Consider the following 228,493-nt stretch of genomic DNA (forward strand, 5'->3'; position numbering starts at 1 on the left):
CGTTTCGAGATGGTAGAGGATGGACCATTTTTCTTAAGAGTGATTTCTTCGTATGTGCGTAACTTAGAGAAGCTGGGTATTCAGGTGGATATTCGGACGAGTGATTTTGCTTTGCATCAGAAGCGCATGGATGAATACGACTTCGATATGACCACCATTCGTTTCCCGGACTCACAAAGCCCGGGTAATGAATTGTGGGATCGCTTTGGTAGTCAGGCTGCAAAAGAAAAAGGTTCTGACAATGTGATCGGGGTTCAGTCTCCAGTGGTCGATGCCCTGGTGGATGCGGTTGTCAAAGCTCAGACCCGTGAAGAGTTACGTGCAGCCACTAGAGCTTTAGATCGTGTTCTATGGAATAGTTATTACGTGATCCCGCAGTGGTACAACCCGACACACCGAATCGCGTATCGTAAAGAGATGCGCTACCCAGAACCCCCTTTGTATTACACCGCTGAATCTTGGATTCTGCTTAATTGGTGGAAAGAAGGGGCGCGCTAATGCAAGGACAAATGTGGTCTTATATTTTCAAGCGTGTGCTCTTGATGATCCCTACCTTGTTAGGTGTTTTAACTCTCACCTTTGCTGTAGTGCAATTTGTGCCGGGTGGTCCAGTTGAGCAATTGATGTTGGAGCTCAAAGGTAAGGGTGATGCTGCAGTGAGTGGGGCAGAGTCTTCTGGTGGCGGCAGCAATTATCGTGGCCGCCAAGGTGTTGATGCCGAGCGCTTAGCTGAGGTCAAGGCTTTGTATGGTTTTGATAAACCGCCAGTAGAGCGTTATTTCATGATGCTCAAGCGTTTTGCCCAGTTTGATCTCGGTCAGAGTTACTACCAACATCAAAGTGTTTGGCAGTTGGTGGTTTCTAAATTGCCAGTATCTATCAGCATAGGTTTATGGACTTTCTTTCTGACTTACTTAGTGTCAATACCCTTGGGTATTGCTAAGGCGGTCAGGGATGGATCCCGCTTTGATGCGGTGACGAGCACGATGATTTTGGTGGGCTATGCCATCCCGGGATTTGTGTTGGGTGTTCTCTTGCTTGTCATCTTTGGTGGCGGCAGTTTCTTGCAAATCTTCCCACTGCGCGGACTGACTTCAGATAACTGGAGTGAGTTGAGCATGATTGGGAAGGTAATGGATTATTTGTGGCACTTAGTTTTACCGATTACTGCTTCAGTTTTAGGAAGTTTTGCAGTGATTACGATGTTGACGAAGAACTCTTTCCTGGAGGAGATTCGTAAACAGTACGTGTTGACTGCGAGAGCTAAGGGCCTCACTGAGAAGCAGGTACTTTGGAAGCACGTCTTCCGTAATGCGCTCTTGCCTCTGGTGACAGGTTTTCCAGCAGCCTTTATTGGCGCCTTCTTTACCGGATCCTTGCTGATTGAAACCCTATTTTCTTTGGATGGCCTGGGTTTACTGTCTTATGAGTCCGTTATGAGACGCGACTATCCAGTGGTTTTCGGAACACTTTATCTTTTTACCTTGATCGGTTTATTTACTAAATTGATCTCGGATCTTTGTTATGTCTATATTGATCCGCGTATTCAGTTTGGTGCTGGAGGTAGCTCATGAGTCGCTGGCATCGATTTAGAAACAGTCGCATGGGTTATGCCAGCCTCTGGATCTTTATGGTCTTGTTTGGGTTGTCTATGTGCGCTGAGCTGATTGCCAATGACAAGCCTTTGGTAGTCCGCTACGAAGGCAAGTTCTATTTCCCGATTGTGAAATCACAACCCGAGAGAGTGTTTGGAGGTGACTTCGCTACACCGACCGATTTTTTAGATCCGGATATTCGTCACAATATTACGAGCAATGGTAATTGGGCCATTTACCCCCCGATACCTTATAGCTATGAAACACTCAACTACTTTTCAAAAGTACCCAATCCTGCACCGCCATCTTTTGATAACTGGTTAGGCACTGACGATCGGGGACGCGATGTTCTCGCGCGCTTGATTTATGGATTCCGCCTCTCAATTCTGTTTGGCTTGGCACTCACTATTGTTGGCGTAAGTGTAGGCATCATCACTGGCTCTTTAATGGGATTCTTTGGTGGCAAGTTTGATCTGATTTCTCAGCGCTTGATTGAAATTTGGTCAGCGATGCCAGAGTTATATCTGCTGATCATCTTTGCTTCTATCTTTAACCCCAGCATCTGGCTCCTGATTATTTTGCTGGCAGCATTTGGTTGGATGGGTTTGTCTGACTACGTGCGTGCTGAGTTTTTCCGTAATCGTGCATTGGAATATGTGCGAGCTGCCAGAGCTTTGGGTTTAACGAATTTGCAAATCATGCGTCGTCATATCCTGCCTAATAGCTTGACCCCGGTGATTACCTTTCTACCTTTCAGAATGAGTGCAGCGATTTTGTCGCTCACGAGTTTGGATTTCTTGGGTCTTGGTGTGCCTCCGGGAACGCCGAGTTTGGGAGAGCTGCTATCACAAGGTAAAAGTAATTTAGATGCCTGGTGGATTTCACTATCGACCTTTGTGGTCTTGGTTGCCACTTTGCTCTTGCTTACTTTTATGGGCGAGGCTTTGCGTGATGCTTTCGATTCTCGCAAGTCAGGCACTATGAGTGGGGGGCGTTCATGAGCTTCGCACCAAAACTGAATACAGAAATTACGCCATTACTTCGCTACGAGGATTTTTCAATTTCGTTTGGTTCAGGTCGGCGTGAGAAATTCGCTGTCAACCATCTTGATCTTGAGATTGGGGTGGGGGAACGTGTCGCCTTAGTTGGTGAGTCTGGTTCAGGTAAGACGCTGACTGCTTTGGCGCCCTTGCGTCTTGAGCCTGAAGGTGCAAAAACATCTGGTCGTATTTTATGGAGCGGTAAAGACTCGAATGCCGGCAATCAGCCGGTCAATTTACTGGATTTGCCAATCCAAGAGATTCGTGAGATTCGGGGTCGTGAGATTGCTATGGTCTTTCAAGAGCCCATGACTGCACTCAACCCTTTGTTCACTATTGGCAATCAAATTGTTGAGGCTGTACAGGTATATCAACCTTTGATCTCTAAAGCAGACTCTATGTCTGCGGCAATAGAGTTACTCAAGAAAACTGGAATCCCAGAACCAGAGAAACGCTTCCATTCCTATCCTCATCAGTTATCTGGTGGCCAACGTCAACGCGCCATGATCGCGATGGCTTTAGCATGCAAACCCAGATTGTTAATTGCAGACGAGCCAACTACTGCTTTAGACGTTAGTCTGCGTTTGCAGATTTTGGATTTACTCAAAGAGTTGCAAGAAGAGTCTAAAGATCATGGTGGCATGGCCATTCTACTGATTACTCATGATCTCAATTTGGTAAAGCATTTTGCTCATCGTGTTGCTGTATTAAATCAAGGAAACTTGATGGAGCTTGGATCAACCAAGCAGGTGTTCGAGCGCCCAGAGGATCCTTATACAAAAGCCCTAGTAAATAGCGGGCCTGTACGCGATCTGGCGCCAGTGATGCCATTGGCGCCCGTCCTGCTAAAGGCAGAAAACTTATCCGTCTCTTACCCTGGTAGTGAAGCTGCTGCTTGGTTTAAAAAACCTCCGCGTCATCAGGTCTTGCGTAAAGTCAGTTTTGAACTCAAGCAAGGTCAGACCATTGGTGTGATTGGTGAGTCTGGTTCAGGTAAAACTACTTTAGGCATGGCGGTCTTAGGTTTGTTGGGTGACACTGCCGCAGAAATCATGGGTGATGTGGATGTACTTGGTGTTGATTGGCAAAAGTTAAAACCAGCAGAACGTCGCGCTATGCGCTCAAGTCTGCAAGTGATTTTTCAAGACCCCTTTGGTTCACTTTCTCCACGTATGAATGTGATGCAAATTGTTTCAGAGGGTTTGGATGTGCACTTTCCCGATTTGTCTGCGACGGAACGCGAGAAGCGTGTCTTAGATATTCTTCGAGAAGTCGGCATTGATCGTTCTGCCCTCACACGTTATCCCCATGAGTTTTCGGGTGGGCAAAGGCAGCGGATTGCGATTGCCCGTGCTTTGATCCTAAAACCACAGATCTTGGTCTTAGATGAGCCCACTTCTGCATTGGATGTGTCGATTCAAAAACAAGTGCTTGCCTTATTGACTGAGCTCCAGAAAAAATACAACTTGGCCTATCTGATGATCAGTCATGATTTGGCGGTTATTCGGGCAATGTCGCATGAGGTCATGGTGCTCAAAGCAGGAAGGGTGGTCGAGTTTGGTGATACTGAGGCTATGATTCAGCATCCTCGCCAAACCTATACCAAAGAGCTATTCACGGCCGCCGAGCTAACTTAAGCTTTGAGCAAGAGTCCTAGCAAGGCGCCAAATCGGTGCATTTATGCACCGCAATAGAAAATACTCCTTTTAAAACATCATATTAGGCTCCAAGCTGGTACTTGGTGAAATAGTCCTTCTTTGTTAGAATGGTTTGATGTCACTTAAAAAAGACCTCTTGCCAACCTTGCTTAAGCAAGCGTCGATGGCCGTGCTAATTTCATTCGCATTTGCTGCTCATCCTGTATTGGCAGCAGATCCCGTGATTGATGCATCAAAAGAATCTCCTGTAGAGGCTCCCAAAGAGACGCCTAAGCAAAGCATGTTTCAAGTAGGTAAGTCTTACTTTGTTCGCGCTTCAGATCGCTTAGCAGATTCGGTTACCGTTAAATCAGATGAACTAATTAATCGCGCCATGGAAGTGATTGGCGTGCGTTATCGCTGGGATGCGGAGTTACCGCAATCCGGTTTGGATGGAAGTAGTTTTGTCGGATATGTTTTCAAGGACAAACTAGGTTTTTTGTTGCCTCGTAAATCTACTCAAATGAGTCGCGTAGGTAAGCCAATTACTCGCGAAGAATTGCAGCCTGGTGATTTAGTGTTTTTTAACACCATGCGTTTAACTTTCTCTCATGTCGGCATTTATGTTGGCGACAATAAATTTATCCATTCACCATCGAAGGGCACTAGTGTGCGCGTAGATGACCTTGGTAGTCTCTATTGGGATAAGCGCTTTGATGGTGCGCGCCGTTTGGATGGTAGTGATAACTTAGGTGATGCCGAGCGTCAAGAGTTGTTGAATGAAGTGAATAAACTCAAACGCAAGTCTCGCAACCTCTAATCTTCTGTTTTAGAAGCTTGCCGCTAGGCCAATTGAAGTTCCTCGGACGTTCTGTCCAAATTGATACCGAAACACCAATCGCACCCTGCTAAACATGGGGTCTGAGGCGCTGCGATCAATTTCTACTCCAGTGCCCACAGAGGAGAGTGAATCAAAACCAAGAGCTCCACGGAGTTGACCAAGAAACTCAGTATGTGCCACCTCAAAGACAGCTCGTAGTGGCCTTTCTAAAACGGTAAGTGGTGTGGGGTATCTGGCTCGAGCCCACAATCCTAAACTTTGAGAGTCTGCGGAACCTTGAACGGCAGCGGAGCTATCAAAAGTATTGAGCGCAATATTGGTGTAGCGCAATTCTGCATCGTATTCACGTTCAGGCTTGTAATCCTCATAGTCCAACATGAGTGAGCCGCCAAGGCCATATGCATTCATACGACCTCCATTTAAGAACTGTAGGTCTACCCCTGTTTTATTTTCTATGATGCGACCTGCAATCGAGAGGTCGCTTTCTACATGGCCCAACATGATGTTGGCAATCGGACGAATGCGTAGCTGATCCGTTAGTGGAAAGTCCCAGCCAACGCCACCAGTTCCGGTAATACCATTCCAATTGACCGGTACCGTAATGCTGGTATTGCCTAAGCCATCGGTAAATGTTGGGTTGTATCGATTAAAGGCAATCGTACCCTCAAGGTAAAGTGGAAAGTTGGCGCTGATACGGTCTCCACCCCCAAGAGAAATCATTTGTAAATTTTGATTTTCTCCGCCTTTGTCGGTAATCGAGAGTGATCCGGTGGTGACATCTGGGGTCAGAGAGTAGCCCGTGATTGTCATGAAAGCATCGGTACGCTTTTTGAGATAGTTATTGGCTGCGACTGTAAATTGGCCTCCTGCCTGAGCATGGGCGTAATGCGCTTGAGTTGCAATGGATATTGCGATCAATAATTTAAGAAGAGTGGTGGTGGATTTCATAAACAATTGCACCGAATCCTAAATCAATCATCCCCACTTGGGAAGCTAGCCCTAGGGCTAGGATCGAAGTTTTTCTTTCAAGACGGCCATCTGCTCTTGGGCGGCTACCTCTCCAGCGAGGATTGCTGCATTTCTGGATTTGAAATCACCGCTATTCATTTGCTTGAGATGAGGCGTGATCACAATATCAGCGCTTTTGAGTTCGTATTGATTAATACTTCGCTGCATGATGGAGATCGTCTGTTGCATGACACCAAAGGTTCCGCTGGCATCTTGATGAACTGGCTCAGAGGAGATATTGACTGCAATTACCAGGGTTGCACCCATCTGTCTTGCATAGCTCGCTGGAACTGGTGCGACTAAACCGCCATCAACATATTCTTTGCCGCTAATGACGGCCGGCTGGAAGACGCCGGGGACACTGCATGAGGCGCGCACTGCTAGACCTGTATTGCCAGAGCGAAACAAAATACCTTTGCCTGACTGCAATTCAGTTGCCACAATTCCCAATGGAATGCGCATTTGCTCGATCGATTTATTTTGCACTTCACGGTTGACCATATTTTGGAGGGCATCCCCTTTGATGAGGCCGCCAAATCTTCCAACAAAAGGAAGTCCCCAGTCAGCAATGGTGGCTTCATCGAGCGTTAAGGCTAGTCTGTTCAAGTCATTACCAGTAGCACCAGATGCAAGAAGTGCTGCAATAACGCTGCCAGCACTGCTCCCGACTACGATATCGGGTCGAATCCCTTGAGCCTCCAGCGCCTTAATAACGCCTACATGGGCAAAGCCTCGGGCTGCACCTGCCCCCAATGCTAGGCCGATGACGGGCTTCCGGTTGCTCATGAGGCTACACCCAGCCAGGCCTGAGCCCCCAATCAGGGCGCTTAAACCAAGGCCTAGCCCCAGAAAACGGCGTCTCGGATCAAGCTCGGCGGATGAAAGTCGGGATGGAGCTGTATTTGCTTGCATGTGGCTATTGTATTGAGCCTACCTTATAATGGTCAGACGGTGAGCGAAAAAGACTTCGTTTCAGCGCGGGTAGCTATCCCATGAGCTTGTTGGAGATGAATTGCCCGTAGTAGCTAAATAGAGCCACCAGAACACCACCAACCCATTACTGAAATACATTTTTATAGTCTCATCAGGCCCTCCCTGATAGCCCGAATTTTATGGATGATCACAATAAACGCGTAATTGAAACAGCTCTCTTGTGCGCGCAAGAACCACTCACAGTTGCGGATCTGACGCGCTTATTTGCTGAGGATATTGCATCTAGTGAAATTGACGATGCTCTCTTAGAGCTTCAAAAAGCCTGGGAAGACAGAGGTATGGAGTTGGTACACATTGCTACTGGCTGGCGTTTTCAAAGCCGCTTAGCAATGCGTGAATATCTTGATCGATTAACTCCAGAAAAGCCGCCGAAGTATTCTCGTGCAGTAATGGAAACCTTAGCGATCATTGCTTATCGCCAACCAGTGACTCGCGGAGAGATTGAAGAGATCCGTGGTGTTGCAGTCAGTAGCAATGTGATGAAGCAGTTAGAGGACCGAGGTTGGGTTGAGGTTATTGGTCACAAAGAGACTGTTGGCCGCCCAGGTTTATACGCCACCACCAAACAATTCTTAGATGATTTAAGCCTTACCAATTTACAAAGCTTGCCAATGTTGGAAGATGCTGCGCCGATGGCTGCAGCGGAGCACTTAGGTCAGGCGGTTATGGAGTTTGATCCAAGCGCTACAGTTGAAACAGTTATTGAGTTGGATGAAAACGGTCAACCGGTTATTCAGTCAACTAGTGAAGAGACAAGTGCAGAGGTGGAAGAAGTTGAAGAAGTAGAAGAAGTTAATCCAGAGCCTGAAGACAAATCAGACGAACAAAAATAATTATTAATGACAAGTCATAACGAAAACGATTCATCTCCGATTAAACCTATATCGGATAATTCCTCTGGCTCTGAGGCTGCACCTAATCCTGCAGAAGGTACGAGGGGTGAGGGGCGCGAAGGCGGACAACGTCGCCCACGCCGTCAGGGCGCGGGAGCTAGCAAGCATCCCTTTAATAAGAAACGCCCATTTAATAAAGATCGGCCTCGTCGTGAGGGTGGTGAATCTGGTGGCCAGCGCGAGGGAGGTAATAATGCATCCGCTAAGCTCGCACCAAATCCAGCAGAGAGTGAAGCGTTGTTTGCCTCAGTGGTTTCTGGAGAATTCGATGCTGCATTAGATGCGCCTGAAGTGCTTGAGGTTAAAAATCCTGATGGCCTAAATGAGAATGAGATTTCTCATCAGACTGGTGCAGAGCGCCGCGCACAACGTGTGCGTCATGATGATGATGCGGATATGCCTAGCGATGATGAGATGAGTAGTTTGCAATTCGCAAATATCGATGATCTACCGCTGAGCTTGCGTGACGAAGTGTGGTCCGACCTAGACGGTTTGGACGACGATGCTGACGACGAAGATACTGTGAAGTTGCATAAGGTACTGGCTGATGTCGGTATGGGTTCACGTCGCGATATGGAAGACTTGATTATTCAAGGGCGCGTATCCGTAAATGGTTTACCGGCACATATCGGTCAACGTATTGGACCCACCGATCAAGTAAGAATTAATGGCAAGCCAGTACATCGCAAGATTCAGACTAAGCCACCACGTGTGATCATGTATCACAAGCCAGCCGGCGAGATCGTGAGTCAATCTGATCCTGAAGGTCGTCCAACCGTATTTGATCGTTTGCCAAAGCCGCGTCAAGGGCGCTGGATTGCAGTGGGGCGCCTGGACTTTAATACTGAAGGTCTTTTGTTATTCACCACTTCTGGTGAGCTGGCCAATCGCTTAATGCATCCTCGTTATGGCGTTGAGCGTGAATACGCTGTTCGTATTCTGGGTGACCTGAGTCAAGAAAATATGACTCAATTAAAGAGTGGTATCACCTTAGATGACGGCCAAGCTAAATTCTTACGTCTTTCCATGGGTGGTGGGGAAGGTGCAAACCGTTGGTATCACGTTGCATTAACTGAAGGTCGCAACCGCGAGGTTCGCCGTATGTTTGAGGCTGTTGGCCATACGGTTTCTCGTTTAATCCGAACTCGTTACGGCATTTTCTTATTGCCCCCACGCTTGAGACGGGGTAAGTGGGAAGAGATTGAAGCTGGTGGTATCTATAACCTGATGAAGTTTGCAGGTTTAAAAATGCCTCAGCCACAAGATAAAGGCCGCAATCCAAATCCTCAAGGTCGCGATCGCCGATCTCCTGCTGGCGAAGACTTTCAGCCCGATCCAATGCAAACCTCAGTTTCTTACTGGGGTTCACGGGATGCTCTCACCCAGGCCAGCGGTCATGGTGCCCTAACCCATCAAAGCAGAGGCGGCAAGCCTGGTGGCGGTGGACAGGGTGAAGGCCGCGGTCCTTTCCGGGGTCGTACCCAGGGTGGTCGTCCTGGAGCAGGTGGTCAGGGTGGTCAAGGTGGTGGGCAGGGTGGACAGGGCCAAAACCGCAATAAAGGTAAGAAAGTGCATCACGGGCAGTCTGCTTTTGTGACGGCAAGCCCTCAAAGTACTGGAAATGGCCCTAAGCGTGGGGCACCAAAAGGGCGCAAACCTTTCAATAAAGGCCCTAGAAAACCTCGAAATCCAAGCGAAAGCTTCTGATTTCTATCAGTTTTCCTCTAAATCGGCTATAATTTTGGACTTACAGCAGTTCGCTGCTGTTTTAAGTTGTTACCGACTGATGTTGCGATCAACGTAAGTCGGCCTGTTCTGAATTTCGAGAATATGGGCTTTGAAGCCCATTTTTTTTTGCCGTTTTGGATTGAAGGGTATTCGTGAAAGATCAGCGGATTATTTCTGCAGAGGTGGAAAACCTAGGGTACACGCTAGTAGATATCGAGCGTGAAGCCGGAGGTTTGCTACGTGTCACGATCGAAAACCCGGATTATGAGCGCTTGATTAATGTCCAGGATTGCGAAAAGGTGAGTCATCAACTGAGCTATACATTGCCAGTGGAAAACATCCCCTTTGAGCGTCTAGAGATTTCTTCTCCTGGTCTCGATCGCCCTGTGAAGTCAGCGGCTGATTACGAGCGTTTTTCCGGAATGGAAGTGGATTTGAAGTTGCGAGTTGCCGTTGGTGATCGCAAGAAGTTTCGTGGTGTGTTGCAAGGTTTGCTGAGTGGCGAGTTGGATTCGCCTGATGCGAAATTTGGTTTGTTGTTTGAAGGTGCTGATGGCACTGAATCTCAATTGGAGTTTTCTTTAGCCGAGGTCGATAAGACTCGGTTGGTCCCTGTTATTGATTTCAAAGGAAGAAAGTCATGAGCCGAGAAGTTCTCATGTTGGCAGACGCCTTAGCGCGTGAAAAGAACGTAGATCAAGCGATTGTGTTTGAGGCGCTAGAAATGGCGTTGGCATCAGCCACTAAGAAACGTTATCCGACCGAAGAGGTGGATATTCGCGTATCGATTGATCGTGAGTCTGGTGAATATGAAACCTTCCGTCGTTGGTTGGTTGTTCCTGATGAAGCTGGTCTCCAAGAGCCAGACAAAGAAATTCTTCATTTTGAAGCTCTCGAACAATTCCCCGATATGGAGGTTGGTGAATACATCGAAGAGCAAATCGAATCTCTAGCCTTTGGTCGTATCGGTGCACAAGCTGCTAAGCAAGTAATCTTGCAGCGCATTCGTGATGCTGAGCGTGAACAAATTTTGAACGACTACCTTGAGCGTGGCGAAAAAGTCATGACTGGTACCGTCAAGCGCGCTGATAAAAATGGTTTGATCATTGAATCTGGTCGCGTTGAGGCATTGTTGCGCCGTGATCAAATGATTCCAAAAGAGAACCTCCGCTCTGGTGATCGTGTTCGCGCTTATATCTTGAAAGTCGATCGTGAAGCCCGTGGCCCACAGATCGAACTCTCGCGTACTTGTCCTGATTTCTTGATCAAGTTATTTGAGAATGAAGTTCCAGAGATGGAGCAGGGCTTGTTGGAGATTAAGGGCGCAGCTCGTGATCCTGGCATCCGCGCAAAAATTGCTGTGATTACTTATGACAAACGTATCGATCCAATCGGTACTTGCGTTGGTGTTCGTGGCACACGCGTTACTGCAGTGCGTAACGAAGTGGCTGGCGAAGCAGTGGACATCGTATTGTGGTCTGAAGATCCGGCACAGTTTGTGATTGGTGCTTTAGCTCCAGCACAAGTATCTTCTATCGTGGTTGACGAAGAGCGTCACGCTATGGATGTGGTAGTTGATGAAGAGAATTTGGCAATTGCGATTGGCCGTAGCGGACAGAACGTTCGCCTTGCTAGCGAATTAACTGGTTGGCAGATCAACATCATGACTCCAGAAGAGTCTGCTGAGAAAACTGAAAAAGAAGCTGCTTCAGTACGCCAATTGTTTATGGACAAGTTGGACGTTGACCAAGAAGTTGCTGACATTTTGATTGAAGAAGGTTTCAATACTTTGGAAGAGGTTGCTTATGTACCCCTTTCTGAAATGTTAGAAATCGATTCTTTCGATGAAGACACCGTAAACGAGTTGCGTACTCGTGCACGTGACTCTCTCTTGACTATGGAATTAGCTAAAGAAGAGCGCGTTGGCGAAGTCTCACAAGATTTACGTTCTCTCGAGGGAATGACTACTGAATTGATTGCTAAGCTTGCTGACAATCAAGTTCACACACGTGACGACTTAGCTGAACTGGCTGTTGATGAGCTAGTTGAGGCGACACAAATTGACGAAGAAACCGCGAAAACGCTCATCATGAAAGCGCGCGAACATTGGTTTACTTCATGAGAGGAAGTAGTACATGGCAACAACAGTAAAAGTACTCGCTAAAGAATTAAAACGTACCGCGCCAGACCTTCTGGAGCAATTGAAGGCGGCCGGTATCGAAAAAGGTTCTGAGGACGACAGCATTACCGAAAAGGACAAGACTGTTCTGCTTGAGCATTTGCAAAAAGAGCATGGCAGTGCGGATACAGGTAGTCGTAAGAAGATTACTTTGATCAAGCGTGAAAACTCTGAGATTCGCCAGGCAGATTCTGCTGGGCGCACTCGCACCGTTCAGGTTGAGGTTCGTAAAAAGCGCGTACTAGTTAAGGCAGGGGATAAAGCTCCTGCAGAAGCTCCAGCTCCAGCGGCTAAAGAAGTTGCACCTGCAGCACCTGCTAAACCCATCCTCTCGGCTGAAGAGTTAGAAAAGCGCGCAGCTGAAGCTACTAGACAGGCTGAGTTATTAGCGCGTCAAGAAGCAGAAATGAAGGCGGCAGAAGATGCCCGTCAAAAAGAGGCTGACGCTGCAGCTGCTGCTAGCGCGGCCGAGCCGGTCGCTGAAAAAGCAGTCAAGTCAGATGACAGTGGTTCTGCTGCTGCCGTAAAAGCTGCAGACAAGAAAGCGCAAGCCGATAAAGCGGCCAAAGATATCGCTGACGCTAGTAAAGCGCAGTTAGCTGACATCACTAAACGTCGTGCTGCCGCTGAAGCTGAAGCTTTAGCGATTCGCGACATGATGAGCACACCTGCACGTGTACTCAAAGCGCCAAGTGAAATTGCTGCTGAAGAGGCTAAAAAAGGCACCCTTCATAAGCCTGCTAAGGCTGAAGGTGCAGACGATAAGAAAAAGGCCGTTGCTAAAGTTGGCGGCAAGACAATTAAGTCTGCAGAGACTTCATCCACCTGGCAAGAAGAGGGTGCCAAGAAGCCTGGCGGCCTCAAGACTCGTGGCGACAGTTCTGGTGGTGTAGGTGGTTGGCGTTCAGGCGGTGGCAGAAGAAAGCAACGTCAAATTGCAGAAGCTAACGTCGATACCAATTTCCAAGTTCCAACAGAACCAGTTGTACGTGATGTTCATGTTCCTGAAACCATTACTGTTGCTGAGTTAGCTCATGCAATGGCCGTGAAGAGTGCGGAAGTCATTAAGCTCTTGATGGGTATGGGTCAGATGGTAACGATCAATCAGATCTTGGATCAAGATACTGCCATGATCATCGTAGAAGAAATGGGTCATACAGCCCATGCTGCTAAATTAGATGATCCAGATTTAGATCTCGGCATTACTGGTCACGATGCTGAATTATTGCCGCGTCCACCAGTTGTTACGGTGATGGGTCACGTTGACCACGGTAAAACATCTTTGCTCGATAAGATTCGTGCAGCTAAAGTTGCTACTGGCGAAGCCGGTGGTATTACTCAGCACATTGGCGCTTATCACGTTGAAACGCCGCGCGGCATGATTACCTTCCTTGACACCCCGGGTCACGAAGCCTTTACGGCGATGCGCGCTCGTGGTGCAAAGGCTACGGATATCGTGATCTTAGTAGTTGCGGCGGATGACGGCGTGATGCCACAAACGAAAGAAGCGATTCACCATGCGGTTGCTGGTGGGGTGCCGATTGTTGTGGCGATCAATAAGATCGATAAACCAGAGGCAAACCTAGAGCGCGTTAAGACTGAGTTAGTTGCTGAGCAAGTGGTTCCAGAGGAGTACGGTGGTGATGTTCCATTTATTGGCGTCTCCGCAAAAACAGGTGATGGCATTGATGCCTTACTTGAGAACGTTCTTCTGCAAGCAGAAATTTTGGAACTTAAGGCAGCAAAAGATGCTCCTGCGCAAGGTCTCGTAATTGAAGCCCGTTTGGATAAAGGTCGCGGCCCAGTTGCCACTATTTTGGTTCAGTCAGGCACGCTCAAGCGTGGCGACATGTTGTTGGCGGGTTCAACCTACGGTCGCGTTCGTGCGATGTTGGATGAAAACGGCAAGCCATGTAATGAAGCTGGCCCATCTATCCCTGTTGAGATCCAAGGTTTATCCGAAGTTCCTGCAGCCGGTGAAGCGGTTCAAGTGGTTCCTGACGAGCGTAAAGCACGTGAGATCGCACTCTTCCGTCAAGGTAAGTTCCGTGATGTGAAGTTGGCTAAACAGCAAGCATTCAAACTCGAAACCATGATGGAAAACATGGAAGAGGGTGCGATTGAGGCGAAGTTGTTGCCGTTGATCATTAAGGCAGACGTACAAGGCTCTCAAGAAGCGCTGTCACAGTCATTGCAAAAGCTATCTACTGCAGAGGTGAAGGTACAAATCGTTCATGCAGCAGTGGGTGGCATTACTGAGACCGACGTGAACTTAGCAGTCGCTTCCAAAGCAGTCATCATCGGCTTTAACTCACGTGCGGATGGCGCAGCACGTAAGTTAGCGGAGAACAATGGTGTAGATATTCGTTATCACAACATTATTTATGACGCAGTTGATGAAGTGAAGGCAGCCTTGAGCGGCATGTTAACGCCAGATAAGAAAGAAGAAATCACCGGTATGGTGGAGATTCGTCAAGTCTTCTTGGTATCTAAAGTTGGTGCAATTGCTGGTTGCTTGGTTCTCGATGGCGTTGTTAAGCGCACCTCTAGTGTCCGACTCTTGCGTGAAAACGTAGTGATTTGGACTGGTGAACTGGATTCTCTTAAGCGCTTTAAAGATGATGCAAAAGAAGTTCGCGCCGGTGTTGAGTGTGGTCTGTCATTAAAAGGCTATAACGACATCAAAGAAGGCGACCAACTCGAAGCATTTGAAGTGACTGAAGTCGCTAGAACACTTTAAGAGCAATCGAGTTAATGCATAAAACTAGTCCTCATCGTAACCAGCGTCTCGCCGATCAAATTCAGCGGGACCTGGCCGAGCTAATCCCTCGTGAATTGCGTAGTCCAAGTTTAGGTTTGATTACTTTGCAAAGTATCGAACTCACTCCAGATTTGGCCCATGCAAAAGTCTTCTTTACTGTTTTGGGCGCAGAGCCTGAAGTAGCATTGAAGGCTTTGCAGGACAAGGCAGGCTATTTACATTCATTGTTGTTTAAGCGTTTGCACATTCATACTGTGCCTACCTTACATTTCCACTACGATAGTTCTGTTGAGCATGGCATTGAAATGTCTCGTTTAATTGATCAAGCAGTGGATAGTGATCGCAAAGACGAGAACGCATAAATAGCTATGTCTGTACGTATCGATGGCGTAGTCTTGCTTGATAAACCTGCTGGCATGAGCTCGCAAGGTGCAGTCACTGCAGTCAAGCGTGCATTTAATGCAGAGAAGGCTGGACATACTGGCACTCTAGATCCTATGGCTACTGGCTTACTCCCGATTTGCTTGGGTGAAGCAACGAAGTACTCTCAGGATTTATTAGAGGCTGATAAAACCTATATCGCTCAAGTGAAATTTGGTCAGCGCACTGATACTGGTGATGCCGAAGGTTTGGTTATTGAAGAGCTTCCTGTGCCTGTATTTGCTGATGAGGCTGCTATTCGAGTTGCATTAAATTCTTTGTTGCCAGCTTTCACGGGCCCGATTAGTCAAGTTCCCCCAATGTATTCCGCGCTCAAACGCGATGGCAAGCCTTTATATGAATACGCTCGTGCAGGTGTGGAGTTAGAGCGTCCTGCCCGAGATATTACGATTCATGCCATTCGTTGGACCAATATCAATTGGCCAGAAGCCACTTTAGAAGTGAGCTGTAGTAAAGGTACTTATATTCGCGTATTGGCGGAAGATATTGGTAAGGCTTTGGGTTGTGGTGCACATCTAGTTGGTCTGCGTCGCACCGAAGTAGGGCACCTCAATTTAGAGCAGTCTTTCACAATTGAGTCGATTCAGAAGGGCTTACAAGATAGCTCAAGCTATATCTTGCCAGTCGACGCGCTCTTGCAAACCTTGCCGCATTTAACTGTGGATGAACAACAAGCAAAGCGCTTGGAGATGGGTCAACGCGTCCCACTGAATTTACCTGCGATAGAAGCGCTAGTTCGTATCTATCGTGCAACAGCAGCCCCACATAACTTTATTGGTACTGGTGATTGGCGCTCTGGGGTTTTACATCCTAAGCGTTTGATTTCTTCGGCACATTAAGCAAACTTAACCCCTTATTTATTAACCTTATTCTTAACTTTAGAAGCTTCACATGACTAAACGCGCACTTCGTAATATCGCCATCATCGCCCACGTTGACCACGGTAAAACTACTTTGGTTGACCAACTCTTGCGCCAATCAGGCACATTCCGCTCCAATGAAAAAATGACCGAACGCGTCATGGACTCAAATGACTTGGAAAAGGAGCGTGGCATTACTATTTTGTCCAAGAACTGTGCGGTTGAATATGACGGCACGCACATCAATATCGTAGACACACCGGGACACGCTGACTTCGGTGGCGAGGTAGAGCGTGTGCTCTCCATGGTTGACGGTGTTTTGCTCCTGGTTGACGCGGTTGAAGGTCCAATGCCACAAACTCGCTTCGTAACCAAAAAAGCTTTGGCTCTCGGCCTGAAGCCGATTGTGGTGATTAATAAGGTTGACCGTCCAGGTGCTCGCACAGACTACGTCATTAATGCCACATTTGAGTTGTTTGATAAGTTAGGTGCAACTGAGGAGCAGTTGGATTTCCCAGTGGTATACGCGTCTGGTCTGAATGGCTATGCCGGTTTGACTGATGATGTGCGCGAAGGCGACATGCGCCCATTGTTTGATACTGTGCTTAAACATGTTCCAGTGCGTGATGACAATCCAGAAGGTCCATTGCAATTACAAATTACCTCTATTGAGTACAGCACTTACGTAGGTAAGATTGGTGTAGGTCGTGTAAACCGTGGAACTGTAAAGCCATTGATGGATGTGGTTTTCATGGACGGTCCTGATGGCGTTCAACGCAAAGGTCGTATTAACCAAGTATTGAAATTCCGCGGCTTAGAACGCGAGATTGTTGATGAGGCGCAAGCGGGCGACATCGTATTGGTAAACGGCATTGAAGATTTGGCCATTGGAACAACAATTTGTTCCCCTGATACCCCAGAAGCATTGCCAATGCTCAAAATTGACGAACCTACTTTGACCATGAACTTCATGGTGAACACTAGCCCATTGGCTGGTCGTGAAGGTAAGTTTGTTACAAGCCGTCAGATTCGTGAGCGTTTAGATCGTGAATTGAAGTCCAATATGGCTTTGCGAGTAAAAGAAACTGATGATGACACTGTGTTTGAAGTGTCAGGTCGTGGCGAATTGCATCTCACTATCTTGGTAGAAACAATGCGTCGTGAAGGTTACGAGTTGGCAGTTTCACGTCCACGCGTGGTATTCCACGAAGTCGATGGCGTCAAGATGGAGCCGTACGAGAACTTAACGGTTGACGTAGAAGATACAACTCAAGGTGCCGTCATGGAGGACTTGGGTAAGCGCAAAGGTGAATTACTCGATATGGTGAGTGATGGTAAAGGTCGCACACGTCTTGAGTACCGTATTCCTGCACGTGGTTTGATCGGCTTCCAAGGCGATTTCATGACCATGACTCGCGGTAACGGTTTAATGAGCCACACATTTGATTCGTACGCACCTGCAAAAGACGGCATCTTGGGTGAGCGTCATAACGGCGTATTGATCAGTCAAGATGATGGCGAAGCAGTGGCTTACGCTTTGTGGAAATTGCAAGACCGTGGTCGTATGTTTGTGAGTCCTGGCGATCCTTTGTATGAAGGTATGGTTATCGGTATTCATAGCCGTGACAATGATTTGGTTGTGAACCCAATTAAAGGTAAACAATTAACCAACGTTCGCGCCTCTGGTACTGACGAAGCAGTGCGCTTGGTTACACCAATCGCGATGAACCTTGAGTACGCTGTTGAATTTATCGATGATGATGAATTGGTTGAAGTAACGCCGAAGAGTATTCGTATTCGTAAGCGCTACCTCAAGGAGCATGAGCGTAAGAAAGCGGCACGCGACTAAGCTACTTCAAGCTACACAACAAAAGTCACCTCCGGGTGGCTTTTGTTCTTCATTGAAATCCATATTCCAAAAAATAATAGTAAAAATAGATCCTCATGCTGCCATCCATTGAACAACGTCTTGCCCTAGAGTTATCCGCCAAACCCGCTCAAGTAGCTGCTGCTATTGCTTTGATGGATGAGGGTGCTACCGTTCCTTTTATTGCCCGATATCGCAAGGAAGCTACTGGCGGATTAGATGATGCGCAGTTACGCCTACTAGAAGAGCGTCTGAGTTATTTACGTGAGTTAGAAGATCGTCGTAAGGCAATCGTGGCATCAATTGAGGAGCAGGGCAAGATGACCCCGGAGTTGCTCAAGGCCATCATGCTTGCTGAGGATAAGACGCGCCTGGAGGATCTCTACCTTCCATATAAACCTAAGCGCCGAACCAAAGCCCAAATCGCCCTAGAAGCAGGATTAGAGCCACTAGCGAATGATTTGCTCGCTAATTCTAATTTAGCTCCTGAAATAGAGGCCGCCAAATATATTAAAGAAGCATTTGACGTTGATGGCACGAATAACCCTGGAGTTCCTGACGTGAAAGCTGCTCTTGAAGGTGCCCGTCAGATTTTGATGGAGCGCTTTGCAGAAGACGCTGGCTTAGTGCAGTCACTCAGGGCCTACTTACAAGAACATGGTGTCGTGGAGTCCAAGGTAATTGCTGGTAAGGAGCAAGAGGGTGAGAAATTCGCGGATTACTTTGATTACTCTGAACCTATTGCTGCAATTCCGTCACATCGTGCCTTAGCTTTATTTAGAGGTCGTCGCGAACAAATGCTGATGGTCAATCTGCGCTTGGATACTGAGGAAGAAAAACCCAAATGGGATGCGCCTCATAATCCTTGCGAGTCCCGCATTGCTAATCATTTCAAGATTAAAAATGAAGGTCGTCTAGCTGATCAATGGCTGGCTGAGACCGTGCGCTGGACTTGGCGTATCAAGTGTTCGATGCATTTGGAGTCCGAGCTCATGAGTGCTTTGCGTGAACGCTCCGAAGCTGAGGCGATTAATGTGTTTGCGCGTAACCTTAAGGATTTACTGTTAGCTGCCCCCGCGGGTCCAAAGGTGACTATTGGCTTGGATCCTGGAATGAGAACAGGCGTTAAGGTAGCTGTTGTCGATGCTACTGGTAAGGTAGTGGATACGGATGTTATCTACCCACATCAGCCTAAGAACGATTGGGATGGCTCATTGCATACCCTTGCTAAATTAGCTGAGAAGCATAAGGCGACTTTAATTTCAATCGGTAACGGTACCGCATCCCGTGAAACAGATAAGTTGGCGCAAGATTTAATCAAGGCCAAGCCAGAACTTAAGCTAACTAAGATAGTGGTGTCTGAAGCGGGAGCATCGGTTTACTCCGCCTCTGAGTACGCCTCTAAAGAGTTGCCCGGTATGGATGTATCTTTGCGCGGAGCAGTATCCATCGCCAGAAGATTGCAAGATCCACTAGCGGAGTTAGTCAAGATTGATCCGAAGTCGATTGGGGTGGGTCAGTATCAGCACGATGTGATGCAGACACAGTTAGCCAAGTCTTTGGTTGCTGTTGTGGAGGATTGCGTAAACGCGGTAGGTGTTGATGTGAACACGGCATCAGCGCCTTTACTGGCAAGGGTTTCAGGTTTGAGTAGCACGGTTGCTGAAGGTATTGTTTCTTATCGGGATAGCAATGGCGCCTTTCAGACTCGGGCAGATTTGCGGAGCGTGCCACGCTTAGGTGACAAGACCTTTGAGCAGGCAGCAGGTTTCTTACGCATCATGAATGGTAAAGATCCATTAGATGCATCAGCAGTCCATCCTGAATCCTATCCCTTGGTAGAGAAGATCCTGAAAGACATCAAGAAGGGCGTTAAAGAAGTGATTGGTGATGCAACTATTCTGAAAGGCCTTAGTCCAGAAAAGTATGCTGATGAGAAGTTTGGAGTACCTACGGTCACTGACATCATCAAGGAATTGGAAAAGCCGGGCCGTGATCCGAGACCTGAGTTCACCACCGCCACATTTAAAGATGGCGTAGAAAAAATCAGCGATCTCAAGGCTGACATGATTCTGGAAGGAGTTGTGACGAACGTTGCAGCCTTTGGAGCATTTGTGGATATTGGTGTTCATCAAGATGGCCTGGTGCATATCTCTGCATTAGCCAATACCTTTGTTAAAGATCCGCATACCGTAGTTAAGGCAGGTCAGGTTGTGAAGGTTAAAGTACTGGAAGTTGATGAAAAGCGTAAGCGTATTGCTTTGACGATGCGACTATCTGATGAAGCTCCTAAAGTGTCGGTAGGCGCAAAGCCTGAGCAAAGGGCAAATCGACCTGGAACCCCAAGAACGCCAGAGGCTAGAAGACCGCAGGAAGATAGAAGATCTGCGCCCCCAATGAATAACGCAATGGCAGATGCTTTACGTAAACTCAAGGGTGGAAGTTAATAAGGGTTGGTAAGCGTTAGTAAGAAATCGTTACACTACAAGAATAGCGAGCATTGGAGAAATTGAATGACCATGGTTAAAAGTATTCTTTTGGGATTCTTAACTCTCTATATCTTGACCTCTATTGCTCAAACTGCGCCAACAGTGGCTGCTGCCTCAGATCTCAAGTTTGCCGTCGAAGAAATTGCCGCTAACTATAAGGCGGAAAAAGGGCAAGACGTCAAACTGGTGTTTGGTTCATCTGGTGTGCTGTGGCAGCAAACCAAAAATGGCGCACCATTTAGCTTGCTGATGTCTGCTGATGAAGCTTATGTAGACGACTTATCTAAACATGGTTTAACAGTGGATGATGGAACTCTGTATGCAATCGGCAGAATCGTGCTCTTACAGAAAAAAGGTGGGTTAATTCAGCTCGGCACTGACAAAGACGCCCTAATGAAAGCGATTCAAGCGGCTAAGAAGATTGCTGTAGCTAATCCAGATCACGCCCCTTATGGCAGAGCGGCAAAAGAATATCTCATTAGCATGGGGGCCTGGGATTTGGCTCAGCCCAAGCTCGTATTTGGGGAAAATATTTCTCAAGCAACGATGTTTGCTTTAACGGGGTCGGCTGATTTTGCGATCTCCGCTTTATCTCTAGCCTCTTCCCCACAAATTCAAGCTCAATCCTCATCTGTGCTGATACCGGATAGCTTTCATAAGCCGCTGAAACAAAAGATGGCTTTGATTAAAAACTCTGCACCAAGTGCTAAAGAGTTCTATCTCTATCTACAAGAGCCTAAGTCCAAGCAAGTGATGAGGCGCTATGGTTTTGTTGCGCCGTAGTCATTAATTTGTAATATATTTCTATTATTATCGAATTATGAAAAATATTGAAGCAATACAAGCATTCGTTGCCCTAGGGCAGGAGTCACGCTTAAACGTTTACCGCCTCATTGTGCAAAAGGGCGATACAGGTTTAATGCCATCACAAATTCATGAGATGTTGGGTATTCCGAATGCAACGCTCAGCTTCCATCTAAAAGAGCTTTATCAGGCCAATCTCATTACTGTCGAGCGTCAGAGTCGTAACCTCATATACAGACCAAACCCTGGAATGGTTGAAGCGCTCAGTGGGTTTTTGCTGGCTAACTGCTGCGGGGGTAAATCCTGCGAATCACCAAAATCTTTAAAAAAGGCAAATGCTCAATGAAACAGTACAACATTCTTTTTTTATGCACCCATAATTCTGCTCGATCCGTATTAGGTGAGGCTTTAGCATCAACGCACCCAAGTGGTAAGTTCGTAGGCTATTCTGCAGGCTCAACACCGGGTACAAGTGTTAATCCAATTGCTGCTGATATCGCAGAGGAGTTAGGCATGGACCGCACACTCCTAAAGTCAAAAAGCTGGGATGTATTTGGTGGGGCTAATGCTCCTCAAATGGATTTCATTATTACGGTATGTGATAACGCTGCTGGCGAGGTTTGTCCATTTTGGCCTGGTAAGCCTGCAACAGCGCATTGGGGCTTTCCTGACCCATCACAAGTGCAGGGTACTGATTTAGAAAAGAGAGCAGCATTTCATGAGGTCAAGAATGGTCTTAAGAAGCGCTTAGATATCTTGGCTGCAATGCCATTGGAAAAACTCGACTCGATGAGCCTTAAAGAAATTCATAGCAAAGCATGAGCTCGATTACTAAAAAACTTTCCTTTTTGGATCGCTATTTAACGGTCTGGATTTTTGTTGCAATGGCAGTTGGTATTGCCTTAGGCCACTTTATCCCGGGTATTGAAGGATTTATTAATTCCTTTCAGGTCGGCACAACTAATCTTCCAATTGCTATTGGCTTGATCTTGATGATGTACCCACCGTTTGCTAAGGTGCGCTACGAAGACTTGCCTGACGTATTTAAAGATAAGCGCATCTTCGGTATATCCATTTTGATGAACTGGATTATTGCGCCGACTTTAATGTTCTTTCTGGCAATCACTTTTGTTCCTGACCAACCAGAATATATGGCTGGTCTGATTTTGATTGGCATTGCACCTTGTGTTGCGATGGTCATTATTTGGAATGATTTAGCCAAGGGCTCCACTGAATACGCTGCTGGCTTAGTAGCATTTAATGCCATTTTTCAAGTACTGTTTTTTAGTGTCTATGCTTATTTCTTCTTGACTGTATTGCCGCCTTACTTTGGTCTCGCTGGATCAAATGTCAGCGTCGGTATGGGGCAGATTGCAGAGAGTGTATTTATCTACTTAGGTATTCCTTGTATTGCCGGAATATTGACAAGGGTAGTCATGCTCAAGTTCATGTCTAAGGAGCATTACCACGAGCATTTTGTGCCCCGCATTGGCAAGATTACTTTAATAGCTTTACTCTTCACTATCATCGTGATGTTTAGCCTCAAAGGCGGCGTCATCTTAACGCTTCCGATGGATGTCGTGACTATTGCCGTGCCATTGTTAGTTTTCTTTCTCATCATGTTCTTACTGACTTTCTTAGTGACTGGCAAGATGGGGATTGATTACAAGCGTTGCTGCACACTTTCTTTTACCGCTTCCAGCAATAACTTTGAGTTGGCTATTGCTGTTGCTATTGCGGTCTTTGGAATTAATTCTGGAGCAGCCTTTGCAGCAGTCATCGGCCCTTTGGTAGAGGTGCCCATCATGATTGGCTTAGTCACTGTAGCCTTATGGCTTAAGGAAAAGTATTTTCAAAAGGATGTATCTTAAGTGTTTGAGTTGCCACTGCAATTTCCTGCCTTAGTAGAGGATCTTTTCCAGATTCCTGAATTAGAAAAATTGAGTATTCAGGCTGGTGATCATGCGCCTCGGTTTTTGATGCTGTATGGTTCACTGCGTGAGAGATCCTATAGTAGGCTCCTTACTTTCGAGGCGGCGAGGCTGTTAACCGCTATGGGTGGCGAAGTCAAAATTTTTGACCCTACTGGCCTACCTCTAGTTGATGGCGCACCCGACACCCATCCAAAGGTTCAAGAGTTACGTCAATTAGCATTATGGGCAGAGGGAATGGTTTGGACTTCCCCGGAGCGCCATGGTGCTATGACCGGCTTGCTAAAAACACAGATTGATTGGATTCCTTTGTCTGAGGGTGCTGTTAGGCCTACTCAAGGAAAAACCTTGGCTGTAATGCAGGTTTGTGGGGGATCGCAATCCTTTAATGCGGTTAATCAAATGCGCATCTTGGGACGATGGATGAGGATGATTACGATTCCCAATCAATCATCGGTTGCCAAGGCTTTTACAGAGTTTGAAGAAGATGGGCGTATGAAGCCATCTTCCTTTTATGATCGCGTCGTTGATGTCATGGAAGAGCTCTATAAGTTCACATTACTGACTCGTGGAGTTAGCGAGTATTTGACGGATCGCTACAGCGAGCGAAAAGAATCTGCTCAGGAGCTATCTAAGAGGGTAAATCAAAGAGCAATATAGCCTCTGAAGATTAGCCATCTGTTCTAGCTGGATTACGGGATTTATTTGTGAGTCCAATATACCCTCACTCTTGGATGGCCCTTGCGCAACATGGTTGTTTGATGATAACATATTTGTTAGCATCATTGAATGACTTATACCATTCGCTATTACAGCCCCGATGTATTGGAGCAAATTTTTGAATTACCTATTTCTTTGCAGGCGCGCTACATTGCTTTGACGCAGCGCATGATTGAATATGGGCCGCATTTAGGTTTGCCGCATACCGATTCGTTTGGCGGTGGTTTATTTGAGCTCAGGCTAAAAGGTATAGAGGGGATTGCAAGAGTTTTCTTTTGTACTGTGGTGGAGCGAGAGATTGTGATGTTGCATAGCTTTATTAAGAAATCGCAGAAAACTCCCGATAAAGAACTAAGGCTAGCCAAGTTGAGAATGAGGGAAGTGAAATTATGAAGACAAAGACATTGACCCATAAGCAAGCAGTTAGCAAGATGTTGAAAAATCCAGCAGTCAAGGCTGAGGTTGAGCGCTTAAATAAAGAGGAGTTTGCGATTCTTGATGAAATACTGCAGGCTCGTAAAGCCGCAGGTTTATCTCAGGCTGAAGTGGCTCGCAGAATGGGTACACAAGCTCCTGCAATAGCCAGACTCGAAAGCTCTTTGGCAACTGGAAAGCACTCCCCAAGTTTAAGTACACTGCGAAAGTATGCTGCTGCCTTAGGTAAGAGGGTCGAATTACACCTAGTCTGATCCGACTAATTTTGGGCTATTGTTTGTTATGCCCTAAATGGCCTAACAAGATTCTCTAAGGCATAAGCATCATTAGTTTGCCGAAGTTCATCAATCGATATGCGGAGTTTCTTGAGCTCTTTGCATGACAACTTACGCAATTTTTTGCGATCCATGCCGTAGGTATCCACTAGATAACGGACTCTGGATAGGCAAATCTGCAGGCGGATGAGCCAGACTAGGGCAAATAAGCCCGGTGCAAACAATAGAAGCAAAATACTCATTTAGTAGCCCGTAAAAAAGGCCGTCATATAGACGGCCTATTGAAGTTAATCTGATGATTAACCTTTGTACTTATTTAACCAATAAAACAGGCTGCTTGGCTGCATTGCTTACCTTTTGTGCGACAGAGCCCATGATGGCATCCACGATACCACTACGACCTTTTGAGCCCATGACAATGAGGTCAAACTTTTCTTTATTGGCTAGAGTAATGATTTCGCTGGCAATGTGACCGCGCTTAATCACCATGCTGTGTTTGACGCCAGCAGTATCCAGAGTCTTTTGAGCTCCTTTGAGATCTTTCTCACTCACTTCGCGGAGGTAGTCATCAATTACGCTATTAGCAACAAATTGCTTCACGTGACCAAGGCCAATATCATCATGCACACTAATTAATGTAACGGTGCACTTGCTGCGCAAGTCTTTAGAAAGCTTTGCTACGTACTTGGCTGCATTGAGCGAAGATTTGGAGCCATCAACAGGTAATAAAATTTTCATAACACCCTCTTTGTATTTAATAAACTAAAACTCTATATGTTTAATTTACTCTTTAAATAGGTATAAATCCACGAATAACCAACTAATCTAGTTATCTATTGACTGAGTACTTATTTAAGAAACGCATCGTAAAAGGTCTTGATGATCAATATCGTCACTAGAATAAAGAAACCTTTGCGGATAAAGGTATTGCCATGTTTGATGGCAATCTTAGTGCCAATTTGGCCGCCTACGAGATTAGCGCTAGCCATCAATAAGCCAAGCTGCCAGTCAAAAAAACCGAGATAGAAAAAGACGCAGAGTGCCCCTAAATTGGAGGCAATATTGAGGCACTTCGCAGGTGCTGCAGATCGTAAAAAATCAAATCCTAATACGCGGGTATAGAAAAGTTTATAAAAGGCACCAGCTCCAGGCCCCAGAAAGCCATCATAAAAACCAATGATGCCTGCACCGGTAGAGGCGATTGCTTTTTGTTTGTGATGCTCATGCTTAGGTGCATGCACTAGACCGGCACTGGATTTGATATTAAAGATCAGTAGTGCAAGTAATAAAAAAGGTAGAGCGCCTCTGAGCCATTCTGTTGGCAATTGAGTGACAAGGTATGCTCCTGCAACTGAGGCGAAAAATGCAAACGAGGAAGAAATGATGACCAAGCCCCAGGGGCTTTTATTAGCCCGGCTGTACTGAATGGCTGAACCAATAGTTCCCACAATCGAGCCAAACTTATTCACAGAGAGCAGGGTTGCTGGTGGGAAGCCTGGCAAGGCGGCAAAAAGGGCTGGCACTTGAATCATTCCCCCTCCTCCAATAATGGAGTCGACCAAGCCTGCAAATAAAGCGCAGGCTAGTAAAAGGCCAAGGTCGAATGCAGAGAGTTCAAGCATGTTGTCTATTATTTTCTAGTTCTTATGGGTGTTGCTGGCACATTTTAGAGGGGTTTCTGGATAGTCGTATTGAGATTGTTTTATTCCCCTGGGTGGCGTGGATAATCTAGTCCAAATGAAAGTCAATTCTGAAGGAGTCTCCTCATCAAAAGTGTATTTGCCAGCCGGGCAGAATTACGCCTGTCTGTTGGATTTCTTTATTGCAAATTTTCCGCATATTGATAGAGGTGAGTGGGAAGCTCGTTTTGCAGAAGGCCTGATATTTAACGAAGAGGGTGAGGCACTTGCTGCAGGTGATGCCTATCTTCCCAATACGCATCTGCTCTATTTCAGGCGCTTAGCTCGCGAACCAGAAATTCCTTTTGAGGAAGCCATTCTTTTTCAGGACGAACATATCCTGGTGGCAGACAAACCTCATTTTTTGCCGGTAACGCCAAGCGGTCTTTATTTACATCAAACCCTACTGAACCGTCTGAAGAAAAAAACGGGTATTCAAGAGCTGAGCCCGATTCATCGGATTGATCGCGACACGGCAGGCCTAGTGATTTTTTCTGTGATTCGGCAAGAGCGAGCGCAATATCAAAATTTATTTAGAGATCGCGCAGTCAAGAAAGTCTATGAAGCGATCGCGCCCTATTCAGAGGGCCTGATCAAGCAATTACCAATGACCTATCAAAGTAGATTAGAGGAGTCTAAACACTTTCTACAAATGCAGGAGGTGGCGGGAGAGGTAAATGCCGATACCTTGGTTGAATTACTTGAGGTAAATGAACCCTGGGCCAAATATCGCTTAACCCCTGGTAGTGGCAAGAAGCATCAATTGCGTTGTCATCTCAATAGCCTCGGCATTCCCATTCAGTATGATCAGATCTACCCTGTGCTTACCCCTTACCAAGAGTATGATTTGGACTTTTCCAAACCGCTGCAACTCTTAGCAAAAGAGATTGAATTTAAAGACCCGGTAACGGGGCAAGAGAGATCTTTTGTGACCCAGAGAGTATTGGCTTGATATTGGTATGACTGTAAATAACCCCAAGCGCTTAGCTGTTGCCCCCATGATGGAATGGACAGATCGTCACTGTCGTTCTTTTCATCGATCTCTGACTAAAGAAGCAGTTCTCTATACTGAGATGGTCACTACTGGTGCCCTCATTCATGGAGATGTGCCGCGTCATTTAGATTATTCGCAAGAGCAGCATCCTGTTGTTCTTCAATTGGGTGGCTCCGAGCCTTCTGATCTAGCTAAAGCTGCGGAGTTAGCACAGCAGTGGGGCTACGATGAGATTGATCTTAATTGTGGTTGTCCATCAGAGCGCGTACAACGTGGTGCCCTTGGTGCTTGCCTCATGGCTGAGCCACAACTCGTTGCTGATTGTGTTAAAGCAATGAAGACGGCTGTGGATACTCCGATCACCGTAAAGCATCGACTTGGTTTGGATTCGATGGATGCTGCTAACTCTGAGGCGGACTATCAATTTGCATTGAACTTTATTCTTGCTGTAGCGGATGCAGGTGCTAGTCAGGTAACCATTCATGCACGCAATGCAGTGCTGAAGGGTTTATCTCCTAAAGAGAACCGCAGTAAACCACCATTACGTTATGAAGTGGCTGCCAAACTTCGTTTAGATGCGCAAAAGCAATTTCCTGATCTCAAGGTATTACTCAACGGTGGCTTGGAAACCAATGATCAAATTGCCGGTCATTGGGATGACTTTGATGGCTTTATGGTTGGAAGAGCGGCCTATCATTTTCCGGCATTGCTTTTGGGTTGGGATGACATGATTCATACCGATGGCGATGCTGCTGGCTACCTCTTTAGTGAAACAGAGTGGCATCGTATTCAGATTGCACTAGTGAAGCAAGTTCAAGCTTGGTTTGATGAGTGCCAAGCCAAAGGAAAGCCTTTTTATATTGGTGCATTCACCCGCCACATTCTGGGGCTGGCACATGGCAGGGCAGGTTCCCGCTACTGGCGTCAGCGCCTTTCTGATCACCATGCCTTAGCTAAAGTGCAAAGCAAGGCCGCCATTTTGGACTTCTTTATTGATGCTAGCTTGACCCTGGGCGATTGGGCAGCATTTGAGTTTGAAGGCGCCTAAACCCTGCGTCTAAGCCATTTTTGACAGGGTTTTGGCTCAAAAGCTATAATCTAAGTCTTCAGTGGCGGACGTAGCTCAGTTGGTAGAGTCCCAGATTGTGATTCTGGTTGTCGCGGGTTCGAGCCCCGTCGTTCGCCCCACCGAATATTGCATTATCCTAAGGCTCCCTTCGTGGAGCCTTTTATTTTTGAGATCATTCTGATGAAAAAATTCGATATTCTCCCAATTCTGTTTGGCTTAGTGCTGTCTGCTATCGCGATCTATTTCATGTTGCGATCTGCGCCCGCAAATAGCGCGCCTGTATCGACTATTCCTGTGGTTAAAGTCGGATCTGTATCTTGGGATCAAACCGAGATGACCATTGCTGATGTCAAAACTTTTGCTGATGCCACTGGTTTTGTAAGTCAAGCAGAGAAAAATGGCGGCGGACTTTCTTACGAGTCTGGCTTTGTTACAAAACCTGGCTGGACTTGGAAGACTCCTTATGGTGTTAAACCAAAAGCCACTGAGCCGGCAGTGCATCTCAATCAATCCGAAGCTGCTTCTGTTTGTCGCTTCTATGGCAAACGTTTACCGACTGATGCTGAATGGATCTCTGCGGCGTTTATGGAACAAAGAGAGACTCCTTCTGCTGGCTATACCAAAGGTCAACGTTATCCCTTTCCAGGTGGGGCCACCCCGGCTGTCTCCCATTGCTTGAATGGTTGTGGCGATTACAAGGGTGTAGCACCAGCAGGTGCGTTAAATCGCGGCACTGGTCATGTACCTGCTGGCACCACAAAACCTGGAGTGAATGGCATATTAGATATGGGCGGCAATGTTTGGGAGTGGACAGCAACTGAGCGTCATGGCGGTTTCATTACCCGGGGCGCTTCCTGGTGGTATGGACCAGAAAGACAAAAAGAGTCTGATGTGGAGTCCAAGTCGGCAGATATCGGTGTGGTCTATATCGGCTTTCGCTGCGTTAGTTGATCCCATGAAACAATAGGGGATGACCAATACTGTAGTAGACCCATCCGCTATTGAAATTACTCCTGAATATCAGGACGTAATTGACGCCATCGAACGTCATGACCCTTATATCTTTGTTAGCGGTAAGGCGGGTACCGGCAAGACCACCTTAATTGGCTATCTGCGTGAGAACATTCCAGGTAATGTCGTGGTGGTGGCGCCAACTGGTGTAGCTGCATTACAGGTGAAGGGTGTCACGATTCATTCTTTCTTTCGTTTGCCACCACGCTTGATCTTTCCAGAAGAAGATATCAAGCCCTTAAAAGATAAGCGCCTCTATAAAGATATCCGACTGCTCATCATTGATGAGATCTCCATGGTGAGAGCAGACGTGATTGATGCAATGGATTTGTTTCTGCGTGCCAATGGTCCTCATAAGAACCAACCTTTTGGTGGCATTCAGGTGATATTTGTGGGGGATTTGTTTCAATTGCCGCCGGTGGTATCCCAGGCGGATATGCAGGTGCTAGCTGAGCGTGGCTATGAAGGTCCTTATTTCTTCTGCGCGATGGCTTTGCATCGTAAAGATGTGACGATGGTGGAGTTGTCTAAGATCTTCCGTCAGAAGGATGCCCACTTTGCAGGACTTCTCAATCAGATCCGGATTAATCAAGATATTGGTGAGGCGCTCAATATTCTGAATGAGCAGTGCTTTGAAAATGCACCAGAAGTAGATGATCAAACAATTACGCTGACTACAACTAACGCACGCGCAGATCAAATTAACGGCGCAGGCTTGCGAGCATTAACAACCGATGCCAAGGTCTATACCGGCAATAGCACAGGTAAGTTCAATGTGGATGATCGTAATTTGCCATCGCCAAATCACCTCACGCTAAAAGTGGGTGCCAAGGTCATGTTTACCGCGACCGATAGTAACTTCCCTAAGCGTTGGGTCAACGGCACAATCGGAGTAGTGCGTGAATTGTTACCCAATAGTGTGAAAGTCATGGTGCAGAACGGTCCTTACTCCAATACGGTTGAAGTAAAAGGCCATCAGTGGGAATCTTATCGCTATGACCACGACATGTTGTCTGGAAAGATTTCACCAAACATCATCGGCACCTTTATACAGATTCCATTAATGCTAGCTTGGGCTGTCACTATCCATAAGAGCCAGGGCAAGACGCTCGATAAGATCAAAGTAGATCTTTCGTCGGGAGCATTTGCATCTGGACAGGTCTATGTAGCCCTCAGCCGCTGCACCTCAATTGAAGGGATCACCCTAGAGCGACCCATACAGCCCAAGGATGTGAGCTGTGACCAAGAGGTGAAGCGTTTCTATCTCAACTGTTTGCCTGGTTAATCCTTATCAAGCCTTGACTTTGCAATAAAATAGTTATAACATTGTTATTACTATGAAAAAACAGTTGCATCTTCAAATCCGTCAAATAGGTAACTCTCGTGGAGTGGTTATTCCTAAGGCTATCCTTGAACAGGTAGGATTTGATGATCAGGCTGACTTGGTGATTGAGGGTGACAGGCTCGTATTAAGTAAACCCAAAAAAAAGCCCCGTGAAGGTTGGGCTGAGGATTCAAGAGCCATTGCCGAGGCTGGTGAAGACGAATTAGTGTTGGGCGACTTTATGAATGAAGCTGATGAGGATTGGGTTTGGTAAAACGTATCGTTTCACGCGGAGATATTTGGTTAATTAATCTAGATCCAACTATGGGAAGTGAGATTAAAAAGACTCGACCATGCATTGTTGTATCTCCGCAAGAGATGCATGACTTTTTGCGAACTGTGATTATTGCGCCAATGACCACAAAAGGAAGATCAGCATCCTATCGCGTGCCGATTACACACGATGGTAAAAAAGGTTTAGTCCTCTTGGATCAGATTCGCACAATAGATAAGGCCCACCTAGTCAAAAGATTAGGCGCAGTCAGCAATAAAACATTGAGAGCTAGTCTCGATATATTGCAGGCAACTTTTTCGCCGTAGTTGGAAATCTAGAATCCCGCCGCCAATCCATCACGGCGATGATCGCTACCAGCAATGTAGGCATCTTTAGTTTCTTCACTCAATAGCGCAATAGCTTGGGCGCTACCAAAGTCCAGGCTGTTTGTCGGCATCACAGTCACTTCATGCCCCAGCGCTTTCAAGCCTTCAACTACTGCTGTGGGCATAGAAGCTTCTACCGTCAGTTTGCCAAGATCATCAATTCTCCAGCGGGGCGCATCAGAGCAAGATTGAGGATTGAGATACTCATCAACAAATCGCATGACAAACTGAATGTGTCCTTGTGGCTGCATATTGCCACCCATCACACCAAACGCCATGGTGGGTTGATTGCCTTTTGTTAAGAATGCAGGAATGATGGAATGGAAAGGGCGCTTACCTGGTGCTACCTGATTGGGGTGCCCATCAGTCAGGCTAAAGCTCATGCCGCGGTTATGGAATGCAATACCACCGGGAGCAACCACTCCGGAACCGAAGCCCTTAAAGTTCGACTGAATATAAGAAATCATCATGCCAGATTCATCTGCAGCACAGAGGTAAACAGTGCCGCCAGCATGAGGATCCCCCGCACCATAGCTACCTGCTTGATTGTGATTGATGAGTGCAGCACGGCTAGCTAAATAATCCCTATCTAATAGGGCGCTTGCTGGCACCTTCATCGAGCTCGCATCAGATACATAGGCATAGGCATCGGCAAAAGCAATGCGCATTGCTTCTACTTGAAGATGAATTCGTTGCGCAGAATTGGCAGGATATTGTTTGACATTAGCAGCCTGCAAAATACCCAGCGCCATTTGTGCAGCGATGCCCGAGCCATTGGGTGGAATTTCATGGAGGGTGTATTCACCATAATCAAAGGCCAAAGGTTCTACCCATTCAGTTTGATTATTTGCAAAGTCAGTCATAGTGAAGCAACCGCCAGTACTTTGTGCGAAGTCAACCATGCTTTGCGCTAACTTACCGGTATAAAAAGATTCACCTTCTGTCTCGGCAATCTCGCGAAGTGTTTTTGCTTGAGCCGGGTAGCGCCATATTTGGCCAGCAACCGGGGCTTTGCCATCGATCAAAAAAGATTCACTAAAGCCTGGTTGATTCTTTAAGATCGGAACTGCTTCGCGCCATTGCCGAGCAATCACCGGCGAAACTGGAAAACCGTTCTCTGCATAATCAATTGCGCGCTTAAAAAGTTGCGCAAACGGTAGCTTGCCAAATTTACGAGATAACTCAATCCATCCTGAAACCATACCTGGTACGGTTACGGTATTCCAGCCAATCAAATCCATGGCAGCTTTGCCTGAAAAATAGTCTGGCGTCCATGCTCCGGGTGCGCGACCAGAGGCATTCATGCCATGGAGTTTTTTGCCATCCCAAATTAAGGCGAAGCCATCTCCACCGAGACCATTCATGGTGGGCTCGACTACGGTGAGTGTGATTGCGGTTGCTAAAGCCGCATCAACCGCATTGCCACCATGCTGCAGAGCTTCAATACCAGCTTGGGTTGCTAAAGGCTGTGAGCTAGCAACAGCATTCTTAGCTAGCACTGGGGCACGTGCCCCACTATAAGGAGGAGAAATCAACATAATTTGAAATTTTCTTAATTAAAGATGTGATACAAAATCGGAATAGCAACCGCACTAATTACGCCGTTCATGCCCATGGCGAGGCTGGCATAAGTGCCTGCCTCAGGATGAATACTAAATGCTCTCGAGGTACCAATGCCGTGAGCGCCAATACCAATCGCAAAGCCACGCTGCCACCATGCTTTCATACCCAAAGCATTCAGAATAAAGGGCGCCAAAATAGCCCCCAGAATTCCGGTGGTGACGGCAAAGATAGCAGTCAAAGTTGGGGATACGCTAATACGTTCAGCGATACCCATGGCAATTGGTGCGGTTACCGACTTGGGATACATGGCGCCAGTAATGCTGGAGTCTGCCCCGAATAGTTTGGCGATATTGACGGCGCTAATAATGGATACCAGACCGCCTGCAACTAGAGATGCCAGCAAGGGAAATGATCTACCCTTAAGACTACTAAGTCCTCTATATATTGGTATGGCTAGTGACACCGTGGCTGAGCCCAATAAGAAGTGAATAAATTGCGCACCTTCAAAGTAGGTTGCATAGGGCATCTCAATCAATTGAATCATGCTAGCCACCAAGATGATGGCAATAGCTACTGGGTTTGCCAGAGGATTCTGTTTAGTCGCTTTATAGATTAAGAGACCAATTTGATAGGCTGCTAGGGTAATAAAGAGGGCAAATAAAGGGCTAGCGGAGAGGTAAACCCAAATCTCTACGATGGAGTGCTTTTCACTCATGATTCAGTGCTTTGGTGTTTTGCACTTAAAAAGCGGACAACGATTGCCGTTGTGGCGATTGTCAAGATAACGCTACCCACTAAGGCGCTCACAATAGCCAGTGCATTGGCTTTAAGTTGGGGTAAAAATAGCACCACCCCTACTGCTGCCGGCACGAATAAGAGACCAAGGTATTGGCTGAAGCCATCTGCCACCATGGCTAAATCTTGATTTATGCCTTTGCGAAGTACCAGCCAAACAATCAGAAGGACTAGGCCAATCACGGGGCCTGGAAGAGTTGGGAGGGCAAATTTGGAAACCAGCTCACCCAGGCTTTGAAATAGAAGAATTTGAACGAGGCCGGAGATCATATGTCGATCTTACTGCCCAGCAATATATGTTGCAAAGCAATAAGTTATTTCTTCGTTAAGATAATCACAACAAAAGCAGGGTCTTTATCTGTTGGTGAAGGCTTGAATATAAAAACACTGAGGAGAACGCACATGGCTGACTTAAACGTCAACGGTAAAAAGTACAAGGTAGATGTTGATCCTGATACCCCTTTGTTATGGGCGATCCGAGATCATGTTGGCTTAACTGGTACCAAATATGGTTGCGGTGTAGGTCAGTGCGGGGCTTGCACTGTGTTGTTTGATGGCCAAGCAATTCGTAGTTGCATGGTTCCAGTTAGTGCGGCTGAGGGTAAAAAAATCGAAACTATCGAAAGCCTGGAAAAAAATGGCCAGCTCTCGAAAGTACAAAAAGCTTGGGTCGACAATCAAGTGCCTCAATGTGGTTACTGTCAGTCTGGCATGGTGATGGCAACTACTGCTTTGTTACGGAAGACCCCGAAGCCGACTGATGCGCAGATAGATGCTGCAGTCACCAATATCTGCCGTTGCGGAACCTTTCAACAAGTGCGTGATGCTATTCATGCTGTGAGCAAGGCATAAGGAACGATCATGAGCAAAATTATTAACACAGCAATTACAAATACTTCACGCCGTCACTTTATTGTTGGCTCAAGCGCTATTGCAACTGGCCTAGCAATTGGCTTTGACTTCTCTTTCATCTCCAGTGCTAACGCTGCCATGGGAACGGGTACAACTTCTATGGCCCCGCTTGCAACACCAGAGATTGGTGTTTGGGTGGTAATTAAGCCAAATGATGACATTGTTGTTCGCATCGTGCGCTCTGAGATGGGGCAAGGCACTATTACTGGTTTGGCACAGATGGTTGCAGAAGAATTGCAATGTGACTGGAAAAAAGTTTCTTATGAATACCCATCACCTAGCGAAAACCTCAAGCGCAATAAAGTATGGGGCAGCTACTCAACTGGTGGTAGTCGCGGTATTCGTACTTCTGAGCAGTATGTTCGTAAAGGTGGTGCAGCTGCTCGCATCATGCTCGTTCAAGCTGCGGCAAACCAATGGAGTGTTCCTGCATCTGAGTGCGTTGCGAAAGATAGCGTGATTACACACACTCCATCTGGTCGCAAAACTACCTTTGGAAAAGTATCTGTTGCTGCATCCCAATTAGACGTGCCAAAAGAGATCGCGCTTAAAGATCCAAAAGATTGGACTGTAATTGGTAAGTCAGTCAACCGAATTGATGGAACGGCTGATAAAGTCACCGGTAAGCAGGTCTATGCCATTGACTTGAAGTTGCCTGGGATGTTGGTTGCTACTATCAAAGAGTCTCCTGTATTTGGCGGCAAGGTTAAAAGCTACGATGCCACTAAAGCCTCCAGCATGAAGGGGGTAAAGAAAGTGGTTCAAATAGGTGACACCGCTATTGCAGTGATTGCAGAAACTTTTTGGCAGGCAAAAACTGGTTTAGATGCTGTCAACATCACTTGGGACAACGGCGCTAATGGCGATGTTTCTAGTGCTTCCATTAAGAAGATGCTAGAAGAGGGCCTGACTGCGAACGACACCTTCATAGGCAACTCTAATGGTGATGCTAAAGAAGCCATTAGTAATGCTGCCAAAACAATTGAGGCAACTTACTTTTATCCATTCTTAAACCATGCAACTCTAGAGCCACAAACGGCCACTGCCAAGTGGACGCCAGATTCTTGTGAAGCCTGGGTTCCTACGCAAGATGGTGAAGCTACTCTTGCAGCTGTGATTGCGGCATCTGGCTTGCCGGCAGAAAAATGTAATGCTTATAAGGTAAATCTGGGTGGTGGATTTGGTCGCCGTGGCGCTTTTCAAGATTACACAACCCAAGCCGTCAATATTGCTAAGCAAATGCCAGGTACACCAATCAAGTTGATTTGGACTCGTGAGGAAGATATGACGCAGGGCCGTTATCACCCAGTCATGATGTGCAAAATGACTGCTGGACTAGATGACAAGAAAAATATCACTGGCCTAAATATCCGATTATCTGGTCAATCTATTTTGGCAGCCGTACGTCCTGCAGTGGTTGCTGCCAATAAAGGCAAAGATCCTGTTGTCTTTCAAGGCTTAGATGCTGCAGGTGAGCATGGCATTACGTATAGCTTCCAAAATTTAATGGTTGATCATGCAATGCGCAACAACCATGTGCCACCAGGTTTCTGGCGCGGGGTGAACGTCAATCAAAATGCCATATTCCTCGAAACCTTTATGGATGAGATGGCTGAAGCAGCAGGTATGGATGCAGTGGAGTTCCGTCGTAAGCATATGGAAAAATATCCGCGTGCTGTAGCCGTTCTCAATGCAGTTGCTGATGGTATTGGCTGGACTAAGCCTGCAAAACCAGGTGTTTTCCGTGGTCTCGCACAGATGCGTTCATTCGGTAGTTACGTTGCTGCTGCTTGCGAGCTTTCCGTGACCAATGGCAATGAGGTAAAAATTCATCGCATTGTCGCTGCAACAGATCCGGGTTATGTGGTTAATCCTGCGCAAGTTGAGCGTCAAGTCTCTGGTTCGTTTGTTTACGGCTTGTCTGCTCTATTCGAGGAAGAGATTACGATTGAGAAGGGCGCGGTTGTACAGAAAAACTTCGATACCTTTAACTCCATTCGTCTTTCGCAGATGCCCAAGGTTGAAACCATCATTATTCAAGGTGGTGGCAAAGACTGGGGTGGCGTTGGTGAACCGACGATTGCTGTTGCAGCCCCAGCAGTACTCAACGCGATCTACCGTGCGACAGGTAAGCGCCTACGCACTGTTCCATTGAAAAATAGCGGTATCAAGTTGGTTTAATCACATTAGCAATTAGGATGGGGTAATTAGCTATGAGCGAGCAGGAATGAGGCTTACGCTAGCAGCATTATTGCTAGGGATATCAACTCTTTTCTTGCCTTGCTCAGCGCTCTCCCAAACGTGGGCGGGGGATTCGATTATGAATCCCCTTAGCTCTTCTCCGGGTGATGTTTCTAGGGGGCGCGCCATTGTGGCTAGTCGTCAAGTTGGCCTATGTTTGTTATGCCATAGCGGGCCCTTTCCCGAAGAGCGATTTCAGGGGAATCTTGCACCCCACTTAAGTGATAGTGTGGGGCAATTTACCCCGGCTCAATTGCGTGCTCGCTTGGTCGACCCAAGCCGTTTAAACCCAGAAAGCATCATGCCTGCGTATTACCGAACCACTGGATTGAATCGAGTGGCTCCAAGGTTTGTCGATGAAACTATTCTTACTAGCCAGCAGATAGAAGATGTTGTTGCATTCTTAATCAGCATTCAAGATCATGCTACTAGGTAATTAACTCATGAATATCAAATTAATATGATGGATCTAAAACTAAGTACAAATACTATTAAGCTGAGTCGGCGCATGTATCTATCTGCGCTTGGTCTTTTGGGTTTATCAACTTGGATGATGCCAGGCTTGACTGTCGCCAAAAAGCCAGAGGCGATGGAAGCTATTGAAAAAATTATCGGCGCAAATTCTGTACGCGATGGCCGGGTGAATCTTGTAATTCCGCCTTTAGTTGAGAGCGGCAATTTGGTGGTTATCAAGCTATCCATAGAGAGTCCTATGACAGCAAATAATTACGTGAAGGCAGTTCATGTAATCTCAGAGGCAAATCCATTCCCGAATATTTTTACTGCCTATTTCACGCCTCGCTCTGGCCGCGCTGAGTTAACTACTCGAGTGAGGTTGGCTGATTCGCAAAGGGTATGGGCTATCGCGCAAATGAGTGATGGCAGCTTTTGGCGAGGATATGCCGACACCTTGGTGACACTTTCTGCTTGTACGGAGATGATATGAGCAAGACCTCTCGTACAGGCATTACGATGCCAGCTCAGGCAAAAAAAGGCTCTATTATCGAAATTCGAGCAATCGCACAGCATGATATGGAGACAGGCTACCGGTATTCTGAAGATGGTAAGCGAATTCCTCGCGACATCATTCGCCTCTTTACCTGCAGGTACAACGGTGAGGAAGTATTTAGGGCGGATTTTTACCCAGGCATTGGCGCAAACCCGCTCATTATTTTTACCACTATTGCAGTAGCGTCTGGAACCCTCGAGTTCAAATGGGTGGGAGATGATGGTTATGAGGCAGTCAACCAAGCACAAATTACTGTCTCGTGAATCTTTTCATTTTTTGTTGCCGAGTATTGCCAATCTTGGCCATCCTACTTGGGGTTGATTCCAGTCTTGCTGAGCCTGCGAAGGATGTTCGGCAATCAAGCTATCAACTGATGACTCCAGAGAACCAGGCTATGCAAGATGACCCAAATCTCAACCCTGCCTTATTTTGGGTAATGGATGGCCATAGTCTTTGGAAAGAAAATACGGGTAAAAAGAATGTATCTTGTGCATCTTGTCACGGCGATAGTAGTCGTAAGATGGTTGGTGTGGCAACGCAGTTTCCTAAGGTGCAAAAAGGAAAATTGCAAACTTTAGAAGGGCAAATCAATCAATGTCGTACATCACGGCAGGAGGCTCCAACATTTGCTTATGAAAGCAAAGAATTGTTAGCCTTAACGACATTTGTGGCGACCCAATCCAAGGGCTTGCCTATTGCCATTCAAGAAACACCACAGAATAAAAAAGATCTTCAAGAAGGTCGCCAAATCTTTCATGAAAGAATGGGTCAGCTCAATTTATCTTGTGCGCAATGCCATCAAGATCGGGCTGGATTGAAGTTGGGAGGAAGTCTCATTCCTCAGGGGCATCCAACCGCCTACCCAATTTACCGAATCGAATGGCAGACAATGGGCTCGTTGCAAAGACGTCTGCGTAATTGTATGAGCGGTGTGCGCGCTAAGCAGTTCGAGTATGGCTCGAAGGAGATGGCTCAGTTAGAACTCTTCCTGATATGGCGAGCTAGAGGGATGCCCCTGGAAACCCCAGGGGTCCGCCCATAAAGCGTTGCCTAGTCTGAGAAGACTACAGAAGTTGCACCGTTAATCAAAACGCGATCATGCAAGTAATAGCGAAGAGCACGTGAAAGTACGGTACGTTCTAAATCACGACCTTTACGAACTAAGTCTTCAGGCGTATCACCATGAGTAACGCGAGTGACGTCTTGCTCAATAATCGGACCCTCATCCAAATCACTGGTAACAAAGTGCGCTGTTGCGCCAATCAACTTAATGCCACGGGCATGAGCTTGATGGTAAGGCTTAGCACCTTTAAAGCTAGGTAAGAATGAGTGATGAACGTTAATACAGCGGCCAGATAATTTAGTGGACAAGTCATCTGACAGAATTTGCATGTAGCGCGCCAAAATCACCATATCTACTTTCGAATTGGCAACGATCTCTAAAAGCTTTGCTTCTTGTGCCGGCTTAGTATCCGGGGTTACTGGGAGGTGATAAAAAGGAATGTCGGCAAAATCAATACTAGAATAGACCTCACGCGGATGGTTAGAAACAATTCCGCAAATAATCATTGGTAATTCGCCGATACGCCAGCGGTAGAGCAGATCTACCAAGCAATGATCTAGCTTAGATGCCATGATCAATACGCGCTTTAAATCTTTAACAGCTCGTAAGTCCCAAGTAAGATCAAAACGTTTGGCGATCTCTACAAAGCCAGTTCTCAAAGTTTTGCTATCAGCGCTACAGCTAAAGCTCACACGCATAAAGAAGCGTTTAGATGCTTTGTCATCAAATTGCTGAGCCTCTTCAATATCACCACCTAATTCAAAGATGTAGGTTGAAACTGCGGCAACAATGCCTGGTCGATTCGGGCAGGTAAGCGTGAGGTAGTAATTTTCTGTGGTCATAGCTTTAGTAGATGGGATTGCTTGTAAGGACTAATTTTAGACTGCTTATTTAGAAGTGGGTAGGCTATCTGCAGGGCCTGGATAAGGTTCACTCATATCTTTAATTGTGGGAATGGGAATATCGCTGCAAATGGGTTTAGGTCCCAATGCATTGAGGAAATTGCAATCTTGTTTGGTGGCCGCGGAGGCAGCATGCTCCAAGGGAGATTTTCCGGTGGTTACAGTGGAGACGGCGCTGACAGCAGTTGACGGGTTAGCTGCTGCTAAGGAGACAGCAGCAGTTCCAGCAGAGCTGGCTACGCTGGTTGCCGAACTGCCAAGGGCTAAAAGAGGGGCTGCACAGCCCACCATGCTGAGACAAAGAACGGCACCCCCAAGAGTGATACTGAGATAAAAGCAAAAAGCAGACCAGCCCGATGGGTTTGGTCTGCTTAGGTTTGCATTCAATGGGATGTCATTATTTACGTTGGCAGACAACGTTAAATACTCCTGCCGCCCATGACTCGCTTACTACGGGTTCAAATTCACTATCTGGAGTCTTGTTATCTGAAATTACTTTGCCGCTACCTTTGTTGCCAGCGAACTCTTTGTATTCGATTGGGCGATAGCTAATAGCTGGGCAGTTATATTCATTGATGCCGATGATTGAGCTCACAGGCTGCTTTGTTTTGGGATTAATACCAGGCTTTTTAAAATCCAGCATTGACATAATTTGTGCTTTTTCGCCAGAAGCGCTAACGGTATCGAGGTCTACATAAACTACCATGACCTCATTCGATCCCAACTCCTTCCACTCGGCGAAGCTACTGGAGAATGGCAGCAGGGAGAGAGTAGTAAAAATAGTGAGTGCGTGTAATTTTTTCATATTAAATAGCAATGTCATTCAATCGGTTAAACCCAAACTAGGTCTGCAAACCTTATTCTAAACTCCCCAGCTTATTTTTCCTTAATATTCAGATCCAGTTGCCGGCTAATTTTTTTGGGCTTCATTTGTAGCGGGAGATAGTCATTTTGAGCCCAAAGTCCACTCATATTGCGATAGAGCTTGCTCTGCACCCAGCCAGATTGTCCGGTTTGATAGATAAAGAGAGATTGCTCTAAATCGGATAAATCAAAGAGTGTCCGAAGGCTGGGGGCCTGCTTAGTTTCAAAAGGATTCTCAGCCCTTAAAAGCTCGAGGCGCCCCACATTGATGCTAAAGCTATCCCCAGGAAATGCTTGCGTCAAATTAAACATACTTCCAAGGAGCGGAACTTTGCTGAAGGGGCGGTGCTCTGAGACGGCAATGTGTGCATTACCCCAAGCCCAATTTTTAGGGTTATTGCCAAATTGGGCGCTGAGTTGCTCGAGTGCATTATCAAATGCTGCATTGGAAGTGTCCGCACAAGTTTCAATTTGCTCGGTTCGGGGGTCGTTGCACCAAGGGCTATCAGGATTTTGTAATTGCAAAATCAAGGGTTGTCTAAAGTTACGCGCCCCATAATTTTCAGTAAACAAATAAGCCAAACGTGAAAAGAGTTTTCTTGATAGCTGATCTGCCCAGGCATTGAATATGAGTGCACCGGTGCTATCAATTTTCATATCACCATCAAAGTTTCTGCTGAGTTCAATGGCCTGTTGCGCTAAAGGATGTTTTGATTGGGCGGACTTAAATAATTCCAATAAGGGTGTGGCACCCAAAGAGAGGGTATCTGCTTGCATTGATTTCATAGAAGCGAGGTCATGCACTGACTTGCCTTTAATGAGCTCCACAATTCTGTCGTAGCGGGTTGGCAAATCCCAGTCCCCAGTCAGCGGGTTGGGATCATTGTTAGACAATATTTTTTGGTTGGCTGTTGCTATCCAGTTTGTGTCTGGATTATTGCTACTCGGCAGTTGATCAAAAGGGACGTATCCGGTCCAGTCATATTGTTTTTCCCAGCTCAGTGCAGGTGCTACCCCATATAGCCCGTGGTGCAAGGTGCGCTTAGGAGCAACACCAGCTGTCTGCAGTGAAATATTTCCATCTACATCTGCCATCACAACATTTTGCATGGGAGCATAGTTTTTGCGGAGAGCTTGCTTGAATGTATCTAAGTCTTTGGCATGATTCATATCTAACAAGCCGGCAACAGATTGATTTTCAATGTCCAGAGCAGTCCAGCGTAAGCTCAGTGCAAAGCGATCCGTATCAATTGCTCGCTTGGCCCGCGCGTAGGATTCTGAAATCACAGGGCCATGCCGAGTCTCTTTGACTAAAAAGCGAAGTGGGGGCTGGCCTTTGATATCGATGATTTCTTGGCGGACCTTGAAAGGAAGTGGTCCCTCGGGGCCTCGATAGACCCCAGGATTTTTGGGATCCAACTGCTCGATATATAAATCCTGAACATCTGGACCGGTATTCGTAAAACTCCAAGCGAACTTATCAGTTCTACCTAGTACCACTGCCGGAATGCCGGGCAGGGTGGCGCCAATCACATTCAGACCCGGAGCCTCCATGTGAGCCATATACCAAATCGCTGGTGCTGATAAGCCTAGATGTGGATCATTCGCAAGCAAAGGCTTGCCAGATGTCGTGAGTTTTCCGCTGAGTGCCCAGTTATTGGATCCAACTCCATCCTTACCACCTGGTACTTCAGTGATGGCTAATTCAGTTGCAGGTAGCTTCTTCGACTTTTGATCTCGTGCGAGTGGGTTTGGATTAAAAACATTGATGTCCCGATACATTTTGGCGAAGTCAACGTTGCTCACCGGATCGCCTGGTGTGTATGCCGGCATTACTTCCCATACTTGTTGGGTTGTTAAAAATTGCGAAAGTTCAAGGCGCTGCAATTCTTTATGCCAATTACCACCGAGATCAAGTGCCATCATCAACATCCATGCCACGCTGTCCGTAGGGGACCAGTGACCTGGTTTAGATCCAGTTAAATAGTATTCAACCGGTAGAGCCCAACCCAAGTGGGTATTGCCAGCGTTGACTCCATCCGCGTAGGATTGCAGTAATCGTTTGGTGGCAATAGGGTAGCGATCAAATTGTTTTTCGGCTGCATGCTTAATTCCTAGGGTGCGAATAAAGCGATCAATTGCTACAGTTTCATTTCCAAGAATTTCAGAGAGTCTCCCGCTGGATAGTCGGCGGTTAATTTCCATTTGCCAAGAACGTTCGCTAGCATGTAAATAGCCCAAAGCAAAGAGCGCATCACTTGAACTCTTTGCCTGGATATGTGGAATATCACTCTCATCAAAACTAATCGCAACGGAATTTCCAAGGGTTTTTATGATCCGTTTACCAGAGGGGTTGGTTTGAGCTGAAACGAGATAGACAATTCCGGCTGCGATGATCAATACTAGGGCAGTAGAACCCAGCCAAAAGATGGCTTTAAATAGAGCTTTAAGGCCTGGGTTTGGATTGGAGATTTTCATGGGAATAGTTTAGTGGGTTTACCGTAGTTACAAGCTCTGGCAAGATGAATAGAGACTTCCAGCCCCTAATGAGCCTCGCATGCTAAAATTTTGACTGTCTTGATTTATTTAGTGCGGCTTCATTGCTCGTGCGAGCCCGAGTGGTGAAATCGGTAGACACAGCAGATTTAAAATCTGCCGACTCAAAAAAGTCGTGCCGGTTCGATTCCGGCCTCGGGCACCAATCGATTGTTTCAGGCATCCTTGAAATACCTCCACATTCTTTTCCTGCTTCTCTATGCCGCCCCCAGTTTGGCTGCTGACTCACTATTTTTTACTTGTGAGCGTACGGAAAAGAATTACACCGAAACCTATGAGTTAAAAGTTACTCCAGCCTCAAAAAAAGAGAAAGCAAAAGTATTTGTTGATGATCGAGATCTCGATCAATCGGATGAGTTTGGCAGGCAAACGATTAAGAATGTCCTCATTACCGAATCCACGGTGCTCATTTCAATGGAGGCACACTTTCCACCAGAAAGCTTTGACGGTGTCCAGTATGGGCCTGGTTCAGTCATCACAGCGATCACTATTAATCGCGCCACTGGTCAGTTGAGAAAAGCGGAGACTATAAAAGGTGGAATTCTCTCCGCAACCCTCGGGGAGGGTGCTAGGACCTATCAAGAGCAGTGCAGACCAGCTAAAAAACCTTAGTTCGGTTCAGTTACAAATCCAAGCTTAGTTAAACCAGCTCTGCGCGATGCTGCTAAAACTTGTGCAACATACTCATACTTCACAGACTTATCTGCGCGTAAATTGATTTCTGGTTGCGGTTCTTTCTGGGCAGCCTTCTCTGCATAGCCATCAAATGTTTTTAAATTAATAGGTGTGCTATTCCAAAATATTTGACCTTGAGCATCAATCGAGAGTTGAACTGATTCTGGCTTTACTTCATTGCGTACGCTATTAGCCTTTGGCAACTCTACTTTGACAGCTTGCTGAATGACTGGCAAGGTGATGATGAAGATAATTAAAAGCACCAACATGACGTCCACCATCGGCGTCATATTAATTTCGGCCATGATGCCGCTTTCCTCGGAATCGTTCTGAAGATTAAAAGACATATTTATTCTCCGGACTTCACGCGGGCGCCAGTTACAAAGTAAGCGAGCAGATCATTCCCAAACCGATTGAGATCGGCGACCAATAATTTATTGGCACGATTGATGGCATTGAATCCTAGCACCGCTGGAATCGCTACCGCTAGGCCTAGGGCAGTCATGATGAGTGCCTCACCAATAGGACCAGCAACTTGATCAATTTGTGCGCTGCCTGAGCTACTGATCGCGATTAAGGCGTGGTAGATACCCCATACAGTTCCGAATAAACCGATAAATGGTGAAGTTGCTCCTGTTGACCCAAGGAAGGTGAGGCCCTTTTGAAGGTTGGCTGAAATTCCATCGATGCTGTTCTTCAGGCTTCTGGCCATCCACTCAGAATAGTTTAGTGTTTGTAAAAGCTCACGATGATTTGTGGATTGACTTTGGTGATGGGAAGAGGCAAGACTGGCGGCTTTAGCAATCTGGTAATAAGGGTTGCTAACATGACTAGTGAAGGCATTTAAACCCTGGTCATATGAAGTAGCGCGCCAAAATTGATCAAGCTCAGGCTTCAGTTTTCGCAGGTTACGCAAGTCCCAATAGCGAGATAGCAAAATTACCCAGGTTACGATTGAGCAGACTAATAAAGCAATTGCCACAAAGCGGGTAATGGCATCGCCTTCGAGCCAGAGATTTGCTAAGCCAAATGGTGTATTCATAATATTAATTCTTTAAATTAAATTTAATTAAAAGGTTGGTAGAAATTCTTTGCGGTGAGCCGTTGACTAAAAATGGTTTGAAGCGATAACGTCGACCAATTTCTGTTGCTGCTCGATCTAATCGAGGAAATGAGCTCGAACGTAATAAGGCAACATCCTCAACACTGCCAGATTCATCAATGATCAATCGAACTACTACTTCACCTTGCTCACCAGATCTTTTGGAGAAGGAGGGGTAGTACGCATCTGCATCAGGCTGATAGACGACAACCAGTTTACCAATGTCAGTCTGAATTGGTGTGCCGCTAGAACCAGAGGTGGTGGCAGGGGCAACCGTGGCATTCGGGGTCTGTGATTCACTCTTGGTTTGCGGAGGTGTTGGTGGGGTTGCGGTCTGTTGTTGAGTTTGTGGCGGCGTTGGTGCCTGCGTGGATTTCTCATCCACGGTTTTCTTCTTCTGCTCCTGCTTTGGTTTTGGAGGCGGGGCTGCTGGAGTCGCTTGAGGCTGCTTCGCAGCCTCAGGGCTCACTAGGTTTGCCATCACTCGCGCATCATCTAAGTTATTTTCATGATCGGGTTTCATTCCGCTCTGAAAGCCAATTAAAAATAGTAGATGTAATGCAACTACGATACCGATAATGATGCGCTCGGTTTTGTCAAAAGGCAGGCGGCTGTTGAGTTTGTCTAAAAATGCACTCATTTAAAAGCGCCCACCAGTTGAGATTCAATACGATGTTGATCTAGGTCGGATTGCATCAGCTCTTGGGCCATCCGATGTAAAAGCTCTGCATCCTTGCTACTGATAAATTTAATGGAACCATTTTCATCATGATTCAAATGCTTTCCTTGTGCTTCTAATTTTCTTTTAAGCTGACGCACTACCGCATCACTGGTGTCAATTAGGTTAATTGAGTCGCCCAATAACTTGCGAATAGCTTTGCGCAAAAAAGGGTAGTGAGTACATCCCAGCACAAGCGTATCAGCTCCCGCATCCTGAATGGGCTCTAGATGCTCTGCGAGTAATTCCAGGGTTTCTTCACCATTGGCTTGGCCCGCCTCTATTAGAGGAACTAAACCAGCGCCGGCTTGCTTTACAAATTGGCAGTTTGGAAGAGTTGCCAGTAAAGCGCTAAATTTGTCACTCTTGAGCGTAGCCTCGGTTGCGAGTACGCCAACGATGCCGTTAGCTGACTGCATTGCTGCAGGCTTGATGCCAGGCTCAACTCCGATGATCGGAATATTGCTAAGCTCATTGCGAATACGTGCAATAGCTTCAGCAGTAGCAGTGTTGCAAGCAACCATAATCGCATCGCATCCCTGTGCCGCTAAGTATTGACATAGCTTCATACTGCGAGAAGCGATCCACTCGCTGGACTTTTCTCCATAGGGTGCGTTGATCGAGTCTGCTAAATAAATATAGTCGTGCTTGGGAAGTTGGCGCAGAGCCTCATCCAAGATGGATAGGCCTCCAACGCCAGAATCAAATACCCCGATGAGTGCCAAGTAAAGGTCGCTTAACTAACGGTAATGAATTGCTTAAGCGATTGTGACTGGAATATTGCCAATCTTTGCTTGCCACTCTTTTGGGCCTGTCTCATGCATGGAAATGCCTGCAGAACTTACCGCTACTGTTACTGGCATATCTTTGACATCAAACTCATAAATCGCTTCCATACCGAGGTCAGCAAAGCCAACTACCTTTGCCGTTTGGATTGCTTTGGAGACTAAGTAAGCAGCGCCGCCAACAGCCATGAGATAAGCAGACTTATGTTTCTTGATTGCCTCAATTGCAGTAGGGCCACGTTCTGCTTTACCAATCATGGAAATTAAGCCAGTCTTGGCCAACATCATCTCGGTGAACTTATCCATGCGTGTCGATGTAGTTGGGCCTGCTGGACCAACTGCTTCATCACCAACTGGATCAACTGGGCCTACGTAATAAATCACACGATTCTTAAAGCTCACTGGCAATTCTTCACCCTTGGCGAGCATATCCTGAATGCGCTTATGTGCGGCATCACGACCAGTCAAAATTTTTCCGTTGAGAAGCAGTGTTTCACCTTCTTTCCAGCCGGCTACTTCTTCGGCGGTTAAGGTATCCAAGTTCACACGCTTGGATTTTTTGGTGTCTGGAGTCCAAGTCACATCTGGCCAATCAGATAAGGAAGGCTTTTCTAGTATCGCTGGGCCATCGCCATGCAAGTGGAAATGCACGTGACGGGTCGCAGCACAGTTTGGGATCATCGCTACTGGCAATGAGGCAGCATGTGTTGGGTATTCCATGATCTTGATATCGAGAACTGTAGCTAAACCACCGAGGCCTTGAGCGCCAATGCCGAGCTTATTGACCTTCTCGTAAAGCTCTAAGCGCAACTCTTCAGCGCGAGTTTTCGCACCACGCACGATCAGTTCTTGAATATCCACCGGACCCATCAATGATTCTTTGGCCATCAACATCGCTTTTTCAGGTGTGCCGCCGATACCAATACCTAAGATACCGGGAGGGCACCAGCCAGCACCCATGGTCGGAACTGTCTTGAGTACCCAGTCCACAATCGAATCAGAAGGGTTGAGCATGACCATCTTGGCCTTGTTCTCAGAGCCACCGCCTTTGGCAGCGCAGATGACCTCAACATCGTCACCTGGAACGATTTCGTAATGGACAACAGCAGGGGTGTTATCACCCGTGTTTTTACGTTTACCAGCTGGATCCGTCAGAACTGAAGCACGCAGAGGGTTATCCGGGTTCATATAAGCACGACGAACACCCTCATTGACCATCTCGGTGACACTCATGGTGGCGTCGCCCCATTGAACGTTCATGCCAATTTTGAGGAAAACGACAGCAATACCGGTGTCCTGGCACATGGGCCGATGGCCTTCGGCACACATACGGCTGTTGGTCAAAATCTGAGCAATCGCATCTTTGGCTGCCGCGCCTTGTTCAAGCTCATAAGCCTTACCCATAGCGGAGATGAAGTCTTTTGGGTGGTAGTAAGAAATGAACTGAAATGCGTCTGCAACGCTTTGAATAAGGTCGTTTTGTTTGATATTTGTCATGATTTTGGGCTTAATTTTGTAAGGTTTCTTCTATTTTAAGGGTTTGCCATAGAGCAAATCTAGCGTGTTTTCACTTATCTTATTAGCTCTTGGGGGTGTATGCCCCTAACTCTGCGCTATTTTTGCGGAAAAAGACGACTGATTATTAAATAGAAGGGCTGTGAAGCATGGAACCATTGATGCAAGAAAACCGCGTATTTAACCCACCTGCAGACTTTGTTAAAGCTGCGGCCATTCCTGGAATGGAAGCTTACAACAAGCTTTGTGCTGAAGCTGAGAAAGATTATGACGGTTTTTGGGGTCGTCTTGCTAAAGAAAACATTTACTGGAAAAAGCCTTTCACCAAAGTTTTGGATGAATCTAAGGCGCCTTTCTATAAGTGGTTTGAAGATGGTACAACAAATGCTTCATACAATTGCCTGGATCGACAAGTTGAAAATGGTCTCGGCAATAAGACTGCACTGATTTTTGAAGCTGATGATGGTTCCGTTACAAATGTAACTTACCAAGATTTGCTCGAGCGCGTTTGCAAAATGGCAAATGCACTTCGCAAGATGGGTATCAAGTCCGGTGATAGCGTCATTATTTATATGGCGATGACTATTGAAGGCATCGTTGCCATGCAAGCTTGCGCCCGTATTGGTGCAATTCACTCTGTTGTGTTTGGCGGCTTCTCTGCGCAAGCTTTACGTGATCGCATTATTGACGTCGGTGCCGTTGCAGTGATTACTGCTGATGGTCAATTCCGTGGTGGTAAATCATTGCCATTGAAGGCGATTTGCGATGAAGCCCTTTCTACTGGTGAGTGCGGCAAGGTTAAGCATGTCATCGTAAATAAGCGTACAGGCTCTGAAGTCACGATGACTGCGGGTCGTGACGTATGGATGCAAGAAATTGTTGCTAACGAATCTGCTACATGCGAGCCAGAGTGGGTTAGTGCTGAGCACCCACTATTTATTTTGTACACATCTGGATCAACAGGTAAGCCAAAAGGCGTACAACATTCAACCGGTGGTTACCTCTTGTGGGCAATCCTCACAATGAAGTGGACATTTGACATTAAGCCGAATGATGTGTTCTGGTGTACCGCGGATATTGGTTGGGTAACAGGCCACTCCTATATTACATACGGCCCTTTAGCTGTAGGCGCTACTGAAATCGTATTTGAAGGTGTTCCAACCTATCCAAATGCTGGCCGTTTCTGGGACATGATCCAAAAACACAAAGCGACTATTTTCTACACTGCTCCAACAGCAATTCGTTCGCTCATCAAAGCATCAAGTAATGATTCAACAGTGCATCCAAAGAGCTATGATCTTTCCTCATTGCGCCTCTTGGGTTCAGTTGGCGAGCCGATTAATCCAGAAGCTTGGATGTGGTACTACGAGAATGTGGGTGGTTCACGTTGCCCAATCGCGGATACCTTCTGGCAAACTGAAACTGGTGGACATATGATTTCACCATTGCCAGGTGCAACACCAATGGTTCCAGGCTCATGCACATTGCCATTGCCAGGCATTCAGGCAGCAATTGTGGACGAGGCTGGCGTTGATGTTCCAAACGGTCAAGGCGGTATTTTGGTTGTCAAGCGCCCATGGCCTTCCATGATTCGTACGATTTGGGGTGATCCAGATCGTTTCGTCAAGTCTTATTTCCCAGAAGAGTTGGGCGGCACTTTGTATCTAGCAGGTGACGGCGCAATTCGCAATAAAGAGACTGGCTACTTCACCATTACTGGTCGTATCGATGATGTGCTAAACGTTTCTGGTCACCGCATGGGCACGATGGAAATTGAGTCTTGCTTAGTTGCCAATCCATTAGTTGCTGAAGCAGCGGTAGTGGGTCGTCCAGATGAAATGACTGGTGAAGCCATCTGCGTATTCGTGGTGCTTAAAGGCGGTCGCCCAACCGGTGAAGAGGCCAAGAAAGTTGCCACTGAGTTGCGTAATTGGGTTGGTAAAGAGATTGGCCCAATTGCTAAACCTAAGGACGTTCGTTTTGGTGATAACTTGCCTAAGACCCGTTCTGGCAAGATCATGCGTCGCTTGTTGCGTGTGATTGCTAAAGGTGAAGAAGTGACTCAAGATACTTCAACCCTTGAAAATCCGGCAATCTTAGATCAGCTCAAAGAGTCTGTTTAAGTAGTCACATCGGTTTTTAGAGGTGGACCCTTCCGGCAAACGTATAATCAATGGCTGTACGGAAGGGTGGATGAGCGGTTTAAGTCACACGCCTGGAAAGCGTGCGTAGGTTAATAGCCTACCGCGGGTTCGAATCCCGCCTCTTCCGCCAGTAGTTTGAAACCACCTTCGGGTGGTTTTTTTCATTGTTTTTAGCCTAATTTTTCTTAAAAAAGGCCCTGGCAAACAATTTATTTAGCCCCTCAACCCCCTGTTTTTAATCAAAAAATGGGGTTTTTGATATTTTTGTTGCGTTGCCGCAAATAATTCTTGCAGTGCAATAAAAAACTTTTTACAATGGTGCATCGCAATAAATTTTATCAATTTAAAAAATTAGGAAAACATCATGTTCCAGAATCAATTAAACGACCAACTCTCACAAGCTCAAGCTAAAGCTGTTGAAAACGCAAAGTACTTGGCTCAAGTAGCTGTTGAAAGTGCAAAAGAATTAGCTGAAATCAACCAAGCTGCTGCTAAAGATGCTTTAGTTGTTGCTCAAGATGCAAGCGCACAATTGTTGGCAATTAAAGATGCTCAACAGTTGGCAAAATTGGCTCAGCCAGAAACTGCTCAAGAAGCTGCTAAGTACGCTGCTGCTTACCAAGCTAAAGTAAACAAAGTTGTACGTAACGGCAACAAAGAAGTTGCTCAAGTTGTTGAGGCTTCTATCGATGACGCACGTGCTGACATGGTTAAGTTTGTTAAAGAAGCTACTAAGACAGCTCCTGCTGGTACTGAGGCATTTGTTTCTGCATTCAAAACTGCATTCGAAACTTCACTCCAACAGTTTGACCAAGTTCGCGCTTCAGCAACTGATGCTTTCGCAAACTTTGAGAAAAGTGTTGATACTGCAATGGCTAACTTTCAAGGTCAATACGCAGTAGCTAAGCCAGCTGCAAAAAGCCGTAAAGCTGCTTAATTCGCTTTAACTGCTTCAAGTGAGAAACCGCCTTCGGGCGGTTTTTCTTTTTCCACTTACCGTAGAGGTGTATAGCGGAAAAACCGAGGGATTCGATCTCTATGGAAATCCTGATTAGTGCGCGGTATCCAAGATACTGGTGGGGTTGTTACTTTTGATATATCATTAGTTGATATATTTAGGTGATGAAATCACCAGGCAAGCATGTTTTATTGGATCTGCATCAACAGATCTTGGATCAGGAGGATGGCTATTAGATCAAGATAGAAGCTTGGGAAGTTAAGGCGAGTATGTCTATACCTCATGGGATTCGATATTCTTTAACTCTGCACAATCCTCGGGGTGTTCGAATACTGGGCTATGACAACGCTCATTCGCCAAAGTTTTCTGGCTATATAAATCGTAAACTTCCTTATGATCACAGGCATCGGTGCCCCACAGATCTGGGGGTTGTCTATCAGTTCATAGATGCCTACCAATTGCTAAAAGATTTTTTTGAGGACGTTGATAAGACATTAAGTTTGGTGAGGGATAAATGAAAGTTATAAAGATAGGAATTGCATCTCAGCAACAAATGCGTCAACGTGTACTGATGATAGCTAGGGGTCAATTACAAGTTCAGCCAAGTGATCCCAAAATATGGTTTACCTCTATGCGCTCTCTGGCTCAAGTTCTGAGCGATGAAAATCGTGCACTACTCAATGTTATTCGTGAATCAAAACCCATTTCCATTTCTGAGTTGGCTGAATTAACCGGGCGCAAGCAAGGAAACCTATCCCGTACGCTAAAGACAATGTCCAACTATGGGATTGTCAAAATGCAAAGGCAGGCAAAAGCATTGCGTCCTATTGTTTGTGCTGATAGATACGAAATTTTTGTATAGTAAGAGTGCTTAATTGATTCATTTAATGACGTCTAAATTTTCATTACTTCACCTTTGGCTAGCCCGACTCTTCGTCGCAATCTTTGTATTGACCTTTTTATTCTGGGGCGCTTGCCAACTTTGGGTTCCTGGTGCCATCAAGAGTGCAGTAGAGATTTACGGCAATAAGATTGGCTATCAAATTACCTATAAAGATCTCAGCATCTCTCCCTTGCGATTGCGTATCGAAATTGATGGCTTGCGATTGGTGAATAAGTATCAAGGGCAATTGCTTGACTTAAAGAAATCGGTAGTGATGCTGAAGTGGTCTCACCTCATTATTGGGGAATTGGGATTCGATGAGATTCTGTTGGATGGGCCTAGCATTAAGCTCGAAAAGATAGCCTCTAAAGGTGCGACAGGGCAATGGAATTGGCAGGAGTTGATAGCCGCGATTAAGCGTAATTTACCCCCAGTGGATTCAGCCGCCCCTAAGAAAAATATCAAAATATCAGTTGATCAATTTCAGCTCGTCAATGGCTCATTTGAGGTGTTAGACCCTAATAAAAATTTACACGAGCAATTTAAGTTGCTTTCGATTGAGTTATTAGATATAGCAAACTACGATACGCAAGGTGTTGTGAATGGCGTTCGCGGCCAGTATGGATTCAATTTGGGTGCACTGAACTTTACTTTGCCAGGCTTGAATAAAAAGATTGCATTTAAGCATCTTGCTATTAAGGGCGCATTAGATAATCCGGCGCCAGATACGCTGGGCGCTCAAATTGATTTTGAGATTGATGAAGGACGCATCAGCTCCCATTGGGATTTCAAAGCCGACAAATCAATCGCAGCCAAAGTGCAGATAGACAATATTTCAATTACCCCTTTTGTTACATTGCTTCCAGCTAATAAAGAAATTTTGACCCAGGGTGGAGTCATTCAGTCTGTGATAGATGTCAGCCTGAAGGATGATGCACTTTCTATATCGGGAGATTTGCATTTACTAGGTTTAGATTTACTTGAGCAGGGGCAAAGGCAATCACTCGTGAAATGGAATTCTGGTGATGTAAGTCGATTTGTTTATCAGAGTTCAAAAAACTCTGGCGCAAGTCTGTCTATTGATGAATTATCGGTTTCTCAACCAACTCTCCAGTTTGAAATTGATGAAAAAGGCTTCTCTAATTTCAGACGTTTATTTTCCAAGTCGGATAGTGATCTGAAGATTGATCCATCTGTAGTGGAGCCAAAAGAAAAACAGTTGTTTACCCTGGATATCAAATCATTGCGCTTGCGAGATGGCGAAGTGCAATTTTCTGACTTGGCGATGAAGCCCAACTTCAAAGTCAATCTCAGAAAATTTAATGCCAGGTTTACAAATATCAATAATCTTCCGGGCTATTCATCAACTATGGCCTTGGATGGCATGTTGGCAGAATCGGGATCGCTTCGGGGTAAGGGTCAAATGGCGTTTGATGATCCGCGTCGTAATAACGATGTGACGCTGAACTTCAAAAATGCTCCACTCTATGCTTTTAATCCAGCAGTCATGACCTTTGCCGGATACCAAATCGCAAGCGGTCGGATCAATTTGAATTTGCATTACAGCGCCAAAGATGGTGATCTGAAGGGAAGCAATCAAATCATTATTAAGAAGATTGAGCTTGGCGAAGAAGTGGCCGATTTTCAGGGGAAAAAATTGCCACTGGGTTTAGCAATCGCTCTGCTTGAGGATTCTGACGATACGATTGATGTCACGATCAATATTGCTGGTAATGTGGATTCACCTGAGTTCAGTGCGAGTGGTCTGGTGTGGCAGGCAATTAGCAATGTTTTAACTAATGTCGCCACTGCACCATTTAGAGCCTTAGGCGCGCTCTTAGGTATGGGGCCTAATGAAGGTGTGAATGCGGTTTTGGGCGAGGCTGTGTACTTACCGCCAGATCAAGATCGTTTAGAAAAATTTGGCGATTTTTTAGTGAAGAAGCCCCATGCCACATTGGAGCTCGTAGGCACTTATGATCCTAATGAAGATAAGCCTGCTTTAGCGAGGGCCATCGCAGATTTAGCCATTCTCAAGTTGGCTGGAATAAATATCTCACCGAATGATCCTATTCCAACACCTGATTTTTCTGATCCCAAGGTGCAATCTAGCTTGAAGTCGGCCTATGCTCAATACCTTGGCAGAATCAAATTAGGTCAACGCTTAATTACTCTCCCAGATGGGGCGGGGCGCAATGATCAATTGCATGCGGAGCTGATTGCCAGCATTCCCATGACAGAAGAAGATATGAAAGGCCTGGCTAAAAACCGAGCAAAGCAGGCGCAAAGCTTAATGGTGAAAAGTAACCCAGAACTAAATGATCGAATTAGCCTAGGTGAGGTCAAAGCCGTTAGCGCAGGTAAGGAGGGCGTTCCCCTCGAAGTTGAGGTCAGAATCAAGTAGACTTGAGGTATGAATTTACCTACATTCCGCCCCCTAGCCATTCTTGCCTCTATTGCCGCCATTTCTCTGGCTGGATGTGGTTCCATTGAGTCAGCCGCTCAAGATGACTGCACCTCAATTGGCTGGCAAATTGGTAGCAAAGGTTACAACGACTGTTTCAAGGCGCGTGTCTATGAGCGTAAGCTGGACTACTCCCTCCCGCCTGGCGATCGGCCATCCCCATCAGTGATTTAAACTAGGGTTTACCCTTAATTAATTCACTTGAGCTCCGTCAAGGACTTGAGGCTAGAAATAAACCAAAATCATTCGTGATTTTGGGAATTTCCTATATATAGCGGGGCAGATCAGTCCTCGTTAAATCAGGCATTCTCAAGCAAGGCTTCATGCACATAAAAACAGCATCATTATTGCGACAAGAAATTAGAGACTAAAACTATGAATCACCCAAAACCCTCTGGAGAGATCCAGGCTGTTGCGATAGCAACTGCAGATGACTTAAGGGAAACCATTCGTCGCAAAAGCAAGCTAAAGGGGCGTCAAGCAGATGATGTCTCCTTAGCGGAGGTTCGCCAGTTAATTGGTGATGCACCTCATCGCCGTGATTTGTTGATAGAAAATTTACATAAGCTCAATGATGAATACCGTGCTTTGCATGATCGTCATTTAGTTGCCCTCGCAAAAGAAATGAATTTGCCGATGGCTGAAGTCTACGAAGTTGCTACTTTCTATCATCACTTCGAAGTGGTGCGCGGCAATGATCCGGTTGCTGATATCACTGTGCGCGTATGTGATGGCATCGCTTGCGAATTAGCTGGCGCACAAAACCTATTGGCAAAGTTGCCATCCATCTTGGGCAATCCCAAAGTTAAAGTAGTTGCTGCACCATGTGTAGGTCGTTGTGAGCAAGCGCCTGTAGCAGTTGTGCATCAGTACCCAGTATTGTTTGCCACCACTGACAAGGTTAGTGCTGCCGTCAAAAATAATCTGACCACCCAACCAATGGCTAAGGACAGCGCCAATTTTGATCCAGCAGCATTAGCTGAAAAAGGTGTATCTCCTCAAGGTGAAAATCAGGCAGTCTCTCCTGACTATGTTGGCTATGAGTCTTATCGCGCGCAAGGTGGATATGCTTTAGCCAAAGAAATTATTGACGGCAAAAAAGATGCTGAGAGCATCATCAAAGCCATGGAAAACTCTGGCCTTCGTGGTCTCGGTGGCGCAGGTTTCCCTGCGGGGCGTAAGTGGCGTATTGTGAAGGATCAAGCTGCACCGAAGTTGATGGCAGTAAACATTGACGAAGGTGAGCCAGGCACATTTAAAGACCGTACTTACTTAGAGCGTGATCCCCATCGCTTCTTAGAAGGTTTACTGATTGCAGCCAATGTAGTGGGTATTGATGCTTGCTATATTTATTTGCGTGATGAGTATCACGGTTGCCGTGAATTGCTCGAAGCGGAGTTAGCTAAGTTGAAGGCTAACCCCCCGTTCAAGTTGCCATTGATTGAGTTGCGTCGTGGTGCTGGTGCTTACATTTGTGGTGAAGAATCCGCCATGATTGAAAGTATCGAAGGTAAGCGCGGCGAACCTCGCATGCGTCCTCCCTATATTGCGCAAGTTGGATTGTTTGGTCGTCCAACACTAGAGCACAACTTTGAAACTCTCTATTGGGTACGCGACATTGTCCAACGTGGCCCTGAGTGGTTTAGCTCTTTTGGCCGTCATGATCGTAAAGGCTTACGAAGCTATAGCGTCAGCGGCCGAGTGAAGAGCCCTGGCGTGAAGCTAGCGCCTGCTGGCATCACTATTCAGGAATTGATTGATGAGTACTGTGGCGGCATGCAAGATGGCCATCAGTTCTATGGCTACTTACCAGGTGGTGCTTCTGGCGGCATCTTGCCGGCAACCATGAATGACATCCCGCTTGACTTTGATACCTTACAGCCCTATGGATGCTTTATTGGTTCGGCTGCGGTAATGGTCTTTGGAGATAAGGACAAAGCACGAGATATGGCGCTTAACGTCATGCACTTTTTCGAGCATGAGAGTTGCGGTCAGTGCACACCATGTCGTGTTGGCACAAGTAAGGCCGCCAAGCTGATGCAGTCTAAGTCTTGGGATAAAGAAACCTTAGAAGACTTAGCTACTGTAATGGTTGATGCCTCCATCTGTGGTCTAGGTCAAGCTGCGCCTAATCCAATTCGCTGTATTGCTAAATATTTCCCACAAGAAGTTGCTTAATTAGCGACAAATTACTAAGGGAAAAACGAGACAAATATGAACGCACCAGTAAATCCTAAAGAACTTGAGTTACAAACCGTAGAGTTCAAGCTAGATGGTCAAACTATCGTTTCTTACGAAGGTGAGACTATTCTCAAGGCGGCTAAACGCCATGGGATTGATATCCCACATCTGTGCTTTAAAGACGGTTACCGTCCTGACGGTAACTGCCGCGCTTGCGTTGTTGAGATAAATGGTGAGCGCACCTTAGCGCCAAGTTGCTGTCGGAGCGCAACTCCTGGCATGGAAGTCAAAGCCAATAGCGAGCGTGCATTGAAGAGTCAAAAGCTCGTGTTGGAGATGCTCTTATCCGATATGCCCGATGAAGGATTTAAGTGGGTTGGCGATAGCAAGGAAGAAGAGCAAAAAAATCAACACGGTGAGCTAAGCACTTGGGCTGCCCGCATGGATGTTACCGTCCGTCCTGAGCTCAAGGCATTGCGCCGTGAAAAAGTCAGCAATGACGTTTCTCACCCAGCGATGGCTGTGAACCTAGATGCTTGTATTCAATGTAATCGTTGCGTGCGTGCTTGCCGTGAAGAGCAGGTGAATGATGTGATTGGCTACGCAATGCGTGGCGCGCATAGTGAGATCGTATTTGATCTGAATGACCCAATGGGTGACAGTACTTGTGTTGCTTGTGGAGAGTGTGTGCAGGCTTGCCCAACAGGCGCATTAATGCCTAAGGGTTTGATCGGCTCACAAACAGTGGATCGCAAAGTAGATTCAGTATGTCCTTTCTGTGGCGTCGGTTGCCAAATTACTTATAACGTCAAAGATGAAAAGATTGTTAGCGTTGAGGGTCGTGATGGCCCAGCGAATCACAATCGCCTTTGTGTCAAAGGGCGCTTTGGTATGGACTACATCCATAATCCACAGCGCTTAACTAAGCCCTTGATTCGTAAAGCTGGCGTTGCTAAAGATGAAGCCTTGCTTGAAGGCAATCAAGATTGGTCAAATATTTTCCGTGAAGCAACATGGGAAGAGGCGCTGGAAGTTGCTGGTGGCGGTCTCAAGAAGCTCAAAGATCAATACGGCAATAAGGTCTTAGCTGGCTTTGGCTCTGCTAAAGGTAGTAATGAAGAAGCGTATTTATTCCAGAAGCTGGTGCGCACTGGCTTTGGTAGCAATAACGTAGATCACTGTACCCGTCTATGCCATGCATCATCCGTTGCTGCGCTATTAGAAGGCGTTGGTTCTGGTGCAGTAAGTAATCAAGTAAACGATGTTGAGCACTCGAGCTTGATCTTGTTGATTGGATCAAATCCGACAGCGAATCATCCAGTAGCAGCTACTTGGTTCAAGAACGCTGCTAAGCGTGGTGCAAAGATTGTGTTGTGTGATCCACGCAAGACAGATATTGCTAAGCATGCCTGGCGTACGATGCAGTTCAAGCCGGATAGTGACGTTGCCATGCTTAATGCCATGATTTATACGGTCATTGAAGAAGGTCTGGCTGATAAAGAATTTATTGCCAATCGCGCGAATAATTTTGAAGCTCTCAAAGAAAATATCAAGGGTTATAGCCCAGAAGCAATGGCGCCAATTTGCGGTATTCCGGCGGAGACCTTGCGTGAAGTGGCGCGCGAGTTCGCTACAACTAAGTCTGCAATGATTTTGTGGGGCATGGGTGTAAGCCAACACGTTCATGGAACTGACAATGCCCGTTGCTTAATTGCATTAGTCAGCATCACAGGTCAAATTGGTAAGCCAGGCTCTGGTTTGCATCCATTGCGTGGACAAAATAACGTGCAGGGTGCTAGTGATGCCGGTTTGATTCCGATGATGTTCCCGAACTATCAACGTGTTGATAATCCTGAAGCACATGCGTGGTTTGAGAAGTTCTGGGATACGCCGTTAGATAAGAAGCCTGGTTACACCGTTGTGGAAATCATGCATAAGATTACCGCTCCAGATAGTGACCCCGATAAGATTCGTGGCATGTATGTTGAGGGTGAGAACCCAGCGATGAGTGATCCTGATTTGAATCACGCCCGCCATGCTTTAGCTTCATTGGATCTCTTGGTGGTGCAAGATATTTTCATGACTGAGACTGCCCTCCTGGCGGATGTAGTATTGCCTGCAAGCGCATGGCCAGAAAAAGTCGGCACCGCAAGCAATACCGATCGTATGGTGCAAATGGGTAAGAAGGCTATTAATCCACCGGGTGATGCAAAGCCAGATTTATGGATCATCCAAGAGATCGCTAAACGCATGGGCCTTAATTGGAACTACCAAGGTCCAGATGATGGTGTTGCAGCAGTCTATGACGAAATGCGTCAAGCAATGCATGCAGCCATTAACGGCATTACTTGGGAGCGTCTGGAAAAAGAATCTAGTGTCACTTATCCATGCTTATCTGCTGAAGACCCAGGTCGTCCGATTGTGTTTAACGACAAGTTTGATACCAAAGATGGCAGAGTGAAGTTGGTACCAGCCGATATCATTCCTGCGAATGAGCGCCCAGATGCGGAGTATCCATTTGTGTTGATTACTGGTCGTCAGTTGGAGCATTGGCATACCGGCAGTATGACGCGCCGTGCTACTGTATTAGATGCAATTGAGCCTATGGCTACCGTTTCGATGCATGGCGAAGATATGACTCAGCTTGGCGTTGTTGCTGGCGATGTCATTACAGTTCAGTCGCGTCGTGGTGAAGTAGGTATTCATGTGCGTAGAGATGATGGCACGCCTCGTGGCGTCATCTTTATTCCGTTTGCCTACTTTGAAGCAGCAGCCAATCTGATTACTAATCCTGCATTAGATCCATTTGGCAAGATTCCGGAGTTTAAGTACTGTGCAGTCAAACTCGCTAAAGGTGGTCAAGCTTCAGTCTTTATGGGATACGGTACCAATGATCCTGAGAGGCGGAAGGCAACGGTGAACTAATAGCTTGCTTCACTCAGCCTCACTCAACAAAGCCCCTGTAGTCGGGGCTTTGTTGTTTTGGAAGCATAAAAATACCCAAAAGATGATTGCCCTTTAGAATTAACACTTCCATGGCAAGTTCTAAACCCTCAACACCCCAAGCTGATAGCAAAGCAGAGCTTCCTGTTCTCATTATTGGAGCAGGATTAGCCGGTCTAACCGTAGCGCTGCATATGGCCGAATCCCAACCAGTGATTCTGATGGCTAAGCGTGGTCTTGGCGAAGCAGCAACTGCTTGGGCACAAGGTGGCATTGTGGGGGTAGTAGATCAAGAGCATGACAGCATTGATTCTCATGTTGCTGACACCTTAGATGCAGGTGCAGGTCTCGTAGTGGAATCAACCGCACGTTACATTGCCGAAGAAAGCGCTGAAGCCATTCGTTGGTTGGTTGAGCAGGGTGTGCCCTTTACTACTGATGAGTCTGGTCCCATGGGTTTGCATTTAACGCGCGAGGGCGGTCATAGTCACCGTCGCATTGCGCATGCTGCGGATGCAACTGGTAAAGCCATCCATGAGGTTCTTCTCGATAAGGCTAGAGCGCATAAAAATATTCAGATCTTGGAGCACTGGATTGCTCTAGATCTGATTACCAATCGCCATCTAGATGCAAAGACACAGCGCAGTAAACCAAATCGTTGTTATGGGGTCTATGCGCTCGATATTAAAAACAATCGTGTAGAAACTATTGAAGCCAAGTCAGTAGTCTTGGCTACTGGTGGTGTTGGTAAGGTCTATCGGTACACAAGCAACCCTGATACTGCTACTGGCGATGGTATTGCCATGGCTTGGCGTGCAGGTTGTCGTGTCGGCAATATGGAATTTATTCAGTTTCATCCGACTTGTCTGTATCACCCAAGTGACCGCACATTTCTGATTACTGAAGCGATGCGTGGTGAGGGTGGCCTACTCAAGCTGCCAAATGGCACGCGCTTTATGCCCGAGCATGATGATCGCAATGAGTTAGCTCCGCGTGACATAGTTGCCCGAGCAATCGATTTTGAAATGAAGAAGCACGGTTTAGATTACGTACATCTGGACGCCACTCATCTGGGTGAAGCATTTATAAAAGAGCATTTCCCAATGATTTATGCGCGTTGCATGACTCTTGGTCTCGATATCACTAAGGAGCCAATACCGGTCGTGCCTGCAGCGCATTACACCTGTGGCGGTGTAGTTACCGATCTCAAGGGAAGAACAGACTTACCAGGTCTTTATGCTGTGGGTGAGGCAACATACACAGGCCTGCATGGAGCCAATCGTTTGGCTAGTAACTCCTTGCTAGAGTGTGTTGTGATTGGTAAGGCTGCCGCTGAAGACATTTCTCAACTCAAGACTCCTCTGATGCCAAAGCTGCCACTCTGGGATGAGAGTCAAGTAGAGGATGCCGATGAGCAGGTTGTCATTGCCCATAACTGGGATGAATTGCGCTCTTTGATGTGGAACTACGTTGGCATCGTGAGAACCAATCGACGCCTAGAACGCGCTCTACACCGAATTAAGCTCCTCAGATATGAGGTGCAAGAGTATTACGCTAACTTTAAAGTCACGCGCGATCTCATTGAGCTACGTAATTTGCTGGAGTGTGCAGAGTTGATCGTCAGATCTGCCCTGATGCGTAGAGAGAGTAGGGGACTGCATTACAGTCGCGATTATCCAGGCACTTGGGCCGTTTCTTATCCAACCATCCTGACGCCTCAGGCTGAGGGAACTTCAGAAAATCCTGAGACTTAAAAAATTACAGATCGCCTTTCAACACAGCATCTTTAATATATTTGTTGAGGCGAGTTTGCCAGCCTTTACCGCTTGCGCGCAGCTTTTCCAGTACATCAAAGTCCATTCTGAGGCTCAACATTTCTTTGGTATTTTTAATGGGTGGTCTGCCGACACCTCTTTTGATTAGAGTGTCACCAACATATACATGGGCATCCTTAAACCATTGTTCGTCTAACTCTGGTGCATCGTCTGGATCAACCCATTCTTCCTGTGTACTTTTTAATTTCACGTTCATTTGCCCTCCTTAAACTGATGATTCTTTTGTTGATGCCTCTGTAAGTCCATACGACGACAACTGGAAAATTGTCTAGGTAACCAAAACTGAAGACCCTAACTTCGCCGTAATTTTTCCTGTCATCAATTTGATCCATGTGTGAAGCTTCAAAGATCTCATTCGCTCTAGCCATATCAAGGCCGCGCGTGAATAAAGTGATTTCTCGCTTTGCATCATCAAATTCCAGCACTAGTCGTCCTATTAATGTATATACAAAAATAATTAATGTCAATACATAAATTGATGACTCAAAGACTGAAGGCCCAATAAATGTATGGGATGAGTCTAGAAAAGAAAAACCCTGCGAAATATCAGCAGGGCCCTATTTGGATGTCAGTCGTGGGCTGACATAGATGAATTAATTACCTACAAAACTCTCATCGAGAAATCCACCGCCTTGATATCTTTAGTTAGTTTTCCGAGGGAGATGCGATCAACACCAGTGGCAGCTATAGCTCGCATCTGATCTAAATCGATGCCACCAGATGCCTCAAGTAGAGCGCGACCCTTAGTAATGGCAACTGCTTCTTTCATCTGTTCGGTAGTGAAGTTATCAATCAAGATACTTTTTGCGCCAGCATTTAAGGCTTCTTCAAGCTCGGAAAAATTCTCTACCTCAACCTGAATGTCCACCCCAGAGTTGAGGGCTTGCGCGGCTTTAATGGCGGCAGAGACACCGCCTGCAGCAGCAATGTGATTCTCTTTAATGAGGATGCCATGCCATAAAGCAAGACGTTGATTTTGACCCCCGCCCACTAGTACTGCATACTTTTGTGCGCGACGTAAACCTGGAATAGTCTTACGTGTATCCAGCACTGCACAGCCATTGGGGTTGGGACTCACGCCCTGAATCGCATCCACATGCTGACGCGCAATGCTGGCAGTCCAGGAGAGTGTTTGCAAGAAGTTAATGCAAGGACGTTCAGCTGAAAGGAGGGCGCGTGAGTCAGCCTCGATGTCGCAGACTTTAGTATCAGCCTTCATGGGGTCGCCCTCCATGTAATGCCAAGTCACTTTAGCATTTGGATCTAACTTCTTAAGTGTGCCCTCAAACCAATCCACTCCACATAGTACGGCTGCTTGGCGAACAATGAGCTGTGCATGAACGGGTTTGCTTGGAACCAACATTGCAGTCCAGTCACCCGTACCAATATCTTCCATCAAAGCATCATGAATATTGCGTTGACGGGCTTGCTCTAAAGTTTCGTTGTATTCAAACATGAATAAATCGGTCTACATTAAGGAATAATCAAAAGATATCAAGAAACAACTAAGCAACACCAATATTCTTGACGAAACCATGCTGTGCTTTAGCTAAGAGATCGGGGTGGTTTTTAGTGAAGTCGAGCATGCGTTCTATACAGCCGAGTGCCTTAATACGAATGGGCTCTTCAATGAGGATTTCACCGGAAGCATTCTCTAGACAATTCAAAATTCCTTGCAAGCCATTCATGGCCATCCAAGGACAATGGGCGCAACTCTTGCAAGTGGCGCTATTGCCAGCAGTAGGTGCTTCAATCAATATTTTATTGGGAGCTAATTGACGCATACGATGCAAGATGCCGTTGTCTGTAGCCACAATATATTCAGTGGCGGAGCCTTCGACTACAGCTTTAATCATGGCTGAAGTAGATCCTACTACATCGGCTAAATCCACTACAGCTTGCGGAGATTCAGGGTGAACCAGAATCATTGCATTGGGATGGGAAGCCTTAAGCATCTCTAACTCAACAGCTTTAAATTCATCATGAACAATACAAGCGCCATTCCATAACAACATATCAGCGCCAGTCTGCTCTTGAATATAGCGACCTAAATGACGATCAGGTGCCCAAAGAATCTTCTTACCCTCAACTTTTAGTTGATGCACGATCGCTAAGGCACAAGAGCTTGTTACCATCCAATCGGCTTGTGCTTTAACTGCAGCGCTAGTATTGGCATAGACCACGACGGTACGATCTGGATGTGATGCTCTAAACGCAGCAAAGTTAGAAGCATCGCAACCCAAATCGAGAGAGCAGGTTGCCTCTAGATCAGGCATAAAGACGCGTTTTTCAGGGCTGAGGATTTTGGCGGACTCGCCCATGAAACGCACACCAGCAACAATCAGATTCTTAGCTGAATGATTTTTACCAAAGCGAGCCATCTCTAAAGAGTCAGCCACAAAACCACCGGTTTGCATGGCTAGGTCTTGGATATCGCCATCAACATAGTAGTGAGCCACCAAGGCGGCATCCTTCTCAATCAACAATTGCTTAATACGAGCAATCACAGCTGATTTGTGATCACCGTGGAGTGGTGGGGGTGTCTTAGCCCAAGCTTGGGCCGTGCAGGTTTCACCAACAGCATTTTGCTGAGGATAGTCGAAGGCAATTGGCTTTGAGATCATAGGTAATTTTATCTCTATTGCACTACTTGACACTGTGCAATCTTCAATCTTAGAAGGGTAATTTTGCCTCTGGCTTGGCAGCGAGCAATACCATCTTAAATTCCGCCTGAATCCGCTTAATCGCTTCTTCACTATCTGCCTCAAAACGCATGACTACTACGGGCGTTGTATTGGAGGGTCTAGCTAGACCAAATCCATCGGCATACTCCACGCGCACACCATCAATCGTATTGATTGACTCTGATGTCGGGAACTTTGCATTGGCTTTAATAGTTTCTAGCAAGGCAAAGGGTTCACCTTCAGCACAAGCCAGCTGCAACTCTGGAGTACAGATAGCATTGGGTAGATTATTTAATGTATCGCTTGGATTTTTTTCTTTGCTGAGAATCTCTAGTAAGCGGGCGCCTGTATACAGACCATCATCAAAACCAAACCAACGATCTTTAAAGAAGATATGACCACTCATCTCGCCAGCTAGTGGGGCGCCGGTTTCTTTTAGCTTGGCTTTGACTAGGGAATGGCCTGTTTTCCACATGATGGGTTCGCCACCATGTTCTTTGACATAGGTTGCTAAATTACGAGTGCATTTCACATCATAAATAATTTGGCCGCCTGGATTGCGGGCGAGAACGTCTTTAGCAAAGAGCATCATCTGGCGATCTGGAAAAATCACTTGGCCATCTTTGGTCACTACGCCCAAACGATCCGCATCGCCATCAAAGGCAAGGCCTAATTCATTATCGGTAGTCTGAAGATTCTTGATGAGATCTTGTAAATTTTCGATATGTGCTGGATCAGGGTGGTGATTGGGAAAATGCCCATCCACTTCGCAGAATAGCTCTGCAACCTCACAGCCTAAAGCTCTAAACAACTTCCCAGCAAATGCACCACCAACACCATTACCGCAATCTACGGCAATCTTCATGGGGCGAGCAAGTTTGATGTCTCCTACGATGTAATTGAGATACATTGGGAAAATATCAAAAGTGCTTCTAGTGCCTTGGCCTACGGCAAACTTCTTCGCTTCAATGCGCTTACGTAAATCCTGAATTTTTTCCCCGTAAATCGCCGCTGTCCCCAAAACCATTTTGAAGCCGTTGTAATTAGGTGGGTTGTGGCTGCCGGTAATCATGATCCCGGACCTTGGTGTCTTGCCATTAATCGTATGGTTAGCAGCAAAGTACACCATCGGTGTTGCAACCATCCCTAGATCAATTACATTAATACCGGTGGAAAGCAGGCCTTCAGTAAGAGCCTCAATCAAGCTGGGGCCAGATAGGCGACCATCACGACCGATGACGATATCTGTTTCACCAAGCTCACGCATCTCAGTGCCAAATGCTTGGCCAATGAGTTTGGCGATTGAGGGATCTAAGGTCTCATCAATGATGCCGCGGATGTCATACGCTTTAAAAATAGATGGAGACAATTGCATTACAGATCCTTTGGTAAATACACCCAAACAATGCTGGGCGAAAACTAGTCATTTGAATTTAATAAATTAATGCGAGCAGCAGTCACCGCATCAATATCTGTACTAGCTTGAATATCATTCTGATGACTTGCGAGGGCCTTCTCAATTGGCTTAGCTAGTACTTTGCCGTATTCCACGCCAGGTTGATCAAAGCTATTGATATTCCAGAGTGCGCCTAATGTTGCTGTACGGTTCTCGTATAAAGCAAGCAGGGCGCCAAGATAAAAAGCGTTGAGCTTAGGAAACAATAAGAGATTGCTCGGACGTTTGCCGGGGTAAACATCATTTGGATTGCTGGCGGTTTTGCCATTGGCTAGTGCCTGAGCTTGTGCCAAGCAGTTAGAAAGCAGAATGCGATGATGTGCTACTGCCTCTGGTCTATCACTCATCGGCTCACGTACGGCAATGAAATCAATTGGAATGATTTCTGTACCTTGATGAAAGAGCTGGAAGTAAGAGTGTTGCGCATTGCTACCTGCGCTGCCAAATACGACTGGTGAAGAATGCTTAACAGGCTTGCCATCGCGATCAACACTCTTGCCGTTACTCTCCATATCCAGCTGTTGCAACCACTTTGGAAACCAATCCAAGGCATCGGCATACGGAATAGCAGCATAAGCCTTGATATTGTGTTTCTCTTGCTGGTATAGCAAGGTGAGCGCCATGATAACGGGCAGATTTTCTTCGAGAGATGCATTCTTAAAATGCAAATCCATGGCCTCAGCACCAGCCAAAAATTGTTTGAAAGTCTCAAAGCCATATTGCAAGGCAATAGGTAAGCTAACTGCTGACCACACGGAGTAGCGACCGCCAACCCAATCCCAGAAAGGAAAAATATTTTCTTCTTCAACCCCAAAGTCTTTAGCGGCAGGAATATTGGCGGTGACCGCATACAAAGCATGTGCAATTTGACTTGACGTGCGTCCACTCTCTTTAAGCCAAGCCACAACGGCTTTGGCATTCATGGAAGTTTCGAGAGTCGTAAATGATTTCGAGACCACAATCACGCGGGTGCTATGAGGCTGAGCGCGCGCCAAAATGCGTGCTAATTCAGCGGTATCAATGTTCGCTAAGAAATGCATGCGCATTCCGCGACTTTCAATGCCAGGCACATGTGCTAAAGCTTCAATTGCTAAGCGGGGGCCAAAGTCAGACCCACCGATCCCAATGTGAATCACATCTGTGACACCAACCCATTTGTTGCAAAGTGCTTCAATGCGACGCCAAACCTCAGATACTGCTGGCATAACGTCTGAACCATCAATCAGTACTGGCGTTTTGCTCAGATTGCGCAGCGCCGAATGGAGGGCAGGGCGATCTTCGCTATTGTTGATGTGCTTACCAGCAAACAGGTCTGCAATGAACTGCTCTAACTGAGATTTACGAGCATTCGCAAATAACTTTGCCCAGTCGCTGGCGTCAATTCCTTGATAGGCGGTATCGAGCACCACATCAAGGGCAGAGTGAACACTGTTACTGGCTAATTGGGCTTGCAAGGACATTCCTAGATTTTATCAATAAGGACATCAAAACCCCCTTAAAACGCTGAAAATGTTACGATTTCATCAATAACAAGGCTTTAGCTTGGGCAAAAGTCATCACAAGATTGAGACATATCTGAAATCAGGTCAGGAATAGCGGAATGGAGCAGGTTGATTGCGTCGTAGTAGGCGCTGGAGTGGTTGGATTAGCAGTTGCTCGCGAGATGGCATTGCAGGGTCGAGAAACTATCCTGCTCGAGCGCGAAGATTCATTCGGAACTATTAGCAGTGCACGTAATAGTGAAGTCATTCATGCGGGGATTTATTACCCAAAAGATTCTCTCAAGGCCAAACTCTGCGTGGAAGGCAATCGGCTCTTGTATGAATACTGCCGCATTCATCAGGTGAGCACACAAGCTTATGGAAAGCTGATTGTTGCTGCTGATACTAGTCAGCTAGATGATCTCCAGGCTATTTTGTACAAAGCGCAAAACAATCAAGTACCCGATATCAAGATGATCTCAGGAGCGCAAGCCAAAGCGCTTGAGCCGCAGTTGCAGTGTGAAGCAGCAGTGCTCTCAGCATCAACGGGTGTAGTCGATAGTCATGGATTAATGTTGTCACTGCTAGGTGGTTTTGAAGATGCGGGTGGTATGGTTGCATACCAATCTCCATTGCTTGGCGCTAAGCCAATTGGCAATGCTGCCGAAAGCGGGTTCGAGCTCACGATTGGCGGTGCCGATGGCATGACTATTCAGACCAAGTTACTGATCAATTGCGCGGGACTTAGCGCCCCAGCATTAGCTCAAAAAATCGAAGGCCTCTCGAAAGATCTGATACCTAAAGCTTACTTCGCCAAAGGCAACTACTTCTCTTTATCCGGAAAGTCTCCGTTCAGCCATTTGATTTACCCCATTCCTGAACCTGGCGGATTAGGCGTTCATCTAACGCTTGATATGGGTGGACAGGCGAAGTTTGGTCCTGATGTGGAATGGCTCGATATTGATGATGAAAGTCAAATTAACTATACGGTCGATCCAAAACGGGGAGAAGGCTTTTACGCCGCAGTAAGGCAATACTGGCCAGGCCTAAAAGACGGTGCTTTGCAGGCGGATTACTCTGGTGTCAGGGCCAAAATCGTCCCGCCAAATGCCCCAGCAGGAGACTTTTACTTCGAAGGGCCTGAGCAGCATCAGCTTCAAGGCTTATTTAACCTCTATGGCTTTGAGTCCCCAGGCCTCACCTCTTGTTTGGCAATTGCCCAGCATTTGGAGGCGCAGATCAAAAGTTCTTTATAATCTAGGACTCAAATCGCAAAGGAAGAGTGGCAGAGCGGTTGAATGCACCAGTCTTGAAAACTGGCGAGGATGAAAGTCCTCCGTGAGTTCGAATCTCACCTCTTCCGCCAAGTTAATAGGTATTACAAGGGTTTGTGGCAATACAACAGCCTTGTTACCAAAATCGTTACCAAAGCCATCCTGCGGGGTGGCTTTTTTCTTGGTCGCTACTGGCTCGCCATCAGTCAAAAAATCTGCTTTGTGATGCCAGAAAGATCCTGCTCATAGGGGTATCCCTAAATAAAATTAATGTCTTTATAGTGGGTCAATAATTTCTAACAATAAGAATCTCAGGGTTCTATAGGGACTAAGACAAATATGTATGACGATCAATCACGCCTTGATTTAGGGCAACTAAATATCGAGCGCGGAAGTTATTCTGCTGCATTTGATATCTTTTATGGCCTCGCTAAAGATCGCGCTAGCGAAGATGCACTTTATGCATTAACTAAGATGTGTTTTGATGGCCGCCTAAACCCCGAGCAAATCAATACGCTATTTACATTACAGAACTCAAATAGTAGTTTGGGTAATGGTTATGCGCACTTTAATGTGGGCTTAATGTTTGAGCGCGGCATGGGTGATGTTAAGCAAGATTACAAAACTGCCGTCGAGTACTATGAAAAAGCAATCAAAGAAGAAGTGCTAGATGCCTACTGTAATTTAGGCAATATTTACATTCTGGGTACAGGTGTAGCGCACGGTGTAGTCCCAAATCGCGAAAAAGGTATTGCCTTGTTAAAAAAAGGTGCGGAGGAGGGTAGTAGGCAGGCTGCATTTACCTTAGGTTCTTTATATGCAACTGGCGACATTATTGAGCAGGATCTCAAGCAGGGATACCTCTATTTAACCCTGGCTGCTTTTGCTAAGCATGATCAGGCAAAGCGGGTTCTCCTGATATTTGAACATGCTCACCCAGGCAACTACCGGGAGGAATTTGACACGGCTCAGCAACAATATTGGAAGATTGAAACTATGCGTAGGCTTTATAAGTGCGTTTAATGCCCTTGGGCTAAAGCCAAATAAAAACCCCAGCAATCACTTGCTGGGGTTTTGTCTTTCTACTAACTAGAAAAGCGTTATCGCATTACTTCTTTGCAGCTGGTGCACTTACAACAGCGGCAATTGCTTCTGTGTACACGACTCTAACTTGGTCGTTTACAGCGATATCTTTCATCAAGTCAGGATTCTGAACTTTAACTTTAAAGATGTTTCCTTGAGGGCCTTTTAAAGATACGGTATTTTTAGCTGCATCAATCGCTTCAACATTCGCAGTTGCAGTTACGGTGTTGCTAGTGATCATGCCTGGCTTATCGCCTTGTGGGGCAGTAGTAGTGCTAGTAGTAACTTGCTCACTAGTGGTGCCTGGGTTTTTTACCTTAACCAATTCAATCGCTACAGCGAGTTCATAAACAACGTCAAAACGATCACCCACTTTGATTTCAGCAAAGTTCTTTACTTCAGGACCAGCAACAATAGTCGATTCACCATCTTGATTTTTGAGAGTAACTGTACGAGTTGCAGCATCAATCTTGATTACTTCACCGTCATAAATGAGAGCAGTTTCTTGAGCAGCTACGGCAGCAACAGGAGGCTTTGGTTGATTGAGCATGAAGTAGGCAGCTGCAGCAATAGCAGTAAGAATGATCACAATGACTATTTTTTTCATAACGGTATTAATCCTTAATAAATTGAGGTGCATTAGCTTTGAGTGGTAATGCAGTAATTGATAAATGCACTTAATTTGGCATTTATATAGATTGTAATACTCATACCAACTAACGGAATCATTTTGGAGGGGAGTTTCAGTCAATCAACTCTAAATACCCGACTATTTTGCTTACTTATCAAAATGGACTGTCATATCAATGGCGCATACTAAGTAAATAGTATGAGTAGTGTTAATAGAGAGGCATGTATGTTTTGGAAGTTATTTTCGGGGCTTGTTTTCATGGGCCTGCCCCTTATAGTTAGCGCGGCAACGCCTCAGGACTTACTAAAGTCTTATGAGGCTCAATCTGGTAAAGCATCACCCAGTAGAGGAGAGCAGTTCTTCAATGCCAAGCACGGTAAGGAATGGAGCTGTGCATCCTGTCATGAAAATCCCCCAAATCACGACACTAAACACATTGTGACTGGGAAGGTGATTAAGCCATTGGCACCTAGCGCCAATCCTGCACGATTTACTGATGAGGCCAAGGCTGAGAAATGGTTTAAGCGTAACTGCAATGATGTACTAGGCAGAGACTGTAGTGCACAAGAAAAAGCGGATGTCCTCTCTTGGTTAATGACTGTTAAATGAATCTCCCCAATATGAAAAAAATTCTTCTAATTGCTTTCTCCATACTGATGGCGGCATCACCTACATTCGCTGCAAAAATGGCAATGCCTGCAGATGCACCAGCTTCATACGAGGCTGAGTGTGCAAGTTGCCATATGGCCTATCCACCAGCATTATTAAGCGAACAAAGCTGGAAAAATGTCATGTCTGGCCTATCCAAGCACTTTGGTACCGATGCCAGTGTAGATGCAAAGACTCAAACTGAAATTACAAGCTGGTTAATAAAGAATGCCGCTACTCGACAGAAGTACAGTGAGACCGCCCCCGAAAACCGCATTACCAAAACATCATGGTTTATTCGTAAGCATGATGAAGTGAGGGCAGATGTTTGGAAGCGGGCAAGCATCAAGAGCCCTGCCAATTGTGGAGCTTGTCATATTGATGCTGATAAAGGCATTTTTAGTGAGAACAATATTAAGATCCCAGCGAAATGAGCCATCAGATGAATGAGTCAATTCGTGATGGAGTTGGAGCCACTGGCAAGGTAAGGGAAGCCATTATGGTGTGGGACATGCCGGTGAGAGTGTTTCATTGGCTACTAGTAATTTGTTTTGCTGGTGCTTGGCTTAGCTCAGAGAGTGAGCGATGGGCCATGATTCACTATGCATTTGGATATACCGCGTGTTTACTTGTTCTTATTCGCTTAGTGTGGGGTCTGATTGGCACTCGCTATGCCAGATTTAGTCAATTTCTGAAGAAACCAAAGGCAGTGCTTGAACATTTTATGGCTATGCTACGCGGCCATCCTCATCACGATGTTGGGCACAACCCAGCGGGCGGTCTGGTTATGTTTGCGCTGATGCTCCTCATCTTGATTATTGGGTTGAGTGGTTATTTATCCATTAAAGAGTTTCTAGGTAATTTTGTTTCAGAGATTCATGAGGCGATTTCTAGTTTAGTTTTGGGCCTAGTCGTCGTTCATATTGTTGCCGCAGTTGGCATGAGCTTGATCGAAAGACAAAATCTCATCAGATCAATGGTGACAGGTAAGAAGCAGGGTATGCCAGAGCAAGGAATTCCTTATCCACAATATCTAATCGGCGCCCTCATTTTTCTTGGTGCTCTCTACTTCTTCTACCTCACTTTAACTGGCAAATTGCCTAGCCTGACTCAGTAAAAGTCTCCCCGATATATGATTGAGATAGGGGATATTCACCTCGTTGTACGATAGATGGCATGAAGCTCCTCATAGCCCTGTATTTCTATATTCTTGCCACTATTCAGTTGGGCTTGCTATTGGGTGTCTATCACTACTATCGCTCTCAAAGTGCTGTTAGGCCAAGCGCTTATTGGATGGGATCTTTGGTGGTGAGTATTTTGGCCTTAGCCATCTTTGGCACTGGAGTTTTGACTATTGAGGATGTATCAAAGCCAGAATTTAATTTCACCATAGCCAATACATTGTTCTATGTGGCCGCTATTTTGCAATTGCTATTTTGTAGGTCACTGAATCAGCCAATTAGTAAACGAATCGAATACGCCTTCATATTTTCGGTCTTGATTTTCATTCCATTCTTTGAGTGGATGCGGATTCATGGCACATTCGAAATCCGAACTGCAGTCATTTGTGTCATTACTGGATCTTTCTTTATTTGGCAGATTGTTCAATTACGCGAAAAGAGAAAGTCCACTCCTTCAAAGCAATTAATGTATTTGCAATATGCCACTACTGCAGAATTATTTTTTGCTATTGGGCGGCTCTCTGTAGTCGTTGCATCTGGTTTCACTATTCGTCAGGTTGAGCAGATTCCTCAATTTTTGATTCTTCTGACAATCATGCAAATCGTGATGAACACGCTGGCTTACATTGCCATTGGTGGTTATTGGTCTGAGCGTATTGCATTAGCAAGCGCTCAATCGCAAACTGAGAATAAAGAAATTAAATCCTTGTTGATGGAGCGTGAAAATCTCATCTCCAATTTACTGAAGGCCAATAAAACTGTGGCAACAGGAGCTTTGTCAGCCTCTATAGCCCATGAGCTTAACCAGCCCTTGGGGGCCTCGCAACTGAATATTCAGTTTCTACAGAAGAAGTTATCTGAAGGTCATTTGACTGCCGAGCAGAATCAAGAGATTCTGGCTGCATTACTGGCTGATAACCAGCGCGCTACCAATATCATTCAATCGTTGCGCTCTATATTCTCTGATGGAAAGATTGGCGCCGAACAGATCGAGCTTGACGAATTAATCGAATCTATTCTCAAGATTACTAAGCCAGAAATTCAGGCCAAGAATATTCAAGTGGTTCTAGATCTGCGCTCGAATTCGGTAATTAACGTTAATCGTGGTGAGATCCAGCAAGTGCTTCTGAATCTCATTAATAACGCAATCCAGGCCCTAAGTGAATCCACTCGATCCTCTCGAATGCTCCAGATTGAGAGTCGAGATGTTTCTGGGGGTGTTCAATTGCTTATCTCTGACAATGGCGGCGGCGTTCCAATTGATGCCCAGATACACTTATTTGAATTGCTCTCCAATAGCAATAAGCGTTCAGGCATGGGCTTGGGTTTATGGCTTTGCCAACATATTGTTTCTCGTCACGGTGGCAGCATTCGTTATGAGGATGCCTCTAGCGGCGGGGCTCAATTTACCGTCTTTTTGCCATCCACCCAAGACTAGCTTACTAGCTGTAGGGCTAATTGCCCAATGGCAGCCCATTCTTTACATTCGATAAGTAGCTTTTTACCAATATTCGCATTAGCTCAAGGCCAACATGAAAACCCAATTAACTCTGATTGCTGCATCTATCGCACTCATTTCTGGAAATGCTGTTTTTGCAGCTGGCGGCGGTGGAGTCGTTGCTGATCCTGGCGCAATGCAGGGTAAGCACTTTGACGCTAAAGGCAAAGCCCCCTCGACCTTTACGGTGGAGCTGCAGAATGGCTTACGCAAAACCCTGCCTTTCGAAGACAAGCGTGATTTTGAAGAATCCAAGAGGGGTTTCATCGCTGCTCCTGCTTATAAAACCATCATGGCAGATGCAGGTAACGTAGCCTGGGATATGGGTAGCTATGAGTTCTTATTGCAGGGCAAGGATTTTGATAGCGTTCATCCATCTTTACAGCGCCAAGCCATTCTTAATATGGGATATGGTCTCTATGAAGTCGTCCCAGGAAAGATTTATCAAGTACGCGGCTTTGACTTATCCAATATTAGTTTTGTTAAAACCAATACCGGTTGGATTGTCTTTGATCCACTGACCTCCAAAGAGACTGCAAGAGCAGCTTTGGAATTAGTTAACGAGAAGCTAGGCAAGCGTCCAGTTGTTGCGGTGGTGTATTCCCACTCCCATGCTGATCACTTTGGTGGTGTGCGTGGTGTGGTTGATGAGGCTGATGTAAAGAGCGGCAAAGTGAAGATCATTGCTCCGGCTGGCTTTATGGATCATGCTGTTGCAGAGAACGTATACGCAGGCAATGCCATGACACGCCGTCTGTATTTTCAGTACGGTGTTTTATTGCCGCGCAGCCCATTTGGTCACGTTGATCAATCCATTGGTAAAAACACAGCCGCAGGCAATCTCGGCTTAATCGAACCTACCATTCTCATTAATGAGCCATTTGAAAAAATGACAGTAGATGGCGTGGAGATGGAGTTTCAAAATACGCCAGGTACAGAAGCGCCCGCTGAGATGAATACTTATTTCCCACAGATGAAGGCATTCTGGGCTGCTGAAAACATTACCGGCACCATTCATAACATCTATACCTTGCGTGGTGCTTTAGTGCGCGATGCCTTGGCATGGTCCAAGAATATTAATAATGCCCTATATCGCTATGGCAACGAAGCACAGGTGATGTTTGCTTCTCATTCATGGCCACGCTGGGGCAATGATCGCGTGCAGGAAGTCATGCGTACTCAGCGCGATAGTTACGCCCACTTGAATAATGAAGTTCTGCATTTGGCGAATAATGGCGTCACGATCAATGAAGTGCATAACGTTTACAAGCAGCCAGAGAGCTTAAAGTCTCAGTGGGCAGCGCATAGCTACCATGGCTCAGAGGAGCACAACAGTCGTGCGGTCATCAATCGTTACCTGGGTTACTGGGATGCTAATCCTGCTACTTTGATTCCCTTATCACCAAAAGATTCTGCACCGTTATATGTCGAGATGATGGGTGGTGCCGGCAAGATCATGGCAAAGGGTAAGCAACTCTATAAACAAGGTAAATACCATGAAGCAATGGAGATTGTGAATAAATTGGTTTATGCAGAACCAAACAACACAGCAGCTAAAGATTTGCTAGCGGATATTTTTGAACAAATTGGTTACCAAAAGGAAAGTCCAAGTGTGCGTAATAGTTTCTTGGGCGCTGCCTACGAACTGCGTCACGGTATGCCTTCTGGAGCATCACCAAAGACTAATGGCCCTGACATGATCAGAGCAATGACTACTGAGCTATGGCTCAATGCCTTAGCCATTAGCATGGATAGTAAAAAGGCTGCGGGTATGAAGTTCACTATTAATCTCGACACCCCAGATAATGGTGAAAAGTTTGTAATCGAGATGAGTAATTCTGCGCTAACTAATATCAAAGGCTATCAGGATAAAAACCCCAACCTGACTATCATCGTGAACCGTAGCGACTTAGAGAAAGTCATGGGTGGTCAAACTACCTTTGAAAAACTCCAAGCCGAAGGAAAGGCTAAATTTGAAGGTGACCGTAAAGCATTTGATCAATTGCGAAGCACGATGACTACTTTTACACCGGACTTTGAGTTGATGCCTGGTACCAAATCTAAAAAAGCCCCACCTGCTCAATCAATCAAAGAACCATTTGAGGCTCCTCCGATCGCCAATTCAGATGGTGCTTAATGAAGTCACATTGTGATTAGATCGGTAATTGTGAAATAGAAAATGGGCTCCTGGGAGCCCATTTTTTTATCTAAATGCGTTGGTAACTCAGGCTGCGAAAGCGCCACCATCTTCTAGCGATTTCAGTTCGTCACCGGCAATACCCAATTCCTGAAGCACCTCATTGGTGTGCTCCCCAAGCAGTGGGGGATGTCTAGATACCTGCTGTGGAGTCCCCATCATCTTGACAGCAAAGCCGATATTTGGAACCTTGCCTTCAATCGGATGATCGATTTCCATGCGCATCTTGCGATGCTTGCCATGTTCGCTATCAAACGCCTGAGGATAGGTGTTGATTGGCCCTGCTGGGATGCCAGCCGCTAGCAGGAGATCCACCCATTCTTCACTGGTTTTAGTAACGAAAGTCTTTTCAAGTTCAGATGCCAGTATTAAGCGATTGGCAAGACGCAAGGGATTCGTTCTAAATAATGGATCCTCAAACAATTCAGGGCGCCCAATTTTGTCGCAGAGCAGTTTCCATAGTTTTTGATTCGTAGCGCCCATGACAAAGTAGCCGTCAGAGGCCTTCATGGCCTGATAGGGTGCACTCATATGATTAGCAGTACCAAGCTTGTAGGGTTCAACACCAGTGCCCCAGTACTGGGCTGTATCCCAAATTGAAAACGCTAGTGCGGAATCAAATAGAGATGCGTCAATGAATTGACCCTCACCTGATTTGGTTTTACCAATATAAGCAGACAGAATTCCATAGACTGCAAAGAGGGCGCAACCAATATCAGCTACTGGAACGCCTGCTTTTACTGGAGGGCCATCGGGATAGCCAGTCACACTCATGACGCCGGACATGGCCTGTGCCATCAAATCAAAACCCGGGCGGTCAGCCCATGGACCTGTTTGACCAAATCCAGAGATGCTAGCGTAGACCAAACCTGGGTTGATATCTTTGAGTGTTTGGTAATCGATGCCGAGTTTTTTCATGACCCCAGGTCGATAGTTTTCAACCAAGATATCTGCAGTCTTCACTAATTCAAAGAAGACTTTTTTACCAGCGTCAGTTTTTAGATTGAGAGTAACGCTACGCTTATTGCGATTCATATTCAGAAAGCCCATGCTATCTGAACCTTTCATCTTGAATCCCATGGCACCACGAGTTTGGTCACCCGTGCCTGGAGGTTCAATTTTGATGACATCTGCACCTAGGTCGGCAAGCAGCATGCAGCAGTAGGGGCCCGCCATGACTTGACTCACATCAAGTACCCTAACGCCCGCCAGTGGCAGGGGTTTACTATTTAAAGCGTTCATTTTGTCTCAATTATTTTTATGTTTAGAATGAAGTGCTAATAATAGCTGTCAATATAAATCAAATAGAGAGACCTTGTTGTGAGCCTAGCCCATAGGCTTCATTGATCAATTTCATGGCCAATACCGAAGCTTCCAAAACGCCGTCACTTGCCGAAGTTCATTTAGAGCTTCGTAACGGTATGGCATTCATTACCTTTGATCATGTAACTGCGCGCAATGCAATGACTGCGCAGATGTATCAAAGCTTAAAGACCATTTGCCAAGATTTAGCTATGAACTCCGCGGTACGAGTTGCCATTCTGCGCGGCGCCGGTGGTAAATCTTTTGTCTCCGGTAGTGATATCGCCCAGTTCGCCAGCTTTACATCTGGTGAGGATGGTATTCGCTATGAGGAAGGAATTGACGACTACCTTGCTCCATTAGCCATGTTGCCCATCCCCACCATCGCAGTCATTGATGGCATGGCAGTAGGCGGTGGACTTGCTATTGCGAGTTGCTGTGACTTTCGCATCTCTACGCCAGATGCGCGCTTTGGAGTACCAATTGCCAAGACACTGGGCAATTGTCTATCTGCTGGCAATGTAGCTTGGCTTGCTGCACATCTTGGTATCAATATCGTCAAACGCATGTTGCTATTGGCTGAGCTCGTGACTGCACCAGAATTACTCAAGCAAGGCTATCTATTGGCTAGTTATCCTGCTGAAGAACTTGAGCATGAAGCAAATCAGTTGGCAGAGCGTTTAATGAACTTAGCTCCCATCACACAAAAATCCACTAAGCAAACGCTGGCAAGAATAATTAAGAATAACTTGCCAGATTGCAGTGATTTAATTCGAGAATGCTACGGCAGTGAGGACTTTAAGAATGGGGTGACTGCATTTTTGGATGGAAAGCCACCCATCTGGACAGGAAAGTAATTCAGTTCCCAGACCAGTATCTAGTTCTTACAAAAACATCTCTTGTAAATTATTCAGGTAACGCAAGCCTTGTTCGGTAGCCTTAAGCTTGTTGGGGTTTGAATCTAATAAACCTTTTTTGCAGGCCTCATCCAATCCTTTTGAAACAACGTTTAGTGGTAAGCCTGTGCGCTCGCTAAAGGTGATGGTATCTACACCATCAGTGAGGCGCAATGTATTGAGCATGAATTCGAAAGGGAGATCTTTGCTTGGAATCTCCCTAGCTTCAATCAAGGCATTACCTTTGCTTTCCATTGCCTGCATATAGGTCTCGGGGTGACGCTCGCGCACTTGTCGGGTGATTTTTTCTGGGAAGGAGATCTTTCCATGGGCTCCTGCACCAATCCCGATGTAATCACCAAAGCGCCAGTAATTGAGATTGTGTTTGCACTCTTGATCTTTCTTGGCGTAGGCAGAGACCTCGTACCGTCTATAGCCAGCCGCTTCAAGAAGAGCTAAATTCTGCTCAAAGATCGCATCAATCTGATCTTCATTAGGCAATTTGGGTGGGAAATTGGCAAAGTAGGTATTGGGCTCAAGCGTTAAGTTATAGAAAGATAGGTGCGGGGTCTTAAAGGAGAGCGCAGTTTCAATATCTGCTTTAGCAGCTTCCAAGGTTTGATTTGGTAGGCCGTACATCAAATCTAAATTGACCGACTTGAAGTGCTCCATAGCAATCTCAATAGCGCGCTTGGCTTCTTCGCCATTATGAATACGTCCCAAGGCTTTTAACTGCTCATCCTGAAAACTCTGGATGCCTAAAGAGACGCGATTGATGCCCGCCTTAGCAAAGCCTGCAAACTTATCAGTCTCCACAGAGCCTGGATTGGCTTCCATAGTGATCTCGCAATCGGGCTCTAGGTTTATCCGTGCCCGAATGGCAGAGAGCAATTCATTCATACCGTCAGCAGATAACAAGCTAGGCGTACCTCCACCAATAAAGATGCTGTGGACTTGACGACCCCAGATGCGAGGCAGTTCTGTCTCGAGATCAGTAATAAGCGCTTTGATGTAGCGCGCCTCATCATATCCCTGTGAAGCTTTCACGCCATTGCCCGCATCTTTAATTTGATGTGAGTTGAAGTCGCAATATGGACACTTCTTTTCGCACCACGGAAAATGAATGTACAAAGACAGCGGAGGTAGGGCAGTGAGTTTTGGCGTAGTGGCCAAAACGGGATTAAGCGTGTTCAGCACGGCTTTGAAGTTTTGCAATGAGTTCGCGTAATGCTTGGCCACGGTGGCTAATAAGATTCTTCTCTGAAGATTCTAGTTCTGCGGCAGTGATGCCGAGCTCAGGCAAAAGGAAGTGCGGGTCGTAACCAAATCCATAACCTCCCTTGGCCTCATCAATCATTTGCCCATACCAGCGGGTTTGCACAATCAGTGGCTCTGGATCATTAGCGCTATTGACCATCACGAGCGCGCAGACATAATGCGCTCCACGATCCGCTTTCCCTTTCAGGGCTGCAATCAGTTTTTGATTGTTAGCAGCGCTATCCCCATCAACACCTGCATAACGTGCTGAGTAGACTCCAGGTGCGCCATCTAATGCGTGGGCACAAATTCCGGAATCATCGGCAAGAGCAGGTAGGCCACTAGCTGCGCTGGCATGACGTGCTTTAGCCAACGCATTCTCAACAAAGGTGTGATGCGGCTCTTCTGCTGACGGAATGCCTAACTCACCCTGAGGGATAACCTGAAAATGAAAGGGCGCCAAGAGCTCCTGGAACTCTCGAACCTTACCGGCATTGTTAGAAGCGAGAACGAGTTTTTGCACCTGCTACCCTTTGATCTTTTATTTAAATGCTTCTTTTTGGAGTTGCGTTAAATCCGCAATACCTTGCTCTGCTAAATCTAAGAGCGCGTTTAATTCAGAGCGGGAGAACGCTGCGCCTTCAGCGGTACCTTGCACTTCAATCATTCCGCCTTTGCCGGTCATAACGACATTCATATCCGTATCGCAAGAAGAGTCCTCTGGGTAATCCAAATCAAGCACTGGGACACCTTGGTAGATGCCAACAGAAATCGCTGCAACGCTATCAATAATAGGATCTGACTTGAGTACACCACTTTGCAGGAGAGTATTAATCGCATCACGTGCGGCAACATAAGCGCCCGTAATCGATGCAGTCCTGGTTCCACCGTCAGCCTGTAAGACATCACAGTCAAGATGGATAGTTCTTTCACCCAATATTTTGAGATCAAAGACGCTACGCATCGCACGGCCAATCAAGCGCTGAATCTCTTGTGTGCGACCAGACTGCTTACCTCGTGCAGCTTCACGATCGCTACGGGTGTGAGTGGAGCGGGGGAGCATGCCGTATTCAGCGGTAACCCAGCCTTCACCTGAGCCTTTTTTATGAGGAGGTACCTTTTCCAGAACACTGGCGGTACAGAGCACCTTGGTGTCACCAAAGGCAATCAGAACTGAGCCTTCTGCATGCTTAGTAAAAGCACGGCTGATACTCACTGGGCGCAATTGCGTAGGGGTGCGGCCACTAGGGCGGGTGATGTTGGGCTTGGTCATGGGGTTTGGTCCTAAAGATCTACAATGTCCATATGATATCGAGCATGACTGGTTATGGCAGCGCTTCACGCCAAGTCTCCCTAGGAGCTGGTGTAGTAGCTGATCTGCAGGTGGAATGTCGGGCTGTCAACAGCCGCTTTCTGGATTTGGGCTTTCGTCTTCCGGACGAGTGTCGCGGGGCTGAGCCTGCCTTAAGAGAAATGGCGACTCAAAGCCTATCTCGAGGCAAGGTCGAGTTTCGGGCCGCATGGCGCGTTAATTCGGGTGCAGCGGGAGCTGCCAAAGCCAACCCCCATGCCTTGGGTGCCTTAAACAAAGATCGTTTAGACGCCCTATATACCTTGCAGGAGCATGCTCAAGTCGCTTTTCCTCATGCTGAAGCATTGCGGATTGCGGATATTTTGCGCTGGCCTGGCATTGTTTCTGAACCAAGAGGTGAGGAAGAGGGTTGGATTGCCGCTACTGTGGAAGCTGGTCGCGCAGCTTTAACTGCCTTAATGGATAGCCGCCATGCAGAAGGCAAGGCCTTAGTCACAGTATTAACCACCATCACAAGCAAAATGCGTGAGATTGTGAAGAGCATTGAGCCTAAGGTGCCGGCTTACGTTTCTCAGTACCAAGAAAAACTCACTGAACGCTTGGCTGAAGCATTAGCAGCTCAAGAGCAGGGCAAGGGCAGTTCTGGCACGGAGTTGATGGAGCGTATTCGTCAGGAAGTGGTGCTCTACGCAGTTCGTATCGATGTTGCGGAAGAGTTTGCTCGACTCAAGACTCATCTTCAGGCAGTGGATACTGCACTGGCAGGTAAAGGGCCAGTAGGAAAACGTTTAGATTTCTTGATGCAAGAGTTGAATCGTGAAGCCAACACCTTGAGCTCCAAATCTGTTTCAGAAGAATGTACTCAAGCTGCCTTAGAGCTCAAGCTCTTGATTGAGCAGATGCGTGAACAAGTCCAAAATTTAGAGTAACCATCCCTTACACAAATTATTATGGCCAGCCCTAAACCTAAAGCCAACCTATCTCCCGCTTACCAAGGCAGCATGTTGATGATCGTTGCCCCATCAGGCGCTGGAAAATCTTCTTTGGTAAATGCCTTATTGCAAGAAGATACGGCGCTCAAGCTCTCCCTTTCAACCACTACGCGCGCACCAAGGCCAGGAGAGGTAGATGGCAAGGACTATCGCTTTATTAAAAGAGATGAATTTATAGCGGAACGCGATCAAGGCAATTTCTTGGAGCATGCAGAAGTGCATGGCAATTTTTATGGCACCTCCAAAGCTTGGATCGAAACCCAGATGAAAACCGGGCGCGATGTGATGCTCGAGATCGACTGGCAGGGCGCCCAGCAAATTCGTCAAATTATTCCCGAAGTGCAGTGGATCTTCATCTTCCCGCCTTCATTTGAGGCCTTAGAGGAGCGCTTGCGTAAACGTGGGCAGGATGATGAGGAAACCATTCAGAGAAGGTTGGCTGCAGCCCATTTAGAGCTTCAGCATGCCCATGAAGCAGATTTCATTGTCATCAACGATGATTTTGAGCAGGCTTTAATTGATTTACGCCATGTCGTTGCTGCCAGCCGCTTACGCTCAGGGCCGATTATGGCTCGCAACCCAGCGCTTTTAAGGCGGCTTGGGGTCTAATCAGTTATCCTATAGGTATTGAAGCTAAATTTAAGTGAGTTCAGCATGGCCCGTATTACTGTAGAAGATTGTCTAAAAACTATCCCAAATCGTTTTGAGCTGGTATTGGCCGCGACTTATCGCGCACGTCAATTAGTTCAAGGTCACTCCCCACGTGTTGAGTCCAGAGATAAAGCAACTGTAGTTGCGTTACGTGAAGTTGCTGCTGGTGTAACTGACCGTGACATGTTGACCAAAGTACCTTTGTAATTCAGGGGTTCCGTTGTGGAGCTCCCCTTAGGCGACCAAAACACATCGGAATCCAAAGGTCGGGTCTCGCCTAAAGAGACTGTTAATAGCGATAAGTCTTCCATCATCGCAACATTGTTGGCTCAATCGAGCCGACATTTATTTGGCCCTACCTCTGCGCCAACACTGCCACTAAAGCATCAGGTTGTTTCTATCGATGGCCTGATTTCTAAAATAGGCTATCTCAAGCCTGAAGAGGTTGCGCTCATTAAGCAAGCATTTCATTTTGCAGATGCTGCTCATCTCGGGCAGTATCGTCACAGTGGTGAGCCTTACATTACCCATCCTGTATCTGTTGCTGAACTTTGTGCCACCTGGCATTTAGATGCTTCCTCCATCATGGCGGCTTTGCTGCATGATGTGATTGAAGATACGGGATGCACTCAAGCTGATCTAGTTGGAAAGTTTGGTAGCAAAGTAGCTGAGCTTGTGGAGGGTTTGACCAAGCTGGATAAGCTGGAGTTCCAGAGTCATGCTGAAGCGCAAGCAGAAAGCTTTCGCAAGATGTTTATGGCAATGGCCCGTGATGTGCGAGTCATTCTGGTCAAGCTAGCTGATCGCACGCACAATATGCGCACGCTTGATGCTGTACCGATGGAAAAGCGTCGCAGGGTAGCTACCGAAACCATTGAGATCTATGCTCCGATTGCGCATCGCTTGGGCCTCAATATTATTTACCGCGACTTGCAGGACTTGAGTTTCCGTTATTCGATGCCTATGCGTTTTAGGGTAATCGAAGATGCGGTGAAGCGGGCGCGTGGCAACCGCAAAGAGATGGTAGAAAAGATTTTGCAGAACGCCCGCATGGCTTTTGCAAAAGTGAATCTCGAAGTTGATCTACAAGGTCGAGAAAAAACTCTCTTCAGTATTTACAACAAAATGCGAAGCAAGCATCTGAGCTTTTCTCAAGTGCTCGATGTCTATGCCTTCAGAGTTACTGTGCACTCGATTGATGAGTGCTATCGTGCTCTCGGAATTTTGCATGCTCTCTATAAGCCAATGCCTGGCAAGTTTAAGGATTACATTGCGATTCCTAAGCTCAACGGTTATCAGTCCTTGCACACAACGCTTTTAGGGCCATCGGGTGTACCGGTTGAATTTCAGATACGTACTAGCGATATGCATGCGGTCGCTGAGGCTGGTGTTGCTGCGCACTGGGCTTATAAGGATGGCGTACCCGATATGAGCGAGGTACAAAACCGGGCTCATCAATGGCTGCAATCCTTGATTGATATTCAGGACAGTAGTGGGGATTCACAAGAATTCTTAGAGCACGTCAAAATTGATTTGTTCCCAGACGCAGTCTATGTTTTTACTCCAAAGGGTCAGATTAGAGCCTTGCCACGCGGCGCTACCGCCTTAGACTTTGCTTATTCAATTCATAGTGATGTGGGCAATACTTGTGTTGCTGTCAAGATTAATGGCATGCAATTACCGCTACGTAGTGAGTTAAAGAATAGCGATATTGTTGAGGTGGTGACATCGGCTAACTCCCAGCCGAATCCGGGCTGGTTGGCATTCGTTAGGACTGGAAAAGCTCGCGCCTCTATTCGCCATTCACTGAAGACCAAGCACTACGCTGAGTCCCTTCAGTTGGGCGAGCGCCTCTTGGCTCATGCTTTGCGTCAACAAGGGGTAGATGCTGGACTTTTATCGCCAGAGATCTGGGAAAAGTTATTGCACTGGACTGGTGATAAAACGCGCGATGAGGCCTGTGTCAATATTGCTTTGGGTCGTAGATCCCCGCAAGAGTTAGCTATTCGACTGAAGATCTTGATTGATGACGAGGGTGGTTCAGAGCAAATGCGCTTGGGCGCGGCAGATTGGGTTACTCCTCATCAAGAAATTGCCTCACATCACCATCAGCGTCAGGCTATTTTGGTCGATGGTCGCGAAGGAAATTCGATTAGCTTTCAAACCTGTTGCCATCCGATCCCAGGCGACAACATTATTGGCTATCTCGGCAAGGGTGAAGGTTTACAAGTGCACACCAATGACTGTCCAGTAGCCCTCAAAATGCTTTCGAAGGATAGCGACAAGTGGGTAGAGGTCGAGTGGGGCAAAGAGGTTAACCGAGAATTTGAGGTTGATCTTGCAATCGATACCCGCCAAGGAAAGGGTGTTTTGGCTAGAGTAGCTAGTAGTGTAACTGCCGCAGACTCGAACATCTTGAATGTATCCATGGATGACCGTTACAAAGAAGATGCCGTTACCATTCGATTCACAATACAAGTATCAGATCGTTTGCACCTTTCCAAGGTCATGCGTAGCCTGCGCACCAATCATGATGTGATGCGCGTGACTCGAGTTCGGGCTAGCTAATTTATTTACCTACTATTGGTACTGAACATCTAGGATTTCAATTTCGCTAGGGCCGGATGGTGTCTGAATTTTGACGCAATCACCCACGCGTGCTTTGATCAGAGCTTTAGCAATCGGGGAGACCCAACTGACGTGACCAAGCTCTAAATCAACCTCATCAACGCCCACAATAGTTATAGTCGTCTCCTTGCCTGCATCGACGCCCTCTAGGCTTGCATAAGTCACAGTGGCCCCAAAAAAAACCTGCTCAGCATCTGCATCACCCGATTTTCGGGCTTGGTTATCGACTACCACAGCAAATTCCAGGCGCTGGTTCAGGAAGCGAATCCGTCGATCTATCTCTCGAAGTCGCTTTTTCCCGTAGATATAGTCCCCATTTTCAGAGCGGTCGCCATTGGAGGCGGCCCAGTGGACAACCTTGACAACCTCAGGCCGATCAAGGTCCAGGAGCTGTAAAAGCTCGCTTTTGATGCGTTCGTGACCAGCGGGTGTGATGTAGTTCTTCTCTTCCATGGCATAATTATGGCTGTTGCGGCTGTAGCTCAGCTGGATAGAGTACTTGGCTACGAACCAAGGGGTCGTGGGTTCAATTCCTGCCAGCCGCACCAACCTATACAGGGCCTAGTTGAAAAACTGGGCCCTTTTTCTTTTTTAGCCATTTCACAGTGGTTTCATGCAAATCCCTTATAGTTTGCCTATGGCCATTTCTGACCTTAATTCCGCGATTTCACCAGCTCCAGTAGCTATTTGGACGCAAACTGATGCAATGCATGCTCAAGTTCGTTTGGGCGGCGCTGTCAACGTGTATTCGTTGGCTGGCGTATGGACTGATATTCGGGAAAAGCAAGACCTTTGGTTAGCGCAAGGAAATGCCCAAAACCATGCTTTGGTTTTTGATGCTTCAAAAGTGAGTTCTTTAGATGGATCTGCATTTGCATTCTTAATAGATGTCCAAGAAGCTCAGCAAAAAGCGGGTGGACAGTTTGAGATTCAAGGATTGGATCCAAAGTATCAGCCGCTATTGCATGAGTTTGACCCCATCAATAAATTATTTCCGGTTCCTGCACCAAAACCAAAAACCAGTTTTGTTGTCAGTGTTGGTATGGCGGCACAAAATTTTTTGGATGATGTCCGCGGTTTAGTGATCTTTGTTGGGCATCTTTCTGCAGATTTAGCTTGGTCAATGCGCAATGTCAGGCAAGTGCGTTGGGGAGACTTTGTCAATGCGGCTGTAGAGGCAGGCATCTCTGCATTACCGATTGTTGGCCTCGTTGCCTTTTTGATTGGCGTTATCTTATCTTTTCAGGCAGCAATTGGCATGCAACAGTTTGGAGCAGTTTCTTTTGTGGGTCCATTAGCTGCCTTAGGAATAGTGCGTGAGATGGGGCCTTTAATTACCGCCATCCTATTGGCTGGCCGCTCATCTGCTGCTTTTGCGGCGGAGATCGGCACAATGACTGTCAACAGTGAAGTAGATGCTTTGGTTACTGGTGGTTTAAGTCCAGTGCGATTCTTAGTTGTGCCGCGGGTATTGGCAGGGATCTTGGTGGCGCCAATTCTGACTCTATACGCAGATATCGTCAGCATTTTTTCCTCGATGTTAACAATGCAAATTTATGGCATTCCCTTTATTAATTTTTATAACGGCATGTTGACTGCTGTCGATATTGAGGATGTGCTCTCGGGGCTTGTGAAAGCCACTTTATTTGGTGTAGTTGTTTCTGCGATGGGATGTTTGCGCGGAATGCAAACCGGGACCGGCGCCGCTGCGGTAGGCATTTCTGCCACCAGAGCGGTGGTGAGCAGTATTGTCATGATTGTTTTGGTGGACGGTATTTTTGCTTATATCTCCTACAGGACAGGGTTTTAATGAACGCAATAGAAAACGCGATCGACGTTCAAAACCTCTCTGTAGGATACGGCTCCAAAGTGCTATTGCAGAACCTGAATTTTTCAGTCGCTAATGGTGAGATTTTTGTCATCCTAGGTGGATCCGGTTGTGGCAAATCGAGTCTCTTAAAGAATTTATTTGGTCTATATCAACCTCTCTCTGGAGATGTATTGATCGAGGGTCAAAATATCACTACCGCTCAGGGTGCTGAACGCCAAAAAATTATGACGAGCTTTGGTGTGATGTATCAGCAAGGCGCTTTATTTGGTTCTATGAATTTGCTTGATAACGTAACCCTCTTTATGGAGGAGTACACCCAGCTAACTAGAGATCAAATGAATTTATTAGCGCGCTGTAAGCTGGACTTAGTGGGCTTACTTCCATACGAAACTTATATGCCTAGTGAAATTAGTGGCGGCATGCAAAAACGCGCAGCGATTGCGCGCGCCATGGCTTTGGACCCAAAGATCTTATTTTTAGATGAGCCTTCAGCTGGTCTTGATCCCATTACTTCAGCTGATCTTGATAGTACGATTTTGGACTTATCAAAAAACTTAGGATTTACCTTTGTAATTGTTTCTCACGAGTTAGCCAGTATTTATTCAATTGCCGATAAGGTGATTATGTTGGATAAGGATGCTAAAGGCATTATTGCTGAGGGCGATCCCAAGGTATTAAGAGACACTAGCAAGGATCCCAGGGTGCATCAATTCTTTAATCGCATTATGAGCAAGGACGCAGCATGAGCAACAACTCCAATCCCAATTATTTCCGCTTAGGCATTTTTGTTCTGGCAGCAATCGGTGCATTGCTCACTATTATTTTGATCTTTGGCTCAGGACAGCTCTTTAAAAAATCATTTACGGTGGAAACCTATGTCAAGCAATCGGTGACCGGTCTGGATGCTGGAGCAGCAGTACGCTTTCGGGGTGTAAAGATCGGGCAGGTAACATCCATCAATTTATCGGGGGATTTATACGAGAAGGATATCCCCATGATGCAGAAGCAAGAATATGTTGTGGTGAGAATGCAAATTTTTGGCGATGCTTTAGAAAAGAGTCACCTTGAATCATTCGTTAAAGATAATCTACGTTCACGCATTAAATCTATGGGTATTACAGGTGTGAATTATGTGGAGCTAGATTTTTATCCTAAATCTGATCAGAGCTACACCCTCAAATATCCATGGGAGCCTGAGTACCCAGTAGTGCCATCGATGCCAAATCAGGCAGATGAAATTATTTCTGGTATTCAAAAACTGATTGGTGCACTGAATGGCTTAGATGTAGATGGGACTCAAAAGAAATTTGATGCGCTCTTGAGCAATCTGAATCAGTTGATGGCTGGCGATGGCAAAGACAATACCGGTCTGATTGCTTCAGTCAAAGACATTAACGTGCTCTTAGATCGTATTGCTAGGGTTACTGATAAAGATCAACTGAACATCCTGATGCGTGAATTGATTGCCACCATGGTTTCTTTGCGCCAAACCGTGACCAGTGTCCAAGGTGATACCACTGCAACCCTGGAAAATCTTCGTCAAGCAAGCGAGCAGCTAAATGAGTTCACCCGCGTAGCAAGTCAATCACCGTCTACCTTGATTTGGGGCGAGCCACCTGCACGCATTACTCCTCCAATGAATGGAGTTCAAAAATGATGCCAATGAAAATCCAGATGATGAAAAATTCAAACCTGACTCGGTTTGCTGCTTGCGCATTAGTCATAGCTACATTGAGCGCCTGCTCCTTACCTAAAAGACCTGCCTTGGAAACTAGCAGCTGGATGGTTGCGCCTGAGCGCACAGGATCGCCATACAAGCCGCGTAGCGATTTGTGGCTGAAGATGGGTGCAGTCACGACAACACCGCCTTTTGATGGAAAGTCTTTGGTTTATCGTCTTGGCGATCAGCGCTATGAAAAGGATTTTTACAATATTTATTCTGCGTTGCCAAACGAGATGGTTGGTAATGCCACTCGCCAGTGGTTGAATAATGCTCAAATCTTTTCCATGACAGTGGGGCAGGGTAATAGCTTTTTCCCTTATTACAACTTGCAAGTTTCAGTGGAAGAGTTCTATGGTGATTACCGCGTCCGTCCAGAGGCAGTTGTAACGGCAGAATTTTTCCTATCCGCAACTGATCCGCAAAAGCGCAATCCCGTAATTGGTAAAAATCGTTACACCAAGAGAATCACCCTAAAAGACAATAGCCCTCAAGCATTGGTCTTGGGTCAGCAAGAGGCTCTAGCGCAAATTTTGAAAGAGTATGAGGTGGTACTGTATAAGTACGCCGGCAATCTGCCCCCACCTTTAGGGCAATAGTCATTTTAGAATTACTACAAATATAAAAAGTGGAGAAGACATGGATTTAGGACTGAGAGGTAAAGTAGCATTAGTAATGGCATCTAGCAGAGGCTTAGGTCAAGCTATGGCAGTTTCTCTAGCTCGTGAAGGTGTTAAGGTGGCTGTAACTGGTCGCAATCCCGAGGGCTTAAAAAAATCTGTGGAGTTAATTGAGGCTGCCGGTGGAACTGCATTAGCTTTGAGTTGGGATTTATCGGATCCTTCCGTCATTGATGGCCTAGTCAGCAAAATAGAAAAAGAGCTTGGCCCGATTGATATCTTGGTCAATAACACTGGCGGACCTCCTCCAACGCTGGCTGCCGGTCAAGATCCCGCTTTATGGCAAAAGAGTTTTAATGACATGGTCCTATCGCTTATCAGCATTACTGATCGAGTTCTTCCGGGTATGCGTCAGCGTAAATGGGGTCGCATTATTACCAGCACCACTTCGGGTGCAATTGCCCCAATTAAAAACTTGGCAATTTCGAATACCTTGCGCGCTGCACTATTAGCTTGGTCTAAAACCTTGTCAGCAGAAGTAGCTGCCGATGGGGTGACAGTGAATGTGATCATGCCGGGTCGTGTAGCAACGGATCGCTTGCGTCAATTGGATGAAGCTCGTGCTCAACGTGAGAACATTAGCTACGACTCTGTTGTGAAAGCTAGTTTGAATCTGATCCCGGCGGGTCGTTATGGTGATCCCCAGGAGTATGGTGATACTGCCGCGTTTTTAGCGAGCCAGAACGCTTCCTATATCACTGGGTCAGTGATCCGTGTTGATGGTGGCCAGATTCAGGCGATTTAGTCGCAGTGCTAGTGAGTTTTCTGCGGGATATTCGGCGAGACTTGCGATCCAGTGAGCTGCTTGCTTTACTGGTTGCGCTAACTCTATCGGTTGCAGCTTTATCTAGCGTCAGTTTTCTGGCGGATCGGATGCAGCGAGCCTTTGAGTTTGATGCTCGCCAACTTCTTGCTGCAGATCTACTGCTTGTTTCTGATCAGCCTTTGCCTGAGCGATTTATTCGAGAGGCAAATAATCGTCAGCTGAGTTCCGCTCAAACTATTGTCTTTCCGAGCATGGCCACTGTTGGTGCGCAAAGTAAGCTTGCTTCCCTCAAAGCAGTAACCAACACTTATCCCTTGCGCGGGTCTTTGCAGGTCTCACCCTCCCAGGCCAGTCTCACTCCGCCAGCCGCCTCAGTCTGGGTAGACCCAGCCATGCTCAATGCATTGAAGGCCAAAGTGGGCGATCAGATGTTGTTGGGAGATAAGACGTTTGTAGTTGGCGGCATCTTAGAGCGTGAACTTGACCGGGGTGCAGGCTTTATGAACTTTGCACCACGCGTCATGATGTCCTTAGATGATTTACAGTCAACGGGTCTCATTGGTTTGGGCAGTCGCGTTACTTATCGTCTATTACTAGCGGGAAATGATCAGGCAATCTCTGATTATGAAAAATGGGCTACACAATGGATTGAGTCTGAGGGTCTTAGGGGCATGCGTATTGAGACCTTGGAAAACGCGCAACCGGTGATGCGTAAAACTCTAGTGCGAGCAGAGCGATTCTTATCTTTGGTTGCCTTGCTAACTGCAATGGTGGCTGCAGTAGCGATTGCATTATCTGCACGTCGTTATGTTCTAAAGCAGGCTGATGTTTGTGCGGTCATGAAATGTCTTGGGGCAAGTCAAGGGGCAATTCTAGTAAATCAAATTAAGGTATTAGGTGCTCTGTGCTTATCAGCCGCTCTGATGGGTGCGGCTATTGCTTACGGAGTTCAGGAGATATTAATTCGTATTCTCGGTAATTTAGTCTTTGCTAATTTGCCTGTGATTTCTTTCTGGCCATTAACTTGGAGCATCTTGTTCTCATCCTGCTTATTAATTGGCTTTGCCGGCCCACCATTATTTAGCTTGGTCATGATTTCACCGGTACGGCTGATTCGAAAGGAGCTGGGTTCGGTCAATATTAAGGGGCTTTGGGTTGCACTGTTTGGGATTATTACTTGTCTAGCCTTGATCGCTATCGCAGCTCAAGATTTGAAACTGGCTTCTTGGGTTGCGATTAGCTTTACTTTGGCTGTTACTCTTTTTGCCGTAGTGTCTTGGTCAACACTACGACTACTCAATCTTGGATTTTCGAGGTTGAGCGCAAAGAGCTTTGCACTCCGCTTTGCGCTGACTGCGCAGGCACGCCGCGCCGGATTTGCGGTGATGCAAATTACTGCTCTAGGTATTGCCTTGATGGCTTTACTGCTCATTCTCTTGCTTCGTCAGGATTTATTGGTTGCTTGGCAAGGAAATATTCCAGTTGATGCGCCCAATCGCTTCATGATTAATATTCAGGAAGACCAGAAGCTGGGCATTACTCAATCTTTGCTGAACGCAGGAGTGGCAAATCCCAGTTTTAGTCCGATGGTCCGTGCGCGCCTGGTTGAGGTTAATGGGAAAGCCATTGGGCCAAATGATTATGTTGATGAAAATGCGCGTCGCCTAGTTGATCGAGAATTTAATCTCTCTTATACCGAGCAATTGCCAGATGGCAATCGGATTACTTCTGGAAAATGGATTGATGGCAGTGCGCCGCAAGTTTCTTTGGAGGCAGGTATTGCAAAGACTTTAAAGCTTAAGCTGGGCGATCAAATGACTTTTGAGCTCGCTGGTGAGAAAGTCACTGCACCAATTACCTCGCTACGAAAACTAGATTGGAGTTCCATGAAAGTGAATTTCTTTGTCATCATGCCACCCAACATGCTTGCTAAAATGCCCCAATCGTGGATTACCTCTTATTACCAAAGCCCTGGTATCGAAGGGCTGGATTACCAACTGGCACAGAGCTACCCTAATCTCACTATCGTCGATGTAGCGACCTCTTTGCAGCAGATACAGGATGTGTTAGATCGACTCTCTTCAGTGCTGGGTCTATTGTTTGCCTTTACGATCGCAGCAGCGATTCTGGTTCTAGTAGCTGCAATTGCAGCTACTCAAGATGAGCGCTTTAGAAGTGCGGCACTACTTAAAGCAGTGGGTGCATCGCGCGCTTTACTGAGAAAGGTAGCCCTGGCTGAACTGTTGATTATTGGAGTGCTCTCTGGGCTTCTAGCAGGATTAGCTGCTGGAGTCGCTGCATGGGCGCTAGGCCGATTTGTATTGGAGATTGAGTTCCACGCATTCGCACAGTCTTTAGCAATGGGAATTATCTTTGGAGTCGCTGCTTGCCTCTTGGCTGGATATCGTTTTCAGAGAAAAATTCAAACAACAACTGCAATGGAGTGTTTGCGCGAGATCTAGGGCGCCCCATCCATCTTACGAAAGCGTTACTAAGTTCTTTGGCAGCTCAACTAAACGCGTTCCACTAAAGCGATCTGGCAGGCTTTGTCTTAGCAGCGGGCTAACGCGATTCAAATAGATGCTTAATGGCCATAGAAATAAAGCAACCGCAAATAGCATTTCAATAATTTGCCATCTCTGTAGTTCTAAAGCCCACTGCAGAAGAACGCAAGGTATGAGCCATAGGGATCCATAGACATAGCGCCAGATAGCTTGCTTTCGAGTGAGCTTGTGGCCACCTGGACCAATCATGCGTATCCGCCAGGTTTGCATCGCAAGCGTCTGCCCAGATTTTGTCCAATACCAAGTGAAGTAAATCCCCAGGACTACATAAAGATAGAGGAAGGTGAGCCAACTTGGTAATGAGATGCCAAACAGAATACCTAAGCCTAAGTTAGGAAGTAAAAATGTCAGGGCTATTACACCCAGTAAAACCAATTGTTCGTAAAGAGTGCAAAAGACGCGTCGCCAAAATTGGGGGGCAGGAAGCGCGTTTAATTCCGCTGGGGTAATCACAACTAAGGGGTTCTTATTGATTGCTTGAACTGCTATCCGAGCTTGCGCCTTGCGGCGTAACTTCTTGAGCTGGAGTGACGGCAGCAGGTAAGGTCGGGGCTAAGTTCGACTGCTGAATAATGGGGTGTTGTTGTAAGGTTGGCGCGCTTACTACCGTGGGTTTTTTCTTTTGATTTAATTCAACCTGAGCAAGCTTATTTTTTTGCTCAGCACTCAGCTTTTGATAGGCGCTCCAGGCTTCAGCTTTTTTCTCGGCCGGAAACTTTAGGCTACTTAAGTAATTTTCTCGCGCAATACGACGATCTTTCTGAGAGAGGTTCGACCAGCTTGTCATGCGAGATTGCAGTCTATTTTGATCGGCTGCGCTCATTCTTGGATAAAGGTTGGCAACCTGAGTCCATTTTTTGCGACTATCGGGCAGCATGTAATCCCAATCACTCTCAAGGGGGGCAAGGATTTTTTGCTGCCCCGGCTTAAGACTCTCCCATGTGCCATCCGGTTTTTTCTCTGGGATAGCGGCGCTTTTGCCGTGGCTGCTTGTAGCTGTCTGGGCAAATGCAGTGGGCGAGCTGAGAGCGCTAAAAGCCAGCACAAGGGCTGAGCTGGTAGTTAGGACTGCACAAGTAGAGCGTAAGTTATTTAGCATGCGCTAATAGGGCTCTCGTTTGGCATTAAGAAGGGGATTTAGATGTATCCAAGCCATCTTGCTCTGCATCAGCTAAGGGACCATTTTTGAGGAAGCTCATAAAGCCACTATCAGCATATGCATCTGGCGGAACGTCGTCAGTCAGGAGGGCAACGTCTAGCTCCGCAATATCGTTGATGCGGGAGTCTTGTTGCCATTGAGCAATACCAATGAGGCCAAATACAAGAACAACTAAGGGGGCAATCCAACCCACGTTATTCCAAAAAGAACGAGAGCCTGAAGACCAGTTTCCAGAGGTGCCGGCCAAAACATATTGTTTGACACGTACTTTTTCTGGTTTTTTGACCGAAAGTGCCTTGAGGCGCGCTGCATACAGACGATCTTTGATGCCAGCTGGCAGGGATTGAGATCCTTGACGGAGCAGGGCAGCAGCGGACTGGCCAAATTGGTCAGCTTCTGTTGGATTGAGGATGTCTTGATTGCGGTTCACAGCGTAATTCCTTTTAATTTCAATGCTTTAGCTAGAGCTTGGGTAGCTCTTGAGCAGTGGGTTTTGACACTTCCCTCGCTACAACTCATAGCAAGGGCAGTTTCAGTAATACTCAGCTCATCCCAATAACGCATCAGGAAGGCTTCTCGTTGACGGACAGGTAATTTTGATATTTCTGACTCTAGGGACTCCAAAAGCTGACTGCGCTCCAGCTTAAAGGCACCATCTTGGTGAATTTCACTGTCATCCGGGGCGGAAAGTGACTCCAAGGGGTCGAAATCATCATTTTCATCTGATTTCTTACCCATATTGGAGAACAAGGTTACCCAGGTATTGCGAACTTTTTGACGTCTAAACCAGTCATGAATACGGTTTTGCAGAATTCTGGTGAAAACTAGGGGTAGCTCAGCTGCCGGGCGGTCACCATATTTTTCAGCCAACTTAATCATGGCATCTTGAACAATGTCTAGGGCTGCATCGTCATCCCGCACAGCATAAACCGCTTGCTTGAAAGCACGCTGCTCAACACTGCTGAGAAAGTCAGAAAGTTCTTGGGGTGAAGCCATTCAGTGGATTAGACCTGAATCAGATGGAATTGGTCTATTTTAGGGGATTGCTATAGAATGTAGGGCTTACTACCTAGAATCTCATTCAAGAAGTGGTTTTTTCCGGTAGCAGCGCCGTTCGAACTCAGGCCACAAGCAGGAGACAGAACAGACCAAACAATTTTTTGCCGAAAATTGCAAAGGACGAAAGAAAATGAATACAAGCAGCGCCGAATTTTTAGCTTCTAAAGCTAACCAAGACACAGCAAACCCAAATTCCACAGCGAATGCGCCTGAAATGATTGGCGCCGAGATGTTGGTGAAGGCATTGCACAAAGAGGGTGTTGAATACGTTTGGGGTTACCCAGGCGGTTCCGTTCTCTTTATCTATGATGAAATCTTTAAGCAGGACAAGTTCGAACATATTCTTGTTCGTCATGAGCAAGCAGCAGTTCATGCGGCCGATGGCTATGCGCGCGCAACCGGTAAGGTTGGCGTTGCTCTAGTCACTTCAGGTCCAGGTGTAACCAATGCGGTTACCGGAATTGCGACTGCTTACACTGACTCCATCCCAATGGTGGTCATTAGCGGTAACGTGCCTACGTACGCGATCGGTGAGGATGCTTTCCAAGAAGCGGATACCGTTGGTATTACTCGCCCAGTGGTAAAGCACAACTTCTTAGTGAAAGATGTAAAAGACCTTCCTTTAGTTATTAAGAAAGCTTTTCACATCGCACAGACCGGTCGTCCAGGCCCGGTATTAATTGATATTCCTAAGGATGTCTCTGCTGCGAAGGGACCATTTATTTATCCAGATACCCTAGAGATGCGCTCCTATAACCCAGTCATTAAAGGGCATAGTGGGCAGATTCGTAAGGCAGTTTCTTTATTGCAAGAAGCAGAACGCCCATACATCTATACCGGTGGTGGCGTTATCTTGGCTGATGCCGCACCTGAGTTAAAAGAGTTTGCTGATTTGCTAGGCTATCCAGTAACCAATACCCTGATGGGCCTTGGTGGATTCCCAGGAACAAGTCCTCAGTTCCTCGGGATGCTCGGTATGCACGGTACTTACGAAGCCAATATGGCGATGCAGCACAGCGACGTGTTGATTGCAATTGGTGCTCGTTTTGATGATCGCGTTATTGGTAATACCGCACACTTTGCAAGTCATCCACGCAAGATCATTCACATTGATATCGATCCATCCGTGATTTCAAAGCGGGTGAAAGTGGATGTGCCTATTGTTGGCAATCTTAAAGAAGTATTGCAAGAGATGACTGTTCAGCTTAAAGCTGCTGGTCCACGTAAGAATGATGCCAAGTTAGCGGCATGGTGGGAGCAGATTAACGAGTGGCGCAAAAAAGATTGTCTGAAGTACGACGAAGCTTCGCAAATTGTGAAGCCTCAGTACGTTGTTCAGAAGTTATGGGAGCTTACTGGTGGCGATGCATTCATTTGCTCTGACGTAGGTCAGCATCAAATGTGGGCCGCTCAGTTTTACAAGTTTGATAAGCCACGTCGTTGGATTAATTCTGGTGGTCTGGGTACGATGGGCGTTGGCTTGCCGTATGCCATGGGTATCAAGAAGGCATTCCCTGATAAAGACGTATTCACCATCACAGGTGAAGGTTCGATTCAAATGTGTATTCAAGAGTTGTCTACTTGCAAGCAATACGACACCCCTGTGAAGATTGTTTCATTGAACAACCGTTACCTCGGTATGGTTCGTCAATGGCAAGAGTTGACCTATAACAAGCGCTACTCCAGTTCGTATATGGATTCATTGCCAGACTTTGTGAAGTTGGCTGAGGCTTTTGGCCACGTTGGCATGCGCATTGAGAAGAAGTCCGATGTTGAAGGCGCCCTCAAAGAAGCGATTCGTTTAAAAGATCGCACTGTGTTTATGGATTTCCAGACCGACCCAGAAGAAAACGTTTGGCCAATGGTTCAAGCGGGTAAGGGTATTACTGAAATGCTTTTGGGTAGCGAGGATCTCTAATGCGACATATTATTTCTGTATTGATAGAGAACGAACCAGGCGCATTGTCCCGAGTTGTTGGCTTATTCTCTGCACGTGGTTACAACATTGAAACATTGAGTGTTGCACCTACTGAAGATCCTTCACTCTCTCGCATGACGATTGTCACGATTGGTTCTGAAGATGTGATTGAGCAAATTACCAAACACTTAAATCGTCTAGTTGAGGTAGTTAAGGTATTTGATTTGACTGAAGGCCCTCATATCGAGCGTGAGTTGATGATGATTAAAGTTCGCGCGGTAGGTAAAGAGCGCGAAGAGTTGAAGCGTACAACGGATATCTTCCGTGGTCGCATCATTGATGTGACTGATAAGAGCTACACCATTGAATTGACTGGTGATGGCGCTAAATTGGATGCCTTTATTGATTCGATTGACCGTGCATCAATTCTGGAAACTGTCCGTTCGGGTGGTTCTGGTATTGGGCGCGGCGAACGTATCCTCAAGGTTTAATTTTTTTAACTGATTACTGAATTAACTACATTTTCAATACAAGGAAAGAGCATGAAAGTTTTTTACGATAAAGACGCTGATTTGTCCCTCATTAAAGGCAAAAAAGTTACCATCATTGGTTACGGTTCACAGGGCCACGCACATGCTTTGAATCTCAAAGATTCAGGTTGCAACGTGACTGTTGGTTTGCGTAAAGACGGTGCTTCTTGGAGCAAAGCTGCGAATGCTGGCTTGACAGTTAAAGAAGTTGGCGAAGCTGTTAAAGATGCAGATGTAGTCATGATGCTCTTGCCTGATGAGCAAATCGCTGAGGTGTACAACAAAGAAGTACATCCAAATATTAAGCAGGGTGCTGCATTGGCATTTGCTCACGGCTTTAACGTTCACTACGGTCAAGTTCAGCCACGTGCTGACTTAGACGTCATCATGATTGCCCCTAAAGCACCAGGCCACACTGTTCGTGGTACTTATGCTCAAGGTGGTGGCGTTCCCCATTTGATCGCTGTGTACCAAGATAAATCTGGCTCTGCTCGTGATGTTGCTTTGTCTTATGCAACAGCAAACGGCGGCGGTCGTGCCGGCATCATCGAAACAAATTTCCGCGAAGAAACTGAAACTGACTTGTTCGGTGAGCAGGCTGTTCTTTGCGGTGGTGCAGTGGAATTGATCAAAGCTGGTTTCGAAACTTTGGTTGAAGCTGGTTACGCTCCTGAAATGGCTTACTTCGAGTGCTTGCATGAGCTCAAGTTGATTGTTGACTTGATCTACGAAGGTGGTATCGCCAACATGAACTACTCCATCTCTAACAACGCTGAGTATGGTGAGTATGTGACTGGCCCACGTGTTGTAACTGAAGATACTAAGAACGCAATGCGTCAGTGCCTGAAAGATATTCAGACTGGTGAGTACGCTAAGAGCTTCATCTTGGAAAACAAAGCAGGTGCACCTACTTTGATTTCACGTCGTCGCCTGAATGCTGAGCATGACATCGAGGTAGTTGGTGCGAAATTGCGCGCCATGATGCCTTGGATTGCGAAGAACAAGTTAGTTGACCAGACTAAGAACTAAGTTAAAACAAAGTAACAAGTAGTTAGAAATTAATAGCAGTAACTTACAAGGCTCAGAACAAAGATGATGTATCCGCACCCCATTATTGCGAAAGAAGGTTGGCCGTATTTGGCATTAGTGGGGGCTGTCACTTTGCTAGTCCACTATCTAGGTGGTATTGCATGGTCATGGCCTTTGTGGATCATCTTTATCTTTGTTCTGCAGTTCTTCCGCGATCCGCAGCGTATTGCTGCCATCGGTCGTGACTTAGTTTTATCTCCAGCTGACGGCCGTATTGTCGTTGTAGAAAAAGCCAATGATCCTTATGCGGGTCGTGAGGCTTTGAAGATTAGTGTTTTTATGAATGTATTTAACGTTCACTCCAACCGTAGCGCAGTCAATGGCTTGGTAAAAGAGATTCAGTATTTTCCTGGCAAGTTTGTGAATGCCGATTTAGATAAAGCCTCTACTGAAAATGAGCGCAATGCCGTAGTGATTGATGCTAATGGTCAAATCGTGACTTTGGTTCAAGTTGCAGGCCTCATCGCTCGCCGTATTCTTTGTTATATCCATGTGGGCGATAGACTGAAAGCGGGGGAGCGTTACGGCTTTATTCGCTTTGGCTCCCGTGTCGATGTATATTTACCTTTAACAGCTGAGCCTTTGGTTAGTGTTGGCGATAAAGTTTTTGCTACGAACACCGCATTAGCTCGCGTACCCGGCTTAGATTAATTAAGTCGTTTTAACTGGGAATATTCTTTGAGTACATTTCGTCGTCGTGGCCGTATTGATCGTAGTCGCTTGGCACGTAACCGCACCGATCGCACTCAAGACGAGTGGGCAGAAGATCTTGGCGATGAAATTGATTTCGAAGTAGAAGAGTTACACAAGGATAAGCCGCGTAAACGTAGCAAAGGTATTTACCTGCTTCCGAATGCATTTACTACTGCAGCCTTGTTCTGCGGTTTCTTTGCAATCGTCAATGCGATGAACCACCAGTTTGAGATGGCGGCGATTGCCATCTTTGCGTCCTTAGTTTTGGATGGTATGGATGGTCGTGTTGCCCGAATGACCAATACCCAAAGTGCTTTTGGCGAACAATATGACTCTTTGGCCGATATGGTCTCATTTGGTGTGGCCCCAGCTTTGGTTGCGTATGAGTGGGCTCTAAAAGATTTAGGTAAGTGGGGTTGGTTAGCTGCCTTTACCTATTGCGCCGGTGCTGCTTTGCGCTTGGCTCGTTTTAACGTCAATACCGGCGTTGTTGATAAGAAGTTTTTCCAGGGCTTGCCTAGTCCAGCTGCTGGCTCATTAATGGCTGGCTTTATTTGGCTTGCTGATGACAACAAGATACCTGTCCGCGATAGCGCCATTCCGTGGATTACTTTCTTCTTGGCCGTTTATGCTGGCTTGACAATGGTATCTAACGCTCGCTTTTATAGCGGTAAAGCCTTGGATGTTCGCTACCGGGTTCCATTTGGCGTGATGGTCTTGATGATTTTGACCTTTGTCTTGATCTCCTCGAATCCACCATTAACTCTATTTGGCCTCTTTGTGGTGTATTCCATTTCAGGTTATGTCATTTGGGCATGGGAACGACTTAGTGGTCGCCGTTTTAGCTAAAACCCGATTTTTAGGTTATATTTAATCCATGTTGATAAATTTCTCACTTCTTTCCGGTCTTCTTCTACTGGCACTAAGCTTACAGCTTGGGGTAGGTAAGGCCTGAGTTAATGAGATCAAAGTAATTCATTAGCCACCACATACCAGCCCCAGCAAATTGCTGGGGTTTTTGTTTTTAGATTTGTAATTAAGTAGAAAACTAATTAAGTAATACTGAACCGGAGAGTAGTGATGAGCGACAAAGTAATCATTTTTGATACCACCTTGCGTGATGGCGAGCAGTCGCCTGGTGCCTCAATGACTAAGGATGAGAAGGTGCGTATTGCTCGCCAGTTAGAGCGTCTCAAGGTTGATGTGATCGAGGCTGGATTTGCTGCGAGCTCTGAGGGCGACTTCCAAGCGATCTCTGCAGTTGCCGCTGCGGTAAAGGATTCCATCGTATGCTCACTCGCCCGTGCCAATGACAAAGATATTACGCGCGCAGCGGATGCGTTGAAGGCTGCCAATGCAAAACGCATTCATGCATTCTTGGCTACCAGCCCATTACACATGGCAGTGAAATTGCGGATGTCTCCAGAGGAGGTATTGGAGCAAGCCAAGCGTTCCATTCGCTTTGCCAGAAACTTGGCTGAAGATATTGAGTTCTCAGCGGAAGATGGCTATCGCTCAGAAATGGATTTCTTATGCAGAGTAGTTGAAGCAGTGATCAATGAGGGTGCAACTACCATCAATATCCCTGATACCGTAGGCTATGCCACGCCAGAGTTATATGGCGAATTCATGAAGACTCTGCGTACCCGTGTCCCGAATTCAGATAAAGCAGTCTGGTCTGTTCATTGCCACAATGACTTAGGTATGGCTGTTGCCAATTCGTTGGCAGGCGTGAAGATTGGTGGTGCGCGCCAAATTGAGTGCACCATTAATGGCTTGGGCGAGCGTGCTGGTAATACGGCCTTGGAAGAAATTGTGATGGCCTTGCGCACACGTAAGGACTACTTTGATATGGTGTGCGGCATTGATGCTACTCAGATTGTTCCGGCATCTAAATTGGTATCGCAAATTACCGGTTTTGTTGTTCAGCCAAACAAGGCGGTCGTTGGCGCTAATGCTTTTGCGCATACCTCCGGCATTCACCAAGATGGCATCTTGAAGAATCGCGATACCTATGAAATCATGCGCGCTGAAGATGTGGGTTGGTCTGCTAATAAGATCGTCTTGGGCAAACTGTCGGGTCGCAATGCATTCAAACAGCGTTTACAAGAGTTGGGCATTGCGATTGAAGCTGAAGCAGATTTGAATGAGGCATTTGTTCGCTTTAAAACATTAGCCGATCAAAAATCAGAAATCTTTGATGAAGACATTATTGCGATCATGTCGGATTCTGCTGCAGCAGAAGAGGGTGAGTTTTATAAATTTATCTCCTTGAGTCAGCATTCTGAAACAGGTGAACGTCCAAAATCTAAAGTCACCTTTCGGGTTGGCGATAAAGAGACAAGCTCTGAGGCTGAAGGTAATGGCCCGGTTGATGCTAGCCTGAATGCGATTGAAGAGATTGTGAAGAGTGGGGCAGAGCAATTGCTTTACTCGGTCAACGCAATCACTTCAGGTACGCAGTCTCAGGGTGAGGTAACTGTGCGTTTGGCTAAGGGCGGTCGCATCGTCAATGGTGTTGGAACTGATCCGGACATTATTGCTGCGTCAGCGAAAGCGTATTTATCTGCGCTCAATAAATTGCATGATCCGAGTCAAGCTAAGCTTAATGCGCAAATGACGCCTTAAATATTTGGGTCGTATTTGCGGCACTTCTGAATTACACATCTTATTTATCGAGGTCTGTATTTTTGTAATACTTGGTGCCCTTGCCGGTGATTTCAGCGGCAAGGCCTGAGTCAGTTAATTGGTACATCAGCACGCCGGGTGCAACGACCGCTGCATCTTGGTAGGCATCGCCATCCTTTTCGTATTTGGCGGCTGCAGTCATTTGACCGCCAAAGGTCCAGCCGGAATTGACGAAGTCATTTAAGGCAGCTTTTGTCTGAAATACAAAGATGTTCTGGAATGATTTAATTCCAAAGCCAAGACCAGCTTGTACTTCAGCCATATTCATATAAATTGGCTTAAGCCCATCCTTTTGGATGACTACGCCGCTGCCGGTACCTCCGCCTGCAATGAATATCTTCATGCCAAAGTTACTAAAGGTGGCATAGCCAACAGACTTTTCGATCAGTTCTTTTGCCTTGGGCTGTACTTGGTATAGAGCTTTAAGGGTGTCATTGCTCGTTTTAAGAATGTCTTCCCGTTGCTGAGCAACCGTCTTTTGAGTCGCAAAAGGATTGGAAAACTGTGCAAAAGCACTGTTATTGAGGCAAAAAGTACCTAAAACCAAAGCAAAAGTAGGGGTGGTCAGGCGATAAATTTTCATAAGTTATTGATTTTATTGATTATTTCTGGATAAATGATTGAAAGGATTCTTAGAGAATAGCAAGTTATGAAGCAAGGGGTCTCATTTTTACGGCCTCTCTCTGCTACAATTCGAGGGCTTTGATTTTTAAAGCTTTTTTGTTTTATTTGATTAATAAATACACGACACAATTTGGGTGAAAGCTCAGGTGTTCGCAAGTTAGGAGCATGAAAATGGCAGTTGCTGATATTAAAACGGCGGAAATCGTCAAAGAAAACGCGCGCAGCGCAAACGATACAGGTAGCCCTGAAGTTCAAGTTTCATTGCTAACAGCCCGTATCAACGAATTAACCCCCCATTTCAAAGCTAACGCTAAGGATCATCACAGCCGTCGTGGTTTGTTGAAGATGGTTTCACGCCGCCGCCGCCTCTTGGATTATCTCAAGGGCAAGGATTTGGGTCGCTACCGCGCATTGATCGAGAAATTAGGTCTCCGTAAGTAATTCTTATCGGTATTGCAATGCCATCTTTCTTAAGGTTGTTTCGTAACAGATTCAGTCTTAAGCAGATGGCATGTTTTTTGAGCGCTTCAAGATTATTTGTGTAGGGGATCGTGTCATTCCAATGAGTTTCTGGATTGAAGAATTCAGTGCCTCCCTGGAATGGCATCCCTTGTGATCTTTAAACGCTCCAGTGTTGTCGTGACACTGCTTTATCCCACGACAAGCGTAAAAACCATGTGGCTTTTACGTGAACAATTTGGAGAAGATCAGAATGACGATGTTTAAAAAAGCAGTAAAAACGTTTCAATGGGGTAACCATCAAGTAACTATGGAAACAGGCGAGATCGCTCGCCAATCTGGTGGTGCTGTCATCGTTAACGTTGACGACACAGTAGTGATGGGTACGGTTGTGGCTTCTAAATCAGCTAAGCCAGGCCAGTCATTTTTCCCATTGACTGTTGATTACCTCGAAAAAACTTACGCTGCAGGAAAAATTCCTGGTGGCTTCTTCCGTCGTGAAGGTCGCCCATCAGAAGGAGAGACATTGATCTCCCGTTTGATCGATCGCCCATTGCGCCCATTATTCCCAGAAGGCTTCTTGAATGAAGTTCAGGTTGTGGTGCATGTGTTGTCTATCAACCCGGATGTGCCTGCGGATATTCCTGCATTGATCGCTGCTTCTGCAGCTTTAGCTGTTTCAGGTATTCCATTTGCTGGTCCAGTTGGCGCAGCGCGTGTTGGTTATGCTAACGGCCAATATCTCTTGAATCCTACTCGTACAGAGCAAGCTACTAGCGAAATGGATTTGATTGTTGCTGGTACGCAAGCTGCTGTTTTGATGGTTGAGTCAGAAGCTAATCAGTTATCTGAAGAAGTGATGTTGGGTGCGGTTGTATTTGGCCATGACCAAATGCAAACTGCGATCAACGCAATCAATGATTTAGTACGCGAAGCTGGCAAGCCAGAGTGGGATTGGACTGCTGCTCCTAAAGATGAGCCATTCATTGCTAAGGTCACTGCATTGGCTGAAGCGCCATTGCGTGAGGCTTATCAAATTCGTCAAAAGGGTGCTCGCTCAGACAAGCTCAAAGAGATCTCTAAAACAGTTTTAGCTAAGTTAGCTGAAGAGGGTGATGTTGATGCGGTTGCTGTTAGCGACATCATGTTCGAAATCGAAGCGAAGATTGTCCGTAGCCAGATTTTGAATGGCGAGCCACGTATTGATGGTCGCGACACACGCACTGTTCGTCCGATTGAAATTCGTAATGGCGTATTGCCACGTACCCACGGTTCAGCATTGTTTACTCGTGGTGAGACACAGGCACTCGTAGTTGCTACTTTGGGTACTGCGCGTGATGAGCAGATCATTGATGCGCTCGAAGGTGAGTACCGTGATCGCTTCATGTTCCACTACAACATGCCTCCGTTTGCAACTGGCGAAACAGGTCGTGTAGGTAGCCCTAAGCGTCGTGAAATTGGTCACGGCCGTTTGGCTAAGCGCGCATTGATTCCAGTATTGCCAAGCGCAGAAGATTTCGCTTACAGCATTCGCGTGGTTTCAGAGATTACTGAGTCCAATGGTTCCTCTTCAATGGCTTCTGTTTGTGGTGGCTGTTTAGCAATGATGGATGCTGGTGTTCCTGTGAAGGCGCACGTTGCTGGTGTTGCAATGGGCTTAATTTTGGATGGCAACCGTTTTGCTGTGTTAACAGATATCTTGGGCGATGAAGATCACTTAGGCGATATGGACTTTAAAGTAGCGGGTACTGCTAACGGTATTACTGCTTTGCAAATGGATATTAAAGTTCAAGGTATCACTAAAGAAATTATGCAAGTTGCATTGGCTCAAGCTAAAGAAGGCCGTTTGCATATTTTGAGCAAGATGCAAGAAGCGATGGGTTCAGTTCGCACTGAATTGTCTGCACATGCTCCACGCATGGTTTCTTTCAAGATTCATCCAGATAAGATTCGTGAAGTAATTGGTAAAGGCGGCGCAACAATTCAAGCCTTGACTAAAGAAACCGGTTGCAGCATCGATATTAAAGATGACGGCACAGTAACAATCGCATCTACTTCTGCTGAAGGTATGGCTGAAGCAAAAGCGCGTATCGAAGGTATTACTGCTGAAGCTGAAGTAGGCAAGATCTACGAAGGCCCAGTTGTGAAGTTGCTCGAGTTCGGTGCTTTAGTAAACATCCTTCCTGGTAAAGATGGTCTCTTACACATCTCAGAAATTTCTAATGAGCGTGTAAAAGAAGTTAAGGACTATTTAGCAGAGGGCCAAGTAGTACGCGTGAAGTTGTTGGCTGCTGATGAGCGTGGTCGTTTGCGTTTATCTCTCAAGGCTGCAATGGCTGATGAAGGTGGCACGATTGCTCCTTTGGCTGGCGCGACTGAGGCTGCACCTGCATCTGGCGAAACTGCTTAAGTTATTTACTAAGCCATTCAGTTAGCGAGCGGAGTTCATATGCGCGTAATGGAAATCAAAGAATTTGGCGCACCAGAAATGCTGGTGGCTGCCACTCGTCCTGATCCAGTGGCTCCGGCTGCTGGTACGGGCGAGATTTTGATTAAGGTAATTGCTGCTGGGATTAATCGCCCAGACGTTTTACAGCGTAAAGGCCATTACCCAGTGCCAGCAGGCGCATCGGATATTCCCGGTCTCGAAGTAGCGGGTGAGATTATCGGCGGCGACTTAGCTCACGCTGATAATCTGTTTGGTCTCAAAGTTGGCGATAAGGTTTGTGCTCTTGTGCAAGGCGGTGGTTACGCAGAATTGTGTACCGCTCCCATTGCACAATGCTTGCCTTATCCAAAAGGATTTACCGATCATGAAGCAGCCTCATTGCCTGAAACTTTTTACACTGTGTGGAGCAACGTCTTCATGCGTGGTGAGTTGTCTGAAGGTGAAACCTTGCTAGTTCAAGGTGGTTCAAGTGGCATCGGTGTGACTGCCATTTTGATTGCCAAGGCTCTGGGTCATAAAGTATTCGTGACTGCTGGCACCGATGAGAAGTGCGCAGCTTGCGTGGCTTTAGGTGCTGACCTGGCGATCAACTACAAGACACAAGATTTTGCAGAAGAAGTGAAGAAGGCAACAGACGGTAAGGGTGTCAACGTTATTCTTGATATGGTTACCGGTGCTTACGTACAAAAAGAAATTGATTGCTTGGCTGATGATGGTCGCATTGTGATTATTGCGATCATGGGCGGATCAAAGGCTGAAGTAAATACCGGACAAATTTTGCGTCGTCGTTTAACCATTACCGGTTCTACCTTGCGCCCACGTCCAGTGTCATTCAAGAAGCAAATTACTCAGCAGTTACATGCACGTATCTGGCCTTTGTTAGATGCAGGCAAGTTGAAGCCAGTGATTTATAAAACATTTACCTTGGATCAGGCTGCTGACGCCCATCGTTTGATGGAGTCTTCTGAGCACGTTGGCAAGATTGTCCTCACTGTTTAAGTACTGAGCTAGATTTAATGCGCCCACTCACTGTTATCGGCAACTGGAAAATGAACGGCAGTCTTGCAAGCAATGCAGACTGGGTCAAGGTCGTTTGCCGTGGTATGGAGCAGGGAATGCCTGCTGGTCGCAAGTATGCAGTGTGTGTTCCTTCTCCTTACCTATCGCAGTGCGGTGAGCTAATTCAGAATTGCTCTTTAGCTTTTTTAAGCTTAGGTGCTCAGGATGTATCGGCTTATGCAGCTGGCGCCTATACCGGAGAGGTTGCAGCCTCCATGCTCAAAGAATTGAATTGTGCTTATGTGATTGTTGGCCATTCTGAGCGTCGTCAATATCATCACGAGGTTGATGAGCAGGTTGCAGAGAAGGCCCTTCAGGTGCTTGATAACGGCATGATCCCTGTAATCTGTGTTGGTGAGTCTGCAGATGAGCGAAATTCTGGTCGTGAGATTGAGGTTGTCAGAGGTCAAATTTCAAAACAAGTGGCCATTTTGCAAGATCGTTTGGCTGACTGCCTGATTGCTTATGAGCCTATTTGGGCTATTGGCACTGGCAAGGTGGCAAGTGCTCAAATGGCTCAAGATATGCATCGAGCAATCCGCTTGCAGTTAGCGGAGTTTGATGAGGATGTAGCTTCCCATGTGGGAATTTTGTATGGCGGCAGCGTTAAACCTGACAATGCCGTTGAACTATTTGCAATGCCGGATATTGATGGTGGATTGATTGGGGGTGCTTCTTTAAGCCCGCAGGATTTTCTGGCCATTTGTCAGGCCTAGTTTTTTTATTTGGAGATAAGCCATGGAATGGTTTAAGACTTTATTGATCGTTTTGCAGGTAATTTCAGCTTTGGCTGTGATCTTGCTTGTGTTGTTGCAGCAGGGTAAGGGTGCTGATATGGGCGCTGCTTTTGGTTCTGGATCCTCAGGCAGTCTTTTTGGCGCCAGTGGTTCAGCCAATTTCCTATCCCACACAACTGCTATTTTTGCGGCAGTCTTTTTTGTCTGCACTTTAGGGATTACTTGGATTGGAAATAAAAAGGAAGTTAGCGCTGGAATTTTGTCTGGCACTGTAGCGCCGGTTGTGGCTCCAGCCCCAGCCCCAGCTGCTCCAGCCCAGGATCCGACTAAGCCGGCTGTTCCAAAGTAAAAAAAGTAGGTTTTAAGCACTCTGTGCCCCTATTTTTGGGGTAACTCAGTGGTGCAATGCAGTAGAATTGATGGGTTTTACAAGATGCCGACGTGGTGAAATTGGTAGACACGCTATCTTGAGGGGGTAGTGGCTTAGGCTGTGCGAGTTCGAGTCTCGCCGTCGGCACCAAATTGTAGAATTTGTAGGGATTTATGCTGTAAATCAAGGTTTTGCATGCCGGAATAATTGATAATTTGTAGCTAATTAGGAATTACCAGACGAACGACTTAGGGCCATTTTGAATCTCGCTAACTACTTTCCCGTTCTGCTTTTCATCCTTGTAGGTATTGGGGTGGGTTTAGTCCCCATGTTCCTCGGAAAAATCTTGGCTCCTTCGAAGCCGGATGCTGAAAAACTGTCTCCCTATGAGTGTGGTTTTGAAGCTTTCGAAGATGCGCGTATGAAATTTGACGTGCGCTATTACCTCGTTGCCATCCTATTTATCTTATTTGACTTAGAAACCGCCTTCCTGTTCCCGTGGGGCGTTGCTTTACGTGACATTGGCTGGTTTGGCTACGCTTCCATGGTGATTTTCTTATTGGAATTCATTGTGGGCTTTGTGTACATCTGGAAAAAGGGCGCTCTCGACTGGGAGTGATCGATATGGCATTAGAAGGCGTTCTCAAAGAAGGATTTGTTACCACTACTGCAGACCAGTTAATTAACTGGACGCGTAATGGCTCTTTATGGCCAATGACTTTTGGCCTTGCTTGCTGCGCTGTAGAAATGATGCATGCGGGCGCATCCCGTTATGACTTGGATCGATTTGGTGTAGTTTTCCGCCCGTCTCCACGTCAATCAGACTTGATGATTGTGGCTGGTACTTTGTGTAACAAGATGGCTCCAGCTCTTCGTAAGGTCTATGACCAAATGCCAGAGCCACGTTGGGTAATCTCCATGGGCTCTTGTGCCAATGGTGGTGGTTATTACCATAACTCGTATTCAGTAGTTCGCGGTTGCGACCGTATCGTCCCAGTGGATATTTATGTTCCTGGCTGCCCCCCAACTGCAGAAGCGTTGATCTACGGAATCATTCAGTTGCAATCGAAGATCGCTCGTACTAGCACGATTGCGCGGAAGGCTTAAATCATGTCAGATCGTTTAGTTCAACTCGCAGCCAATCTAGAAAAAGTTTTAGGTAAGCGCGCTCAATCTATTGAAGTCGCCTTGGGCGAAGTTACTGTTGTCGTTAATGCGGATACCTATTTTGAATCTGCCATGTTGTTACGCGATGATCCTTCCTTGGCTTTTGAGCAATTGATTGATTTGTGCGGTGTAGATTATCAAGATTACCGTGAAGGGCAGTGGGGCGGTCAGCGCTTTGGCGTTGTTACTCACCTGTTGTCTATTGCTCATAACTGGCGTTTACGCGTACGTGTATTTGCTCCAGAAGATGCTTATCCGATTGTTGCTTCATTAACTCCTGTTTGGTCTGCGGCTAACTGGTTTGAACGTGAAGCGTTTGACCTCTACGGCATCTTGTTTGACGGCCATGAAGACTTGCGTCGTATCTTGACCGATTATGGCTTCATCGGCCACCCATTTAGAAAAGATTTCCCAATCTCTGGGAACGTAGAAATGCGCTATGACCCAGAGTTGAAGCGTGTGGTGTATCAGCCAGTCACGATAGAAGCGCGTGAAATTACACCGCGTATCGTGCGTGAAGAGCAGTACGGAGGTCCGGTTTAAGTCATGGCACAAATTAAGAACTACACCCTCAATTTTGGTCCTCAGCATCCTGCTGCTCACGGCGTATTGCGTTTAGTGCTGGAGCTTGATGGTGAGGTGATTCAACGCGCTGATCCGCACATTGGTTTATTGCATCGCGCTACAGAAAAATTAGCTGAGACACGTACTTGGATTCAGAACGTTCCTTATATGGATCGTTTGGACTATGTCTCGATGATGGCTAACGAACATGCTTATGTGATGGCGATTGAAAAGTTGCTTCAGGTAGATGTTCCATTGCGTGCTCAATACATCCGCGTGATGTATGACGAGTTAACTCGCTTACTCAATCACCTCTTGTGGATTGGTTGTCATGGTTTAGACGTTGGCGCGATGGCCGTGTTCTTGTATGCCTTCCGTGACCGTGAAGATATTTTTGATATGTACGAAGCCGTTTCTGGTGCTCGTATGCATGCTGCTTACTACCGTCCAGGCGGAGTCTATCGTGACTTGCCAACGCAAATGGCGCAGTACTCTAAGTCTAAGATTCGTAGCACTTCTGCAATCAAGCGTTTAAATGAAAGTCGTAGTGGTTCACTACTCGATTTCATTGAAGACTTCTCCGGCCGCTTTGATGCCAATGTAGATGAGTATTGCAATCTCCTTACTGATAATCGTATTTGGAAGCAGCGTTTAGTTGGTATTGGCGTTGTAACTCCTGAGCGCGCTTTGCAGCTCGGCTTCACAGGTCCAATGTTGCGTGGCTCTGGTATTGAGTGGGACTTACGTAAAAAACAACCTTACGAAACTTACGACAAACTCGACTTTGATATTCCTGTTGGTGTGAATGGTGACTCTTATGATCGCTATTTAGTTCGCATGGAAGAAATGCGTCAATCGAATCGCATCATCAAGCAATGTGTAGCTTGGCTCAAGGCAAACGATGGCCCCGTCATGAGTGACAACCATAAAGTATCTCCACCAAAGCGTGTAGATATGAAGACCAATATGGAAGAGCTGATTCACCATTTCAAACTCTTTACTGAAGGTATGCACGTTCCTGATGGCGAGGCTTACTCTGCGGTTGAGCATCCAAAAGGTGAGTTTGGTATCTATTTGATTTCTGATGGTGCTAATAAGCCATACCGCATGAAAATTCGTGCACCAGGATTCGTACATTTATCTGCAATGGATGAGATGTCACGTGGCCACATGTTGGCTGATGCTGTAACCATTATTGGTACCCAAGATATTGTGTTCGGGGAGATTGACCGCTAATACAGCGCGCCAAGGATGAATTCATGACAACAACCCTTCAACTTTCAGACAAAACGCTCGCAGATATTGCGCGCAATGTCGCGAAATATCCTCCAGACCAAAAACAATCTGCAGTGATGGCCTCATTGATTGCTGCCCAAACTGAAGTAGGTTGGGTGTCACCAGAGGTGATTGCTACAGTTGCTCAAATTTTAGAAATGCCAACGATTGCAGTTGATGAAGTGGCTACTTTCTACAATATGTACAACACCAAACCGATTGGTAAGTACAAATTAGTAATTTGCACAAATCTACCTTGCCAGTTAACTCATGGTGAAACTGCTGCAACGTATTTAAAAGAAACATTAGGCATCGGCTATAACGAGACAACCCCTTGTGGCACATTTACCTTGAAAGAGGGTGAGTGCATGGGCGCTTGTGGAGACTCTCCTGTAATGCTCGTCAATGACAAGCGCATGTGTAGTTTCATGAGTAAAGAAAAGATTGATACTCTCTTGAAAGAACTCCGTGCGGAAGGGAAAGCAGCATGACCAGCTTGCACGACAGACACATTAAGCCTTTGATTCTCGCTGGATTGAATGGTGAGAATTGGCGTTTAAAAGATTACGAAAGCCGTGGTGGTTATCAACAGTTGCGTCGTATCATCAATGACAAAATCGCACCTGATGCAATTATTGCTGAACTAAAGGCATCATCTTTACGTGGTCGTGGAGGCGCAGGCTTCCCAACGGGATTGAAATGGAGCTTCATGCCCCGTCAATTTCCCGGTCAAAAATATTTAGTTTGTAATAGTGACGAAGGTGAGCCTGGTACTTTTAAAGACCGCGACATCATGCGTTACAACCCGCATGCCTTGATTGAGGGCATGATTATCGGCGCCTACACTATGGGTATCTCTGTGGGTTACAACTATATCCACGGTGAAATTTTTGCAGTCTATGAGCGCTTCGAAGAGGCGCTTGAAGAGGCCCGTGCTGCTGGATATCTCGGCGATAAAATCATGGGAAGTGATTTCAACTTCCAATTGCATGCTGCTCCAGGTTGGGGTGCATACATCTGTGGTGAAGAGACTGCGCTTTTAGAGTCGCTTGAAGGTAAGAAGGGTCAGCCACGCTTTAAGCCTCCATTTCCTGCAAGCTTTGGTTTGTACGGCAAGCCAACCACAATTAATAACACCGAAACTTTTGCTGCCGTGCCATTCATTATGGCAATTGGTGGCCAGGCTTATTTGGACTTAGGTAAGCCCAATAACGGCGGTACAAAGATTTTCTCTATCTCTGGCGATGTGACTTATCCAGGCAATTACGAGATCCCACTGGGGACTCCATTTGCTGAATTATTGAAGCTTGCTGGTGGTATGCGCGATGGTATTCCATTGAAGGCAGTTATTCCTGGTGGATCTTCTTCCCCAGTAATTCCGGGTGCCGAGATGATGACTCTCACAATGGACTACGACAGCATTGCCAAAGCAGGCTCTATGTTGGGGTCTGGCGCGGTCATCGTCATGAATGAAACCCGCTGTATGGTTCGTGCCTTAGAGCGCTTGTCTTATTTCTATCATGAAGAATCTTGCGGTCAGTGCACTCCATGTCGCGAGGGTACTGGTTGGTTGTGGCGCATCGTTCACCGCATTGAGCATGGCGAAGGTCGTCCAGAAGATTTGGATTTATTAAACGATGTAGCAGCAAACATTCAGGGTCGCACGATTTGTGCTTTGGGTGATGCGGCTGCTATGCCCGTTCGTGGCATGTTGAAGCATTACATGGATGAATTTGCGTATCACGTAGAACATAAGCGCTGCTTAGATTCTGCAAAACCTTTATAAGACATTGAGCACGGGACATCTTAAAGTGAGCATGGTTGAAATCGAATTAGATGGTAAGGCAGTAGAAGTTCCGCAAGGTTCGATGGTGATGCATGCCGCGAACAAGCTCGGCGCTTACATTCCTCACTTCTGCTATCACAAGAAATTATCTATCGCTGCTAACTGCCGTATGTGTTTGGTAGAAGTAGAGAAGGCGCCAAAGCCATTACCAGCTTGCGCAACACCAGTAACGCAGGGCATGAAGGTGTTTACGCATTCTGCTAAAGCAGTTGAAGCTCAACGTTCAGTGATGGAGTTCCTTTTAATTAACCATCCATTGGATTGCCCAATTTGCGATCAAGGTGGTGAGTGCCAGTTACAAGATTTAGCGGTGGGTTACGGTAAATCCAATTCACGCTACGAAGAAGAAAAGCGTGTTGTATTCCATAAGAATGTTGGTCCTCTTATTTCCATGCAAGAGATGACCCGCTGTATTCATTGCACCCGTTGCGTACGTTTTGGCCAAGAAGTTGCCGGCGTCATGGAATTGGGCATGGTCAATCGCGGTGAGCATTCTGAAATCACGACTTTTGCAGGTCAGACTATTGATTCTGAACTTTCTGGAAACATGATTGATTTGTGCCCAGTAGGTGCATTAACCAGCAAGCCTTTCCGCTATGCTGCGCGTACTTGGGAATTAGGCCGTAAGCGTTCAGTTAGCCCTCATGACAGTCTGGGTGCTAATACGACTATTCAAACAAAAGCTAATAAAGTAATGCGCGTTGTTGCTTTAGAGAATGATGCAATTAATGAATGCTGGATTAGTGACCGTGATCGCTTCGCCTACGAAGGCTTGAACAGCGCTGATCGTGTAACTACCCCAATGGTGAAGCAGGGCGGTCAGTGGTTAGAGACCGATTGGCAATCCGCCCTGGACTACGTTGCCCATTCACTAAAAACTATCTCTTCTGAGAGCGGTTCTCAAGCAGTTGCTGCATTAGCGCACCCAATCTCTAGCACCGAAGAGTTGTTCTTGCTTCAAAAAATGATTCGCGGTTTGGGTTCGAATCAAGTTGAGACTCGTTTACGTCAAGCTGACGTCAAAGGCGCAGCTTCAGCCCCATGGTTGGGTATGCCGATTAGCAAATTAAGTGAGCTCGATCGCGTGTTGTTAATTGGTAGCTTCTTGCGTAAAGAGCAGCCATTGATTGCCGCCCGTTTACGTGCCGGCACAAAGCGTGGCTTGCAAGTCTCACGTATTGATGCGGGTGGTGATGACTGGTTAATTTCTAATACTGGTATTGCTGCAACTCCAAGCGCATGGCTCAATACATTAAGTGAAGTTGCCTTGGCTGTGGCTAAAGCAAAATCTGCAACTGCTCCAGCAGGCACGCCTAACTTAACAGTTTCTGCTACTGCACAAAAAATTGCGGATAGCTTGCTGTCTGGTACGTCTTCTTCAGTATTGCTAGGCTCCGCTGCAATTGCGCATCCACAAGCATCTGACTTACATGTCTTGGCGCAATTCATTGCTGAGCAAACTGGCGCTACTTTAGGCTTCTTACCTGTTGGCGGTAATGCTGTTGGTGCTAGCTTGGTTAATGCCAACGGTGTTGGTGTTGAATCAGTACTTTCTGGTGATCGTCGTGCTGTCATCTTGATGAATATCGAGCCAGACGCTGACTTGCCTAATCCTACGCAAGCGCGTGCTGCTTTGGCTAAAGCCAGTACAGTGATTGCCTTGAGTGCATATAAGAGTGCTGACCTCCTTGAGGTAGCCGATGTCATTCTGCCGATCTCTACATTCACAGAGACGGTTTCTACTTTTGTTAATTCAGAAGGCCGTGCACAAACGATTCAACCAGCGGTAAAACCGTTGGGTGATTCTCGTCCAGCATGGAAAGTGTTACGTGTTCTAGGCGGCTTATTGAATTTAGATGGCTTCCTGTACAACATGCCTGAAGAGGTCTTGGGTGAAGCGCTTGGTGAAAACTATTACACCAAGTTATCAAATCAATCCACTGCAAGTGGATTGACTAATGGAAACGCAGCTGTAGCAGCAGGTTTAGAACGCTTATCTGATGTTGGTATTTACGCCGGCGACCAAATTGTCCGCCGTTCGTCAGCATTGCAGTTAACGCGTGATGCTAAGCGTGGAAATCAGATTGGATTGGGTCAAGCGCTCTTTAATGAGTTGGGCTTGAAAGAGGGCGATGCTGTGCGAGTGACTCAAGATGATCAGTCCGTAGATTTGCCGGCCACATTGGAAGCGAATTTAGCTCAAGGCGCTGTCAGAATTTCTGCGGGCACGATGGCTAGCGCTAAATTGGGATCGATGTTTGGTCCAGTAACTGTTAGTAAGGCATAAGGGACGAGATGGATAATTTCTTGAACCTCGTTACCACCCAAGGTGAGGCCATCTTTGGCTCACTATGGCCACTCGTTTGGGCTTTGGTACGTATCGTGATCATCGTGTTGCCGATGTTTGGCGCCGTTGCATACATGACTCTTTGGGAGCGTAAGTTAATCGGCTGGATGCATATCCGACTAGGACCAAACCGTGTTGGTCCATTAGGTTTGCTACAACCTATTGCTGACGCTTTGAAGTTGCTCATGAAGGAGATTATTTCTCCTACTCGGTCTAGCAAGGTTTTGTATTTCATTGCACCGGTAATGGTGATCATGCCGGCTTTTGCTGCTTGGGCGGTAATTCCCTTCCAGGCCAAAATGGTCTTGGCAGACGTCAATGCAGGTTTGCTGTACGTCATGGCAATCTCATCCATTGGTGTTTATGGCGTGATTTTGGCGGGTTGGTCATCTAACTCCAAATATCCTTTCCTTGGCGCAATGCGTGCATCAGCACAAATGATTTCTTACGAAATTGCGATGGGTTTTGCGTTGGTCACCGTATTGCTGACTTCAGGTTCTTTGAATCTGAGTAACATCGTTGCTTCCCAAGAGCAGGGTTACTTTGCTGGTATGGGATTGAACTTCCTTTCTTGGAACTGGTTGCCATTGCTCCCAATGTTCGTGATTTACTTTATCTCTGGTGTAGCTGAAACCAATCGCCATCCATTTGACGTGGTTGAGGGTGAGTCTGAGATTGTTGCTGGCCATATGGTCGAGTACTCCGGTATGGCTTTTGCAATGTTCTTCTTGGCTGAATATGCCAACATGATCTTAATTGCTGCATTATCTGCAACGATGTTCTTGGGCGGCTGGTTACCAATTGTTGATTTGCCAATCCTGCGTGGTATCCCAGGTTTCTTCTGGCTATTTGCTAAAACCTTCTTCCTCTTGTCTTGCGTCATTTGGTTGCGTGCCACATTGCCACGCTATCGCTATGACCAAATCATGCGTTTGGGTTGGAAGATCTTTATTCCCATCTGCGTATTCTGGGTGGTTGTCGTTGGCGCATGGGTTGTATCTCCATGGAATATTTGGAAATAAGTTGATCAATCATGTTTAAGAAAATTTCCCAATTCCTCGATAGCTTGATGCTCAAAGATATTTTGACTGGTATGTCGATTACCGGTCGCTATCTCTTTAAGCCAAAAATCACTGTTCAATATCCAGAAGAGAAGACTCCACAGTCTGTTCGCTTCCGCGGTTTGCATGCTTTGCGCCGTTATGAAAACGGGGAAGAGCGTTGTATTGGTTGCAAATTGTGTGAGGCAGTATGTCCTGCCTATGCCATTACGATTGAAACTGCTGAACGTGATGATGGTACTCGTCGCACCAGCCGATATGACATTGATTTAACTAAGTGTATTTTCTGTGGCTTTTGCGAAGAAGCTTGCCCAGTAGACGCTATTGTTGAAACGAATATTTTTGAGTATTTCGGAGATAAGCGTGGAGATTTGTACTTCACCAAAGAAATGCTTTTAGCTGTAGGCGATAAGTATGAAAAAGATATTTCCGCTAACCGCGCAGCTGATGCGCCTTATCGTTAATCGAATAAAGCAAAACGACATATGACATTCGATACTTCCACACTCTTTGCAGTCTTCTTTTATGCCTTTGCTGGGCTCTTGGTGATTTCAGCATTGCGCGTGATTACTGCTCGTAACCCAGTGCATGCTGCACTGTTTTTGGTTTTGGCATTCTTCTGCGCTTCTGGTCTTTGGATGCTTCTGAAGGCAGAGTTCTTGAGCTTGGCTCTGATTCTTGTTTACGTTGGCGCTGTGATGGTGCTCTTCTTGTTTGTGGTCATGATGCTCGACCTTGATCTCGAGCATTTACGTCGTGATTTTAAGAAATTCCTGCCTGTTGCTTTCTTGATGGGTGCGGTCATCGTCTTAGAGTTGTCCATCGTATTGATTCGCAGCTTTATCGGTACAAGCGCTCCAGTGCAGCCGATGCTTGAAGAGATGGCTATAGGCAATACCCAAGCTTTGGGTATGTTGATTTTCGTTGATTATGTGTACGCTTTCGAAGTTGCTGGCGTCATTCTTTTAGTGGCCATCATTGCCGCTGTTGCTCTGACCCTGCGTAATCGTAAAGATTCCAAGTCCCAAAATATTCATGAGCAAGTGAATGTGAATTCTGCTGATCGCATGCGCATCGTCAAGATGGATTCTGATATGGCCGCTAAGCAAGATGCTCGCGGAGAGAAGAAATGACTATTACCTTAGCTCACTATTTAGTGCTTGGCGCAATCCTATTTGCGACTAGCGTGATTGGTATCTTCTTGAATCGTAAGAATGTCATTGTGCTTTTAATGGCAATTGAATTAATGCTTCTTTCGGTGAACATGAACTTTGTAGCCTTCTCTCATTATTTGGGTGACATGGCTGGTCAGGTATTCGTATTCTTTATTTTGACTGTGGCTGCTGCTGAGGCAGCAATTGGTTTGGCGATCCTTGTTGTGCTCTTCCGTAAGGTAGACACCATCGATGCAGATAACCTTGACCACTTAAAAGGCTAGTCATGCAATTGACCTTAACTCTTCCTGTTCTCTGCGCAATTCCACTGGCGCCATTATTTGGCTCAGCTATTGCAGGATTTTTTGGTACTAAATTAGGCGGTAATCGCATTGGAAATGGCGCTTGCCAGTTTGTCACCATTCTCGGTGTGATGATCGCTTTCGTCCTGTCTTGCTTTGTCTTGGTGCAAGTAATGGATGGCTTTTATTTCAACGGTACCGTCTATCGCTGGATGCAATTAGGCGAGCTCAATCTTGATATCGGCTTTTTAATTGACCCACTGACAGCGACCATGATGTGTGTGGTGACATTTGTATCTTTGATGGTTCACATTTACACCATTGGTTATATGAAGGGCGAAGAGGGCTATAACCGCTTCTTCTCCTATATCTCCCTCTTCACCTTCGCCATGTTGATGTTGGTGATGAGTAATAACCTCTTGCAACTCTTCTTCGGTTGGGAAGCAGTGGGTGTAGTTTCTTATTTGCTGATTGGCTTCTACTACGAGCGTCAATCTGCTGTATTTGCCAATATGAAGGCCTTCTTGGTTAATCGTGTTGGTGACTTCGGCTTCATCCTCGGCATTGGATTGCTATTGGCTAGCACTGGCTCTATGCAATACGATGTGATCTTTGCTCAGAACACAGCACTGGCTGCCCAAACGCTACCAGGTACTAGCTGGAATTTAGTCACCGTAGCATGTATCTGCCTCTTTATTGGCGCAATGGGTAAATCAGCTCAGTTCCCATTGCATGTTTGGTTGCCAGACTCTATGGAAGGCCCAACACCAATTTCTGCATTGATTCATGCTGCAACGATGGTGACAGCCGGCATCTTTATGGTGTCCCGTATGTCACCTCTATTTGAGTTGTCTGATGCTGCATTGAGTTTCATCTTGGTAATTGGTTCGATCACCGCGCTCTTCATGGGCTTCTTGGGCATCGTTCAAACTGATATTAAGCGGGTAGTTGCTTATTCAACGCTCTCCCAATTAGGCTATATGACTGTAGCCTTGGGCGTATCTGCTTACCCAATCGCCATATTCCATTTGATGACGCACGCATTCTTTAAGGCGCTCTTGTTCCTCGCTGCGGGTAGCGTGATTTTGGGTATGCACCATGAACAAGATATGCGCAAGATGGGCGGACTCTGGAAGTACATGCCAATTACTTGCTTAATGATGTTACTAGGTAACCTAGCATTGATCGGTACCCCATTCTTCTCTGGCTTCTATTCCAAAGACTCCATCATCGAGGCGGTAGCTGCTAGCCACATCCCTGGCTCTGGCTTTGCTTACTTCGCAGTGATGGCCAGTGTTTTTGTAACAGCCCTATATTCCTTCCGCCTGTACTTCTATGTATTCCACGGTAAAGCCCGCTGGGGACATGCTGATGCACATTCACATGATCACCATCATGATCATGCAGAGCAGGGTGACGATCATGCGCATCATGGTTTAGCTCCCGGTGAAAAACCTCATGAGTCACCATTTGTTGTGACCTTGCCTTTGATCTTGTTGGCGATTCCTTCAGTGATCATTGGTTACTTCACGATTACGCCCTTACTGTTTGGCACTTATTTTGGCGATTCAATCTTTGTCGATATTGGCAAACATCCAGCCATGAAAGAGCTTGCTGAAGAGTTCCATGGTCCGATTGCTATGGCAATGCATTCATTGACATCACCAGTATTGCTCCTAGTGGTACTAGGTGTATTAACTGCTGCGATTGGTTACCTCTGGGCACCAAAGTTGCCTGGCGTTGTTGCACAAGCATTTGCCCCTATCAAGAAACTCTTGGATAACAAATACTATCTCGATGATTTAAACCAAGCGGTGTTTTCTAAAGGCCTGCTGTGGATCGGCGGTATCTTATGGCATCGTGGTGATCAACAGGCTATTGACGGCTTCTTGGTTAACGGTAGCGCGCATGCAGTAGGGCGCTTTTCTGCAGTGATCCGCCATTTGCAATCCGGTTATCTCTATCACTATGCTTTCGCAATGATTGCAGGCTTAGCGGTATTGTTAGCTTGGGTTTTGTACGCTTACCTGCCTTTTGTTCGCTAGGCCTTTGTTACTTAAGTAGCCATCATGATTCTTTCTTTCGCCATCTGGATCCCGATTTTTTTCGGCATCATTATTTTGTTCTACGGTTCAGAGAGACCGACGGCCGGCGTTCGCTGGTTGGCACTCTTTGGTTCCGTATTGGGCTTTATTGCAACTCTCCCGCTCATCATTCATTTTGATATTGCCAATCCTGGCATGCAATTTGTTGAAAAGATGAGCTGGATTCCTCGCTACGATATTAACTATCACCTCGGTATTGACGGTATCTCCGTTTGGTTTATCGTTTTAACTGCATTCATCAATATTTTTGTGGTGATAGCTGCCTGGGAAGTGATTGATAAGAAGGTGTCTCAGTACATGGCTTCTTTCTTAATCCTTTCTGGATTAATGATTGGCGTTTTCGCTGCTTTAGATGCTCTGTTGTTCTATGTATTCTTTGAGGCAACTTTAATTCCGATGTACATCATCATCGGTGTGTGGGGTGGTCATAACCGCATCTACGCTGCATTTAAGTTCTTCCTTTACACCTTGCTTGGCTCACTACTCACTTTGATTGCCATGCTCTATTTGTACAACGTGACAAATACCTTTGAAATCTTGGTTTGGCACAATGCTCGCCTCGATATCGTTGAGCAAATTCTCTTGTTCTTCGCCTTCTTCATGGCATTTGCTGTGAAGGTGCCAATGTGGCCTTTGCATACTTGGTTGCCAGATGTACACGTTGAGGCGCCAACAGGTGGTTCCGTAGTATTGGCGGCAATTATGTTGAAGCTGGGTGCTTATGGCTTCCTACGCTTCTCATTGCCAATTGCCCCTGATGCCAGTCAGTATCTTGGCCCATTTGTGATCTTCTTATCTTTGGTGGCTGTAATTTATGTTGGTGCAGTTGCCTTGGTTCAAAAAGATATGAAGAAGTTGGTTGCCTATTCTTCAGTAGCGCACATGGGCTTTGTGACCCTCGGCTTCTTCCTCTTTAGTCCGCTGGGTATTGAGGGCGGTATTGTGCAGATGATTTCTCATGGCTTTGTTGCTGGTGCCATGTTCCTCTCAATTGGTGTGTTGTATGACCGTATGCATACCCGCCAAATTGCAGATTACGGTGGTGTGGTTCACCGTATGCCTGCATTCACTGCATTTGCAGTCTTAATGGCAATGGCAAACTGCGGCTTGCCAGCTACCTCTGGTTTCGTGGGGGAGTTTATGGTGATTTTGGCTGCCGTAGATTACGACTTTGTAATTGGTATCTTGGCTGCAACCGCCTTGATTCTGGGCGCTGCTTATTCCTTGTGGATGGTCAAGCGCGTTTTCTTTGGTGCAATCACCAACAAGCATGTTGAGGAATTGAAAGATCTCAATGCGCGCGAGTATTTCATGATGACAGTACTGTCCATTTGTGTAATCGGAATGGGTGTTTATCCAAAGCCATTTACCGACATTATTCATCCGTCCGTGATTAATCTGCTGCAGCATGTTGCTGTCAGCAAACTCTGAGTAAAAGCTAATGCAAGCATTCGACCTATACGCCGTCCTGCCGGAACTCGTTTTACTTGTAGTCGCCTGTCTTTTGTTGGTGGCGAGTGTTTATGTACCTGAGCGTCAGCCAGTCACCCCTGGAGTAGAGCAAGATATCTTCCACACACCACGTGGCGTTGGCTTTGTTTACTTCTTCTCGATCATTTTGCTGGTGTATTTGATCTTTGCATTTTTAGGTAGGATTGGAGATGTTTCGGTCGTTGCTATGAATGGCCTGTTTCAGTCCGATCCGATATCAAATCTTCTCAAGGCATGCTCATGTGGTGCCGTGTTAGTGAGCTTGGTGTATTCAAAGCAATATCTCAGCGATCGCGCACTCTTCCGTCCTGACTTCATTGTTTTGGCTCTATTGGCTTTGTTAGGGCAGTGCATCCTAATCTCTGGCGCCAATCTATTGACTCTTTATTTGGGTCTTGAGTTAATGGCTCTGCCTACTTATGCCTTGGTAGCTATGCGTCATAGCAGTGAGAAGAGTGTAGAAGCAGCTATTAAGTATTTTATTCTTGGTGCATTGGCATCTGGTTTCTTGCTCTACGGTATGTCTATGCTTTATGGCGTAACCGGTTCACTTGATTTAATTGAAATCTTCAGAACCGTTGCTGATCCACGTGTTAATCATTTGGTGATGGCTTTTGGTTTGGTATTTATTGTTTCTGGTTTGGCTTTTAAGTTAGGCGTAGTGCCATTCCACATGTGGGTGCCCGATGTGTACCAGGGTGCTCCAACAGCGGTTACTTTGATGATTGCTGCGGCTCCAAAGATTGCTGCCTTTGCTTTGCTATTCCGTCTACTGGTGAATACTTTATTACCGTTGATGGGTGATTGGCAGCCAATGCTTGTCTTGTTGGCGGTTCTATCTTTGGTGGTGGGTAATATCACCGCTATTGCACAAACCAATATGAAGCGCATGCTGGCCTATTCAGCTATTGCTCAGATGGGTTTTGTATTGCTTGGTATGTTATCGGTATTTGATGACCATGCTTTTGGCGCATCCATGTTCTACGCGATCACTTATGTATTAACTACATTAGGCAGCTTCGGCCTCTTAATGATGTTATCGCGCAAAGGGCATGATTGCGAAACTATTGATGATCTCAAGGGTTTGAATAAACGCCATCCATGGTTTGCCTTTATTGGCCTAGTAATGATGTTCTCTTTAGCCGGTATTCCGCCGACAGTAGGTTTTGCTGCCAAGTTGGGCGTACTCGAGGCATTAGTGGACGGTGGACATACCTTCTTGGCTATCATCGCCGTGATTGCTTCATTGATTGGTGCGTTCTATTACCTCAGAGTGGTGAAGGTAATGTACTTCGATGAGCCAAAAGAGGAGCATGCTGAAGAGATTTCTGGGTCTGGCTTTGCTCGTGGAATTTTGAGTTTGAATGCGATATTCGTTTTAGCTCTTGGTATCTTCCCAGCGGGACTGATGGCTGTTTGCCTGGATGCAATGCGCCGTACTCTATTGGGTTCATAAGCAGGCCATTTAAACTGATTTTGATGAAGGCTCCGAATAGGGGCCTTTCTCTTTTCTGTCATCTGGTTTTTGTATGATGGATATTCAATTGATGAAAGACGTGCTATGAGTGAAAAATCCTTTAAAGATTTACCAATTGGCGATGCCCATTTGAGAGAAGAGCGCTTATCTGGCGAGGATATTTATGGCGGTATCTTCTTGAATATGAAGCGCGACCAAGTCAGCTTGCCTGATGGCAATCAAGCAGTGCGTGAATACCTGACGCACCCTGGTGCAGTTGCAATTTTGGCTATCTTAGATGATGGTAGGGTGCTGATGGAGCGTCAATATCGCTACCCAATCGCAAAAGCTTGCATTGAAATTCCTGCAGGCAAGTTGGAGATTGGGGAAGATCGATTGTTGTGTGCTCAGCGAGAATTAGAAGAGGAGACAGGTTATTCCGCTAGCAAATGGAGTTTTATCCGTCGCATCCACCCAGTGATTTCCTATTCGACAGAATTTATTGATATCTATCTCGCTGAAGGTCTGATCTCTGGGAAAAGCCGTCTCGATGATGAAGAGTTTTTAGACGTATTTGCCGCCCCTTTAGAGCAAATATTAGATTGGGTAGAGCAGGGTGAAATTACAGATGTAAAGACAACGATTGCAACTTACTGGCTAGACCGTTATCGTCGTGGCCTAGTGAGCCCCACGCCTATTCCAGGGTAATTTCGTAATCCTATTAAAATAGAGATATTGAATTTAGCAATTTTGTCCCTATATAGGTCTTATGAAAGTTTATAACCTCGCTTGCCCAATGGATCATCGCTTTGAGGGATGGTTTGCCTCTGAGGAGGATTGTCTTGCCCAGCAAGACAAGGGAATGCTTGCTTGCCCTATTTGCGATAGCACCGAGATTACCCGGATGCCATCTGCCCCACATATTGCTAAATCTGGCTCCAGCAAGGAAATGCCCGCTTCAACTGAATTGACTGTTACCAGCCCTGGATCAGTAGATGCTAGCGGTGTTGCCAGCACAATTAGTGGCGATGTTGTGGCCCTGACTGGTAGCGATCATTCTCAATTAGAGGCACAGGTACAGGCAGCCTTTTTAAAGGGTATGCGTGAGTTAATGGGGCGTTCTGAGGATGTGGGTAGCGCATTTGCAGAAGAGGCTCGCAAAATTCACTATAAGGAATCTCCTGAGCGGAGTATTCGTGGTCAAACTACTCTAGATGAGGCTGAGGCTTTACGTGATGAAGGAATTGAGGTCATGGCGATGCCCATGTTGCCTGCCTTTAAAAACACGCTGCAGTAGCCAGTCCAGCCCTAATTCCCCTATACTTAGTGTGCACCCAAAGTCTGGGTGTAACCATTGATCAGGATAGGAGATGTATTTATGAAACGCTTTTTTCTGGCACTGTTTGCCGCTGTTTTAGCGCTCACTGTTGTGGCTTGCTCCAAGTCCTCTGATTCCAAAGAAATTAAAGTTGCCGTTTCCCCCGCATCTCCCCCAATGCTGTTTGATGACAAAGGGCAGATCATTGGTGCAGACATGGATATTTTCCAGGGCTACTGTCAGTCTCGAGGCTGCACTTTGAAGGTGACTCCTTATGATTGGGCTGGAATGTTGGGCGCTGTTTCTAGCGGCCAAGCAGATGTTGCCTTCTCTGGCATTTCTATTACAGACAAGCGTAAAGAGGTAATGGATTTTTCCCAGCCTTACTATGACAATGCTTGGCATCTAGTCAGCATGAAGAATAAAAATATCCAAATCACGGATTTGAATCAGCTTAAGAAATACTCCATCGGCTATCCGCGCGGCATGGCTTACGATGATCTGATTAAGAATGAGTTGGAGCCAAAAGGCTACTATTCCCTGAGTAAGGTCAAACTGTATCCATCATATGCTGAGGTGATTACCGATTTGCAAAATGGCAATCTTGATCTGGCTTTTATTGAAGAGCCCGTATTTCTTAATTATGAGAACAAGCTGAAGCTACCAATTCAGAGTAGCTATGTGTTTACAGGCTTTGATAAGTTGGGCTTTGCTTTTGCTAAAGGCTCTAAATTGCGTGATGACTTTGATAAATACCTCAATGAACTTGGCCCAGAAAAATTAAAGCCATTCTAGATAAGTGGATGAAATAAACGCTGCTGATCAAAGCCTTAACTAGTAGTCGAAAGCCTGCCCTGTGACTTTTCTGGATATTCTTACCCAGTTAGCTCAGGGCATTTCTTATACGGTACTTGTAACACTCGTTTGCTCTGCAACCGGTTTAGTAGTGGGCTTATTTCTAGCAAGCTTGCGTCGTATGGATATTCCTTGGCTCATTCCGCTGATTGACAGTTATACCTATGTATTTAGGGGTGTGCCAGTTTTGGTTTTACTATTTATGGTGTACTTTGGCTTGCCGGGGATTGGTTTTAAAGTCCCACCCTTGATGGCTATGGCGCTGAGTTTGGGTCTAGTGGCATCTGCCTATTTGGCTGAGGTATTTCGGGGTGCATATAACTCAGTCGATCCCGCCGAAGTAACTGCAGCGCAGGCAATGGGGATGACGCGTATTCAGGTCCTCAGATTTATCGAGATACCGCAGATGTTGCGATTCTCGATTCCAGGCATGGTCAATGAGTTCACTTCAGTTTTAAAGTATTCGCCATTTGCTTACACCGTTGGGATCCCGGAGATTACCAAGCAAGCTATGACATTGACCTCGACAACGCTGCGGGGTATTGAAGTCTATCTAGCGGTGGGCATCCTCTATTTTGTGATTTATAGAATTTGCTTGCTCGGCGTTCAGTTGCTGGCTAAACGCTATCAAATTCCGGGGATGAGTCCAGCATGACTACCAAGATGACATTATTCAAAGGGGTAATTTTGTGGCGTTAATTCAAGTGCGGGATTTGGTTAAGGAGTTTGGCGGACAAACAGTCCTGTCCAAGATCAATCTTGATCTCAATGAGGGGGAGGTCCGCGTTTTGATGGGCGCCTCTGGTTCTGGTAAGTCTACTTTATTGCGCTGCCTCAATCGCTTGGTTGAACCCACTTCAGGATCGATCGTATTTAGGGGAAACGAGGTATTAGGGCCAGATGTTGATGTGCGAGAGTTGCGCAAGCAAATTGGTTTCGTATTTCAGCAGTTCGCTCTGTATAGTCATTTGACCGTTTTAGATAATGTCTCATTGGGTCTGCGCAAGCTGCATGGCATGGGCAAAGTAGAGGCAAAAGAAAAGGCTTTATTTGAGTTATCTCATTTTGAGATGACGCCACATCAAGACAAATACCCCTCGCAGCTTTCTGGTGGACAGAAGCAGCGAGTCGCCATTGCAAGGGCGCTTGCTATGGATCCGGCAGTCTTAGTCCTTGATGAGCCTACTTCTGCATTGGATCCTGTGATGTCTAGAGATGTCGCCGATCTGATTAATCGCTTGCATGGCGAGGGCATCACTATGATTTGCGTTACACATGACCTCAACTTAGCGCGCAATATAGCGGATACAGTGATGTTCTTAGACCGTGGTGTTATTCGTGCTGATGATCGGATTGATACTTTGAGCAAGCACGCTGATCCAGAAATCAAAGCCTTTTTTGGTGCAGAGGAACAGCGTTGATGGGAGGATGGCCATCCTTTATCCGTGATCTCACGGAGCAGATGCCCTTAATTCTGACTGGGCTGGTGAAGACTTTGCAATTAGCCGGCTTGATTAGTGTTTCAGGTTTGCTTTTGGGCATTGTGGTGTTTTATCTCACCCTCAGCAAGAATCAGTATGTTCGTAGCGCCATCAATTCTTATATCTCCTTCTTTATCGGAATGCCCTTAATCGTTTTGCTGTTCTTAATGTATTACGGCTTACCGCAATGGGGTGTTCGACTTTCTCCATTTACAGTGGCTTTTATTGGTTTTACCTTCAATGTGGCTGCCTACAATGCAGCGTATTTAAAGACTGCCTTTAATGGTTTAGACAAGACTCAACTTGAGGCAGCAAGTGCACAGGGCTTTAGCCCTCTGCAAATTTTTAAGTTCATTACTTTGCCGCAGGTCATTCGCTTTTCTATTCCAGCCCTCACTAATCAAGTGATTGCGAATCTAAAAGATAGTTCGGTTGCATTCTTGATTCAGTACACCGAATTCTTTGCGCGCATACAAGAATTAGCCGCAACAAACTTTCAATTCTTCAAAGCCTACCTCTTGGCTGCCTTGGTTTACCTAGCCTTGGTATCGGTGATTGTCTTATTTGCTCGCGCGATTGAGCGGCGCTACTTTATTCCTACTTAATCTCTAGGCCATAGGGTCGTGATAAAAAAATAGCGACCCAGAGGCCGCTATTGTTACTGATAGATACCGATCGCAGTATTAATTACTTCGAAGTTGGCATGACAAACTCTGCGCCTTTAGCGATACTCTCGGGCCAGCGCTGCATCACACTCTTTTGCTTGGTATAGAAGCGAACACCTTCTTTGCCGTAGGCATGCATATCACCGAAGAGGGACTTCTTCCAACCGCCAAAACCATGCCAAGCCATTGGAACTGGAATAGGTACGTTGATACCAACCATGCCAACCTGAACGCGACGGGCAAATTCACGGGCAATATTGCCGTCGCTTGTGAAGCAAGCAACACCATTGCCGTACTCGCATGCGTTCACTAAATTTAATGCTTCAGTGAAGTTTGCTACTCGTACGCAAGATAAGACTGGGCCAAAGATTTCTTCTAGGTAGATCTTCATTTCTGGAGTGACGTTATCAAACAGGGTGCCGCCAATAAAGAAGCCATTCTCATGACCCGGCACTTTTAATCCGCGACCATCTACGAGTAACTTGGCGCCTGAAGCTACGCCGCTTTCAATATAGCCAGTGATGCGCTCTAAGGCGGCTTTAGTTACGATTGGGCCCATTTCAGCATCGAGTTCCATGCCGTTCTTGACCTTTAAGGTCTTGGTGCGCTCAATCAGCTTTGGCATGATTTTCTCTGCAACATCGCCAACTAAAACGGCTACAGAAATTGCCATGCAACGCTCGCCAGCAGAGCCGTAGGCTGCACCAATCAAAGCATCAATCGTTTTATCGATATCTGCATCGGGCATGACAACCATATGGTTCTTAGCGCCACCCAATGCCTGTGAACGCTTGCCAAAGTGTGCGCAACGCTCATAAATGTAGTTAGCAATTGGGGTTGAGCCTACAAAGCTGACTGCTTTGACATCAGGGTTTTCAATTAAAGCATCAACAGCCTCTTTGTCGCCCTGAACAACGTTAAATACACCGTCAGGCAAACCTGCCTCTTTTAAGAGCTTGGCCATCAACAGGGAAGCTGAAGGATCGGTTGGGCTTGGTTTCAGGATGAAGGTATTACCGCAAGCAATGGCTACCGGGAACATCCACATTGGCACCATCACGGGGAAGTTAAATGGGGTAATACCAGCAACTACTCCCAAAGGCTGACGCATGACCCAGTTATCAATATCGGTAGAGACTTGCTCGGTGTAATCACCTTTAAGTAGCTCCGGAATGCCGGTAGCAAATTCAACGATATCAATACCGCGCGTGACTTCGCCTTGGGCATCAGTAAATACTTTGCCGTGTTCGGCAGTAATGATGGCAGCCAATTCATCACGATGGGCATTGAGTAGCTCAAGGTACTTGAACATGATGCGTGCGCGGCGCAATGGGGAGGTTTGGCTCCAGCTTTCAAAGGCCTTTTGGGCAACTTCCACGGCAGCATCAACATCCTTGCGGCTAGCTAAAGAAACGCGTCTTGCAACGGCTCCTGTAGAAGGGTTAAAGACATCGGCAAAACGACCGTCTTTTGGGTTGACGACTTTACCATCAACAAAATGACCAATATCTTCTTTTGATTCAAAGGCTTGTGGTGTGCTCATAGATTTTGCCTAATATTTTTTCTAGTTTTTTGGGTCTATATACTTGGGCGACCTGATATCCGCAAAAGTTTATAGCCTCGTTTATCCTACCATTTCTATTTTATCGCTTTCATTACTTTTTCGCTGTTCAGGATCCAAGGGCATTTAAATGAGTCTTCTATTTTCAAGTTACACGCTGAGCTCACCAAAGGGCGATTTAAAGCTCCCCAATCGCATTGTTGTGGCACCCATGTGCCAATACTCAGCTGTAAATGGTGAGGCCCAGGATTGGCATTTAATGCACTGGGGCAATCTCTTGAATAGCGGGGCAGGCTTGTTCATTATTGAGGCCACTGGTGTGACGCCAGAGGGGCGCATTACCCCTGCCTGCCTTGGTTTGTGGGATGACCGTACGGAGGCCGCCCTCAAGGACAAGCTGAGCAGGGCTCGTAAGCTGGCACCAGCAACTCCTGTTTTCATTCAGTTGGCGCATGCTGGCCGAAAAGCCTCTAGCGCTACCCCCTGGGAAGGCGGGCAATTGCTCTCTAAAGAGCAGGGTGGTTGGGATACGCTTGCCCCATCAGCTATTCCTCAGTTAAAGGATGAGCGTTTACCTCATGAACTTTCTAAAGCAGAGTTGGCAGAACTCATTGATGCATTTGTTGTTGCGGCGCAGCGTGCTGAGCGCATCGGCGTTGATGGGATCGAATTGCATGGGGCGCATGGCTACCTCTTACATCAATTTTTATCGCCAATCGCCAATCAGCGCACTGACGAATATGGTGGCTCTTTTGAGAATCGCATCCGCTTCCTCTTGGAATTATTTGCAGCAGTACGTAATGCATATCAAGGCGTATTAGGTATTCGGATTTCTGCCAGCGATTGGATTGAGGGTGGCTGGACTCCACAGGAGACTACGGATTTTGCATCCCGCCTAAAACCATTGGGATGTGATTTTGTACATATCTCATCGGGAGGTATTTCACCATTGCAAAAGATCGCGATAGGACCAAATTACCAAGTGCCATTCGCTAAAATCGTAAAAGATCAATCTGGTTTGCCTACGATGACAGTTGGCTTGATTACAGAGCCTCAGCAAGCAGAAGATATTCTCCAAAAGGGAGATGCAGATTTGATTGCTTTAGCCCGTGCATTTTTATACAAGCCACGATGGGCGTGGGAGGCCGCTGCAGCCTTAGGTGGCACGGTGCCTTCAAATGAGCGTTACTGGCGTTGTCTACCGCGTGAAGCTCAGGCTATATTCGGTGATGTCAAAGTAGGGCAGCGATAATAGAGTCCCATTCCTTATTCAATCCCTAATAAAAACATCACTGAGTTATTCATGAAGCAACACTCTGTAAGAGAATCTTGGCTGGAAGACGCCGTAAGACATTTAGAGCCTGTATTTTCAAAAGCGGGCTACGCAATTCCGCCCGTTCGCGTATCGTGCGGATTTCCAGCCTCTAGCAGTCCGAGAACAACGCTAGGGCAGTGCTGGCCCCGCGAGCGCTCTGGTGGCGGAGTAAATGAAATTTTCATTTCTCCAAAGTTAGATGATCCAGTTCAGCTCTTGGATACCCTGGTTCATGAGTTATGTCATGCGGTAGATGATTGCTTTAGTGGTCACGGCGAGGACTTTAAAGGCATCGCCCAGACGGTCGGTCTAGAAGGCCCTGCCAGAATGGCTCATGCTACCGAAGAGTTGATGGTGCGTCTGATGATGATTAGCCAAGAGCTTGGCCCATATCCGCATCAGGCAATTGTTTTCCCGCCACCAAGACCGAGCAATGCAAGTCGTAATAAAGCCAAATGTGCCCAGTGTGGATATGAGGTGACCTTATTAAAGAAGTGGGCTACCTATGGAGCCCCGATTTGCCCAAAAGATAATATTCGGATGCAAGAGACTGTAATTGAGACAATTGAAAATACGACGGAGCACGATACAGAATCAGTAACCGGCACTAAACCCAAGACCGATGAGATTCGTCGGGCGATTAGCTAAACCCATGTATGTTGAAGATCGGATGAGACATTAAATGAAGAAAAACAAAGTAGTTCAGAACCCAAAAATTGCTGTTATCGCTGGTGATGGAATTGGTAAAGAGGTCATGCCAGAAGGTATTCGTGCATTAGAGGCTGCCAATCAAAAGTTTGGTATCGGTATGCAGTTTGATCATTTTGATTTTGCTAGCTGTGATTACTATCTCCAGCATGGCAAGATGATGCCGGATGATTGGTTTGACACTCTGATGCAATACGATGCGATATTTTTTGGCGCAGTCGGTATGCCAAACATTCTTCCAGATCACGTCTCTTTATGGGGAAGTCTCATTCAGTTTCGTCGCTGCTTTGACCAATACGTCAATCTGCGACCAGTTCGATTGCTGCCCGGTGTGCCATGCCCCTTAGCAAACCGAAAACCTGGAGATATTGATTTTTACGTCGTTCGTGAAAATACCGAGGGTGAATATTCGAGCGTTGGCGGGAAAATGTTCCCAGATACTGATCGAGAGTTTGTGATTCAAGAATCTATCTTTACAAGACAAGGGGTGGATCGCATTCTTCAGTATGCTTTCGACCTTGCGCAAAGTCGTCCAAAAAAACATTTAACCTCTGCCACTAAGTCCAACGGAATTGCAATCACCATGCCCTATTGGGATGAGCGAGTTGAGGCGATGGCTAAGCAATTTGGCGATGTGAAAATGGACAAATACCATATTGATATCTTGGCTGCACACTTTGTGATGAACCCAGACAGGTTTGATGTTGTTGTAGCCAGCAATTTATTTGGAGATATCTTGTCGGACTTGGGTCCGGCATGCACTGGAACAATTGCAGTCGCGCCATCAGGAAGTATTAATCCAGAAGGAAAATTCCCCTCCTTATTTGAGCCAGTACATGGATCAGCGCCTGATATCTTTGGCAGGATGATTGCCAATCCAATTGGGCAGATCTGGTCAGGCTCAATGATGTTAGATCACTTGGGTTATCCAGAAGCAGGCAAGGCTATCTTCAATGCAATTGAGCGGGTTCTTGCTGCAGATAACTCCCCATTGACGCCTGACTTAGGTGGCAAGTCTCGTACGGATGACTTGGGTAAGGCGATCGCAGCCGAAATCTAAATTAGTTTTAGCTATGCAGTTAGTTGCTTGCGGCAGAAGGACTCCATACGGGGTCCTTTTTACTTGCCTTTGCAATCTCAGCTAAGATTTTTTCATGTAGCTGGCAATCTTCTTCACTTGCAGTCATGAGTTTGAGTTTGCTTGGTAAGGCTTTCATTTGGCCAGAGGCATCGGTGCCAACGGTGTAGTCAATCAGATCGATGGATAGATCTTCTTGGCCACGCGTCATCGCTACATAGACCTCTGCTAGTAACTGGGCATCAAGTAGAGCCCCATGCAAGGTGCGGTGTTGATTGCTGATGGCAAAGCGTTCACAGAGGGCGTCGAGCGAATTGCGCTTACCTGGAAACATTTGACGGGCATCGAGGAGGGTGTCAGTAATTTTGGAAGCAAGCCCCCTGAAGGCGGGGCGCTTGAGCAAAGCAAATTCGTTATCTAGGAATCCCAAGTCAAATGCTGCGTTATGAATGACTACCTCAGCACCATCAACAAACTCAATCAACTCTTCAACAATATTCGCAAATACTGGCTTATCGGATAAGAATTCACGAGATAGTCCGTGCACTGCAAAAGCACCTGCATCAATATCACGTTCAGGATTGATGTAGTAATGGAAAGTGCGATCGGTTAGTCGACGACCCACCATCTCAACGCAACCGATTTCAATAATACGATCGCCAGTTGCGGGATTAAGACCAGTAGTTTCAGTATCGAGAATAACTTGACGCATTAGGTGCCTTCCAATACAGATTCAGGGATGTTCATAGGTCCATTTCCCGCATATTTATCCAAATAGAGGTAGATCACTGGAGTGATGATTAAGGTAACAAATTGAGAGAAGATCAAACCACCGGCCACGCTAATGCCTAAAGGTTGACGCAGTTCGGCGCCCGCACCTAAACCAAGCGCAATCGGCAGTGCACCCATCAGAGCAGCAATGGTTGTCATCATGATGGGTCGGAAGCGCAAGATACAAGCTTCGCGAATTGCTTTTTCAGGCGAAAGCCCTCGGTTGCGTTGCGCATCTAATGCAAAGTCAATCATCAGAATCGCATTCTTTTTCACAATACCAATTAGCAATAGGATGCCGATGGATGCAACGATGGTGAGTTCAAATCCAAAAATGCGCAAGGCGAGAATGGCGCCAATCGCGGCAGAGGGTAGGCCAGCCAAAATAGTGAGAGGGTGAATATAGCTTTCGTACAAGACGCCTAGGAGAACATAAATAACACCCAAGGCCCCAAGCAGCAAAATAATTTGACCGGTTTGATTGCTTTTAAATACCGCTGCATCACCACCATAGCTAGTGATGATTGAGGTTGGCAACTTAATTTGCTCTGCAAACCTATCAATCGCTTTGGTGGCATCTCCCAAGAAAACATCGGGTGCCAAATTGAAGGAAATGGTCACGGCAGGAATTTGACCTTGATGATTTACGGAAGTGGGTCCCACTGTGCGTGTAAACGTTGCTAAGCTCGAGAGAGGAATTAGCGTATTAGTCGATCTGCCACGGACGTAGACTTTATTGAGATCGGTTTCAAATTGTCGATCATTCTCGGCGGTCTCTAGGATAACTCGGTAGGTGTTGACTGGCGTATAAATCGTCGAGACTTGACGCTCGCCAAATGAAGAGTAAAGCGCAGTTCGAATATCTGCAATCGAAACGCCTGCGCTAGCTGCTTTTTCACGATCAATATCAATTTTGACGTTTAAACCTTTTAGCTGTGAGTCGCTAGTAACATCTCTGAAAATAGGATCAGAGCGGATCTTCTCGAGCATTTTTTCAGCCCACTCGTTCACACCTTCAAAGCCTACACTTTGTAGTGTGTATTGATAGCGACTTTTGCTACTACGACCACCAAGTTGTAAGTTCTGCACGGGACTCATGTAAATCTGAACACCAGGAATTTCTTTAAATTTAGTCCGCAAGCCCTCCATGACCTTACTCATCTTCTGGCGTTCGCTCTTAGGCTTCAGGATCACAAAGAATCTGCCAGTATTTCGTCCCGAGCTCATATTTCCTCCAAGAATGGAGATAGATGTTGCTACATTCGGGTCTTCATCAACGATTACTGCGGCACGATCTTGTAATTCAAGCATCGTTTTAAACGAAGTATCTTGGGCTGCTTCAACCGTTATGCGGAGTTGGCCAATATCTTCTTCTGGAAAGAAACCTTTGGGGCTGAACGCAAAGAGAGCGATGGTCAGGATAAAAGTAGCGATCGTGCCCCACAACACTTTTTTTCGATTGATTAGCGCCAGATCTAAATAGTGAGTATAGGTGTTGAGGGACCACGTAAATATGCGATCAAAGCCATTTGTTAATGGATAGCTTTTTGGTTCACCATGTTGCTCTTTGAGGAATCGACTGCAAAGCATGGGCACTATAGTGAGAGAAACTACGGCAGAGACAAGAATTGAGAGGGTAACAACGACTGCAAATTCTCTAAATAGAAGTCCGATAGGCCCTTCCATAAAAAAGAGCGGAATAAATACAGCAACAAGAGATAGTGAGATGGAGACAATCGTGAATCCAACCTCTTTACTTCCTTTCAGCGCAGCCTTTAGTGGACTCATGCCGCCTTCGATATAGCGCATGATGTTTTCCAGAACCACAATCGCATCATCAACTACCAATCCAACCGCTAGAGTAATACCTAAGAGCGAAATATTGTCTAGGCTATACCCCATAAAATAAAAGACGAAAAAAGCGCCAATGAGAGAAATCGGCAAGCTAATCGAGGGGATGACGGTGGCTGCAATATTCTTGAGAAATAAGAAGATGACGAGAACAACCAATGCAATCGTCAGTATCAGCGTGAGATTGACATCATGGATCGATTCAATAATAGAGGTTGATCGATCATTAATGAGATTGAGCTGAATTGATTCTGGGAGCTGTGCTTTGAGAGTAGGGAGCAAGCGCTTAATCTCGTTCACAACTTCTACTGTGTTTGCATTAGGTTGGCGCATCACCCCCATTGCAATTGAGCGCTCGCCTTTAGCTGTCGCAAAGGTTTTAACATCCTCGTAACTCTCTTCAACGACAGCAACATCTTTGAGATAGACCGGGAAGCCATTGCGTTGCGCAACGATCAGATTTCCAAATTCTTCAGCTTTAACGAGTTGCGGATTTGCATAGATCGTAATCAGTTGTCGCGGGCCATCTAGCGTGCCGATAGGACTATTGGTATTGGCTTTATTAATGGCAGCAGCCAACTCATCCATGGTGATATTGCGATTACCCAATGCATCCGGTTGAGCGCTAACGCGAATCGCATATCGTTTGGCGCCATAGACATTTACTTGTGAAACGCCGCTGATGGTGGATAGATTAGGTGCCATCAAATTTTCAGCGTAATCATTAATCTCCGATAGGCTGATGGATGGTGAGCTCATCCTGATAATGATGACGGGGGTATCTGCTGGATTGATTTTGCGATATGACGGTGGAATCGTCATCTCAATTGGCAGGCGTCTTTGGGCTCGCAATAAGGCTGCTTGAACATCGACAGCCGCCTTATCAATATCACGATCACTATTAAACTCAAGGGTAACGCTGGTAGACCCTAAGGTACTACTTGAGCTAATGATTTTGATGCCATCGATAGTGGAAAACTCTTTTTCTAAAGGCAGCGCTACAGCTGAAGCCATATTCTCGGGTGATGCGCCCGGTAGACTTGCTGTAACCGAAATAATCGGCGTATTGAAGCTGGGTAGGGCGGCAACAGGAATCTTAAAATAGGCGACGCTGCCAGCTATCACGGTTGCTAGCGAGAGCAAAACCGTCATGACCGGTCTTCTAATACATAATTCTGAGAGCGTCATTTTGCTTGGACTGCAGGAGTGTTGGCAGGTTTAGCTTCGCGCACCTTGCTTCCTGTGCGCAGATTTTGTTTGCCTTCCACGACAATTCGTTGACCAGCTTCTAGGCCGTTGACAACCGAAGTGCCTTGGTATTCATAACTCACGGTGATGGGTTTAGATGCTACCTTGCCATCCTTATCCACAATATAGACTAAGCGTCCTTTAGGATTCATGACGATCGCTTCTGATGGGACTGCAATGACATTTTTTAAGGTATTGGCATTCAAAGCGACGCGCGCAAATTGACCTGGTAGTAGTTCGTACTTCTCATTTGGTATTTGCGCTTTAACGCGAACTGCTGCTATTTGGGGGTCAATTTGGTTGTCGACCACCATCACTTCACCATTGAAAACTCGTTGAGTATTGTTGCCAACTGTCACCTGTACTTTCATAGGTGTACCACTCTGCTTGCTTTCTAATAGAACGGGAATATCTTTTTCTGGAATGACAAACTGAACATTAATTGGATTGAGTTGCGTAATGGTGACCATCGAACTGGTGGTAGAGGTCGAAGAGGCATTGGTTGCGCTAATCACTGTATTGCTAGCCTGCACCAGTGTCCCTGGGAAAACATTGATGATGCCGGCCTTTCCATCAATGGGGGATCGAATAAAGTCGAAAGAAAGTTGTACGCGAGCAGTCTCTGCGGCCGCTTGGGCTGACTTTGCATTGGCTAATGCAGTTTCTAATCCTGCTTTTGAAATGAAGTTCTTGGTAACGAGCTCTTTGGCGCGTAAATATTGTTTTTGAGCATCATCAGCTAAGGCTTTGAGCTTTTCATAGTTAGCCGTGTCAGTGCGATTGTCGAGAGTAAATAAGAGTTCACCCGCTTTGACGTCTTGCCCATCTTTAATATGAATCTTCTCAACTTTATTGGTGACCATTGGGCGAATATCCACAATGCTATTGGAGACAATTGTTCCAGTAGCTTCAATGACAAGTGGAATATCTTTCTTTTCGATCACGATGCTGGTGATAGTTTGAACTGCACCAGCTTTGCCGCTAGGTGGGAAAAAGTAGTCGTAAGCCTTTGAGCCAGCAAATAAGATGAGTACCAAAATCAAAATACGCCACTTGTACTGCAATACCAAAGCTTTGCTAGTGGGGTAATCCAATTTTTGCTTTGACGAGAATGTAGGGGAGATTTTGTGCCACACTTTGCACAAGCGCGCCATGACCCAGTTTTTGAGTAATGGCAATTTGGCAACTGTTTTATCTAGCGCTGATTCTATTTTGGACACGTTCTCGAATTTTCTTGGATTTATATGGATTTGAGGCTCTTTTGGGAGCTAATTTATATCTTTTCATTCTCTCACAAGACCAGTAAAAACGGGCTTGGGGCAATGCTTTGATCTAAGGTAAAAATTCCTCTACACCCCGATTGGCTAGTAAATCAGCCAACTCATTTCCAGGGTGACCGTTGTGTCCACGTACCCAATGCCAGGAGATCTTGTGTTCAGGGATGAGGGCATCCAACTCTTGCCATAAATCTGCATTCTTGACCGGATCTTTGCTGGCCGTCTTCCAGCCTCTTTTCTTCCAACCCTCGAGCCACTCAGTGACACCTTTTTGGACGTACTGAGAGTCTGTCCAAAGCTCTACGGAGCTAGTTTGCTTTAGGGCTCGTAGCGCATGAATAACGGCGCTAATTTCCATGCGGTTATTGGTAGTGTGCTCAGCCCCACCATGCAAATGCTTCTCATGAGCCCCTGAGCGTAAAACTGCACCCCAGCCGCCAGGGCCAGGATTACCTTTGCAGGCGCCATCGGTATAAATCACGATATGAGGCAGGGTTTTGGTTTGAGACATTCCGTTAATTTACTTTGTCTTGGTTATTGGCTAAGTTCTGTCTACTTTCAGTTGCCGGACTTAGTTGGGAGATTGCTGGGAGCCGTAAACCCTGAACCTGGCCAATGAGCCGGATACCTTGCTGACGTTTAATTGCGGAAACCAAAAAAACAGCCCCAAAAATAGGCCACCAGCGGTTGCCAGCATGCTCCATAAAATCCATTCTGCCCATCCCTGACTCACTACTCAAGGGGAGTTTGTAACACCCAAAATGACCGCGGTCTAGTGAGAAGTTCAATAGCTGCAACCAGTCTTTCACTCTTAGCAGGCCAATAAATTGCCCGTCCCGAGGCAGGTAAGGGCTGCCTATCAAGCGGCTGAGATATTGGCGCATACCCCAAAGACTAGCTGGGTTAAAGCCAGAAATAATGAGACGACCCTCTGGGCGTAGCACGCGCTCAGCTTCCCGCAGAATTTGATGGGGATCTGCTGCAAATTCCAAGACATGCGGTAGCACTAATAAATCGATGGTTTCAGAGGCAAAAGGGAGTTCGCTAGGACTGCCTTCAACCTGATGCCAATTGAATTCGGTAAGCTGTTTTTGGCGATCATTGGAGTGAACCAGGAGCGCATGCAAAGGCATACGGTTTTCTGCCAGGGTATTAATTTGCGGCAAACCGATTTGTACGGCATAAAAACCAAAGACATCAGCCACGATCTGATTGAAGCATTTCTGCTCCCAGGCCAGCACATAGCGTCCTGGAGGCGATTGCAGCCACTTTTCCCATGAACTCCATGGTGGTGCAGGCATCTGGGATGGTGAGGGTGGGATTGGTATCATGGGCGTATGGTGAAGAATACTTTATTGCATGTTTGGCCGATACCGGCTTTTGATGACAACTACATCTGGTGCATTCATGATGGTCAATCCGCATTGATCGTTGATCCAGGCGATGCTGACCCTGTCTTGAAATATCTGGAGCAACAAAACCTTGCTTTGACGGGTATTTTAATTACCCACCACCATGCAGACCATACTGGCGGCATTTTGAATCTACTACAGGCGCTGGGATCGGTTCCAGTCTATGGTCCCGCCAGCATTGATATCCCTGCTCGTACAAATGCCATGATGGAAGGCGATAAGATTGAAGTGGCTGCGCCGCGCATCAGCTTTGAGGTGTATGAGGTGCCGGGACACACTCTTAGTCACATTGCTTACTTTGCGAATATGCAGGCTAATGTGGTCGAGCCTATGTTGTTCTGCGGGGATACTTTGTTTGCCTCTGGTTGTGGCCGTTTATTCGAAGGCACACCAACACAGATGAGTCAATCTCTCGCTAAGTTCATCTCCTTGCCGAAAAATACCCTGGTGTATTGCACACATGAGTACACCTTGTCGAATATCCGATTTGCTCTAGCAGTTGAACCCAATAATGCGAATCTCATCACTTGGGCGGAAACTGCCAAGGCCCTGCGAGATCAACATCTACCAACCTTGCCAACGACTATTGGACAGGAGTTGCAAGTGAACCCCTTCATGCGCTGTGATCAACAGGCTGTAATCGATGCAGCTATCGAGGTCTCTGGTGAAAAATTATTGCCAACTCCTGCACATGTTTTAGCGGTAATTCGGGCCTGGAAGGATCGGTTCTGATGTTGTGGCGTTATGCAGCGATTTTGCTGATTGCTGCACTCTCTGGTTGTGCAAGTACTGGAGATTGGTCTTCTGACTCCTCCGGTCAATCAGATCCACGGGCGGCAAAAGCGAAGCGGGTCAATCTCAAGGATCAATCTGTCAGTAGCATCTATGCGCCATCGAGTAATTTGTGGATTCGTATCCGCGATGGTTTTCAGATGGAGCCGATGAATACTCCTTTAGAGATTGAACAGGTGAGGTGGTTAAGTGCCCGACCTGACTACGTCCATCGCTCCATGGCTAGATCGTCCCGCTACTTGTTTTATATCGTGCAAGAAGTGCATACCCGAAATATGCCGATGGAGATTGCACTCCTTCCCTTTGTTGAAAGTGCTTTTGTAACCCATGCTAAATCTAGTGCGAAGGCCATGGGCTTATGGCAATTTATGCCGGCAACTGGAAAAGACTTTCAGTTGACGCAAAATGTCTTCAGAGATGAGCGTAGGGATGTATTGCAGTCAACTGATGCTGCCCTTGATTACTTGCAGCGTCTTCATAAGCAGTTTGGTAGCTGGGAGCTTGCTTTAGCGGCTTATAACTGGGGGGCGGGTAATGTGGCTAAAGCCCAAAAGCGAAATTTGGCTGCTAGATTACCAACTGATTACCTCAGTCTCAAAATGCCGAATGAGACTCGCAACTATGTCCCTAAGTTGATGGCCTACCGGCAGATCGTTTTAGATCCCCAAGCCTATGGCATCGTCTTGCCTGAATTGGAAAATCATCCTTATTTTGTGGCGGTAGATGTTGGTAGCGATATTGATGTTGATCTAGTGATTAAGTTGGCAGAGATCCCATCTGAAGAGTTTCATAATCTCAATCCATCATTTAATAAACCAGTGATTTTGAGTAATGCCAATCAGCAGATCTTGCTGCCTTTTGGACATGCGGAAATCTTTCAAGATAACCTCAAAAAATACACTAAGCCACTTTCCACTTGGACCGCGGTGCGCATTGCAAAAACTGAGCCAGTAGATAAGGCTGCTAAGACCCTGGGAGTGGATGCGGATGCTTTGAGGGATATCAATGGCATTCCTAAGGGGATGCGGATTAGGGCGGGCTCAACTGTACTTATCCCTAAAACAAACCAAAATGCTGGGGATATATCTCTGGCTATGGCCGAAAATGCAAACTTGAGTCTGGATAAGTCGGCTCCAGCGCCTAAAAAATGTGCAAAAGGAGCCAACTGCGCCTTAGGAAAGTCCTCAAAAGCAGGTGGAAAAGGCAAATCTTCGGCAAATAGCGCTAGTTCTCAGCATAAACACGCATCGACAGGGCTTGCAAAATCTGCGAAAAATGGAACTCCGAAAGTTACTAGCCCTGCAGCTAAGATGTCAAATGCCAAAGGAACTAGCAAAATTCAATAATCTCAGAATCTTTAACTTACTTATTTAGGTTGACCATGTCCTATAAATCAGAACACGAACGCTCCATTAAAGACCCAGATGGTTTCTGGGGAGAGCAGGCAAAACTCATTCATTGGGAGAAGCCATTCAATAAGGTTCTGGATTACGCAAACCCTCCGTTTGCAAAATGGTTTGAAGGTGGTTTAACCAATCTTTGCTACAACGCAGTTGATCGCCATCTTCAGGATCGTGCCGATCAAATTGCTCTCGTTGCTGTGTCAACAGAAACCAATGTAGAAAAAGCATACACATTTAAAGAGCTCTACGAAGAAGTCAATCGTATGGCCGCTATCTACAAGGCCAATGGTGTTCAAAAAGGCGATCGCGTATTGATCTACATGCCGATGATTGCTGAAGCATGTTTTGCAATGCTAGCTTGCGCACGTATTGGCGCTATTCACTCTGTAGTGTTTGGTGGCTTTGCATCCCATAGCCTAGCTTCACGTATCGATGATGCAAAACCAAAGATGATTGTGACTTCAGAGGCAGGATCGCGTGGTGGCAAATCGGTTCCCTACAAGCCATTGCTAGATGAGGCTATTACGCTGGCAAGTTACAAACCAGAAAAAGTATTGATCGTGAATCGCGGCTTAACTGAGTTCACGACAGTTGCTGGACGTGATTTGGATTACGCAAGTGAGCGCCAAAAACACTTAAATGACTTGGTGCCAGTCGAGTGGGTTGATGCCACACATCCTTCCTATATTTTGTATACCTCTGGCACAACCGGCAAGCCTAAGGGCGTGCAGCGCGATACCGGTGGTTACGCTGTGGCCTTGATGTCCACAATGAATCACATCTTCTGTGGCAAGCCTGGTGAAACCATGTTTACTACTTCAGATATTGGTTGGGTGGTTGGTCATAGCTACATCATCTATGGCCCATTGCTGAACGGTATGGCTACGATCATGTATGAGGGCACTCCATTGAGCCCAGATGCAGGTATCTGGTGGAAGCTGGTAGAGAAGTACAAAGTCTCTGTCATGTTCTCTGCGCCAACAGCAGTTCGTGTTTTGAAGAAGCAAGATCCTGCATTCTTAACAAAATATGATCTTTCAACATTACGTGCTTTGTTCTTAGCGGGCGAGCCTTTGGATGAACCAACTGCAAGTTGGATTCATGATGCGATTAAGAAGCCGATTGTCGATAACTACTGGCAGACAGAAACTGGCTGGCCTATGTTGGCAATTCAGCGTGGCGTTGAAGTAATGCCGCATAAATTTGGTTCACCTGGCGTTCCCTCATTTGGTTACAACATGAAGTTGCTTGACGATGCGACTTCAGAAGAGTTGGGTTCAGATAAGAAGGGCGTGATTGCCATCGAAGGACCTCTGCCTCCAGGTTGTATGCAAACTGTTTGGGGTGATGACAAGCGCTTTGTTAGCACCTACTGGGAAACCATTCCCGGTAAGACGATTTATTCCACCTTTGACTGGGGCATTAAAGATGATGACGGCTATTTCTTCATCTTGGGCCGTACCGATGATGTGATTAACGTTGCTGGCCACCGTTTAGGCACTCGTGAGATCGAGGAGAGTATTTCTGGCCATTCCAATGTTTCAGAAGTGGCGGTAGTGGGTATTGAAGATAAGCTCAAAGGACAGGCTGCGATTGCTTTTGTGATTCCTAAGGATTCTTCTAACACCGCAACTTTGGAAGCGGAGTGTATGAAAACTGTGGACTCCACATTGGGTGCGATTGCTCGTCCAGGACGTGTTTATATTGTGACGGCCTTGCCTAAGACGCGTTCTGGCAAGATTGTTCGCCGCGCACTCCAAGCTGTTGCTGAAGGGCGCGATCCTGGCGATATCAGCACCATGGAAGACCAGACTGTTTTAGCTCAAATTAAGACCATCATCGAGCAAAGCGCGAAGTCTTAAATCCTCTGTAAATGATCAAAATAAGCCCCTCAGTCGGATGACTTGGGGGCTTATTACCTTCCAGGCTTGATTGGCTGGGAATCCAAGGGTTTATACGCAAAACTGGTATCATTGTTAAGTTCAAAACTTAATAAATTACCCTAGCGCTTAAAGACACTCACCTCCCGCACAAACAGTCCTGGGTTGGTCTTTTTGGGGTGTTGAGCGTCGGATGGAGCAGGGACTGGAGATGGTTTGTCACCCTTGCTTCCTTCTTTTCCTCCCGCCGTGTTGGCTCTAGCCGACGGCACTGTATTTCCCGGTCTGAGTATTGGCGCCCCTGGCGAAACTACCGGCGAAGTCGTTTTCAATACCGCACTCACTGGCTATCAAGAGATCATTACTGATCCTAGTTATTCACGCCAAATTGTTACTCTGACTTACCCCCATATTGGTAACGTTGGGGTGAACAGTCAAGATGCTGAGTCGGATCAAATTCATGCAGCTGGTTTGGTTGTCAAAGATCTTTCCGGGCGCGTATCGAATTTCCGCTCTGAAGAAACTCTAGATGCCTATTTGAGCAAGGCGGGTGTTGTTGGTATCTCAGGTATCGATACTCGCAAACTGACCCGCATTCTTCGAGATAAGGGCGCTCAGTCTGGCGCAATCGTTGCTGGCAAGATGGGCGATGATGTAGAGGCTCTCAGTAAGAAAGCTTTGGAATTGGCTAAAGCCTTCCCGGGCATGGCTGGTTTAGATCTGGCTAAGGTAGTAACTACCAAGTCCCCATATCAATGGCGCGAAGCCGAGTGGGATCTCCATGGTCCAGACGGCAAACCTGCATACAGAACTTTAGATACCGGTAAGCCAATCAAAAAAGTCGTCGCTTATGACTTTGGTGTGAAGCGCAATATTTTGCGCATGCTCACCGAGCGTGGCTGTGAGCTAACGATTGTTCCCGCGCAAACTAGTGCTGCTGAAGTATTGGCGATGAATCCAGATGGCGTGTTCTTCTCAAACGGCCCCGGAGATCCTGGGCCTTGTGACTATGCTATTGCCGCTGCAAAAGAAATTATCGAAAAAGGTATTCCAACTTTTGGTATCTGTTTGGGTCATCAGATCATGGGCTTGGCCGCAGGTGCTAAAACTTTGAAGATGAAGTTTGGTCACCATGGTGCAAACCATCCTGTAAAAGATCTAGATACTGGGCGCGTAGCGATTACCTCCCAGAACCATGGTTTCGCAGTGGATGCCAATACCTTGCCTGACAACATTCGTGTGACGCACGTCTCTTTATTTGACGGATCCCTACAAGGTTTGGCTTGGAAAGATAAGCCTGCTTTGTGTTTCCAAGGTCACCCTGAGGCCTCACCAGGTCCTCATGACATTGCCTATTTATTTGATCGTTTTGTGGAGCTCATGAATGCTGCCGCTGTTGGTAATAAGGGGGGCAAATAATGCCTAAGCGTAGCGACATTAAGAGCATTCTGATTATTGGTGCTGGTCCGATTGTGATTGGACAAGCCTGTGAGTTTGACTACTCTGGTGCGCAAGCTTGTAAAGCTTTGCGTGATGAAGGTTACAAAGTCATTTTGGTCAACAGTAATCCAGCCACCATCATGACTGACCCAGAGATGGCGGATGTAACTTACATCGAGCCAATTACTTGGGAAGTTGTAGAGCGCATTATTGCTACTGAGAAACCGGATGCGATTTTGCCAACGATGGGCGGACAAACTGCCTTGAACTGTGCACTCGATTTGCATCGTCATGGTGTTCTTGAAAAATATGGTTGCGAACTGATCGGCGCTTCACCAGAGGCCATTGACAAAGCAGAAGATCGTCAAAAGTTTAAAGATGCGATGACCAAAATTGGTCTGGGCTCTGCTAAGTCGGGTATTGCGCACTCAATGGATGAAGCGCATGAAGTACAGCAGCGTATTCAGAAAGAAACCGGTAGCTTAGGTTTCCCGGTCGTCATTCGTCCTTCATTCACTATGGGTGGATCAGGCGGTGGTATTGCTTATAACCGCGAAGAGTTTGAAGAGATCTGCAAGCGAGGATTAGATTTGTCTCCAACACGTGAGCTCTTAATTGAGGAGTCTCTCTTGGGTTGGAAAGAGTTTGAGATGGAAGTGGTGCGTGACCGTGCCGATAACTGCATCATCGTTTGCTCTATCGAGAACTTAGATCCTATGGGTGTGCATACCGGTGACTCGATCACCGTTGCTCCTGCGCAAACATTAACTGATAAAGAATATCAATTGATGCGAAATGCATCGATTGCCGTATTGCGTGAGATTGGCGTAGACACTGGCGGATCAAACGTCCAGTTCTCAATCAACCCAGTGGATGGTCGCATGATCGTCATTGAGATGAACCCTCGTGTTTCACGTTCATCTGCACTGGCCTCTAAAGCCACTGGCTTCCCAATTGCGAAGATTGCTGCCAAGCTGGCAGTGGGTTACACCTTAGATGAGTTGAAGAACGACATTACTGGTGGTGCAACCCCGGCATCTTTTGAGCCATCCATCGACTATGTAGTCACAAAGATTCCTCGCTTTGCATTTGAGAAGTTCCCGCAAGCAGATTCTCGCTTAACAACTCAGATGAAATCGGTTGGAGAGGTGATGGCTATTGGCCGCACTTTCCAAGAGTCATTCCAAAAAGCTCTGCGTGGCTTAGAAGTTGGTGTGGATGGCTTGGATGAAGTCTCGACAGACTTAGATGACATCATTCAAGAAATTGGCGAGCCAGGTCCAGACCGTATTTGGTATTTGGCTGATGCTTTCCGTATGGGAATGGGTTTAGATGAGGTTTACAACGAGACTAAGGTAGATCCTTGGTTCTTGGAACAAATTGAAGAACTCATCACAATGGAGGCAGAGCTCAAACAGCGCAAGATTGATAGCCTTTCAGCGCCTGAGTTGCGTTTCATCAAACAAAAAGGTTTTTCGGATCGTCGCTTAGCTAAATTGCTTGGAGTAGATGCTGCCTCAGTACGTGCCGCGCGTCATCGTCTCAAAGTGGTGCCTGTATATAAGCGTGTAGATACCTGCGCAGCAGAGTTCTCTACAAATACTGCGTATTTGTATTCCACATACGAAGCAGAGCACGGCGAGTGCGAATCTCAACCAACAAACAAAGACAAGATCATGGTCTTGGGTGGTGGTCCAAACCGTATCGGTCAAGGCATTGAGTTTGACTACTGCTGCGTGCACGCTGCTTTAGCAATGCGCGATGATGGTTATGAAACCATCATGGTGAACTGCAATCCAGAAACTGTTTCTACTGACTACGACACATCTGATCGTTTGTATTTCGAGCCATTGACTCTAGAAGACGTTTTAGAGATCGTCGCCATTGAAAAGCCAAAAGGTGTGATCGTGCAGTACGGCGGCCAGACTCCATTGAAGTTGGCTTTGGATCTCGAGGCTAATGGTGTTCCAATTATCGGTACATCACCAGACATGATCGATGCCGCAGAAGATCGCGAACGTTTCCAGAAGTTATTACATGAATTGAATTTGCGTCAGCCACCTAACCGTACCGCTCGTGCGGAAGATGAGGCCCTGAAGCTCGCCGAAGAGATTGGTTACCCATTGGTAGTTCGTCCTTCCTATGTATTGGGTGGCCGCGCTATGGAAATTGTTCATGATGGTCGTGATCTCGAACGCTATATGCGTGAGGCAGTTAAGGTTTCTCATGACTCACCAGTATTGTTAGATCGCTTCTTAAACGATGCCATTGAGTGTGATGTGGACTGTATTAGCGATGGTCGGCGTGTATTCATTGGTGGTGTGATGGAGCATATTGAGCAGGCTGGCGTTCACTCTGGTGACTCTGCCTGTTCATTACCACCATATTCTTTATCCGATGAGACGATCGCAGAAATCAAGCGTCAAACTGCTGCGATGGCCAAAGGCCTTAATGTAGTTGGTCTGATGAACGTGCAGTTTGCGATTCAAAATGTGGATGGCAAGGATGTCATTTACGTTCTTGAGGTAAACCCACGTGCTTCTAGAACTGTGCCATTTGTATCTAAGGCAACCGGTTTGCAGTTAGCCAAGATTGCAGCGCGCTGCATGGTTGGGCAGACTCTGGATCAGCAGGGCATTACATCTGAAGTGCAGCCTGCTTACTATTCAGTGAAAGAAGCAGTATTCCCATTCAATAAGTTCCCTGGCATTGATCCAATCCTGGGACCAGAGATGCGATCTACTGGTGAAGTCATGGGTGTTGGTAAAACCTTTGGCGAAGCCTTATTCAAGTCTCAGCTAGGTGCTGGCATTAAATTGCCCAAGAGTGGAACTGTGGTGTTGACTGTTAAGGATAGTGATAAGCCTAAAGCAGTAGAGGTGGCTAAGCTCTTGCACCAACTAGGCTTCCCAATGGTGGCTACTAAAGGGACAGCTGCAGCTATTGAAGCAGCTGGTTTGCCAGTTCGTGTGGTGAATAAAGTAAAAGATGGCCGCCCCCATATTGTGGACTTGATTAAAAACGGTGAAATTTCATTGGTATTTACTACTGTTGATGAAACCCGCACAGCAATTGCGGACTCACGCTCTATTCGTACAAGTGCACAGGCCAATAATGTGACTTACTACACTACGATTAGTGCAGCACGAGCAGTCATGGATGGTTTGATGACTTCACAAAATGGCAATAAAGAGTCCCTTGAAGTATATTCATTGCAGAATCTGCATAAGACTCTCAATTAATTTAAGTTAGGTAAGAAGCATGAGCACAATTCCTATTACTAAGCGTGGCGCAGAACTCCTCAAAGAAGAGTTGCATCGCTTAAAGCATGTTGAGCGCCCATCGGTGATTAATGCCATCTCTGAAGCACGTGCACAGGGCGATCTTTCTGAGAACGCTGAATACGATGCAGCTAAAGAGAAGCAGGGCTTCATTGAGGGGCGCATTCAGGAGCTTGAGGGAAAGCTCTCTGCAGCTCAAATTATTGATCCAGCTGCCTTGGATGTGAATGGCCGCGTAGTATTTGGTGCCACTGTAGATCTGGAGGATCTAGAGGATGGCACTAAGCTAACCTATCAGATCGTTGGTGATGATGAGGCTGATATTGCTGTCAATAAGATTTCTATTAGCTCACCGATTGCTCGGGCTCTGATTAGCAAAGAAGAGGGTGATGTTGTAGCTGTTCAGGCCCCTGGTGGTAATCGCGAAGTAGAAATTCTTGCGGTTCGTTACATCTAATTCAAACCCAGAATTAATATGCAAACCTTAGAGACCTCTCACCATATTGGGGCTCAAAGACTCTTTATTTTGATTACAGGTATTTGGGTTGGTAGCCTTCTCGCAGTAGGCTACTTAGTTGCCCCGGCGATTTTTAGCACCATGAGTGACCGTCAGGCAGCAGGGATGGTTGCTGGCAGCATTTTTAAATTAGAGGCCTACCTTAGTTTGATTGTGTGCATCGGTCTGATGGTATTAGCCAATCTCTTGGTGAATCGTGGTCTCAATCAATTCAGAATCATTCGTTGGCTCTTGTTGGCGATGTTGCTATGTTCCCTTGCAGCCGCTTTTGTTTTCATTCCTTGGATGAATACTCTGAGGGATACCGCTTTAGACCAAGGTATGCCAGTCATGCTCTCACCCTCAGCAACTTTGTTTGGCAGGCTGCATGGTGCCTCCAGCATTCTATTTATGCTGCAGAGTCTTCTGGGCATCTTCTTGGTTTGGCGACTCACTAAAAGATGAAGTCAGAGCCAAGAGTTAAGTAATAAAAAACGCCGACTAGCGGCGTTCTTTATTTGGTAGCAGTGAGCTGCAATATTCAGCTTAAGAACCTAAAGATTTCTTCTTCGTGCTGCTCATACGGACTTTGCGCTTCTTAATCGGAGCAGGTGCGGCAACTGCCTTGCGATAGCCTGGTGATGACCAGCCAATTTTGGATTCGGCAGCATCAGCGCGCAGAACACGCTTCTTCGGGGTAGCGCTTTTTACTGCAGCCGCTCTTTCAAATGGTGACTTGCTCGCTGCAGAGCGACGATCCGACCTCTCGGAAGTGCTGGTGCGAACGCCAGCTTTTGCCATAACTCGATTTGGTTGACGCTTAGTACGTGGAGCTTGCAATGATTTCTTAGTTTGCTTGCTTGATCGACCTAAATTGAGCATTGCTGCATCGACGATATCGATAGGCTTCCACAGAACGAGTAGTTTTCCAATATGCTGAACTGGAGCTGCACCTAGTTTGTCGCAAAGCTCTTCATAGATGGCAATACGCGCATCACGATCATCACCAAATACGCGAACTTTAATTAAGCCGTGATGAGAAATCGCTAACTTTGCCTCTTTAATCACCGCAGGGGTCAGGCCATCGCCACCGATCATGACAACTGGGCTCAGTCCATGGGCATCAGCTTTAAGGGATTTACGTTGTGCGGGGGTAATAGTAAGTGCAGTCATGGCCTCGATGATAGAGCATTAGGGCTTGTAAAACAGGGCTTTCGGCCTCATATATGCGGATATGAAGTTGTTTTAAGTCGATTCCTTTTGCCTTGTAGGGCATAAACAAGGAAAATGGACGTCGAAAGTGGGTAAGTTGTGGCAAAGAATAAATTTAATAAAAGTTGGTTGCAGGATCACTTAAATGATCCTTACGTGAAGATGGCTCAAAAAGAGGGTTATCGCGCACGAGCCGTTTATAAACTGAGTGAAATAGACGAGCAAGACCGACTCATCAAAGCAGGTATGACTATTGTGGATCTGGGGAGTGCCCCTGGGAGCTGGTCCCAATACGCCCGTAATCGGCTGACTGAGCTGGGCAAAAATAATCCTAATATTGAATCCGGAAAACCAGATGGAACCATCATTGCGATTGATATCCTGCCAATGGAGGATATTGCTGATGTTTCCTTTATTCAAGGGGACTTTCGTGAGGATGAGGGCTTAAAGGCGCTTGAAGCCCTTTTGCCTGCCGATGCAGATGGAAAAGTCGATCTAGTGATGTCGGATATGGCGCCCAATTTATCTGGGGTCGGCGTAGCGGATGCGGCTCGGATGGCCTTTTTGGCTGAAATTGCACTGGATTTTTCGGTTCAGCACCTCAAGCCTGAGGGGGCCTTACTGATTAAGTGCTTTAACGGTAGTGGCTATAGCCAAATCGTAGAATCCTTTAAAAGGGTCTTTAAAACGGTCGCTTCCAGAAAGCCTAAGGCCTCCAGAGCAAAGTCTTCAGAGATCTTTTTATTGGGTAGAGACCTGAAGCTACCCAAATAACCCCCTAAAAGTAGGGGTTTATTAAATAAATTGGCTCTCAGCCCTTGAAAAAGCCTAGTAGTAGAATCAAATACTTAGGTATAGCAATCCGCTTTAACTCCCGGATTAATCCGGCAAAGGTCTGTTTTGAATAACAACATGCTGCAAAAAATTGGTGTTTGGCTCATTGTGGGTCTCGTGCTCTTTACTGTTTTTAAACAGTTTGATAAGCCAAAAGACGCCAATCAAGTCACTTATTCTCAATTCATGGACGATGCCAAAGCTGGCAAAGTAAAACGAGTTGATGTGCAAGGTCGCACCCTGCAAGTGACACCGAATGACGGCAGCAAGTACTCCATCATCTCCCCGGGAGATATTTGGATGGTTGGCGATCTTATGAAATTTGGTGTTCAGGTAACCGGTAAAGCGGATGACGAGCCAAATATGCTGGTTTCTGCTTTGTATTACCTCGGACCAACTTTATTGATTATTGGTTTCTGGTTCTTCATGATGCGCCAGATGCAAGGTGGCGGTAAGGGTGGGGCATTCTCATTCGGAAAATCCAAAGCCCGCTTGATTGATGAGAATAGCAATACTGTTACTTTTGCTGATGTTGCTGGTTGCGATGAAGCTAAAGAAGAGGTCTTTGAGATCGTTGACTTCTTGAAGGATCCGCAAAAGTTTCAAAAGCTGGGTGGCCGCATTCCGCATGGCGTATTGCTAGTAGGCCCTCCAGGTACTGGTAAGACTTTGCTGGCACGTGCGATTGCGGGTGAAGCAAAGGTTCCTTTCTTCTCCATCTCTGGTTCTGATTTCGTGGAGATGTTTGTTGGTGTCGGTGCGTCACGTGTGCGTGATATGTTTGAGAACGCCAAGAAAAATTCTCCTTGCATCATCTTTATTGATGAGATCGATGCGGTTGGTCGTCATCGTGGTGCTGGTATGGGCGGCGGTAATGATGAGCGTGAACAAACTCTGAACCAAATGCTGGTTGAGATGGATGGCTTTGAAAGCAATAGCGGTGTGATCGTGGTTGCTGCAACTAACCGTTCTGACGTTTTGGATCGCGCCTTATTGCGTCCAGGTCGTTTCGATCGTCAAGTGCACGTTGGCTTGCCAGATATTCGCGGTCGTGAACAGATCCTGCAAGTGCATATGCGTAAGGTGCCAATTGATCCGGACGTCGATGCAGCTGTATTGGCGCGTGGCACTCCTGGTTTCTCGGGTGCTGATTTAGCAAACTTGGTTAATGAGTCTGCATTGTTTGCAGCACGTCGCAACAAGCGTGCTGTCGACATGAAAGACTTTGAAGATGCTAAAGATAAGATCTACATGGGTCCTGAGCGTAAGTCTGCTGTGATGCGTGAAGAAGAGCGTCGTAATACGGCGTATCACGAGTCTGGTCACGCAGTTGTTGCTAAGGTATTGCCTAAAGCTGATCCAGTACATAAGGTCACCATCATGCCGCGCGGTATGGCTCTTGGTGTGACATGGCAGTTGCCAGAATTTGATCGTGTGAACTTGTATAAAGACCGCATGATGGAAGAGTTGGCGATTTTATTTGGTGGCCGTGCTGCTGAAGAAGTCTTCTTGCATTCCATGAGTACAGGCGCATCGAATGACTTTGAGCGTGCTACCAAAATGGCGCGTGACATGGTGACTCGTTACGGCATGAGTGATAGTTTAGGTACTATGGTTTACGTCGATACTGAATCTGAAGGCATGTTTGGTCGTTCCAGCTCAAAGACAGTTTCTGAGTTAACTCAGCAAAAGGTGGATTCAGAGATTCGCGCATTGGTGGATAGCCAATATGCTTTGGCAAGATCCATTCTTGAGCAAAATCGTGACAAGGTTGAGGCTATGGTTGCTGCTTTGATGGAATGGGAAACCATTGACGCTGAGCAAATCAATGACATCATGGAAGGCCGTCCACCGCGTGCACCAAAGCCGCCACCAGCAACCCAGTTTGGTAACTCTGCTGGTACGCCAGGTCCTGCTGCAGGTGCTGCACCAGCGACTGCTTAATTAGCCCCAAGCTAACTGCAAGGTGATGAAGCAAAATCTGCCCGCAACATGGCGTTGCGGGCGTTTTCTTTTTGACTTCAGTAAACATCAACGTCCATTGGTGATGGGTATTCTGAATGCCACACCGGATTCCTTTTCGGATGGTGGTAAGTTCAGAACTCCAAGTGATGCTATTGCGCAAGCGGAGCGCATGATTGCCAATGGCGTCGACATCATTGATATCGGTGGCGAATCGACCCGTCCAGGCGCAGAGCCTGTAGCACTTCAGGAAGAATTAGATCGTGTCTTGCCAGTGATTGAAGATTTAAAAGATTGCGGCGTAGCCTTGTCAATCGATACCTATAAAGCCGAGACCATGCGCCAAGCACTCAAGGCTGGAGTCGATTGCGTGAATGACATCTGGGCATTGCGACAAGAGGGCGCATTAGGTGCAATCATTGAGAGTGACCAAGATAATCCAGATAAGCAATGCGGCATTGTTTTAATGCACATGCAACGTGATCCGCAAACGATGCAATTTGATCCTGAATATCAAGATGTGATTGCAGAAGTAAAAGAATTTTTACAAGAGCGCCTTAACTTGCTAGTGAATGCAGGTGTTGCTAAAAACAGAATTGCCATCGATCCTGGTTTTGGATTTGGGAAGAGTTTGGAGCATAACCTTAAGATGCTGACTGAATTTGATCAATTCTCCCAATTGGGGTATCCGGTCTTGGCGGGGATCTCTCGTAAATCGATGTTGGGTAAATTAACAGGCCGAGATACTAATGAGCGGGTAGCCCCCAGTATTGCCGCTGCCATTCTGGCTGCAGACCGTGGTGCCCGTATTATTCGGGTGCATGATGTGCCTGAAACTGTTGATGCACTCAAGATATGGGCAGCGGTTCAGAACTAGGTCATTAGGTCTAGTAATCCAGATAGCCACAAGTTTTATAATTAAACCCATGAAAAAACAATACTTTGGTACTGATGGCATCCGCGGTGAAGTAGGGCAATTTCCGATTGTCCCCGAGTTCATTACTCGCCTTGGCTATGCTGCTGGCAAAGTGCTGGTTCAAAACGCTAAGCCGGGTGAGCGTTGCAAAGTATTGATTGGAAAAGATACCCGTGTCTCTGGATATTTATTGGAAGCTGCACTAGAGGCTGGCTTCGCTGCCGCTGGTGTTGATGTTAAGTTATGCGGACCTATGCCAACGCCCGGTGTTGCTTATCTCACTAAGGCCTTGCGCTTATCTGCCGGTGTAGTGATTTCAGCATCACATAATGCCTATCAAGACAACGGTATTAAATTCTTCTCCGCCGAAGGCGGTAAGCTCACCGATGAATTCGAGTTAGCAATCGAAGCTGAACTTGCTAAACCGATGGGCTGTGTTAGCTCTAAAGAATTAGGTAAGGCATTTCGTATTGATGATGCTGCTGGTCGTTATATTGAATTTTGTAAATCGACTTTTCCCGGTGAGCTCAATCTCAAGGGAATGAAGTTGGTAGTAGATTGCGCTAATGGTGCGGCATATCACACAGCTCCTCATGTTTTTCATGAGCTTGGTGCAGAAGTCATTTCGATTGGTGTTCATCCCGATGGTAGAAACATTAATGATGGATGCGGTGCCACTGCTCCAGCGGCATTAATTGAAAAAGTCAAAGAAACTAAAGCGGATCTTGGGATCGCTTTGGATGGAGATGCCGATCGCTTACAGATGGTAGACGCTTCAGGAAGATTGTTTAATGGTGATGAACTCTTATATGTGCTCGCCAAAGATCGTCTTGCTCGCGGAGAAAATTTAGGTGGTGTGGTTGGTACTTTGATGACCAACCTCGCTGTTGAAAATGCCATCAAAGCATTGGGTATTGGATTTGAGCGTGCCAATGTGGGCGATCGTTATGTCTTGGAGTTGCTCAAGCAAAAAGGGTGGATCATTGGTGGTGAGGGATCCGGTCATCTCCTGTGTTTAGATCAGCACTCTACTGGGGATGGCACCATTGCCGCATTGCAGGTCCTGGCCGCTATGAGTCAGGCCAAGAAGAGCCTGGCTCAACTACTGGATTCTGTAAAAATCTTCCCCCAGGTGCTCCTCAATATCAAATTTAAGGCGGGGTACGACTGGAAGGCTGATAACGCCCTTAACTCCCAGATTTCTCAAGTAGAAACGGAGCTTAAGGGTACGGGTAGGGTGCTGATTAGGGCTTCCGGTACTGAGCCTGTCCTTAGAGTGATGGTCGAAGCCAATGATGACGCTATTGCCCATAGTGCGGCTAAGCGTATTGCAGACTTAATCCCATCTGCATAAGTCATTGAATTTATTGAGATATTTTTCAATAAATTCACTGTCACAAAAGAGTCATACTGAATCCGTATTGTTCAGTTATCGCAATGTTGCGAGAACTAAACGAGGATTACTCCACATGAAATCATTTTTGAAAAAAGCGCTAGTTATTGGTGCGATTTCAGTAGCCCCAGTTGCTTTTGCAGCCGATATGACCGGTGCTGGCGCAACATTCCCATACCCAATGTACGCTAAATGGGCAGAAGCCTACAAAGCAAAGACTGGCTCAAATTTAAATTACCAATCCATTGGTTCTTCCGGTGGTATCAAGCAAATCAAAGCAAAGACTGTAGATTTTGGTGCATCTGATAATCCAGTCAAATTTGAAGATTTGGAAAAGGATGGTTTAGTTCAGTTCCCAGCCATTATTGGTGGTGTAGTGCCAGTAATTAACGTTGAAGGTGTTAAGCCTTACGAGCTCAAGTTATCCCCAGATACTTTGGCTGATATTTTTCAAGGTGTAATCACCAACTGGAATGACAGACGTCTTGTATTGAATAACCCTGGTTTGAAGATGCCAGACATGCCAATCACTGTTGTTCATCGTGCGGACGGTTCTGGAACTACTGCAATTTTTACCAATTACTTGGCTAAAGTAAGTCAAAACTGGAAAGATGCTGTTGGTGAGGGCGCAGCTGTTAAATGGCCGGCTGCCTCTTCTGTAGGCGGAAAAGGTAACGAAGGTGTTGCTGCAAACGTATCTCGGGTTAAAGGTGCGATTGGTTATGTAGAGTATGCATATGCCAAGAAAAACAAGCTAATCAGCGTTTCTTTGAAAAACAAAGATGGTCAATTTGTGCAACCTGACGATACTACCTTTGCAGCAGCTGCGGCAGGTACTGATTGGTCTAAGATTCCTGGAATGGGTACATTTATTACCAATGCTTCTGGTGCTAAGTCATGGCCAATCACTGGTGCATCATTCATCTTGATGTACAAAAATCCAGAGAAGAAGGGAAACTCTGCTGAAGTGTTGAAGTTCTTTGACTTTGCTTTCAAAGAAGGTAAGAAAATGGCTCTTGAACTTGACTATGTTCCAATGCCTGATGTGACTACCGACTTTATTCGCAAGAATGTCTGGTCTAATATTGCTACTAAGTAATTTGTTAGATTGATTGTTTAATCTCAACGCTGAAACAGCTCCACCTTTGTGTGGGGCTGTTTCATCATTAAATGAAGTCAAAACATGATTGAATCAACACAGTCACACTCAGCACCAACGCCCCAGGCTCTGCGTATTGCTAAGTTGCAACGTATTCAAGATTTTTTATTCCATGGAATAACTCAATTTTTTGCTTTATCTGTACTGATTGCGCTGGTTGGCATCATCATTTCCTTGGTGATAAACGCTTGGCCAGCATTGGATAAATTTGGTGTTGGTTTTTTCTTTACAAAAGAGTGGGACATCATTAATGGTGAGTTCGGTGGCCTCATTGCTATTTATGGCACTCTAGTTACCTCTTTGATTGCCTTACTGATTGCCGTTCCTCTGAGCTTTGGTATTGCCGTATTTTTGACTGAGCTTTGTCCAGCACCCCTTCGCAGACCCTTGGGAACCGCTGTTGAGTTGCTCGCGGCTGTGCCATCGATCATTTACGGTATGTTTGGCTTATTTATTTTTGCACCTATTTTTGCTGATTATATTCAGCCCGCATTACAAGCAACCTTAGGCCAAGTGCCGGGTTTAGGCATACTCTTTTCTGGCGCAATGAATGGTATCGGCGTTTTGTGTGCCGGCCTAATTTTGGCAATGATGATTTTGCCTTTTATTGCCTCGGTAATGCGTGATGTCTTTGAAATCGTTCCCCCAGTGTTGAAAGAATCAGCCTATGGTATCGGCTGCACCACTTGGGAAGTGGTTAAGAATGTTGTGCTCCCTTATACAAAAGCCGGCGTGATTGGCGGCATCATGCTCGGTTTGGGTCGAGCCCTTGGCGAAACTATGGCGGTTACTTTTGTGATTGGTAATGCGCATCGCCTTTCTGCCTCATTATTCTCACCAGGTAATTCGATTGCCTCAACATTAGCCAATGAATTCGGCGAGGCTGAAATTGGGGTTCATTATTCATCCTTATTTGCATTGGGCCTTGCGCTATTCATGATTACTTTTGTCGTGTTAGCGATTGCCAAGTGGATGCTCATTAGTATGGAAAAAAAGCAGGGACTTAAAACATGAACGGCCTATCTAATATCAATCCGGCAATTTTTGCCAGACGTAAGCGTGCCAACAAGATTGGCTTAGTTTTATCTACTGCTGCTATGGCATTGGGTATGGTCTTTTTGTTATGGATTTTGACTGTTTTATTTCTAAAAGGCTTTTCTTCGATTAACTTTGATGTATTTACTCAGAGCACGCCTGCACCTGGTTCAGAGGGCGGGGGTTTGGCCAACGCCATTGTTGGCAGCTTAATGATTGTAGGGAGTTGTACTCTGATTAGCACCCCGATCGGGGTATTGGCTGGCTTATATCTTTCTGAGTACGGCGATAGAAGTAAGGTGGCTTCAGTAACCCGTTTTGTTACTGACATCATGCTATCTGCGCCATCCATTGTGATTGGTTTGTTTGTGTATGCCATTGTGGTCGCACAAGTAAGGCACTTCTCAGGTTGGGCTGGCACGATTGCATTGGCTTTAATTGCTATTCCAGTAGTGGTCCGCACAACTGAAAATATGCTGCGCTTAGTACCAGGTAGCTTACGTGAGGCTGCCTATGCTTTGGGTACCCCGAAGTGGAAGGTAGCTTTTATGATCACCTTACGCGCAGCTCAAAGCGGAGTGATAACTGGTATTTTGTTGGCACTTGCTCGTGTCAGTGGTGAAACAGCCCCATTGCTCTTTACTGCCCTAAACAATCAGTTTTTCTCTAGCAATATGAATGCACCTATGGCTAATTTGCCAGTGGTGATCTTCCAATTCGCAATGAGCCCTTACGATAACTGGGTTGATTTAGCCTGGGCTGCAGCTTTACTTATCACCTTTGCTGTACTGGGTCTGAATATTCTTGCGCGCGTAGTGTTCCGCGAGAAAGTACAGAGTTAATGAGTAATATGAAAACCATGTTTGACTTAAATACGATTGATAGTCAAGGAATAAGAATGAACGACACAACTACAGCGGTAAAAAAAGACGTTAAAAATGCCTTAGAGGTTCGCAACCTTAATTTCTTCTATGGTTCCTTTCAAGGTTTAAAAGACATCAATTTGGATATTGAAGAGGGCAAGGTAACGGCATTTATTGGTCCGTCTGGCTGTGGAAAATCTACATTGCTCCGCACACTCAATCGGATGTATGACCTGTATCCTGGACAACGGGCAGAGGGGGAGATCAACTTCTATGGTCAGAATATTCTAGAGCCTGGACAAGATCTTAATCTCTTGCGTTCACGAATTGGAATGGTTTTCCAAAAACCAACTCCTTTCCCAATGTCGATTTATGAAAATATTGCATTTGGTGTCCGTTTATATGAAAAGCTTTCTCGTTCCGAGATGGATGAGCGCGTAGAGTGGGCTTTGAATAAAGCTGCGTTATGGAATGAAGCAAAGGACAAGTTAAATCAAAGTGGTCTTTCACTGTCAGGTGGTCAGCAGCAGCGATTGTGTATTGCTCGAGGTGTAGCGGTAAAGCCTTCCGTGATTCTTTTGGATGAGCCAACTTCAGCATTGGATCCAATTTCAACTGGAAAAATTGAAGAGCTCATTAATGAGCTAAAACATGAGTACACGATTGCGATTGTGACCCACAATATGCAGCAAGCAGCCCGGGTATCGGACTACACTGCTTATATGTATCTTGGTAGCTTGATTGAGTACGGTAAAACCGATGAAATCTTTATTAAGCCTAAGCGTAAAGAAACAGAAGATTACATAACCGGTCGATTCGGTTAATTGGAGATAAATATGCCAGATAAACACCTTTCCTCGCAGTTTGATGCCGATTTAAATTCCCTGTCCAGTAGATTGCTGGAGATGGGTGGTCTTGTTGAATCCCAAATCTCCTCTGCCATGCGTGCATTTACGCAGATGGATATTGATACTTGTAATGTCGTAATCGCTAATGAAAAGATCGTAAATGATCTCGAAATTCAAATCGATATGGCCTGCACGGAATTGATTGCACGTCGCCAACCAACTGCTCGAGATTTACGTTTAGTGATGGCGGTATCAAAAGCGATTACTAATTTAGAACGCGCTGGTGATGAGGCAGAGCGTGTAGCCAAAAGGACTAAGCGTTTGATTGAATCTGGTGCGACTCACAATATTAATGTTGCTGAGATTCGTTTATCGGGTCAGATGGCTATTTCTTTACTACGTCGTAGCTTAGATGCATTTGCCCGTCTTGATACGGTTGCAGCAGCGGAAGTAGTTCAGGAAGATCGTCAGATCGATGAAGAGTTCAAAGGCTTTGTTCGTAAGTTGATTACTTACATGATGGAAGATCCACATACGATTTCTACTGGCTTAGATATGCTCACAATTGCTAAAGCCATTGAACGCATTGGTGATCATGCCAAGAATATTGCAGAGTTTGTGATTTATATTGCCAAGGGATCGGATGTACGTCATATCCCCCATGAGGATTTGGTTCGCGAGGCGAATAAACCGTAACTATCCATACTAAAGCGGAATTTGCTATGACTCACCGGATATTGATTGTTGAAGATGAGCCTTCGATTGCTGAACTCATTGCAATTAATTTAAGCCATGCGGGATATGAGGTGCAAAAGGCTCTTCAAACTGACGTTGCTTCAAACATGATGCGCGATGAGCTCCCTAATCTATTGATTTTGGATTGGATGCTACCTGGTAAATCTGGCGTTCAATTTGCCCGAGAGCTTAGGTCAAATGAGCGCACTAGATCCTTGCCGATACTCATGCTTACTGCCAAGAGCGAAGAGAGCGACAAGGTCTTAGGTCTTGATTCTGGGGCCGATGATTACGTTACCAAGCCTTTTTCTCCTAAAGAGTTAGTCGCCCGTGTAAAAGCATTGTTGCGCCGACAGATTCCGCTAGAGGGGGACGGTCCCTTAGCTGTTGGTCCATTAAGGCTAGACCCAGTCTCACATCGCGTGAGTGCTGTGTGGCCAAATAGTGATCCGCAGACTTTATCTTTAGGGCCTACAGAGTTCCGATTGTTGCAATTTATGATGGCCAACCCTGAAAGAGTTCATTCTCGTGAGGGCTTGCTCGATAAGGTCTGGGGTAATGAGGTTTACATAGAAGAGCGTACAGTTGATGTTCATATCAAGCGGCTCAGAGCAGCCTTATCCCCGGCAGACTGTGATCGCTACGTAGAGACGGTTCGGGGTAGCGGCTACCGAATCACAAAAACACCCACCCAGACCTGATATTTATTGGGTGGACCTGAGTTTTTCTAGTCTCCTGCAGCAGATGCTCTAAGATTGCGGAATGTTCCCCGTTTTTTTCCGCTTTTTTCTTCTTGTTTGCGCAGCTTTTTTAGCTGCTTTGATTGCCCAAAATAATGTTGGCCCTATTACAGGCATTTCAGTCGGCATTGCTTTTCTCTCGATTCCTCTGATTTACTCCTACATTAATTTAGCGCGCCTACGAAAATACACTGTAGAGGATAGGCTAGAGTCAATGCCACTGCCTAGTGGTTATTGGGAAGAGGTTTTCTTTTACCTGCAACGATTAGTGCGCAATCTTAAGTTGCAAATGCTATCTGTTGAGAAACAACACGATCGGTTTATTGAAGCGTTTCAGGCTTCGCCAAACGGCATCATGATGCTGGATGATCAAGATCAAATTGAATGGTGCAATGCGATCTCAGAGCGCTTCTTTGGCCTTCAATTCAAACGTGATGTGATGCAGCGTATTAATTTCCTGATCCGTCGACCTGAGTTTATTCGCTATCTTCATGATCGTCATTTTGAGGAGCCATTACTTTTAGAGCGTATGGGCCCTAAATCAAATCTGAGTTTGATGTTGCAAGCTTTTCCTTTTGGTGAGAAGCGTCACTTACTCTTGGTGCAAGATGTGACTGACCTACAAAAAGCGGATGCTATGCGGCGGGACTTTGTGGCCAACGTCTCCCATGAGATGAGAACTCCCATTACCGTATTAATGGGGTTTCTGGAAACCATCCAATCTTTAGACTTGGATAAGGCTCAACAGGATCAATATTTTGAGATGATGATGTCTCAAGCCCAGCGCATGAAAAGCCTGGTAGAAGACTTATTGACTTTGGCCAATTTGGAAGCAAACTCTTTGCCGGCCCCAGCGCAGCCAATACAAATGCAGACTGTCATGGCACTACTAAAAAATGATGCTGAGGCACTCTCTCAGGGTCATCATGCATTTCATTTTGATGTTGAGAGTTCTAAAAATATTCTGGGTGAAGAGCGAGAAATTCTCTCGGCATTTAGCAATTTAGTCTCAAATGCAATTCGATATACACCTGATGTTGGCTCTATTAGCGCATCTTGGCGCCTAAGCGCTGCGGGAGAGGGTGAATTCTCAGTCGTAGATACTGGCCCAGGAATCGCTTCAGAGCATCTTTCTAGACTAACCGAGCGCTTCTACAGGGTAGATCGTAGTCGCTCACGTGATACTGGTGGAACCGGCTTAGGATTGGCGATTGTCAAACATATTGCGAGTCGACATCAAACGCAATTGTTAATTGAGAGTACGCCTGGAAAGGGAAGCACTTTTACGATGCGTTTCCCTAAGGAGAGGCTGACAGATTAACTTGGGGCTTAATCTTTTTTGTCCTTCTTATCTTTTTTGTCCTTCTTATCCTTCTTATCCTTTTTGCGTTTAGATTCCTTGGGTAATTTATCTAACTTACCATTGGCATAAAGGCACCAAACTTTAATTTCTTCTAGAAGTTCAGTGAGGTCCTCATAAGATAGATTTTTAAAGTCTTGCAAACCAATGGCCCCAGACTCTTGAAGCTGTTTAACAGCATCTTCGTACTTATATGCACTCATAAATTTCCACGTAAAGTTGTAAGAACGAGGTAATCCTAGCAAAGTAATGTGACAAAAATAGTTTTTTAGAAGATTGGCTATAGCGCATAGGGGCTAGGGCCCTGATTTCAGGTTGTTGCTACCAATAAATAGACCTTTTAGTTTCTATTCTATTGGTCAGCGATGCTGTCTTATTTGTGAAATATTTTCCTGTCATGATCTATTTGTGAATAGATTGAACCAAACTCAGCATGCCATCATTACTTGCCCGAATTGTCAGGGCCATGAAATTTTGGATATTGCCCAAGCTAGCTCCATGCACCTTTACAGATGCCCCTCATGTAATGGCCTCCTAAAAGCAAAATCTGGGGATTGCTGCATATTGTGTAGCTTTGCTAACAGGGATTGCGCTAGTTCCGAGCAAAATTTAGCCGCTTAGGCTTTTGCCAGTAGACTGTGGTTCATTTTCATGAATATGTCATGAGAGTTTCATAAAATAGACATATTCATATTGAAACCTGTTAACTGGAACAATTTTGGCTGTTAATAAAGATATTTCAGGAAATACTCCTCGCGATCTGGTGGCGGCAGTCGACCTTGGGTCGAATAGCTTTCGCATGCTCGTTGCTCAGGTGGTGAAAACACCATCGGGAACTCAGTTGCGCCCCATTGATACTCTGCGGGAGTCTGTGCGTCTTGCGGCCGGTCTTACTGATAACAAGTTATTGGGAAATGATGCCTATCAGCGTGGCCTGACAGCGATTCGTCGCTTTGGTGAGCGTATTCGGGGCTTTGATCCTTCCAAGGTACGTGCTGTTGCTACTAATACCTTGAGGGTAGCAAAAAATGCCCCTAGCTTTATTCGTGATGCCGAAGAAGCTTTGGGTTTCCCTATTGAAGTGATTGCCGGCGTTGAAGAGGCGCGCCTGATTTATATTGGTGCTGCCCATGAGGTCTCAGCTGTTCAGGGAAATCGCTTAGTGGTTGATATTGGTGGCGGCTCTACTGAGTTCATCATCGGTAAAGGCTATGAGCCAAAGTTGATGGAGAGTCTCTATATTGGCTGCGTCTCTCATAGTCTACGGTTTTTCCCTAAAGGTAATATTGATGCTCATGCTTTCAAGGAAGCAGAATTAGCAGCACGCCGAGAGATTCAAGTGATCTCTGGGGCTTACCTTAAAAGCGGTTGGAAACAGGTGATTGGTTCTTCAGGAACTGCGCGTGCTTTGGCAGATCTGATCGCTGAAAATAACTTTAATGGCCAGCAAAGTGAAGGCTTGACCATGGGGCGTGTCAATGGCGCTAGTGGCCTTATTACACGCGATGGCTTGAGAGCCATGAAGAAGCATCTTCTCAAGTATGAAAATCTTAGTCAGGTTGAGCTTCAGGGTCTAAAAGATGATCGTCGATCAGTCTGGCCGGGCGGTTTGGCCATCATGATTGCTGTATTTGATGAGCTGGGCATTGAAAGTATGGAGGTCACAGACGCTGCATTACGTGTAGGAGTCTTGTATGACCTCCTGGGCCGTTCCCAACATGACGATATGCGCTTCGTTACGGTAGAGCAGTTTATGCAACGCTATGCCGTTGATCGTGAGCAGGCAAAGAGAGTAGGGATACACGCCGCAGAATTTTTATCTCAACTACCAAAGCCGGACTCTGAGGATCGGGAAGATAACATTGCATTATTGCAATGGGCTGCCAATCTTCATGAAATCGGTTTATCGATTGCCCACAATGGATATCACAAGCATTCAGCTTACATTGCAGGTAATGCAGATATGCCGGGATTTTCGAAGAATGACCAGGCAAGGTTGGCTGCGCTCCTTATAGGCCATGCCGGTAAGCTCGGAAAATTAGCGAATAATTCTAGTTTTAGAGATTGGCGAATGTTGTTCTGCTTGCGCTTGTCACAGGTTCTTTGCCGCGGTAGGAGTGATATTCAACTTCCCAAAGTCAAGGTATCTGAAGTAGACGGCTCTTATATTGTGAGCCTATCAAAAGATTGGGTTGAGGAGCATCCTTTGACCGAATTTAGTTTGCTAAAGGAAGCGGCCGAGTGGGAACGTATCGGCCGTCCTTACAAAGTAATCTTGCGTTAATTACATGCCCAAGAAGTGCTTGGCGTAGCGTGGATTGATTTCAGATAAGCGGAGCATGGTGAGTACGTCTGCAGTATTAAAATCTGGATCCCAGGCTGGCGCACTGCAAATCTTAGCGCCTAACTTAAGGTAGCCTTTAATCAAGGGCGGTGGCTCAACTTGTAAACCACCATTTAAGCGCTCCAAGGGCAGCGGTAGTCTTGGGAAAGCGTGATTTTCCACTGGAGCCATTTGATCATTGCTCAGTGAGTTGTATAGGCTTGCGGCAAAATGACCGCCGTCTGCCATAGGAATACTTGCACATCCAAGCATGATTTCATAATCGTGTTTTTGCATGTACTGGGCTAGACCGCTCCACAATGCCATGATGACTGCGCCTGAGCGATAGTCAGCATGAACACATGATCGACCTAATTCAACCATCTTAGGGCGCAAGTGATTGAGGCGAGAAAGATCAAATTCAGAATCTGAGTAGAGGCGACCAATTTCAGCGGCTTTGTGCGGTGGGAGGACTCGATAGGTACCAACCACCTTCAGCGTCTCTTGATCGCGGATGAGAAGGTGGTCGCAGTAGGTGTCAAACTCATCGATATCTAAGTCTTCAGGATGGGCTGGTAGGCTTGCACCCATTTCCTCTGCAAATACTTTGAAACGCAAACGTTGAGCTTCCTTCACTTCCTTAGGATTTGAGGCCCAGCTAATTTGAAAAGCAGGGCGCTTGGCTTTGCTAATTACTTTCTCGTTAGCAATCGGCTCAATAGCTAAAACTTCGTTGCGTGCACGCAAAGCAAACTTTTTACCGAATAATTTCTTGGCAATTTTCTTGGAAAAAAGCTTTTTAATTGCTTTGGCTTTGCTGGTCTTCTCTTTTTTTGGCTTTTGCTCAAATCGCCCATTAAACAGATCAAATGCAGCGAGAGGATTTGGGATATCGGACATGAGTTTCCTTATTTAGGTTAAGTCAATCGTAAAAGGGCTCTGTTACCAATTGATGACAAGGGGGAGGCAAATGGTGGCCCAAAGTAGAGCTGCAATCAGTAATGCCAACATGACTGCAGCTGAGCCAAAGTCTTTAGCTCTTTTAGATAGGTCATGATGATCAAAGGAGATTCGATCAATTGCCGCTTCAACGCTAGAGTTAAGTAGCTCCACCACTAAAACAAGTAGTAGCGATGTAATGAGGATGCATTTTTCAACTGGACTCACCGGTATCCATAATGCTATTGGAGTTAGCAAGGCTAGTAAGGTCAGTTCTTGCCTAAATGCACTCTCCTCTTTAAACGCATACACAATGCCGCACCAAGAGTTTTTTGCAGCATGCCAAGCTCTTGTTAGTCCACGATTTCCTTTGTGTGGATTTTGCTTAATATCGTAAGGGGTAGTCAAAATATCTTCTTAAGCTAAGGCGGTGATATGAACTTGCGCAGAAGGCACAGGTTTGAGGTGTTTGGCAAATTGCTCTGAAGCAGCTCTCCAGGAGAATTTCTCGGCATGTGCTCTGGCAAGCTCACGTGGAATTCGTAAGGCTTGTATACAGGCTTCCCGCAGATCTTCGTGCATTGCGCCTGCAGGAGAGTCGCCTAGAACATCAATTGGGCCAGTAACTGGATAGGCGGCAACAGGGGTGCCGCAGGCCATAGCTTCAAGTAATACCAAGCCAAATGTATCGGTTTTGCTTGGGAATACAAATACATCGGCGGCTGCATATACCTTGGCTAGTTCATCTTGCTGTAAAACACCTAGGTAATTGATATTGGGATATTTTTGCTTAATCTCTGCCATGGCAGGACCATCGCCAACTACCCACTTAGAACCTGGTAAATCAATTTCTAAGAATGCATTGATGTTTTTTTCTACGGCAACGCGTCCGACGTATAGAAAAATCGGGTGCGCACTATTGAGTGCTTTGGAGTCTTGCATTTTGAAGATGTCTAAATCAACTCCACGCGACCAGAGCACTACGTTTTTGAGTCCGTATTCTTCAAGATCATTTTTAACCACAATTGTAGGCGCCATTACTGCCATTGATGGGCCATGGAACCAACGAATAAAGGCATAAGTGATGGCCAATGGAATTCCGGTGCGTGCTTTCACGTACTCTGGAAAGCGTGTATGGTAGGCGGTAGAAAAGGGCAGATTATTTTTAACGGCGTAGGAGCGTGCAGAAAGTCCCAGAGGGCCTTCGGTTGCAATATGCATCGCATCAGGAGCAAATTCTTTAATTCTGCGTGCCACCTCTTTGCCGGGAAACAGGGATAGGGCAATATCAGGATAAGTAGGGCAGGGAATAGATTTAAAACCATTCGGTGTGATCATCTCTACTTCGTGACCCATACCAATCAATTCAGCACGGGTTTGCTTGAGGGTTCTGACAACGCCGTTGACTTGTGGATCCCATGCATCCGTAATAATCATTATTTTCATGCGATAGCCTCTTTATTAAGAACTTGAACAGCGGGTTGATGAGCAATTTCTGCTGCGACTACTGGATCACCTTTGATATGTGTCCAGTAAATAATTTTGAGTTCACCGGTAGTTGTTTCCACTAAGGCCGAAAGACTTTCAACCCAGTCACCATCATTGCAATAGAGCAGGCCATCGATCTCACGAATTTCTGCTTTATGAATATGGCCGCACACAACACCGTCGCAGTCACGCAAGCGGGCTTCTCTAGCCATGATGTGTTCAAAATCAGCGATATAGCTCACTGCATTTTTGACTTGATGCTTGAGGTACTGGGAAAGAGACCAGTACTGTAATCCCATCTTTACACGCAACATATTGAAATAGCGATTGATGTATAGGATGAAGGTATACATGGAATCGCCCACGTAGGCGAGCCACTTGGCGTATTGCATTACCCCATCAAATAAATCGCCATGAGTAACCCAGAGCTTTCGACCATCAAGCGTGGTATGGATTACCTCTTCTTGAACTTTGATATCCCCAAAAGACATGCCACAGTATTGTCTAGCAGCTTCATCATGATTACCGGGGATATAAATGACTTCAGAGCCTTTACGAGCTTTGCGCAATAACTTCTGCACTACGTCATTGTGAGATTGTGGCCAGTAGAAAGAGCGTTTTAATTTCCAGCCATCAATAATGTCACCGACTAAATAAAACGTATCTGACTCATTGTGTTTCAAGAAATCGAGGAGGTACTGAGCCTGACACCCAGAAGTTCCTAGGTGTACATCTGAAATCCAGATAGCTCTGTAGTGCATCATGAGTTCATATTTAGCCTGTCATTTATGAAGGCCTCATGACACTTTTAAGTCAGTTTGATGACTTGATTTATATTCTGAGCTTATGAAACTTCATGCATCAAAAGATGAAACATTGTCTAGAAAGACATTACCTATTTTAATTTGGGTGAGGGTTCTTGTTCATATTCTTGCTGGTGTTTTCACACTCTCCTTGATCTTTCCGTTTACTAGTCAATCGCAAAAGGATCGCAAGATACAACAATGGTCACAGCGTCTCCTCCTCATCTTTAAGCTAAAGTTGGTTGTCACTGGTTTGGACGATGTGATCACCACCCCTTCTTTATTCTCAGCAAATCATATTTCTTGGCTAGATATTCATGCCATCAATGCCTGTAAACCCATTCGATTTGTTGCTAAGTCAGAGGTAAGATCTTGGCCAATCTTTGGTTGGATGGCAAAGCAATTGGGAACGGTTTTTATACGTAGAGATAGTGCGCGTCATGCTAGGCAAGTAGTAGAGCAAATGGCAGAAGTACTTAAAACTGAATCAATTTGTATTTTTCCCGAAGGAACCTCTACCAACGGAGTCCAAGTATTGCCTTTTAAACCCAATCTATTTGAGTCTGCCTTGGCTGCCAAATGCCCGATTTATCCTCTCTCTATTCGCTATGTCTGTGAGAAAACGGGTTTGAGGAGTGACTCACCGGCTTTTATTGGGGATATGGGGCTATTGGAATCCATGTCTAGAGTGATTCATGAGCCTGGCTTGCTGGTCCAGATACACTTTTTGCAGCCTTATCGAGCCGAGATTTCAGGGGGTTCTGATCGCAAACAGGTGGCAGCATATTGTCAGGAATCGATCGCCCAAACCCTATAAGCAATATATGTAATAAAAATGTCATACTCTTGGGATACAAAGATAAAAAGCCTTAGAGGAATAAATGACGTCAAAGCATAAGGAGATGGCCGAGTGGTATCGGCGCGCTCAAGAAGAAATTCTAGATAGTATGGATGAAGAGCTCGAAATGGAGCTCGATGATGATCGCCTCTCGCAAGATGGTGGTAGTGGCTCAGTTATCCCTCGAAATGTTTACTTTAAAGAATTATTTCGTCTGCAAGGCGAGCTGGTGAAGCTTCAAGACTGGGTTGTGGAGAATAAGCTTAAAGTTGCTGTTTTATTTGAAGGGCGTGATTCTGCTGGTAAGGGTGGTGCGATTAAGAGGATTACCCAGCGACTTAACCCGCGGGTTTGTAAGGTAGTTGCCCTTACTGCACCAAGTGAGCGTGAAAAGACCCAATGGTATTTTCAGCGTTATGTGTCCAATTTACCCGCAGGCGGTGAGATCGTTTTATTTGACCGTAGTTGGTATAACCGTGCTGGCGTTGAGAAGGTCATGGGTTTTTGTACGGATGCTGAGTACGAAGAGTTTTTACGTACAGTCCCAGAATTTGAGCGGATGATTATTCGTTCTGGAATTATTCTCATCAAATACTGGTTCTCTATTTCTGATGATGAGCAATACAACCGTTTTATGATGCGCATTCATGATCCACTGAAACAGTGGAAGCTCAGCCCAATGGATTTGGATGCTCGTCGCCTTTGGGAAGCGTATACCAAGGCTAAAGAAACCATGCTCGAGAGAACCAACATTCCCGAGGCTCCTTGGTGGGTGGTGGCGGCTAATGATAAGAAAAAAGCGCGACTTAACTGTATCTCGCATCTTTTAGATCAGATTCCTTATCGGGAGATCGATCATCCAGTGATTACCTTGCCAGAGCGAGTTCATAACCCCGATTACCTCCGAGGTCCAGTCCCTAAGAGTATGTACGTCCCAGAGATTTACTAATTTTTTCTGGACGGTGTTAATCTCTCATTACTAATGAGTGGGAGATAAACCTTGAAATCAAAGCTAGAGATAACGAATCGGGAATTCAAGCTCCTGATCAAGCCTCAGGGTCTTGATAGGCGTAGCAGAATTACTGCGCTAAGCGATCAGATTCTCAATTTCTGCAAGAAAAATAAGGTCGATTTTTTCCATCTAGATAATGCGCAAACAGGCTTGCGTAGCATTTATTTTTACGATACCCCAGGTGAGGATTTCCGTAGAAATAATATTATTCTGCGGGTGCGTGAGTCCAGGCAAAATATCTGGGTTGATGACTGGTGTGAGGTCACTCTAAAGTGCCGCACAGGAGATATAGGTCAGTCGAACCAATTTAATCCTGCCCCCAAAAAGTCGATCAAATCGCGCCTACGCCTCAAAGAAGAAATTCTACGGGGAGATGCAATTGGATCAACAAGATCTATTTATTCCAACAACGCAATTCTCGATGCGGTACCACTAGATAGTCTTTTTGAGCGATCCTTATCTAGTGTTATTAAATTTTTCCCTGGCCTGGCTAAGCTGCCCATTGATAAGAAGAAGCCGCTTCGTATTGTTGGTGGAAGTACTAATAAAATATTAGAAGCTTGTTTACCACTTGGCAATTTAGTTTTTGGTGATGGTGTTCAGGCCCATTGTGAAATCGCAATCTGGATGAGAAGTGTTGGCGATCCGATTGTTGGTGAGTTGGCATTTTCCTATCGCGTTAACGATGCCAATAGGAAGCAAGCTAAGGCACATAAGCGTGCTGATAAGTTCTTCAAAAAACTCCAAATCGAACTTGCGAACTGGTTGGAAATAGGTAGCACTAAAACTGCTTTGGTTTATGGAAAGCCAGAATAGTAATGGGTTCAGATATTGAGGGCGTTCATGCTGAAATGCCGAGTCTAAAAGATCTCTTTATACAATTTTTCATCATTGGAGCGGTTAGCTTTGGTGGTGGGATTATTGCCTATGAGCGGATCTTATTGGTTGAGAAACGTAAGTGGCTTTCCGCAGATGAATTTATGGCCTACCTGGCCATTAGTCAAACGATGCCAGGTCTCAATTCTGTAAACCTCGCAGTGATCTCTGGCGACCATTTGCGTGGTGCCTCGGGTGCAATTACTGCAACCATAGGTCTCATTCTGCCGGGATCAATCTTTGTATTAGCAGTAGGCATCATCTATGCGAGTGCTGCAGATCATCCCTTGGTTAACTATGTGCTGGCAGGCATTGCTGCTGCAGCTACTGGACTCTTGGCTGCCATCACTTACAAGATTGGCAGTGATCATTGGAGACACATGCAATCTTTGCTCATTATTATTTGCACCTTTTTATTAATGAGTATTGCCAAATTATCTTTACCCTATGTCATTTTGATTATGGCGCCGATTTCTCTGTACTTATATCGGCCGAGTAAAAAAGTATGAGTGCATTAATTCATTTGGCTTTGAGCTTTGCCTTGCTATCGATTTTGGCGGTTGGCGGAGGCACTGCCGTATTACCAGAGATGCAAACAGTCTTAGCGCAGCAGTTTGGCGTTAACCATACTCAATTCGTTCATATATACAGTATTGGTCAGCTAGCACCAGGACCGAATATGTTGATGGTCCTGGTGATTGGCTATCAAATTGCGGGACTACTGGGAGCAGGGGTTGTATTACTCTCCTTTTTCTTGCCGTCGAGCTTCTTGTGTTTCTATGTTGGCCGCCTGTGGAATCGCTTTGGTGAAAATCCTTGGAGGCGTTCCATTCAAAACGCATTGGAGCCGATTTCAATTGGCCTAATGGCTTCTGGCGTTTATGCCGTGGGCAAAGCTTCTATCGCGGGAGGTGTGACTGCGGCGCTTGCACTGGTGACCCTCTACCTTATCCTCAGAACCAAGATTAATCCAGTATTAGTCATTCTTGGCTCCGGAGGATTGGGTGCTCTACTGATGGCTTACCTAAAATAGTCTAAAGCTTAGAAAGTTCCTCGCAAGCCAACCATGAGACTTCTGCCTGGTTGCGGAGCGAAGAGTCTCACAGCCATTGGTGTAGTGGCATATCGAATTTGCTCATTAAGCAAGTTCTTCAAATTCATATACACAGTCCAATTTACATCCTTAATCTTCTCTGTATAGGAGATGCCTGCATTCAAGAGGTTATAACTTGGCGCAGGACCGATTTCCCAACTAGCTAATTTATTCTGTTGATAGCTATAGATATAAGTTGCATTGGTGAGCCAACCATTTCGTTGATGGGCCAGTTCTGCACCTAAACGTGGAGCAGGCTGTAAGGGTAAATTGCCACCCGCATCAAAAGTACCTTGAGAAGCATCGCCAAAGATGCGCCCTCCAATACCATGTTGTCGCCAGTTATAGGTTAGTTCACCTTCAATACCTTTGATGGTCGCCGCTGCTTGTTGTGCAACTACTACTGAGAAGTTTTCGGCATCAGGAACTGTTTGACCAGTGTAGTAGCCATAGATGTAATTATTAAATCGGTTAGCATAAACGCTGGCCTTAGCCCGCATCAAACCGCTAGTTTTTTGAATATTGAATTCCAGGTTGTGTGAAGTTTCTTTATTGAGATTGGGGTTGCCAATATCAAATGTTGCCGTAGATTCATGTGCACCATAAGAGTAAAGTTCTTGTGCACTAGGCGCACGCTGAGAAACGGTATAGGCAACACCGGCGCCATGACCTTGCATAAAGTTCCACAAGCCACCAGCAGAGTAAGACATTAAATTAAAGCTACGATTTTCTAATGTGATACTAGGCATTGTTCCTGTATTCGGAGTTATGCTGTCATCCAATGCTGTTCCCAAGTTAGGTTTCTGTGCCACATTGTTGTAGCGCAGACCCAAATTACCTTGCAAGGAATTCCATTTACCTTCCTCAATCCAAAATAGGGCATTCGAATTCGTTTTTGTTGGCGGCACAATTGCGTAGCTTCCAGAGCCAACTTCAGTTGCGTTGAGTGAGGCTGCAGAAACTTGTGCCCCGAAGGTGCCTTTCCAGCCTGCAATGAGCTTATGAGCAAGTTCAAAACGCGCTTCATTAGCAATGTTCTTCCAGAGCGAGGCCGCAACTCCTTCTGCATTAAATTCGGTATGGTTGTAATTGGAATTGGCTGCACTAAATTTAAATGATGAGAAGCCCGCAAATGGATCGCGTGTCTGATGCTGTAAGTCGTAGCGATTTTGTGACTGATTAATTGAGCCACCTTCAGGTGTTGGAATGCCGTAATTGTTATTCAGGCGCTCAACAGAAACACCGGTATAGCCGTTCTGACCAATATAAGAAACGCCAACACCTAAATTATTTTGGTTGCTAAAGGAGTTAGGTAGTTTTCCAGAATATGGAACACTTTGCGGCTCTCCTGGATTGATCGACCATTCTTGGTTGGGTCCGCCTTGATTTGCGTAACCTGGAATGCGATAGTCATTGGCATTATTAATGGCAGTATCTACGTGTACCGCAACTGAACCAAATGCGCCGTCTACTTCAACGGCACCAGCCCTACCGTTATTCACTGTCTCATAACTGGTATTAATTGCACCTGTTGCTCTATCGGGTAAGTTGGTCAGGATTCGATCATTCACTACGTTAACAAGTCCTCCGCTTGAGCCTGAGCCGTAGAGTAGGGCAGCTGCACCACGCAAAATCTCCACTTGATGGGCATTTTGCATATTGTTTCCAACGGCATGGTCTTGAGAAATATTCGAGACATCGCCTACTGATAATCCATTTTGCAAAATCTGGACACGAGCACCCTCAAGTCCACGAATAACTGGGCGAGATGATCCTGCTCCATAGCCTGTTGCTGATACACCTAATTCATTGGCAAGTGTGGCGCCCAAAGTAGTGCCTAATTTATTAAGCAGTTCATCACCTTGCAAAATTTTGGTAGGCGTCAAAATACTTTGTGTAGCCTCTTGAGACCCTGTGGCAGTAATTTCAAAGGAGGGTTCTGATTGAGCTAAAGCAGCAGTACTAATTAATCCCGATACTAAAACGTAGATCAGTTTTTGTTTAGCCAATGGCTTACTGATTTGATTCATGATATTTCCTTCAATCCTAATGCGCGCCACCGATCGCATGGCGCAATAAATCTAGAGGCCAAACAATCTAGTTTGGCGTTATGGGCGATTTATAGGATGAGGCTAGGCGGAGCCCTAGATTGATACAGGCCAACATGAATGCGGGCTGGTAAAGATTCATTCGATGCCAACTGCACTTCATGCAAGAAGTTATTGGCAAGGAAAAGAGTAGGTTCTGAAACAGCGAACCCGGCAAGCGTAAGTGCATCGAGCAAATGGCAACTTGGCAAGTCATGACCAAGCGAAGGGGCTTGATCCACACAAGTCTGCTCAACACTTTGGTGATGGATCCCGGAGTGAGCAATACTATGGGCGAAGCCAATCCAGTGAGCGCCTAATAAGCTGGCAAGCAAAAAGCTCAGGGCGATCCATCCCCGGAAATGCTTGTTCAATCTGCTTATAAATAAGGCGTTCATGCACCGAATCTTACAGTATTTGCCCCAGTAGGCCATCTCAGTGTAGAATATCGTTTCCGTCGGAGTGTAGCGCAGCCTGGTAGCGCACCTGCTTTGGGAGCAGGGGGTCCAAGGTTCGAATCCTTGTACTCCGACCACTTTTTCTTTGTATTAGTTTTCAGTCCCAGCACACACTGCCTATAGCTCAGCTGGATAGAGCAACGCCCTTCTAAGGCGTAGGTCGCACGTTCGAATCGTGCTGGGCAGGCCAAATCTTCCTGTTCTACCCAGCTCTCTTGTTTTAAATCCCCATTTCAGCAAAAACTTCTTTGGCACATCTAAAGCTATCAATTGCAGCTGGTACGCCGCAGTAAATCGCAGCTTGCAAAAATACTTCCTGAATATCTTCTTTGCTCAGACCATTATTAATTGCGCCCCTGACGTGAAGCTTGAGCTCATGCGGACGATTCAAGGCAGTGATCATCGACAGATTAATGATGCTTCTGGTTCTGCGGTCTAAGCCAGGGCGATTCCAAATTTCATTCCAGCAATATTCGGTCACCAACTCTTGCATCGGCATATTGAACGCATCGGCATTCTTGATGGAGTTATCTACATACTCTGCACCCAGCACTTCGCGGCGAGTCTTAAGTCCTTTTTCAAATGCTTCTTTATTCACATTGGTCTCCTTTTGTGGGATGTATTTAATAGATTCCATATATTGCCACTATTCATGTTTTACTGTTTAGCCTAGAATGGTTTGCATGAAAATCTCCCGCCTGTTTTCCATCGCCATCTTATCTTTTGCTGTTTTTATGATCGGTGCATGTACTGTTGACAAGCTCGAAGCAAGATTGCAGGCCGATCCTGAATGTAAACCCATCATGAACGCCAAGACCGGCGCCTTAATGCCTTGCCCTGGAAGTGATAAGCAATTTTATAAATCGATTCCGGCCTTAAATACAACTGCACCAAAAGTGAATCAGGGCACTGAGGCTCAAACATCTAAAGCAACTACAAGTCCATCATCAACTTCTACATCAAGACCCACTTCAGCACCAAAGGCCGCTACTGCACCAGTTGAGTGCAAGCCACAACTCCATCAAAAGTCTGGCAGCCTCATGCCTTGCCCAGCACCCTAGGGTGGTGTGGGTCACAGTCTTGAATGAGGCGTATGAACAGTTCAACTAGCCTAAGAGCTAATCCACATCAAATCACGCATCGGATCCAAAAATGAAAAAATTAGGTGCTTTAGTTGTAGCAATTTCTACAGCCACTTTATTGGCAGCATGTAGTAACACTCCTAAGTTAGCAAGTCAGCCAATGCCAAAGTCTGGCTTCTTGCCAAATTATTCTGTGCTGGTGCCAATGGCTACGTCTGAAGTCGATACCCGTATTTGGAGATATCGCAAGGCGGGTGTAAATCCTGGTGCATACACTGCAGTAATTTTGGACCCAATTTATTTAAATCAGAATGCTACTAAAGAAATTTCACCAGAGGTGATTAATCAGGCGCAGATCGCATTACAGGATTCAATGGTCAGCGCAGTGAACAGTCGCGGAAATATCAAGATCGTAAATCAGCCTGGTCCAGGTGTAGCGCGTATCTCTGTTGGTATTACTGGGGCAGAAAGTTCGGCTGATAGTTTGCAGCCGTGGAATTTCACGCCGATTGGCTTGGCCATGAATGCGGCTGCTTATGCCGGTGGCATGAACTCTAAAACTCCAGCAATGCTAGTGGAGAGCAAGATTACTGATAGTCAAACCAAAGATGTGATTGGTGAAGGTTTGGTAACAATTCAGGGAGAGTCTTTCCGAACTGGCGGAGGTTCCGTTGAATCATTTGTCGCTATGGCCAAAAAGGTGGTGAAGGTGGCTATGGAAACCTCTGCCGATCCAAGAGCTACTGCGGCTAAATAAATTACGGATGCGAGCTTTCATTTCTAATTTTGGCCTCATCGGCGCGGCAGTATTCATTTTCATTGCAACTCCTGTGTATGCTGATGAGGCATCACGTAATAAAGAGATTCAAGAGCGTTTTTCTCAATGTGATGTCAATCGAGATGGCAAACTTACTCTTAATGAGGCTAAGGGGTGTATGCCTCGAGTCTACGATCATTTCAGTAGAATTGATGAGCAGAATAAAGGCTATGTTACGGTTGCTCAGATTGAGGCAATGGCCGCTAGGTAATTAGATTGATAGAATGAAAGGGCCTCAGATGAGGCTCTTTTTTATTGGAGTAGATGATGACTTACGTAATTGAAGGTTTTAAGGATTCCATCATTACAGTCCCTTCGGCAGATGGCCCGATTGATATTGCTTGCCAGACTGCTGGCTCCGGTCCCGCGTTGCTACTGCTGCATGGATTTCCTCAAACTAAAGCAATTTGGCGTCATATTGCACCTCAGTTGGCAAAGCGTTTTTCTGTGGTCGTGACGGATCTTCGTGGTTATGGCGCCTCATCAAAACCAGCTGGGACTCCAGATCATTCAACCTACTCAAAAAGATCCTTGGCTACTGATCAGCATGCCGTGATGCAAGCCCTTGGGCATAAAACGTTCTCTGTACTGGGTCATGATCGTGGTGGGCGTGTATCGCATCGCCTAGCAATGGATTTGCCTGAGAGTGTCGAGCGCCTGATGGTGCTCGATATTTCTCCAACACTCGCAATGTACGAGAACACTACGATGGAATTTGCTAGAGGTTATTGGCATTGGTTTTTCTTAATCCAAGCGCATCCTATTCCTGAGACGCTGATTGGCGCTGACCCCGAGTTTTGGATTAAAAACCATATGGGCAGGCATGCTGGCATTGGAATTTTTGACTCACAACCATGGTCCGAGTATCTAGAGGGTGCAAGTAATCCGGCATCTTTGCATGCCATGTGCGAGGACTATCGTGCGTCTGCATCAATTGATTTAATACATGATCGAGCTGATAGAGATGCTGGTAAGAAATTACCAATGCCGTTTCGAGTCCTATGGGGAGATCGCGGCCTAATAGCTAAGTGCTTCTCACCAATTGACGATTGGAAGAGGGTGGCTGTAGATGTTTCCGGAAGGGGAGTTCCTTGTGGCCACTACATTCCTGAGGAGTTGCCGCAGGAGCTGCTTGCTGAGGCAGAACAATTCTTTGCTTGAGTAATCTATTTGGCTAGTTTGGGCAATTTTTTAGAATTGGCTGGCAAGCTTAAAACAATCTGAGGATCAATTTTTAAGATCTTCTTATCTTTATCCGGATAGTTGACTCGGGACAATAAATCAGCAATCAAATTCAGGTGTGCAAGCTTTTTGTCATTTGCACAGATGACGGTCCACGGCGCATCTGATGAATTAGTTTTCTTGAGCATTTCGTCTCTAGCTTCAGAGTAAGCGTCCCACATCTTTTGAGCTTTCTGATCGATAGGGCTGATCTTCCACTGCTTCAGCGGATCTTTTTTGCGATCTTTAAGCCTTTTTTCTTGCTCTTCTTTGGAGATATCTAGGTAGTACTTAATGATTTGAATTTCGGATCTTACAAGTAGAGATTCAAAATCATTTACAGTTGCCATGAATAGTTTGTATTGGTCATCAGTGCAAAAGCCCATCACTTTTTCTACGCCGGCGCGGTTATACCAACTTCGATTAAAGAGGACGGTTTCACCAGATGATGGGAGTTGCGCAACATATCTCTGAAAGTACCATTCATGCTCTTCAAGGGAAGAGGGGGCAGCTAGAGCCACAACCTTGGTATCTCTTGGGCTTAAATTTTCAGTAACACTTTTAATGCTGCCATCTTTTCCTGCAGCATCACGTCCTTCAAAAATAACTAAGAGACGTTTGCCTTTTTGAATGTTATGACGCTGAAGTTTTACTAATTCAATTTGCAGAAGCCGTAAGTCTGCCTCGTAAGTATCTTCAGAAATCAGTGACTTACTCACGGGCAGCCCTTAGGAAATGCTGAATAATTATTGAGCGGGTGTCTCTGAAACAACTTTTTTAGCTGGAGCTCTTTTTGTAGCAGCCTTCTTTGCAGGAGCCTTCTTAGCCACGGCTTTCTTGGCTGGCGCCTTCTTAGTGGTAACTTTTTTAGCCGGAGCCTTTTTCGCAACCGCTTTCTTTGCGGGTACTTTTTTAGCTGGAGTCTTTTTCTCTAACTTATCTAGAGCTTTAGCAAGCTTATCAATTAATTTCTCTCTGTCAGCCTCGAGCTTGTCTAGCTTTTTCAATAATTGCTTCACTAATTTTTTCTGACTCATGACATATTCCTTTAAATAGGGTGCTTGTTATTTAATCTGTGTAATTGGCTGACGCCTAGCTCTTGATCCTACGTTCTATTGAACATAGATTCAAGCGATTGTGACAGTCGCATCTAAATTTAATTTGATACTGGATTGAATCTGCATGTTTAAAACTTTGTTTTCTCTTCCCATAACTGTATGGCTCATCGACTTGATTAGTTTTGTCAATGACACAGCGAGTGAAATGCGGTATCCGGCAATCTAGAACTGTCAGGGTACTGATGGTTAGAACTACTTTGTGATTCATCAGGCCCTAGCGGGAATCGACAACTCTTTCATGGCTAAAGCAGATTCTTGGTATGTATTTTTCAGGACTTCAGAAACACAAAACCCCAGATAAAGACATCATCTGGGGTGATTGGAAAAGCTAGGGGCTGTGGTCAGTTATTCCGGGTGGAAGTTGTTACTGGCCATAAAGCTAATGGTGCGCTCAAAGCCCAAAATACGGATATAGCGCCAGGCGATATCGCGGTACTTGCTATCTAGATAGCCAACGGCGACTTCGGGAGTCCTTTTGGACAGGTCGATTTGTTGAATTGCGCGGGCCCAACGTTTGAGTCTTGTTGACATATTTGTCACCTCCATGGGCATACAACGCATGAAAAAGTGACTGGGATGACAGGAATTTGTAATATTTTTTAAGAAATTAGCAAATTTTGCTAAATAAGCCCTTTTTTGACCCTTTAACCCTGTATTTCTGCTGCAGCGCGCTCCTTTTTTGCTGCTTTAGCCCGGGCTTTAATGGGTTTGAGGTAGATCAGCAGGCAAACAAAGGCGACGGTACCTAGGGTGGTTTCCAGGGCAGCCATCCAGAAATTAGCCCCTGTTTCCAGAATGCGGACCAGTCCCTCGGTAATGTAGAGCAAGATCAGCATGGAAGCCCATTGCATGGTGTAAACATTACCTTTCCAGAGTCCTGGAATGGCAAATAAGAGGGGAATGGCTTTGAGAATGAGCCACGAGCCACCAGATCTCAGCGGGGAAATAAACCATTCCCAGGCAATGCAAAGAATAAAGAGGTCAACAAAAGCTGCTGTAGCAATCAGTTGATACGGGTTTTTGGATAGCCAGCTTTTGAGCATGAATTGCCTTAAATGAGTTTGAGTGCTGTGAGTGCTAAGCGCTTGCCTTGAGCAATAGCTAAGCGTTGCTCTTCAGCGCTGATTGGAGCTCGGCCATCAGCATGTGCGAGGTGGGTGAGTCCGTAAGGGCTGCCACCAGTCGAGGTGCTCATGAGGTCGGGCTCACTGTACGGAATACCCATGATCATCATGCCGTGGTGAAGGAGGGGAATCATCATGGTGAGAAGAGTGCTTTCTTGCCCACCATGCAGACTGCCCGTGCTGGTGAAAACACAAGCTGGCTTACCAATGAGTGCACCATTCATCCATTCTGACGAGCTGCCATCCCAAAAATATTTCATGGGAGCCGCCATATTGCCAAAGCGAGTGGGTGATCCCAGAGCTAGGCCAATACATTCTTTTAAGTCTGCATACTCAACATAAGGAGCGCCATCAGATGGAACTGCCGCCTCGGTAGATTCACAAACAGTGGAGATGGCTGGCACGGTGCGTAATCGAGCGTTAGCACCTGGAACGCTTTCGATCCCCTCGGCAATAAGCCGTGCAAGGTTGCGGGTTGCGCCATAGCGTGAGTAGTACAAAACTAATATGTCTGATTGACTCATATTTTTCTCTTATCTCTTATGATATGGGCGATGCGCCTCATTCGTAATCCTCAATTATGGCTCTCTCTTGGAAAAGAGATCTGGGAGCGTAATCGCGGACAAAATCTGAAGCAAGTGGCGGCTAGTTTGGCTTTCACAACTACGCTGTCCTTGGTCCCAATGCTGACGGTGGCTTCTATTCTGATTGGCTATCTTCCCAGCGTAGTGCGGATCAAGTATGCCGTTCAGGCCTGGCTGCTTGATACCTATATGCCTGGCGGATTAAATCAACAAGTCTTTAACTACTTGAATCAATTTTCGGCCCAGGCCAAGGGTCTGACCTTGCTTGGTTTGATTGGTCTCGTGATTACGACGATGATGACAATGGCAGTGATTGAAAATGCTTTTAATCAAATTTTTCGTGTCTCGGAGCGGCGACCCATTGTGAAAAAGGTCGCAGTCTATTCAGCGGCCACAATAATGGGCCCCATTCTGCTGGGTATCGGGACTTATTTGAGCGGTTTGCTATTTAGTGCGGCAGAAGGGTGGACGGAAGCCCTAAGTTTTGGCTTAAGCTTATTCGCAACCGTAGTTCCAGTGCTTTTAGCAATGTCGGTATTCTCCGTGGCCTATAAAGTTCTGCCATATACACAAATTCAGTGGCGCGATGCGTTTAGTGGTGCCTTTTTTGCCGCTCTTATCTTCGAATTAATGAAGTTTGGCTTCGGCCTCTTTTTAACTAATGTGGCCTTTTACAAAACGGTCTATGGTGCCTTTGCTATTTTCCCCTTGGCGCTCATTTGGATTTATTTGACTTGGTGGATTACCTTGGCTGGAGCAGTCTTGGTTGCCAACCTCCCCAGCATTCGGAGCGGGCTGCTTAGGGTTATTCGTTACTGAAATACCTCAATTGACCCTTGATTCCCTTTGGGCTTGAGAATATATTGTTCATATAAGAACTTATTGCTGGAGACCAAATGAAGGTTTGTGACATATTGCGCGTAAAAGGTAGCACTCTATTTACGGTAGCTCCAGAGACTACTTTGCAAACAGCGGTCTTGGTAATGAGTGACCACGATATCGGCTCCTTGGTGGTCATGGAATACGACAAGCTTGTCGGCATCCTGACATTCCGTGAGGTGATTGCTGCCTTGGCTAAGCATCATGGCAAATTGGATAATCTGTTGGTACAAAGCGTGATGAATTCCAAACCACTGACATGCAATATGGAAACCGAGATCGATGAGGTTCGACGGATGATGTTGGTAGAGCATGCCCGCTACCTGCCAGTGATAGATCAAAAGATGCTGATGGGTGTGATTTCTTTCTATGACGTGGCTAAATCCGTTGTTGAGGCTCAAGACTTCGAAAACACCATGCTGAAGGCATATATCCGCGACTGGCCAGAAGAGTCCGAAAAGGCATCCCCTTAAGTGACCTAGCCCGATAGTCCTGACAGATGACATAATGTCGATATGTCAGGAAATACTTTAGGCCTCCTCTTTACAGTCACCACCTTTGGTGAATCCCATGGTCCCGCGATTGGCGCTGTTGTTGATGGTTGCCCTCCAGGAATGTCTTTATCTGAAGCAGATTTGCAGATTGATTTAGATCGTCGGAAACCAGGAACTTCGCGCCATGTTACTCAGCGTCAAGAGGCTGACAAGGTTGAAATCCTGTCGGGTGTTTACGAAGGCAAGACCACCGGCGCCCCAATTGGCTTGCTGATACGCAATACGGATCAGCGCAGTCAAGACTACGGAAACATCCTGCAAACATTTAGACCTGGTCATGCTGATTACGCTTATCACTATAAATACGGCTTGCGTGATCCTCGTGGTGGTGGACGATCTTCAGCGAGATTGACTGCGCCTGTAGTGGCTGCAGCAGCTATTGCTAAGAAGTGGCTCAAAGAACAATATGGCACTGAGTTTTATGGCTACATGAGCCAGCTAGGTGAAATTGAAATTCCGTTTCAAGATGCAGCACTTATTGAGAGTAATCCTTTCTTTGCTGCAAATGCAGATATTGTTCCTCAGTTAGAAGCTTATATGGATGCACTGCGCAAAGCAGGGGATTCCTGTGGAGCCAAGATTGAAGTGCGGGCGCGTAATGTGCCAATTGGTTTAGGTGAGCCTTTATTTGATAAGTTGGATGCCGACATCGCGCATGCCATGATGGGTATTAATGCAGTCAAAGGTGTTGAGATTGGTGCTGGCTTTGGATCAGTAGCGCAACGCGGTAGCGAGCATGGCGATGAACTCCATCCAGATGGATTTGCAAGCAATAATTCTGGCGGTACTTTGGGTGGCATTAGTACTGGCCAAGATTTACGAGTCTCGATTGCGATCAAACCCACATCTAGCATCTTGAGCCCAAAGGAATCAGTTGACCTAGATGGCAAGCCGATTACCGTGCAAACCAAAGGTCGTCATGATCCTTGTGTAGGTATTCGTGCAACGCCGATTGCTGAGGCAATGTTAGCTTTGGTATTGATTGATCATGCTCTACGCCATCGTGCTCAGTGCGGCGATGTGCAACATGCAGTACCGCCGGTGCCGGCTGCCCGACCTGGTTCAGTAAGCGACTAAATCCGTTTAAGAAAAAGATAATGACACCTTCAGTGCGTTGGGCCTTCGGGTCCTTTTTCTTTTTATATTTTGCGTATGTTGGCTTAGTTTCTCCCTACGCCAGCCTCTTTTTTCTTGACCGTGGTTTTAGTGTTATTGAGATTGCAGTCTTAATGTCCATGCTACAAGTTACACGAATAGTTGGGCCATTCTCCTGGGGATGGCTGTCTGACTATCTGTCTGATCGCATTGGCATTATTCGATTCTGCGCTTGCTTGGCAGCAGTCACTTTCTTGTGCATCTTTTTTCTGCAAAGCTATATTGCATTCTTCATTTGGATGTTTGTACTGCACACCATACTTAGCAGCTTGATGCCACTAGGAGAGTCGGCCACAGTTCATGCTTTGTTTAAAGACAATTCCTTTGATAGGCGTTATGGCCGCTTACGCTTATGGGGGTCAATTGGCTTTATTGCTATGGTCTTAATTGCTGGTGAGTTATTTCAGCGCGAAGGTATTGAGCTCTATCCGATTGTGGGCGCGGTAGTGTTGACCTTCTTAGCCTTGGTCACGTTCCGCTTGCATGAGCCCAAGATGGAGCGTCGCAAGATGGTGAAAGGCGAACTCTTAATTGTTTTGTTTAATCCTGATGTGCGTTGGTTCTTACTATCGGGATTCTTTATGATCTTTGCGCATGCTGCTTTGTATGTGTTCTATTCACTCTACTTAGCAGACCTGGGCTACGATAAATTCGAGATCGGTTTATTTTGGGCTCTAGGCGTTGCTGCTGAGGTGATCTTCTTTTATTTCCAGAGCAAAGTACTCAGTCGTCTGGATGCTGAAGTTGTTTTACAGCTTGCTTTTGGTATTGGCGTGTTTCGATTTATTTTAATTGCCTTCTTCCCATTCACTTGGGTGCTGATTCTGGCGCAGTTGATGCATGCAGCTACTTTTGGTGCTCACCATAGTGCTGCGACCAAGTTACTGCAGCGTTGGTTTACTGGCTCGCTGCAAGCTAGAGGGCAGGCTTTGATGGCAACAGTATCTTATGGCTTGGGTGGAACGCTAGGCGGTTTAGTTGCGGGCTGGCTCTGGGAAGCAACTCAGCCACGCAATGTGTTTGTGATGGCCGCATTAGCCTGTGGATTAGCAGGTATGGCGATTGGGAAAATGCGCCCACGCCACTACCCAGCTAGATAAATCAATCAACATTCTTTACATTGATCCGTAGTTCGGGCCGCCACCACCTTCGGGCGTAATCCAAATAATATTTTGACTCGGATCTTTGATGTCACAGGTTTTGCAATGCACGCAGTTTTGCGAATTGATTTGTAACTGTGGCTGCCCATCTTTTTCTACGTACTCATACACGCCGGCAGGGCAGTAACGTTGCTCGGGACCTGCATAAGTTTTGAGATTCAAACTCACAGGTACCGATGCATCTTTTAATGTGAGGTGAATAGGTTGGTTCTCAGCATGATTGGTATTGGAAATAAATACTGAGGAGAGGCGATCAAAAGTAATCTTGCCATCGGGCTTTGGATATTCGATCGGTTGATACTGTGCCGCTGGTTCAAGGCACTCATGGTCTGCATGTTTCAAATGAATTGTCCAAGGCATATTGCCGCCCAACAGCTTTTGCTCTAGACCAACCATAAGAGTTCCAAGGTAAAGTCCTTTGGACATCCACGGCTTAAAGTTGCGCGCTTGATTTAGCTCGGTATGTAACCAACTATTTTTGAAGGCGCTTGGATATGCAGACAAGACATCAGCAGAGCGATTCTCATTAAGCGCTGCAACTGCGGCTTCAGCAGCCAGCATGCCGGTCTTAATGGCAGCATGGCTTCCTTTAATGCGTGATGCATTTAAGAATCCTGCATCACAACCAATTAATGCACCACCTGGGAATACAGTCTTAGGCAAGCTATTTAATCCACCAGCTGTCAGCGCGCGTGCACCATAAGTTAAGCGCTTGCCGCCTTCAAAGGTCTCGCGAATCTTTGGATGTAACTTATAGCGCTGGAATTCTTCAAAAGGAGAGAGGTAAGGATTCTTATAGGAGAGACCTACCACCAGACCTACTGCGACCTTGTTATCACCCAAGTGATACAAGAATGAACCGCCATAGGTATCGCTTTCTAGTGGCCAGCCTGCAGTGTGAACCACTAGGCCAGGCTTGCTCTTGGAGGGTTCTACTTCCCATAGTTCTTTAATACCAATGCCGTAACTTTGTGGGTCAGCATCTTTATCCAATGCAAACTTGCTAATCACTTGCTTGCCTAGATGTCCGCGTGAACCTTCGGCGAAGAGGGTGTACTTGGCACGTAATTCCATGCCGAGTTGAAATTGATCAGTGGGATTACCTTCCTTATCTAAACCCATTGCGCCTGTAATGACGCCACAAACTGCGCCTTGTTCGTTATAGAGAATTTCTGCAGCAGGAAATCCTGGAAAAATTTCTACACCGAGATTCTCGGCTTGTTGGCCAAGCCAGCGAGTGACATTGGCTAAGCTAACAATGTAGTTACCTTCATTTTTAAAGCAGTGGGGCAGCATCCAGTTTGGAACTTGGAATGAACTTTCTTTTGTTAAGAATAAAAACTGGTCTTGAGTCACTTCAGTATCCAGTGGCGCACCCATTTCCTTCCAGTTGGGGAAAAGTTCTGTGAGAGCTCTAGGATCCATAACGGCACCCGACAGAATATGAGCGCCGATTTCTGAGCCTTTTTCCAAAATACAAACGCTAATCTCTTTGCCAGCTTCATTGGCTAATTGTTTGGCTTTAATGGCTGCGGACAAACCAGCTGGGCCACCTCCCACGATGACTAGGTCATAGTCCATGGATTCTCTAGGTCCAAACTGTTCGAGCAATTCCTGGGCGTTCATTTCACTCTCCGACATCTCTTAAAAATAGGCTACTGAGTACATTTTCAGCAATTTTTAGCAATTCCACCATTTTTATGGCTTCCTTGAACCCTTCTAGTTTAGTTCTAAGCGGTAAAAGCCAGCTAGGTGCCTATTGGCTTCGAGCTTGGATTCCCAAAGCGTTATGATTACTTTTTTACCTTTTTGGCAATATTAGGACGAATGTATGAATAAAACTTACCCATCAGCAGTAGATGCCTTGCGGGATATCTTGAAGGATGGTCAGAAGCTCGCTGTTGGCGGTTTTGGTCTTTGCGGCATCCCTGAGGCTTTAATTCAAGCGGTAAAGGATCTTGGCGCGCAAAATCTGACGGCAATTGCTAATAATGCCGGTGTGGATGGCTTTGGCTTGGGTTTGCTATTGAACTCAAGGCAAGTAAAGAGGATGGTTGCATCCTATGTGGGTGAAAACAAAGAGTTCGAGCGTCAGTTTTTAGCTGGTGAGCTCGAGCTGGAATTTACTCCACAAGGTACTTTGGCAGAAAAGCTGCGTGCAGGTGGTTGTGGTATCCCTGCTTTCTATACTAAAACTGGTGTGGGTACTTTGGTTGCTGAAGGTAAAGAAGAAAAAGAATTTGATGGCGAGAAATACATCATGGAGCGCGCAATTGTTTCTGATATTTCTCTTGTCAAAGCATGGAAGGCAGATAAGTCAGGTAACTTGATTTATCGCTACACCGCACGTAACTTCAATCCAGTAGTGGCAATGGCTGGCAAGATTACGGTTGCTGAGGTGGAAGAGATCGTGGAGAACGGGGAGTTGGATCCAGATCAGATTCATACACCAGGCATCTACGTGCATCGCTTGGTGCTGAACACTACGCCCGAGAAGCGTATTGAGCAACGCACTTTATCTGCAGCTTAATACTCATCGCAGCAATATAAAAAACAGTACAGAATATTTAGGAAGATTGATATGCCTTGGAATAGAGATGAAATGGCAGCACGTGCTGCTAAAGAGTTAAAGGATGGTTACTACGTCAATTTGGGTATTGGTATGCCAACCCTAGTGGCTAACCATGTTCCTGAGGGGATGGAAGTTTGGCTCCAGTCTGAGAATGGATTATTGGGTATTGGCCCATTTCCAACCGAAGAAACCATTGATGCAGATTTGATTAATGCGGGCAAGCAAACGATTACAACTTTGCCGGGCTCCTCCATTTTTTCTTCTGCAGATTCATTTGGAATGATTCGTGGTGGAAAAATCAACATCGCAATTTTGGGCGCAATGCAGGTGAGCGAGCATGGCGACTTAGCTAACTGGATGATTCCTGGCAAGATGGTGAAGGGTATGGGCGGCGCCATGGATTTAGTTGCTGGCGTTAAGCATGTGGTTGTTCTGATGGAGCACGTTGCCAAGAAGAAAGACGGCACAGAAGAAATCAAGATTCTGCCTAAGTGCACTTTGCCATTGACTGGTGTAGGTGTTATTAGTCGCATCATCACTGATCTGTGCGTGCTTGATATCACTCCAAAGGGTTTGAAGTTGGTGGAGCTGGCTCCAGGCGTCACCAAGGAAGAGGTAGTGTCCAAAACAGGTGCCCCTGTAGATACAACGGGTTTCTGACCTTTTCTACTGGATAGTGAAATAATGGGGTCAATGACCCCATTTCTATTTCTAAAGAGTTTTCTATGAGTGCTGCAGATCATTCTCTTCATGCACATAAGCAGGGTGATGCTAAACATGCTCATGCCAAGCAGGTCTCCAACCAAAGCCTTCTCCTTATTGCCCTAGTTCTGACATTAGGTTTTTCTGGTGTTGAAGGTGCTGCAGCGTATTTCGCAAATTCATTGGCCTTGATTTCAGATGCAGGTCACATGGTGACGGATGCAGCTGCGCTAGGCCTAGCCTTACTAGCCCAAATTATTTCCCGTCGCCCGCCATCACCAAAACATTCATTTGGATTTGGTCGAGCAGAAGCGCTTGCTGCATTTGTAAATAGTCTTGCGATGTTGGCTTTAGTCGCTTGGATTATGGTGGAAGCAGTGAGTCGATTTTATGATCCGCACCAAGTAGATGGATTGACGGTCACAGTCGTAGCCGCAATCGGCCTGCTGATGAATATCGTTGTGGCATGGGTACTTTCGCGTGATAAGAAAAGTGTTAATACACGTGCTGCTTTGGTTCATGTCATGGGTGACTTGTTGGGCTCTGTAGCCGCATTGATTGCGGGTATTGTTATCCAGCTGACTGGTTGGATGCCAATCGATGCAATTCTCTCGATTTTGGTTTCTTTGCTAATTTTGAAATCTACTATTTCCATTTTGCGTGAGTCATATCACTTCTTGATGGAGGGCGTGCCTTTACACATTGATTACCTGCAAGTGGGCAATGATCTTAAAAATGTTCCTGGTGTATTGGCAGTGCACGATTTACACGTTTGGGAAATGACACCAAGTTTTCCAGCGCTCATTGGCCATATTGAAATCGAGCAGATGAGTGAGTGGCCAGAAATCATGGCACGAATCAACGAGATGCTATTGAATAAGCATGGGATTGATCACGTCACTCTGCAGCCTGAGATTGCGGGTATGGTGGATGAGCATACTCATGGTGAAGAACTCGAAGATGAGATTAAAAAATCCAATGTGATTCATCATGGAGATACTTTCTTTGTCACTTGCACTAGTCCCGACGGACCGCATCGCATGGCGTATCACGCTTGGGGCAATCCCAACAACCCAAAGGTTTTGGTTTGTGTTCATGGTCTAACTCGTAGGGGTAGTGATTTCAAAACCCTTGCGCAGGCGATGAGTAATGATTACTACGTCGTCTGCCCTGATGTAGTGGGACGAGGCGATTCTGATCGATTGAAGAACCCAATGATCTATGCCGTGCCGCAATACGTTGCCGATATGGCAAGCTTGATTCAGCATCTTGGAGTTGCACAAGTGGACTGGTTTGGAACTTCAATGGGCGGTCTCATTGGCATGGTCTATGCCTCAATGCCCAAGAATCCAATACGTCGTATGTTAATTAACGATGTGGGTCCTCGGATTGAGCCTGAGGCTATTAAACGTTTAGGCTCTTATGTTGGTCAACCATTTACATTTAATAACCGTGCTGATGCTTTGCAGCGTCTAAATGAGATCTGTGCATCGTTTGGTAGTCATACACCAGAAGAGTGGGAGATTTATAACGGCCCGATGCTTGTACAAAAAGATGGCCTTTGGGTGATGCACTATGACCCTGATATTTCTGTACCGTTTGCATCTGTTAATCCTATTATGGCTAAGGCAGGTGAGATGGCAATGTGGCACGCCTTTAAGCAAATTCATATTCCGATGCTGATCGTTCGTGGCGGTGAGTCGGATTTGCTCTCTGCTAAAACAGTGGCCGAGATGTGTAAGGTCAACCCCTACATTCGGAGTATTGAAATTCCAGGAGTGGGACATGCGCCTGCTTTTGTGAAGTCAGAACAAGTTGCTTTAGCAAAAGAATTCTTTAGTTAAGGATTTCGGTCTTCCATGTCAAATGCTGGCAATGTATCTGAGAGCATCAAAATCATAGATGGCTGGTATGGAGAGCCCTCTGAAAGTCATGCTGCCGGTGTTCTGAGTATTCTGAAATTGCTTCATCTAGACGAGGCTACATTAACTGCTGCAAGTAATATCGCGCGGACTCATGGCAAAGAATCACTCACTAAACTGATTGGCGATGAGTCAGCCAAACTGTTGATTGGTTATCGTGGTCTAAGGCAGGCTCAAGCTAAGCTCGTCCGTAATGATGGTGGTCTGAGCATCTCTGGGCAAGAAGAAATGCTTAGAAAGATGTTGCTGGCTTTTGGTGACGACTTACGTGTGGTCCTCATTTATCTTGCTTCTCGCTTGCAAACATTGCGATGGATTACCCATGAAAAAATGGAGATGCCAAAAGCTTGGGCGCAAGAGATTCTTAATATTGATGCATCGCTCGCAAATCGCCTCGGTATCTGGCAAATGAAATGGGAGATGGAGGACTTAGCGTTTCGAGTTCTGTCTCCAGGGATCTATCGAGATATTGCCAAGATGCTCGATGGCAAGCGCATTGAGCGTGAATCTTTTATTGAGCAAATTGTCAAAAAGCTTCAGGAAGAATTAACTGCCGCTCATATTCAGGGTGAGGTTCAAGGTCGCCCAAAACACATCTACAGTATTTGGAAAAAGATGCAGGGCAAGTCACTCGACTTTGCCAATCTTTATGACGTCAGAGCATTTAGGGTTCTAGTGGGGGATGTTAAATCTTGCTACGCCATTTTAGGAATAGTGCACAACGTCTGGCAGCCTGTACCACGTGAATTCGATGACTATATTGCGAGACCCAAACCTAACGGTTATCAATCTTTGCATACTGTGGTGATGGATGAACATGGCACCGCATTTGAGATTCAGGTGCGTACTAATGAAATGCATCAACAGGCTGAGTATGGATTGGCTGCGCACTGGCGTTATAAGGAGGGTGCTTATGTTGGTGCTGCAACACCATCAAAAAATAAGCCAGTCTCCAATACTCCGAACACACCAAACCCCAGCCATCAAACTGGCACACATAGTGCAGTGGTTGCTTATGAACGCCAAATTGCTTGGGCAAGACAGCTCATCTCTTGGAAAGAAGATGCCTGGGACCAATTAAAGCATCATGAAATTGATGATCATATTTACGTTCTCACACCACTGGGCAAAGTCATTTCCTTGGAGAAGGGTTCTTCACCAATCGACTTTGCATACGCAGTGCATACTGATCTGGGGCACCGTTGTCGTGGTGCTCGAGTTGATGGTGCTATGGTGCCATTAGATACGCCGCTACAAAATGGTCAGACAATAGAAATCATTGCGGTGAAGCATGGTGGCCCCTCGCGTGATTGGATAAGCCCTAATCGCAACTACTTGCGCTCACAACGTGCCCGTACTCGTGTACGCACTTGGTTTAATGCCTTGGATGATGAAGAGGCTGGTGCAAAGTCTGGCGATATCAAAACGGAGCAGAAGCCAGTCACCAAGGTGACTGCACCAGCGCCAGAAATTATTCTCAAGCAAAGTACCCGTAGACAGGGTCAGGCAGGTGATGTGTTGGTTGTCGGGGTAGATTCATTACTAACTCAGTTGGCGCGTTGCTGTAGACCGGTGCCTCCAGATGCTGTTGCTGGATTTGTGACTCAAGGTCGTGGTGTATCCATTCATAGAAGATCTTGTAAAACTTTTAGAGGCTTATTGGAGCGGGCGCCTGAGCGGGTTATTCAGACTGCCTGGAATGAGTCGACCCCAGAAACTCTGACAACAAGTGATCCAAAACGCGTATTCCCAGCGGATCTAGCTATTACTGGTCTTGATCGCCCTGAACTCATGCGCGAGTTATTTGAAATTCTGACAAGACAGGGCGTTCATGTGATTGATTTGCGTAAATCAGCTAAACGAGGCCTTGCTCAAATCCTGTTGACTGTGGAAATTAAGGACTCAGAAGCCTTGCGCTTGGTTCAAAATGGTCTTGAGGAGGTCAAAGGGGTGACCCAAGTACGCCGCCGGTGATAAACTCTATGGCTATATAGGCTCGTAGCTCAGCTGGTTAGAGCACCACCTTGACATGGTGGGGGTCGTTGGTTCGAGTCCAATCGAGCCTACCAACGAATAAAGACCCAAAAGTGCGCGGTTGCCGAAAAGCTCCCGCGCTTTCTTTTTGGTAGATGTTGTGCAGTAAATCAGTCAATCGACTGAATCTTAATAAGATGGAGCGGTCATGCTTGTAGTTACTCTGCCAGATGGATCTAAACGTGAGTTTGATGCTCCCGTGCGCGTGCTTGATGTTGCCCAAAGTATTGGTAGCGGTCTTGCCAAGGCTGCTCTCGGTGGCATTGTTGACGGCAAGATGGTTGATACCAGTTTTGTTATCGATAAAGATAGCCAGTTAGCCATCATTACTGATAAAAATACAGAGGCGCTCGAGATTGTGCGTCACTCCACAGCACACTTGTTGGCTTATGCCGTTAAAGAACTCTTTCCAGAAGCGCAGGTCACCATTGGACCTGTGATTGATAACGGTTTTTATTACGACTTCTCATTTCATCGCCCATTTACGCCAGAAGATCTAGCTTCCATTGAAAAGAAAATGGCTGAGCTGGCTAAAAAAGATGAGCCTGTAATTCGTACGGTGATGCCGCGTGATGAAGCGGTAAAGTTTTTTAAAGATCAAGGCGAAAACTACAAAGCCGAAATTATTGCGAGCATTCCGCAGGGCGAAGATGTGTCTTTGTATGCCGAAGGAAAGTTCACCGACTTATGTCGTGGACCTCATGTGCCATCTACCGGCAAGCTCAAGGTATTTAAGCTTCTGAGCGTTGCTGGTGCTTACTGGCGTGGCGATAGCAAGAATGAGATGCTGCAACGGATTTACGGCACTGCTTGGTTGAAAAAAGAAGATCAAGATGCGCATTTGCATATGCTTGAAGAGGCTGAGAAGCGTGACCACCGTCGTCTTGGTAAGTTCTTGGATTTATTCCACTTTCAACCTGAAGCGCCTGGTTTAATTTTCTGGCATCCAAAGGGCTGGTCTATTTGGCAAGAGGTTGAGCAGTACATGCGTCGCGTTTATCAGCGCGAAGGCTATCAAGAGGTGAAGGCCCCACAAATTTTGGATCGCGGTCTTTGGGAAAAGTCTGGTCACTGGGATAACTACAAAGAAAACATGTTTACGACTGAGTCAGAGAATCGTGCTTATGCATTAAAGCCGATGAACTGCCCAGGACATGTGCAGATTTTTAACTCCGGCTTACATAGCTACCGTGAATTGCCATTGCGTTACGGCGAGTTCGGTCAGTGTCACCGTAATGAACCATCGGGTGCTTTGCATGGTTTGATGCGCGTACGTGGCTTTACACAGGATGATGGCCACATTTTCTGTACAGAGGATCAGATTCAAGCTGAAGTTGCTGCATTTGATAAAGCAGTTCGCGACGTCTATAAAGATTTTGGTTTTACTGAAGTGGCTGTCAAGCTAGCCTTGCGTCCGGCTAAGCGCGTTGGCGATGATGCGATTTGGGACAAGGCTGAAGCTGCCTTACGTGGCGCCTTGACTGCTTCAGGCCAAGAATGGGAAGAATTACCAGGTGAGGGTGCTTTTTACGGTCCGAAGATCGAATATCATCTGAAGGACTCGATTGGGCGTACTTGGCAGTGCGGCACGATTCAGGTGGATTTCTCAATGCCGGCCCGTTTAGGCGCGGAATACGTGACGGAAGAGAACACCCGCAAGGCTCCAGTGATGCTTCATAGGGCAATTGTGGGCTCTTTAGAGCGTTTTATCGGCATTTTGATTGAAAACCACGCTGGAAACATGCCAGTTTGGCTTGCCCCGACCCAGGCTGTAGTCCTCAATATCTCTGACAATTCCGCTGCATATGCACAAAAAGTCCAGCAATCTCTGAAAAAACAAGGGTTTAGAGTCGAATCGGATTTGCGGAATGAGAAAATTACGTATAAAATACGCGAGCACGCATTACAGAAGCTCCCATTTTTGTTGGTTGTAGGGGATAAAGAAGCAGAAAGTAATTCGGTGGCCGTTCGTGCCCGTGGCGGAGTGGATTTAGGCGTAATGCCTCTTGATGCCTTCGTTGCCCGACTCCAGCAGGATATTTCCCAGAAAGTCGGACCCGAGCCTAGCTAGGGGTGGAATGGTTTTTATTGTTTTTTTAAAGGAATTAAGAAGATCGCTACTGATAAATCGCAGCGCATAAATCGGGAGATTACTGCTCCTGAAGTGCGTCTGATTGGACTGGATGGAGAACCCATCGGTGTAGTTAAGTTGAGTGAAGCCTTGGCTTTAGCGGAAGAGAAAGAGACCGATTTGGTCGAAATTGCTCCGACAGCTGTGCCACCTGTAGTCCGCATCATGGACTTCGGCAAATTCAAATACCAAGAAGCCAAACGTTTGCATGAAGCTAAGCTCAAGCAAAAAGTGATTCAGGTGAAGGAAGTCAAATTCCGTCCCGGCACAGATGATGGTGACTATGGTGTGAAGCTACGCAATCTAATCCGCTTTTTGGAAGATGGCGATAAGACAAAGATTACGCTGCGGTTTCGGGGTCGTGAAATGGCCCACCAAGAAATCGGAGTCAGAATGTTGGAGCGTTTGAAGTCAGACCTGATTGAGTATGGTCAAGTAGAACAGTTTCCAAAGATGGAAGGTCGCCAGATGGTGATGGTATTGGCCCCCATTCGTAAGGCTAAGTAATAAGCCAAATCGCAAGATTGGGTTTGTTGTTTAAGTAGGGAGGAGTCGTAAGACTCTGGTAGTTAGAAGTGCTTCTAGGTACAGGAAGCGTAACCGTCGGTTACCACCTATGTTGCACAAGTAATTGAAGGGGTGCTTTATGCCCAAGATGAAGAGCAAGAGTAGCGCTAAAAAGCGCTTCACGGTTCGCGCAGGCGGAACGATCAAACGAGGCCAGGCTTTCAAACGCCACATCCTCACCAAGAAGACCACAAAGAACAAGCGTCATTTGCGTGGTTCCACAGAAGTTGCGAAGGCAGACGTTAAGTCAATTCGCTCCATGCTTCCATACGCTTAACCTCAGACTAGATTAGGAGAAATAAATGCCAAGAGTCAAACGTGGGGTTACAGCAAGAGCCCGTCATAAGAAAATCACCGATGCCGCAACTGGCTATCGTGGACGTCGTAAAAATGTATTCCGTATTGCTAAGCAAGCAGTTATGCGTGCTGGTCAATATGCATACCGCGACCGTCGCAACAAGAAACGTGTATTCCGCGCATTGTGGATTGCTCGTATCAACGCGGCAGTTCGTCAGCATGACATGACCTATAGCGTATTCATGAATGGTATGAAGAAGGCTGCGATCGAACTCGACCGCAAAGTGCTTTCTGATATGGCCATTGCTGACAAAGCGGCTTTCGCTGCTTTGGTTACTCGGATCAAATCCGTAGTAAACGCTGCAGCTTAATTCTTAGTTCAGTAAAAAACTAAGCTGCAATGGTTTCTCTCGACCACATTGTCGAGGATGCTAAACGTGATTTCCTCGGAGCTGCCGATGCGGCAGCTCTAGAGGACGCGAAAGCCAAGTATCTCGGTAAGTCAGGTGTTCTCACTGAGCGTTTAAAAGCGCTGGGTGGAATGTCGCCTGATGAGCGCAAGAGTGCTGGCGCCCAAATTAATCAAATCAAAACCCAAGTTGAAGCTGCATTACAAGAGCGTCGCCAAGCATTGGCTGATGCGGTATTGCTGCAACGTCTTGCGGCAGAATCCATTGATGTCTCTTTGCCTGGCCGTGGCCAAGCAGTAGGTAGCTTGCATCCTGTGATGCGCACCTGGGAGCGCGTTGAAGAGATCTTCCGCTCGATTGGTTTTGATGTAGCAGATGGCCCTGAAATTGAAACCGATTGGTTTAATTTCACTGCTTTGAATAGTCCCGAGAATCATCCTGCGCGCTCAATGCAGGACACCTTCTATATCGATGGCAAAGATTCCAATGGGAAACCTTTGTTATTGCGTACCCATACCAGCCCGATTCAGGTTCGTTATGCGAGCGAGCATGTCAAGAAATACGCCCATGCTGATGTGATGCCGCCAATCAAAGTGATTGCCCCAGGCAGAACCTATCGTGTCGATAGCGATGCAACTCACTCACCAATGTTTCACCAGGTTGAGGGTTTATGGATTGCAGAGAGCGTTTCATTTGCTGATCTCAAGGGTGTGTATACCGATTTCTTAAGAACCTTTTTTGAAACGAATGAATTGCAAGTTCGTTTCCGCCCATCCTATTTCCCATTCACTGAGCCTTCAGCTGAAATTGATATGGCCTTCGGTAGCGGCAAGTTAGCCGGCCGTTGGTTGGAAATTTCTGGAGCAGGGCAGGTTCATCCTAATGTATTGCGCAATATGGGCATTGATCCAGAGCGCTATACCGGTTTTGCTTTTGGCTCTGGTTTAGAACGCTTGACGATGTTGCGTTACGGCGTTGATGATTTACGTCTTTTCTTTGAAAACGATCTCCGTTTCTTAGCGCAATTTCCGGCTTAATTTGCCAACCTTCTAATAGTAGATAGCGCATATGCAATTTTCTGAATCTTGGTTACGCCAATATGTAAATCCTTCGCTGGATAGCAATGCCTTAGGTCATGCAATGACTATGGCTGGCCTTGAGGTGGAAGAGCAGCATTCACTAGCACCCCCATTTACAAAGATTGTTGTTGCGCAAATCCTATCTGCTGAACAGCATCCGGATGCAGACCGCCTGCGTGTTTGTAAAGTTGACGCTGGTACTGGCCAAGAATTACAAATTGTCTGTGGCGCTCCCAATGCACGCGCAGGCATCAAAATTCCTTGTGCATTAGTTGGCGCTGAATTGCCACCATCAGAAGCGGGTGGCAAGCCATTCATAATTAAGGTGGGCAAGCTGCGCGGTGTCGAAAGTCAAGGGATGTTGTGCTCTGGTCGTGAGCTTGGTCTTGGTGATGATCACGAAGGTATCCTGGAGTTACCTTTAGATGCGCCAGTTGGCGAGGATATTCGTAAATACCTAAGCCTAGATGATCAGATCTTTGTTATCAAGCTGACCCCAAATAAAGCAGATTGTTTATCGCTCATGGGTATGGCTCGTGAAGTGTCGGCAATTACCGGTGCTGCATTGTGTGCACCGAAGTGGACTCCTGTAGATGTTGCTATCCAGGATAAGCTCAAAGTCACTATTGAAAACACTGATCTTTGTGGACGATTTGCAGGACGCGTGATTCGTGGTGTCAATCCAAAAGCTGCAACGCCTGATTGGATGATTCAACGTCTTTGCAATGCAGGTCAAAGAAGTATTTCTCCTTTAGTAGACCTATCTAACTATGTCATGTTGGAGATGGGTCAACCTACCCATGTATTTGATCTTGATAAGTTGACTGGTGACTTATCTGTGCGCTGGGCAAAGCCAGGTGAAACCCTTGAGTTATTAAATGGCCAGACAGTGACTCTGCAAGGCCCAGACTCTGCAGGCAAGATGCAGGACGCTGGTGTAGTTGCTGATCAAAGTGGTCCAGTAGCTTTAGCCGGAATCATGGGTGGCAATCACTGCGCCGTGACTGACGACACTAAAAACATTTATGTTGAAGCGGCTTATTGGCAGCCTTCAGCAATCCAAGGCCGTAGCCGTCGCTTCAACTTCAGTACAGATGCAGCACATCGTTTTGAGCGTGGTGTTGATCCACAAAATACCGCTCATTGCTTGGAGTATTTGACTGCTCTGATTGTTGAGGTATGTGGCGGCCAAGTTGGCCCAATTGATGATCAAGTATTGGCTATTCCTGAGCGCAAACCAGTAAAAATGCGTTTGGCTAGGGCCGAAAAGGTGATTGGTATTCCCCTCACTCAAGAAGTAGTTGCCGATGTCTTTAAACGCCTTGGTTTTGAATTCAAACAAGAGGGTGATGCGTTTGTCGTTACACCCCCAAGCTACCGCTTTGATATTGAAATCGAAGAAGATCTGATTGAAGAAGTCGCACGTATGTACGGCTTTGAAAATATTCCCGATGTTCCACCTATCTCATCTTTAAAGATGAGCGCCAAAGCTGAGGCAAAGCGTGGAGTGCACTTATTGCGTCAACGCTTAGCTCTGCAAGGGTATCAAGAGGCGGTGAATTTCGGATTTACCGATTTAGAAAGCGAGCAGCGTTTAGCTGCCGCTACTGAAAAAGATTTAATTGCTGTACTCAATCCAATCGCTAGTCAGTATAGCGTGATGCGTAGCAATCTATGGGGTGGTCTACTGGGTAATCTCAAGTCCAACCTCAATCGTGGTGCTAGCCGCGTCCGTTTATTTGAAACCGGTCGCGTCTTTAAGCGTGATTCGAGTGCACAAGAAGAGGCTGGTAAGGTGGCAGGCTTTCATCAGCCGCAGCAAGTTGGTGGTTTAGCTTACGGATCATTTGTCCCTGAGCAGTGGGCAAGTGTAGATCGCGCAGTGGATTTCTTTGATGTGAAGGGTGATTTGGAGCGTGTTCTGGATCCTTTGCATTTCACGACTGAGGCAGCCGTTCATCCTGCACTGCATCCCGGTCGTAGTGCGCAAATTCAATTGGTAAGCCCAACTGGTAAACAAAACATCGGTTGGATTGGTGAATTGCATCCTGGATTGCAGCAGGCTTACGAGTTACCTCAGGCACCAGTTCTGTTTGAGATGGATTTAGAGGCTATTCGCAATCTAGGTATTCCGCAACCAGAAGAGTTAAGCAAGTTTCCTGCAGTGCAGCGTGATTTAGCGGTAGTAGTGAAACAGACAGTCTCATCGCAAGCCTTATTAGATGCAATGAGCGCAAAGAAGCAAAACTTTGTTAAGGCAATTGAGTTATTTGATGAGTTCAAGCCAAAAGCTGGTTCAAGCAGCATGGCTGATGACGAAAAAAGTTTGGCTTTCCGCGTAACTTTGTTGAATCCGCAAGAAACCCTGCAGGATGCTCAAATTGAAGCGGTGATGACGGCTTTATTGGCTGCACTTGAGAAAAATTGCGCAGCCCGTCTGCGCTAGGTTTAATATTAGTAAAAGATATTACAAAGAGACTTCCGCCATGAATGATTTAGTTAGCAACGATACCGTTACCAAGAATGAGCTCTCGGAAGCTCTCTTTGATCAAGTTGGTCTGAATAAGCGCGAAGCTAAAGATATGATTGATGCCTTCTTTGATCGCATCGGACAGTCTCTAGGGGCGGGGGTTGAGGTAAAGATTTCTGGTTTCGGTAATTTCCAATTGCGCAATAAATCAGCCCGTCCAGGTCGTAATCCTAAAACTGGTGAGATGATTCCCATTGCAGCGCGTCGGGTTGTTACATTTCATGCAAGTCAAAAGCTCAAGGATGTAGTTGAGTCACATGCTCGAGAAAACAGCATTTGATGCTGGGTCGGCGCTGCTCAGTTCCCAGCTCCCCCCAATTCCCGCTAAGCGTTATTTCACTATTGGTGAGGTATCAGACCTCTGCGGCGTTCGATCGCACGTATTGCGCTATTGGGAACAAGAGTTCTCACAACTAAGCCCTCAAAAGCGTCGAGGTAATCGTCGTTACTATCAGCATCATGAAGTTGTTTTAATCCGCAAGATTAGAGCGCTTCTGTATGAAGAAGGCTTCACTATCAGTGGTGCCAGAAATCGCCTAGATGAGGCTCGTGGTGAGCTTCGCTTGCGTGATGAATTGCAGGCTGTTCTGCAAATTCTCTCTAAATAGTTACTGATACAATTTTTGTTTCTCGTCGGGGCGTAGCGCAGCCTGGTAGCGTACATGCATGGGGTGCATGTGGTCGGAGGTTCAAATCCTCTCGCCCCGACCATCACCTCAATTTCAAAATTGCTATGACATCCAGCACAAACAACACGACTTATTTTGGTTTAACTATTCCATTCTTGGCTCACTTGGGTGTTGTACCTGAGTATGCAGAAGGGGGTAAATCTCGCATTAGCTTGGTAATTAAGCCCGAGTTTGAGAATAGCTTTCATATTGCTCACGGTGGTGTTGTGATGACTCTTTTAGATTTTGCGATGGGTGCGGCGGCTCGAAGCACTGTTGATCAGCCTCTTGGTGCAATGACGATCGATATGAGCGTCAGCTTTCTGCGTCCCAGTGTTGGCAAGATCGTGGTGGAGGGCAGCGTCCTGAAATCTGGAAAAACGATTAATTATTGTGAGGCCGTAGTCTTAAATGAGGCCGGTGAAGTTACTGCTAAATCTAGCGGTACATTTATGCTGAGAAGATAGCTCATAAATGGCCATATTCAATATATTATTTATAATGAATATGTCAATTAATATAATCAAAAAACCCAAAAATCCTTATTTATCATAGGATATAAATTATATTTAAATATATATACTGTACTATTAAATATCTGTATATAATGATGGTTCAAGGATAACTAATTCTTTTTTATTCCATAAAACTAATATTCGGAGAAATTAATACATGTCTTCTTATAAAGAGCTTTTAGCCCAACGTGAATTGTTGGATAAACAGATTAAAGAAGCTGTTTTGCGTGAAAAAGCTGACGGTATCGCAAAAGCAAAACTTATTATTGAGCAGTATGGTCTGACAGCCTCAGATTTATTCAGTCGCAAAGCCGGTGCACGTAGCTCGAGCGGTAAGGTTGCTCCTAAGTATCGTAATCCTGCAACTGGTGAAACCTGGACTGGTCGTGGCAAGGCTCCAAAGTGGATTGAGGGTAGAGATCGCAGTAACTTCCTGATCTAAGATACTGATTTAAATAGATTTAATCTTAAAAAAGGCTGCTCAGTGTAAATTGAGCAGCCTTTAATTTTGGGTATTTGCGAGTTAAGACCCTAGGTACATTTTCTGTTCAAAGCCTGGATAAAGAGGGGTTCCAGCATTTCATGCCGATTTTGTCCAAGACTGGCTTCAATGTCTGGATTCGTAGCTGGGTAGCCAATAATGAGAGGATTTTGGTCAATTAGCCCATTTTGAAGTTCTTCCTGAAGGATCTCTGGGTATTGTGATCTCACCCCGACAGTATTTTCATCTGCGAGGCCCATTACCCCGGGATGAAGTCGAATAAATCCTTCATCTACTAAAATAGGAATGCGCTGTGTGTCCTTGTTTTTACTCAGATAATGGATTAAATGCACTTGCTCAACTGGCGGTATTAGTGCATCCAGAAATATCAAGTCTGGAGTAATTGAAACGGCCTTCATCAGACCTTCTAGGCTATCTACAGCAACCTCCATATCCACCTTTAATTGCCAGCATTGAATAGATTCAAGTAATTCATGGCTATTCTCGGCCCTCCTGAATATACCCATCGCAATACAGTTTTGAGTGGTTTTTTGGCGCATAGCTCGTTTACGGCGGGCAAGCTGCTGATCAAGTGAGGTCGCTAGAATTCGGCGATGACCGCCCCGTGTCTTCCAGGCGATTAATTCACCTAATTCAACCATTTTCTGGACTGTGCCTAGGGATACCTGCAACACTTTGGCGCTTTGACGGGTACTTAGATATTCTAAATCTGGGGTAATCGCTTTCATATTTCCTTAATCTCATTAATTCATTTGAAGATTTAGAGAATACGAATCAAATCTAAGTGAATCTGTCAGGAGGGGTTTAAATCTGGGTAGGAAAATTCTTATTCAAGATCTAAATAGGGGAAATACTCGTGCTACCCCAAAATCAGGGAAAGCCCTTTATGGATCAATGGGTAATCGTGTTAAATTAACGGTTGTAACAGTATTCGCACAGATCAATTCGTAAAGCGGTTTAGCCGTAGAGCGAATGGTTTTAACCACAGTTTTTATTCGGGAAACCCGATGAAAGGTGAGCATCATGATGCAGGATCAAAGAGATAATTCCTATCTCTTCGGCGGAAACGCCCCCTACGTAGAGGAACTCTACGAATCCTACTTGCACGATCCAGCTTCTGTAGCTGATCACTGGCGAGATTATTTTGATAACGTGAAGCAAATTCCAGCGGTCGATGGTTCGTCTCGAGCTGACGTTGCTCATGGACCTATTGTTGCTTCCTTTGCTGAGCGCGCGAAGCAAGGTCCTATTCGTACGGTATCCGCTGATTCGGCTGACTCTGAAATGGGTCGCAAGCGTGTAGCCGTTCAGCAGCTGATTGCTGCGTATCGCAACGTAGGTAATCGTTGGGCGGATATTGATCCCTTAAAGCGCACAGAGCGTCCGGATATTCCTGAATTAGATCCAGCCTTCTATGGCTTTGGTGACGGCGATATGGATATCGTCTTTAACACCAGCAATACATTCTTTGGTAAGAATGAAATGACCTTGCGTGATTTATTGCAAGCCTTGCGTCAAACCTACTGCGGCACCCTGGGTGCCGAGTACATGTTTATTGCAGACCAAAAGATTAAGAAGTGGTGGCAAGAGAAGTTAGAGTCCATTCGCTCAACCCCGCATTTCAATGTGGATCAAAAGCGTCATATCCTCGATCGCGTAACTGCAGCTGAAGGTTTGGAGCGCTATCTACAGGCTAAGTATGTTGGTCAAAAGCGTTTCTCTTTGGAGGGTGGCGAAAGCTTCATCGCCTGTATGGATGAGTTAATCCGTGAGGCTGGTTCCAAGGGTGTTCAAGAAATTGTGATTGGTATGGCCCACCGCGGTCGTCTCAACGTGTTGGTCAATACTTTGGGCAAGATGCCTACAGACTTGTTTGCTGAGTTTGAGCACAAGGGCCCAGAAACTTTGCCTGCAGGCGACGTGAAGTATCACCAGGGTTTCTCGAGTGATATTGCTACTCCCGCTGGTCCAGTGCATTTGTCATTGGCCTTTAATCCATCCCATCTAGAAATCGTGAACCCAGTGGTTGAGGGTTCTGCTCGTGCTCGTATGGAGCGTCGCGGCGATTTGTTGGGTGAGCAAGTGATGCCGGTATTGGTGCATGGTGATGCGGCGATTGCAGGCCAAGGCGTGATGCAAGAGACTTTAGCGATGGCGGAAGTTCGTGGCTACTCTACTGGTGGCACGATCCACATTGTGATCAACAACCAAATTGGTTTCACTACTTCAGATCCACGCGATTTGCGTTCAAGCTTGTATTGCACCGACATCATGAAGGTAATTGATGCGCCGGTACTGCACGTGAATGGTGATGATCCTGAGGCGGTGGTATTGGCAACAAAGTTGGCAGTAGAGTTCCGTAGCCAGTTTCACAAAGATGTTGCGATTGATATCGTTTGCTTCAGGAAGCTTGGTCACAACGAACAAGATACTCCTGCAATGACACAACCTTTGATGTACAAAATCATTGCAGCTCACCCAGGTACACGCAAGCATTACGCCGATAAGTTAGAGGCACAAGGTGTATTGCCAGTTGGTACTGGTGATTTGATGGTGAAAGAGTACCGTGCTGCAATGGATGCTGGTAAGCAAACCTCTGATCCAGTATTAAGTAACTTTAAGGGTAAGTTCGCAGTAGATTGGTCACCATTCTTAAATAAGAAGTGGACCGATGAAGCGGACACTGCAATTCCGTTAACTGAATGGAAGCGCTTAGCAGAGAGAGTCTCAACAGTTCGCGAAGGTTTCCAAGTTCACCCGCTGGTTGAGAAGGTTCTCAAAGACCGCGCTGCAATGGGTCGCGGTGAAACTAATATCGATTGGGGTATGGGTGAGCATATGGCTTTCGCATCCTTAGTGGCTAGTGGCTACCCAGTTCGCTTATCTGGCGAGGATAGTGGTCGTGGAACCTTTACCCATCGCCACGCAGTGCTTCATAACCAAAGCCGTGAAAAATGGGATAAAGGGGTTTACATTCCCCTCCGTCACATTGCAAAAGATCAAGCTCCATTCTTGGTAATTGACTCGATCTTGTCAGAGGAGGCTGTCCTTGGTTTTGAGTATGGATATGCAGCAGCTGAGCCTAATACCTTGACTATTTGGGAAGCGCAGTTCGGCGATTTTGCTAACGGTGCTCAAGTTGTAATTGACCAATTTATTGCTTCAGGTGAAGTGAAGTGGGGTCGCGCAAACGGCTTGGTCATGATGTTGCCGCACGGTTATGAAGGTCAGGGACCAGAGCATTCATCTGCACGTCTAGAGCGCTTCATGCAGTTGTGTGCTGATACCAATATGCAGGTGATTCAGCCAACTACGGCATCACAGATCTTCCACGTATTGCGTCGTCAGATGATTCGTCAGTTCCGCAAGCCGCTGATCTTGATGACACCAAAATCATTGCTACGTAACAAGGAAGCCGCTTCGCCATTGACTGAGTTCACCAAGGGTGGTTTCCAAACCATTCTTCCTGAACGCGATGACAGTATCGATGGCAAGAAGGTGACTCGTTTAGTAATGTGTTCCGGTAAGGTTTATTACGATCTAGCCAAAACACGTACCGAGAAAAAGCTTGATGATGTGGCAATTATTCGTTTGGAGCAACTCTATCCGTTCCCACATAAAGCGTTGACTGCTGAGTTGAAGAAGTACCCGAACCTTGAAGAGGTTGTGTGGTGTCAGGATGAACCACAAAACCAAGGCGCTTGGTTCTTTGTTCAGCACAATATTTTGGAGAACATGTCTGAAGGTATGAAGTTGGCATATGCGGGTCGTCCAGCATCAGCTTCACCAGCTTGTGGATATGCTCATCTCCATCAAGAACAGCAAAAGTCTCTTCTTACTGCAGCATTCGCAAAACTTAAGGGTTATGTCATTACGAAGTAATCGTAGACATCACTCAATATACAAACACTAAATAGGATTAATCATGGCTATTTTTGAAGTTAAAGTTCCCCAGCTCTCCGAGTCAGTAGCCGAAGCTACTTTGTTGCAATGGAAAAAGAAGGTCGGTGATGCTGTCGGTCAAGATGAGATTTTGATTGAGATTGAAACCGACAAAGTGGTGTTGGAAGTTCCCGCTCCATCTGCTGGGGTAATCACAGAGATCGTCGTTGCTGACGGCGGCACAGTTGTTGCTGAGCAGTTGATTGCGAAGATTGATAGTACTGCTGTTGCTTCTGCCGCCCCTGCAGCGGCTGTAGCTGCTGTAGCTGCTCCAGCCCCTGCAGCAACTCCCGCCGCCGCTCCTGCTAAAGCTGCACCGGCTGCTAAATCATCTGGCGCTGCTGCTGCACCTTCAGCTGCAAAGATTCTTGCAGAGAAAAATATCGATGCTGGTCAAGTTGCTGGTTCTGGACGTGATGGTCGCATCACTAAGGGTGACGCATTAAACGCTTCTGCCGGTGGTGCAAAATCTGCTGCATTGCCGAGCGCACCAATTCCAATGGGTGATCGTCCAGAAGAGCGTGTACCAATGAGCCGCTTGCGTGCTCGTATTGCTGAGCGCTTGCTTGAGTCACAGGCAAACAACGCCATCTTGACTACTTTCAATGAAGTCAACATGGCCCCAGTAATTGCCATGCGCAATAAGTACAAAGATCAGTTTGAAAAAGTGCATGGCGTGAAGTTGGGCTTCATGTCTTTCTTTGTTAAAGCTGCTACCCATGCGCTGAAGAAATTCCCATTGTTGAATGCCTCTGTTGATGGCAACGACATTGTTTACCACGGTTATTTTGATATTGGTATTGCGGTCAGTTCACCACGCGGCTTGGTAGTTCCAATTCTGCGTGACGTGGATCAAATGAATTTGGCAGACATCGAGAAAAAAATTGCTGAGTTTGGTGCGAAGGCACGCGACGGTAAACTGTCGATCGATGAGCTGACTGGCGGTACATTCTCGATTTCTAATGGTGGCGTATTTGGCTCCATGCTTTCCACTCCAATCATTAATCCTCCACAGTCTGCAATCTTGGGTATCCATGCAACTAAAGAGCGTGCAGTAGTTGAGAATGGTCAGATCGTAATTCGTCCAATTAACTACCTAGCATTGTCATATGACCATCGCATCATTGACGGTCGTGAGGCGGTTCTTGGTTTGGTTGCGATGAAGGATGCCTTGGAAGATCCTTCACGTCTTCTCCTTGATTTGTAAGAGGGAAGAACATGAGCCAATCATTTGACGTATTAGTAATCGGCGGCGGCCCTGGCGGCTACATCGCCGCGATCCGTGCAGCACAACTCGGCTTTAAGGTTGCTTGCGCTGAATCGAATGCCTATGACGATCCAAAAGGTGAGCCGCGCTTAGGTGGAACTTGCTTGAACGTGGGTTGCATTCCATCTAAAGCTTTGCTGGCTTCTTCTGAAGAATTTGAGAAGATTAGCCATCACGTTGCTGACCACGGCATCACTGTAGGATCAGTCAAGCTGGACTCCGGCAAGATGATCGCTCGTAAAGATGCGATTGTGACGAAGATGACTGCGGGTATTCAATTCCTGTTCCGCAAAAATAAAATTACCTTGTTAAAAGGACATGCTTCCTTTGAAGGCAAGGGTGCCGATGGCTACCAAGTCAAGATTGATGGTAAAGACAAAGAAGTGGTGACTGCTAAGAATGTAATCATCGCAACTGGCTCTAAAGCACGTCATTTGCCAGGTATTCCTGTCGATAACGTATTGATTAGCGATAACGAAGGTGGTTTGAAATTTGATTCCATTCCGAAGAAGCTTGGCGTTATTGGTGCTGGTGTAATCGGCTTGGAGCTTGGCTCTGTATGGCGCCGTGTTGGTTCTGATGTCACTATTCTGGAAGCGCTCCCGACTTTCTTGGGTGCTTGCGATCAAGGTATTGCTAAAGAAGCGCACAAGATTTTCACCAAGCAAGGGCTCAAAATCAACATGGGCGTCAAGATTGGTGAAGTCAAGGCAGACAAGAAGGGTGTTGTTGTTAACTACACCGATAGTGAAGGCAAAGCTCAGAAATTAGAGTGTGACCGTTTAATTGTTTCTGTTGGACGTGTTCCGAATACTGAAAAATTAGGTCTCGATAAGATTGGCCTTAAGGTGGATGAGCGTGGCTTCATTCCAATCGATGATCACACTTGCGCAACAGCTGCGCCTGGCGTTTACGCCGTAGGTGATGTTGTACGTGGACCAATGCTGGCCCATAAAGCGGAAGATGAAGGTGTGCTGGTTGCCGAAACGATTGCCGGTCAAAAACCCCATATCGACTACAACTGCATCCCTTGGGTAATCTATACCGATCCAGAAATTGCTTGGGTTGGTAAAACTGAAGAGCAGTTAAAACAGGCTGGTATTGCTTATAAGGCTGGTCAGTTCCCATTTGCTGCTAACGGTCGTGCATTGGGCATGGATCGTGCTGATGGCTTTGTCAAAGTATTGGCCGATGAAAAAACCGATGAAATCCTAGGCGTTCATATTATTGGACCAAATGCTTCTGACTTAATTGCTGAAGCAGCTGTGGCGATGGAGTTCAAAGCGGCAGCTGAAGATATTGCTCGTATCTGTCATCCACATCCAAGCCTGTCGGAAGTGGTTCGCGAAGCAGCATTGGCGACGGACAAACGTGCATTAAACATGTAATTGAAAGCATTAGAGTATTACCATCAAGAGTTAAAGACGCGCGGGTATCAGAGCGATCCCGCGCAGCTTGCTGCCATTGAGCGCTTACAGCGCTGTGAAGATGAATGGATTGCTTATAAAGAAATCCGTAGCAATGGCCTAAAAAAGAAACTGTTCAAACCAAAGCTTCCCCGTGGCGTTTATCTGTGGGGTGGAGTAGGTCGGGGCAAATCCTTTCTTATGGATTGCTTCTTTGCTGCATCCCCTTTAGAAAAAAAGATCCGCATTCATTTTCATGAGTTCATGCGCGAGGTTCACCGTGAACTTCATGAGCTCTCTGGAATGGCTGATCCTCTAGATGAGCTATCTAAAAGAATTGCCAAGAGATATAGACTGATTTGTTTTGATGAGTTTCATATCAATGACATCGCCGATGCGATGATTCTGTATCGCTTGTTGAGTGCACTGTTTGAGGATCGAGTGCAGTTTGTCATGACTTCTAATTACCAGCCTAGCCAGCTTTATCCCAATGGCTTGCATCGCGATCGTTTGCTTCCAGCTATTAAATTGCTTGAGGAACAGCTCGACGTGATGAATGTGGATGCTGGTAATGACTATCGCCGTGTGCAGATGGCTCAAGTTGAGGCCTATCTCACGCCAGTCAATGCAGAGACTCATACTGTATTAATGCGGATGTTCCACACCTTAATTGGGAATCAGAAGGAAACAGTTCGACCTGTGTTGCGTATTGAATCTCGAGAATTAAGGCCTTTGCATATGGCCGAGGGTATAGTTTGGTTTGATTTCCAGACTCTCTGCTGCGGCCCAAGATCCCAAAATGACTATTTAGAGATTGCCAAGCTCTTTCATACGGTGATTTTGTCCGGGGTGCCTTATATGCCACCCAGAATGACAAATGAAGCCCGCCGCTTTATTTGGCTGATTGACGTCCTGTATGACCATAAAATCAAGCTAATCATCTCCGCAGAGGTCCCAGCGGTGGATTTATACACTGAGGGTCAAATTACCAGCGAGTTCTCTAGGACGGTTTCTCGTTTAATTGAGATGCAGTCCCGTGACTACTTGGATGCACCTCGCCGGGTAATTGACACCAGCTTGACCTAAAATAGGGTCATGATCAGTAATTCCAGCCTCAACGCAGACTTACACTGCCATTCCGTTGTTTCTGATGGAACCCTAACTCCAGAGCAGTTGGCTGAGCGCGCCTATGCCAATGGCGTGCGTTTATGGGCTTTAACCGATCATGATGAATTAGGTGGGCAGGTAAGAGCTCAGGACGCCGCAAGCGCGCTGGGCATGGATTACCTTTCTGGGGTCGAAATTTCAGTCACCTGGATGGGGCAGACTATTCATATTGTTGGTTTGGGAATTGATGCTGCTCATGCAGGAATTTTGGAGGGCTTGCGACTGACTCGCGAAGGCCGTGGTAATCGCGCTAAGCAGATGGCAGAACAATTATTAAAGGCAGGCATACCAGGTGCCTATGAAGGCGCACTGCATTTTGCAGGCAATCATGAGCTTATTTCTCGTACGCATTTCGCACGGTTTTTGGTTGAGCAGGGCGTATGTCGCGATACCGATCAAGTATTTAAAAACTATTTAGTGGAAGACAAGCCAGGTTATGTGCCACACCTTTGGGCAACTTTGGATAATGCGGTTGCTTGGATTAAAGCCGCCGGTGGTGCCGCGGTGATTGCCCACCCTGGTCGTTATAAGTTGAGCTCCATGCAGATGGATGAGCTCTATAAGCACTTCAAAGAAATCGGCGGTATGGCAATTGAGGTGATTACGGGTAGCCATAGCCCGAATCAATATCAAACTTATGGCAAGATTGCCCAGCACTATGGATTTTTAGCTTCTCGTGGGTCAGATTTTCATGATCCAGAAGAGAGTTATATTGATCTCGGTAGCTTGCCACATTTGCCTGATCACTTAACTCCTGTGTGGTCGCTTTTCCACTAACCGCTTTCTCCTATTTGCTTAACTAGTTTTAATTACCTATAAGAATAAAGATCAAGATGTTTGCAGAACGTGTTCTATCTGGCATGCGACCTACTGGTAGCTTGCACCTCGGCCACTACCATGGTGTTTTAAAGAATTGGGTTCGCTTGCAGTCTGAGTATCCCTGCTACTTTTTTGTAGCCGATTGGCATGCCTTAACTACTCACTATGAAACCCCGGATGTCATTGAGCAATCAGTATGGGATATGGTGATTGACTGGTTAGCTTGTGGTGTTGATCCAAACCAAGCCACATTATTTATTCAGAGCAAGGTACCTGAGCATGCAGAGCTATTTTTGTTGCTGTCCATGGGTACGCCTCTGGGCTGGTTAGAGCGCGTGCCAACCTATAAAGATCAGATCGAGAAGCTCAAAGAAAAAGATTTGCAGACTTATGGTTTCTTGGGCTACCCCTTGTTACAGGCTGCTGATATTTTGATGTATCGCGCGCAGTTTGTTCCAGTAGGCGAAGACCAGGTGCCACACGTAGAGATGACGCGCGAAGTGGCACGCCGGTTTAACTATCTTTATGGTCGTGAGCCTGGCTTTGAAGAGAAGGCGCTAGAGGCAGTTAAAAAATTAGGCAGTAAACGTGCCAAGATGTATGCCGAGTTGCGGGTGGCTTTTCAGGAGCGGGGCGATGATGAGGCGCTAGAAGAGGCCAAAGCTTTGTTACAAGAAGCGCAAAGTCTTTCTATGGCTGACCGTGAAAGATTGTTTGGCTTCTTGGAAGGTGCTCGCAAAATTATTCTGCCTGAACCACAAGCTCTACTGACAACAGCATCACGCATGCCAGGTATTGATGGTCAAAAAATGTCTAAATCTTATGGCAATACGATTAGCATTCGTGAAAAGCCAGAAGAGGTGATTCGTTCAATCCGTACGATGCCAACTGATCCAGCGCGAGTGCGGAGAACTGATCCAGGTGATCCTGCGCGTTGCCCAGTATGGCAGTTGCATACCGTCTATTCCAATGATGAAACTAAGACTTGGGTTCAAAAAGAATGTCAGTCTGCAGGTATCGGCTGTTTGGAGTGCAAGCAACCCGTAATTGATGCGATTCTTGCTGAACAGCAACCCATGTTTGAGCGTGCCCAGAAATACTTGGATGATCCAAGCTTATTGCGTTCGATTATTGCGGATGGTTCGGACAAGGCTCGCAAGGTGGCCCAAGAAACGATGCGCGAGGTTCGTGAAGCTATGGGCTTGGCGTACGACTGAGGCATCCCATTGATTTCAGGCCACGATTCCATTGAAGTTGCCTCTCCCTGGGTAAGGCGTTTTGCACCAGCGATTCCGAAGGATGGCATGGTCTTAGATCTTGCCTGTGGCGCAGGTAGACATACTGCTTTATTGGCTTCTTTGGGTCATCAGATTCTCGCTGTTGACCAAGACATTTCTGCGCTTGAGCCGCTTCGAAGCAGCTCCATCCAAATTCAAGCCCTAGATCTTGAGGACTCTGACTGGCCTTTGTTAAATCAACACTTCTCAGGCATTGTGGTGACCAATTATCTATACCGTCCATTTTTGGATGAATTGCCCAAAATGCTGACCGAAGGCGGCATTTTGATCTATGAAACCTTTGCAGATGGGAATGCTGAGTTTGGCAAACCCTCAAACCCTAATTTCCTACTCAAATCAGGGGAATTGCTTGCTTTGGCCCACCGATCAGACCTTCAGGTCATAGCCTACGAGGATATTTACCTTGATCACCCTAAACCAGCTATGGTTCAGCGGATTTGTGCCGTAAAAGGGCATTTAAAAGGGTGCATTCCGTTACAATTTGGTGGTTAACATTCAGATAATTCAGACACATTAAGTGACTAATACAACACAATCCCAAGCTAGTAAAAAGCCTATCGCAGGCAGTATGCCCGCTATTGTGACGCCGATGTTCGAGGATGGAAGTCTGGATTTTCCGGCTTTACGTTCTTTGTTGGATTGGCACGTTGCTGAAGGTTCTGATGGAATCGTCATTGTTGGTACGAGCGGAGAGTCTCCCACCGTATCTGTAGATGAGCATTGTGAGTTGATTAAAGTCGCCGTTGAGCATATTGCCGGACGCATTCCAGTGATCGCGGGTACGGGTGGCAATTCCACTACCGAGGCTATCGAGTTAACCAATTTTGCAAAATCGGTTGGTGCTGACGCCAGCCTCCAGGTTGTTCCTTACTACAACAAGCCAACTCAAGAGGGTATGTACGCCCACTTCAAGAAAATAGCGGAGTCAGTTGATTTGCCTGTGATTCTTTATAACGTTCCTGGCCGAACTGTTGCTGATCTTGCGGGTGAGACTACCGTGCGTTTGGCCGGAGTGCCGGGTATTATTGGCATCAAGGATGCAACTGGCAGCATTGAGCGAGGCACTTTGTTGCTAGCCGATCTTAAGCGTGCTGGACATGCTAATTTTTCTGTATTTTCTGGCGACGATCTGAGTGCAGCAATGCTGATGTTGATGGGTGGTAAGGGTAATATTTCTGTTACTGCCAATATTGCCCCTCGTCTAATGCATCAATTGTGCCAGGCGGCAATGTCTGACGATGTCGTCAAGACACGTACTATTCAATATCAATTACTGGCTGTGCATAAAGCCATGTTTACTGAGGCAAATCCGATTCCTGTGAAATGGGCTCTGCATGAAATGGGCAAAGTCACTGCTGGAATTCGTTTACCTTTAACCCCTTTGAGCGTTGCTTTGCGTGAACCTTTGAAGACTGCAATGAAACAGGCCGGCTTACTATGACGAATGTGATGCAACTTGTGCGCCAGTATTGCGCAACTTTATTTATTCTTTCTTTGGCAAGTTTCTCTCTGCTGGGATGTAAATCAGTAACAACAAACGATACGGTTGATTACAAATCTGCTGGTGCTGTTCGTGGGCCTAATTTGTCCTACCCTCCTGATCTCATCACAGCTCAAGCTGATCGCAGATATATCGTTCAGGATGGCTCCGCTACGATGTCTGAGTACAACGCGGCAGTAAAAAAATCAGTACAGACTCGCAAGAATGTCATGACCGGCATTCCGGGTATGCGGATTGCTCGTGATGGTGAGCGTCGTTGGTTGGTTGTCGAAAAACCTGCTCCAGAGCTCTATCCACAAATCAAAGATTTCTGGCAGGAGAACGGTTTCCTATTGGTCATTGATTCACCCTCTACCGGCATCATGGAGACGGACTGGGCAGAAAATCGTGCCAAGATTGCTCAAGACTTTATTCGCTCAGCCATTGGCGGCGCCTTAGATTCAATTTATGATACTGGTGAGCGTGATAAGTACAAGACCCGCCTTGAGGTGAGCAAGCCCGGTGAAACAGAGGTTTACATTACTCAACGCGGCGCTATTGAAAAATGTACAACTGATAGTACCGGAGCCTGTATCTCAACCATTTGGACTGCACGTCCAAATGATCCTGAGCTCGAAGCAGTGTTCTTAGCTCGTTTAATGGAGCGCTTGGGTATGACGCAAGAAATGGCCAAGGCTCAAGTTGCAGCACCATTAGGCCCTAAGACACCAAAAGCAAAGCTAGTTCAAGAGGGTGTTAATACCGCCCATATTGAAATGGCCGCCGGCTTTGATCGTGCTTGGCGTGACACTGGTTTAGCTTTGGATCGATCTAACTTTACTGTTGAAGATCGTAATCGCGCTAACGGTGTTTACTATGTTCGCTACGTTAATCCCAAGGATTTGGGTGACACCAAAGGGTTCTTCTCAAATCTATTTAGCAGCAAGGACGATTCCAGCTTGAAGGCAAAGAAATACCTAGTAGTAGTTAAATCAACAGGGGATAATTCTTCAAGCATTTATGTTCAAAATGCTGATGGTAAGCCTGAAAATTCTGCTGCTGGCTTGCAACTTTTAACCTTGCTTACTGAGCAAATGGCCAGATAAGCACCAAGTAAAAAAACTTAGCCAATAAAAAAGCCGCTTTTCAGCGGCTTTTTTCTTCAAGAAGAAGATTACTTCTTAGCGTCAGCAGGTGCAGCAGGAGCAGCAGGAGCAGCAGGAGCAGCAGCTGGGGCAGCAGGTGCATCAGCAGCAGGCGCAGCAGCAGGAGCGGCAGCAGGTGCAGCAGGAGCAGCTTCAACAGGTTTTGCTTCTTCTTTTTTACCGCAAGCGGCCAAAGCGATTGCCAACATTGCTAAGAGTGCTAGTGACTTCTTCATTTGTAATTTCCTTTAAAAAAATTATTATTAATAACCGGTTATTAATACTTGGAAACTTCAGGGTTACCCCTTAGGTATTTTCCAGTAGACATTATAGCCATCTCTTTATTCGGCGCTAGAAAACCAGCCAGCCAGCCTCATATGCCTCAAAAAGACTATTACCCAGCCCAGTTTTACCTAGCAGACCTTGGAAACTCCTCTTGGCCGCAAGCTTGGACCAAGCCACCTGAGTTTGCTGATCTTGTCCACTGGTGACATCCTCTCCGTTGCAGTAAATCCGTTCACCTAGGGCAAGTAGTCTTGTTTGTGGATGCGGAATTACAGGCCGCTTGGAGATCTGAAGCTTAAATTCTTTAAGGGATAGGTGGTTTGCGGAACCATCAAAATAGGCCTGGGGTTTTGGTTCACTCAGGTAGGCAGTAATTCCAGGTAGAAATGTTTCTATGCGATCTAGTTTTAATTCCTTTAATTTTGTGGACACCTGTGCAATGATTTCCTCTGGAAGCTGTTCCGGGAAACGAGTTGCTCTTTGCTGTGGATCGGCAAAACGCTGCTCTAACTCAGGGATATCCTCAAGCGATTCAGCAAGGCGCCATAAACCTTCTTGCAGGATTTCCTTATAACTTTGCGCCCTGAAACCAACTGACCAAGTTTGACAGCCGCCATCTAAAGCAATGCCATCGTGTGCAACGTGAGGAGGTAGATAAAGCATATCGCCTGGCTCTAGATCCCACTCTTTTTCCATCTTAAAGTTCTGCAAGATCTTTAAAGGAAGCTTGGGATTTAGACTCAAATCCTTTTGTTCGGAAATACGCCAGCGCCGACGGCCTGACATCTGAATTAAAAAGACATCATAAGAATCAAAGTGTGGCCCAACTCCTCCACCTGGTCCGGCAATGCTTATCATTAAATCATCCAAACGAGCATCTGGAATAAAGCGAAACCAAGAAAGTATTTTTGCAGCTGCTGGATGTCTTGCTTCCATTCCTTGAAGTAGGAGTGTCCAGTCTGGCGAATCCAGTGGTGGGATCGATTTCTTTTTAAAGGGGCCATTTGAAAAAGTCCAGGGCTTGGCCTTAATTAATCTGGACTCAACTGCATCGTCACCTGCAATGTTGAATAACTCTTCAGGAGATATTGCGCTACCCAAGGGCTCACCTAATTTTTTTGCAAGCTCAAAGGCGGGGATAGCGCCACGCACCAATAAGGGTTTTTTGTGCCAATAGGATTTCATGAACTTCTCAGGGCTAATGCCCCCGAGAAGGGCCCATGGGCAATCCAGAGGGAGGTTTTGGGGTGCCCGGGGAGGATCGTAGGGCTTGCTCAAGTAAAATGAGTTCATATAGTCAGAAGCTGTTTAAAACACAATGTTGAATGAATTACGCATGAAGATCGAAAAAAATACCGTTGTATCCCTGCGCTACAAATTAACTGATGCGCAAAACAATATTATCGAGGAACCAGATTCTCCGATGGTATACCTGCATGGAGGATATGAGGGTACTTTTCCGAAGATTGAGACTTTATTAGATGGTCAAGATGTCGGTTATGAAGCCAGCATTCAGCTTGAACCCAGCGAAGCTTTTGGTGAGTACGATCCAGAGCTCTTAAAGATTGAACCACGTGCCCGTTTTCCGGAACCTTTGGAAGTAGGGATGCAGTTTGAGGGTGTGCCAGATGCCGAAGAAGAGGGTGAGTCTAGTGATGTGGATGAGGAGCCCTTGATCTATACCGTTACTGATGTAGCAGATAGCCAAGTAGTTTTAGATGGTAATCATCCGCTAGCTGGTATGGCCTTGCGTTTTTGGGTTCAAGTAGAGAATATTCGCGCTGCAACTGATGAGGAAATAGAAAATCAACACCCAGAGGGCGCTGAGGCATTCGCATTTGGGATGCCTGATGATGCTTCAGAGGAAGACGAGGATGAGGATGAGTTAATTGATGCCACACCTCATGCTGGCGGTTCATCCCCAACGCTGCATTAAGCTACTCTTTAAGCCATTCTTTTAAAGCACCAAGATCGCGCTTGGTGTCGCTTGATTCGCTAGCATCGGATGCTGGTGTGTTACTTAATTTAGCGATTACTTTTTCGAGAGCTGCAATTTTTGCTTCTTGCTCTAAGGTCGCATCAATCAAACCCTTCAATGCCATAGATACTGGATCATCTACGTTTGGAGTAACGCCATAAGCAGAGAAGTACTCTTTCACTTTGCTATCTGGTGTGCTTGCCTGCGGTAAATCTGGATGCAAAATGCGTGCAGGAATTCCTACTGCGGTGGCTCCGGCAGGGATTTCTTTTAGTACTACGGCATTAGATCCAACTCGAGCACCATCACCCACAGTAAAGCCGCCAAGAACTTTTGCTCCAGCACTAATGACTACGCCTTTACCTAAAGTAGGGTGACGCTTTACGCCTTTGTAGAGAGAGGTTCCACCTAAGGTAACCCCTTGATAGATGGTGCAATCATCACCAATCTCGGTAGTTTCTCCAATCACAATCCCAAGTCCATGATCTAAAAAAACGCGACGACCAATCTTTGCTCCAGGGTGAATTTCAATGCCGGTAATAAAGCGAGCCAACATTGACAGAAGGCGTGCAACCCATTTCAGGCCCAAGTTCCACAGACCATGAGATGCCCGATGAATCCACACAGCATGCAAACCTGGATAGCAGGTAATGACCTCGAGACGATTTCTCGCGGCGGGGTCACGCACGATGATGGAGTCGACTTGGTCGAAAAGTGAATTAAACATAAATCAATTTTAACGGGTAAAGGCTGAATTTATTTTCTGGAGAGCATCTGCTTGGCAATGCCGCGTAGAAGATCGATCTCTTCTTTATGGAGTCGAGTTCTAGCAAAGAGGGCTTGCAAGCGTGGCATAAGCTTCTTCGGGTTGGCGGGATCGAGATAGCCAATCGCTTCTAGCCCCTCACGCCAGTGCTCTAGCATGGCGGCTACGGCAGCCGGATCCGCAAAATCTACCACTTCCATGCTCGAATTTATGGGGGCAACCCCAGCATCTTTTGTCAAAGCCTCTCGCAGGGTAAAGGCGCAAACCATCATGGCTTGGGCGAGATTTAGAGATGGGTAGAGGGGGTTTGCATCGAGCCAAACCCGATGGGTGCAAAGTGAGAGATGGTGGTTATCTAAGCCGGTACGCTCTGGCCCAAACAGAAGAGCGACACGCTGTTCGCTAGCAATGGCTGCCTGAATGTGGGGGCGGGCATCTAGCCAGCTGATTGCTGGTGGCCCAAATTCACGATCGCGACTAGTTAAGCCCAGCACTAGGGGGCAGTCTTGAACGGCTGACTCTAGTGATGAGCTCTCTTGGCTAGATTCCAGAATATCAACGGCGCCACTGGCTAGGGCGATTGCCTCTGATGTGTGGGCAACCCTCGCAATCTTTGGTGAAATCAGGCGCAGATCACTAAATCCCATGGTTTTAAGTGCGCGCGCAGCTGAGCCTACGTTTCCAGGATGGCTGGTTTCAACCAAAACCCAGCGCAGTAACTGTGCTTGTGCGTTATTCATATCAACAGGAATTCTCTAGGAGCTTGGATGTTCAAAGGAGCAATCGTTTAGAATCATGGTGTTAGCTCCTTATTGTCCTGCAGTTTGCAATCTAGTGAGTTTGTTCTTATTTAATTTGTCCATCAATACTATGCATCCCATGTTAAATGTGGCCGTTAAGGCTGCCCGTCGTGCCGGAACCGTGATTAATAGGGCTTCTCTTAATTTAGAGCGCCTTCAGGTTGACCGCAAACAACATAATGACTTTGTTACCGAGGTGGACAGACAGGCTGAAGCGGCCATTATTGAGACGCTTAGCGAAGCCTATCCAACACATGGTTTTTTGGCTGAAGAAACTGGCGCTCAAAATAGCGATGCTGAAAACGTATGGATCATTGATCCCTTGGATGGCACGACCAACTTTATTCATGGCTTTCCGCAATATGCAGTTTCGATTGCGCTCTCAGTCAACGGCATCACTCAGCAAGCAGTGGTGTATGACCCAACTCGCGACGAACTCTTTACCGCTACACGTGGTGCAGGTGCCTACTTAGACCGCCGGCGTTTACGTGTTGCCACTCAAGACCGTTTAGCTAATTCTTTACTTGGCACCGGTTTTCCGTATCGCGAAGATCAGGATCTAGAAAAGTATTTAAAAATCTTTGCAGAGATGTCACGAAATTGTGCTGGTCTGCGTCGTCCTGGTGCTGCGTCTTTGGACTTAGCTTATGTTGCAGCCGGTCGTTACGATGGATTCTTTGAGAGTGATCTCAAGCCCTGGGATATGGCTGCGGGCGCATTATTAATTACTGAAGCAGGTGGGCTCATCGGCAACTACCGCGGCGAAGAAGGCTTCTTGCAAAGCGGTGAAGTAATGTGTGCAAACCCGCGTATTTTTGGTCAGATGGTGCAGTGCTTATCGAAATATTCCATCTGTTAATTTAGGTAGCAGAATTAAGTCTTAATCAGGTCGGCGTATCGAACGCCGTCTTGGTTAATGAGTAGCGTACTTGCGCGTGGTCGCCCACTTTCAGGGTGATCTAAATCCCAATCGGATAAGACCCAGCGCTGCCATTCTTGGGCCAAAAGATTTTCTTGATGGTGCCTGGGAAGATGAGTATGTCCATGAATCAATTGATTGCCATTCTGATCTCTCAGTACTGCAGCGCATGCTGCTAAGGTGACATCTGTTTTGGCTTGAGCGCCATCAACAGTAGAGCGCAGCGCACGCTGATATTGCACGCCACTATTGTTTCGCAGATGATTTGCAATCGAACGACGCCATTTCAAAGGTAATTTCAAGAATAATTTTTGAATCCAAGCTTTACGAACCCAACTACGAAACACCTGATAACCAATATCTGCTGTACAAAGAGAATCGCCATGACAAAGAACATATTCAGATCCAGCAATGTTGATCTTGCTTGGATCGGGCATGAAGGTCATGCCCGTTTTGCTTAAGAAATGCTTTCCAACTAAAAAATCTCGATTACCGTGAAGATAATATGTTTTCACTTTAGTCGAGAGTGTTGCAAGCGCATGCTTCACTTCTTGTTGAAAAGGGGAGTGCTGGGCAGCATCATCTCCAACCCAATACTCAAACAAGTCACCCAGGATAAATACAGCCTCTACCTTAGGGGCATCCTTTTCACAAAAATCAAAAAATCGTTGCGCCGTCAAGGGCATTGACGGCGTGAGATGTAAATCAGAAATGAATAACGCGCTCGCGTATTGCGGGATCATTCCTCGAGAACGCTTGCCTTTTCAATAACAACATCTTCTTTAGGAACATCTTGATGAAAGCCGGAATTACCAGTCTTTACTTTACGAATCGTATCAACCACATCTAGGCCATCAGTAACCTTGCCAAAAACGGCATAACCCCAGCCTTGAGCACTTGGTGAAGTGTGATTCAAGAAGTCATTGTCATTTACGTTAATGAAAAATTGGGCTGTCGCAGAGTGTGGATCGCTAGTGCGTGCCATGGCTACAGTGCCACGATCGTTCTTAAGACCATTGTTTGCCTCATTCTCAATTTGGGCGCCAGAAGATTTTTCTTTCAGTCCAGCAGTCATGCCTCCACCTTGAATCATGAAGTTATCAATGACGCGGTGGAAAATCGTGCCATCGTAGTGACCGCTTTTGACGTACTGTAAAAAATTGGCAACGGTCTTTGGTGCTTTAGCGGCATCTAAGGTGAGGGTGATATCACCCTGATTTGTTTTGAGTAGAACTTTAGCCATGGTGAATTAACTTTCTGATGAGTTAGTAGATAAAAAAATATAAAAATTAGTTCGAACTAGGTGATATCGGCGCGATTGCTGGTGCTGTTGGGGCAGCCCTTTTCTTGGGCGGCTTTAATATTTCCATGAGTGCTTTTGCACGATTGCTGTATTGGCGCTGATTGAGAACAGCATCTTTTGCTGCATTGTCGTAGGACTGTGCTGCAAGGCGAATGTAGACCTCACCTAAGTTGGCTGCGGCTACGGTATAGCTAGGGCGTAATTTCAGAGCAAGCTCTAAGTAATCCCTAGCCTCAATCCAATTGCCTTGGTTCGCTGCCAGTGCGGCTAGGTTGTTATAAGGCTCTGGCAACTCTGGAAATTGTTGGGTAATTTCAATTAATGTCTTCTTGGCTAGATCCCACTGGCGCATTTCAATCTGCATGCGCGCTTTGACATAACGTAACTGCACGTTACCTGGGGTTTTCTTGAGACGCTGGTTAATGAGGTCGATGGCTTCCGGGTATTTTTTTGCTTTAACCAATTTTTCAACATCTGATGGAACCCCATTTTTAGTGACTGGATCTGGCTCAATAATCAAAAACGATAGAAAAGGAACGGCTACGGAGTCTGAAAGCTCAGAATTAAATTGATCGTACCCAGCATCATTACCGGCTAGTCTTGGTGGGTCATTGGGGCCATAGGAGCCCAAATAGGGGGCTTGGGTGCCTTGAGGGGCGCCGGCTGAGGCGGCATTAAGGGCCTTAATTTCAGCATCAGCCAGTTGTTGGCCTGGCGTGCTGCAACCAGCCAGTAATAAAAAAGCAAAAATAGTGCTCAAGCCAGCCAATTGGGCCGGACGTGGTGAAAAAAGGTTAACTGGCATAGGGGGCGGGGTGAAAAACGGGCTCATTCGATATACTCAGCGCTCAGTCTAACAAATTGGCGCTACTTGCCCCCCTTTATAGCCCCTATGCTGCAAATCTATAACACCCTCAGTCGCTCTAAACAGGCCTTTGTACCCATCGAGCCGGGTAAGGTGAAGATGTATGTCTGTGGAATGACCGTATATGACTTTTGCCATATTGGGCATGCCCGGGTGATGATTGTGTTTGATATGGTGGTGCGCTGGTTGCGGGCTAGTGGCTACGAAGTGGTATACGTTCGCAATATCACTGATATCGATGACAAGATCATCAATCGCGCCATTGAGAATAGTGAGCCCATTGCGGCGCTGACCCAGCGTTTTATTGATGCAATGCATGCCGACTCGGATGAGTTGGGCTTAATGCATCCAGATCACGAGCCCCGCGCAACAGATTACATAAGCCAAATGCAGGGCATGATTGGGCGTTTGATAGAAAAAGAATTGGCCTATCAAGGCGATGATGGCGATATCAATTTTGCTGTTCGCTTATTTCCTGAGTACGGTCGTCTCTCCGGTAAATCTTTAGATGAATTAAATGCGGGTGAGCGTGTCGCAGTTGGCGGTGGCAAACGGGATCCCTTGGATTTTGTTTTATGGAAAAGCGCTAAACCAGATGAGCCTGCGGATACTCGCTGGAAATCACCGTGGGGTGAAGGTCGTCCTGGATGGCATATTGAGTGCTCTGCTATGTCCTGCGATTTGCTAGGTGAGCATTTTGATATTCATGGTGGTGGTGCTGATTTGCAATTTCCTCATCATGAGAACGAAATCGCTCAGAGTGAGGGAGCTTTATATGGCCAAGATCATCAGGCTAGCGATCAACCTTTTGTAAATTACTGGATGCACAACGGACACATTCGTGTGAATGAAGAAAAAATGTCCAAGTCCTTGGGTAATTTTTTCTTGATTCGAGATGTCCTGAAGAATTTCGACCCTGAGGTCTTGCGTTTCTTTATGTTGCGTGCCCACTATCGTAGCCCTATTAACTATAGCGATGCTCAGCTTGAAGAGGCACGCTCAGGCTTAGTTCGTTTGTACACGGCATTAGCTCAAGCGCCAGCAAGCAATCAGGCTCTAGACCCCCATTCTCCATGGGCTAAGCGTTTTACTGATGCTATGAATGATGACTTCAATACTCCTGAGGCTATTGCAGCTCTATTTGATTTGGCAAGCGAAGTCAATCGTACGCAGGGTAATGAGAAGGTGCAGCTAGCCTCCACCCTCAAAGGCTTGGCTGCTACCCTCAACTTCTTGCAGCGAGAGCCAACTCTATTTTTGCAAGAAGGATCTCGTGGTGGTGACGTAGGTTTATCTGCTGCTGCAATTGAAGAGCAGATCGCTGCACGAGTTGCGGCAAAGCAAGCCAAAGATTTTGCTAAGGCAGATTTGATTCGCACAACTTTATTGGAACAGGGTGTAGTCTTGGAGGACAAACCTGGTGGCCTGACTGAATGGCGTAGAAATTAAGTAATTCAATTCGTGATTGAGAATGCATTTTGACTAAAGCAGCAGAGCAAGAAATTTTTGAAGAATCAGCCCCGGAGTATTGGGAGCAGGCTTGTGCTGAGTTGATTAAACAAGACCGTATCCTAAAAAAATTGATTCCGAAGCATGGCTCAGTTTTTTTGAGGACTCGCGGTGATGCATTTACGACATTGGCAAGATCGATTGTTGGTCAGCAAATTTCTGTAGCAGCAGCTCAGTCGGTTTGGAATAAAGTCTTGCTTGCCGCTAAAAACAAAGTTAACCCTAAAAATATCCTTGCTTTAAGTGTTGAAGAATTACGTTCGGCTGGTTTATCGGGTCGTAAGGTCGAGTACATCCGTGATTTAGCTGAGCACTTCAATTCTGGCCGTTTGCATGCCAATCAGTGGACAGGCATGGAAGATGAGGCCATCATCAAAGAGTTATGTGAAATTCGGGGTATTGGGCGCTGGACCGCTGAAATGTTCCTTATTTTCAATATGGTTAGACCGAATATCCTCCCTTTAGACGATGTCGGTCTAATTAAGGCCATTTCCCTCAATTACTTCAGTGGAGAGCCTGTTAGCAGGCATGAGGCCCGCGAAGTGGCTGCCAATTGGGCCCCTTGGCGCACGGTTGCAACCTGGTATATGTGGAGAAGTCTCGACCCCATTCCCGTTGAATATTAAAATCAAGCTATGAAAACGACTTTCCTGGATTTTGAGCAGTCAATCGCTGAACTAGAGTCAAAGATTGAAGAGCTGCAATTTGTGCAAGATGAATCATCGGTAGACATCTCTGATGAGATTAAAACGCTTTCTGAAAAAAGTCAGCAGCTGACAAAAGATATTTATGCCAATCTCAGTCCTTGGCAAGTTTCACAAGTGGCGCGTCATCCACAGCGTCCCTATACCCTCGATTATGTTGGCGCTTTATTTACGGATTTTCATGAGCTTCATGGCGATCGCAATTTTGCAGATGATCAATCCATCATTACCGGCTTAGCGCGCTTCGAGAATCAACCATGCGTAGTGATTGGCCATCAGAAGGGTCGCGATACTAAAGAGCGCGCTTTGCGTAACTTTGGTATGAGCCGCCCCGAGGGTTACCGCAAAGCAAAGCGTGTGATGCGCTTGGCTGAAAAATTTAAATTGCCTGTATTTACTTTTGTCGATACACCAGGCGCATTCCCCGGGATCGACGCAGAAGAGCGTAACCAGTCCGAGGCGATTGGTCACAACCTGTATGTTCAGGCTGAGTTAGAAGTGCCCATCATCGCTACTATTATTGGTGAAGGTGGTTCTGGTGGTGCTTTAGCGATTGCAATGGGTGATGTAGTGTTGATGTTGCAGAACTCAACCTATTCTGTGATTTCACCCGAAGGCTGCGCATCTATTCTTTGGAAGACTGCCGACAAGGCACCAGAGGCTGCTGAGCAATTAGGTTTGACGGCGCAACGTTTAAAGACAATCGGCTTGATTGACAAGATCGTTGCCGAGCCAACTGGTGGTGCGCATCGTGATTACGAGACCATGATGAATAACATGCGCAAAGCCTTGGCTGAGTCACTGAAAACCTTCGATGGAATGAAAGTGGATGCGCTTCTTGAGCGTCGACATGAACGCTTGATGGGCTATGGCAAGTTCAAGGAAATCGAAGCCAAGTCCTAAGGCGACTCTTCAGGCGGCTTCAACAGCGGCCAAACGTATTGGTCTTGCCTTAAGTGGTGGGCTTGATTCGGTTGTCTTGCTTGATGCCGTTTGCAAGACAGTCCAAACAGATCCTAATAACTCAACTGAGATTTGGGTATTCCATATTCACCATGGCTTGCAAAAGCCTGCCGATCATTGGCTGGAGTTTTGCGAGAAGCTAGCCAAAAAATACCGAGTACATTTTGATTTCCGTTTATTGCATTTTGCAGATCAATCGCAGGGCAATATCGAGGCTCGGGCTAGGGCAGAGCGCTACGATGCCTTAACGGACTTGTGTATTGAGCATGGTATTGAAGATCTGCTACTAGCCCACCACCAAAACGATCAAGCCGAAACCGTCCTCTTGCAGCTCTTGCGTGGTTCTGGTGTATCTGGTTTGTCTGGTATGCCACTTAATCGTGCCAATGCTAAAGACAATCAGTCTATTACGCTCTGGCGACCTCTACTGAATCTCAGTAAGTCTGAGCTTGAGACTTACGCCAAAGAACACAAACTCAAATGGGTAGAAGATCCCAGTAATCAAAATACGCGCTATCGCCGAAATGCAATTCGGAAAGACATCATTCCGAGGCTGGAGAAAATTCAGCCAGGTGCGATTGCCAATTTAGCTCGCAGTGCAGACCTGCTTGCTCAGTCTCAATTGCTGCTCGATCGCTTGGCTAGACAGGATGGTAAGAATATTCTTCAAGCTCAGCGCTTAAGGCTGGCCCCTCTCTTGCCTCTTGCGAAGGAAGATAAAGCGGCTGCAAATAATTTGATGCGTTACTGGCTCAAGCTAAATGATTTAGTAATGCCATCCCAGGAGCGTCTAGAGTCTTGGTGGAAAGATCTGATGGCGGTAAAAACAGATTCAAATTTGGCATGGCAGCATGATGAGGCGAGCATTTATTTATGGCGCGGCCTCTTACAAGTGGCAAATCGCAAAGTCGGGCAGTGGGTATTTCGTGATGTGCCTGCTAGAAGCAAGTCCCTTGGCTTGCCTGCTGACTGGGTCAAGGAAGCCCAAAATCAGGGTCTTGTTGAGGAAAGGCTTCGTCAGGGGGCAGAAAAGCTCCAAATCAAGCCCAATACCCCACGAAAAACCCTCAAGAACCTTTTCCAAGAATCAGATACCCCACCTTGGGAGCGACAGGCGCCACTGCTTTATATCAATGATGAACTGATAGCGGTTGCTGGGGTGGGGGAGAGCTACCCACATTTGGTGTCGACTGGTAAGCGAGTGCTGCCTGCATGGACTGAGAAGCTATAGCAGGGGGGATAAAACCCTGTAAAATAAGCCCCTTTTAGACCCTAGGGAATGCATTTCCCTTTAAACAGACAATACAACGGATTTATGGCTCTTATCGTTCATAAGTATGGTGGCACCTCAATGGGCTCAGTTGAGCGCATTCAGAACGTCGCTAAACGCGTTGCCAAGTGGATGCGTGCTGGCCACCAGGTAGTCGTAGTGCCCTCAGCGATGTCGGGCGAAACAAACCGTTTGCTTGGTTTGGCGAAGGACATCAATCCTGATGCTAATCCCCGTGAACTTGATCAAATCGCTTCTACAGGTGAGCAGGTTAGCTCTGGCTTATTGGCTTTGGCATTACTGCGTGAAGGTGTTGATGCAGTCAGCTATGCTGGTTGGCAAGTAACAGTTCACACGGATTCATCATTTACTAAAGCCCGCATCAAGAGCATTGATGACAAGAAAATTCTTGCTGATCTTAATGCTGGACGTGCTGTAGTAGTTACTGGCTTCCAAGGCGTTGATCCAGATGGCAACATCACCACTTTAGGTCGTGGCGGCTCTGACACTTCAGCTGTTGCCATGGCTGCTGCACTGAAGGCAGATGAGTGCTTGATTTACACCGACGTCGATGGCGTCTACACGACAGATCCACGAGTTTGTGAAGATGCACGTCGCTTGGACAAAATTACTTTTGAAGAAATGCTCGAGATGGCAAGTCTTGGTTCAAAGGTATTGCAAATTCGTTCGGTCGAGTTTGCTGGTAAGTACAAAGTTAAAACCCGTGTTCTGTCATCGCTGACAGATCCATTGATGCCCCTTGCTGAAGAAATGAAGTCGGGCACCTTGATTACATTTGAAGAGGACAGCACTATGGAAGCCGCAGTTATTTCCGGCATCGCCTTTGCGCGTGATGAAGCAAAAATTACCGTTCTTGGCGTTCCTGATCGCCCAGGTATCGCTTATCAAATTTTGGGTCCAATTGCGGATGCCAATATTGATGTGGATATCATCATTCAGAACCAATCCTTTGAAGGTAAGACAGACTTCACTTTTACAGTGCCTCGTGCTGATTATCAAAAAGCTCTGGACTTGCTAAAGAACAATGTCCAATCTCATATCGAAGCTAAAGAAATTTCAGGCGACCCTAAGGTTTCTAAAGTATCCGTGGTTGGTGTTGGTATGCGCTCCCATGTTGGCGTTGCCAGCAAAATGTTCCGCACATTATCAGAAGAGGGCATCAACATCTTGATGATCTCTACAAGTGAAATCAAGATCTCAGTTGTTATTGATGAGAAATATATGGAGTTGGCTGTACGCGCTCTCCACAAGGCCTTTGAGTTAGATCAGAAGTAAGAATAGGCATTAAACCGCTGCAAATCCCTGCAGGTATAGGAATCAGTTAAACTGTGGGGCGTTGTAAATGTATCAATACGGAGACGTGGCCGAGCTGGTCGAAGGCACTCCCCTGCTAAGGGAGCATCGGGGCTAAAACTCTGATCGGAGGTTCGAATCCTCTCGTCTCCGCCAGTGTTTATATAAATAAAGGGGCTCCTAAGCCCCTTTATTTATTTCTGGTCTGATTACCATTGAATCAGAATGCTACCTTCTAAAACTGTCTTCTGCAAAAGCAGCAATATTGATTAATTTTTGATCGTCTAATACATCGCCAATGAGTTGCACCCCAAGAGGCAAGCCATTTTGTGATTTAGTAAAAGGTATAGCAATAGCGGGGGTGCCTATCAAACTCCACAAAGAACAGAAAATAGGATTTCCCGTAAATTCCAAGCCTTTTGGTGCTTCGCCGGTAGCAGCTGGCGCCAAAATTGCATCAAAAAGAGTAAAGACTTCTCCGATAGATTTCTTGAGGCGTTGCTGTAGATTTTTTGCCTTAATGTAATCAGGGGCGCTATAAGCATTGCCCTTCTGAACTAATTCCTTAATGTCAGCGCTAATTAGTTCTGGGTGTTGTGCAAGATGTTGCTCGTGCACTACAGCGGCTTCACAAGACATGAGTACCGCTAATGCTTCAATGCCCTCCCAGTAATAGGCAGGGAGTTCAAGAGCTTCTGTGGTGGCACCAGACTTCTCTAGCGATATACAGGCTGCCTTCATTGCCGCGCTTTGCTCATCACTTAATAAATCATCAAATGGGGTCTTCAGTACTGCGATATGTGGTGTACGTTGATGAAGTATCTCGCAGATCGGCTTAATTACTATTTCATCAATCACAAGATCATCCTCCTCTGTGATGCTGGTATTTTTGAGGAGATTAAATGCAAATGCTGCATCAGCGACAGATCTTGTAAAAAAGCCAACATGGTCTAAGGAGCTTGAGACTGGATGTACCCCAAGGCGCGGTACAGTGCCAAAGCTAGCCTTATAGCCGACCACGCCACAGTAAGTGGCCGGCCTAATGATAGAGCCGGCAGTTTGGGAGCCCAGCCCCAATGGTGCAATACCGCTAGCTACTGCTGCAGCAGAGCCGCTAGAGGAGCCACCAGGGGTATGGGCAAGATTCCAGGGGTTACTCGTTTTTCCTGGTGTGCGCCAAGCAAACTCGGTGGTGACCGTTTTTCCTAAGATGACGCCACCGAGTTTACGCACTTGAGCAACGATCTGGGCATCTTCGGCGGGAATGTGGTTTTTATAAATGGGCGATCCATAGCTAGTGACAAGGTCTTTGGTATCGATCAGGTCTTTTACAACCACTGGAATTCCCATGAGGGGGCCTGGATGAACCTCTTGGATCAGTTTTTCTAAGGATGCTCTAGCTGTAAAGGCATTGATGGACGGCTCCAGCTCATCCGCACGGGCCACACACTCCTTAAGGTAGTCATTTGCAGATAGCTGCTTACTTGCGATCAAGTTGCAAGCTTCTATTAGTCCTAATGCTGGTTTCATGGGGATGTCTCGTTCAGTCAATTGTCATTGATTGCCACTGTATCACTAGCGATCCAATTCTGTTTCTTCAGCCACATTTTCTGGAAATGAGCATCCAAACTTGATTATTTAAATAAACTTCACAACTTCACAACTTCTGTAGTATAATATTAATGAAGGAGGTGAAATGAGAAGATCGATACCAAAAACACATCAGGCTTTAGATTGGATAGGGAAGGGGATGACTGCAGCTCAAGCCGCTAGGAAGATGGAGATTTCAGAATCCAGCGTCTACGCCGCCTTAAGAAAAACAAAAGCAAAAGATTTGGGTTGTTGTCCAACGTGCGGTCACAAATTAAGGAAATAAGATGAAAAAAACTCTATTAGCTGTTGTTTCAATTTCTATAGCTGCATTTGCATATGCAAATACTTCATCTGACTCTTCTGAATTGCTTAGTCAGCAATGCAAAATTTCCGCTGAAGCAGTTTCCACATTGAAAGATTTGCGCTATGGAAATACCTCAATCCGCAAAGATGTATCTAGCCTCATTAATTCAAATCTGAAGGTTCAAGAGAATAAGGATGCAGCCAAAATCACCTTAAACCGAATGGTGGATGATCAAGCGAGTTCAGCATCTGCTTTGGAAGCAAAGTATTGCTCTTAATGTTTTCCGAATGGCTTACTTCAATTACCGCTAAGGGTATTGGATGATCCATTCATTTGAGTGTCCGGAATGTGGCAACCCCAGAGGGATGCTAGGAGAATGTCGTCAATGTGGAAGCGAAGATCTTCCTATTCCGCATAGCGATACGATGGTAATGAATTTAAAGTTCGATAGTCCAAGCGCAGAAGAGGCCTTGGATCGATTAACTATTGGACTTCGCCGAGCTTCTGAGGTGGGCATTAAAGCAATGATCTTGATACATGGATATGGAGCCAGTGGCGAGGGTGGCAAGATCAAGTGGGCTGTTCATAATGCCCTGGATAACAACTACTTCTCTGATCGGGTGGATGAATACCATTTTGGTGAGCAAACTGCGTTTGGCAGTGAGGCCTACCATGCGCTTTTGAGAAGAAGGCCGGGATTAAAGGCTTATCTCAAGCACTTCAAAGAAGGTAATGCCGGAATGACAGTGTTATTACTGTAATCCCTGCGTGGAATTGCTTAGAATAGATCCATCATTTATTTATTTGCCATCAGCTAGGATCAGTAATGACAGCTAAAAAATCAAGCACTACACATGAAGAAGCTCAAATCAGTTCAGAACATTTGATTGGTGACTTCAAAGCACTCATGGCTGATGCTGATGAGTTGATTATGGCAACCGCAAGCCATGAAGATGGTCCGTTAAGTGCAATTCGTTCAAAAGCCTTGGATACCCTTAATAATGCCAAAGAAAGTCTCTCTTCTGTCGAGGGTACGGTAACTGAAAAGGCTAAGGTCGTGGCGGAGCGTGCTGATGAGTTTGTCCATCGAAATCCATGGGAGGCAGTCGGTGTTGCCGCTGGTCTCGGTCTTTTAATTGGACTCTTTATGCGTCGTCGCTAGGTCCTCATGTCACAAGAAAATCTTTTATCCTCTCTTAAGCATCTCGTCTCCACTGGGGCATCTATTGCCCAAACCCGTCTGGAGTTAATTTCTACAGACGTACAGATTGCGCGCGCTAAGTTCCTGAGTCTGCTAGTGATGATCATCTTCACTTTATTTTTCTTATTCTTTGGCTTGGTAATGCTAGCCCTTCTTATTGTGATTTATAGCTGGGAGGCGGATCGCATCTTTGCACTAAGTTTGCTTACTGCTGGATTTTTGGCTACAGGTTGCATTTTGGCCCTGGTAGTTTTACGCTCCCTTAAAACAATGCCTAAGTTGTTCGAAGCAACTATTGCGGAGTTGGCTAAGGATCGTCAGGAACTTACGAAGCGATGAGTCAAAAATTGTTGGAGCTGGAAGCTAGGCAAAAAGTGCTCCAAGAGCGTGCTGCACAAGAGCTTGCGGATTTTGCCCAATATTTTGAGCCTATTGAAAAGCCACTATCTTGGGCTGATAAGGGTATAGATGCTTTTCATTTTCTGAAGAGTAGTCCATTACTTTGGACCAGTGCATTTGCCGTTCTGGCTCACTATCGACCTAAGCTAGCTAGCAAAGTGCTGGCTGTTGGTTGGGGCGCTATGAAATTGCTCAAGAGCGCTAAGAGTCTGATTTAAAGTTTTTAGGCAATCAGTACGGTCTTATTTGAAATTCCATTTTTTATCAGAATTTCACCGCCTTTGAGGCCATCAATCTCTAAAAAAGTCAGGGCACCAGCTACTTCAAACCCCGCCTTCTTGAGTAGCTTACTAGCGGCAATAATGGTGCCACCAGTTGCTAAAACATCATCAACAATTAATACTCGAGAACCCGCAGGTAAGGTTGACTGTTGAAGCTCCAAGGAGTCTGATCCATATTCAAGTCCGTAGGACTCCCGATGACTTGCTAATGGCAGCTTATTGGGCTTTCTAGCAAGTGCAAATCCTTTATGGGCATGGTGGGCTAGGGCGGAGCCAAAAATAAAGCCGCGAGACTCAATCCCCAGAATATGGCTATAGTCAAACTGCTTGGCTAGGGTCTCTAGTTGCAGTACAGCCTCCTTAAATGCGGCGTTATTTGCAAGTAGGGGTGAAATATCCCGAAAGAGAATCCCTGGTTTTGGGAAGTCAGGGACTCCGGGTAGATAATCTAGTAAATTCATTTTTGGCTGATATGAAAACACAATTGCTCATTATTACCGCATTAGAGTCCGAACTCAATCAAGCTGCCTTGCCGCCGGGAGTGGGTATTGTGTATTCAGGGGTTGGCAAGATTAATGCTACTGCAGCTACCCTGCAAGCTATACATCAATTTGAGCCAAAACAGATTATTAACTTTGGTACTGTTGGGAAAATTAATCCATCTCTTGCTGGTTTGCTCGAGATAGGGAAGGTGATACAACGTGACATGATGACTGTGCCATTAGCGCCCAGGGGTCAAACCCCTTTTTGCCCAAAACCCATTGAGTATCTCTCTTTGAATGGTGATCATGTCTGTGGTACGGGAGACAGTTTTGTAACGGCCCATGACCCTTGGCTGAAAGAGCAGGGTGTAGATGTTGTTGATATGGAGCTATTTGCAATTGCTAGCATTGCCTATCAATTTAATATCCCGTGGCAATCCTTTAAGTATGTGACTGATGATGCTAATTCAGACTCCGGAAATGAGTGGAAGCATCGGGTCAATCATGGCCAAGAGCTGTATGTAAGCAAGCTCCATGATCTATTAAGTGCATAGAGCATTCAGATAAAACCAAGAGTTTCTGATGAATCCAAAGTTTCCTTGGCTAAAAAATTATCTCGAGGGAGTTCCTCATGAGATTGATGTGGCTGGACACGCATCGATTGTTGATTTCTTAGAGGAATCGTTTGCAAGCTACCCCGATCGAATTGCAATAGAGTCGATGGGTCATAAAATCAGTTACCGTCAGCTGGATATTCTGTCAAAAGATTTTGCTGCCTATTTGCAGACCTTAAGTCTAGAACCAGGATCGCGAATCGGCGTCATGTTTCCTAATGTCCCGCAATACTTGATTGCGATGTTGGGTACCTTACGTGCTGGATTTGTGGTGGTCAATATTAACCCGCTCTATACGGCCAGAGAGTTGGAGCATCAATTACAAGATAGCGGTGCAGCCATTTTGGTAATGCTAGAAAACTTTGCCCATGTGTATCAAGAGATTGCCGATCAAGGGCTTGTGAAGAAGGTGATTGTGAGTAGCCTCGGTGAAACCTTAGGTCCCAAAGGCGTCATCATTAACTTGATTGCTCGGCATGTTAAGAAGCTCATTCCGCATTGGAGCTTTCCTTGCGTTAAGTTTAATCAGGCCCTTAAGATAGGCGCCGGCCATGGTTTTACTAGGCCACATCTAAGGCAAGACAGTATTGCATTTTTGCAATACACCGGTGGCACCACGGGAGTTTCTAAAGGTGCTGTTTTGTTGCACCGAAATATCCTAGCCAATATCATTCAGATCGAGTCTTGGCTTGAGCCTGCCTTGAAGGATCGACATCAGCAGCTTGTTTTTTTATGCGCACTACCAATGACTCATATTTTTGCTTTGACTGCCTGTGGCCTGCTTGGCATGCGCAAGGGTGCCAAATTATTGTTAGTGGCAAACCCTCGTGACATCACTGGCTTTATTAAGCTGCTGATGAAGCACCCAGACATTAATATTTTTCCAGGTGTTAATACATTATTTCATGCGCTGATCCATCGCCCTGAATTTAGTAAAGTGAAGTTGCCCAATCTCTTAGTCACTATTGGCGGCGGTATGGCAGTTCTAAGAAAAACTGCCGAACTCTGGCAAAAAATGATGGGGGTACCGATTGCTCAGGGTTATGGCCTTTCGGAAACTTCACCAGTGGTGTGCGTCAACACACCTTTTGTGAAAGAATTTACTGGCTCGATTGGTATGCCAGTACCAAGCACAGATGTATTGATATTGGATGACGACGGAAAAGAAGTTCCTTTTGGCACGCCTGGAGAGATCTGTATTAAAGGTCCGCAAGTGATGGCGGGTTACTGGAATAGGCCCGAAGAGACGGTGCAATTTATTACCCCAGAGGGTTTTTTCAAGTCTGGCGATATTGGCATCATGAGCCCAGAGGG

229 protein-coding genes, 11 tRNA genes and 1 pseudogene (2 of these 241 running past the window's edge) are annotated in these 228,493 nt (G+C 46.2%); 176 read left to right on the top strand and 65 right to left on the bottom strand.

Annotated elements, in window-relative coordinates:
* From GQ359_RS03275 to GQ359_RS03295, 5 genes are all read left to right on the top strand, one after another.
* A protein-coding gene (locus tag GQ359_RS03275) for an extracellular solute-binding protein (RefSeq protein WP_215387530.1) crosses the window boundary here: on the top strand, positions 1-498 show its final stretch. It extends 1,374 nt beyond the left edge of the window; 498 of the gene's 1,872 nt are visible here — the last part of the coding sequence; its start codon lies off the left edge, out of view; the stop codon is at positions 496-498.
* 11 nt (positions 499-509) lie between these two features.
* A complete protein-coding gene (locus GQ359_RS03280; protein ID WP_215387878.1) occupies positions 510-1,574 on the top strand; it encodes a microcin C ABC transporter permease YejB in 1,065 nt (354 codons plus the stop codon).
* Entirely contained in the window at positions 1,571-2,596 is a 1,026-nt protein-coding gene (locus GQ359_RS03285) for an ABC transporter permease (protein ID WP_215387531.1), read from the top strand. The genes GQ359_RS03280 and GQ359_RS03285 overlap by 4 nt, the downstream gene beginning before the upstream one ends.
* Positions 2,593-4,272, top strand: coding sequence for an ABC transporter ATP-binding protein (locus tag GQ359_RS03290; protein ID WP_215387532.1), 1,680 nt, complete (start codon positions 2,593-2,595; stop codon positions 4,270-4,272). The genes GQ359_RS03285 and GQ359_RS03290 overlap by 4 nt, the downstream gene beginning before the upstream one ends.
* Positions 4,273-4,408: 136 nt before the next feature.
* On the top strand, positions 4,409-5,092 hold the full coding sequence (locus GQ359_RS03295) for a C40 family peptidase (protein WP_251367918.1): 684 nt from the start codon (positions 4,409-4,411) through the stop codon (positions 5,090-5,092).
* A gap of 9 nt (positions 5,093-5,101) precedes the next feature.
* On the opposite strand, the gene GQ359_RS03300 is transcribed toward GQ359_RS03295, so the two are convergent.
* The gene (locus tag GQ359_RS03300; protein ID WP_215387533.1) at positions 5,102-6,061 is read right to left on the bottom strand and encodes a hypothetical protein; all 960 of its coding nucleotides are present in this window, start codon (positions 6,059-6,061) and stop codon (positions 5,102-5,104) included.
* Positions 6,062-6,118: 57 nt separating this feature from the next.
* Positions 6,119-6,907 (bottom strand): patatin-like phospholipase family protein, encoded by a 789-nt coding sequence (locus GQ359_RS03305; protein WP_371822466.1) that lies wholly within the window; start codon positions 6,905-6,907, stop codon positions 6,119-6,121.
* A gap of 326 nt (positions 6,908-7,233) precedes the next feature.
* On the opposite strand from GQ359_RS03305, the gene scpB reads away from it, so the two are divergent.
* The 16 genes from scpB (at position 7,234) to GQ359_RS03385 (ending at position 24,476) form a co-directional block, all read left to right on the top strand.
* Positions 7,234-7,947, top strand: a complete 714-nt coding sequence (scpB, locus tag GQ359_RS03310; protein ID WP_215387535.1) for an SMC-Scp complex subunit ScpB — start codon at positions 7,234-7,236, stop codon at positions 7,945-7,947.
* A gap of 6 nt (positions 7,948-7,953) precedes the next feature.
* Entirely contained in the window at positions 7,954-9,714 is a 1,761-nt protein-coding gene (gene rluB, locus GQ359_RS03315) for a 23S rRNA pseudouridine(2605) synthase RluB (RefSeq protein ID WP_215387536.1), read from the top strand.
* Positions 9,715-9,887: 173 nt separating this feature from the next.
* The gene (gene rimP / locus GQ359_RS03320) at positions 9,888-10,379 is read left to right on the top strand and encodes a ribosome maturation factor RimP (RefSeq protein WP_215303141.1); all 492 of its coding nucleotides are present in this window, start codon (positions 9,888-9,890) and stop codon (positions 10,377-10,379) included.
* The gene (nusA, locus tag GQ359_RS03325; protein WP_215303144.1) at positions 10,376-11,857 is read left to right on the top strand and encodes a transcription termination factor NusA; all 1,482 of its coding nucleotides are present in this window, start codon (positions 10,376-10,378) and stop codon (positions 11,855-11,857) included. Before rimP ends, nusA begins: the two co-directional genes overlap by 4 nt.
* A 13-nt stretch (positions 11,858-11,870) precedes the next feature.
* A complete protein-coding gene (gene infB, locus GQ359_RS03330) occupies positions 11,871-14,654 on the top strand; it encodes a translation initiation factor IF-2 (protein WP_215387537.1) in 2,784 nt (927 codons plus the stop codon).
* Positions 14,655-14,668: 14 nt separating this feature from the next.
* Entirely contained in the window at positions 14,669-15,037 is a 369-nt protein-coding gene (gene rbfA, locus GQ359_RS03335) for a 30S ribosome-binding factor RbfA (protein WP_015420788.1), read from the top strand.
* A 6-nt stretch (positions 15,038-15,043) separates the two neighbouring features.
* Entirely contained in the window at positions 15,044-15,955 is a 912-nt protein-coding gene (gene truB / locus GQ359_RS03340; RefSeq protein WP_215387538.1) for a tRNA pseudouridine(55) synthase TruB, read from the top strand.
* Between the two features lie 52 nt (positions 15,956-16,007).
* Positions 16,008-17,825: a translational GTPase TypA gene (gene typA, locus GQ359_RS03345; protein WP_215387539.1), complete on the top strand. Its 1,818-nt coding sequence runs from the start codon at positions 16,008-16,010 to the stop codon at positions 17,823-17,825.
* Positions 17,826-17,920: 95 nt separating this feature from the next.
* On the top strand, positions 17,921-20,290 hold the full coding sequence (locus GQ359_RS03350) for a Tex family protein (protein WP_215387540.1): 2,370 nt from the start codon (positions 17,921-17,923) through the stop codon (positions 20,288-20,290).
* A gap of 66 nt (positions 20,291-20,356) precedes the next feature.
* Positions 20,357-21,115, top strand: coding sequence for a molybdate ABC transporter substrate-binding protein (modA, locus tag GQ359_RS03355; RefSeq protein WP_215387541.1), 759 nt, complete (start codon positions 20,357-20,359; stop codon positions 21,113-21,115).
* Between the two features lie 37 nt (positions 21,116-21,152).
* Complete coding sequence (locus GQ359_RS03360; RefSeq protein WP_215387542.1) at positions 21,153-21,482, top strand: helix-turn-helix transcriptional regulator; 330 nt, start codon at positions 21,153-21,155, stop codon at positions 21,480-21,482.
* Positions 21,479-21,958 (top strand): arsenate reductase ArsC, encoded by a 480-nt coding sequence (locus tag GQ359_RS03365; RefSeq protein ID WP_215387543.1) that lies wholly within the window; start codon positions 21,479-21,481, stop codon positions 21,956-21,958. Before GQ359_RS03360 ends, GQ359_RS03365 begins: the two co-directional genes overlap by 4 nt.
* A complete protein-coding gene (gene arsB, locus GQ359_RS03370; protein WP_215387544.1) occupies positions 21,955-23,007 on the top strand; it encodes an ACR3 family arsenite efflux transporter in 1,053 nt (350 codons plus the stop codon). Before GQ359_RS03365 ends, arsB begins: the two co-directional genes overlap by 4 nt.
* On the top strand, positions 23,008-23,727 hold the full coding sequence (gene arsH / locus GQ359_RS03375) for an arsenical resistance protein ArsH (RefSeq protein WP_256442531.1): 720 nt from the start codon (positions 23,008-23,010) through the stop codon (positions 23,725-23,727).
* A 129-nt stretch (positions 23,728-23,856) separates the two neighbouring features.
* Positions 23,857-24,180, top strand: a complete 324-nt coding sequence (locus tag GQ359_RS03380; RefSeq protein ID WP_215387545.1) for a type II toxin-antitoxin system RelE/ParE family toxin — start codon at positions 23,857-23,859, stop codon at positions 24,178-24,180.
* Complete coding sequence (locus GQ359_RS03385) at positions 24,177-24,476, top strand: helix-turn-helix domain-containing protein (protein WP_114652461.1); 300 nt, start codon at positions 24,177-24,179, stop codon at positions 24,474-24,476. The genes GQ359_RS03380 and GQ359_RS03385 overlap by 4 nt, the downstream gene beginning before the upstream one ends.
* A 26-nt stretch (positions 24,477-24,502) precedes the next feature.
* On the opposite strand, the gene GQ359_RS03390 is transcribed toward GQ359_RS03385, so the two are convergent.
* From GQ359_RS03390 to GQ359_RS03400, 3 genes are all read right to left on the bottom strand, one after another.
* Positions 24,503-24,739 carry a hypothetical protein gene (locus tag GQ359_RS03390; RefSeq protein WP_215387546.1) on the bottom strand — a complete coding sequence of 79 codons (237 nt, stop codon included), beginning with the start codon at positions 24,737-24,739 and terminating at the stop codon, positions 24,503-24,505.
* Positions 24,740-24,809: 70 nt separating this feature from the next.
* Complete coding sequence (locus GQ359_RS03395; RefSeq protein ID WP_215387547.1) at positions 24,810-25,235, bottom strand: universal stress protein; 426 nt, start codon at positions 25,233-25,235, stop codon at positions 24,810-24,812.
* Positions 25,236-25,345: 110 nt separating this feature from the next.
* Positions 25,346-26,119 (bottom strand): TSUP family transporter, encoded by a 774-nt coding sequence (locus GQ359_RS03400; protein ID WP_215387548.1) that lies wholly within the window; start codon positions 26,117-26,119, stop codon positions 25,346-25,348.
* A gap of 115 nt (positions 26,120-26,234) precedes the next feature.
* Here GQ359_RS03400 and GQ359_RS03405 point away from each other — a divergent pair, with 115 nt between their 5' ends.
* The 7 genes from GQ359_RS03405 (at position 26,235) to GQ359_RS03435 (ending at position 31,174) form a co-directional block, all read left to right on the top strand.
* Positions 26,235-27,128 (top strand): pseudouridine synthase, encoded by an 894-nt coding sequence (locus tag GQ359_RS03405; protein WP_215387550.1) that lies wholly within the window; start codon positions 26,235-26,237, stop codon positions 27,126-27,128.
* Positions 27,129-27,135: 7 nt separating this feature from the next.
* The gene (gene dusA / locus GQ359_RS03410) at positions 27,136-28,218 is read left to right on the top strand and encodes a tRNA dihydrouridine(20/20a) synthase DusA (RefSeq protein WP_215387552.1); all 1,083 of its coding nucleotides are present in this window, start codon (positions 27,136-27,138) and stop codon (positions 28,216-28,218) included.
* A 64-nt stretch (positions 28,219-28,282) separates the two neighbouring features.
* A tRNA-His gene (locus tag GQ359_RS03415) sits at positions 28,283-28,358 on the top strand.
* Between the two features lie 61 nt (positions 28,359-28,419).
* The gene (locus GQ359_RS03420) at positions 28,420-29,190 is read left to right on the top strand and encodes an SUMF1/EgtB/PvdO family nonheme iron enzyme (RefSeq protein WP_215387553.1); all 771 of its coding nucleotides are present in this window, start codon (positions 28,420-28,422) and stop codon (positions 29,188-29,190) included.
* Between the two features lie 19 nt (positions 29,191-29,209).
* Positions 29,210-30,535 (top strand): ATP-dependent RecD-like DNA helicase, encoded by a 1,326-nt coding sequence (locus tag GQ359_RS03425; protein ID WP_215387555.1) that lies wholly within the window; start codon positions 29,210-29,212, stop codon positions 30,533-30,535.
* Positions 30,536-30,587: 52 nt separating this feature from the next.
* Entirely contained in the window at positions 30,588-30,848 is a 261-nt protein-coding gene (locus GQ359_RS03430) for an AbrB/MazE/SpoVT family DNA-binding domain-containing protein (protein WP_371822457.1), read from the top strand.
* Positions 30,849-30,853: 5 nt separating this feature from the next.
* On the top strand, positions 30,854-31,174 hold the full coding sequence (locus GQ359_RS03435) for a type II toxin-antitoxin system PemK/MazF family toxin (protein WP_215387882.1): 321 nt from the start codon (positions 30,854-30,856) through the stop codon (positions 31,172-31,174).
* Between the two features lie 8 nt (positions 31,175-31,182).
* Here the strand turns inward: GQ359_RS03435 and GQ359_RS03440 are convergent, their stop codons facing one another.
* Genes GQ359_RS03440 through GQ359_RS03450 form a run of 3 tightly spaced genes read right to left on the bottom strand, consistent with a single transcriptional unit; the run spans position 31,183 to position 33,862 of the window.
* Complete coding sequence (locus tag GQ359_RS03440) at positions 31,183-32,772, bottom strand: gamma-glutamyltransferase family protein (protein ID WP_215387557.1); 1,590 nt, start codon at positions 32,770-32,772, stop codon at positions 31,183-31,185.
* A gap of 14 nt (positions 32,773-32,786) precedes the next feature.
* Complete coding sequence (locus tag GQ359_RS03445) at positions 32,787-33,512, bottom strand: LrgB family protein (RefSeq protein WP_215387558.1); 726 nt, start codon at positions 33,510-33,512, stop codon at positions 32,787-32,789.
* The gene (locus GQ359_RS03450) at positions 33,509-33,862 is read right to left on the bottom strand and encodes a CidA/LrgA family protein (RefSeq protein WP_215387559.1); all 354 of its coding nucleotides are present in this window, start codon (positions 33,860-33,862) and stop codon (positions 33,509-33,511) included. Before GQ359_RS03450 ends, GQ359_RS03445 begins: the two co-directional genes overlap by 4 nt.
* Before the next feature lie 132 nt (positions 33,863-33,994).
* Between GQ359_RS03450 and GQ359_RS03455 the strand changes: the two genes are divergently transcribed.
* The 6 genes from GQ359_RS03455 (at position 33,995) to soxA (ending at position 38,796) form a co-directional block, all read left to right on the top strand.
* Positions 33,995-34,444: a (2Fe-2S)-binding protein gene (locus tag GQ359_RS03455; protein ID WP_215387560.1), complete on the top strand. Its 450-nt coding sequence runs from the start codon at positions 33,995-33,997 to the stop codon at positions 34,442-34,444.
* A gap of 9 nt (positions 34,445-34,453) precedes the next feature.
* A complete protein-coding gene (locus GQ359_RS03460; protein ID WP_215387562.1) occupies positions 34,454-36,685 on the top strand; it encodes a molybdopterin cofactor-binding domain-containing protein in 2,232 nt (743 codons plus the stop codon).
* 139 nt (positions 36,686-36,824) lie between these two features.
* Positions 36,825-37,181, top strand: a complete 357-nt coding sequence (soxX, locus tag GQ359_RS03465; protein ID WP_251367919.1) for a sulfur oxidation c-type cytochrome SoxX — start codon at positions 36,825-36,827, stop codon at positions 37,179-37,181.
* A 72-nt stretch (positions 37,182-37,253) separates the two neighbouring features.
* Complete coding sequence (locus GQ359_RS03470) at positions 37,254-37,691, top strand: SoxY-related AACIE arm protein (protein WP_251367920.1); 438 nt, start codon at positions 37,254-37,256, stop codon at positions 37,689-37,691.
* Positions 37,688-38,017, top strand: coding sequence for a thiosulfate oxidation carrier complex protein SoxZ (locus GQ359_RS03475; RefSeq protein WP_215387566.1), 330 nt, complete (start codon positions 37,688-37,690; stop codon positions 38,015-38,017). The genes GQ359_RS03470 and GQ359_RS03475 overlap by 4 nt, the downstream gene beginning before the upstream one ends.
* Positions 38,014-38,796 carry a sulfur oxidation c-type cytochrome SoxA gene (gene soxA, locus GQ359_RS03480; protein WP_251367921.1) on the top strand — a complete coding sequence of 261 codons (783 nt, stop codon included), beginning with the start codon at positions 38,014-38,016 and terminating at the stop codon, positions 38,794-38,796. The genes GQ359_RS03475 and soxA overlap by 4 nt, the downstream gene beginning before the upstream one ends.
* Before the next feature lie 8 nt (positions 38,797-38,804).
* On the opposite strand, the gene purU is transcribed toward soxA, so the two are convergent.
* From purU to GQ359_RS03500, 4 genes are all read right to left on the bottom strand, one after another.
* Positions 38,805-39,659: a formyltetrahydrofolate deformylase gene (gene purU, locus GQ359_RS03485; RefSeq protein WP_215387567.1), complete on the bottom strand. Its 855-nt coding sequence runs from the start codon at positions 39,657-39,659 to the stop codon at positions 38,805-38,807.
* A 45-nt stretch (positions 39,660-39,704) separates the two neighbouring features.
* Complete coding sequence (locus GQ359_RS03490; RefSeq protein WP_215387569.1) at positions 39,705-40,136, bottom strand: hypothetical protein; 432 nt, start codon at positions 40,134-40,136, stop codon at positions 39,705-39,707.
* Positions 40,117-40,524, bottom strand: a complete 408-nt coding sequence (locus GQ359_RS03495; RefSeq protein ID WP_215387570.1) for a surface-adhesin E family protein — start codon at positions 40,522-40,524, stop codon at positions 40,117-40,119. Before GQ359_RS03495 ends, GQ359_RS03490 begins: the two co-directional genes overlap by 20 nt.
* A 71-nt stretch (positions 40,525-40,595) precedes the next feature.
* A complete protein-coding gene (locus GQ359_RS03500; RefSeq protein WP_215387571.1) occupies positions 40,596-43,061 on the bottom strand; it encodes a penicillin acylase family protein in 2,466 nt (821 codons plus the stop codon).
* Positions 43,062-43,195: 134 nt separating this feature from the next.
* Between GQ359_RS03500 and GQ359_RS03505 the strand changes: the two genes are divergently transcribed.
* Together GQ359_RS03505 and GQ359_RS03510 are read left to right on the top strand one after the other, a co-directional pair.
* Positions 43,196-43,284 (top strand) — tRNA-Leu (locus GQ359_RS03505).
* 20 nt (positions 43,285-43,304) lie between these two features.
* On the top strand, positions 43,305-43,751 hold the full coding sequence (locus GQ359_RS03510) for a hypothetical protein (protein WP_215387573.1): 447 nt from the start codon (positions 43,305-43,307) through the stop codon (positions 43,749-43,751).
* Here GQ359_RS03510 and GQ359_RS03515 read toward each other — a convergent pair.
* Genes GQ359_RS03515 through GQ359_RS03535 form a run of 5 tightly spaced genes read right to left on the bottom strand, consistent with a single transcriptional unit; the run spans position 43,748 to position 47,916 of the window.
* The gene (locus GQ359_RS03515; protein WP_215387574.1) at positions 43,748-44,161 is read right to left on the bottom strand and encodes a biopolymer transporter ExbD; all 414 of its coding nucleotides are present in this window, start codon (positions 44,159-44,161) and stop codon (positions 43,748-43,750) included. The two genes, GQ359_RS03510 and GQ359_RS03515, sit on opposite strands and share 4 nt — an antisense overlap.
* Positions 44,162-44,163: 2 nt before the next feature.
* A complete protein-coding gene (locus tag GQ359_RS03520) occupies positions 44,164-44,856 on the bottom strand; it encodes a MotA/TolQ/ExbB proton channel family protein (protein WP_215387576.1) in 693 nt (230 codons plus the stop codon).
* A gap of 4 nt (positions 44,857-44,860) precedes the next feature.
* On the bottom strand, positions 44,861-45,556 hold the full coding sequence (locus tag GQ359_RS03525; protein ID WP_215387578.1) for an energy transducer TonB: 696 nt from the start codon (positions 45,554-45,556) through the stop codon (positions 44,861-44,863).
* Positions 45,553-46,359, bottom strand: coding sequence for a glutamate racemase (gene murI, locus GQ359_RS03530; protein WP_215387580.1), 807 nt, complete (start codon positions 46,357-46,359; stop codon positions 45,553-45,555). The genes GQ359_RS03525 and murI overlap by 4 nt, the downstream gene beginning before the upstream one ends.
* A 33-nt stretch (positions 46,360-46,392) precedes the next feature.
* Positions 46,393-47,916, bottom strand: a complete 1,524-nt coding sequence (locus tag GQ359_RS03535; protein ID WP_215387582.1) for a fumarate hydratase — start codon at positions 47,914-47,916, stop codon at positions 46,393-46,395.
* A gap of 167 nt (positions 47,917-48,083) precedes the next feature.
* Between GQ359_RS03535 and acs the strand changes: the two genes are divergently transcribed.
* The 10 genes from acs (at position 48,084) to nadB (ending at position 61,261) form a co-directional block, all read left to right on the top strand.
* Positions 48,084-50,057 (top strand): acetate--CoA ligase, encoded by a 1,974-nt coding sequence (gene acs, locus GQ359_RS03540; RefSeq protein WP_215387584.1) that lies wholly within the window; start codon positions 48,084-48,086, stop codon positions 50,055-50,057.
* A gap of 60 nt (positions 50,058-50,117) precedes the next feature.
* Positions 50,118-50,208 (top strand) — tRNA-Ser (locus tag GQ359_RS03545).
* A gap of 234 nt (positions 50,209-50,442) precedes the next feature.
* Positions 50,443-51,015, top strand: a complete 573-nt coding sequence (locus GQ359_RS03550; RefSeq protein ID WP_215303245.1) for a phasin family protein — start codon at positions 50,443-50,445, stop codon at positions 51,013-51,015.
* Positions 51,016-51,278: 263 nt separating this feature from the next.
* Positions 51,279-51,554: a DUF6516 family protein gene (locus tag GQ359_RS10125; protein ID WP_256442540.1), complete on the top strand. Its 276-nt coding sequence runs from the start codon at positions 51,279-51,281 to the stop codon at positions 51,552-51,554.
* Positions 51,551-51,898 (top strand): winged helix DNA-binding protein, encoded by a 348-nt coding sequence (locus tag GQ359_RS03555; RefSeq protein ID WP_215387586.1) that lies wholly within the window; start codon positions 51,551-51,553, stop codon positions 51,896-51,898. Before GQ359_RS10125 ends, GQ359_RS03555 begins: the two co-directional genes overlap by 4 nt.
* A gap of 25 nt (positions 51,899-51,923) precedes the next feature.
* Positions 51,924-54,323, top strand: coding sequence for a DUF748 domain-containing protein (locus GQ359_RS03560; protein WP_215387588.1), 2,400 nt, complete (start codon positions 51,924-51,926; stop codon positions 54,321-54,323).
* Between the two features lie 9 nt (positions 54,324-54,332).
* The gene (locus tag GQ359_RS03565; RefSeq protein ID WP_215387590.1) at positions 54,333-54,557 is read left to right on the top strand and encodes a hypothetical protein; all 225 of its coding nucleotides are present in this window, start codon (positions 54,333-54,335) and stop codon (positions 54,555-54,557) included.
* Positions 54,558-54,758: 201 nt separating this feature from the next.
* The gene (locus GQ359_RS03570) at positions 54,759-56,561 is read left to right on the top strand and encodes an NAD(P)H-dependent oxidoreductase subunit E (RefSeq protein WP_215387591.1); all 1,803 of its coding nucleotides are present in this window, start codon (positions 54,759-54,761) and stop codon (positions 56,559-56,561) included.
* A gap of 36 nt (positions 56,562-56,597) precedes the next feature.
* Entirely contained in the window at positions 56,598-59,489 is a 2,892-nt protein-coding gene (gene fdhF / locus GQ359_RS03575; protein WP_215387592.1) for a formate dehydrogenase subunit alpha, read from the top strand.
* Between the two features lie 110 nt (positions 59,490-59,599).
* Positions 59,600-61,261 (top strand): L-aspartate oxidase, encoded by a 1,662-nt coding sequence (gene nadB / locus GQ359_RS03580; protein ID WP_215387594.1) that lies wholly within the window; start codon positions 59,600-59,602, stop codon positions 61,259-61,261.
* 4 nt (positions 61,262-61,265) lie between these two features.
* On the opposite strand, the gene GQ359_RS03585 is transcribed toward nadB, so the two are convergent.
* The 6 genes from GQ359_RS03585 to pgi form a co-directional block, all read right to left on the bottom strand.
* A complete protein-coding gene (locus tag GQ359_RS03585; protein WP_215387596.1) occupies positions 61,266-61,538 on the bottom strand; it encodes a BrnA antitoxin family protein in 273 nt (90 codons plus the stop codon).
* Positions 61,498-61,710 (bottom strand): BrnT family toxin, encoded by a 213-nt coding sequence (locus GQ359_RS03590; protein ID WP_251367947.1) that lies wholly within the window; start codon positions 61,708-61,710, stop codon positions 61,498-61,500. Before GQ359_RS03590 ends, GQ359_RS03585 begins: the two co-directional genes overlap by 41 nt.
* 233 nt (positions 61,711-61,943) lie before the next feature.
* A complete protein-coding gene (nadC, locus tag GQ359_RS03595) occupies positions 61,944-62,798 on the bottom strand; it encodes a carboxylating nicotinate-nucleotide diphosphorylase (protein ID WP_215387598.1) in 855 nt (284 codons plus the stop codon).
* Positions 62,799-62,847: 49 nt separating this feature from the next.
* A complete protein-coding gene (nadA, locus tag GQ359_RS03600) occupies positions 62,848-63,966 on the bottom strand; it encodes a quinolinate synthase NadA (RefSeq protein ID WP_215387600.1) in 1,119 nt (372 codons plus the stop codon).
* 49 nt (positions 63,967-64,015) lie between these two features.
* Positions 64,016-65,401, bottom strand: coding sequence for a phosphomannomutase/phosphoglucomutase (locus tag GQ359_RS03605; protein WP_215387601.1), 1,386 nt, complete (start codon positions 65,399-65,401; stop codon positions 64,016-64,018).
* A 44-nt stretch (positions 65,402-65,445) separates the two neighbouring features.
* Positions 65,446-66,942 carry a glucose-6-phosphate isomerase gene (pgi, locus tag GQ359_RS03610; protein WP_215387603.1) on the bottom strand — a complete coding sequence of 499 codons (1,497 nt, stop codon included), beginning with the start codon at positions 66,940-66,942 and terminating at the stop codon, positions 65,446-65,448.
* Positions 66,943-67,082: 140 nt separating this feature from the next.
* Here pgi and GQ359_RS03615 point away from each other — a divergent pair, with 140 nt between their 5' ends.
* The 3 genes from GQ359_RS03615 (at position 67,083) to GQ359_RS03625 (ending at position 69,260) form a co-directional block, all read left to right on the top strand.
* Positions 67,083-68,219, top strand: coding sequence for an NAD(P)/FAD-dependent oxidoreductase (locus GQ359_RS03615; RefSeq protein WP_215387605.1), 1,137 nt, complete (start codon positions 67,083-67,085; stop codon positions 68,217-68,219).
* A 20-nt stretch (positions 68,220-68,239) separates the two neighbouring features.
* Positions 68,240-68,329: transfer RNA gene (locus tag GQ359_RS03620), tRNA-Ser, on the top strand.
* A 247-nt stretch (positions 68,330-68,576) separates the two neighbouring features.
* Positions 68,577-69,260 carry a tetratricopeptide repeat protein gene (locus GQ359_RS03625; protein ID WP_215303275.1) on the top strand — a complete coding sequence of 228 codons (684 nt, stop codon included), beginning with the start codon at positions 68,577-68,579 and terminating at the stop codon, positions 69,258-69,260.
* An 85-nt stretch (positions 69,261-69,345) separates the two neighbouring features.
* Here the strand turns inward: GQ359_RS03625 and GQ359_RS03630 are convergent, their stop codons facing one another.
* On the bottom strand, positions 69,346-69,927 hold the full coding sequence (locus tag GQ359_RS03630) for a hypothetical protein (RefSeq protein WP_215387606.1): 582 nt from the start codon (positions 69,925-69,927) through the stop codon (positions 69,346-69,348).
* A gap of 282 nt (positions 69,928-70,209) precedes the next feature.
* Here GQ359_RS03630 and GQ359_RS03635 point away from each other — a divergent pair, with 282 nt between their 5' ends.
* The 5 genes from GQ359_RS03635 to GQ359_RS03655 all read left to right on the top strand — a co-directional run bounded on the left by GQ359_RS03635 (position 70,210) and on the right by GQ359_RS03655 (position 75,415).
* Entirely contained in the window at positions 70,210-70,560 is a 351-nt protein-coding gene (locus GQ359_RS03635; protein WP_251367923.1) for a DUF1924 domain-containing protein, read from the top strand.
* An 11-nt stretch (positions 70,561-70,571) separates the two neighbouring features.
* On the top strand, positions 70,572-71,033 hold the full coding sequence (locus GQ359_RS03640) for a diheme cytochrome c (RefSeq protein ID WP_251367924.1): 462 nt from the start codon (positions 70,572-70,574) through the stop codon (positions 71,031-71,033).
* An 8-nt stretch (positions 71,034-71,041) separates the two neighbouring features.
* Positions 71,042-71,716: a cytochrome b/b6 domain-containing protein gene (locus GQ359_RS03645; RefSeq protein ID WP_215387609.1), complete on the top strand. Its 675-nt coding sequence runs from the start codon at positions 71,042-71,044 to the stop codon at positions 71,714-71,716.
* Between the two features lie 59 nt (positions 71,717-71,775).
* The gene (locus tag GQ359_RS03650) at positions 71,776-73,218 is read left to right on the top strand and encodes a sensor histidine kinase (RefSeq protein WP_215387611.1); all 1,443 of its coding nucleotides are present in this window, start codon (positions 71,776-71,778) and stop codon (positions 73,216-73,218) included.
* Between the two features lie 94 nt (positions 73,219-73,312).
* Positions 73,313-75,415, top strand: a complete 2,103-nt coding sequence (locus GQ359_RS03655) for an alkyl/aryl-sulfatase (protein ID WP_215387613.1) — start codon at positions 73,313-73,315, stop codon at positions 75,413-75,415.
* Between the two features lie 87 nt (positions 75,416-75,502).
* Here the strand turns inward: GQ359_RS03655 and GQ359_RS03660 are convergent, their stop codons facing one another.
* Positions 75,503-76,717, bottom strand: a complete 1,215-nt coding sequence (locus GQ359_RS03660; protein ID WP_215387615.1) for a CaiB/BaiF CoA-transferase family protein — start codon at positions 76,715-76,717, stop codon at positions 75,503-75,505.
* 113 nt (positions 76,718-76,830) lie between these two features.
* Here GQ359_RS03660 and GQ359_RS03665 point away from each other — a divergent pair, with 113 nt between their 5' ends.
* Entirely contained in the window at positions 76,831-77,634 is an 804-nt protein-coding gene (locus GQ359_RS03665; RefSeq protein WP_215387617.1) for an enoyl-CoA hydratase/isomerase family protein, read from the top strand.
* Positions 77,635-77,661: 27 nt separating this feature from the next.
* Here the strand turns inward: GQ359_RS03665 and hemW are convergent, their stop codons facing one another.
* Genes hemW through rph form a run of 3 tightly spaced genes read right to left on the bottom strand, consistent with a single transcriptional unit; the run spans position 77,662 to position 80,203 of the window.
* Positions 77,662-78,888 carry a radical SAM family heme chaperone HemW gene (gene hemW / locus GQ359_RS03670; protein WP_215387618.1) on the bottom strand — a complete coding sequence of 409 codons (1,227 nt, stop codon included), beginning with the start codon at positions 78,886-78,888 and terminating at the stop codon, positions 77,662-77,664.
* Positions 78,854-79,453 (bottom strand): RdgB/HAM1 family non-canonical purine NTP pyrophosphatase, encoded by a 600-nt coding sequence (rdgB, locus tag GQ359_RS03675; protein WP_215387620.1) that lies wholly within the window; start codon positions 79,451-79,453, stop codon positions 78,854-78,856. Before rdgB ends, hemW begins: the two co-directional genes overlap by 35 nt.
* Positions 79,454-79,471: 18 nt before the next feature.
* Positions 79,472-80,203, bottom strand: a complete 732-nt coding sequence (gene rph / locus GQ359_RS03680) for a ribonuclease PH (protein ID WP_215387622.1) — start codon at positions 80,201-80,203, stop codon at positions 79,472-79,474.
* A 32-nt stretch (positions 80,204-80,235) separates the two neighbouring features.
* On the opposite strand from rph, the gene GQ359_RS03685 reads away from it, so the two are divergent.
* The 4 genes from GQ359_RS03685 to GQ359_RS03700 all read left to right on the top strand — a co-directional run bounded on the left by GQ359_RS03685 (position 80,236) and on the right by GQ359_RS03700 (position 84,453).
* The gene (locus tag GQ359_RS03685) at positions 80,236-81,171 is read left to right on the top strand and encodes a YicC/YloC family endoribonuclease (RefSeq protein WP_215387623.1); all 936 of its coding nucleotides are present in this window, start codon (positions 80,236-80,238) and stop codon (positions 81,169-81,171) included.
* 21 nt (positions 81,172-81,192) lie between these two features.
* Positions 81,193-81,843, top strand: a complete 651-nt coding sequence (gene gmk / locus GQ359_RS03690; RefSeq protein ID WP_215303299.1) for a guanylate kinase — start codon at positions 81,193-81,195, stop codon at positions 81,841-81,843.
* A 45-nt stretch (positions 81,844-81,888) separates the two neighbouring features.
* Positions 81,889-82,092: a DNA-directed RNA polymerase subunit omega gene (gene rpoZ, locus GQ359_RS03695; RefSeq protein ID WP_011902918.1), complete on the top strand. Its 204-nt coding sequence runs from the start codon at positions 81,889-81,891 to the stop codon at positions 82,090-82,092.
* A 102-nt stretch (positions 82,093-82,194) separates the two neighbouring features.
* Positions 82,195-84,453, top strand: coding sequence for a bifunctional (p)ppGpp synthetase/guanosine-3',5'-bis(diphosphate) 3'-pyrophosphohydrolase (locus GQ359_RS03700; RefSeq protein WP_215387886.1), 2,259 nt, complete (start codon positions 82,195-82,197; stop codon positions 84,451-84,453).
* A 12-nt stretch (positions 84,454-84,465) separates the two neighbouring features.
* On the opposite strand, the gene greB is transcribed toward GQ359_RS03700, so the two are convergent.
* Complete coding sequence (gene greB / locus GQ359_RS03705; protein WP_215387625.1) at positions 84,466-84,966, bottom strand: transcription elongation factor GreB; 501 nt, start codon at positions 84,964-84,966, stop codon at positions 84,466-84,468.
* Positions 84,967-84,984: 18 nt separating this feature from the next.
* On the opposite strand from greB, the gene GQ359_RS03710 reads away from it, so the two are divergent.
* From GQ359_RS03710 to GQ359_RS03740, 7 genes are all read left to right on the top strand, one after another.
* A tRNA-Arg gene (locus GQ359_RS03710) sits at positions 84,985-85,061 on the top strand.
* Between the two features lie 65 nt (positions 85,062-85,126).
* Positions 85,127-86,323 (top strand): ABC transporter permease, encoded by a 1,197-nt coding sequence (locus GQ359_RS03715; protein WP_251367925.1) that lies wholly within the window; start codon positions 85,127-85,129, stop codon positions 86,321-86,323.
* Positions 86,323-87,090, top strand: coding sequence for an ABC transporter ATP-binding protein (locus tag GQ359_RS03720; RefSeq protein WP_215303304.1), 768 nt, complete (start codon positions 86,323-86,325; stop codon positions 87,088-87,090). Before GQ359_RS03715 ends, GQ359_RS03720 begins: the two co-directional genes overlap by 1 nt.
* Complete coding sequence (locus GQ359_RS03725; protein ID WP_215387627.1) at positions 87,087-88,001, top strand: MlaD family protein; 915 nt, start codon at positions 87,087-87,089, stop codon at positions 87,999-88,001. Before GQ359_RS03720 ends, GQ359_RS03725 begins: the two co-directional genes overlap by 4 nt.
* On the top strand, positions 87,998-88,663 hold the full coding sequence (locus tag GQ359_RS03730) for a membrane integrity-associated transporter subunit PqiC (protein ID WP_251367926.1): 666 nt from the start codon (positions 87,998-88,000) through the stop codon (positions 88,661-88,663). Before GQ359_RS03725 ends, GQ359_RS03730 begins: the two co-directional genes overlap by 4 nt.
* Before the next feature lie 40 nt (positions 88,664-88,703).
* The gene (locus GQ359_RS03735) at positions 88,704-89,489 is read left to right on the top strand and encodes an SDR family oxidoreductase (RefSeq protein ID WP_215387629.1); all 786 of its coding nucleotides are present in this window, start codon (positions 88,704-88,706) and stop codon (positions 89,487-89,489) included.
* A gap of 11 nt (positions 89,490-89,500) precedes the next feature.
* Entirely contained in the window at positions 89,501-91,972 is a 2,472-nt protein-coding gene (locus GQ359_RS03740) for an ABC transporter permease (RefSeq protein WP_251367927.1), read from the top strand.
* A 15-nt stretch (positions 91,973-91,987) separates the two neighbouring features.
* Here GQ359_RS03740 and GQ359_RS03745 read toward each other — a convergent pair whose 3' ends face one another.
* From GQ359_RS03745 to GQ359_RS03760, 4 genes are read right to left on the bottom strand one after another with little or no spacing between them, the layout of a single operon-like run.
* Positions 91,988-92,527, bottom strand: coding sequence for an RDD family protein (locus tag GQ359_RS03745; protein WP_251367928.1), 540 nt, complete (start codon positions 92,525-92,527; stop codon positions 91,988-91,990).
* Between the two features lie 13 nt (positions 92,528-92,540).
* Positions 92,541-93,173 carry a DUF3106 domain-containing protein gene (locus tag GQ359_RS03750; RefSeq protein ID WP_215387633.1) on the bottom strand — a complete coding sequence of 211 codons (633 nt, stop codon included), beginning with the start codon at positions 93,171-93,173 and terminating at the stop codon, positions 92,541-92,543.
* A gap of 25 nt (positions 93,174-93,198) precedes the next feature.
* Entirely contained in the window at positions 93,199-93,663 is a 465-nt protein-coding gene (locus tag GQ359_RS03755) for a DUF3619 family protein (protein WP_215387635.1), read from the bottom strand.
* The gene (locus tag GQ359_RS03760) at positions 93,660-94,229 is read right to left on the bottom strand and encodes an RNA polymerase sigma factor (RefSeq protein WP_215387636.1); all 570 of its coding nucleotides are present in this window, start codon (positions 94,227-94,229) and stop codon (positions 93,660-93,662) included. Before GQ359_RS03760 ends, GQ359_RS03755 begins: the two co-directional genes overlap by 4 nt.
* A gap of 193 nt (positions 94,230-94,422) precedes the next feature.
* On the opposite strand from GQ359_RS03760, the gene GQ359_RS03765 reads away from it, so the two are divergent.
* The 6 genes from GQ359_RS03765 to GQ359_RS03790 all read left to right on the top strand — a co-directional run bounded on the left by GQ359_RS03765 (position 94,423) and on the right by GQ359_RS03790 (position 101,150).
* Positions 94,423-96,210: an acetolactate synthase 3 catalytic subunit gene (locus GQ359_RS03765; protein ID WP_215387638.1), complete on the top strand. Its 1,788-nt coding sequence runs from the start codon at positions 94,423-94,425 to the stop codon at positions 96,208-96,210.
* Positions 96,210-96,701, top strand: coding sequence for an acetolactate synthase small subunit (gene ilvN / locus GQ359_RS03770; protein WP_015420909.1), 492 nt, complete (start codon positions 96,210-96,212; stop codon positions 96,699-96,701). Before GQ359_RS03765 ends, ilvN begins: the two co-directional genes overlap by 1 nt.
* Positions 96,702-96,752: 51 nt before the next feature.
* Positions 96,753-97,769: a ketol-acid reductoisomerase gene (gene ilvC / locus GQ359_RS03775; protein WP_215334776.1), complete on the top strand. Its 1,017-nt coding sequence runs from the start codon at positions 96,753-96,755 to the stop codon at positions 97,767-97,769.
* Positions 97,770-97,832: 63 nt separating this feature from the next.
* A complete protein-coding gene (locus GQ359_RS03780) occupies positions 97,833-98,480 on the top strand; it encodes a phosphatidylserine decarboxylase (RefSeq protein ID WP_215387640.1) in 648 nt (215 codons plus the stop codon).
* A 27-nt stretch (positions 98,481-98,507) separates the two neighbouring features.
* Positions 98,508-99,371: a CDP-diacylglycerol--serine O-phosphatidyltransferase gene (gene pssA / locus GQ359_RS03785; RefSeq protein ID WP_215387641.1), complete on the top strand. Its 864-nt coding sequence runs from the start codon at positions 98,508-98,510 to the stop codon at positions 99,369-99,371.
* Between the two features lie 231 nt (positions 99,372-99,602).
* The gene (locus GQ359_RS03790; protein ID WP_215387643.1) at positions 99,603-101,150 is read left to right on the top strand and encodes a 2-isopropylmalate synthase; all 1,548 of its coding nucleotides are present in this window, start codon (positions 99,603-99,605) and stop codon (positions 101,148-101,150) included.
* Positions 101,151-101,190: 40 nt separating this feature from the next.
* Here the strand turns inward: GQ359_RS03790 and GQ359_RS03795 are convergent, their stop codons facing one another.
* Positions 101,191-101,793, bottom strand: a complete 603-nt coding sequence (locus GQ359_RS03795) for a YSC84-related protein (protein ID WP_215387645.1) — start codon at positions 101,791-101,793, stop codon at positions 101,191-101,193.
* A 212-nt stretch (positions 101,794-102,005) separates the two neighbouring features.
* On the opposite strand from GQ359_RS03795, the gene rpsO reads away from it, so the two are divergent.
* From rpsO to GQ359_RS03925, 26 genes are all read left to right on the top strand, one after another.
* The gene (gene rpsO, locus GQ359_RS03800; RefSeq protein WP_015420915.1) at positions 102,006-102,275 is read left to right on the top strand and encodes a 30S ribosomal protein S15; all 270 of its coding nucleotides are present in this window, start codon (positions 102,006-102,008) and stop codon (positions 102,273-102,275) included.
* Between the two features lie 271 nt (positions 102,276-102,546).
* On the top strand, positions 102,547-104,703 hold the full coding sequence (gene pnp / locus GQ359_RS03805; RefSeq protein WP_215387647.1) for a polyribonucleotide nucleotidyltransferase: 2,157 nt from the start codon (positions 102,547-102,549) through the stop codon (positions 104,701-104,703).
* A 39-nt stretch (positions 104,704-104,742) separates the two neighbouring features.
* Complete coding sequence (locus GQ359_RS03810) at positions 104,743-105,741, top strand: NAD(P)H-quinone oxidoreductase (protein ID WP_215387648.1); 999 nt, start codon at positions 104,743-104,745, stop codon at positions 105,739-105,741.
* 17 nt (positions 105,742-105,758) lie between these two features.
* Complete coding sequence (gene tpiA / locus GQ359_RS03815) at positions 105,759-106,517, top strand: triose-phosphate isomerase (protein WP_215387649.1); 759 nt, start codon at positions 105,759-105,761, stop codon at positions 106,515-106,517.
* A gap of 22 nt (positions 106,518-106,539) precedes the next feature.
* Positions 106,540-106,887, top strand: a complete 348-nt coding sequence (secG, locus tag GQ359_RS03820) for a preprotein translocase subunit SecG (protein ID WP_215387651.1) — start codon at positions 106,540-106,542, stop codon at positions 106,885-106,887.
* Between the two features lie 86 nt (positions 106,888-106,973).
* A tRNA-Leu gene (locus tag GQ359_RS03825) sits at positions 106,974-107,058 on the top strand.
* 109 nt (positions 107,059-107,167) lie between these two features.
* Positions 107,168-107,527: an NADH-quinone oxidoreductase subunit A gene (locus GQ359_RS03830; protein ID WP_215303332.1), complete on the top strand. Its 360-nt coding sequence runs from the start codon at positions 107,168-107,170 to the stop codon at positions 107,525-107,527.
* 5 nt (positions 107,528-107,532) lie between these two features.
* Positions 107,533-108,015: an NADH-quinone oxidoreductase subunit B family protein gene (locus GQ359_RS03835; RefSeq protein WP_011902891.1), complete on the top strand. Its 483-nt coding sequence runs from the start codon at positions 107,533-107,535 to the stop codon at positions 108,013-108,015.
* 3 nt (positions 108,016-108,018) lie between these two features.
* Positions 108,019-108,618 (top strand): NADH-quinone oxidoreductase subunit C, encoded by a 600-nt coding sequence (locus tag GQ359_RS03840; RefSeq protein ID WP_215387653.1) that lies wholly within the window; start codon positions 108,019-108,021, stop codon positions 108,616-108,618.
* A gap of 3 nt (positions 108,619-108,621) precedes the next feature.
* On the top strand, positions 108,622-109,875 hold the full coding sequence (locus GQ359_RS03845; protein WP_215303341.1) for an NADH-quinone oxidoreductase subunit D: 1,254 nt from the start codon (positions 108,622-108,624) through the stop codon (positions 109,873-109,875).
* Between the two features lie 23 nt (positions 109,876-109,898).
* Positions 109,899-110,405 carry an NADH-quinone oxidoreductase subunit NuoE gene (gene nuoE / locus GQ359_RS03850; RefSeq protein ID WP_215303342.1) on the top strand — a complete coding sequence of 169 codons (507 nt, stop codon included), beginning with the start codon at positions 109,899-109,901 and terminating at the stop codon, positions 110,403-110,405.
* Positions 110,402-111,700 (top strand): NADH-quinone oxidoreductase subunit NuoF, encoded by a 1,299-nt coding sequence (gene nuoF, locus GQ359_RS03855; RefSeq protein WP_215303344.1) that lies wholly within the window; start codon positions 110,402-110,404, stop codon positions 111,698-111,700. Before nuoE ends, nuoF begins: the two co-directional genes overlap by 4 nt.
* A gap of 31 nt (positions 111,701-111,731) precedes the next feature.
* Complete coding sequence (gene nuoG, locus GQ359_RS03860; protein WP_215387654.1) at positions 111,732-114,047, top strand: NADH-quinone oxidoreductase subunit NuoG; 2,316 nt, start codon at positions 111,732-111,734, stop codon at positions 114,045-114,047.
* A gap of 8 nt (positions 114,048-114,055) precedes the next feature.
* Positions 114,056-115,129, top strand: a complete 1,074-nt coding sequence (gene nuoH / locus GQ359_RS03865; RefSeq protein WP_215387655.1) for an NADH-quinone oxidoreductase subunit NuoH — start codon at positions 114,056-114,058, stop codon at positions 115,127-115,129.
* A gap of 11 nt (positions 115,130-115,140) precedes the next feature.
* On the top strand, positions 115,141-115,632 hold the full coding sequence (gene nuoI / locus GQ359_RS03870; RefSeq protein ID WP_215387656.1) for an NADH-quinone oxidoreductase subunit NuoI: 492 nt from the start codon (positions 115,141-115,143) through the stop codon (positions 115,630-115,632).
* A 21-nt stretch (positions 115,633-115,653) separates the two neighbouring features.
* On the top strand, positions 115,654-116,301 hold the full coding sequence (locus GQ359_RS03875) for an NADH-quinone oxidoreductase subunit J (RefSeq protein ID WP_215303352.1): 648 nt from the start codon (positions 115,654-115,656) through the stop codon (positions 116,299-116,301).
* Positions 116,298-116,606 (top strand): NADH-quinone oxidoreductase subunit NuoK, encoded by a 309-nt coding sequence (nuoK, locus tag GQ359_RS03880; protein ID WP_114652695.1) that lies wholly within the window; start codon positions 116,298-116,300, stop codon positions 116,604-116,606. Before GQ359_RS03875 ends, nuoK begins: the two co-directional genes overlap by 4 nt.
* A gap of 2 nt (positions 116,607-116,608) precedes the next feature.
* On the top strand, positions 116,609-118,669 hold the full coding sequence (gene nuoL / locus GQ359_RS03885) for an NADH-quinone oxidoreductase subunit L (protein ID WP_215387657.1): 2,061 nt from the start codon (positions 116,609-116,611) through the stop codon (positions 118,667-118,669).
* Between the two features lie 24 nt (positions 118,670-118,693).
* Complete coding sequence (locus GQ359_RS03890) at positions 118,694-120,160, top strand: NADH-quinone oxidoreductase subunit M (protein ID WP_215387659.1); 1,467 nt, start codon at positions 118,694-118,696, stop codon at positions 120,158-120,160.
* 10 nt (positions 120,161-120,170) lie between these two features.
* A complete protein-coding gene (gene nuoN / locus GQ359_RS03895) occupies positions 120,171-121,676 on the top strand; it encodes an NADH-quinone oxidoreductase subunit NuoN (RefSeq protein WP_215387660.1) in 1,506 nt (501 codons plus the stop codon).
* 105 nt (positions 121,677-121,781) lie between these two features.
* Positions 121,782-122,384 carry an NUDIX domain-containing protein gene (locus tag GQ359_RS03900; protein WP_215387661.1) on the top strand — a complete coding sequence of 201 codons (603 nt, stop codon included), beginning with the start codon at positions 121,782-121,784 and terminating at the stop codon, positions 122,382-122,384.
* Between the two features lie 61 nt (positions 122,385-122,445).
* Positions 122,446-122,973, top strand: coding sequence for a DUF1178 family protein (locus GQ359_RS03905; protein WP_215303361.1), 528 nt, complete (start codon positions 122,446-122,448; stop codon positions 122,971-122,973).
* A gap of 81 nt (positions 122,974-123,054) precedes the next feature.
* A complete protein-coding gene (locus GQ359_RS03910; protein ID WP_215387663.1) occupies positions 123,055-123,789 on the top strand; it encodes a transporter substrate-binding domain-containing protein in 735 nt (244 codons plus the stop codon).
* Between the two features lie 61 nt (positions 123,790-123,850).
* Positions 123,851-124,504, top strand: coding sequence for an amino acid ABC transporter permease (locus tag GQ359_RS03915; RefSeq protein WP_215387664.1), 654 nt, complete (start codon positions 123,851-123,853; stop codon positions 124,502-124,504).
* Positions 124,505-124,538: 34 nt separating this feature from the next.
* Entirely contained in the window at positions 124,539-125,270 is a 732-nt protein-coding gene (locus GQ359_RS03920) for an amino acid ABC transporter ATP-binding protein (protein ID WP_215387665.1), read from the top strand.
* Positions 125,270-125,935 (top strand): amino acid ABC transporter permease, encoded by a 666-nt coding sequence (locus GQ359_RS03925; protein WP_251367949.1) that lies wholly within the window; start codon positions 125,270-125,272, stop codon positions 125,933-125,935. The genes GQ359_RS03920 and GQ359_RS03925 overlap by 1 nt, the downstream gene beginning before the upstream one ends.
* A gap of 82 nt (positions 125,936-126,017) precedes the next feature.
* Here GQ359_RS03925 and GQ359_RS03930 read toward each other — a convergent pair whose 3' ends face one another.
* The gene (locus tag GQ359_RS03930) at positions 126,018-127,538 is read right to left on the bottom strand and encodes a CoA-acylating methylmalonate-semialdehyde dehydrogenase (RefSeq protein WP_215387667.1); all 1,521 of its coding nucleotides are present in this window, start codon (positions 127,536-127,538) and stop codon (positions 126,018-126,020) included.
* Between the two features lie 148 nt (positions 127,539-127,686).
* Here GQ359_RS03930 and GQ359_RS03935 point away from each other — a divergent pair, with 148 nt between their 5' ends.
* From GQ359_RS03935 to GQ359_RS03945, 3 genes are read left to right on the top strand one after another with little or no spacing between them, the layout of a single operon-like run.
* Positions 127,687-128,808, top strand: a complete 1,122-nt coding sequence (locus GQ359_RS03935; protein ID WP_215387668.1) for an NADH:flavin oxidoreductase/NADH oxidase — start codon at positions 127,687-127,689, stop codon at positions 128,806-128,808.
* 51 nt (positions 128,809-128,859) lie between these two features.
* On the top strand, positions 128,860-129,519 hold the full coding sequence (locus GQ359_RS03940) for a SprT family zinc-dependent metalloprotease (RefSeq protein ID WP_215303371.1): 660 nt from the start codon (positions 128,860-128,862) through the stop codon (positions 129,517-129,519).
* A gap of 34 nt (positions 129,520-129,553) precedes the next feature.
* A complete protein-coding gene (locus GQ359_RS03945; protein WP_215387669.1) occupies positions 129,554-130,639 on the top strand; it encodes a tartrate dehydrogenase in 1,086 nt (361 codons plus the stop codon).
* A gap of 19 nt (positions 130,640-130,658) precedes the next feature.
* Here the strand turns inward: GQ359_RS03945 and dnaQ are convergent, their stop codons facing one another.
* The 5 genes from dnaQ to GQ359_RS03970 all read right to left on the bottom strand — a co-directional run bounded on the left by dnaQ (position 130,659) and on the right by GQ359_RS03970 (position 137,135).
* The gene (gene dnaQ, locus GQ359_RS03950; RefSeq protein WP_215387670.1) at positions 130,659-131,369 is read right to left on the bottom strand and encodes a DNA polymerase III subunit epsilon; all 711 of its coding nucleotides are present in this window, start codon (positions 131,367-131,369) and stop codon (positions 130,659-130,661) included.
* Positions 131,369-134,467, bottom strand: a complete 3,099-nt coding sequence (locus GQ359_RS03955) for an efflux RND transporter permease subunit (protein WP_215387671.1) — start codon at positions 134,465-134,467, stop codon at positions 131,369-131,371. The genes dnaQ and GQ359_RS03955 overlap by 1 nt, the downstream gene beginning before the upstream one ends.
* Positions 134,464-135,747, bottom strand: a complete 1,284-nt coding sequence (locus GQ359_RS03960; RefSeq protein ID WP_215387672.1) for an efflux RND transporter periplasmic adaptor subunit — start codon at positions 135,745-135,747, stop codon at positions 134,464-134,466. The genes GQ359_RS03955 and GQ359_RS03960 overlap by 4 nt, the downstream gene beginning before the upstream one ends.
* Positions 135,748-135,859: 112 nt before the next feature.
* The gene (gene rnhA / locus GQ359_RS03965; protein ID WP_371743392.1) at positions 135,860-136,315 is read right to left on the bottom strand and encodes a ribonuclease HI; all 456 of its coding nucleotides are present in this window, start codon (positions 136,313-136,315) and stop codon (positions 135,860-135,862) included.
* 4 nt (positions 136,316-136,319) lie between these two features.
* On the bottom strand, positions 136,320-137,135 hold the full coding sequence (locus GQ359_RS03970) for a class I SAM-dependent methyltransferase (protein WP_215387673.1): 816 nt from the start codon (positions 137,133-137,135) through the stop codon (positions 136,320-136,322).
* A gap of 6 nt (positions 137,136-137,141) precedes the next feature.
* Here GQ359_RS03970 and gloB point away from each other — a divergent pair, with 6 nt between their 5' ends.
* From gloB to GQ359_RS04005, 7 genes are all read left to right on the top strand, one after another.
* Complete coding sequence (gene gloB, locus GQ359_RS03975; RefSeq protein WP_215387674.1) at positions 137,142-137,948, top strand: hydroxyacylglutathione hydrolase; 807 nt, start codon at positions 137,142-137,144, stop codon at positions 137,946-137,948.
* Positions 137,948-139,354, top strand: coding sequence for a transglycosylase SLT domain-containing protein (locus tag GQ359_RS03980; protein ID WP_215387675.1), 1,407 nt, complete (start codon positions 137,948-137,950; stop codon positions 139,352-139,354). Before gloB ends, GQ359_RS03980 begins: the two co-directional genes overlap by 1 nt.
* Positions 139,355-139,389: 35 nt before the next feature.
* Positions 139,390-141,273 (top strand): propionate--CoA ligase, encoded by a 1,884-nt coding sequence (locus tag GQ359_RS03985; RefSeq protein WP_215387676.1) that lies wholly within the window; start codon positions 139,390-139,392, stop codon positions 141,271-141,273.
* A gap of 243 nt (positions 141,274-141,516) precedes the next feature.
* A complete protein-coding gene (gene carA / locus GQ359_RS03990) occupies positions 141,517-142,710 on the top strand; it encodes a glutamine-hydrolyzing carbamoyl-phosphate synthase small subunit (protein ID WP_215387890.1) in 1,194 nt (397 codons plus the stop codon).
* Positions 142,710-145,973 carry a carbamoyl-phosphate synthase large subunit gene (carB, locus tag GQ359_RS03995; protein WP_215387677.1) on the top strand — a complete coding sequence of 1,088 codons (3,264 nt, stop codon included), beginning with the start codon at positions 142,710-142,712 and terminating at the stop codon, positions 145,971-145,973. The genes carA and carB overlap by 1 nt, the downstream gene beginning before the upstream one ends.
* A gap of 19 nt (positions 145,974-145,992) precedes the next feature.
* A complete protein-coding gene (gene greA, locus GQ359_RS04000; protein ID WP_215387678.1) occupies positions 145,993-146,469 on the top strand; it encodes a transcription elongation factor GreA in 477 nt (158 codons plus the stop codon).
* Positions 146,470-146,487: 18 nt separating this feature from the next.
* Positions 146,488-146,973 (top strand): DUF4149 domain-containing protein, encoded by a 486-nt coding sequence (locus GQ359_RS04005; protein ID WP_215387679.1) that lies wholly within the window; start codon positions 146,488-146,490, stop codon positions 146,971-146,973.
* An 81-nt stretch (positions 146,974-147,054) separates the two neighbouring features.
* On the opposite strand, the gene GQ359_RS04010 is transcribed toward GQ359_RS04005, so the two are convergent.
* Positions 147,055-147,681: a YhbY family RNA-binding protein gene (locus GQ359_RS04010; protein WP_215387680.1), complete on the bottom strand. Its 627-nt coding sequence runs from the start codon at positions 147,679-147,681 to the stop codon at positions 147,055-147,057.
* 138 nt (positions 147,682-147,819) lie between these two features.
* On the opposite strand from GQ359_RS04010, the gene GQ359_RS04015 reads away from it, so the two are divergent.
* The 11 genes from GQ359_RS04015 to phoR all read left to right on the top strand — a co-directional run bounded on the left by GQ359_RS04015 (position 147,820) and on the right by phoR (position 159,526).
* Positions 147,820-148,494 carry an RlmE family RNA methyltransferase gene (locus GQ359_RS04015; RefSeq protein WP_215387681.1) on the top strand — a complete coding sequence of 225 codons (675 nt, stop codon included), beginning with the start codon at positions 147,820-147,822 and terminating at the stop codon, positions 148,492-148,494.
* Between the two features lie 126 nt (positions 148,495-148,620).
* The gene (gene ftsH, locus GQ359_RS04020; RefSeq protein WP_215303395.1) at positions 148,621-150,498 is read left to right on the top strand and encodes an ATP-dependent zinc metalloprotease FtsH; all 1,878 of its coding nucleotides are present in this window, start codon (positions 148,621-148,623) and stop codon (positions 150,496-150,498) included.
* Positions 150,499-150,523: 25 nt separating this feature from the next.
* Positions 150,524-151,393, top strand: a complete 870-nt coding sequence (gene folP, locus GQ359_RS04025) for a dihydropteroate synthase (RefSeq protein WP_215387682.1) — start codon at positions 150,524-150,526, stop codon at positions 151,391-151,393.
* Between the two features lie 49 nt (positions 151,394-151,442).
* Complete coding sequence (gene glmM / locus GQ359_RS04030; protein ID WP_215387683.1) at positions 151,443-152,786, top strand: phosphoglucosamine mutase; 1,344 nt, start codon at positions 151,443-151,445, stop codon at positions 152,784-152,786.
* A gap of 115 nt (positions 152,787-152,901) precedes the next feature.
* A complete protein-coding gene (pstS, locus tag GQ359_RS04035) occupies positions 152,902-153,924 on the top strand; it encodes a phosphate ABC transporter substrate-binding protein PstS (RefSeq protein WP_215387684.1) in 1,023 nt (340 codons plus the stop codon).
* A gap of 84 nt (positions 153,925-154,008) precedes the next feature.
* Positions 154,009-154,998, top strand: coding sequence for a phosphate ABC transporter permease subunit PstC (gene pstC / locus GQ359_RS04040; RefSeq protein ID WP_215387685.1), 990 nt, complete (start codon positions 154,009-154,011; stop codon positions 154,996-154,998).
* Positions 154,995-155,861, top strand: a complete 867-nt coding sequence (gene pstA / locus GQ359_RS04045) for a phosphate ABC transporter permease PstA (protein WP_215387686.1) — start codon at positions 154,995-154,997, stop codon at positions 155,859-155,861. The genes pstC and pstA overlap by 4 nt, the downstream gene beginning before the upstream one ends.
* A gap of 56 nt (positions 155,862-155,917) precedes the next feature.
* Positions 155,918-156,706: a phosphate ABC transporter ATP-binding protein PstB gene (gene pstB / locus GQ359_RS04050; RefSeq protein ID WP_215387891.1), complete on the top strand. Its 789-nt coding sequence runs from the start codon at positions 155,918-155,920 to the stop codon at positions 156,704-156,706.
* 12 nt (positions 156,707-156,718) lie between these two features.
* A complete protein-coding gene (gene phoU / locus GQ359_RS04055; RefSeq protein WP_215387687.1) occupies positions 156,719-157,426 on the top strand; it encodes a phosphate signaling complex protein PhoU in 708 nt (235 codons plus the stop codon).
* Positions 157,427-157,452: 26 nt separating this feature from the next.
* A complete protein-coding gene (gene phoB, locus GQ359_RS04060) occupies positions 157,453-158,166 on the top strand; it encodes a phosphate regulon transcriptional regulator PhoB (RefSeq protein WP_215387688.1) in 714 nt (237 codons plus the stop codon).
* Positions 158,167-158,227: 61 nt separating this feature from the next.
* Positions 158,228-159,526: a phosphate regulon sensor histidine kinase PhoR gene (gene phoR, locus GQ359_RS04065; protein WP_215387689.1), complete on the top strand. Its 1,299-nt coding sequence runs from the start codon at positions 158,228-158,230 to the stop codon at positions 159,524-159,526.
* 8 nt (positions 159,527-159,534) lie between these two features.
* Here phoR and GQ359_RS04070 read toward each other — a convergent pair whose 3' ends face one another.
* A complete protein-coding gene (locus GQ359_RS04070; protein WP_215387690.1) occupies positions 159,535-159,768 on the bottom strand; it encodes a hypothetical protein in 234 nt (77 codons plus the stop codon).
* A gap of 205 nt (positions 159,769-159,973) precedes the next feature.
* Between GQ359_RS04070 and GQ359_RS10175 the strand changes: the two genes are divergently transcribed.
* Both GQ359_RS10175 and ppx read left to right on the top strand, forming a co-directional pair.
* Positions 159,974-160,186: a GDCCVxC domain-containing (seleno)protein gene (locus GQ359_RS10175; protein ID WP_215387691.1), complete on the top strand. Its 213-nt coding sequence runs from the start codon at positions 159,974-159,976 to the stop codon at positions 160,184-160,186.
* Positions 160,187-160,283: 97 nt separating this feature from the next.
* Positions 160,284-161,849 carry an exopolyphosphatase gene (gene ppx, locus GQ359_RS04080; RefSeq protein WP_256442533.1) on the top strand — a complete coding sequence of 522 codons (1,566 nt, stop codon included), beginning with the start codon at positions 160,284-160,286 and terminating at the stop codon, positions 161,847-161,849.
* On the opposite strand, the gene GQ359_RS04085 is transcribed toward ppx, so the two are convergent.
* Genes GQ359_RS04085 through GQ359_RS04100 form a run of 4 tightly spaced genes read right to left on the bottom strand, consistent with a single transcriptional unit; the run spans position 161,850 to position 165,079 of the window.
* Positions 161,850-162,788: a GNAT family N-acetyltransferase gene (locus GQ359_RS04085; protein ID WP_215387692.1), complete on the bottom strand. Its 939-nt coding sequence runs from the start codon at positions 162,786-162,788 to the stop codon at positions 161,850-161,852.
* A gap of 42 nt (positions 162,789-162,830) precedes the next feature.
* Positions 162,831-163,235 (bottom strand): diacylglycerol kinase, encoded by a 405-nt coding sequence (locus GQ359_RS04090; protein WP_215387693.1) that lies wholly within the window; start codon positions 163,233-163,235, stop codon positions 162,831-162,833.
* Positions 163,236-163,244: 9 nt separating this feature from the next.
* Positions 163,245-164,273, bottom strand: a complete 1,029-nt coding sequence (locus tag GQ359_RS04095; protein WP_215387694.1) for a glycosyltransferase family 1 protein — start codon at positions 164,271-164,273, stop codon at positions 163,245-163,247.
* Positions 164,270-165,079, bottom strand: coding sequence for a UDP-2,3-diacylglucosamine diphosphatase (locus tag GQ359_RS04100; protein ID WP_371822458.1), 810 nt, complete (start codon positions 165,077-165,079; stop codon positions 164,270-164,272). Before GQ359_RS04100 ends, GQ359_RS04095 begins: the two co-directional genes overlap by 4 nt.
* A gap of 82 nt (positions 165,080-165,161) precedes the next feature.
* Between GQ359_RS04100 and GQ359_RS04105 the strand changes: the two genes are divergently transcribed.
* The 5 genes from GQ359_RS04105 to GQ359_RS04125 all read left to right on the top strand — a co-directional run bounded on the left by GQ359_RS04105 (position 165,162) and on the right by GQ359_RS04125 (position 168,877).
* Positions 165,162-165,935, top strand: a complete 774-nt coding sequence (locus GQ359_RS04105) for a 1-acyl-sn-glycerol-3-phosphate acyltransferase (protein WP_215387695.1) — start codon at positions 165,162-165,164, stop codon at positions 165,933-165,935.
* A gap of 64 nt (positions 165,936-165,999) precedes the next feature.
* Positions 166,000-166,905: a polyphosphate kinase 2 gene (gene ppk2, locus GQ359_RS04110; protein WP_215387696.1), complete on the top strand. Its 906-nt coding sequence runs from the start codon at positions 166,000-166,002 to the stop codon at positions 166,903-166,905.
* A gap of 51 nt (positions 166,906-166,956) precedes the next feature.
* Positions 166,957-167,784 carry a hypothetical protein gene (locus GQ359_RS04115; protein ID WP_215387697.1) on the top strand — a complete coding sequence of 276 codons (828 nt, stop codon included), beginning with the start codon at positions 166,957-166,959 and terminating at the stop codon, positions 167,782-167,784.
* Between the two features lie 2 nt (positions 167,785-167,786).
* Positions 167,787-168,353 (top strand): chromate transporter, encoded by a 567-nt coding sequence (locus GQ359_RS04120; RefSeq protein ID WP_215387698.1) that lies wholly within the window; start codon positions 167,787-167,789, stop codon positions 168,351-168,353.
* A complete protein-coding gene (locus tag GQ359_RS04125; RefSeq protein WP_215387699.1) occupies positions 168,350-168,877 on the top strand; it encodes a chromate transporter in 528 nt (175 codons plus the stop codon). Before GQ359_RS04120 ends, GQ359_RS04125 begins: the two co-directional genes overlap by 4 nt.
* Positions 168,878-168,885: 8 nt before the next feature.
* Here GQ359_RS04125 and GQ359_RS04130 read toward each other — a convergent pair whose 3' ends face one another.
* Both GQ359_RS04130 and GQ359_RS04135 read right to left on the bottom strand, forming a co-directional pair.
* Positions 168,886-170,967: a TonB-dependent receptor gene (locus tag GQ359_RS04130; RefSeq protein ID WP_215387700.1), complete on the bottom strand. Its 2,082-nt coding sequence runs from the start codon at positions 170,965-170,967 to the stop codon at positions 168,886-168,888.
* Positions 170,968-171,056: 89 nt separating this feature from the next.
* Positions 171,057-171,422, bottom strand: coding sequence for a hypothetical protein (locus tag GQ359_RS04135; RefSeq protein ID WP_215387701.1), 366 nt, complete (start codon positions 171,420-171,422; stop codon positions 171,057-171,059).
* A gap of 60 nt (positions 171,423-171,482) precedes the next feature.
* Between GQ359_RS04135 and GQ359_RS04140 the strand changes: the two genes are divergently transcribed.
* Positions 171,483-171,559: transfer RNA gene (locus GQ359_RS04140), tRNA-Pro, on the top strand.
* A gap of 36 nt (positions 171,560-171,595) precedes the next feature.
* Positions 171,596-171,672 (top strand) — tRNA-Arg (locus tag GQ359_RS04145).
* A gap of 30 nt (positions 171,673-171,702) precedes the next feature.
* Here the strand turns inward: GQ359_RS04145 and pcaC are convergent.
* A complete protein-coding gene (gene pcaC / locus GQ359_RS04150; RefSeq protein WP_215329790.1) occupies positions 171,703-172,080 on the bottom strand; it encodes a 4-carboxymuconolactone decarboxylase in 378 nt (125 codons plus the stop codon).
* Between the two features lie 85 nt (positions 172,081-172,165).
* On the opposite strand from pcaC, the gene GQ359_RS04155 reads away from it, so the two are divergent.
* The 4 genes from GQ359_RS04155 (at position 172,166) to GQ359_RS04170 (ending at position 174,542) form a co-directional block, all read left to right on the top strand.
* Positions 172,166-172,543: a hypothetical protein gene (locus GQ359_RS04155; protein WP_215387703.1), complete on the top strand. Its 378-nt coding sequence runs from the start codon at positions 172,166-172,168 to the stop codon at positions 172,541-172,543.
* A gap of 91 nt (positions 172,544-172,634) precedes the next feature.
* Positions 172,635-173,321, top strand: a complete 687-nt coding sequence (locus GQ359_RS04160; RefSeq protein WP_215387704.1) for a DUF3313 domain-containing protein — start codon at positions 172,635-172,637, stop codon at positions 173,319-173,321.
* A gap of 7 nt (positions 173,322-173,328) precedes the next feature.
* On the top strand, positions 173,329-173,592 hold the full coding sequence (locus tag GQ359_RS04165; RefSeq protein WP_215387977.1) for an EF-hand domain-containing protein: 264 nt from the start codon (positions 173,329-173,331) through the stop codon (positions 173,590-173,592).
* 53 nt (positions 173,593-173,645) lie between these two features.
* A complete protein-coding gene (locus GQ359_RS04170; protein WP_371822459.1) occupies positions 173,646-174,542 on the top strand; it encodes an alpha/beta fold hydrolase in 897 nt (298 codons plus the stop codon).
* A 5-nt stretch (positions 174,543-174,547) separates the two neighbouring features.
* Here the strand turns inward: GQ359_RS04170 and ppk2 (GQ359_RS04175) are convergent, their stop codons facing one another.
* The 5 genes from ppk2 (GQ359_RS04175) to wrbA all read right to left on the bottom strand — a co-directional run bounded on the left by ppk2 (GQ359_RS04175) (position 174,548) and on the right by wrbA (position 177,368).
* Positions 174,548-175,321, bottom strand: coding sequence for a polyphosphate kinase 2 (gene ppk2, locus GQ359_RS04175; RefSeq protein ID WP_371822460.1), 774 nt, complete (start codon positions 175,319-175,321; stop codon positions 174,548-174,550).
* A 27-nt stretch (positions 175,322-175,348) separates the two neighbouring features.
* Positions 175,349-175,639, bottom strand: a complete 291-nt coding sequence (locus GQ359_RS04180; RefSeq protein WP_215387706.1) for a serine/threonine protein kinase — start codon at positions 175,637-175,639, stop codon at positions 175,349-175,351.
* A 426-nt stretch (positions 175,640-176,065) separates the two neighbouring features.
* Positions 176,066-176,251, bottom strand: coding sequence for a hypothetical protein (locus GQ359_RS04185; RefSeq protein WP_162785873.1), 186 nt, complete (start codon positions 176,249-176,251; stop codon positions 176,066-176,068).
* Positions 176,252-176,364: 113 nt separating this feature from the next.
* Positions 176,365-176,763, bottom strand: coding sequence for a DUF2069 domain-containing protein (locus GQ359_RS04190; RefSeq protein WP_215387707.1), 399 nt, complete (start codon positions 176,761-176,763; stop codon positions 176,365-176,367).
* A gap of 8 nt (positions 176,764-176,771) precedes the next feature.
* Positions 176,772-177,368, bottom strand: a complete 597-nt coding sequence (gene wrbA / locus GQ359_RS04195; protein WP_215303445.1) for an NAD(P)H:quinone oxidoreductase — start codon at positions 177,366-177,368, stop codon at positions 176,772-176,774.
* A 30-nt stretch (positions 177,369-177,398) separates the two neighbouring features.
* Here wrbA and GQ359_RS04200 point away from each other — a divergent pair, with 30 nt between their 5' ends.
* From GQ359_RS04200 to GQ359_RS04215, 4 genes are all read left to right on the top strand, one after another.
* Positions 177,399-178,247: a YihY family inner membrane protein gene (locus GQ359_RS04200; protein ID WP_215387708.1), complete on the top strand. Its 849-nt coding sequence runs from the start codon at positions 177,399-177,401 to the stop codon at positions 178,245-178,247.
* Positions 178,248-178,324: 77 nt separating this feature from the next.
* Entirely contained in the window at positions 178,325-178,780 is a 456-nt protein-coding gene (locus tag GQ359_RS04205) for a CBS domain-containing protein (RefSeq protein ID WP_215303449.1), read from the top strand.
* Between the two features lie 42 nt (positions 178,781-178,822).
* Entirely contained in the window at positions 178,823-179,938 is a 1,116-nt protein-coding gene (gene aroC, locus GQ359_RS04210) for a chorismate synthase (protein ID WP_215387709.1), read from the top strand.
* Positions 179,939-179,958: 20 nt separating this feature from the next.
* Positions 179,959-181,116 (top strand): MFS transporter, encoded by a 1,158-nt coding sequence (locus GQ359_RS04215; RefSeq protein WP_215387710.1) that lies wholly within the window; start codon positions 179,959-179,961, stop codon positions 181,114-181,116.
* A 15-nt stretch (positions 181,117-181,131) separates the two neighbouring features.
* On the opposite strand, the gene GQ359_RS04220 is transcribed toward GQ359_RS04215, so the two are convergent.
* The gene (locus GQ359_RS04220) at positions 181,132-182,802 is read right to left on the bottom strand and encodes an electron transfer flavoprotein-ubiquinone oxidoreductase (protein ID WP_215387711.1); all 1,671 of its coding nucleotides are present in this window, start codon (positions 182,800-182,802) and stop codon (positions 181,132-181,134) included.
* A gap of 205 nt (positions 182,803-183,007) precedes the next feature.
* Here GQ359_RS04220 and GQ359_RS04225 point away from each other — a divergent pair, with 205 nt between their 5' ends.
* The 16 genes from GQ359_RS04225 to GQ359_RS04300 all read left to right on the top strand — a co-directional run bounded on the left by GQ359_RS04225 (position 183,008) and on the right by GQ359_RS04300 (position 197,045).
* The gene (locus tag GQ359_RS04225) at positions 183,008-183,706 is read left to right on the top strand and encodes a CoA transferase subunit A (RefSeq protein WP_215303457.1); all 699 of its coding nucleotides are present in this window, start codon (positions 183,008-183,010) and stop codon (positions 183,704-183,706) included.
* A gap of 51 nt (positions 183,707-183,757) precedes the next feature.
* Complete coding sequence (locus tag GQ359_RS04230; protein WP_215387712.1) at positions 183,758-184,408, top strand: CoA transferase subunit B; 651 nt, start codon at positions 183,758-183,760, stop codon at positions 184,406-184,408.
* A 65-nt stretch (positions 184,409-184,473) separates the two neighbouring features.
* The gene (locus GQ359_RS10180; RefSeq protein WP_215387713.1) at positions 184,474-186,294 is read left to right on the top strand and encodes an alpha/beta fold hydrolase; all 1,821 of its coding nucleotides are present in this window, start codon (positions 184,474-184,476) and stop codon (positions 186,292-186,294) included.
* 15 nt (positions 186,295-186,309) lie between these two features.
* Positions 186,310-188,346, top strand: a complete 2,037-nt coding sequence (locus GQ359_RS04240) for a bifunctional (p)ppGpp synthetase/guanosine-3',5'-bis(diphosphate) 3'-pyrophosphohydrolase (RefSeq protein WP_215387714.1) — start codon at positions 186,310-186,312, stop codon at positions 188,344-188,346.
* Between the two features lie 18 nt (positions 188,347-188,364).
* Positions 188,365-188,441, top strand: a tRNA-Val gene (locus tag GQ359_RS04245).
* Positions 188,442-188,554: 113 nt separating this feature from the next.
* Positions 188,555-190,477 carry a threonine--tRNA ligase gene (gene thrS, locus GQ359_RS04250; protein WP_215387715.1) on the top strand — a complete coding sequence of 641 codons (1,923 nt, stop codon included), beginning with the start codon at positions 188,555-188,557 and terminating at the stop codon, positions 190,475-190,477.
* 42 nt (positions 190,478-190,519) lie between these two features.
* Positions 190,520-191,044, top strand: a complete 525-nt coding sequence (gene infC, locus GQ359_RS04255; RefSeq protein WP_215387895.1) for a translation initiation factor IF-3 — start codon at positions 190,520-190,522, stop codon at positions 191,042-191,044.
* Positions 191,045-191,183: 139 nt separating this feature from the next.
* On the top strand, positions 191,184-191,381 hold the full coding sequence (gene rpmI / locus GQ359_RS04260) for a 50S ribosomal protein L35 (protein WP_011902674.1): 198 nt from the start codon (positions 191,184-191,186) through the stop codon (positions 191,379-191,381).
* Between the two features lie 25 nt (positions 191,382-191,406).
* Entirely contained in the window at positions 191,407-191,772 is a 366-nt protein-coding gene (rplT, locus tag GQ359_RS04265) for a 50S ribosomal protein L20 (RefSeq protein WP_011902675.1), read from the top strand.
* Between the two features lie 29 nt (positions 191,773-191,801).
* Positions 191,802-192,848, top strand: a complete 1,047-nt coding sequence (gene pheS, locus GQ359_RS04270) for a phenylalanine--tRNA ligase subunit alpha (protein WP_215377754.1) — start codon at positions 191,802-191,804, stop codon at positions 192,846-192,848.
* Between the two features lie 31 nt (positions 192,849-192,879).
* Entirely contained in the window at positions 192,880-195,336 is a 2,457-nt protein-coding gene (pheT, locus tag GQ359_RS04275) for a phenylalanine--tRNA ligase subunit beta (protein ID WP_215387716.1), read from the top strand.
* A 40-nt stretch (positions 195,337-195,376) separates the two neighbouring features.
* Positions 195,377-195,700 carry an integration host factor subunit alpha gene (locus GQ359_RS04280; protein ID WP_215303470.1) on the top strand — a complete coding sequence of 108 codons (324 nt, stop codon included), beginning with the start codon at positions 195,377-195,379 and terminating at the stop codon, positions 195,698-195,700.
* Complete coding sequence (locus GQ359_RS04285) at positions 195,678-196,028, top strand: MerR family transcriptional regulator (RefSeq protein WP_215303472.1); 351 nt, start codon at positions 195,678-195,680, stop codon at positions 196,026-196,028. Before GQ359_RS04280 ends, GQ359_RS04285 begins: the two co-directional genes overlap by 23 nt.
* A 26-nt stretch (positions 196,029-196,054) precedes the next feature.
* A tRNA-Pro gene (locus GQ359_RS04290) sits at positions 196,055-196,131 on the top strand.
* Between the two features lie 22 nt (positions 196,132-196,153).
* Complete coding sequence (locus GQ359_RS04295; RefSeq protein ID WP_215303474.1) at positions 196,154-196,555, top strand: PaaI family thioesterase; 402 nt, start codon at positions 196,154-196,156, stop codon at positions 196,553-196,555.
* A gap of 205 nt (positions 196,556-196,760) precedes the next feature.
* Complete coding sequence (locus tag GQ359_RS04300; RefSeq protein ID WP_215303476.1) at positions 196,761-197,045, top strand: H-NS family nucleoid-associated regulatory protein; 285 nt, start codon at positions 196,761-196,763, stop codon at positions 197,043-197,045.
* An 89-nt stretch (positions 197,046-197,134) separates the two neighbouring features.
* Here GQ359_RS04300 and GQ359_RS04305 read toward each other — a convergent pair whose 3' ends face one another.
* On the bottom strand, positions 197,135-197,833 hold the full coding sequence (locus GQ359_RS04305) for an excisionase family DNA-binding protein (protein WP_215387717.1): 699 nt from the start codon (positions 197,831-197,833) through the stop codon (positions 197,135-197,137).
* A gap of 295 nt (positions 197,834-198,128) precedes the next feature.
* On the opposite strand from GQ359_RS04305, the gene GQ359_RS04310 reads away from it, so the two are divergent.
* From GQ359_RS04310 to bamC, 9 genes are all read left to right on the top strand, one after another.
* Entirely contained in the window at positions 198,129-200,987 is a 2,859-nt protein-coding gene (locus GQ359_RS04310) for a 2-oxoglutarate dehydrogenase E1 component (RefSeq protein WP_215387718.1), read from the top strand.
* Positions 200,988-201,030: 43 nt separating this feature from the next.
* A complete protein-coding gene (gene odhB / locus GQ359_RS04315; protein ID WP_215387719.1) occupies positions 201,031-202,254 on the top strand; it encodes a 2-oxoglutarate dehydrogenase complex dihydrolipoyllysine-residue succinyltransferase in 1,224 nt (407 codons plus the stop codon).
* An 11-nt stretch (positions 202,255-202,265) separates the two neighbouring features.
* Positions 202,266-203,702 (top strand): dihydrolipoyl dehydrogenase, encoded by a 1,437-nt coding sequence (gene lpdA, locus GQ359_RS04320; RefSeq protein WP_215334904.1) that lies wholly within the window; start codon positions 202,266-202,268, stop codon positions 203,700-203,702.
* A complete protein-coding gene (gene zapE / locus GQ359_RS04325) occupies positions 203,703-204,806 on the top strand; it encodes a cell division protein ZapE (RefSeq protein WP_215387720.1) in 1,104 nt (367 codons plus the stop codon).
* Between the two features lie 9 nt (positions 204,807-204,815).
* Positions 204,816-205,664, top strand: a complete 849-nt coding sequence (locus tag GQ359_RS04330) for a 3',5'-nucleoside bisphosphate phosphatase (protein WP_215387721.1) — start codon at positions 204,816-204,818, stop codon at positions 205,662-205,664.
* Between the two features lie 56 nt (positions 205,665-205,720).
* The gene (locus GQ359_RS04335) at positions 205,721-206,923 is read left to right on the top strand and encodes a tryptophan--tRNA ligase (RefSeq protein ID WP_215303492.1); all 1,203 of its coding nucleotides are present in this window, start codon (positions 205,721-205,723) and stop codon (positions 206,921-206,923) included.
* Positions 206,924-206,932: 9 nt separating this feature from the next.
* The gene (locus GQ359_RS04340) at positions 206,933-207,496 is read left to right on the top strand and encodes a bifunctional 2-polyprenyl-6-hydroxyphenol methylase/3-demethylubiquinol 3-O-methyltransferase UbiG (RefSeq protein ID WP_251367929.1); all 564 of its coding nucleotides are present in this window, start codon (positions 206,933-206,935) and stop codon (positions 207,494-207,496) included.
* Between the two features lie 76 nt (positions 207,497-207,572).
* Complete coding sequence (gene dapA / locus GQ359_RS04345) at positions 207,573-208,445, top strand: 4-hydroxy-tetrahydrodipicolinate synthase (protein ID WP_215303841.1); 873 nt, start codon at positions 207,573-207,575, stop codon at positions 208,443-208,445.
* Positions 208,446-208,453: 8 nt separating this feature from the next.
* Positions 208,454-209,590: an outer membrane protein assembly factor BamC gene (gene bamC / locus GQ359_RS04350; RefSeq protein WP_251367930.1), complete on the top strand. Its 1,137-nt coding sequence runs from the start codon at positions 208,454-208,456 to the stop codon at positions 209,588-209,590.
* A gap of 68 nt (positions 209,591-209,658) precedes the next feature.
* On the opposite strand, the gene GQ359_RS04355 is transcribed toward bamC, so the two are convergent.
* Both GQ359_RS04355 and GQ359_RS04360 read right to left on the bottom strand, forming a co-directional pair.
* Positions 209,659-209,865 carry a hypothetical protein gene (locus GQ359_RS04355; RefSeq protein ID WP_215303496.1) on the bottom strand — a complete coding sequence of 69 codons (207 nt, stop codon included), beginning with the start codon at positions 209,863-209,865 and terminating at the stop codon, positions 209,659-209,661.
* Between the two features lie 115 nt (positions 209,866-209,980).
* On the bottom strand, positions 209,981-211,099 hold the full coding sequence (locus GQ359_RS04360) for a cupin domain-containing protein (protein WP_251367931.1): 1,119 nt from the start codon (positions 211,097-211,099) through the stop codon (positions 209,981-209,983).
* Between the two features lie 151 nt (positions 211,100-211,250).
* On the opposite strand from GQ359_RS04360, the gene GQ359_RS04365 reads away from it, so the two are divergent.
* The gene (locus tag GQ359_RS04365) at positions 211,251-211,850 is read left to right on the top strand and encodes a peptidylprolyl isomerase (RefSeq protein ID WP_215387724.1); all 600 of its coding nucleotides are present in this window, start codon (positions 211,251-211,253) and stop codon (positions 211,848-211,850) included.
* A gap of 1 nt (position 211,851) precedes the next feature.
* Here GQ359_RS04365 and cysE read toward each other — a convergent pair whose 3' ends face one another.
* Both cysE and GQ359_RS04375 read right to left on the bottom strand, forming a co-directional pair.
* Complete coding sequence (gene cysE / locus GQ359_RS04370; RefSeq protein ID WP_215303502.1) at positions 211,852-212,619, bottom strand: serine O-acetyltransferase; 768 nt, start codon at positions 212,617-212,619, stop codon at positions 211,852-211,854.
* Positions 212,620-212,648: 29 nt separating this feature from the next.
* Positions 212,649-213,398 carry an RNA methyltransferase gene (locus GQ359_RS04375; RefSeq protein ID WP_215387725.1) on the bottom strand — a complete coding sequence of 250 codons (750 nt, stop codon included), beginning with the start codon at positions 213,396-213,398 and terminating at the stop codon, positions 212,649-212,651.
* 130 nt (positions 213,399-213,528) lie between these two features.
* Between GQ359_RS04375 and GQ359_RS04380 the strand changes: the two genes are divergently transcribed.
* Positions 213,529-214,317 carry an inositol monophosphatase family protein gene (locus tag GQ359_RS04380; protein ID WP_215303506.1) on the top strand — a complete coding sequence of 263 codons (789 nt, stop codon included), beginning with the start codon at positions 213,529-213,531 and terminating at the stop codon, positions 214,315-214,317.
* A 14-nt stretch (positions 214,318-214,331) separates the two neighbouring features.
* On the opposite strand, the gene GQ359_RS04385 is transcribed toward GQ359_RS04380, so the two are convergent.
* Genes GQ359_RS04385 through GQ359_RS04395 form a run of 3 tightly spaced genes read right to left on the bottom strand, consistent with a single transcriptional unit; the run spans position 214,332 to position 216,485 of the window.
* Positions 214,332-215,120 (bottom strand): UDP-2,3-diacylglucosamine diphosphatase, encoded by a 789-nt coding sequence (locus GQ359_RS04385; protein ID WP_215387726.1) that lies wholly within the window; start codon positions 215,118-215,120, stop codon positions 214,332-214,334.
* Positions 215,117-215,620 carry a peptidylprolyl isomerase gene (locus tag GQ359_RS04390; RefSeq protein WP_215387727.1) on the bottom strand — a complete coding sequence of 168 codons (504 nt, stop codon included), beginning with the start codon at positions 215,618-215,620 and terminating at the stop codon, positions 215,117-215,119. Before GQ359_RS04390 ends, GQ359_RS04385 begins: the two co-directional genes overlap by 4 nt.
* Positions 215,621-215,666: 46 nt before the next feature.
* A complete protein-coding gene (locus GQ359_RS04395) occupies positions 215,667-216,485 on the bottom strand; it encodes a lipopolysaccharide assembly protein LapB (RefSeq protein WP_251367932.1) in 819 nt (272 codons plus the stop codon).
* An 87-nt stretch (positions 216,486-216,572) separates the two neighbouring features.
* Between GQ359_RS04395 and cysS the strand changes: the two genes are divergently transcribed.
* The 6 genes and pseudogenes from cysS to GQ359_RS04425 all read left to right on the top strand — a co-directional run bounded on the left by cysS (position 216,573) and on the right by GQ359_RS04425 (position 222,461).
* The gene (gene cysS, locus GQ359_RS04400; protein ID WP_215387729.1) at positions 216,573-217,994 is read left to right on the top strand and encodes a cysteine--tRNA ligase; all 1,422 of its coding nucleotides are present in this window, start codon (positions 216,573-216,575) and stop codon (positions 217,992-217,994) included.
* Between the two features lie 59 nt (positions 217,995-218,053).
* Positions 218,054-218,680: pseudogene (locus tag GQ359_RS04405) on the top strand (DNA-3-methyladenine glycosylase); the annotation flags it as partial.
* 9 nt (positions 218,681-218,689) lie between these two features.
* Positions 218,690-219,661, top strand: coding sequence for an acetyl-CoA carboxylase carboxyltransferase subunit alpha (locus GQ359_RS04410; RefSeq protein WP_215303517.1), 972 nt, complete (start codon positions 218,690-218,692; stop codon positions 219,659-219,661).
* Positions 219,627-220,952 carry a tRNA lysidine(34) synthetase TilS gene (gene tilS, locus GQ359_RS04415; RefSeq protein ID WP_215387731.1) on the top strand — a complete coding sequence of 442 codons (1,326 nt, stop codon included), beginning with the start codon at positions 219,627-219,629 and terminating at the stop codon, positions 220,950-220,952. Before GQ359_RS04410 ends, tilS begins: the two co-directional genes overlap by 35 nt.
* Before the next feature lie 84 nt (positions 220,953-221,036).
* A complete protein-coding gene (locus GQ359_RS04420) occupies positions 221,037-222,287 on the top strand; it encodes an aspartate kinase (protein ID WP_215387732.1) in 1,251 nt (416 codons plus the stop codon).
* A 79-nt stretch (positions 222,288-222,366) separates the two neighbouring features.
* Positions 222,367-222,461, top strand: a tRNA-Ser gene (locus GQ359_RS04425).
* Between the two features lie 72 nt (positions 222,462-222,533).
* Here the strand turns inward: GQ359_RS04425 and GQ359_RS04430 are convergent.
* Positions 222,534-223,835, bottom strand: a complete 1,302-nt coding sequence (locus tag GQ359_RS04430; protein WP_215387733.1) for an amidase — start codon at positions 223,833-223,835, stop codon at positions 222,534-222,536.
* A 347-nt stretch (positions 223,836-224,182) separates the two neighbouring features.
* Here GQ359_RS04430 and GQ359_RS04435 point away from each other — a divergent pair, with 347 nt between their 5' ends.
* The 5 genes from GQ359_RS04435 to GQ359_RS04455 all read left to right on the top strand — a co-directional run bounded on the left by GQ359_RS04435 (position 224,183) and on the right by GQ359_RS04455 (position 226,020).
* Positions 224,183-224,479 (top strand): hypothetical protein, encoded by a 297-nt coding sequence (locus GQ359_RS04435; RefSeq protein WP_215303537.1) that lies wholly within the window; start codon positions 224,183-224,185, stop codon positions 224,477-224,479.
* Positions 224,480-224,522: 43 nt separating this feature from the next.
* Positions 224,523-224,963 carry a Smr/MutS family protein gene (locus tag GQ359_RS04440; protein WP_215387734.1) on the top strand — a complete coding sequence of 147 codons (441 nt, stop codon included), beginning with the start codon at positions 224,523-224,525 and terminating at the stop codon, positions 224,961-224,963.
* A 65-nt stretch (positions 224,964-225,028) separates the two neighbouring features.
* Positions 225,029-225,364, top strand: a complete 336-nt coding sequence (locus tag GQ359_RS04445; RefSeq protein WP_215387735.1) for a YqjD family protein — start codon at positions 225,029-225,031, stop codon at positions 225,362-225,364.
* A gap of 6 nt (positions 225,365-225,370) precedes the next feature.
* Positions 225,371-225,742 carry a phage holin family protein gene (locus tag GQ359_RS04450; protein ID WP_215387736.1) on the top strand — a complete coding sequence of 124 codons (372 nt, stop codon included), beginning with the start codon at positions 225,371-225,373 and terminating at the stop codon, positions 225,740-225,742.
* A complete protein-coding gene (locus GQ359_RS04455; protein ID WP_215387737.1) occupies positions 225,739-226,020 on the top strand; it encodes a YqjK-like family protein in 282 nt (93 codons plus the stop codon). Before GQ359_RS04450 ends, GQ359_RS04455 begins: the two co-directional genes overlap by 4 nt.
* Before the next feature lie 5 nt (positions 226,021-226,025).
* On the opposite strand, the gene GQ359_RS04460 is transcribed toward GQ359_RS04455, so the two are convergent.
* Complete coding sequence (locus GQ359_RS04460; protein ID WP_215387738.1) at positions 226,026-226,544, bottom strand: adenine phosphoribosyltransferase; 519 nt, start codon at positions 226,542-226,544, stop codon at positions 226,026-226,028.
* An 11-nt stretch (positions 226,545-226,555) separates the two neighbouring features.
* Between GQ359_RS04460 and GQ359_RS04465 the strand changes: the two genes are divergently transcribed.
* Together GQ359_RS04465 and GQ359_RS04470 are read left to right on the top strand one after the other, a co-directional pair.
* Complete coding sequence (locus GQ359_RS04465; RefSeq protein ID WP_215387739.1) at positions 226,556-227,119, top strand: 5'-methylthioadenosine nucleosidase; 564 nt, start codon at positions 226,556-226,558, stop codon at positions 227,117-227,119.
* A gap of 28 nt (positions 227,120-227,147) precedes the next feature.
* On the top strand, positions 227,148-228,493 hold the 5' portion of the coding sequence (locus tag GQ359_RS04470) for an AMP-binding protein (RefSeq protein ID WP_215387740.1). Its footprint extends 322 nt past the window's final position; the window shows 1,346 of its 1,668 coding nt (coding positions 1-1,346); it begins with the start codon at positions 227,148-227,150; its stop codon lies beyond the right edge, outside the window.

The organism is Polynucleobacter sp. AM-7D1 (genome assembly GCF_018688455.1).
In the GTDB taxonomy this organism is placed as follows: domain Bacteria; phylum Pseudomonadota; class Gammaproteobacteria; order Burkholderiales; family Burkholderiaceae; genus Polynucleobacter.

Bases quoted from the DNA above. Each gene is read 5' to 3' on its own strand.
- gmk (WP_215303299.1), top strand. From the start codon at position 81,193: ATGGCCAGCCCTAAACCTAAAGCCAACCTATCTCCCGCTTACCAAGGC.
- GQ359_RS03460 (WP_215387562.1), top strand. From the start codon at position 34,454: ATGAGCAAAATTATTAACACAGCAATTACAAATACTTCACGCCGTCAC.
- GQ359_RS03955 (WP_215387671.1), bottom strand. From the start codon at position 134,467: ATGACGCTCTCAGAATTATGTATTAGAAGACCGGTCATGACGGTTTTG.
- GQ359_RS04070 (WP_215387690.1), bottom strand. From the start codon at position 159,768: ATGAGTGCATATAAGTACGAAGATGCTGTTAAACAGCTTCAAGAGTCT.
- nuoG (WP_215387654.1), top strand. From the start codon at position 111,732: ATGGTTGAAATCGAATTAGATGGTAAGGCAGTAGAAGTTCCGCAAGGT.
- nadA (WP_215387600.1), bottom strand. From the start codon at position 63,966: ATGATCTCAAAGCCAATTGCCTTCGACTATCCTCAGCAAAATGCTGTT.
- GQ359_RS03500 (WP_215387571.1), bottom strand. From the start codon at position 43,061: ATGAAAATCTCCAATCCAAACCCAGGCCTTAAAGCTCTATTTAAAGCC.
- thrS (WP_215387715.1), top strand. From the start codon at position 188,555: ATGCTTGTAGTTACTCTGCCAGATGGATCTAAACGTGAGTTTGATGCT.
- secG (WP_215387651.1), top strand. From the start codon at position 106,540: ATGGAATGGTTTAAGACTTTATTGATCGTTTTGCAGGTAATTTCAGCT.
- nuoH (WP_215387655.1), top strand. From the start codon at position 114,056: ATGGATAATTTCTTGAACCTCGTTACCACCCAAGGTGAGGCCATCTTT.
- rnhA (WP_371743392.1), bottom strand. From the start codon at position 136,315: ATGTCTCAAACCAAAACCCTGCCTCATATCGTGATTTATACCGATGGC.
- ilvN (WP_015420909.1), top strand. From the start codon at position 96,210: ATGCGACATATTATTTCTGTATTGATAGAGAACGAACCAGGCGCATTG.
- GQ359_RS03685 (WP_215387623.1), top strand. From the start codon at position 80,236: ATGATATCGAGCATGACTGGTTATGGCAGCGCTTCACGCCAAGTCTCC.
- GQ359_RS04220 (WP_215387711.1), bottom strand. From the start codon at position 182,802: ATGAACGCCCAGGAATTGCTCGAACAGTTTGGACCTAGAGAATCCATG.
- GQ359_RS03890 (WP_215387659.1), top strand. From the start codon at position 118,694: ATGATTCTTTCTTTCGCCATCTGGATCCCGATTTTTTTCGGCATCATT.
- GQ359_RS03555 (WP_215387586.1), top strand. From the start codon at position 51,551: ATGAAAGTTATAAAGATAGGAATTGCATCTCAGCAACAAATGCGTCAA.
- tpiA (WP_215387649.1), top strand. From the start codon at position 105,759: ATGCGCCCACTCACTGTTATCGGCAACTGGAAAATGAACGGCAGTCTT.
- GQ359_RS03980 (WP_215387675.1), top strand. From the start codon at position 137,948: ATGTTGTGGCGTTATGCAGCGATTTTGCTGATTGCTGCACTCTCTGGT.
- GQ359_RS04160 (WP_215387704.1), top strand. From the start codon at position 172,635: ATGAAAAAATTAGGTGCTTTAGTTGTAGCAATTTCTACAGCCACTTTA.
- GQ359_RS03970 (WP_215387673.1), bottom strand. From the start codon at position 137,135: ATGATACCAATCCCACCCTCACCATCCCAGATGCCTGCACCACCATGG.
- pstC (WP_215387685.1), top strand. From the start codon at position 154,009: ATGATTGAATCAACACAGTCACACTCAGCACCAACGCCCCAGGCTCTG.
- GQ359_RS03875 (WP_215303352.1), top strand. From the start codon at position 115,654: ATGACATTCGATACTTCCACACTCTTTGCAGTCTTCTTTTATGCCTTT.
- pheS (WP_215377754.1), top strand. From the start codon at position 191,802: ATGGTTTCTCTCGACCACATTGTCGAGGATGCTAAACGTGATTTCCTC.
- typA (WP_215387539.1), top strand. From the start codon at position 16,008: ATGACTAAACGCGCACTTCGTAATATCGCCATCATCGCCCACGTTGAC.
- GQ359_RS04380 (WP_215303506.1), top strand. From the start codon at position 213,529: ATGCATCCCATGTTAAATGTGGCCGTTAAGGCTGCCCGTCGTGCCGGA.
- GQ359_RS03520 (WP_215387576.1), bottom strand. From the start codon at position 44,856: ATGAATACACCATTTGGCTTAGCAAATCTCTGGCTCGAAGGCGATGCC.
- GQ359_RS03730 (WP_251367926.1), top strand. From the start codon at position 87,998: ATGATGCCAATGAAAATCCAGATGATGAAAAATTCAAACCTGACTCGG.
- GQ359_RS04120 (WP_215387698.1), top strand. From the start codon at position 167,787: ATGGGTTCAGATATTGAGGGCGTTCATGCTGAAATGCCGAGTCTAAAA.
- nadB (WP_215387594.1), top strand. From the start codon at position 59,600: ATGGCAAGTTCTAAACCCTCAACACCCCAAGCTGATAGCAAAGCAGAG.
- GQ359_RS03560 (WP_215387588.1), top strand. From the start codon at position 51,924: ATGACGTCTAAATTTTCATTACTTCACCTTTGGCTAGCCCGACTCTTC.
- GQ359_RS04225 (WP_215303457.1), top strand. From the start codon at position 183,008: ATGAATAAAACTTACCCATCAGCAGTAGATGCCTTGCGGGATATCTTG.
- GQ359_RS04420 (WP_215387732.1), top strand. From the start codon at position 221,037: ATGGCTCTTATCGTTCATAAGTATGGTGGCACCTCAATGGGCTCAGTT.
- dusA (WP_215387552.1), top strand. From the start codon at position 27,136: ATGACTGTAAATAACCCCAAGCGCTTAGCTGTTGCCCCCATGATGGAA.
- GQ359_RS04435 (WP_215303537.1), top strand. From the start codon at position 224,183: ATGAAAAAAACTCTATTAGCTGTTGTTTCAATTTCTATAGCTGCATTT.
- GQ359_RS04280 (WP_215303470.1), top strand. From the start codon at position 195,377: ATGAATGATTTAGTTAGCAACGATACCGTTACCAAGAATGAGCTCTCG.
- GQ359_RS04165 (WP_215387977.1), top strand. From the start codon at position 173,329: ATGCGAGCTTTCATTTCTAATTTTGGCCTCATCGGCGCGGCAGTATTC.
- GQ359_RS03290 (WP_215387532.1), top strand. From the start codon at position 2,593: ATGAGCTTCGCACCAAAACTGAATACAGAAATTACGCCATTACTTCGC.
- GQ359_RS03400 (WP_215387548.1), bottom strand. From the start codon at position 26,119: ATGCTTGAACTCTCTGCATTCGACCTTGGCCTTTTACTAGCCTGCGCT.
- nuoI (WP_215387656.1), top strand. From the start codon at position 115,141: ATGTTTAAGAAAATTTCCCAATTCCTCGATAGCTTGATGCTCAAAGAT.
- folP (WP_215387682.1), top strand. From the start codon at position 150,524: ATGAAGCAAAATCTGCCCGCAACATGGCGTTGCGGGCGTTTTCTTTTT.
- GQ359_RS03780 (WP_215387640.1), top strand. From the start codon at position 97,833: ATGATGTATCCGCACCCCATTATTGCGAAAGAAGGTTGGCCGTATTTG.
- cysS (WP_215387729.1), top strand. From the start codon at position 216,573: ATGCTGCAAATCTATAACACCCTCAGTCGCTCTAAACAGGCCTTTGTA.
- GQ359_RS04005 (WP_215387679.1), top strand. From the start codon at position 146,488: ATGCAAACCTTAGAGACCTCTCACCATATTGGGGCTCAAAGACTCTTT.
- infB (WP_215387537.1), top strand. From the start codon at position 11,871: ATGGCAACAACAGTAAAAGTACTCGCTAAAGAATTAAAACGTACCGCG.
- GQ359_RS04130 (WP_215387700.1), bottom strand. From the start codon at position 170,967: ATGAATCAAATCAGTAAGCCATTGGCTAAACAAAAACTGATCTACGTT.
- GQ359_RS03945 (WP_215387669.1), top strand. From the start codon at position 129,554: ATGAAGAAAAACAAAGTAGTTCAGAACCCAAAAATTGCTGTTATCGCT.
- GQ359_RS04295 (WP_215303474.1), top strand. From the start codon at position 196,154: ATGACATCCAGCACAAACAACACGACTTATTTTGGTTTAACTATTCCA.
- GQ359_RS04125 (WP_215387699.1), top strand. From the start codon at position 168,350: ATGAGTGCATTAATTCATTTGGCTTTGAGCTTTGCCTTGCTATCGATT.
- carB (WP_215387677.1), top strand. From the start codon at position 142,710: ATGCCTAAGCGTAGCGACATTAAGAGCATTCTGATTATTGGTGCTGGT.
- GQ359_RS03440 (WP_215387557.1), bottom strand. From the start codon at position 32,772: ATGTTGATTTCTCCTCCTTATAGTGGGGCACGTGCCCCAGTGCTAGCT.
- GQ359_RS04365 (WP_215387724.1), top strand. From the start codon at position 211,251: ATGAAGATCGAAAAAAATACCGTTGTATCCCTGCGCTACAAATTAACT.
- phoR (WP_215387689.1), top strand. From the start codon at position 158,228: ATGTTCCCCGTTTTTTTCCGCTTTTTTCTTCTTGTTTGCGCAGCTTTT.
- GQ359_RS04300 (WP_215303476.1), top strand. From the start codon at position 196,761: ATGTCTTCTTATAAAGAGCTTTTAGCCCAACGTGAATTGTTGGATAAA.
- ilvC (WP_215334776.1), top strand. From the start codon at position 96,753: ATGAAAGTTTTTTACGATAAAGACGCTGATTTGTCCCTCATTAAAGGC.
- GQ359_RS03985 (WP_215387676.1), top strand. From the start codon at position 139,390: ATGTCCTATAAATCAGAACACGAACGCTCCATTAAAGACCCAGATGGT.
- GQ359_RS03430 (WP_371822457.1), top strand. From the start codon at position 30,588: ATGAAAAAACAGTTGCATCTTCAAATCCGTCAAATAGGTAACTCTCGT.
- GQ359_RS04390 (WP_215387727.1), bottom strand. From the start codon at position 215,620: ATGGCTAAAGTTCTACTCAAAACAAATCAGGGTGATATCACCCTCACC.
- GQ359_RS03515 (WP_215387574.1), bottom strand. From the start codon at position 44,161: ATGTCTTTTAATCTTCAGAACGATTCCGAGGAAAGCGGCATCATGGCC.
- GQ359_RS03300 (WP_215387533.1), bottom strand. From the start codon at position 6,061: ATGAAATCCACCACCACTCTTCTTAAATTATTGATCGCAATATCCATT.
- GQ359_RS04010 (WP_215387680.1), bottom strand. From the start codon at position 147,681: ATGACTGCACTTACTATTACCCCCGCACAACGTAAATCCCTTAAAGCT.
- GQ359_RS04330 (WP_215387721.1), top strand. From the start codon at position 204,816: ATGATCAGTAATTCCAGCCTCAACGCAGACTTACACTGCCATTCCGTT.
- GQ359_RS04215 (WP_215387710.1), top strand. From the start codon at position 179,959: ATGACACCTTCAGTGCGTTGGGCCTTCGGGTCCTTTTTCTTTTTATAT.
- GQ359_RS03935 (WP_215387668.1), top strand. From the start codon at position 127,687: ATGAGTCTTCTATTTTCAAGTTACACGCTGAGCTCACCAAAGGGCGAT.
- rpmI (WP_011902674.1), top strand. From the start codon at position 191,184: ATGCCCAAGATGAAGAGCAAGAGTAGCGCTAAAAAGCGCTTCACGGTT.
- GQ359_RS03640 (WP_251367924.1), top strand. From the start codon at position 70,572: ATGAAAAAAATTCTTCTAATTGCTTTCTCCATACTGATGGCGGCATCA.
- GQ359_RS04085 (WP_215387692.1), bottom strand. From the start codon at position 162,788: ATGTCCGATATCCCAAATCCTCTCGCTGCATTTGATCTGTTTAATGGG.
- GQ359_RS03350 (WP_215387540.1), top strand. From the start codon at position 17,921: ATGCTGCCATCCATTGAACAACGTCTTGCCCTAGAGTTATCCGCCAAA.
- GQ359_RS03905 (WP_215303361.1), top strand. From the start codon at position 122,446: ATGAAAGTTTATAACCTCGCTTGCCCAATGGATCATCGCTTTGAGGGA.
- GQ359_RS04360 (WP_251367931.1), bottom strand. From the start codon at position 211,099: ATGAAATCCTATTGGCACAAAAAACCCTTATTGGTGCGTGGCGCTATC.
- GQ359_RS04200 (WP_215387708.1), top strand. From the start codon at position 177,399: ATGCGCCTCATTCGTAATCCTCAATTATGGCTCTCTCTTGGAAAAGAG.
- GQ359_RS03750 (WP_215387633.1), bottom strand. From the start codon at position 93,173: ATGCTAAATAACTTACGCTCTACTTGTGCAGTCCTAACTACCAGCTCA.
- tilS (WP_215387731.1), top strand. From the start codon at position 219,627: ATGGCAAGTTCAAGGAAATCGAAGCCAAGTCCTAAGGCGACTCTTCAG.
- pgi (WP_215387603.1), bottom strand. From the start codon at position 66,942: ATGTCCTTGCAAGCCCAATTAGCCAGTAACAGTGTTCACTCTGCCCTT.
- GQ359_RS04395 (WP_251367932.1), bottom strand. From the start codon at position 216,485: ATGCCAGTTAACCTTTTTTCACCACGTCCGGCCCAATTGGCTGGCTTG.
- GQ359_RS03450 (WP_215387559.1), bottom strand. From the start codon at position 33,862: ATGATCTCCGGCCTCGTTCAAATTCTTCTATTTCAAAGCCTGGGTGAG.
- GQ359_RS04410 (WP_215303517.1), top strand. From the start codon at position 218,690: ATGAAAACGACTTTCCTGGATTTTGAGCAGTCAATCGCTGAACTAGAG.
- aroC (WP_215387709.1), top strand. From the start codon at position 178,823: ATGTCAGGAAATACTTTAGGCCTCCTCTTTACAGTCACCACCTTTGGT.
- pnp (WP_215387647.1), top strand. From the start codon at position 102,547: ATGACGATGTTTAAAAAAGCAGTAAAAACGTTTCAATGGGGTAACCAT.
- glmM (WP_215387683.1), top strand. From the start codon at position 151,443: ATGAAAAAACAATACTTTGGTACTGATGGCATCCGCGGTGAAGTAGGG.
- GQ359_RS04450 (WP_215387736.1), top strand. From the start codon at position 225,371: ATGTCACAAGAAAATCTTTTATCCTCTCTTAAGCATCTCGTCTCCACT.
- nuoF (WP_215303344.1), top strand. From the start codon at position 110,402: ATGACCAGCTTGCACGACAGACACATTAAGCCTTTGATTCTCGCTGGA.
- GQ359_RS03615 (WP_215387605.1), top strand. From the start codon at position 67,083: ATGGAGCAGGTTGATTGCGTCGTAGTAGGCGCTGGAGTGGTTGGATTA.
- GQ359_RS04105 (WP_215387695.1), top strand. From the start codon at position 165,162: ATGAAACTTCATGCATCAAAAGATGAAACATTGTCTAGAAAGACATTA.
- GQ359_RS03305 (WP_371822466.1), bottom strand. From the start codon at position 6,907: ATGAGCAACCGGAAGCCCGTCATCGGCCTAGCATTGGGGGCAGGTGCA.
- GQ359_RS03845 (WP_215303341.1), top strand. From the start codon at position 108,622: ATGGCACAAATTAAGAACTACACCCTCAATTTTGGTCCTCAGCATCCT.
- GQ359_RS04170 (WP_371822459.1), top strand. From the start codon at position 173,646: ATGATGACTTACGTAATTGAAGGTTTTAAGGATTCCATCATTACAGTC.
- GQ359_RS04100 (WP_371822458.1), bottom strand. From the start codon at position 165,079: ATGATGCACTACAGAGCTATCTGGATTTCAGATGTACACCTAGGAACT.
- GQ359_RS10180 (WP_215387713.1), top strand. From the start codon at position 184,474: ATGAGTGCTGCAGATCATTCTCTTCATGCACATAAGCAGGGTGATGCT.
- bamC (WP_251367930.1), top strand. From the start codon at position 208,454: ATGCAACTTGTGCGCCAGTATTGCGCAACTTTATTTATTCTTTCTTTG.
- GQ359_RS04445 (WP_215387735.1), top strand. From the start codon at position 225,029: ATGACAGCTAAAAAATCAAGCACTACACATGAAGAAGCTCAAATCAGT.
- rpoZ (WP_011902918.1), top strand. From the start codon at position 81,889: ATGGCCCGTATTACTGTAGAAGATTGTCTAAAAACTATCCCAAATCGT.
- wrbA (WP_215303445.1), bottom strand. From the start codon at position 177,368: ATGAGTCAATCAGACATATTAGTTTTGTACTACTCACGCTATGGCGCA.
- arsB (WP_215387544.1), top strand. From the start codon at position 21,955: ATGAGCTCGATTACTAAAAAACTTTCCTTTTTGGATCGCTATTTAACG.
- GQ359_RS03285 (WP_215387531.1), top strand. From the start codon at position 1,571: ATGAGTCGCTGGCATCGATTTAGAAACAGTCGCATGGGTTATGCCAGC.
- GQ359_RS04230 (WP_215387712.1), top strand. From the start codon at position 183,758: ATGCCTTGGAATAGAGATGAAATGGCAGCACGTGCTGCTAAAGAGTTA.
- phoB (WP_215387688.1), top strand. From the start codon at position 157,453: ATGACTCACCGGATATTGATTGTTGAAGATGAGCCTTCGATTGCTGAA.
- GQ359_RS03910 (WP_215387663.1), top strand. From the start codon at position 123,055: ATGAAACGCTTTTTTCTGGCACTGTTTGCCGCTGTTTTAGCGCTCACT.
- GQ359_RS03765 (WP_215387638.1), top strand. From the start codon at position 94,423: ATGAATACAAGCAGCGCCGAATTTTTAGCTTCTAAAGCTAACCAAGAC.
- GQ359_RS04355 (WP_215303496.1), bottom strand. From the start codon at position 209,865: ATGAAGAAGTCACTAGCACTCTTAGCAATGTTGGCAATCGCTTTGGCC.
- nadC (WP_215387598.1), bottom strand. From the start codon at position 62,798: ATGTTTGAATACAACGAAACTTTAGAGCAAGCCCGTCAACGCAATATT.
- GQ359_RS04095 (WP_215387694.1), bottom strand. From the start codon at position 164,273: ATGAAAATAATGATTATTACGGATGCATGGGATCCACAAGTCAACGGC.
- GQ359_RS03295 (WP_251367918.1), top strand. From the start codon at position 4,409: ATGTCACTTAAAAAAGACCTCTTGCCAACCTTGCTTAAGCAAGCGTCG.
- GQ359_RS03365 (WP_215387543.1), top strand. From the start codon at position 21,479: ATGAAACAGTACAACATTCTTTTTTTATGCACCCATAATTCTGCTCGA.
- GQ359_RS04205 (WP_215303449.1), top strand. From the start codon at position 178,325: ATGAAGGTTTGTGACATATTGCGCGTAAAAGGTAGCACTCTATTTACG.
- pheT (WP_215387716.1), top strand. From the start codon at position 192,880: ATGCAATTTTCTGAATCTTGGTTACGCCAATATGTAAATCCTTCGCTG.
- GQ359_RS04335 (WP_215303492.1), top strand. From the start codon at position 205,721: ATGTTTGCAGAACGTGTTCTATCTGGCATGCGACCTACTGGTAGCTTG.
- GQ359_RS03650 (WP_215387611.1), top strand. From the start codon at position 71,776: ATGAAGCTCCTCATAGCCCTGTATTTCTATATTCTTGCCACTATTCAG.
- GQ359_RS04135 (WP_215387701.1), bottom strand. From the start codon at position 171,422: ATGAACGCCTTATTTATAAGCAGATTGAACAAGCATTTCCGGGGATGG.
- pstA (WP_215387686.1), top strand. From the start codon at position 154,995: ATGAACGGCCTATCTAATATCAATCCGGCAATTTTTGCCAGACGTAAG.
- GQ359_RS04285 (WP_215303472.1), top strand. From the start codon at position 195,678: ATGCTCGAGAAAACAGCATTTGATGCTGGGTCGGCGCTGCTCAGTTCC.
- GQ359_RS03925 (WP_251367949.1), top strand. From the start codon at position 125,270: ATGGGAGGATGGCCATCCTTTATCCGTGATCTCACGGAGCAGATGCCC.
- ppk2 (WP_215387696.1), top strand. From the start codon at position 166,000: ATGACGTCAAAGCATAAGGAGATGGCCGAGTGGTATCGGCGCGCTCAA.
- GQ359_RS04430 (WP_215387733.1), bottom strand. From the start codon at position 223,835: ATGAAACCAGCATTAGGACTAATAGAAGCTTGCAACTTGATCGCAAGT.
- GQ359_RS04310 (WP_215387718.1), top strand. From the start codon at position 198,129: ATGATGCAGGATCAAAGAGATAATTCCTATCTCTTCGGCGGAAACGCC.
- GQ359_RS03360 (WP_215387542.1), top strand. From the start codon at position 21,153: ATGAAAAATATTGAAGCAATACAAGCATTCGTTGCCCTAGGGCAGGAG.
- GQ359_RS03810 (WP_215387648.1), top strand. From the start codon at position 104,743: ATGCGCGTAATGGAAATCAAAGAATTTGGCGCACCAGAAATGCTGGTG.
- GQ359_RS03835 (WP_011902891.1), top strand. From the start codon at position 107,533: ATGGCATTAGAAGGCGTTCTCAAAGAAGGATTTGTTACCACTACTGCA.
- GQ359_RS03525 (WP_215387578.1), bottom strand. From the start codon at position 45,556: ATGAGTGCATTTTTAGACAAACTCAACAGCCGCCTGCCTTTTGACAAA.
- GQ359_RS03420 (WP_215387553.1), top strand. From the start codon at position 28,420: ATGAAAAAATTCGATATTCTCCCAATTCTGTTTGGCTTAGTGCTGTCT.
- GQ359_RS04375 (WP_215387725.1), bottom strand. From the start codon at position 213,398: ATGAATAACGCACAAGCACAGTTACTGCGCTGGGTTTTGGTTGAAACC.
- lpdA (WP_215334904.1), top strand. From the start codon at position 202,266: ATGAGCCAATCATTTGACGTATTAGTAATCGGCGGCGGCCCTGGCGGC.
- GQ359_RS03625 (WP_215303275.1), top strand. From the start codon at position 68,577: ATGTATGACGATCAATCACGCCTTGATTTAGGGCAACTAAATATCGAG.
- fdhF (WP_215387592.1), top strand. From the start codon at position 56,598: ATGAACGCACCAGTAAATCCTAAAGAACTTGAGTTACAAACCGTAGAG.
- GQ359_RS03280 (WP_215387878.1), top strand. From the start codon at position 510: ATGTGGTCTTATATTTTCAAGCGTGTGCTCTTGATGATCCCTACCTTG.
- GQ359_RS03535 (WP_215387582.1), bottom strand. From the start codon at position 47,916: ATGACAAATATCAAACAAAACGACCTTATTCAAAGCGTTGCAGACGCA.
- nuoK (WP_114652695.1), top strand. From the start codon at position 116,298: ATGACTATTACCTTAGCTCACTATTTAGTGCTTGGCGCAATCCTATTT.
- dapA (WP_215303841.1), top strand. From the start codon at position 207,573: ATGCCCGCTATTGTGACGCCGATGTTCGAGGATGGAAGTCTGGATTTT.
- nuoL (WP_215387657.1), top strand. From the start codon at position 116,609: ATGCAATTGACCTTAACTCTTCCTGTTCTCTGCGCAATTCCACTGGCG.
- GQ359_RS03660 (WP_215387615.1), bottom strand. From the start codon at position 76,717: ATGAACGCTTTAAATAGTAAACCCCTGCCACTGGCGGGCGTTAGGGTA.
- pstS (WP_215387684.1), top strand. From the start codon at position 152,902: ATGAAATCATTTTTGAAAAAAGCGCTAGTTATTGGTGCGATTTCAGTA.
- GQ359_RS03445 (WP_215387558.1), bottom strand. From the start codon at position 33,512: ATGAGTGAAAAGCACTCCATCGTAGAGATTTGGGTTTACCTCTCCGCT.
- GQ359_RS04440 (WP_215387734.1), top strand. From the start codon at position 224,523: ATGATCCATTCATTTGAGTGTCCGGAATGTGGCAACCCCAGAGGGATG.
- GQ359_RS03395 (WP_215387547.1), bottom strand. From the start codon at position 25,235: ATGAAAATTTTATTACCTGTTGATGGCTCCAAATCTTCGCTCAATGCA.
- GQ359_RS03790 (WP_215387643.1), top strand. From the start codon at position 99,603: ATGAGCGACAAAGTAATCATTTTTGATACCACCTTGCGTGATGGCGAG.
- GQ359_RS04180 (WP_215387706.1), bottom strand. From the start codon at position 175,639: ATGAGTCAGAAAAAATTAGTGAAGCAATTATTGAAAAAGCTAGACAAG.
- GQ359_RS03720 (WP_215303304.1), top strand. From the start codon at position 86,323: ATGAACGCAATAGAAAACGCGATCGACGTTCAAAACCTCTCTGTAGGA.
- rbfA (WP_015420788.1), top strand. From the start codon at position 14,669: ATGCATAAAACTAGTCCTCATCGTAACCAGCGTCTCGCCGATCAAATT.
- GQ359_RS03425 (WP_215387555.1), top strand. From the start codon at position 29,210: ATGACCAATACTGTAGTAGACCCATCCGCTATTGAAATTACTCCTGAA.
- GQ359_RS03565 (WP_215387590.1), top strand. From the start codon at position 54,333: ATGAATTTACCTACATTCCGCCCCCTAGCCATTCTTGCCTCTATTGCC.
- GQ359_RS04185 (WP_162785873.1), bottom strand. From the start codon at position 176,251: ATGTCAACAAGACTCAAACGTTGGGCCCGCGCAATTCAACAAATCGAC.
- GQ359_RS03655 (WP_215387613.1), top strand. From the start codon at position 73,313: ATGAAAACCCAATTAACTCTGATTGCTGCATCTATCGCACTCATTTCT.
- GQ359_RS03630 (WP_215387606.1), bottom strand. From the start codon at position 69,927: ATGAAAAAAATAGTCATTGTGATCATTCTTACTGCTATTGCTGCAGCT.
- GQ359_RS03390 (WP_215387546.1), bottom strand. From the start codon at position 24,739: ATGAGTATTTTGCTTCTATTGTTTGCACCGGGCTTATTTGCCCTAGTC.
- GQ359_RS04190 (WP_215387707.1), bottom strand. From the start codon at position 176,763: ATGCTCAAAAGCTGGCTATCCAAAAACCCGTATCAACTGATTGCTACA.
- GQ359_RS03405 (WP_215387550.1), top strand. From the start codon at position 26,235: ATGAAAGTCAATTCTGAAGGAGTCTCCTCATCAAAAGTGTATTTGCCA.
- nuoN (WP_215387660.1), top strand. From the start codon at position 120,171: ATGCAAGCATTCGACCTATACGCCGTCCTGCCGGAACTCGTTTTACTT.
- rpsO (WP_015420915.1), top strand. From the start codon at position 102,006: ATGGCAGTTGCTGATATTAAAACGGCGGAAATCGTCAAAGAAAACGCG.
- GQ359_RS03645 (WP_215387609.1), top strand. From the start codon at position 71,042: ATGAATGAGTCAATTCGTGATGGAGTTGGAGCCACTGGCAAGGTAAGG.
- GQ359_RS03760 (WP_215387636.1), bottom strand. From the start codon at position 94,229: ATGGCTTCACCCCAAGAACTTTCTGACTTTCTCAGCAGTGTTGAGCAG.
- GQ359_RS03795 (WP_215387645.1), bottom strand. From the start codon at position 101,793: ATGAAAATTTATCGCCTGACCACCCCTACTTTTGCTTTGGTTTTAGGT.
- GQ359_RS04385 (WP_215387726.1), bottom strand. From the start codon at position 215,120: ATGATCCCGCAATACGCGAGCGCGTTATTCATTTCTGATTTACATCTC.
- GQ359_RS04465 (WP_215387739.1), top strand. From the start codon at position 226,556: ATGAAAACACAATTGCTCATTATTACCGCATTAGAGTCCGAACTCAAT.
- GQ359_RS03900 (WP_215387661.1), top strand. From the start codon at position 121,782: ATGAGTGAAAAATCCTTTAAAGATTTACCAATTGGCGATGCCCATTTG.
- GQ359_RS03930 (WP_215387667.1), bottom strand. From the start codon at position 127,538: ATGAGCACACCACAAGCCTTTGAATCAAAAGAAGATATTGGTCATTTT.
- nusA (WP_215303144.1), top strand. From the start codon at position 10,376: ATGAGCCGAGAAGTTCTCATGTTGGCAGACGCCTTAGCGCGTGAAAAG.
- GQ359_RS04240 (WP_215387714.1), top strand. From the start codon at position 186,310: ATGTCAAATGCTGGCAATGTATCTGAGAGCATCAAAATCATAGATGGC.
- GQ359_RS03585 (WP_215387596.1), bottom strand. From the start codon at position 61,538: ATGAACGTGAAATTAAAAAGTACACAGGAAGAATGGGTTGATCCAGAC.
- nuoE (WP_215303342.1), top strand. From the start codon at position 109,899: ATGACAACAACCCTTCAACTTTCAGACAAAACGCTCGCAGATATTGCG.
- GQ359_RS03455 (WP_215387560.1), top strand. From the start codon at position 33,995: ATGGCTGACTTAAACGTCAACGGTAAAAAGTACAAGGTAGATGTTGAT.
- GQ359_RS03590 (WP_251367947.1), bottom strand. From the start codon at position 61,710: ATGGCTAGAGCGAATGAGATCTTTGAAGCTTCACACATGGATCAAATT.
- greB (WP_215387625.1), bottom strand. From the start codon at position 84,966: ATGGAAGAGAAGAACTACATCACACCCGCTGGTCACGAACGCATCAAA.
- cysE (WP_215303502.1), bottom strand. From the start codon at position 212,619: ATGTTTAATTCACTTTTCGACCAAGTCGACTCCATCATCGTGCGTGAC.
- pstB (WP_215387891.1), top strand. From the start codon at position 155,918: ATGAACGACACAACTACAGCGGTAAAAAAAGACGTTAAAAATGCCTTA.
- modA (WP_215387541.1), top strand. From the start codon at position 20,357: ATGACCATGGTTAAAAGTATTCTTTTGGGATTCTTAACTCTCTATATC.
- truB (WP_215387538.1), top strand. From the start codon at position 15,044: ATGTCTGTACGTATCGATGGCGTAGTCTTGCTTGATAAACCTGCTGGC.
- GQ359_RS03495 (WP_215387570.1), bottom strand. From the start codon at position 40,524: ATGAAAAAATTACACGCACTCACTATTTTTACTACTCTCTCCCTGCTG.
- rplT (WP_011902675.1), top strand. From the start codon at position 191,407: ATGCCAAGAGTCAAACGTGGGGTTACAGCAAGAGCCCGTCATAAGAAA.
- GQ359_RS03570 (WP_215387591.1), top strand. From the start codon at position 54,759: ATGAATCACCCAAAACCCTCTGGAGAGATCCAGGCTGTTGCGATAGCA.
- greA (WP_215387678.1), top strand. From the start codon at position 145,993: ATGAGCACAATTCCTATTACTAAGCGTGGCGCAGAACTCCTCAAAGAA.
- GQ359_RS03550 (WP_215303245.1), top strand. From the start codon at position 50,443: ATGTTCCAGAATCAATTAAACGACCAACTCTCACAAGCTCAAGCTAAA.
- scpB (WP_215387535.1), top strand. From the start codon at position 7,234: ATGGATGATCACAATAAACGCGTAATTGAAACAGCTCTCTTGTGCGCG.
- GQ359_RS03840 (WP_215387653.1), top strand. From the start codon at position 108,019: ATGTCAGATCGTTTAGTTCAACTCGCAGCCAATCTAGAAAAAGTTTTA.
- GQ359_RS03635 (WP_251367923.1), top strand. From the start codon at position 70,210: ATGGGCCTGCCCCTTATAGTTAGCGCGGCAACGCCTCAGGACTTACTA.
- GQ359_RS04305 (WP_215387717.1), bottom strand. From the start codon at position 197,833: ATGAAAGCGATTACCCCAGATTTAGAATATCTAAGTACCCGTCAAAGC.
- GQ359_RS04155 (WP_215387703.1), top strand. From the start codon at position 172,166: ATGAAAATCTCCCGCCTGTTTTCCATCGCCATCTTATCTTTTGCTGTT.
- GQ359_RS03380 (WP_215387545.1), top strand. From the start codon at position 23,857: ATGACTTATACCATTCGCTATTACAGCCCCGATGTATTGGAGCAAATT.
- odhB (WP_215387719.1), top strand. From the start codon at position 201,031: ATGGCTATTTTTGAAGTTAAAGTTCCCCAGCTCTCCGAGTCAGTAGCC.
- GQ359_RS03475 (WP_215387566.1), top strand. From the start codon at position 37,688: ATGAGCAAGACCTCTCGTACAGGCATTACGATGCCAGCTCAGGCAAAA.
- rph (WP_215387622.1), bottom strand. From the start codon at position 80,203: ATGACCAAGCCCAACATCACCCGCCCTAGTGGCCGCACCCCTACGCAA.
- GQ359_RS03665 (WP_215387617.1), top strand. From the start codon at position 76,831: ATGGCCAATACCGAAGCTTCCAAAACGCCGTCACTTGCCGAAGTTCAT.
- GQ359_RS04455 (WP_215387737.1), top strand. From the start codon at position 225,739: ATGAGTCAAAAATTGTTGGAGCTGGAAGCTAGGCAAAAAGTGCTCCAA.
- GQ359_RS03940 (WP_215303371.1), top strand. From the start codon at position 128,860: ATGAAGCAACACTCTGTAAGAGAATCTTGGCTGGAAGACGCCGTAAGA.
- GQ359_RS04460 (WP_215387738.1), bottom strand. From the start codon at position 226,544: ATGAATTTACTAGATTATCTACCCGGAGTCCCTGACTTCCCAAAACCA.
- dnaQ (WP_215387670.1), bottom strand. From the start codon at position 131,369: ATGCGTCAAGTTATTCTCGATACTGAAACTACTGGTCTTAATCCCGCA.
- GQ359_RS03725 (WP_215387627.1), top strand. From the start codon at position 87,087: ATGAGCAACAACTCCAATCCCAATTATTTCCGCTTAGGCATTTTTGTT.
- gloB (WP_215387674.1), top strand. From the start codon at position 137,142: ATGGTGAAGAATACTTTATTGCATGTTTGGCCGATACCGGCTTTTGAT.
- GQ359_RS03715 (WP_251367925.1), top strand. From the start codon at position 85,127: ATGCAAATCCCTTATAGTTTGCCTATGGCCATTTCTGACCTTAATTCC.
- rluB (WP_215387536.1), top strand. From the start codon at position 7,954: ATGACAAGTCATAACGAAAACGATTCATCTCCGATTAAACCTATATCG.
- phoU (WP_215387687.1), top strand. From the start codon at position 156,719: ATGCCAGATAAACACCTTTCCTCGCAGTTTGATGCCGATTTAAATTCC.
- purU (WP_215387567.1), bottom strand. From the start codon at position 39,659: ATGACCACAGAAAATTACTACCTCACGCTTACCTGCCCGAATCGACCA.
- GQ359_RS03470 (WP_251367920.1), top strand. From the start codon at position 37,254: ATGTATCTATCTGCGCTTGGTCTTTTGGGTTTATCAACTTGGATGATG.
- GQ359_RS03385 (WP_114652461.1), top strand. From the start codon at position 24,177: ATGAAGACAAAGACATTGACCCATAAGCAAGCAGTTAGCAAGATGTTG.
- soxX (WP_251367919.1), top strand. From the start codon at position 36,825: ATGAATCCCCTTAGCTCTTCTCCGGGTGATGTTTCTAGGGGGCGCGCC.
- GQ359_RS03735 (WP_215387629.1), top strand. From the start codon at position 88,704: ATGGATTTAGGACTGAGAGGTAAAGTAGCATTAGTAATGGCATCTAGC.
- acs (WP_215387584.1), top strand. From the start codon at position 48,084: ATGGAACCATTGATGCAAGAAAACCGCGTATTTAACCCACCTGCAGAC.
- GQ359_RS03605 (WP_215387601.1), bottom strand. From the start codon at position 65,401: ATGCAATTGTCTCCATCTATTTTTAAAGCGTATGACATCCGCGGCATC.